This is a genomic window from Leucobacter chromiireducens (assembly GCF_051993095.1).
In the GTDB taxonomy this organism is placed as follows: Bacteria; Actinomycetota; Actinomycetes; order Actinomycetales; family Microbacteriaceae; genus Leucobacter; species Leucobacter chromiireducens.
In genome coordinates this window covers 1025521-1252390 of sequence record NZ_CP197024.1, presented here as the reverse complement: position 1 = coordinate 1252390, position 226870 = coordinate 1025521, and the positions used below count along the sequence as shown (strand labels likewise).

Genomic DNA, 226870 nt, shown 5'->3' with positions numbered 1-226870 from the left:
CTTCGACACCATCGCGAAGACGCACATGGCGCCCTTCGACATCTTCACCGCGATCCCTCGCGGCATGCAGGCCGCCGCGCAGATCGTGTTCTACATCTTCCTCGTGGGCGGCGCGTTCGGCGTGATCCGCGCCACGGGAGCGATCGATGCGGGCATCAATCGTCTCGTGCAGAAGATCGGCAAGAGCGAGCGCTTCATCATTCCGCTCGTCATGATCGTGTTCTCGGTGCTCGGCTTCACCACCGGCATGGCGGAGGAGTGCATCATCTTTGTTCCGATTGGGATCGGCATCGCCCTGTCCCTCGGCTACGACGCGATCGTGGGCACCGCGATGGTGGCGATCGGCGCGGCCTCCGGCTTCATCGGCGGCATGATGAACCCGTTCACGGTGGGCGTTGCACAGGGCATCGCCGAGGTCCCGCTGTTCTCAGGCATCTGGTTCCGCACCGCGGTCTACATTCCGATCCTCGCCTTCGCGATCTTCTACGTGATGCGCTACGCCGCGCGGATCAAGAAGAACCCCGAGACGTCCATCCTCTACGGTCGCGTCGGCGGCGTCGGCTCAACCGAGTACGCGGTGAGCGAGGAGATCCCGCCGCTCACCGCCCGCCGCAGCATCGTGCTGATCCTGCTCGCGCTCGGCATCGCCATCAACATGTACGGCGTGTTCAACTGGGGTTGGTTCCTCGACCAGCTCGCCGCGAACTTCTTCATCGTCGCGATGCTCTCCGGCATCATCGGTGGGCTGGGCATCAACGGCTCCTTCACGAACCTGGTTGAGGGCATGCGCGCTGTTGTCTTCGGCGCCCTCGTCGTCGGCTTTGCCCGCGCGATCCTCGTGGTGATGCAGGACGGGCAGACGCTCGACACGATCGTCAACTTCATCGCCGACGGCATCTCGCACTGGCCGCCCACGCTCACGGTGATCGGGATGTTCGTATTCCAGGCGATCCTGAACTTCTTCATCCCCTCGGGCAGCGGCATGGCCGCAACCACGATGCCGCTCATGGTGCCACTCTCCGACCTGCTCGGGATCGACCGCCAGGTTGCCGTGCTCGCGTTCCAGTACGGTGACGCGATCACCAACTCGATCATCCCAACCTCGGGCGCGCTCATGGGATATCTCGCGGTTGCGCGGATCCCGTATGAGCTGTGGGTGAAGTTCATTTGGAAGCTCATCGCGGTGTGGCTCGTCGTCGCGGCTCTCGCGCTCGTCGCGGGCGCCATCTGGGGAGTGCCGGCGTGACCTTCGCACACCCGGCGTCGGGCCCGGGCGACGAGCTGCCACGGATCATTCGGATCCGCGAGCACCTCGCCGCCCACCCGGAGCCCAGCTGGCAGGAGCACGGCACCGCGGCATACCTCGCGGAGCTGTTCGAGGCGGCCGGGCTCACGCCCCAGCATTTCGCGGACTTCCCGGGCTTCACGGTTGACGTGGGGCCCGGGGAGCCCGTGGTCGGGCTCCGCGGCGATCTCGACGCCCTCGCGCACGAGACCGCCACGGGCACAGTGCTCGCGCACTCCTGCGGACACGATGCAAACCTCGCGATTGTCGCGGAGACCGTGCTGCGACTCCACGAGCTCGGTGGTGCGCTCTCGCACGGCGTGCGCGCCATCTTCCAGCCGGCGGAGGAACAGGGCAACGGCGCCGCATCGGTTGCCGCGCTCGGCGTCGCAGACCAGCTCGACACACTGTTCGGGGTGCATCTGCGCCCGGGCAGCGAGCTCCCAGCACCCCGCTTCGCGCCCTCCATCTCGCACGGCTCGTGCTGTTTCGTGCGGGGCAGGATCGCGGGGGCCGACCACCACGGCGCGCGCCCACACCAGGGCGTCAACGCGATTGAGGTTGCGACCGAGTTTGCGAGCATGATCGCGGGTCTGCGCGTGGATCCGCAGGTGGCCTCGTCGGCGAAGTTCACGGAACTTCGTGCGGGTTCGGGCAACCTGAATGTGATCCCCGGTTCCGCCTCGTTCGGGATCGATCTGCGCGCGCAGTCCAACTCGGTGATGGGCGCACTCCGCGAGGGTGTGGCGCGCATCGCGCGAGCGCTCGAGGTCCGCTACGGTGTCGAGATCTCGCTTGCCGAGGAAGACTATGTGCCCGCCGCGATCGTCGGAGACGCCGCCGAAGCGCAGCTCGCCGCCGCCATTCGCGAGGTCGCAGGTGAGGCCGCGCTCGCGCCGCGCGCGGTCACCTCGGGGTCTGACGATTTCCACTGCTACACGCTGCATCGGCCCGCGCTGCAGGCGGCCATGCTGGGCGTCGGCGCGGACGTCACCCCTGGGCTGCACGACCCCGCCATGCGCTACGACGTCTCGCGGCTCAGCCCAGCGGCGGACGTGCTCGTCGCGGCCTGCCGCGCGGCAAGATAGCTATCGGCCTGCCGCGCGGCGAGATAGCCCAGCGGCGAGCGCTGGGTGCTAGGCCGCGACGCGCTCCGCGGCGAGTGCGCTGAGGATCTCGCCGAGCCACTGCACCGCCGGGGGCACCGCTCCGCGGCGGGTGACGAAGGAGACGCGCCGCTCCCCGAGATCCTGCAGCGCCGGCCGCAGCACGATGTCGAAGTCGGCGTCGACCGCGGCGGCGGTCGTGAGCGCGCAGCCGAGTCCTTCGGCAACGAGACCGTGGATCATCGTGAGGTCATCCGTGCGCATGACCTCACGCACGGGCAGGCCGAGCGAGTGGTACACGCGGCGCAGCACGCGGTCTGACGCCTCATCGGGGTTGCGGCTGCACACCCACGCGGTCTCTGCCAGCTCGGCAAAATCAAGTTCCGCACGGTCACCAAACGGGCCGTTCTTCGCCACCATCACCCGGTACGGTTCCGACATCAGCGTGGTGCGCTCCACGTCGGGCACCTGCAGCGCGAGCTCGTCTGACACGTCGTAGATGAGCCCGGCGTGCACCTCACCGACGCGGAGGAGCCGGAGCACCTCGGTCGGTTCTGCCTCGACAACCTCGACCCGCACAGAGGTGCGCTGCTGCAACTGCGCGATTGCGGCGGGCATGAGCCGGGCACCGATTGACGAGAACGTCCCGACGCGGAGGGTGACCACCCCCGCATCTCGCTGATCGGCAACTGCCCGCTCGGCCCGCTCGATGCGTGTGAGCACCGGTGCGATTTCCGCGGCGAACGCCGCTCCGAGCGGGGTGAGGTGTGCGCCGCGGCGATCCCGCTCGACGAGCCGCACGCGCAGGTGTGTTTCGAGTGCGCGGAGGTGGTGGGTCACCGTGGGCACACCGTACTCGAGCGCCTCGGCCGCCTGGGTGAGGCTGCCGTGCTCGCGAATTGCGAGGAGCACGCGGAACTGCTGGAGCGTCATCATGTTATAGAGACTATGTCACCACGCGCGAAAACATGATATCCCGCATAGGGTCGCGGCTTTACCTACTCTGGTCCCATGCAGACCGCCCCCGCTCCACACGTCGCACCCGAAACGCCCGCCGAGGCATCGGTTGCTATCCCCGCGCACCAGTACGAGACCCCGTACGCTGACGCGATCCGCTCGCTTGCGCAGCACGACTGGCAGCGACTGCACGTTCCGGGCCACCAGGCGAACCCGGAGAACGCCCCTGGCGTTGCAAACCTCGTGGGCGAAGCCGCACTCGCGGTCGATTTCCCCATGCTGTTCAGCGGCGTGGACCAGGAGACCTGGCGGCTCGTCACCCCCGGCCGCGTCACGCCGCTCATGCGTGCGCAGGAGCTCGCGGCTGAGGCCTGGGGCGCCAGCCGCACCTGGTTCATCACGAACGGCGCCTCGGGCGGCAACCATGTTGCAACGACCGTGGTGCGCGGGCTCGGCACCGAGCTCGTGGTGCAGCGCAGCGTGCACTCCAGCGTGATCGACGGTATGACCCACGTGGGCCTCACGCCCCACTTCGTCACCGGCTACGTGGACACGGGACTCGGTTCCGCGCACGGCGTCACCGCCGAGCAGGTCGAGGCCGTGCTGACGGAGAACCCGGCGAGCTCCGCCGTGTACATCGTCTCCCCCAGCTACTTTGGTGCGGTCGCGGATATCGCCGCGATCTCGCGCGTCGCACACGACCACGGTGTCCCGCTGATCGTCGACGAGTCGTGGGGCTCGCACTTCGGCCTGCACCCGAAATTGCCCGTCAACGCTGCCCGCCTCGGTGCCGATCTCGTGGTGTCGAGCACGCACAAGGCGGTCGGCTCGCTGACGCAGTCGGCCATGATCCAGCTCGGCCACGGCTCGTTTGCCGAGGCACTCGCCCCGCTCGTCGACCGCGTGGTGCGCTCGCACCAGTCGACCAGCTGCAGTGCTCTGCTGCTCGCTTCGCTCGACGAGGCCCGCAAGAACATTGTGACGCGCCCCGAGCTCGTTGAGCGGGCCCTCGAGACCGCCGAGGAAATCCGTCGCCGCGTTCGTGCGGACCGCCGCTTCCGCGACGCGACCCCCGACATCCTCGCGAGCCCCGACGCGGTGACGAACGACCCGTTCAAGGTGCTCATCGACACGCGCGGCGCAGGCATCACCGGCAGTGACGCGCACTACCAGCTGCTGCGCGACCACAAGGTCTACGCCGAACTGTCGACCCCATCGGCCCTGCTGCTGCTCGTCGGCGCGATCTCCCCCGTCGATGTTGACCGATTCTGGAACGCGCTGCAGGCGCTTCCCGAAGCGGCCATCGAGCCCGAGCGGCCGATCGTGCTGCCTGCCCCGTGCGAGCGCGCAATGGGACTCGGCGAGGCGTTCTACAGCCCCGTCGAGATGGTGCCGTTCGATCAGGCGGTGGGGCGGATCTCCGCGGACTCGCTCGCTGCCTACCCGCCCGGCGTGCCGAACGTGCTGCCCGGCGAGATCTTGAGCGCCGAGGTCGTCGATTTCCTTCGCGCGACGGGCGCGGCCCCTTCGGGCTATGTCCGCGGCGCGGCTGATCCCGCGCTCGCCACGTTCCGGGTCGTGGCGTAACGCCCACTACAATCTCCAGGTCACCCTTCGAATACCAGCGCCTTATCCGGGCGCGCCAAGAAACCCACACAAGGGAGTGTCATGTCCACAACAGCAACCACCTCACCGAGCGGTGAGATGCAGCGCGGCCTGAAAAACCGCCACCTGCAGCTCATCGCCATTGGCGGGGCGATCGGTACGGGGCTGTTCCTCGGTTCAGGCAAGCTCATCAGCGTGTCCGGCCCGGCGATCATCTTCGTGTACATGGTGATCGGCTTCTTTGTCTTCTTCATCATGCGTGCCCTCGGCGAGCTGCTGCTGTCGAACCTGAACTATCACACGTTCGGGGACATCGCGAAGGACATGCTCGGCCCGTGGGCTGGCTTCTTTGTGTCGTGGAACTACTGGTTCTCGTGGGTCATCGCGTGTGTGGCCGACATCATCGCGATCACTGCGTACGTGCAGTGGTTCAACCCCGAGATCCCGAGCTGGTTGCCGGCCCTCATCACGGCCGGAGTGCTGCTGATCCTCAACCTGCAGCCCGTAAAGTGGTTCGGTGAGACCGAGTTCTGGTTCGCAATCCTCAAGATCGTCGCGATCCTCAGCCTGATCGCGGTGGGCCTCATCCTCGTGATCACCGGTTTCACGAGCCCCGAGGGCACGCAGGCCTCCTTCGCGAACCTGTGGGAGCACGGCGGCATGTTCCCGATGGGCGCCTCAGGCTTCGTGCTCGGCTTCCAGATGGGCATCTTCTCCTTCATCGGCGTTGAGATGGTCGGCACCGCGGCGGCCGAGACCGAGAACCCGCGGAAGACCCTCCCCAAGGCGATCAACTCGATCGTGCTGCGCATCCTCATCTTCTACGTGGGCGCCCTCGCGATCATCATGAGCGTCACCCCGTGGAACCAGATTGAGGCTGACAAGAGCCCGTTCGTCACGACGCTCGCCCTCGCGGGCTTCGGCCTCGCGGCGGCTGCGATCCAGCTCGTGGTGCTCACCTCCGCCGCGTCGAGCGCCAACGGCGGCCTGTACTCGGGCACCCGCATGCTCTTCGGCCTCTCGAAGGACGGCCACGCGCCGAAGTCGTTCGCGCTCACCGACTCGCGTGGGGTGCCCCGTCGTTCGGTGTTCTTCACCGCGGTGTTCCTGTTCGCCGCAATCCCGCTGCTCTTCGCCGGCGACGGCGTTGTGGCCGCGTTCACCTTCGTGTCGTCGATGTGCGCCACGATGATTCTCTTCACCTGGGGCTCGATCGTGGTGAGCTACATTGTGTACCGCAAGCGCTTCCCCGAGCGCCACGCCACCTCGGGCTTCAAGATGCCCCTCTCGCGGATCATGCCGTGGGCCGTGCTCGCGTTCTTCGTGTTCATTGCCGGCACGCTGCTCTACGGTGAGGACACGCGTCCGCCGTTCCTCGCAACGCCGATCTGGTTCCTCCTCCTCACGGTGCTGTGGCAGCTGCGCAAGCGGAAGCTGCAGCGCGAGGGCCGCCCGCTGACCGCGGCGATTCCGCTGCCGGACTCGGAGGACTGAGCCAGTTTCACTTCCACGCGGAGAACTTCGACATCTCGGATTCGATCCCTCAGGGGTCCACTGAGATATCGAAGTTCTCCGCGTATGTGCGTTGTTTCGCACCCGCCGAGCCGACCGCCCCGCGCGCGGCTCGCTACAATCGGAAACCTACCCTCGGGATGGGAGTTCACATGAGCGGCACCGCTCCTGGCGCGCACGAAGAACTGCAGCGCGGCCTCACCAATCGTCACCTCCAGCTGATCGCCATCGGCGGCGCAATCGGCACCGGTCTGTTCCTCGGCTCGGGCAAGGTCATCAGCCTCACCGGCCCGTCCGTCCTCTTCATCTATGCCGTGATCGGCTGCATGATGTTCCTCCTCATGCGCGCTCTCGGCGAGCTGCTGCTGTCGAATCTCAACTACAAGACGTTCGGCGACATCGCGAAGGATCTCATTGGCCCGTGGGCGGGCTACTTCGTGTCGTGGACGTACTGGATCACGTGGGTGGTCATCTGCGTGGCCGACATCATCGCGATCACGAGCTACGTCTCCTACATCAACGCGTCGATCCCGCCGTGGTTGCCCGCGCTCATCACCGCAGCCGTGCTTATGGTGCTGAATCTGCAGCCCGTGCGGTTCTTCGGCGAGTTCGAGTTCTGGTTCTCCCTCGTGAAGATTGTCGCGATCCTCGCGCTTATCGCAACCGGCATCGTGCTGCTCGCAACCGGTTTCCAGAACCCCGACACCGGCACGCAGGCGGCGCTCTCGCACCTGTGGGATCACGGCGGCATGTTCCCGTTCGGCGCGAGCGGCTTCCTGCTCGGGTTCCAGCTCGGCATCTTCTCCTTCATCGGCGTAGAGCTCGTCGGCACCGCCGCCGCTGAGACGAAGGATCCGCACCATAACCTCCCCCGCGCGATCAACTCGATCGTGGTTCGTGTGCTCATCTTCTACATCGGTGCGCTCACGGTGATCATGGCGATCACGCCCTGGGATCGTCTCGATCCGGATCAGAGCCCGTTCGTCACGACGTTTGCCTACGCGGGTTTCGGGGCCGCCGCATTCGCCATCAACCTCGTTGTGCTGATCTCCGCGGCCTCGAGCGCCAACTCGGGCTTCTACTCGGGCACACGAATGATGCACGCGCTCGCGCACGATGGTCATGCACCCAGCGGATTCGCGCTGACCGACTCGCGTGGGGTGCCCCGGCGCGCGGTGTTCTTCTCCGCGGTCTTCGTGTTCTCCGCCGTACCGATTCTGCTGCTCGGTGACAGTGTCATCGAGGCGTTCACCTTCGTTACTTCCGTCGCTTCGACGTTCATTCTCTTCATCTGGAGCATGATCGCGATCTCCTTTATTCAGTACCTGCGGAAGTACCCCGAGCGCCACGCAAGCTCGGCGTTCAAGACGCCGCTCCCCCGGGTCGTGCCCTGGATCGTGCTCGCGTTCTTTGCGTTCATTCTCGTGACGCTGTTCCTCGCGGAGGACACGCGCCTCCCGCTGCTCTTCACGCCCGTCTGGTTCATCGCGCTTGCGGTGAGCTGGCAGTTCACCAAGCGGCGACTGCTGCGCAACGGGCAGCCGCTCACCGCGGCAGTCGACCTGCCCGGCACTGGCGCATAGAACGACTCCACCAGGCACCACCTGAGGGCCCCGCGCACGCGGGGCCCTCAGGCGTTTTAGCGCCCGGCTGCGACGCGCGCCGTGTGCAGCTGGTGCGCTTCCAGCTCGGTCTCGACGTTGGGCTCGGATCCCTCGAGCGGCAAGCCGGCCGTCTCTGGGATGAGGCGGATCGCGATCAAGCCGATCACCGACATGCCCATGAGGTAGAACGCGGCCGCCGCTGGGTTCCCCGTCGCACGCACGAGCGTGTCGATGACGAGCGGAGCCGTGCCACCGAAGAGAGCGATCGAGATGTTGTACGAGACGCCGAGACTCGTGTTCCGGGACGCGGTCGGGAACAGCGCCGGATAGGTGGACGCGAGCGTGCCCATGTAGAGCGCGACCGGGATCCCGATCAGCGCGAGACCCGAGATGATCGCAAGCGGCGCGTCAGACCCGATCAGCATGAACGCGGGGAAGCTGAGCAGCACGATCCACACCGCGGCGGCGGTGAGCACCGGCTTTCGGCCGACGCGGTCGGAGAGCATCCCCACGAACGGCATGAGGCACGCCATCAGCAGCATCAGTGGCAGTGAGAACAGGTTGCCCTGCACCGCGTCGTGTTCCAGCACGGTCGACAGATACGTGGGCATGTACGAGGTGAACGCGTATCCCGCCGTGTTCGCGGCGGCCACGAGCAGGATGACGAGCAGCATGGGCCGCCAGTTCGCCGCGAAGACGCGCAGCGGGTTGACCCGAATCGCGGCCTGACCTGTTGCGGCCTGCTCCGCTGCGAGAGCTGCAAAGTGCGGCGACTCTTCGACCCGCATTCGCAGGTACACCGCGACGAGACCGAGCGGTCCGGCGATCAGGAACGGCACGCGCCAGAGCCCCTCTTCCATCGCCGCCTGGCCGAACATGACCTGCATGGCGGTGACGATCGCGGCGCCCAGCACGAAGCCAAGGTAGCTGCCGCCGTCCAGGAAGGCCGCGTAGAAGCCCCGCTTCTTGTCCGGCGCCGACTCCGTGATGAACGTCAGCGCGCCGGTGAACTCGCCGCCCGCGGAGAAGCCCTGCAAGATCTTGAGGGCGACGAGGAGCACGGCGGCCAGCGAGCCGATCGCCGCGTGGCTGGGCAGGAGCCCGATGAGGAACGTGGCGACCGCCACGAGCGTGAGCGTGAGGAAGAGCACGCGCTTGCGCCCGATCTTGTCCCCCAGCCAGCCGAAGAATAGCCCGCCGAGCGGCCGGAACAGGTACGTGCTGGCGAAGGTGCCGAGCATGAAGATGACCTGCGTTGCACGATCGGCGTCGGGCAGGAAGACCGGGCCGAGGGTCACAATGAGGTAGCCGAAGACACCAACGTCGTACCACTCCATCACGTTGCCAACGAAGGTGCCGCGCACGGCTCGTCGCAGCTCCTGTTTGCGGACCACGTTGATGGTCCCGGTGTCGAGGCGCGCGCTCGTCGCGTCGCTTCCTATCGTCATCGCATTCACTCCTTTGTTCATGGTCTCACGGTGTGCGTGGCGGCGGGGCCGCGGCCACACGCACTACTTCGCCGCGGCCTCCTGGCCGAACACCGCGAAGTAGTAGCAGAGGTATGCCGCGAGCGTCGCGGTCATGTCCTGATGGTCGGTCATGGGGTTCACCTCGGTCACCGCGAACGAGTCGCAGTGTGGCGCGAGGGCCGCAATCGTGTCGATGGCCTGGCGCGACGTGATGCCGCCGGGCTCGAGTGCGCCGGCGCCGGGGGCGTGCGCGGGGTCGATCGCATCGATATCGAAGGAGAGGTGGACGTGCTCGGCGCCGGCGATCCGCTCGAGAATCCGGGCGATAGCTCGTTCGGTGCCGATCTCGGCGAACTCCGCCGCGGTGATCCGTGCCAGGCCGGAGTCCGCGAGGTAGTCGTGCGAGGACGGGAAGTTGAAGTGGCGGAGGCCCACCTGAATGCTGTGCTCCGTGCTCGCACGCGGCAGCTCGAGCGAGCGTCGCATGCCGCTCGACTGGCTGTGGGTGCCCTGCTGCACGTTCTCATCCATCACATCGAGGTGCGCGTCAAAGTGGATGACGGCCACTGAGCCGCTCGTAGCGTCGTGGAGTCCCTGCGTTCCTGCGAACAGGAAGCAGTCGTCGCCGCCCAGCAGGATCGGCACATGTCCTGCACGCACGCTCTCGCTCACGCGCTCGCTGGTACGAGCGAGGGTGGTCATCAGGTCGTGCGCGACGACGGCGGCGTCACCCCCATCGTGGATCACAGGTGCCGCGTGAAGCTCCCCCGTCTCGAGCGAGAACACGCGTCCGTCCTCCACGCGCTGCGTGATCCACCCCAGCGCGTGACGAATGCGCTCGGGCGCGAATCGCGAGCCCGGAAAGCCGAGGGTGGATGCACCGTCGAACGGGGCGCCAATGAGCTCAAAGCTGCGTGCGGATGCGGACATGGTGGGAACTCCTCGTGCTGGTGATGCGTTGTGTGTTCCAGCTTGGCGACTCCTCTCGGCATCCACCATCACGGTTTGCGTGAAGTATTCGAACACACTCACTATCATCGTGAACATGGCCCCCACGCTCGCCGATCTTCTCGCAGACCGGTCCCTCGCGCTCAGCTGCGCCGCGGGACATCACCTCCTGCACCGCTCCGTTTCTCAGGTCCACGTCGCAGAGATCCGAGATCCGAGCCCCTGGCTCGCTCGCGACCTGCTCCTCCTCACGACCGGCCTCGTCGAGCGCACGAGTGAGGAGCTGGATCGATACTTCGTGGCGCTCGCGGAGCGGGGTGTCGCCGCGGTCGGCTTTGGCGTCGGGCTGATCGTCGAGGAGATCCCCGCAGACTGGCTCCGCGCCGCGGATGCGCACGGAATCCCACTCCTGCGCATTCCCCTCTCCACGCCGTACATTGCCGTCTCCGAGTTCGTTGCTCGCCGACACGCGGACCGCCAGCTCGATCAGGTGCGGCACATGCTGGAGGTGCAGCAACGGCTCGCGTACACGGATGCCACCCCTGAGCAGCAGGAGCAGGGGCTCGAACGGCTCGGTCGCGAGCTCGACGCCGCCGTCCTGTGGGCCGCGCCGGGCGGGCTCAAGCAGCTTGCGCCCGAGCACGCGCGGCTCGACCCTGCTGAAGTTCAGGCCGTGGCGACCGAGCTCTCCCGGCACGTGGCCTCAGGTCGCACCGCGGCGAGCGCGTCGATCGGCCCGCTCTACCTGCACCTCGCGAGCACGGCGGGCTCCCCGATCGCCGTCGTGCGACGCCGTCGATACACCCCGCTCGAGCAGGGTCTCATTGGCTCGATCGCCACCTTCATCGACCTTTCGCGCGACACCGTGGCCCGCACCGGGCTCGCGGCCTCACTCCGGGAGCAGCTGATTGCCGAGGCGGTCTCCGGGCGCATGAGCGCGGACCCGCGACTCTTCGAGCTACTGTCCCCCGGCGCCGCCCGGTGCACCGTCGCGTTCTTCGGCCCGGCCACGCACGCGGGGGCACGCGCACGCAGGGAACCCGCGGCGGGCCTGCTCCTGAAGGCAGCGCTCGCCGCGGAGCTCACTGTCGGCGTGCCCGCCGCAACGCCGCTCCTCGCCCCCACCGAGGATGGCGTCTTCGTGGTGCTGCCGGCCACCCAGGCGGGCCCCGCTGCGGACGCAATCGACCGCTTCATCCGTGCGGAACGCGGGGCGCTCGCCGAGTGGCGGGCCGGGGTGAGCCGCACCGGCACGCCAGCCGACACACTCGAGCTGTGCGAGGAAGCACGGCGCGCGCACCGCGCTTCCGCGGGCCACCCCGAGCTGCGCGCGCTCACCACCGCACAGCTCGGCACCGAGGACGCGCTCTCCGACTGGCTCCTGCGCAGCGAGTCGCCTCCCGTGTTCAGCGAGTGGCAGGCCCGGCTCGACGGGCTCCCCCAGGCACACGGCGAACGCGTGCGCGAGGCGCTGCACGCATTCCTTGCGGCGAATGGTGCGCTCGAGCGCGCCGCCGAGACGCTCGGGGTACATCGGCAGACGCTGAACTCCCGCCTGCGCGACGCAGAACGTCTGCTGGGCGTCGCGCTCGACTCGCCCACGGAGCGCGCGCTTCTCTGGCTCGCATTCGAAACGCGCGCGCTCCCGCGCTAGGCGAACGCCGAGAGGCCTGTGATCTCGCGCCCGATAATGAGCGCCTGCACGGTCTCCGTACCCTCGTACGTGTGCAGCGCCTCGATGTCGGCAAAGTGCCGCGCCGCCCGGTTCTCGAGCAAGATGCCGTTGCCGCCCAGGAGATCGCGCGCATCGCGAGCCATGTCGCGTGCGGTGCGGGTGGCGGTGTACTTGCCGAGCGAGGCACCGGGGCCCGAAAGCTCGCCGCGCTCCTCCGCCTGCGTGAGCTGCATCAGCAGCGTTTGCAGCCCCGTCAGCTTGCTCAACATCTCGGCGAGACGCGCCTGCACGATCTGGGAGGCCGCGAGCGGTCGGCCGAACTGCACGCGCTGCTTCGCGTAGTGCACGGCGGTCTCGTACACCGCGGTGGCTTGCCCCAGCGCGGCCCACGCCACGCCCAACCGCGTCGCCTGGAGCACGCGCGAGGTGTCCTTGAACGAGTTCGCCCCGGGCAGCTTCGCATCGGCGTCGACCCGCACACCGTCAAGCTCGATTTCCGCCTGCCAGATCGCGCGGAGCGACACCTTCCCCTCGATAGTGCTGGCGCGGTAGCCCGGCGCGTCTTGCGGAACCAGGAAGCCCTGCACTTGCCCGTCGTCGCCTCGCGCCCACACTACGGCGAGGTGGCCCACGCTGCCGGAGCCGATCCACTTCTTGTGGCCGGTGATCACGAAGCCGCCGTCCGCTGCGGTCTCAGCCCGGGTCTCGAGGCTCACCGAGTCCGAGCCGTGCGTGGGCTCGGTGAGCGCGAACGCGCCGAGCTCGGTTCCACGCGCGAGCGGGGCAAGCCAGCGCTCGCGTTGCGCGTCAGACCCACACCACGCGACCGAGCGCAGGGCAAGGCCGCCCTGCACGCCAACGATCGTGGCGACCGAGCCGTCTCCGCGGGCGAGCTCCATCGTGGTGAGGCTTGCGGCGAGGAGACTCTGCTCTGGGAAACCGGGAACATCGACGCCATCGCGAAGCAGATCGAGCTCGCCCAGGCGCGCGGCGAGGTGGAGCGGGTACTCCGCGCGGTCCCAGATGCCGGCGATCACCGGGCGCACCTCATCTTGCACAAACGCGCGCGCCCGATCCCGGTATGCGCGGACATCTTCAGGAATATCGCGGAAGACCCCGGCGACATCGGGATCCAGCGGCTCCCACAGCTCGTATTCGGGCTCCTGCGTACCCTGCGGGGTGGGGCCGGTTCCAGGCTTCGACATGACGACGTCCTCTCCGCACCGCCTTGGTGCCTGCCCCCGAGACTGCCTGAGACGCGGTGCCAGGTCAAGCACCACCCGGCGCCGTCTCGGGTTCCCACAATTCGTGAAGCCCGATCCCAATCAATTGAAACGGAGTCCCACAACCGGGATTTGTGCTAGCTTCGGCGTATGAGTTCGAAGGCAGTGCGTCAGGCCACGGCACCCGCGAGCGCGGCCGCGGCGATCCGGCGCCTCGCCGAGCGAGGGTATGAAGCGACCACCGCGGAGGACCTCGCCGACGCTGTGGGTATGAGTCGGAGTACCTTCTTCCGCCGGTTCGGAAGCAAGGACGACGTGATCTTCGCCGATCACGATCACGCACTCGCGCAGCTCGATGCGTTCCTCGGAAGCACGCAGCTGCCGCCGGGCGAGGCGCTGGTGCAGGGAACCGCAGACGTGCTGCGCCTCCTCACTCGCGACCCGGAGGCCGCGCAGCTTCGTTTCGAGCTCATGCGACTCACCCCCGCGCTGCGGGATCGCGAACTGATCATCACCCACCGCTACGAGCGCGTGTACACGCGGTTCATCCGCACGGCCACCCCACACACGACCCCCGACTGGGTGGCACCCGCGCTCTCCGCCTCGCTCGTCGCGGTGCACAACGCCACCCTGCGCGCCTGGCTGCGCGGCAGCGTCACGGACGCCGCAGGTGAGGTCACGCAAGACCTCCGCCGCGTCGCCGGACTGTATGCACCCTGGCTCGATCCGGCTGGCGCCGGCACCCCGCAGCGCGTGGTCGTAGCGGTGTACGACGCGATCGGTTCGCCGGACGCGGTCCTTGACGCGGTCGCCGCGCAGCTCACCCAAGGCCAGTCCGCGCGCGCATGAGCGGCGCGACCGACGCGCTCGACTGAGATAATCAGCACCATGAAAGCCCACGAAGTCGTGATGAACTGGGTCACCTCCGAGCTCGCGAGCGGACGACTCCACATCGGCGACCACCTCCCTGGGGAGCGCGCACTCGCGGAGACGCTGCAGGTATCACGGAGCTCGCTTCGCGAGGCGCTGCGCGTACTGGAGGCGCTCGGCACGATCACCACCGCGACCGGTTCCGGCCCACGCTCGGGCACCATCATCACTGCCGCGCCAGAGCAGGCATTCGCGCTCTCCCTCAACCTCGAGCTTGCGACGCAGCGCGTCGAGCATGAGCACGTCGCCGAGACGCGACTGCTTCTCGAGAGCTGGGCCGCGCTGCATTCTGCCCCTGAACAGGTGGACCAGGCCGCCGCGGGGGCGCTGCTCGATCGCATGGATGAGGCCGGCTTGAGCGTGGAAGAGTTCCTCGCGCTCGACGCAGAGTTCCACGCGACCCTCTCTCGGGCAGCGGGGAATCCGCTCATCAGCACCCTCATGGAGGCGCTGCGGCTCGCCATCGCGGATCACACCGCCGAGCTGGCGCGTGCGCTCCCCGAGTGGACCCGCACCGCCGACCGGCTCCGCGCGGAGCACCGCGCCATTCTCGCTGCGCTCGCGGGCGGCGACAGCGTGGCTGCGGGCGATCTCCTGCGGGAGCATATCTCGGGGTACTACGCGGAGACCACCGCAGCGACGCGCACGCCCTAGGCTTCGCCGCAGGCTTGACGCGTTCACCCGTTGCGGCCTACACTTCATGTGGTCGGACCACATGGCCCGACCACATGAGGCGCGGCGAACGCCCACCTCACTCGATTGGAGTCCAATGGTGCAGCGCCAGTTCCCCCGCCCCGCGGAGCTCTTCGAGCTCATGCGATTCAAAGCCCCCGAGCTCAACGGCAAGAAGCGCCGCCTCGACCGCGCGCTCACCACCTACGATCTGCGCCGGATCGCCCAGCGCCGCACTCCCAAGGCTGCTTTCGACTACACGGATGGAAGCGCCGAGGCCGAGATCTCACTGGCTCGCGCACGTCAGGCGTTCGAGGACGTCGAGTTTCACCCCGACATTCTGCGCCCTGCCAACAATGTCGACACGTCGATCGACATCTTGGGCGGCAGTTCCGCGCTCCCCTTCGGCATCGCGCCGACCGGTTTCACCCGACTCATGCAGACCGAGGGCGAAATCGCTGGCGCCGGAGCCGCGGCCGCCGCGGGCATCCCGTTCACGCTCTCCACGCTGGGCACTACCTCCATCGAGGACGTGCGCGCGGCAAATCCGAATGGCCGCAACTGGTTCCAGCTCTACGTGATGCGCGATCGCGACATCTCCTACGGGCTCGTCGAGCGAGCCGCCGCGGCTGGGTTCGACACCCTCATGTTCACGGTCGACACCCCGGTCGCCGGCAACCGCATGCGCGACACGCGCAATGGCTTCTCCATCCCGCCACAGCTGACGGCAGGTACGATCCTGAACGCGATCCCCCGCCCCTGGTGGTGGTTCGATTTCCTCACCACACCGAAGCTCGAGTTCGCCTCCCTGTCCACCACGGGCGGCACCGTCGGCGAACTGCTGAACTCGGCGATGGACCCCACCATTTCCTACGAGGATCTCGAGGTTATTCGCGAGCTCTGGCCCGGAAAGCTTGTGGTGAAGGGCGTGCAGAACGTCCCGGACGCCGTGCGACTGGTCGAGCGCGGGGTTGACGGCATCGTCTTGTCGAACCACGGGGGCCGCCAGCTTGACCGTGCCCCCATTCCGTTCCACCTCCTGCCGGGCGTGGTGCGCGAGGTGGGGCGCGATGCCAACATCATGGTCGACACCGGCATCATGAACGGCGCGGACATCGTTGCCTCCGTCGCACTGGGCGCGAGCTTCGCGCTCGTGGGACGCGCGTATCTGTACGGGCTCATGGCGGGTGGCCGCGAGGGCGTCGACCGCATGATCACCATTCTGCGGAGCGAGATTGAACGCACGATGACCCTGCTCGGGGTCTCGTCACTCGAGGAGCTCGAGCCTCGGCACGTCACCCAGCTGACCCGTCTCGCCCCGGCCCCGGTGGCACCGCCCGAAGAGGCGTAGCCCCGCACACAGCCGGGAGCTCCACGGAGCTTCCCGGGCGGTGTGGCCGCGCGCGCACGCGGCCACACCCCACTCGCTCCCAGCGCCCTTCCGGAACCGCCCACCCGGATGGGCGCTGGGCTATTTCACGCGCCTGAACTATTTCACGCGCTTGGGCTGGCTCGCTTCTTCGGAGTGCCGGCTGCGCCGCTCTCCGAGGGAGCGAGGTACCGGGCCGGGTTCTCGACCATCATCGAGCGGAACTCGTCCTCGCCGATTCCTGCAGCGAGTAGCGCGGCGCGGAACTCGCCCATGACGAGCCCGAAGCCAGGCCCGCCATTCGCCTGCAGCAGCGAAGCAACGCACACGTCGTGCGCAAGGAGGATCCGGTCGCGGTGGCCGGCGCGCACCAGCGCGAGCACTTGGGCGACGCGGTGCTCAAGCGCGGCGGGTGCCGTCGAGTAGATCGTGTCGATGCCCACGTAGTGGCCGCGAGCCGCGAGCTCCACCGCGTAGTCAACGCTCGGCACGGTGTCGACGTGCCCGATCGCGATCTTCTCGGGCGCGACGCCGCACGAAACGAGCAGCTCCGACTGTTCGACCCCCACCGTCCAGCGCGCCGCGTGGGTGTACACGGGCGCACCGGTCTGCACGCTCGCCGCAGCAGCAGCACGAAACACCTGCTCCTCGACCTCCGAGATGAACCACTTGTCGGCACCCACCTCACCAATCAGGCCAGCCCTGATCCCGGTATCCGCGAACCCCACGGTGAGGTCGTGCACCATTTCAGCCGCGAGCCCCGCAACGCCGAGCTCCGCGATCAGCTCGGGGTCAAGAAACGGATCGCGGTAGCGCCCGGTTCCGAGCACCACGTGCACCCCGGTCGCCTCACTTACCCGCCTGACGGCCTCGACTGCTCGCGGGTTCCGCGTTTGACCGGCCCGGCGTGCGTCAAAGCTCCGCTCTGAGTCAAGCGTCGAACCCGGGGTGAGCTCCGCGGTGGTCAGGTCGAAGATCGCACCCCCGCCCTGCTTCGCAAATACCGCGAGCTCACGGGCCATGAGCGCCTCGTCGTGGAGGAGCCCGTCGCCGCGGCGCTCCGCCATCAAATTGATGAAGAGGTGCTCGTGCGAGAGCACGGGACCGAGACTCGACAGCGGCACGGGCCCACGCGCGGTCTCCACACTGCCCGGCGCGACGGCTGACCGCTTCTGCGCTCCCCCGCTCACGCGTTCGGCAGCCCGAGCTCGCGCTCGAGCGCGAGGAGCGTATCGTCGAGGATCTCGAGAATCCGATCGACCTCGTCCGGGGTGACAATCATGGGCGGGCACACGAGGAAGTGATCTCCGGACCGCCCGCCGCGCGTGCGGCGGGAGTACAGGATGAGGCCGCGCTCGAAAGCGAGTTCCACCATGCGCTCGTGCGCGTTGAGCTCGGGGGCGAGGGGCTCCATGGTGTCGCGGTCTGCAACAAACTCAGCGGCAAGCAGCAGGCCCTTCCCGCGCACGTCGCCAATCACGGGGTGGCGGGTGGCGAGCTCACGGAGCCCCGCCATGAGGCGGTCCCCCATGTCGCTCGCGTTCCCCAGCAGGCCGAGCCGGTCGATCTCTTCGAGCACCGCAAGACCCGCCGCGCTCGCGAGCGGATTGCCCGCATACGTGTGACCGTGCGCGAAGCCCCCCGAGGAGAGCACCGGCCCCACGATCCGCTCCGGCGCCACCATTGCGCCGAGCGGCGCGTACCCCGCGCCGAGTCCCTTCGAGAGCGCCACGATGTCGGGCTGGCACCCCCAGTGGTCGCCGGCGAGGTACTTGCCAGTGCGCCCCGCGCCGCTCATCACCTCGTCATGGATGAGCAGGATCCCGTAGCGATCGCAGATCTCGCGGATCCGGGCGTAGTAGCTGTCCGGAGCGACCAACGCTCCCGTGGTAGCCCCGCCCACGGGTTCCATGATGAACGCGAGCACGCTCTCGGGCCCCTCGGCGAGGATCTTCGCCTCGAGCATGTCGGCGTAGCGCAGGCCCCGCTCGGCCATCGTCAGCCCATCGCGATCGAGGTACGCGGTGGGGGCCGGGATCTTTGGCATCTCCGTCATGAGCGGAAGGTAGTGCTGCGTGAGCAGGTCGTAGCCGGTCACGGAGAGGGCGCCGAGCGTGGAACCGTGGTAGCCAGGGAAACGAGAAATGATCTTCCAGCGCTCGGGCTGCCCCGTTGCGACCGCCCACTGGCGCGCGAGCTTCAGTGCGGATTCGACGGCCTCTGAGCCCCCGGATACGAAGAACACCTTTTCCAGCTCGGCAGGCAGCCGCTCGGCAAGCGCAGTGGCGAACCGCTCGGCCGGCTCGTTCTCGAACTGCAGCCGGTACAGGAACGTGGCCTTGTCGAGCTGCTCACGCATCGCCGCAAGCACCCGCTCATTCGAGTGGCCGATGTTGACAACCATCGCGCCGCTCGCGCCGTCAATCACCTGCCTGCCGTCCTCGTCCCAGATGTACACCCCCTCGGCGCGAGTGCCGATCGGGCGGCGGCCCTTGGCCTGGTAAAAGAGGTTCGACATGCGCGGTCCTTTCAGATTCACCAATGAAGTGCGGTAGTTCTGGATCACACTATGTCATAAATTGTGATCACAAAATGACACCATGGGTGATCTCCCGCGAACATCTCTGATTCAATGGAGCCATGACCGCGGCAGATACGACACCACCCGGCGGCCTCGAAGACGAGGCGTACGCGGCACTCCGCCACGAGCTCATCGCCGGCGGCTTCGCACCCGGCGACCGCCTCTCGATCCGCGGCGTTGCCAGTCGCCTGGAGCTCAGCCCCATGCCCACGCGCGCGGCGATCCGCCGCCTCGTGAGCGAGCGAGCACTCGACACCACCGCCGCCGGCACCGCGGTGGTGCCCCGCCTGAGCCGCGCCCAGTTTACGGAACTCACTGGCCTCCGCGGGAAGCTCGAGCCGCACGCGCTCACCATCGCGGCACCGCTCCTCACTCAGCAGCAATTCGGCACGCTCGAGCGAACACTCGCACAGTTCGAAGCGGCGAAGCTCGCAGGCGACCCCGTGGGAACCCAGCGCGCCGACACCGAGTTTCTATTTACGGTCTTCCGCGCGGCGGACTCCCCGCTACTCCTCAGCTTTATCGAAACCCTGTGGCTGCGACGCAGCCCACTGTTCTGGGAGGCGCGCTGGGTGCTCCTCGGCACCCGATCACTCCACGCGCGGCACGCCGACATCCTCACGGCGCTCCGAGCAGGCGACACGCAGGGCGCCGCGCTCGCACTCGCGGCGGACATCGAGCACACCGCTCAGGTACTGCTGACCGAGCACCCGTTCGACGACGCTTAGCAGGGCGATCAGGCACCTCCGGGGGGCGGGCCCTCGCTAGCGATAACTCCGCTCGGCGAGCGGCACTTCCGCGATGAGCCGCTGGAGTTCAGCAAGGAATGTCCGCTCCGCCCGATCGAGCGCCCGCTTGGGCTGGGTCACCAGGCAGATGTCGGTCTCGTGCAGCTCACGCTCGGGCAGCACCGGCCAGAGCAGTCCGGCGTCGACATCCTCGCGGGCAACGTGGAGCGGCAACGCGCCGATCCCAATCCCCGCGATGATCATGCGGCGGACCTCGAGCAGGTTCGCGGACACCGCGCGCGGCTCCGCTTCGAGGTTCGCGCGCTCACGCAGCTGACGCACATGGAACAGCGGCCCATTCTCGGCCTCCGTCTGAAAAGAGACGGCCGCCTGGCCGGCAAGCCGCTCGGGCGCAATGTCTTCCTGCCCAAAGAGTGCGTGCGTCGGGCCACAGAACAGGCCGAAGCGCTCCCGATAGAGCACCTCGTGCGCGAGGCCGGCGTCATCACCGCGAAGCAGACACAGCCCGAGCGTGGCAGTGCCCTGCCGCACCCGACTCACAACCTCCGCGCTGTCCGTCACCGTCACCGTGAAGGTCACCTCGGGATACGCCGCGGCGAACGCGGCAAACGCGGCATCGTAGTGCGGCGACACCACGTGACTCGTGGTCGCGATCGACACATGCCCAGAGACGACACTGCCTGACGCCGCGAGCAGATTGGGGATCCGGGCGACGGTACCGAACATCTCGCGGCTCTGCGCATAGAGCGCTTCGCCCGCGGCGGTGAGCGTGAAGTGGCCGGGGCGTCGATCCAGCAGGCTCTGCCCGAGCGTGGACTCAAGGCGCTTGAGTGCGCTCGATACGGTCGGCTGACTCACGCTCATGAACTCAGCGGCGCGAGTGACCCCCTCCTGCTCCACCACCACCACGAAGGTGCGGAGCAGGTTCCAATCGAGGTTCCACACGAAGCGCTGCTCATACGGCCGCATAATAACCTCCATTAATAATCACAATGATCAACTATGCACGAAACTGATAATCTCGGTCAAGTGTTCACCCCCGGGTGTTCTGTCCCGTTTCATCGCATCAAAGGAGATCCGAGCTCCATGTCCTCCTCGCAGCCCTTCAGCCACCGGCGTGCACTCCGCGCGGGCTTCGCCTCCTTCGTCGGCACGGCGATTGAGTTCTACGACTTCTACGTTTTCGCCACTGCCGCGGCGCTCATTTTCGGGCCGTTGTTCTTCCCGGAGGTGGAGCCCGCACTTGGCGTCCTTGCGTCCTTCGCCACCTACGCAACCGGCTTTCTTGTGCGCCCGCTCGGCGGAATCATCTTCGGCCACATCGGCGACCGAATCGGGCGTCGCCAGTCGCTCGTACTGACGCTGCTGCTCATGGGCATCGCGACAATGGCAGTCGGCTTCCTCCCGACCTTCGCGACCGTCGGCTTCGCCGCACCCATCATGCTGGTGGCGCTTCGCGTGCTGCAGGGCCTGGCCGTCGGCGGCGAATGGGGCGGCGCGGTTCTCATGGCCGTCGAGAACGCCCCCGAGAAGTACAAGTCCTTCTACGGCAGCTTCCCCCAGCTTGGCAACCCGATGGGAGCGCTCCTTGCCTCGGGCATCTTTGCGCTCCTCACACTGGGCGGCCAAGAATTCATGCTCGATTGGGGGTGGCGCATCCCCTTCCTGCTGTCGGCCATCCTCATTGGCGTTGGCTTCTGGGTGCGGCTCAAGGTCGAGGAGACCCCCGTCTTTGCCGAGGCGCAGGCGCGGCGAAGCGAAGCAGCACAGCCCGCTGAGCTCCCCGCGAAGCTCGCCTTCAAGCGGAACTGGCGCGCCATTATCATCGGCACGGGCCTCATCGCCATCTCGTCTGGCGGCTACTACATCATGACGACGTTCGCGACGGCCTACGCCACCGGCGAGACCGTGGGCCTCGATCCGACGCTCGTCTTGAATGCCATGACCTTCGCATCGTTCTGGCACTTGCTCTCCACCCTGCCGCTCGGCATCGCCGCTGATCGCTGGGGCCGCAAGCGGGTGATGGCGATCGGGCTCGTCGTGTCGGTTGCCGCCGTCATCCCCACGTTCCTCGTGATGGGCCACTCCACTTGGCTTCTCTTTGCGCTGCTCGCCCTCGTTCGCGTCACCATGAACGCGACCTGGGCTCCCCTGGCAGCGATCATGTCGCAGATGTTTGATGCGGACTCCCGCCAGACCAGCCTCTCGATCGCCTACAGCGCCGGCTCGGCACTGTGGGGCGGTCTCTCCCCGCTCATCGCGACCGGGCTCTTCATCGCCACCGGCAGCATCTGGAGCGTCATCGCGTTCTACGTGTTCCTCACCGTCGTTGCGCTGGTGTGCCTCATTCTCGCGCCGCAGCTGCGTGACGAGGTCCTCGAAGCCCCCGCCCAGGCAGCCGCCGATACCGAAACGGAGCAGAATCACCATGCCACTGCCCACTAAACACACGAGCGCGGTGGACGCCATCGCGGAGATTGGCGATGGCGCAACGGTGATGCTCGGCGGCTTCGGCGTTCCCGGCACCCCGTTCCACCTCATTGCGGAACTTGTGCGGCGCGGTCCGCGCGGCCTGACCATCATCAAGAATGACGCGAACGAGGCCGGCATGGGCGTTGATCTCCTGCTCGAAAACGACCAGGTGGATCGCCTCATCGCCACGCACATCGGCCTCAACGCCAACGCGATGCGGCGAATGAACTCGGGCGAACTTCAGGTCGATTTCGTACCGCAGGGCATCTTGGCTGAGCGCATTCGTGCGGCGGGATCCGGGCTGCTCGGGATCGTGACCGATATCGGCATGGGCACCGAACTCGAGCGGGGCACCGAGCACGTCACCGTGGCCGGCGAGCCAGGGCTCTTTGCACCTGCGCTGCGCGCGGACTTCGCACTCGTGCATGCCGCAGAGGCGGATCCGTTCGGCAATCTCCGCTTCGCGGGCTCGGCCCGCAACTTCAATCCGCTCATGGCCATGGCCGCCGACCGCACCATCGTCGAGGCGGAGCGCGTCGTCGGATTCGGTGCGATCGCTGCAGAAGACGTGCACCTCCCCGGCGCATTCGTTGACCACGTCACCCCCATCACGAATCTGCCGGAGGTCTACCATGTCGTTCAGCGCTAAGCAGCGGATGCTCGCCCGCGCCGCGGCAGACATCGCTCCAGGAATGACCGTGAACCTCGGGATCGGGCTGCCCACGCAGGTCCTCGCACACCTCGACCCCGCGCTGCCCGTGTGTGTGCACTCCGAGAACGGAATCGTCGGCGCGGGTCCGGTCTCCCCCGCGGGCACGGAGGATCGCACCCTGATCGACTCGGGCGGCGCGTACTTGAGCCGCCTCCCAGGGACGTCGTTTTGCGACAGCTCGGTGAGCTTTGCCATCGTTCGCTCCGGACGGCTCGACCTCACGCTCCTCGGCGCGTTCCAGGTGGCCGCGAACGGGGATCTCGCGAACTGGCGCATTCCCGGGAAACTCGCCCCCGGTGTCGGCGGCGCGATCGAACTCGCGCAGAAGGCCCGCCGCGTCGGCGTGATCATGACACACGTCGACCGCGCGGGTGCCCCGAAGATTGTCGAGGCCTGCACGCTGCCGCTCACGGCCCGCGGTCACGTCGGCAGAATCTACACCGACCTCGCCGTCATCGACGTCACCCCCGCAGGGCTCGCGCTCGTCGAGCTCTCGGAAGACGCGTCGGTCGCTGACGTGCTCACCGCCACGGCGGCGCCGCTCTCAGTGCCCGAGGGCGCGCTCCCGCGGTTCTAACTCTGCTTTCCCTCTTTCCCCGCGTCCCTCTCCCGAAAGGAGTTTCCGTGGATCTCACACCCACCACCATTCGCACCGCGGTCGACCGACTCTTCGACCGAGAGGTCGAGTTTCTTGCCGAGCTCGTGCGGCACCCCTCGCTTCGGGGTGCCGAGCGCTCGGCGCAAGATTTCATGGCCGCAGAGCTCACCGAGCGCGGCTTCGAGGTCGACCGGTGGGAGGTGCGCACCGAGGACATCGCCGAGCTGCGCGGTTACTCCCCCGTGGAGACGCCCTACACCGACGCACCGAATGTCGTGGGCGCGCTCCGCAGCCGAACCCGCACCGGCCGCAGCCTCATCGTGAACGGGCACATCGACGTGGTTCCCACCGGACCCCGCGAGATGTGGGCCCACGACCCGTTCGCCCCCGAGGTGTCGGGCACCTGGCTCTCGGGTCGCGGCGGTGGCGATATGAAGGCGGGGCTCGCGTCAAACCTCTTTGCGGTTGAGGCCCTGCGCGAACTCGGCATGCGCCCCGCGGCCGATCTGTTCTACCAGTCGGTGGTTGAGGAAGAGTGCACCGGCAACGGTGCGCTCGCCTGTCTGCAGCGCGGGTATCGCGCGGACGCTGCGCTGATCTCTGAGCCGTTCAGCGAGCACCTCGTCTCCGCGCAGGTGGGCGTGCTCTGGTTCCAGGTACACCTCCGCGGCCGCCCCACCCACGTCGCATACGCGGGCAGCGGCGCAAACGCCATCGAGGCGGCGTTCCCACTCGTCACGGCGCTGCACGAGCTCGAAGCGCAGCGGAACGCCCCCGAGCGCCGACACCCCGAGTTCGCCGAGCAGGCGCACGCGCTCAACCTCAATATCGGCAAAATCGTCGGCGGCGACTGGGCGAGCTCCGTCCCAGCGTGGTGCAGTTTCGACGCCCGCATGGGAGTGTTTCCGGGCGAGGATCTTGGTGAGCTGCGCGCGGCAATCGAGGAGACGATCAGAACGGCCGCTGCTGCGCACCCCTTCCTGGCGAACAGTCTGCCGGAGATCACCTACTTCGGGTTTGCTGCCGAGGGCTACGCGCTTGCCGATGACACGAGCCCTACCGCGCTCGCCGCGACAGCAAGCCTCGCCACGGCCCATGCCGAGGTTGCCGGCGCACCGCTCGAACACGAAGCCATTACCGCAACGACGGACGCCCGATTCTTTGGCGTGTACGCAGACACCCCGGCGCTCGTGTACGGGCCAAAGGCCGAATCGATTCACGGCTTCGATGAGCGGGTAGACCTTGAGTCGGTACGTCGCGTCACCCAAGCGACCGCACTCTTTATTGCCGACTGGTGCGGCCTGGAGGAGATGTAGCCATGACCGAGCAAGCAGTAATTGTCTCGACCGCACGCACGCCCATCGGCAAAGCCTTTCGCGGCTCGTTCAACACAACACAGGGGCCCGTGCTCGCCGGCCACGCGGTCAGCGCGGCGGTTGCCCGCGCCGGGCTCGCCGGCGCGGAGATCGAGGACTTCACTCTCGGCTGCGCTCTGACGCAGGGGTCCGCGGCCGTCAACGTCGCGCGCCACACCGTGTTCGCCGCGGGCCTCCCCGACGAGGTCCCCGCCGCAACCATCGACCGCCAGTGCGCCTCGGGCCTCAGCGCGATCGCCACCGCCGCAAATCAGATTCGCGTGGGCGAGGCTCGCGTCGCCCTCGCAGGCGGGGTCGACAGCGTGTCACTCGTGCAGAACAGTCACTGGAACGATCACGCGTTCCGTGTCGCGAGCGTCCGCGACGGGTACTACCTCAGCATGCTCGACACCGCCGACTTCGTTGCGCGGCGCTACGGCGTGAGCCGCGAGGCGCAAGACGCGTACGCGCTCCTCAGCCAGCAGCGCACGGCCGCGGCACAAGAGGCCGGCGTCTTCGCCGATGAGATCGTGCCTGTCGATGCGCTCCGTCGGGTCGTGGATCGCGCCACCTCAGCGGAGCACGAGGAGCTCGTCACCCTCACCCACGACGAGTGCAACCGCCCGGGCACCACGGCGGCGGGGCTTGCGGGCCTCCCGGCCGTGCTCGGTGGGGATTCGACGGTCACAGCCGGGAACTCTTCGCAGCTCTCCGACGGCGCGGCGGCCGCGGTGCTCATGTCGGAGACCGAGGCGAGCCGCCGCGGCCTCGCGCCGCTCGGCGCGTTCCGTGGCATGCGCTCCGTGGGCCTCGCCCCGGAAGAGATGGGGATCGGCCCCACGCTCGCCATCCCAGCCCTACTCGCGGATCACGGGCTTGGCATCGAAGACATCGATCTGTGGGAGATCAACGAGGCTTTTGCCGCGCAGCTCGTTGCCTGCCGCGACCGCCTCGGCATTCCGGACGAGAAGCTGAACGTCAATGGTGGCGCAATCTCCATCGGCCACCCCTACGGCATGAGCGGTGCCCGCATGGTGGGGCACGCCCTGCGTGAGGGGCGGCGGCGTGGAGCTCGGTACGCGGTGGTGAGCATGTGCGTGGGCTGGGGCATGGGCTCAGCCGCGCTGCTCGAGATCTTCCCGGACGCCGCGCGCGCCTAATCCCGCGCGGCGATCGCGTGAGCGGCGGGAGCTCCCGCGGGGGTTCCCGCCGCCGCACCCGCGAACCGAGGTGCGCGGGGCGGGCGTCGCTCGTCGGACTCGCCCGCGAGCGTGCCGTCCGGCGCAATGTGGCTGAACATCTGGGCCACCACCGCGAGGATGTGCGGATCCTCGACCCGGTAGAGCTGTCGGCGACCCTCTCGCCGCGCAGCGACGATGCCGGCGGCCCGGAGTTTGGCCAGGTGCTGACTCGTCGCTGGCACGGCGGCACCCGAGAGTTCCGCGAGCGTCGACACGTCATACTCGCCCGATGCAAGCAGCCACACAATGTGCAGTCGGTTCGGGGTCGACAGCATGTCGAAGGTGCCGGCCGCAGCGGCGAGCTGCGCCGGGGTCACGGCGGGCGCTGGGTGTTCATCCATACCTCTATGATCCCGTGTTCTGAGACTTGCGCAAGTAGGCGCATATTCTCGTTATGCTGACTGGGGTGCGCGCGGCTCCTCCGCGGCGCACCGGGTCGAGAACACCGGCGAGGGGGTGAACGCATGGCGGCCACCCCCGCGGCCTTCAGCGCACACGATGCCGCGCTGCGCACCCGCGACCGGCTCCTCGCTGATGTCGCGGTGTTCGTCAGCGTCGCGCTGCTCCTCTGGGGCCTCCTCGAACTCACGCGCGGAATCAGCGCGAGCTTCGACCCGGTGAGTGCCCCCGACCGCGTCTCCACTGACCCGCGCATGCTCCCCGGTTACGCGGGCCGCTCCCTGCTGCGCATGTTCACGGCGCTGGCGTTGTCCACCCTGTTCGCGTTCGTTGTCGCAACCGCGGCCGCACGGCTCCCCCGCGCCAGGCGCTTCCTCCTCCCCGCGCTCGACGTGCTGCAGTCGGTTCCGGTGTTGGGCTTCCTCTCGGTCACGGTGGGCCTGTGGTTGGCGCTCTTCCCCGGGTCGATGCTCGGGCTCGAAAGCGCGGCGGTATTCGCAATCTTCACGAGCCAGGTGTGGAACATGACGTTTGCGTTCTACCAGTCCCTCATCACACAGCCGCGCGACCTCGACGAGGCCTGCCGCTCGTTGGGCCTTACGCGCTGGCAGCGCTTCTGGCGTCTCGATGCCCCGCACGGTGCGTTTCCGCTCGTGTGGAACGGCATGATGAGTTTTGGTGGCGGGTGGTTCTTCCTCCTCGCTTCGGAGGTCATCACGGTGAACTCGCACCGCTACGCGCTCCCGGGGATCGGTGCGTACGCGGCGACCGCGGCGGAGGAAGCGGAACCCGGTCACCTGGTGCTCGCGATCTGCGTGATGGTGCTCATGATCCTTGTGGTGAACGTGTGCTTCTGGCGTCCGCTCACCGCGTGGGCGGAGCGGTTTCGCACAGGGGTCTCGGGTTCCGCGGACCCGCAGCGCAGCGTGGTGCTCGAGTTGCTCCGGCGCTCATCGTTCCCTCGCCTCCTCGCGCTTGCCTTCGCACCGGTGCATGAGGGCCTTGATCGAGCCGCCCGGGCATTCGAGTCCGCCCGGCGTTCGCGCGCCGCGTCCGCACCGCACCCCCGAGTCCGGCTCGCACGGACCCGACGCGGCGGCCGCACCGCGGCGGCGGTGGTGCTCGGGATCGGGCTGACGCTCGGTGCGCTTGCCCTTCTAGCAGGGGTCGCGCGTGACACCGGGCTCGCCGAGTTCGCCGTCGCGGGTGGGCTCGGGCTGCTCACCTTCGCTCGCGTGCTCGTGCTCCTGGTGGTGGGCACACTCGTTTGGGTGCCGATCGGTCTCTGGATCGGCCTCACGCCCCGGGTCACCCGCGTCGCGCAACCGCTCGTGCAGGTGCTCGCGAGTTTCCCCGCCAACTTCCTCTTCCCGTTCGCCGCGCTCGCGTTCGTCAGCACGGGAATGAGCCTCGACGTCGGCGGCATCGTGCTCATGGCGCTGGGTGCCCAGTGGTACCTGCTGTTCAACGCGATTGCCGGCGCAGCCGCGATCCCAAACGATCTCCGCGAGGCCGCACGGAGCCTCCGCCTGGGGCCGGCCGCGCGCTGGCGGCGGCTTTACGCGCCCGCGCTCTTTCCATCCTGGGTCACCGGCGCACTCACCGCGGCGGGCGGGGCCTGGAACGCCTCCATCGTGGCGGAGGTGGTGAGCTACGGCGGGCACACGCTCACTGCGCGCGGGCTTGGCGCATACATCGCGGAGGCGACCGCGACAGGAGACTTCACGCGCGTGCTGATCGGCATTCTGGTGATGAGCGTCTTCGTGGTCACACTCAACCGGCTCGTCTGGCGTCCCCTCTACGAGCTCGCGGAACGACGGTATGCGCTCACCTAGATGTGCGGCTACAGGCTCCCCGCCTTGCCCGCCACCCCAACCATCGACACCGAGGAGCCCGCATGAGTGACTTCCGCACCCGCCCCGCAGGTGACGAGCTGCTGCGCGCCGAGCGAATGGGCATGACGTTCGCGGCCGCGGGCGAACCCGCGCTCGAGGTGTTGCGCGATGTCTCCCTCACGCTGCACCGCGGCGAGATCGTCGCGCTGCTCGGCCGATCAGGCTCCGGGAAGTCAACGCTCCTCCGTCTCCTCGCGGGACTCGCCCAGCCCAGTTCGGGAGCCGCGCTCAGCCGCGGCGAGCCCCTCACCGGCGCAAATCCCGGCACGGCGATGGTGTTCCAGTCGTTTGCGCTCCTGCCGTGGCTCACCGTGCTCGACAATGTCGAGCTCGGGCTCAGTTCCAGTGGCCTCCCCCGCGCGGAACGCCGGCGCCGCGCGCGCGAAGCCATCGACACCATCGGGCTCGACGGGTTTGAGCGCGCCTACCCGCGGGAGCTCTCGGGGGGCATGCAGCAGCGCGTCGGGTTCGCGCGCGCGTTCGTGCAGCGCCCCGACGTGCTGCTCATGGACGAGCCGTTCTCTGCCCTCGACGTGCTGACAGCCGAGCACCTGCGCAGCGAACTGCTCGAGGTGTGGGGCGCGCCGACCGCCCCCGCGGGCGCCATTTGCATCGTGACGCACAACATCGAAGAGGCGGTGCTCCTCGCCGATCGCGTCCTGGTGCTCGACGGAAGCCCCGCGACCATTGCCGCCGAGATCGCTGTGCCACTGCCCCGCCCCCGCGATCGGCGCAGCCCCACCTTCGCCGCCGCGGTCGACGAGCTCTACGCGCAGCTCACCGGGCGCCCCGCCGCCGCGGGGAGAGAGACCGGACCTCCCGGACCGCTCACGCATCCGCTTCCCGCGGCAACCGTTGGCGGGCTCGCCGGGTTCATCGAGATCGTGGTCGCGCACGATGGCCAGGCAGACCTCCCAGATCTCGCAGACGAACTCTCGTTTGACGTCTCCGACCTCCTGCCGCTCGTCGATGCCGCCCAACTGCTGCAGCTGCTCGAGGTGGCTGGCGCGCAAGCGTTTCTTACGGACGCAGGGTGGGCCTGGCACGGTGCAAGCATTGCCGAGAGCAAGGCACAGTTTGCCGCGCTGGCGGGCGAGCACGCCCCGCTCGTGCGCACCATCGTGCGGGCGCTTGAGCATAGCTCGCAGGGTGCGCTGCGCGCAGACTTCTTCCGCGACCTGCTCGCGCGCGGCTATGGCGTCGCCGACGCGCAGCGCCAGCTCGAGCTCGCGATCGATTGGGGTCGCTACGGCGAACTCTACGACTACGACGCGGACACCGAGGAGTTCGTGCTCGATGAACTCGCCGCGGGGTTCACCGCATTCCTCGCGGAGCAGGCGGGGCCGGACGCGCGTCGTGATCCCACTCGAGAAGCACCCGGTGAGATGCTGCCGGGCCCGGATCCCGACGCAGATCCGAGCCCGGCTCCGGACAGTCGTACTCCCTAACGGAGCTGCCCCGCGCGCTTCACGGTGTAGATCGGCAGGACTGCGAGGCAGAACACGCCCGCGATCTGGATCCAGGCCGACATGTTCCAGCTCAGCTCGGGCATGAACTCGAAGTTCTGCCCGTACCAATTGATGAGCGTGGAGCCCGGGATGAGGATCGCCCACAGCACCGTGAAGATCTTCACGATGTTGAGGTCGCTCGTCGAGATTCGCTGCGCGGTACCGCGCGAGTGGAAGCGATGCCGATCCACAAGAAACTCGACGCGCGTGGCCAGCGCGTCGCCCTGTTGAATGAGCGCGTCGAAATCAGCGCGGTCGTGCGCCGCGCACACCGCCGCTTCCCGCCGCAGCAGGCGGGCAAGCTGACCGAGACGAGACACCGACGTCGCCACGTGCGAGAGCACCGCGTCGATGTCCACGAGCCGCTCACTCACGCGCGGTAGGTCACTCACGCTGATACCGCGGTCGGCCCCCCGCTCCGCTTCAAGGTCGGAGACGGCTCGACGGACGCCGCGGATGTCCGACTCAATGCTCGAGAGCGCTACCGCACACGCCTGAAAACCGGCGCGCACGATCGCGGCGCCCGCGACGAGGGCGTCCGGATCCGCGGCGTCGTCCCACTGCAGGCGCGCTGCGACGTCCTGCAGCAGCGGCAGTCCATCGCCGGGCTCCACCGTCGTGAGTTCACCGGAGCGAAGCACGACCGTGACCTCCGCGAGCTGCGCACCCGTGTCGTCCACCGTCACGAAGCGGAGCGGAATGCGCTGTTCGAATGTCTGTTCCTCACCCAGGGTGCGTCCTGCGAGCTCGGCATCCGCGACGCTGTCGACGAAGAGGCGAGTCCAACCGCGCTGACTGATCTTCTGCAGGCTCATCGCAGCCACCCCTTCCGCTTGATGTACCAGAGCGGAACCAGGGCGAAGATTGCGGTGGTCGCCATGACGAACCACTCTCCCCACGGCAGCGCCAGCTCCGGCATGTTCGCGAAGTTCTGGCCGTAGTACGCGGCAATGAGCGTGGGCGGCGTGAACACCGCCGTCACCACCGTGAACACCTTAATAATTTGGTTCTGCTTCAAATCGAGCGTGGTCATGAGCGACTGCTGAATGTTGCGCACCTTCGCGTGCTGGAAGCGCGCGTGGCGGCGTCCGCCCTGCACGTCAGAGAGCAGCGTCGAGTACTCGCGCTCCGCGTGCGCGCTCGAGCGCCGCATGCGCCGGGCCGCCCGCTCCAGCATGAGTTGCCCCTGGACTGCGCGGGCAATGAGCTCCTCCGCCCCGCCGAGGGAGACCGCGGTCTGCGCGATGTCAGCGACGCCAACCTGGCGCCCCTCCATCTTGAAGCCGCCGCTACTGTCGACCGCTTCATCCGCGAGGTCGTTCAAGACGAGCGAAATCTGGTTCACCGTGTCTTGCATCGCATCGTTGAGCCCCTCGATGATCACCAGGAGCGCCTCGCGGCTCGTCGCTGCTGAGGACAGTCCAGAGACTCGGGCCTGAGCCGCGGCAAGCGCGGGCACCGGGCGATCCGGCTCCACCGTGATGAGGAGCTCATCACTCACGGCGATGAGGATCGTGGCGCTCGTAAACACCGTGCTTGTGGCGGCGGGTCCTGAGGCGAAGGGCAGGGGAAGCTCGAGGGGCAGCAGGGCGAAACCGTGTTCGTCGACGGGGTGCGGCACTCGTCGATCGAGGTCGATGCCCAGCTGCGCTCGAATATCGGCGAGCAACGGCCGATCGGCGGCGCGCACGCGCAGCCAGCCGGTGCGGGGAAGCTCGGTTCGGAGTGAGGTGTCAGCCACAGCGGTTCCGCCGCTCTGAACCGGGATGGGCGCGGTGTTCTCGTACATGCGCGTCACCTTTCGTGTGTGGGGTCGCGGTGCGAGCGCGACCAAGTGTGTGGGTTCGGCCTAGCCGAGGGCGACGCCGTAGAGGTGGAGGCCCGCGAAGCAGGCGATGATGCCCGCGTAGAGCACCACCACGGCCCAGATGATCTCTTTCTCGATCTTCGAGGTGCGTGCGCGTCGATCGTCCTGTGCGCCAGCGTTCCCCGCCTGCCCCGGCTGATCCGTGCCGAGCGTGGTGAGTTCGAGGCGCGAGCTCCAGGCAAGCGGGGTAGCGCGGCGATCCTGCTGGGGCTGCGTGTTCTGGTGAGTCATGTTCTGTGTCCTTTGCGTGTGAAGTGTGGGGCGGAAAAACTGGCTACGCGCCTAGCGCAGCCAGCCGCGACGGCGCACGTAGATGAGCGGCAGCATCGCGAAGACGAAGCTGAGCACGATGATGGCGGGCTCGGCGAGGTCCCAGCTGAGGATGGGCATGTACTCGAAGTTCATGCTGTAGTACGTGGAGAGCAGCATCACGGGGAGGAACACGGCCGTGACCACGGAGAAGACCTTGATGATCTGGTTCTGCTTGACGTTGAGCGCGAGGTTGTTGGTCTGCTGGAGCAGACGAACCCGGTCGTGCACGAAGTCAATGTGCGGTTCAATGGCCTCAATGTCGTCGATCAGTCGCGCAAGATCGGTGCGCGCTTCCCCGCCGAGCACTCGCAGGTGCCCGCGCAAGTGCCGCGCGGCCTCAGCAAGCACAAGCTGATGCTCCATACAGCGAGAGAGCAGCTCCTCCATGTCGGCGAGCTCCTGCTGCGTCGTCGTGACGTCACTCACCCCGAACTCACGAGCCTTCTTCGTCTCGAGGCTGTGCAAAATGGCGCTCGTCTGCGTCATCATGTGTTCGGTCCCGTCACTGAGACTTCCGACCAGTTCGTCGGTCGTGTCAGCGATCGCCTGCAGGATGCTCGCGGTGATCTCGATCGGGGTGTCATCGTCGCGCGAGTCACGAGCCATCCGCGTCACCGCGAGGTCGAGCGACGCGCAGCCTCGCAGAGGCTCCACGGTCACGACAGTATCCGCGCTCACTGCAATTGCGATGCGCGTCTCGGAGTACGAGAGATGGTCGCGTTCAACGGCCCCGACAGCGAGGTGGGTCACCTCGCCGTCCGCCGCGAACGCCGGGGTGCCGGGAGCGGGGAGCGTAACCCCGGTCTCCTTCTGCACCTGTTCGACGAGCTGGGGGTCGTCCCCCACCAAGCGCACCCAGCGGCCGCCACTCAGCCGCTCGATCCGGCCGAAGCGGGCGATCTGTTCTTCGATGGTGTACATAATGTCGCTCTCTTTCGTGAGGCGCGGAGATTCCGCGCTCACTCGCCTTCCTTGTAGAAGCCGCTGTGGGTCCCGGACGTTGAGGACGTCTGGGTCTCAAGGTCGTAATTGAAGACGTGCAAACACGCGGTAATACCGAGCGTGAGCACGCTGCTCACCGCCACGATTCGGGTGGTGAACTTCTCGTAGCGGGTGGGCTTGCGGCGCGAACGTGAGTCGCTCGCGGTGCGGCTGAATGACTGGCTGCGCCAGGGCTCGGCCTCCCGGGTCGGTCGCGGGTCGTCGTCACCCGACTGCGGGGGCGCTCCCGGGCGAAGCGGCTGATGGACCTGCCAGAACAGGATGGGTTCAATGATCGCTGCGGGCATAGCGTTGTTTCCTCTCACGGCACGCAGAGTGGAGCCGACGACGAAGCCGTCGACTCAGGGACCGCGCTTCCATGTCAGAGCTTCGGCATTGCGTGACGTAATCCTGTGGCAGCCACTTGGGGCACCCCCTTAATCCGAGGGAACCTGTCCTGATCTTGGGCATCTCTCGATGTCGTCAGATCAGTGGCCTGTGTTCACGCAAGAGCCTCACCGAACGAAGCGCAGCACCACTCTAACAACATTCAACCACTTGCGCAAATAACTGCATGAACAGCAATGCCAAGAGGCACACAAGACGAATTGGTCCACTCCATACGAATAAAAGTGGATCTTGAGGAGAACCAAAACGCCGGGCAGGCTGGCTGCATGACACACACCGATACCCCACCAGCATTCCCCGCCCCGCTCCTCACCGCGGGCGTACGCCGCGGCCTCGCCGAGCACCTCACCGGCGGCGTCATTATGGACGTCGTGACGCCCGAGCAGGCCCGCATCGCTGAGCAGGCCGGCGCGGTCGCTGTGATGGCGCTCGAGCGGGTGCCCGCGGACATTCGCGCACAGGGTGGCGTTGCCCGCATGAGCGATCCCGATTTGATCGCGGGGATTCAAGACGCGGTAGCTATTCCAGTCATGGCGAAGGCTCGCATCGGGCACTTCGTTGAGGCCCAGATCCTTGAGACCCTAAGCATCGACTTCATCGATGAGTCGGAGGTGCTGAGCCCCGCGGACTATGCGCATCACATCGACAAGCACGCGTTCAGTGCCCCATTCGTGTGCGGGGCCACCAACCTTGGCGAAGCGCTCCGTCGCATCGCCGAGGGCGCCGCCATGATCCGCTCGAAGGGCGAGGCAGGGACGGGCGACGTCTCTGAGGCCACCCGCCACCTCCGCACGATTCGCGCGGAAATCGCACGCCTGAAGGGGCTGGATGAAGCTGAACTGTACGTCGAGGCGAAAGAGCTCCAGGCCCCACTCGAGCTCGTGCGCGAGGTCGCAGCCGCGGGCAGGTTGCCCGTGCCACTGCTCACCGCCGGAGGAATCGCGACCCCAGCGGACGCGGCAATGATGATGCAGTTGGGTGCTGACGGCGTCTTCGTGGGATCCGGCATCTTCACGACCGGCGATCCCGCCCGCCGAGCCGCGGCCATTGTGTCGGCAACCCAGCAGTTCACGGACCCCGAGGCCGTACTCGCTGCGTCCCGGGGGCTCGGCCCCGCCATGGTCGGCATCAGCGTTGCGGATCTGCCGGCTCCGCACCGGCTCGCCGAGCGCGGCTGGTAGGCGCGAGCTTCTCGCCGTAGCAGGAGCGGGGGCCGCACCAAATGATGCGGCCCCCGCCCGTGTACGCCGTCGTGGCTACTGCTTGCGCGCGCGACGGAGGCCGAACACACCCGCCGCAGCCGCGAGCAGCGCCGCAGCGCCGCCGGCCAGCGCCCAGCTCGTCATCGCGTTTCCGCCGGTCTCGGCGAGCGCGCCTCCGGCCGGCTGAGCTCCCGCACCGACCGTGCTTCCGGCGTTCTCGCCGCCGGTGTTCCCGCCGTTCTCACCGTTCTCGCCACCGGTGTTCCCACCGTTCTCACCGTTCTCGCCGCCGGTGTTCCCGCCGTTCTCACCGTTCTCGTCGCCGGTGTTCCCACCGTTCTCGCCACCGTTCTCGCCGCCATCGGTGATCGCCGCAAATGCCACCGACACGAGCACCTTGCCGTTCACGCCGCTCAGCACAAGCTCCTCGCCCACAAGGGCGAAGCTCTCCGCACCGGTCGCGGTGATTTCCGCGTCAGAGATCTGGAAGCCGGCCGCGGGAGCAAGCGCCAGGCGCACCTCGGCACCTCGGTCTGCAACGCCCTCACTCGGTGTCACCGCGCCGCCCTGCGCCGCGACCTGGTACGTGAAGCGCACCGTTTGCGCCTCCACCGCGTCAACGGCACCCTTGAGCGACGCGAAGCTCGTGCGCAACGCGTCCTTCGTGGGCGCAGCGCTCGCCACGAGCTGAGCGCTTGCCTCAGTAGCTGCGGCGAGCGCGTCGCCGAGTGCGGCGTCAAAGACGCGCCCATTCTCGGCCTCGACCGCGTTGGCGGCGATGAGTTCCTTCGCGTAGTCAACGGCGCGCGTCAGCGCCGTCGTTTCGGCTCCGGTGTCATCCGCGGCAAACAGACCGGCGATCTCCTCCGCAGACAGTGCAGAGTCCCACATCTTGAGGTCGTCCATATCGAGGCCCGCCCCATAGCTCTTGCTCCCATCAACACCGACGAGCATGTTGAGTCCGCTCGTCATGCTGCCGATCTGGGCGATGCTCGTCTCTTTCGCGAGCTCGCCGTCCATGTACACGCGTGCCACGTTCTGTGCACGGTCGACGGTGAGCGTCATGTGATGCCAGGCGTTTCGGTAGTTTGTCACGTCGCCCGTTGCGTAGACCCCGTTGACGCCATCGCCGAGTGTGAACTCGAGCTTGCTGGTGTCCCCGCCCTGCGGCGCGAGATTGATGCCCGAGCGGTACCAGTTGGCCCAGTTCTTGTTGCTGATAATCGCACCGTAGCCGTTGACCCCGGTGACCTTCGTCCAGAAGCTGATGGTCAGGTTCTTGTCCGTGCCGAGATCGAACTCGGGACGCGAGCCGAGGTCGACGTAGCTGCCGGCGCCCGCGCCAACCCGGAGCGCCTGCCCATCGGCCCCCGCACGATCCGTGTCGACGTAGGTGACGGAGCCGACGGGCTGCGCGACCGGAGCCGTGGCGGATGCCGAACCTGTGTCGCTCAGGTCGCCCTCGAACTCAAGGTTCAGGAACTCGCCCGTGGGAGCCTCGCCCGGTGCTTCCGGGAATTCAGGGAACTCGAGTGTGCCTGCGGTGCGGACCGTGCCGATGAGGGGCTCCGACTTGTTCTGGAAGTCGTCGAAGGCGGTGATGGACACGGTGTAGTTCTTTGCCGAGTCAAGGCCCTGGATGTCGAAGCCCATCATGTTCGGCGTCATGTAGAAGCGCGAGTACGCCTTGAACGTGCCAGAGAACGACTTTGCCGCGTTGCTCCCGAAGTCAGGAACCTGGTTCGCGGTGAACGTTACTGGCTTCCCCGCAGCGTCCGTGATCGAGACCTCGTAGTAGTTCACGAGCTCGTCGTCCTTCGCCTGATCGAAGCCGAGCGTGAGCGAAGTCTCGGTCACGTCACTCGCGCGCACCGCGGCTGCGTCCCACCAGGGTGCGACGGTGCTGCGCTGTTCCTTCGTGTAGGTGAAGCCGGCCTTCCCCTGGGTGGTGTCGACAACCCAGGGCATGCCGATCCAGCGCTGGTGCGTGACGTCGAAGCGGCGGATGACCGTCTCGCCGTCTTCGAGCACCGTGATGAAGTTTGCGCTCTTCTGCGGAGTCCCATTCTTCGCGTCACCCTGGTTGCCCCCAAAATAGCCGCCGCCAATAAAGTCGCCCGGCACATCCTGGTAGATGTAGTTCATGGAGGCGTTCTCGTAGACGGTGAAGTCTTTCTGGTAAATGCTCGTCTCCGGGTTCGACGAGAAGTGCGTGTGCGCCGAGCCGAGCACCGCTTGCGGGTACTCAGCAAGGATGCGCTGCAGCTCGGGGCCAGCGAGATCGTAGTCGCCGTGGAACGGGCCACCCAACGAGGTGCCGGCGTAGCCACTGTGAATCGAGACGAAGATTGGCTGTGCCGGGTCGTAGTCGGGCTTCGCCGCGATGTCGGCAAGCGTCTGCTTCAAGAACGCCTGGTAACCGCTCCGCTGACCGCCGTAGCCAAACGTTTCCTTGCCGTTGTAGTCCAGGCCGATGAAGTCGATGCCCTCGATGGTCGTGTGGAAGTTGCTGACGTACTCCGTGTCAGCGTTGGGGTAGAACCACTCGGGAGCTCCCGCCGGTGCGCGCTCGGCACGCGCCTCCGCAATCGACTTCCCCATCAGGTCCGCAATGTCGTGGTTGCCCTGGGTAAGCAGTACCTGCGAGTCCGGGAAGTTCTCGCGGAACACGCGTTCGATCGCACGGTACCAGCCGCGTACCTTCTCGCTGTCGCCCGCGAGGTGCGCGGAGTACTCGGGGTCGTTCGCCCCGACCACGTCACCGTTGTCGACCACGGCCTTCGGGTCGAAGCCCTTCGCGTCCGCCCACTTGCGAATGCTCTCGAAGTGACGCGCAGCCCCCTCGTATGCAACCTGCTCCGAGGTCTTGTCGGCGGTTGCTGTGCCGCCGAGCTCGGTGTCCGACATCGTGATGAACTCGAGCTTCGCGTCGGCGCCGTTGTAGGCATCGTTTGCGGCGTCGATGCGTTCCTGCGTCATCGCCTGCGGGGCCCCTGAGGCGGCCGGCGTTTGCTCCACGGCGACCGCGGGCAGCGCGGGAACAAGCAGCGTGAGCGCGGTGAACGCGGCGACGGTGCCGGCTCGCAGGGCACGACGCGAGGATGCAGCGAGGCAGGCGGGCTGCTGCGGCGGGCGGTGGGCGTGCAACATGGATGTCCTTTCAGATGGGGAGATGCACCGAGGTGCCCCATCATTCATCCACTCGCAGGGGGTCGACCGGTGTCGCCCGGGTAAACGCACCGCGAACAAGCGCCAGCCGCGCCCTACATCCCTGCACCGCTGTGCACAGTTGCGCAGCGGTGCAGTCTGTTAGCCGATCTCTTCGGACAGCTCGAGCCACTTCTCTTCGAGCTCGCCTACCTCGGCCTCGAGCGCCGCGATCTTCGCCATCTCCGCGTTCAGCAGCGTGTAGTCACTCTGGTCGAGCGTTGCGAGCCGATCCCGATCCTTCACGATCTGCTGTTGCAGCTTCTCCATCTTGCGCTCCACCGCAGACAGCTCCTTCTGCGCCGCGCGCAGCTCGGAACCGCCGAGCTTCGGGGCGGCGGCCGGAGCCGATCCCGCGCTGGGTGATGCCGCGGACCTCGCGGCCGGAGCGCTCACTGCCGCGCTCCCCCCGCTCACCGCGGCATCGCGCTTCGCAGCTTCCTCGGCCGCACGCAGCTCGAGGTACTGGTCGACCCCGCCAGGGAGGTGACGCAGCGTGCGATCGAAAATGGCGTACTGCTGATCGGTGACCCGCTCGAGGAAGTACCGGTCGTGCGACACCACGATGAGGGTGCCGGGCCACGAGTCGAGCAGATCCTCCATCGCGGCAAGCATGTCCGTATCGAGGTCGTTTGTGGGCTCATCGAGGATCAGCACGTTCGGCTGGTTGAGCAGGATGAGGAGCAGCTGGAGGCGCCGCTTCTGGCCGCCGGAGAGATCCTTCACGGGCGTGGAGAGCTGCGCGCTCGAGAATCCCATGCGCTCGAGTAGCTGGCCTGGCGTGAGCTCCTGCGCCTTCGAGCCGCTGCCCACCGTGAAGCTCGAGCGGAGACGCCCGATCACCGTGCGAACCGGCTCGTTCAAGTGCTCCTCGAGCTCGTCGAGGCGCTGCGTGAGCGTGGCGACCTTCACGGTGGTGCCGCGCTTCACCGAGCCGCTCGTGGGCTCGGTGGTGCCCGAGATAAGCCCGAGCAGGGTCGACTTGCCCGCGCCATTGACGCCCAGAATGCCGGTGCGCTCACCGGGCGCGAGCCGCCACTCGACATCCTCGAGGATCACGCGATCGCCGTAGCTCACCCCCGCGTCGAGCAGATTGACGACCTCCTTGCCGAGTCGAGCTACCGCCATCGATTGCAGGGACACGCGATCCCGAATCTCCGGCACGTCAGCGATGAGCTCGTTTGCGGCGTCGATGCGGAACTTCGGCTTCGAGGTGCGTGCGGGGGCACCGCGCCGCAACCATGCGAGCTCCTTGCGTGCGAGGTTCTGGCGCTTCTGCTCAATGGTTGCCGCCTGGCGGTCGCGCTCCACCCGCTGCAGAATGTACGCCGCATAGCCGCCTTCGAAGGGCTCCACGATGCGATCGTGCACCTCCCACGTGGTGTTGCACACCTCGTCGAGGAACCAGCGATCGTGCGTCACGACGAGCAGAGCGCCCTGACCCCGCGGCCACCGGCGCTTCAGGTGCTCGGCGAGCCACGCGATGCCCTCAACATCGAGGTGGTTCGTGGGCTCGTCGAGGAAGAGAATGTCGAAGTCACCGGAGAGCAGACGCGCGAGCGCCACACGGCGGCGCTGGCCTCCCGAGAGCGAGTCGACGGGCGCCTCCCAGTCGAGATCGGACACCAGCCCCGCAATGACCTCGCGAGTGCGCGGGTCGCCCGCCCACTCGTACTCCACGCGGTCGCCCACAATCGCGTGCCCCACGGTCTCACCCGCATCAAACACATCCGCCTGATCGAGCACCCCGATCGTCGTGCCGCCCCGGACGGTCACCTTGCCGCTGTCGGGCTCGCGGCGTCCTGCGAGCATCATGAGGAGACTCGACTTGCCGTCGCCATTGCGGCCGACGATACCGATCCGGTCGCCCTCAGCGACGCCGAGCGTCACCGAGTCGAACACGGTCTTGGTCGGAACTTCGAGGTGGAGGGCTTCAGCCCCGAGAAGATGTGCCATAACCCCTCCAGCGTAGTTCAGTTCGATGAGGATCCCCCGCACCCTGCGCGCCCGCCACTACGCTAGGAGCGTCGCCCTGCGCGGCAGGCCCCTCCCGGAGCGACCCGGGCGCCGAAGAAAGAGGAACGCACGTGCCCGTTCGGACTCGGATCACCCAGGCCCTTGCGCCGCTCGCCGGCCCGGCACGCGCGCTCATCGGCCTCGCCGCCGCCGCACTCGGGGGTGTGTTGATCCTCGCCCCGCTCTCCGTGCAACAGGTCGCGATTGTCACAGGGCTCGGTCTCGCCCTGATCGGCTCCGCGGCGCTCCTCTTCCCCACACTTGACAGCGTCACCCGCGCGGCGGCCCGCGCACTCGGCATCGTCTTCGTTGTCGTGGGTGGGATCCTCGCGCTCTGGCCCACCGCTGGCGCGCCCTGGCTGGCGTTCCTGGTCGGCGCGGCGCTCGTCTGCTCCGGGATATTCCAGGTTGTGCAGGTCGTGCGCAACGGCGGCGATTCCCGGGCGACCAGCATCATTGGGGCGCTCACCAGCGTCGTGTTCGGCATCGTCGCGTTCTCGTGGCCCGTGCTGACGCTCACCGTGTTCCGCCTCGGCACCGGCGCGTTCCTTGTGTTCTTCGGGCTGCAGATCGTGTTTTTCGCGCTGACGAAGCGCGCACCGGGGCCACGCGCGCCGCGCAGCGCGCTCGCACGCTGGTCGCGCACTGCGGGGGCAGCGCTCGCGCTCGTACTCGCCGTTGCCCTCGCGCTCGGCACAGGGTGGATCCTCGGCGGCGTTCCGCTCCCCCAGCCGGGGCGGTTCTACGCGGCGCCCGACAGCGTGCCGACAGAGCCCGGGCAGCTGCTGCGAACCGAGCGCCTCAGCGAGGGCGTGCCTCATGGCGCTGAGGCGTGGCGCATGCTCTACACGACCACCAACGCCGACGGCACGGCAGCGCTCTCGAGCGGAACCATCATCGCGCCGAAGCAGCGCGGCTCCGATCCGCTCCCGCTCCTGTCCATCGCACACGGCACCACCGGAGTCGCGGCGAAGTGCGCGCCGTCGCTCAGCGCAACTCCGTTTTCGGACGGCGCTGGCGCAGCCCTTGAGCAGATGGTCACCGAGCACGGCTGGGTGGCGGTGACCTCCGACTACATCGGGCTCGGCACCGCAGGAACGCACCCATACCTGGTGGGCGAGGCCGAGGCGCGCAACGTGCTCGATGCGGCGCGTGCGGCGCATCAGTTCACGGAGCTTACGCTCACCAGCAACACGGTCGTGTGGGGGCACTCGCAGGGCGGGCAGGGTGCGCTCTGGACCGGGCAGCTTGCGGCAGAGTACGCACCAGAGATTGGGATCGCGGGCGTCGCCGCCTTCGCGCCTGCCGCAAACCTGTACGGCTTGGCCGAGGTGAACAAGAACGAGGCGACGGGCAAGACCGTGTCCGCCTACATCGCGGCAACCTGGAATGAGCTTTTCCCGGAGCTTGACCTCGCTGCCGAGCTGACCCCGGGATCCTCGCGTGGCGTCGAGAAGATCCAGGATCTCTGCTTCAACGGGCAGGACGTTTTGGCCGCGATTCTTCGCGGCACGCAGGTGCCGAACCAAATCTTCCCGGATAGCGTGCTTGCGGGAGACTTCGGTCGATTGCTCCGCGAGCAGACGCCCACCGGCCCGTTCCCCGCGCCGGTGCTCGTCGCTCAGGGGCTCGCGGATCCGCTCGTACGGCCAGAGCAGCAGCGCGAGTGGGTCGCTGACCGCTGCGCGGCAGACGCCGAGCTCGAGTACCGCGAATACGCGGGGCTCGATCATCTGTCCCTGGTGGCGGCGGATTCGCCCCTCACGACCGAGCTCGTCACCTGGACGCTGGATCGCTGGGCGGGGACCCCGACCAGGGGCACCTGCACTGCGTGGACAACAGACGAATCATCCGCCGAGGTACCTTCGACGTCATAAGGAGCAGCATGAGCGAGACCCCACAGCCGCGGTCACCACAGCCGACTGAGCCCGAGAGACCAGAGGCCACGCCGACGGAGAAATCACGGCTCACGAGCCGGCGGGGCTTTCTCCGCACGGGCGGCGCCATTGCCGCGGGAATTGCAGCGGGCGGAGCGGCAGGAGCCGCCATCACATCCGCGGCAAGTTCTCCTGACCCAGGCTCGCCGTATATCCCCGAGCGGTTTGCGCGGCCGAAACCTCGATCAGAACCAGGTTTCGACCATCTTGTCGTGGTCATGGGTGAAAACCGTTCATTCGACAACCTCCTCGGATATCTCTACTCGCCGGACTCACCCGCGCCGGGAAAGTCTTTCGAGGGGCTCGCCTTTGCGAACCACAGCAACACCGCGGAGGACGGCTCCGTCGTGCCCGCGCACGTCTACTCTGGCCCGACTGATCAGATCATGGGCAGCCCTGATCCCGATCCCGGCGAAGAATATCCGCACGTCAATACGCAGCTGTTCGGCAGAATTGACGACCACAATCGCGGCAAGGATCTTGCCGACCTCACCGTGCCCTTCCACGCACCGCCGCCCGGCACTCCCGCGACCATGTCCGGCTTCGTGCTCGACTACGAGCACGACTTCAGCACCAGAACCGGCCGCCCACCCACGGCGAGCGAGCGCAACCAGATCATGGGGTCGTTCTCGCCCGAAATGCTGCCCGTACTCTCCACGCTCGCGCGCGAGTTCGGTGTGTATGATCACTGGTTCTGTGCTGTGCCAAGCCAGACGTTTTGCAACCGGAGTTTTTTCCATGCTTCGACCTCGCATGGTTTTGTGACGAACATGCTGAACGGCGGATATCGCAAGTGGCTCGATGCCGCACCAACCCCGACGGTGTTCACCCGTTTGGAGGACGCTGGACTCAGCTGGCGCATTTACTTCGATGAGCTGCAGCTGGTCTCCTTCACGGGTGTGCTGCACGCGCCTGTTCTCCGGAAGTACTGGCGAACCGAGCGGTTCGCCACCATGGCGCAGTTCCACCGCGACGTCGCAGACGGGACTCTCCCCGAGTACGCATTCGTCGAACCACGCATGGTCTTCAACCACAACGACTTCCATCCACCGGTCGGGAGGCTCCGCGAGGGCAGCGAGGACGGTGAACGCGTCTATTCTGGCGCGATCTCAGACGTCCGGGCAGGCGAAGCGCTGGTCAACGAGGTGTATGCCGCAATTCGAAACTCGACCGCGGTTCAAGGATCCAACTATCTCAACACAGCGCTGCTCATCACTTTCGATGAGCATGGTGGAACGTACGACCATGTCCCGCCTCCCCGCGCGACTCCTCCTGATGCGTCCGGCGCTGGCGAGATGGGTTTCGGTTTTGACAGGCTGGGTTGCCGGGTTCCCGCAATCATCGTCTCCGCACACACCGAGCGAGGGAGTGTCTTCACCGAGGAGATGCACCATGGTTCGCTCGCGGCCACGCTTTCAGAGCGCTTCGGAATCGAAGCGCTGACTCAGCGCGATCATGGCGCACGCACGCTCCGAGGGGCGTTCAACCGCCCCGTTCCCCGGCATGTCGCAGATTGGCCGCAGCCCGTTCCAGCATACGTTCCGCCAAACCCTGAGGCGCACCCTGCAGAGGTCGACTCCGAGCGCCCGTTGAGTCCGCCCGCGCGCGGATTGATCGGGCTCCTCCTGCATGAGTTTGGTACGGCAACGGAGCGGGAAAGCCCGCCTGAGACCTTCGGCGAGGCCTACCGAGTGCTCACCAAGTATGGCTCTGGACTATTCGGAGTCCAGGCGAAGTAGTCGCACGCTGCGGAGCGCTAGATGCAGCAGGAACCGCCGCAGCAGGAACCGCCGGCCTCGCTGTCGCCCAGCAGGTTCAGAATTTCGCGGGTCTCCGCGTCCGCGAAACTCGCGGCGCTCTCGAGTCCCGCGGCCGGGTTCGTCTGAGCAGCGGTCTCTGCAGCGGTTTCGGCGGGGGTCGTCTTCGTGGTCTCAGTCATCATGTGTCCTCTCAGCGGGTGTGGAAACGGGATCGCGGTCTAGGCGTCGGCGGGTGCGGCTTCGTTCTTCTCGCCCGCACGGCCGAGCTCCAGCACCTGTGCAAGCACGTTCGCGAACGCGTCAGCGGGCTGCGCGCCGGAAACGCCGTACTTCTGGTCGAGCAGGAAGAACGGCACGCCGCTGATGCCGAGCATCTGGGCGCGGGTGATGTCGCCATCGACTTGGGCGCCGAGCGCCTCGTCATCGAGTGCCGTACGCACCGCGGCGGGGTCCAAACCGATCTCCTGACCGAGCGCGGCGAGGGTCTCGGGGTCCGACATGTCCGCCCCCTCCGCGAAGTATGCGCGGAACAAGCGCTCCTGCATTGCCGGCTGTACGCCCTCCGCTTTTGCGAGGTGCAGGACGCGGTGCGCGCGACGGGTGTTCGCGTGCTTCACGCGGGAGAAGTCAAAGGTGATGCCTTCGGCAGCTGCCATCTCGGTCATCTGACCGAGCATCTGCTCCACCTGTGCAACGGGCATGCCCTTGTGCTTCACCAGGAAGTCGATCTCGCTGCCCTGGAAGTCGAGCGGGGTATCCGGAGCCAGCTCGAAGCTGTGGCTCTCCACCTCAATCTCAACGCCGGGGTGCTCCGCCGTAAACGCGGCAACGCCGGCCTCGAAGCGGTGCTTGCCGATGTAGCACCACGGGCAGGCGATGTCGGACCAAATATCTACGCGGATCGTTTCACTCACGTCCGGTGCAACCACGTCCGCGAGCGCAGTATTCCCGGGATTCCTAGAGCTGCGAGTCGAGGAGGCGTGCGCCCGGCACCGGACCCGTGACCGTGAGGGCACGGATGCCGCGCTTCACGAGCAGGCTGCGCAGTTCGGCTGCCGACTGCGCATCGTCGACGAGGAACGCAACGGTGGGGCCCGAACCGGAAACAATGCCCGCGAGCGCACCCCGTGATTCGCCCAATTCGAGGAGCTCGGCGAGTTCAGGGGCGAGCTTCAGCGCGGCGACCTGCAGATCGTTGTGCATGGAGTCGGCAAGCGAATCCGCGTCCCCAATGCGCACCGCCTGTAGCACCGCAGTGTCGACCTTCACGAGGTCGGGCTGCGGCCCGAGGTCGACCGCGTACGTGTCGCGGTGCTGGTCGAGCGTGCCGTACACCGTCGGAGTGCTGAGCCCGAGATCGGACAGCGCCAACACCCAGTGGAAGTTGCCCTTCGCAAGCGCGGGGCTGAGCTCGTCACCGCGGCCTGTACCGACGGCAGTGCCGCCCTCGAGCGCGAACGGCACATCTGCGCCGAGCTCAGCGGCAAGTGGCAGCAGGCCCGCGCGTCCGAGGCCGGTACCCCACAGCTCATCGCACGCAACAAGGGTCGCGGCGGCGTCAGCGGAGCCGCCGCCCATGCCGCCCGCGATGGGCACCCGCTTCAGAATGGTGAGCGCGACCCCGCCCGTGTAGCCGGTGTGCTCGGCGAGCCGGCGCGCGGCAATGATCGCGAGGTTCGAATGGTCGGTTGCGAGCTCGCTCGAGTCTATTGGACCGGTGAAGCGCACGGTGAAATCGTCAGCGGCGGTCGCGGTGACCTCCTCGAAGAGAGACACCGCCTGGTAGAGCGAGGCAACGTCGTGGTAGCCGTCCTCCTGCAACGCACCCACACGGAAGTAGACATTGATCTTCCCCGGTGCCCGCACGGTGACCGTGCGCTTCGAAATCGGGCTCATATGTACAAACTAGCGCACCCGGACACCGGTGCTTTCCCACCCGGTCACACGGCGACTTTCGGTGGTCTCGCCACGCGCGCGAACCCTGCACGCAAGAGTGAGGGGTTTCCTGTCACCGCATGGTGACGGCGCCCCCGCAGACACCCACCTCCCCGCGCCCCACTGCGCAGGAGAAATCTGAACTCTCGGACGTATTCGAACGGATTCGACCGAGAACGCGGATTTCTCCCACGGGCGGGGCGTGCGGGTGAGCTCGGGCTAGCGGGCCTGCGCGCGGGCGATCGCGAGGTAGTCGTCGATGCTGAGCTGCTCCGCGCGCAGCGTCGGATCGATGCCCGCCGCCTCAATCGTGGCGACCGCGCCCTCGAACGGTCCCAGCACCGCCTGAAGCGACTGACGCAGCATCTTGCGCCGCTGCGCGAACGCCGCGTTCACGAGCGCAAAGGTGCGATCCCGCTCCTCGATCGTGCCGCGGGGCTCTGCGCGGCGCTCGTATCCCACGAGAACCGAGTCGACTCCGGGAACCGGCCAAAAGATGCGCCGACTCACCGTTCCGGCGATCCGCCACGGACCGTACCAGGCGGCCTTCGCGCTCGGCGCACCGTACTCCTTGCTGCCCGGTTGCGCGGCGATCCGGTAGCCCACCTCCGCCTGCACCATCACGAGCCCACCGCGCAACTCGGGGATGAGCTCAAGGAAGTGCATCAGGATCGGCACCGACACGTTGTACGGCAAGTTCGCGACCAGGAGCTCGGGGGCAGCGGGAAGCTCGGCGAGCATCTCCGCGGTCACCTCGAGTGCGTCGCTGCGCACCACACGGAAGCGTTCGGCAGCTTCGGGCTGCATCGTGCGAATTGTCGCGGGGAGCTCAGCCGCCAGGCGATGGTCGATCTCCACCGCGGTCACATCAGCGCCGGCCTCCGTAACACCGAGCGTGAGCGAGCCCAGCCCGGGGCCCACCTCGATGACACGGTCGCCCGCCTCAACCCCGGCGAGGCGCACGATCTTGCGCACGGTGTTCGGGTCGATCACAAAGTTCTGCCCGAGCTTCTTCGTGGGCGAGACGCCCAGCCGCTCGGCGAGCTCGCGCACCTCGGCGGGGCCGAGGAGCGCGGGGGTTTCGGCCGCGCTCACGCGGCGTCCTCCGCAGGATCCCAGGAACCGTACACGCGCTCGGTGTTCGCCGCAATCTGCGTGCAGAGCTCGGCGAGCGGCATCTCCAGGGTCTCCGCCATACGTCGCACGGTCACCGGCAAGAGATACGGCGCGTTCGGGCGGCCCCGGTGCGGCTCGGGGGTGAGGAACGGGGCATCAGTCTCCGCGAGGATGAGCTCGGGCCGGGCGACCGCAAGCGCCTCTCGCAGAGCGGGGGCGTTCTTAAACGTGGTGGTGCCCGCGAACGACATGTACCACCCATGCTCGTTGCAGATACGGGCGAGGCGCGCATCGCCCGAGAAGCAGTGGAACACGGTGCGCTCTGGTGCGCCGACGCGAGTGAGCGTCGCAACGACCTCATCGTGCGCGTCTCGATCGTGGATCTGCATCGCGATCCCGTTCGCCTTCGCGATCTCAATGTGGGTCTCAAACGCCTCGATCTGGGCCTCGCGCCCGTCCTCGCCCGTGCGGAAGAAGTCGAGTCCGGTCTCCCCGACCGCGCGAACACGTGGTTCCGCCGCGAGCCGCGAGATCTCCGAGAGGTGTGCGCTCAGCTCCCCACGCGCGAAGAGCTTCGGCGCTTCGTTGGGGTGCAGCGCGACCGCGGCGAGCACGCGCGGGTCACTCGCTGCGAGCTGCGCGCTCCAGCGACTCGTTTCGAGGTCAGTTCCCACCTGCACGACACCGCGCACGCCCACCGCGGCGGCCTGGTCGAGCGAGTCGAGCGGCTCGAGCTGGTCGATCCCATCCTCGAACTCGAGGTGTGTGTGGTTGTCGTAGAGCGGAACCGGAAGCGGCTCGGGCGCTTCCGGGCGTGTCAGATCGCGCCCCGGAGCCCCGACCCGCTTGCGCAGGCCGGGTGCAGGAGTTTCAGCGCTCACTTCGCGGCACCACCCGTGGCAGGAGTCTCGGTCTCGATGCGCGGGAACAGGACCGCGAGCGGGTGCTGCTGCGTCCCGGCGGGCAGGCGACCCCACGCGCCAGCCTCGCGGATTGGCTGCGCAGCGAGGGCGCCGAGCGCTTCCTCTGCACCGAGCGCGGTCCACAGCTTCGCAGTGGCTTCGGGAACGACCGGCGCGAGAAGCTCAGCGAGCACGCGGAGCCCCTCGCTCGTCGTGTAGAGCACGGTGCTCAGGCGATCGCGCTGAGCCGGATCCTTCGCGAGCGCCCAGGGCTCCTGCTCCGTGATGTATCCGTTCAGCGCGTCAACCAGCTCCCAGATGGCAGCGATGGCCTCGTGGATCGCGAACGCCTCGATCTTCTCGTCTGCGCGGCGCGCCACGCTCGCAGCAAGCTCACGGATCGCGGCATCGGCGGGAGTCTCCGCGCCAGCCTCGGGCACACGCGCCTCGAAGTACTTCGCGTTCATTGCAAGCACGCGGCTCGCGAGGTTGCCGAACCCGTTGGCGAGCTCGGCCTGGTAGCGCGCAGCGAGGTCCTCCCAGCTGAACGAACCGTCGTGACCGAACGACACCGCACGCATGAAGTAGTAGCGGAACGCGTCGGCCCCGAAAGTGTCGGTGATCTCATTCGGCGCGATGCCGGTGAGCTTCGACTTCGACATCTTCTCGCCGCCCACGAGCAGCCAGCCGTGCGCAAACACGTTCGAGGGCACCTCGAGCCCTGCCGCCATGAGCATGGCGGGCCAGATCACTGCGTGGAACCGGAGGATGTCCTTACCCACGATCTGCACGGCGGGCCAGTGCTGCAGATCCGCGGTTGGGTTTTCGGGGTTCGTGCCGTACCCGCGCGCCGTGATGTAGTTCAGCAGCGCGTCAAACCACACGTAGGTCACGTGCGAGGAGTCCCAGGGAATCGGAATGCCCCAGTCGAACGAGGTGCGAGAAATCGAGAGATCCTCGAGCCCCTGCTGCACAAACGCAATGACCTCATTGCGCGCGCTCGCCGGCTGCACAAAATCGGGGCGCTCTTCGTAGAGCGCGAGGAGCCGGTCCTGGAACGCGCTCATCTTAAAGAAGTAGTTCTTCTCCTGGAGCAGCTCGAGCGGCTTCGAGTGGATGGCGCACACCTTCTGCCCTTCGAAGGCGCCCTCGCCGTCGACAATCTCGCTCTTCGGCTTGAACTCTTCGCAGCCTACGCAGTAGAGCGCTTCGAACTCGCCCGCGTACACGTGCCCATCGTCGTAGAGCTTCTGGAGGAAGGTGGCGACGCCCGCCTCGTGCCGCGCGTCGGTGGTGCGGATGAAGTCATCGTTCGAGATGTTGATCGTGTCGAGCAGCGGCTTCCACGCGGTCTCGACGAGGCGATCAGCCCACTCCTTCGGTGCGACACCGTTCGCGGTCGCGGTGCGCAGAATTTTCTGACCGTGCTCGTCCGTGCCGGTGAGGAAGAACGTGTCGTCACCCGCCTGGCGGTGCCAGCGCGCGAGCACGTCGGCGGCCACCTCGGTGTACGCGTGTCCGATGTGCGGCGCATCGTTGACGTAGAAGATCGGGGTGGAGACGGAGAACGACGGGGTCTTGGGCATACCCACCAGTCTATTCGCTCGGCGGGCACTTGTGCCCCGTGTTACAGCGCGGTGCTCGCAGCGGCGCCAGCGACTACAATCTCTGGCTCGTGGCGCACGGGGAAGTTCACCGAGTTCGCAATAAAGCAGGCCGCCCGAGCCTCCGCGTGTGCCGCGCGGGCGGGCTCGACCATCTCGGCGTCGGTCACGGTGACGCGCGGACGCAGCACAACCTCCTCGAAGGCACCGCCGATCCCGTCCTGACGCATCGTGCCGGACGCCGCGTCCTCGTACGCGGTGACCACCACACCGGCACGCACCGCCATGTGGAGGTAGGAGAGCATATGGCACTGCGCGAGGGCCGCGACCAGCAGCTCCTCGGGATTCCACCGCTCAGCGTTGCCGCGGAAGGTCGGATCCGCCGAGCCCTCGAGCGCGGCCTTCCCTGCGGCGTGAATGAGCAGCTCGCGGCCGTAGTCGCGATACCCGCTCGTGCCGGATCCGCGATTTCCCACCCACTCGACACCGACTTGGTACTCGTGCACATCCTTCATGGGGTCAGCGTAGCGCGCTCCCCCATGTTCTCGCCCCCGGGAGTAGTATCGAGTGCATGACCGAAGGCACCATCGAAGCACCTGTCAGTTCTGAGGCGTCGCAGCCGGAGACCACCGTCCCCCAAGCGCGCCGCGTCGTCACAGCGATTCCGGGGCCGAGGTCCCAGGCAATCCACGCTCGTCGACAGGCCGTTGTGCCGCCCGGGGTGCACAGTGTGCTCCCGGTCTACATCGAGCGCGCGCACGACTCGATCCTGGTCGATGTCGACGGCAACCACATCATCGATGTGTGCGGCGGCATCGGCGTCACCACGATCGGCCACACCGACGACGCGGTGGTTGCGGCGGCAACCGCTCAGCTACAGAAGGTCACGCACACGCTGTTCACGATGACGCCCTACGAGCCGTACGTCGAGGTCGCCGAGCACCTTGCCAAGAACGTACCCGGCTCGACGGAGGCCGCGCCATATAAGACCCTGCTCATGAACTCGGGAGCCGAGGCGGTGGAGAACGGCGTCAAGATTGCGCGGAAGTTCACCGGGCGCCCCGGCGTCGCCGTGCTCGAGCACGCGTACCACGGCCGCACCATGCTCACCTCGAGCATGAACCACAAGGGCGCACCGTACGCGCTGGGCTACGGCCCCCGCGCCGGCGATATCTACAAGGCGCCGAACTCGTACCCGCTGCAGGATGGCCTGACCGGCGCAGAGGCTGCCGCGCGCACCATCGCCTACCTCGAGAAGTCCGCCGGTGCTGAGGACCTCGCCTGCCTCGTGGTTGAGCCGATCCAGGGCGAGGGCGGCTTCATTGTCCCCGCGGAGGGCTTCCTCCCCGCGCTCGCCGAGTGGTGCCGCGAGAACGGCATCGTCTTCATCGCCGACGAGGTGCAGGCCGGCATGGCCCGCACCGGCACGGTCTTCTCGATCGAGCAGTTCGGCGTGCAGCCCGACATCGTGCTTTCCGCAAAGGGCATCGCCGGCGGCCTCCCGCTCGCTGGCATCACCGGCCGCGCCGAGATCATGGACAAGTCGCAGCCCGGTGGGCTCGGCGGCACCTTCGGCGGCAACCCGGTCTCGTGCGCCGCGGCGGTTGCGGTGTTCGAGCAGATCGAGTCGCAGGATCTCCTCGCCGAGGCCAAGCGCATTGAGCGCGTCTTCGGTGCGGGGCTCGAGCGCCTGAAAGCTGCGCACCCCGCGATCGCTGAGGTGCGCGGCAAGGGCGCGATGCTCGCGATCGAGGTCGTCCAGCCCGGCACTCTCACGCCGAACCCCGAGCTCGTGGCACAGGTCATCGACTTCGCCGCGCAGCAGGGCGTGCTGTTGCTCAGCTCGGGCGTGCACAACCAGGCAATCCGCTTCCTCCCGTCGCTCAAGATGACGGACGAGCTGCTGGAAGACGTGGTGAGCGTGCTCGACGCCGCGTTCACCGCCGCCGGCGCGTAGCCGCACACGAACACGAACCGAGCGCCCGGATTCCCCTCGGAGTCCGGGCGCTCAGCCGTTTCCCCGGGGCACTGACCGCAGGTGAGCGCGGGCGGTGGAAGAGCGTCTAGGCCGTAGGCTCGGCGATTCCCGCGAGGAGCGCGCGCAACGCAAGTACCGCGTACTGTGCCTCGTCGCGCGCCAGGACCCGCTCCTCGCTGGGCTCCTCCGAGCCCCGCAGCCCCTCGTCCCGCAGCTCCTCATCCGCACGCGCGAGGACAGCAATCAGCGCCGCGCTCAGCTCACGTACCTCGGCACGATGCTCAGGCACGCGTTTTCCGAAGAGCAGGGCCTCAACGCCGAGCGTCGCAGCTGCTGAAAGCTCCGCACGGGAGAGCTGAGAACTGAGGGGAGCCCCGACCCCACCCACCGCGCTCGGCACCGCACCTTCCGTCGCCTCGGTCAGCCCGGCAGCGTCGCCCCCCGCGTCAAGCACCGCGAGTCCGGCTTCGATCTGCTCGATCGTGTTGCGCACCGCCGCGAGAAACACCTGCTCCTTTGACCCGAAGTGGCTGTACACCGCACCCTTCGTAAACCCGGCGGCCTGTGCGATGTCCTCGAGCGACACCCCAGAGAAGCCGCGTTCCGCGAAGAGTCGTGCGGCTTGCTCCATCAGCTGTTCGCGCGTGCTCAGCGGCTTTGCGCGCTGCTCGACCCACGCGGTGGCCTGGGCAAGCGCCTGCGCGGCTGCGAGCAATCCCTTCGTGACCCCGGTCTCGGCAGAGGCACCGGCGACGCCCAGGCTCTGACCCAATTGGCCCGCAGCATCGGCGAGCGCCTTCGCCGCGTCCCGGAGCTTCTGCTCACCGTTGCCCGTTGGCCCCTGATCACTCTGCCGTGCTGCCATGCCTGCAGTCTAGCGCGGGGCAGGCCGGAAAAATACTTATGGGAATCCCGATTGCATCGGAACATACTGATCGGTATGTTCATACCCATCGGTATTTCGTGGCACACGCCCAGTCGAGAGAGGATCCCCCATGCCCAGTGCTCCCCCGCAGTCCCACGGCGCGACACCGCCGCCCGTTCTCGAGGTCACCGATCTCGTGAAGCGGTACCGCCGCCGCAGTACCCCAGCAAACGACGGGATCACGCTCACTGCGCGGCCGGGTCGCGTGCTCGGCGTGCTCGGCCACAACGGCGCCGGCAAGACCACGCTCGTCAACCAGATCGTGGGCCTGCTCCGCCCAGACTCGGGCACGATCTCGCTCGCCGGCGTCGATGCCATCGCACACCCCGACCGCGCTCGCGAGCTCGTCTCCGTGCAGGCGCAGGCGAATGTGCCGATCACCGGGCTCACCCCGCGTGCGGCGATTGAACTTGTCGGCCGGATCCGCGGGGGCGGAAAGCGGGAGGTGCGATCCCGAGCGAGCGACCTCCTCGAGGCGCTGGATCTCGGTCCGTGGGCCGACACCCCGGCGCAAAAGGTATCCGGCGGCGTCGCGCGACTCACCGCCTTCTGCATGACCGTTGTGCGCCCGGGAGCACTCGTTATCCTCGATGAGCCAACGAACGATGTTGACCCGGCCCGCCGCCGGCTGCTCTGGGACGCGATTCGCGCCACAGCAGCCGAGGGGGCCGCGGTGCTCCTGGTGACGCACAATGTGCGTGAGGCGGAGCGCGCGGTCGACGAGCTCATCGTGCTCGATCGCGGCCGCACCATCGCCGCGGGCACGCCGGCGCACCTCACTGCACATCTGAGCGATCAGCTCCTCCTTGAACTCGACAGTTCGGCCCTCCCGCCACTTCCCGCGGGGCTCGATCCTCTCAGCTCGAACAGCGGCCGTACCACCGTTGCGGTGCCCACCTCTCGGAGCGCGGAAGTCGTCGACTGGGCTCAGTCGGCACAGGCGCGCGGAACGATCGAGCGTTTCGCGCTCACGCCCCCGTCGCTCGAAGACGCATACCTCGAACTTGTTGGCGCAGAATCGGAGGCCGCAGCGTGAGCACGATCAGCACCCCTACAGACCGCAGCACACCCGCACTCGCGCACGTGGCCCCGGCCGCGCTCGGCGGCGGACTCGCGAGCACCCGGTTCCTGCTGGTGTGGCAGCTGCGACGCCAAGCCGAGTTCCTCCCGCTCATGGTCGTCGTGCAGACGGCGCTCGCCGTGTCGACGGTGCTGGGTTACGGCATCCTCATCGGCGATGTGCAGCCCGAAGCCGCGCTCTTCCTCGCGACGGGCGCGCCCACCATCACACTCATCACGGTCGGCCTCGTCATGACGCCGCAGCTCATGGCGCAGTCGCGCACCGAGGGAAGCGCCGACTGGCTCCGCACCCTCCCAGTTCCACGCGCGGCGTTTCTCATCGCCGATCTCTCCGTGTGGACGCTCCTTGCGCTGCCCGGGCTCGTGCTGGGAGCGCTCGCTGGCGCGCTGCGCTACGACATCGCCTACTCGATCCAGCCGTGGATCGTGCCCGTGGCGCTACTCATCTCACTCACTGCGGCGGCGATCGGCTACGCCTTCGCGGTGCTGCTCCCGCCCGTGGTGGCGCAGCTACTCACCCAGCTCCTGGTGTTCTTGCTGCTGCTCTTCTCCCCCGTGAGCTTCCCGGCGGAAAACCTTCCTGAGTGGCTCCGCTCCGTACACGCCATCCTGCCAATCGAGCCAATGGCCAATCTGATGCGCGCGGGTCTCGCCGGGAACGATTTCACAGCGTCGGGTCGCGACCTCACGGTCGTGCTGATCTGGTGCGCCGCCGCGGTCGTGGCCGCCATCCTCGCGCTGCGTCGTCGCGGCTAGCTCAAACGCGCTACTCCGAGGTGGGGACGGGAACCGGTTCCGTGTCCACCTCGGGGTCGCTCAGCTCATCGAGCGAGATGCCCGCCGACTCCATGCTGCCCGTGTCGATCACGTCGCCGACGGCGTGCACGTCGATGACGATCGCGGTCACGTTGTCGCGGCCCGCGTTGTCAACGGCCTGCTGCACGAGCATGCGCGCCGCATCCTCAGCCGTGGCCTGCGTCGCCAGGAAGTGCTGGATCCCGATGTCCGTGAGTTCCTTCGTGAGACCATCGGAGCAGATGAGAAGCCGCTGGCCCGGGATCAGGGCGAGCGAGGTGTAGTCCGGAATGGGCGCCTCGTTGAAACCCACGGCGCGCGTGATCACGTTCGCGTGCGGGTGCGTTTCGGCTTCCTCTTCGGTGATCGCGCCGGTGTCGATCAGATGCTGCACCACCGAGTGGTCGACCGTGATCTGGCTGAGCGCGCCCTTGAAGTACTGGTACACCCGCGAGTCGCCGATGTTGAAGACGGTCCAGGTGGGGGCCTCGGCCGAGCCGAAGCACACGCCGGTGACCGTCGTGCCGGCACCCAGCTCGGTCTCCCCCGCGTCGAGCTCAATATCGTCGACCGCGTCGGAGAGCATCGCGTCGATGTCGGCCTCGAGCACCGTCTGGTTGCCCCCGAGCTCGGCAAGCCGACGCACGACGGCCGCGGAGGCGACCTCGCCTGCAGAATGACCACCCATGCCGTCCGCCACCGCGAAAATCGGCGGCGTCGTCACGTAGCTATCCTGGTTCGTTTCCCTGCGGCGACCGACATCTGTGATGCCGCACCACGAGAGTTCAATCTCGAGCTCGGAGTCTGCACGGTAGCGCAAACGGCGCCGGGAGCCATTCTCCCCGCGCACGGTCATCGCGTCCACCTCTTCAGCACCCGAGTATCCTACCGCGCCGCAGCCGAGCGCGCGGACGCGGCTCCCGGCGCACCCAGTTCGGTGATGAGCGTCAGCTCGTGGGAATCTGCGCTGCAGCTGAGTTCCAGCCCCGCTTCACGCGCCCATTCGACGACGTCTTCGACGGTGGTGAAATCAGCTTGGGATCGGGCGAGTCGTCGCACGAAGTCGCCCTTCGCGGCCTTGTTGAAGTGATTCAGCGCGCGCACGGCGCCGTCTTCTCCGCGTTGGGCGACGTACAAGAACCAGCTCCGATCCCCGGGTACCGGTGCGAGGGCGGCGTAGTCCTGGGAGCGAAGGTCGAGGACGAGCCCCGCCTCAACCCAGGGCAGGGCGGCGTGTGCGCTCCCCCACACGCGCTTCAGCGGCGTGCCGAGCCCAGGGAGCCGCGATCCCGCAGACAGCCGGTATGCAGGAATCTCTTCGCCCGCACCGATCAAGCCGAAGAGCGCGGACTGCACCGCAACGTGCGAGTCGAGCCACGCTCGGGCGGGCACATCGAGCGATGGTGCATCGAGCGCGTCGTAGAGGACGCCCGTGTAGCGTTCGATTGCCGGGAGCAGTCCGCTTTCACGCAGTACGAGGTTGTGTTCGCGTTCAGCGCCGTTCTTCACGCCGAGCTTCAACGCCTTCGCAGAGGCCACGGGATCCTCGCTCAGCTCCTCGAGCGCCGCGCGCACCGAGGCGCGTGCAGCGCCGAGCGCATCGTGATTGCGCAGACGGTCAGGCACGAACGTCCCAGTGCCGCCTGAACGCTTCGTCTCGGACGGCGGGAGGAGAATCAGCACGAGAGCCTTTCACGAAGTATCGGTGATGGGTCAGCACGTCGCCGTGCGCAGAATGACCCTGAGTACGGCTCGAGGCCGGTCGGCACACCCCGTGGGGTGGCCGCCGGCCTCAAGCTCGTGTGCAGGCGGCTCGCTATGCGAGCGTCGCCTTGCCAGCAACGATGGTCACGGTGTCGTGATCCACGGAGAGGAACCCGCCCTCTGCGTCGACCGTCACCTTCTCACCGGAGCCAGTGGTCACGCGGACCTCGCCGGCGCCCAGCAGTGCCAGGAGCGGCTCGTGGCCCGCGAGAATGCCGATCTCGCCCTCGACCGTCCGTGCGACGACCTGGGAGGCAGCGCCCGTCCAGACCTCACGGTCGGCCGAGACGACACTCACGTTCAGCGAAGCCATGGTTTAGGCCATGTCCTTCTGCATCTGAGCCCACTTCTCCTCGACATCGCTGATGCCACCGACGTTGAAGAACGCCTGCTCAGCAACGTGGTCGAACTCGCCCTTGGCGATCGCGTCGAACGACTCGATGGTCTCCTTGAGCGGAACCGTGGAGCCCTCGACGCCGGTGAACTTCTTCGCCATGTAGGTGTTCTGCGAGAGGAACTGCTGGATGCGACGTGCGCGCGATACGGTGATCTTGTCCTCTTCGGAGAGCTCGTCGACACCAAGGATCGCAATGATCTCCTGGAGCTCCTTGTTCTTCTGGAGGATCTGCTTGACCGTGGTCGCAACGCGGTAGTGGTCCGCGCCCAAGTAGCGGGGATCCATGATGCGGCTGGACGAGGTCAGCGGGTCGATCGCCGGGTAGAGGCCCTTCGAGGCGATCTCACGCGAAAGCTCGGTGGTCGCATCGAGGTGCGCGAACGTGGTCGCGGGAGCCGGGTCAGTGTAGTCGTCCGCGGGGACGTAGATCGCCTGCAGCGAGGTGATCGAGTGACCGCGGGTCGAGGTGATGCGCTCCTGGAGGATACCCATCTCGTCGGCGAGGTTCGGCTGGTAGCCCACAGCGGAGGGCATACGGCCGAGCAGCGTCGAGACCTCAGAACCGGCCTGCGTGAAGCGGAAGATGTTGTCGATGAAGAGGAGCACGTCCTGCTTCTGAACATCGCGGAAGTACTCAGCCATGGTGAGGGCCGAGAGAGCGACGCGCAGACGCGTCCCCGGGGGCTCATCCATCTGGCCGAACACGAGTGCCGTCTTGTCGAAGACGCCAGCCTCGTCCATCTCGTGGATGAGGTCGTTGCCCTCACGGGTACGCTCGCCCACACCGGCGAACACCGACACACCACCGTGATCCTGCGCAACACGCTGGATCATCTCCTGGATGAGGACGGTCTTGCCGACGCCAGCGCCACCGAAGAGACCAATCTTTCCACCCTGCACGTAGGGGGTCAGGAGGTCGATCGACTTGATGCCGGTCTCGAAGAGCTGCGTCTTCGACTCGAGCTGGTCGAAGGCCGGCGGGGTGCGGTGGATGCTCCAGCGCTCGGTCACGTCGATGGTCTCGCCCTCGGGGAGGTTGAGCACATCACCGGTGACGTTGAAAACCTTGCCCTTGGTGATGTCGCCGACGGGCACGGTGATCGACTCACCGGTGTCGAAGACTTCCTGGCCACGGACGAGACCGTCGGTGGGCTTCAGGGCGATTGCACGAACCAGGTTGTCGCCGAGGTGCTGAGCAACCTCGAGGACGAGCTTCAGCGGCTCCTGGCCGTCACCGAAATCGACGGTGGTCTGGAGCGCGTTGTAGACAGCGGGGATCGCGTCGTGCGGGAACTCGATGTCGACGACGGGGCCGGTCACGCGGGCGATGCGCCCGATGACCTGTGCGGCAGCCTCAGTCGCCACAGCGGCGGATTCGGTCATGATTCTCTCTCTTCGTGCTTCAGATTAGCTTGACAGCGCGTCAGCGCCGCCGACGATCTCGGAAATCTGCTGGGTGATTTCGGCCTGGCGAGCGTTGTTCGCGAGGCGGGTGTAGTCGCGGATCAGCGTGTCGGCGTTGTCGCTTGCCGACTTCATCGCCTTCTGGGTTGCGGCGTGCTTCGCAGCGGCCGACTCGAGCATCGCGTTGAAGATACGCGACTCGATGTAGGCGGGAAGCAGCTGCTCCAGAACGAGATCGGGCTCGGGCTCGAACTCGTACAGCGGTGCGGGCTCGTCCGTCGGCTCAGCAACACCCTCGACCACCTGGAGCGGCAGCAGGCGGTGAACCTCGGGAACCTGGCTCACCATGCTGATCAGGCGGTTGTACACCAGGTGCAGCTCCTGAGCGCCGCCCTCAGAGGCATCGCGGCCGAAGATCTCGAGGAGTGCCTCGGCGACCTCCTTCGCGGTCTCAAAGGTCGGGTTCTCGGTGTCGCCGGCCCAGATACGCTCAGACGCGCGGCGTCGGAACGCGAAGTACCCCTGAGCCTTGCGGCCGATGAGGTAGTAAACGACGTCCTTGCCCTCGGCGCGGAGAAGCTCGGAGAGCTCTTCGGCCTCGCGCAGCACCTGCGAGTTGAACGCGCCGGCGAGGCCGCGATCAGAGGTGAAAATGACCACTGCTGCGCGCTCGACCTTGTCGGCCTCGGTGAGCAGCGGGTGATCGGTGTTCGAGTGCGTCGCAACGGCCGAAACGGCGCGGGTGATCGCGGTGGCGTAGGGCGTCGAAGCTTCGACGCGTGCCTTTGCCTTCTGAATGCGAGAGGCTGCGATCAGCTCCATCGCACGGGTGATCTTCTTGGTCGTCTGGGCAGAACGAATCTTCTGCCGGTAGACCCGAAGTTGCGCTCCCATGTCTCTCCTGTAGTGGTCGGGGCTTACTGATCAAGTGGTGGAGCCGGTGGGGGCTGGGAGCCCCCACCGGACAGCGCACTACTTCTTGACGACCAGCTGCTCCTGCTTGATCTCGGCCTCGTCGAGCTGCTCGAACTGCTCGTTCAGGCTCTTGCCGGCAGAGGTGCGGAACTCGCTCTTGAACTTCTCGATCTGCGCGGTGATCTCAGCGACAGTTGCGTCGTCGAGCACGTTGGTCGAGCGAAGCGTTGCGAGCGCCTCCGAGTTGCGGCCGAGGAAGTCGAGGAACTCGCGCTCGAAGCGCAGGATGTCCTCAACCGGAACCTCATCAAGGAAGCCGTTGGTGCCGGCCCAGATGGAGACGGTCTGCTCCTCGACGGGGTACGGCGTGTACTGCGGCTGCTTCAGGAGCTCGGTGAGGCGTGCGCCACGCTCGAGCTGCTTGCGGCTTGCCGCATCGAGGTCCGATGCGAACATCGCGAACGCCTCGAGCGCACGGTACTGAGCGAGCTCAAGCTTCAGCGTGCCCGAAACCTTCTTGATCGACTTGACCTGTGCGTCGCCGCCGACTCGCGACACCGAGATGCCCACGTCAACTGCGGGGCGCTGGTTCGCGTTGAACAGATCCGACTGGAGGAAGATCTGGCCATCGGTGATCGAGATCACGTTGGTCGGGATGTACGCCGAGACGTCGTTGGCCTTCGTCTCGATGATCGGCAGACCGGTCATCGAACCTGCGCCAAGCTCGTCGGAGAGCTTTGCACAACGCTCCAGGAGACGGGAGTGCAGGTAGAAGACGTCACCGGGGTACGCTTCACGCCCCGGCGGACGACGGAGAAGAAGCGACACAGCACGGTACGCCTCAGCCTGCTTCGACAGATCGTCGAAGATGACCAGGACGTGCTTGCCGTCGTACATCCAGTGCTGGCCGATCGCCGAGCCCGTGTAGGGAGCGAGGTACTTGAAGCCAGCGGGATCCGATGCGGGCGAGGCCACGATGGTCGTGTACTCCATCGCACCAGCCTCTTCAAGCGCGCCCTTCACCGAAGCGATGGTCGAGCCCTTCTGGCCGATCGCGACGTAGATGCAACGCACCTGCTTCGTCTTGTCGCCCGAAGCCCAGTTGGCCTTCTGGTTGATGATCGTGTCGATCGCGATCGCGGTCTTACCGGTCTGGCGGTCACCGATGATGAGCTGACGCTGGCCACGGCCAACGGGGATCATCGCGTCGATCGCCTTGATGCCGGTCTGCAGCGGCTCGTGGACCGACTTACGCTGCATCACGCCGGGAGCCTGGAGTTCGAGCGCACGACGGCCCTCAACGCCAGCGATCTCGCCGAGGCCATCGATCGGGTTGCCGAGCGGGTCGACCACGCGGCCGAGGTAGCCCTCGCCCACGGGAACCGAGAGCACCTCACCCGTGCGGGTGACGGGCTGGCCCTCTGCGATGTCGGTGAACTCACCGAGCACCACAACGCCAATCTCGTCTTCCTCAAGGTTCTGAGCGAGGCCCAGGGTGCCGTCCGCGAAGCGGACAAGCTCGTTCGCCATCACGCCGGGGAGACCCGAGACGTGTGCGATGCCGTCAGCGGCGTCCACGACGGTACCGACCTCAGTCTTGCCCGCCTGGGTCGGCTCGTACGACGCTGCGAAGTCTTTCAGCGCATTCCGGATCTCGTCCGGGCTGATGGAGAGTTCTGCCATTTCGTTTCCTCTGTCTGTTCCGGAAGCGCCGCCCCCGGTGGTAAAAAGTAGGTGCTCTACGCTGCGAGCTGCTGACGCAGTTCCTCGAGGCGAGCGCGAACGCTGCCGTCGATGATGTCGTCGGCGATCTGGATCCGGATTCCGCCGACGAGGGCGGGGTCAATCACGGTGGTGATCTTCACCGGACGGCCGGCGGTCTGCTCGAGCGCACGTGCGAGACGTGACTGCTGATCAGCCGAGAGCGGTGCAGCGACGGTGACCGTGGCGAGCTCGGTGCCGGCCTGATCGGCAGCAACGCGCGCGCCGTTGCGGAGCATCGTGTCGAGACGACGACCGCGCGAGTTCGCGACGAGGTAGCTGACGACCTGAGTCGACTGCGCCGAGACCTTGCCGTTCAGCAGGCTCTGCACGAGCGCGACCTTGCCGGCCGGCTCAGCGAGCTTGCTGCCCAGGTTGAGCTGCAGCTCGTGGCTGCTGCCGACAACGTCGGCCACTGCGAGCAGCTCGTCGGAGAGCGCAGCGTTCGAGACGCTTTCGGCGCGGAGGCCGAGCTCTTCCACACCGTCGACGAACTCGTCGGTGTTCGACCAGCGGCCCTGGGCGGCTGCGGACAGCACCGAGCGCGCGCCCGCGGAGAACCCGCCGAAGAGCCGCTCAACGACCTGGGCCTTCGCCTCAGCCGGAGCTGCGGCGTCGCCGAGGGCCGCGGCCAGCGCGGGGTTCTCAGCGAGACGGCTCGCGGCCTGCAGCAGCTCGGCACCGGCGCTCTGAGCGAGACGCCCAGTGATTGCGGTCCGGGCCTGAGCCAGTGCTTCGCGTGACGCGCTGCCCATTACTGAGCCGCCTTCTCGGATGCTTCGAGATCAGCGAGGAAGCGGTCCACGAGAGCGGACGCCTTCTGATCATCGGTGAGCGACTCGCCGACCACGCTCGAGGCGAGGTCGATCGCGAGCGACCCGACATCCTTGCGGAGCGAAACGACAGCGCTCTGGCGCTCCGCCTCGATCTGCACCTGGGCTGCGTGGGTGATGCGTGCCTGCTCGGCGGTTGCATCCTCCTGCGCCTTGGCAACAATCTTCGAGGCATCCGCACGGGCGGCCTCTCGGATCTCGCCGGCTTCCTGACGGGCGCTAGCGAGCTGCGCGGTGTACTCCTGCAGCGCCGCCTCGGCCTTCGCCTGAGCCTCGTCGGCCTTGGCGATGTTGCCCTCAATCGCTTCGGCGCGAGCGTCAAGCATGACCTGCACCTTCGGGAGGAAGACCTTCCAGAAAGCGATGAGGATAATGATGAACGCGATCGCCGACCAGACGATGTCGTAGGTCGCCGGGAGCAGCGGGTTGGGCGCGCTCTCTGCAGCGATCTGCACTGCGGAATTCATCGTGCCTCCCTTTCGAGACTAGGGAAAGGTGGACGGGTTACGCGAAGATGAAGTAGGTAGCAACACCGATGAGCGCGAGCATCTCGGTGAAGGCGATACCGATCCACATCATGCCCTGGAGCTTGCCCGCGAGCTCAGGCTGGCGAGCGGTGCTCTCGATGGTCTTGCCGACGACGATGGCCACACCGATGGCCGGGCCGATAGCTGCGAGGCCGTAGCCGACGGTTGCAATGTTGCCCGAGATTTCAGCGAGAACAGACACAGTATGTGTTTCCTTCCGTATATGAGTGCGGCGGTCGCCGAACCCAGAGGTTTTTAGTGCTCTTCAGCCAGCGCGAGCTGGATGTACAGAGCGGTGAGCAGAGTAAAGACGTATGCCTGGAGGCCCGAGACGAAGATCTCGAAGAGCGTGAACGCGAAGCCGAAGGCGAAGGTGCCCGCACCGAGGACCGGGAAGAGCCCGCCGGCCTGGGTGACGAAGAAGTTCGTCGCAGCGAAGAGCAGCACGAGGATCATGTGACCCACGAGCATGTTCATGAGGAGTCGCAGCGCGAGCGTCACGGGGCGCATCACGAAGGTCGAGAGGAACTCAACCGGGGTGACGAGGAGGTACATCACCTTGGGCACGCCAGCCGGGAACAGCGAGTTCTTGAGGAACTTGCCCGGGTGCTTCTTGAGGCCCGCGTAGATGAAGGCAATGTATGCAACCACGGCCATGAAGATCGGGAAGCCGACCACCGAGGATGCCGCGATGTTGAAGCCGGGGATCACGCCAGTGATGTTGAAGGCGAAGACCAGGAAGAAGATGGTCATCAGCAGGGGCGCGAATCGACGCCCTTCCTTGACACCGAGCTGCTCCTCGATCACGTTCTTGCGAACGAAGTCGAGTGCGAACTCCAGCACGCCCTGGCCGCGACCCGGAATGACACGCAGGTTGCGCGTGCCGAGCCAGAACAGCAGGAGGAGGACGAGCACCATGATCACTCGGATGATCATGATGCGGTTCATCTCGAACGGCGTGCCCTCAAAGAGCAGCGCGGCCGGGAAGAAGTCATCCAGGGTGGGGCCGTGAAACCCGCCCTCTTCGGTGCGGACAAGTCCGGGGGCAACGAGGTGCATAGCGTTAGCGAACAGCGCCATTCTCCTGATTCGGGGTGCGGCGTGGCCGCACGGCTTCGAACGATGGTCGTGCCCCCGGAGCCAGCGGGCACTCAGAAGCACCGCAGCCCAGCAGGGAACGAATTTATCCTAACAACATTTCACCCCGAGCGAAACTCGAGGCTCGGCCTGGCGAGGGGAAAAAGCGAAATTTTCGGAGTTTTCCGCCCGCCCGCTCCCCTACGGGGTGTCAGCGACGTACGGCACGCGTGCGCGGGCAACGATAATGACGTCGATCACGATGGAGGCGAGCACGGTCGCCACGAGCGCGATGAAGAGCAGCTTGGGATCGAGCCACGGCTGGTCCCGCAGCAACAGTGCAGCGACGACGAAGCCGATGAGCTTCACGACCCACGCCCCCAGCACGATACTGAAGAAGATCTGCAGGTACATCGGACTGCCCACGAAACGGTTCGCAAACGCGATGCTGCCCACCGTGATGAGCAGCAGAACGCCACCAATCGCTGCGCCGAGCAGGCCGCCGGCAAGGCCTCGGCTTCCGCTCACCGCGAAGCCGATGCCTGCGAATGCCGCCATCGCGACCACCGTGGTGATGATGCCCCAGCGCACGCCGCGCAGCAGCATCGGCTGCGAGGTGGGCATGGGGTACTCCTCAGCAGCACTCCCGCTGCTCTCGGGGGTGGTCGGCGTCCGCGGCGATTCGGGCTGCGCGGGAGTGCTCACTCGGAGGTCCTTTCGTTGGGCGGGCCTCCGGTCGCGGCGGCCGCGTCCGGGGCGTCGGCGGGTGCGCCCCGCCGGAACAACGGTACCAAGCCGCGCGCGTCAAGAGCTGCGCGTACCCGTTGTGCGGGGAAGAAGAGGAGCAGCGCGCACGCGGCGGTGCCCAGCACGAGCACAATGCTCGGTACCAACAGCGTCTGCATTGTGAACGCGAGCAGCAGCGCCACCGAGAGCACTGCGGTACCAAGATAGAAGATGCAGATTGCCTGCACGGGCGAGTGGCCCATGTCGAGGAGGCGATGGTGCAGGTGCAACCGGTCGGCCTCGAACGGGCTCTTCCCCGCCTTCATGCGGCGCACCACCGCGAGCGTGAAATCGGCGAGCGGCAGCACGAGCACGGCGACCGGCAGCAGGATCGGGATGTAGCTCGCGAGAACGAGCTTCACGTCGAGGGTTGCCGGATTGAGCTGTCCCGTGACCGACACCGTCGACGTCGCCATGAGCAGACCGACGAGCAGTGCTCCCGTGTCCCCCATGAACATCTTCGCCCGGTGCCAGTTGAAGGGCAGGAAGCCAATGCAAATGCCCACCAGCACCGCGGCGATGAGGCTGGCAAGCGTCACGGAATCGACGCGCCCCGTCTGCTCGTTCAGAATGCGGGTATAGATGAAGAACAGTGCGTTGGCGATCAGCGCAACGCCCGCGACGAGTCCGTCGAGCCCGTCAACGAAGTTCACTGCGTTCATGACGAGGGTCATGAGGAACACGGTGAGCGCGAAGTTCACCGCCGGCGATCCCACGATCAGTGCGTCGCCGAACGGCAAGGACAGAATCTGCACGCCATTCCACGCGAGGAGCCCCGCCGCGGCAAGCTGTGCGGCGAGCTTAATCATCCAGTCCAGGTCGAGCAGGTCGTCGAGCACACCGACGACTGCGATGATTGCGCACGAGCCGATGAGCGCCCACATCTTGGTGCTGTCCGCGAAGAGCGAATGGAATTCGCGCTGCGTGCTCGCGAGCGCAAAGGCGGCGAGGACACCGATAAACATGGCCACTCCCCCCAGTCGGGGCGTGGGAGTCCGGTGCACGTCTCGTGCGCGAACCTCGGGCGCAAGCCGGAAGCGTCGACTCAGCCGCAGCACCGCGTACGACGCGGCGCCGGTGACGAGCGCCGCGACCGCGACGACCACGAGGTAGGGCAGCACGCTAGTCCTCGACAGTGACCTGGGGCAGCAGCTCGCTGAGCGCCTCGCGGGTCACGCCGCCAGCACGCAGAATCCGGATCGAGCCGCCCTCGGCGGTGAGTCCGGTCGCATCGATGATCGTGGAGGCCACGCCATCGCCCTCAACCTCACCGGCCTCGAGGTACACGGCAACGCTGTCACCGAGCATCTCCTGGGCGGCCGCCGCCGTGCGTGCGGCGGGCTCTCCCGTCTTGTTCGCGGACGAGACGGCAAGCGGCCCCGTCTCCTGCAGCAGCTCGAGCGCCAGGGGATGGTTGGGGATACGCAACGCAACCGTGCCGCGCGTCTCCCCCAGGTCCCAGCTGAGCGACGGGTTCGCGTGAGTGATGATCGTCAGCGGTCCCGGCCAGAACGCCTCGGCGAGCGCGGTGAGCGGCTCAGTGACCTCGGCCGCAAGCGCCGCGAGCGTGCTCGTGTTCGGGATGAGCACGGGCGGCGGTGACTGTCGGCCCCGCCCCTTGGCGTCGAGCAATCGCTGCACGGCCTCGGGCGAGAACGCATCGGCGGCAACCCCGTACACCGTGTCGGTGGGGAGCACGACGAGCGCCCCCTGCCCGATGGTGCGCCGAGCGGTGCGGGTGCCGCTCAGCAGCTGGGAGTTATCAGAGCAATCGAAGACCTCGGACATAGCGCCCGATTCTACTCCTGCACCCCTGGACGACGGGCGCGCACCCGCGCATGACGGGCAAACTCGCGCGGAGTGCTTGGTTGGGGCGGCCTGCTCAGCGCAGCGCCGTGGTGGTGCGGTCTCGCCCCGTGAGGTCGGGGTGCGTGGCCGCCGCACGCCAGCCGTCCGCCGCGAGCAGTGCGCGAATCGCCGCGCCCTGCAGCTCCGCGTGCTCGAGCACGAGCAGGCCGCCCGGCAGCACCAGCTCGCGTGCGGCGCGGCTGATGATGCGCACCACATCGAGACCATCCGCGCCCCCGTAGAGCGCAAGCTCGGGATCATGGTCGCGGACCTCGGGATCGCGTGGCACCATGTCAGCCGGCACGTACGGCGGGTTCGAGATGAGCACGTGCACACGCCCCGCGAGGGCGGCGAACTCGGGGATTCGCTCGAGATCTGCCACGTCGCCCTGGACGAGGCTCACGCGATCGTCGCCCCACTCCGCAACGTTGCGGGTCGCCCAGGCATGCGCCTCGCGGCTCTTCTCGAGCGCCCAGACGCGCGCGCGGGGCACCTCGTGCGCGAGCGACAGCGCAATCGCGCCGCTCCCCGTGCACAGGTCGACCGCGATCGGCTCCGCGGTCGGCGCGAGTTGCAGCGCGTCGATGGCAAACTGCGCGACGGTCTCAGTCTCGGGCCGGGGTACGAACACGCCGGGGCCCACCGAAAGCTCGATCGCGCGGAAGGGCGCGCGTCCGGTGAGGTGCTGGAGCGGCACGCGCCGCGCACGCTCCTCGGTCAACAGTGTTGCCCGCTCGGCTTGCTCTCCGGACAGTCGCTCGCCGAGCACGGCAAGCGCCTGCACGCGACCACGGGACACCCCGAGCACGTGACCCACGATCAGCTCGCTATCGGCGTAGGGGTCCTCGATCCCACCCGCCTCAAGCGCGCCGCGAATTGCAGCGAGGGCCGCGTCGATTCCAGTGTTCTCCTGCAGTTGCACCCCTCAACCCTGCCATACCGGGTCGCCGTGCTCTCGGCCAGCGCCTCAGGGAGCAGGTCACACGGCGTCACAGGCTATAACTCCCAGATACTTCTCCAATAAGGTGGAGCTATAGTTTTCGATGGCCGCACTCGACATCCCGGAGGTCCCACCCATGGCACGGATTCACGACAACATCACCCAGGCGTTCGGCGGCACCCCGCTCGTACGCCTCAACCGCGTCACCGAGAACGCTGGCGCCGAGGTCTTGGCGAAGCTCGAGTTCTACAACCCCGCCGGCTCGGTGAAGGATCGCATCGGCATCGCGATCATCGACGCGGCGGAGCAGTCGGGCGCGCTGCAGCCCGGTGGCACGATCGTGGAGGGCACGAGCGGCAACACCGGCATTGCGCTCGCGTTCGTCGGAGCTGCACGAGGCTACAAGGTGATCCTCACGATGCCCGAGACCATGAGCGTGGAGCGCCGCAAGCTGCTCGCCGCATACGGTGCAGAGATCGTGCTCACCGAGGGCCCGCTGGGTATGAAGGGCGCCGTGGCAAAGGCCGAGGAGATCGTTGCGAACACGCCGGGCGCCATCCTCGCGAACCAGTTCGGCAACCCCGCGAACCCCGCAATCCACCGGGCCACCACGGGACCCGAGATCTGGGCAGACACCGATGGCGCGGTCGACATCTTCGTCGCCGGCATCGGCACGGGCGGCACGATCACGGGTGCGGGTGGCTACCTCAAGGAGCAGAACCCGAACGTGCGCGTCGTGGCAGTCGAGCCCATCGACTCGCCGCTGCTCACCGAGGGCACGGCTGGCCCCCACAAGATCCAGGGCCTCGGCGCAAACTTTGTTCCCGACATCCTGGACCGGGACGTCTACGACGAGGTGATCGACGTGGCACTCCCCGACTCGATCGCCACCGCGCGCGCGCTCGGCACCGATGAGGGAATCCTCGCAGGCATCTCGGGCGGTGCCGCAGTGTGGGCCGCGACGCAGCTCGCGCAGCGTCCCGAGAACGCGGGCAAGAAGATCGTCGTGATCATCCCCGACTTCGGTGAGCGCTACTTCTCGACCGTGCTCTACGAGGATCTCGCGGTCTAAGGAGCATCCGGCGCACAGCGCCGCACCCACGAGCGGGCCCGGGCATAAAACCCCCGGGCCCGCTGTTGCACCCACCGCCAGCACGGCACGGCTTCAGCACGGCACGGCTTCAGCACAGGAGGATCCCGAAGCGTGAGCATCTTTTCCCGCATGCGCGAAGACATCGACGCAGCCCGCGCGCATGATCCGGCAGCGCGCGGCCGCGCGGAGGTGTTCTTCATTTATTCTGGTCTGCACGCAGTCTGGTGGCATCGGGTCTCGCACGCGCTCTGGACGCGGGGCATGCGCTTCATTCCCCGAGCGCTCTCGCAGCTCATTCGCTTCTTCACGGGCATCGAGATTCATCCCGGCGCCACCATCGGCCGTCGGCTCTTCATCGATCACGGCATGGGCGTGGTGATCGGCGAGACCGCTGAAGTGGGCGACGACGTGCTCATCTACCACGGCGTCACACTCGGTGGCACCGGCCACGGCACCGGCAAACGCCATCCCACCGTGGGCGACCGCGCCGTTCTAGGCGCGGGCGCCAAGCTCCTCGGCGCCATCGAGATCGGCGCAGACTCGGCGGTCGGCGCGAACGCCGTGGTGGTGCGCTCTGCGCCTGAGTGGACCACCCTCACGGGAATTCCCGCCCAGGGACGGCCGCGGCGCGGCGCTCCCGTCGCGGAGAAGCCAGACATGGCAGACTTCTACATCATCTAGGTGCACGTCGCCCTTCCCCGCACGGCCGGCTGCGCCACACCCGCACACGTGAGGAGTCTGCATGGCCCGCCCCACCAGCAAGCCTGAGCTCCTCGCCGCTGCCGCCCAGGGAGCTGCAGACCTTGACGCGCTGATCGACGGCATGACTCCGGCGGAGCAGGAGGGTGAACTCGTGTTCCCGGCGAGTACCACGCGAACCGAGGCGCACTGGCAGCGGGACCGCTCCGTGCGCGACGTCCTCGCGCACCTGGCCGCGTGGCACGAGCTCCTGCTCAACTGGGTGGCGAGCAACGAGGCAGGCGACGAGCGACCGTTCCTGCCGGCCCCGTACAGCTGGCGCGACTGCGTGCCCATGAACGTCGCGTTCCGCGATGCGGCGACGCAGCTGAGTCTTCGCGAGGCACGCACCCGGTTCGCGACGAGCCACGCCCAGGTCATCGCACTCATCGAGCGCCACACAGAGGCGGAGCTCTTCGAGAAGCGCCACTTCACGTGGACAGGCACGACCTCGCTGGGGTCGTATTGCGTCTCGGCAACCTCCGCACACACCCGCTGGGCGACCACGAAGCTGCGCGCCTATCTCCGAGCTGTGCGCGCGGCGTAGCGGCGTCCAGCACAGCTCAACGAAGCGACGCGCAGCGAGGATCAGCGCAGTCGGCGGCCGTGCTCGCGCATCCAGCGGCCCGTGCGGCGTTGTTCCACGATCACCATCACGATGCCCAGCAGCCAGAACGGCACCTGCACGGCGAACGCCACGCGGAAGGCACCCAGCGAGTAGTGCTCCGGCGAGCCCGCGCCCTGGAGGTCGAGCACCAGGCCGATCAGCAGGATGACCAGCAGGGAGGCGGTGAACCCCGCCGTGTTGACGAGCCCGGTTGCGAAACCGGAGAGGCTCCTCGGTGTATGCGAGCGCGCCACCTCGAACGCGATCATCGAAGCGGGCCCCCCAAGCGGCATCACAACGAGGAGCACCACAAGGAGCCACATGGGTGGTGTTCCCGGCCAGACGAGTACGGCGATCCACGCGGACGCGATCCCGACCGAGATGCCGAGGTTGACCCAGACCCGGCGCTCGAGGAAGCGGGAGCTGATGGGTCCGAGCACGAGGCCCGCGAGCATCGAAGAGACCACCATGAGGCTCAACATGCCGCCGGCGGCAGGCTGTGAGAGTCCCACACCACCGACGAGGAAGGGGGTGCCCCAGAGCAGCAGGAACACGTTCATCGCGAACGGCGAGGTGAAATGCACCCAGTACGCGAGGCGCACCCCGGGCAGACGAAGGAGGCGGCGAGCCTGCGTCCAGAATCGCAGCCCGCGCACGCGCGGCTCCTTGATCACCGGGAGCATCTCCGTGCTCGGCGGGGCCATCTCGACTGCCCCGCCCTGGTTCAGTCCACCGAGTCCACGGGCGTTACGTGAGAGCTTGCTCGTGCGCCCCGTGAGACGTTCCGCGAAGGTGCCGTCCCCCGGCCGATTGCGCAGCACGAGCGCCGCAAGCAGCTCGGAGAGCAGGCCCACCGCGGCGAGCCCGAGGAAGCCCGTCATCCAGCCCGCAACGCTCACGAGCAGCGCAAGTGGCGCAACCGAGACGAGCTGCCCGGCCTGACCGATGAGGCCCGTGAGCTGGCTGACGGTGGGGAGCTGTCGCGGCGCGAACCACTCAGGCAGAATTCGCATCACGCTGATGAAAGTGCACGCATCGCCCGCGCCCACGAGCACGCGCGCGAGGATCGCAAGGCTCACGTCAGAGACCGTGGCCATCAGCGCTTGCCCCACCACCATGAGCAGCGAGCCGACGAGCAGCATCGATGTTGCGCCCATCCGATCGAGCAGCACGCCGACCGGAATCTGCAGCCCCGCGTATACGATGAGCTGAATCATCGGGAAGAACGCGAGCGTCGTCGCGTCGATACCGAAGTGGTCTTGCGCGGCCGGCCCGAGCGCTGAGAGCGAGGAACGGTTGATGATGGCCACGGCGTAGAGCAGGGCGGCCATTCCCCACACCACCCAGGGGAGGAATGGTCGTGCGGCGCGCATGCTCACCATGCTACTCCTGCGGGCCAGCACGGCTGGGGCACGGCGCGGCGCGGAGCTCAGTGGCGCCGCGCAGCCGCCGTGCTACGCGCGTTCGGGGAGCGGCGGGCCGTCTGGGAAGTCGCTGCGAGTGAGGTCGAGGAACAGCGCGTCCTCAAGGTGGCCACCGGGGCGCACCTGGTAGTCGCGCAGCACGCCAATGCGCTGGAAGCCCATTCGCTCGTAGGCGCGGATGGCGCCGTCGTTGTTGACATTGGGATCGAGCGTGACGCGGCTGATGCCGTCAGCGAACTCCGCGCGGATCGCGAGGACGAGTGCTTCCTCCCCAACGCGGCGGCCGCGGAAGCGCGTGCCAATGAAGAGGTGCATCACGGTGGTCGGGTACTCCGCATCGGCGCCACGGAGCACGTACATCGCTCCCGCGCACTCCCCCGCAACCTCGATGATGCGCACGTTCGCGGAGTCATCGATGAACTCGGCCTGCACGCGCTCCGGGGTGTACCCAACCCACCACACCGACACCTCAGGTTCGCTCAAGATCGCTACCAGGGGCGCCTGGTCCTCTGCGCGGGGGGCGCGGAGCGTCACCAGGGGGCCAACGAGGGGCAAAGCTGTTTCAGTCATGGCTTCAGCGTAGTGCGCAGACGACACAGCCGGGCAGACCAATTTGGCCCCGCGCACGCAGTCCACTTCCGAGGAAATGGATGCGGACGCGGGGCCACAGTGGCGCTGCGGGGCGGGCACACCCGCCACCGAACTACTGACCGAGCGCGGCCAGGCGGGACTCTTCGTCCATACGAATGCACGACTCGATCACTGCGTCGAGCGCACCGTTCATCACCTGATCGAGGTTGTACGCTTTGAAGCCCGTGCGGTGATCCGCGATGCGGTTCTCCGGGAAGTTGTACGTGCGGATGCGCTCCGAGCGATCCATCGTGCGGATCTGGCTCGAGCGATGTGCGCTGGCCTCGGCTGCCGCTTCCTCTTGCTGGCGCGCAAGGATGCGGGCACGCAGCACGCGCATGCCGGCCTCACGGTTCTGCAGCTGGCTCTTCTCGTTCTGCATCGCGACCACGATGCCGGTCGGCAGGTGCGTGATGCGCACGGCGGAGTCCGTCGTGTTGACCGACTGCCCACCGGGGCCCGAGGAGCGGTAGACGTCGATCTTGAGGTCGTTCTGGTGGATCTCGACCTCTTCGGGCTCGTCCACCTCGGGGTACACGAGCACACCGGTAGTCGACGTGTGAATGCGCCCCTGCGACTCGGTCACGGGCACGCGCTGCACACGGTGCACGCCGCCCTCGTACTTCAGGTGTGCCCAGGCGCCCTGCGACGGATCGCTCGGGTTCGCTTTGATGGCCACCTGCACGTTCTTGTAGCCGCCGAGATCGCTCTCGTCTTTCTCGAGGATCTCGGTCTTCCACCCCTTCGACTCTGCGTAGTACATGTACATGCGCAGCAGGTCAGCGCCGAAGAGCGCGGACTCCGCGCCGCCCTCGCCGCCCTTAATCTCGAGGATGACGTCGCGTGCGTCGTCGGGGTCGCGCGGAATCAGCAGGCGACGTACCTTCTCCTGCGCTTCCGCCAGTCCCGTCTCAAGCTCCGGGATCTCCTCGGCGAATGCCTCGTCTTCCTTCGCGAGCTCGCGCGCGGCCTCGAGGTCTTCCCCGAGCTGCACCCAGTGCTCGTGTGCGGCCTTGATCTTGCTGAGCTCGGCGTAGCGCCGGTTAACCTTCTTCGCGCGCGCGGCATCCGCGTGCAGCGCCGGATCGGCGAGCTCTTCCTGCAGCTGCTCGTGCTCAGCGAGCAGCCCCGTCACCTGTTCGAACATGATTCCTCCGGGTTTGTTCGTTCACGCATCCTGCGCCCGGCGCTGAACGGCCGGAGCCGTGAGGCCCACCGGGGTGGGCCTCACGGCCAGCTCCGCGCGCGCAGGATGACGGGAACCCGTGATCAGTCGCGGAGCGCGCGGGGTGCTAGGAGAGCTTCCCGGTGCGCTGGATCTCTGCGAGCAGCGCGGCGTTCGAGGCGGTCTCGCGCATGCGCGACACCAGCTTCTTCTCGGCATCGTCGTCATCGTGCAACGCGGCGCGGAGCGACTCGAGCACGCGCACCTCGTCCTCGCTGAGGATCGCCGCGGTGCGGCTCGTCCGCGAGTCCGTGATGTCGACGGCAGCGGCGAGGCCGGCGCGGGTCTTCTTGATGCGGATCTCGCTGTTCGCAACGCGGCGTGCCTCACGCAGCAGCGTCTCGTCGGCGGCGATCTTCGTGCCGCGGTGCACAGTCGCGAGGAGCGTCAGCGAGCCGCCGTTCTCCACGTTGCGTGCGCCTGCGAGCAGCTTCTTGATCTGGCCGAGCGCGAACTCGTCGAGCTCGTCGTGTGCAGGGCGTGCCTGCGCGTGCTGCGCCTGCGCGTAGGCACGGGCGAAGCTGTTCAGCGAGTCGAGCAGCACGACCACATCGTGGCCGAGCTCGAGCATGCGCTTAGCGCGCTCGATGGCCAGCTCGGCGATGGTCGCCTGGTCCTCAGCCGTACGGTCGAAGGTCGCCGCGACGACCTCACCGCGAACGGTGCGCTCCAGGTGGGTAACGTCCTCGGGGTGAGCATCAGCGAGCACCACCATGAGGTGGGCGTCCGGAGTCGTTGCGCTCACGGACTCCGCAAGCTCGGTAACAATTGCGGTGCCGTCTGCGTGAGGCGGCAGCACGACGAGTGCTCGCTGACCCAGGCCGAGGGGCGCAGCAAGATCGACCGAACGGCCGAGCAGCGCGTCACCCGCGCGCTCGAGGCGCAGGCGGGTCTCCGGGTACACCGGCGTGAGCTCAGCAACGTCGGCGCGCTTCTCGTTCTCCTCGAGCGTGCGCCCGTTGACCGAGTCGATCTTCACGATCGCGTTGTACTTCTGGCGGCTACCGCTCTCGCCCTCGCGGGGCTGGCGAATCGCGCCCACCACTGCGTCACCGCGGCGGAGGCCGTACTTCTTCACCTGGCCGAGCGAAACGTACACGTCGCTCGTGCCCGGCAGGTACCCGCTCGTGCGCACGAAGGCGTAGTTGTCGAGCACGTCAAGGATGCCCGCGATGGGCAGCAGGACGTCGTCCTCGGTGATCTCGAGCTCGAGCTCATCGCCCGCGCCCCGGCGCTTGCGATCGCGCTGACGCGTACGGCTCGAGCGTGCGCTCTGGTCGGCACCGTTCTTCGCCTGACCGCCGCGCTCGCCACCCTGGCCCTGCTGGTTCTGCTGGCCCTGGTTCTGGCCACGACCCTTGTTCGAGTCGTCACCATCGGAGTGTGCCTCAGCCGAGTCGTTCTGCTCGGCGGACTCGCCCTTCTGACCACGGCCGCGGCCACGACGGTTGCGGCTCGGCTTCTCGCCCTCGGCCGTGTCGCCATCCTGACTCTCGGTCTTCGCCTCACTCGGTGCGGCGACGGTCTCAGCCTCGGCCGCGGGCGTCTCAGCCTCAGCCGCGTCCGCGGCGTTGCTCGCCTGTGCAGCAGCACGGCCACGGCCACGCTGAGCGGGAGCACGGGTCTCGGCAGCTGCCTCGGCCTCGCCTGCAGCGGAAGCGTCGCCGGCGGGAGCCTCGGTGGACTCCGCGGGGGCAGCGGTTTCGGTCTTGGCCCGACGGCTGCGCGTACGCTTCGCGGGCGCGGCCGGGGTCTCCTCCGCGGCGTCTGCGGCGGGAGCGTCAGCCGCGGGAGCTTCAGCCGCGGGAGCCTCGGCCTCGGCCGGCGCCTCCTCCACCTTCTTGCGGCTGCGCGTCGCACGCTTCTTCGGCGCGGCCTCAGCCGGTGCCTCAGCGGCGGGAGCCTCCGTCTCGGGAGCCTCAGCTGCGGGAGCCTCGGCCTCGGCCGGCGCCTCCTCCACCTTCTTGCGGCTGCGCGTCGCACGCTTCTTCGGCGCGGCCTCAGCCGGTGCCTCAGCGGCGGGAGCCTCCGTCGTGGGAGCCTCCGCAGCGGGGGCAGCCGCAGGAGCCTCGGTCGCCGTCACGGTGACCGCAGCGTCGCTCGTCGCGCCAGCCGCGGCGCTCACGCGTCGCGAAGCGCGACGCCGCGGCGCCGCGGTCTCCTCGGCTGCGGGAGCAGTGTTCTGGTCTTCTACGTTGGATTCCACGTTTCTTCCTTTCGGAACGCCGTGGGGTGTGCGCGAGCGCTCTGGCCCGCTCCCCCGCGGTGGTGCACCTCGAGGTGCGTCGGGATCACCGGACATGAGCGTCGCGGTGAGGAAAACAATCCACCACCGGGCCAGAACCGCTCACCAGCAACCGACCGTGTAAGTCAGCACCGAAATCGGCTCGGCCTCGGGCACCCGTACCACTCACGAAGAGAGCGCGGCTACGCGGGGATCGACTCCACTGTAGCACCCTTCGTGTCCACCGCGAGGAGCAGCACACGCCAATCCGGGTGACGCTCCGCGACGAGATCCGCCGCGGCAAGCCGCTCTGCGGGACCGCTGTTCAGCACGAGAATCGACGGCCCAGCACCGGAGACCACTGCGGGGAACCCGGCGTCACGCAGCTCTCGAATCAGGTCACGTGTGGCGGGCATCGCCTCGCCACGGTAGTCCTGGTGGAGGCGATCCTGCGTAGCTTCCATGAGCAGCTCGGGGCTCTGCGTGAGCGCGGCAATGAGCAGCGCGGAGCGCGACACATTGAACACGGCGTCCTCGTGCGGCACCTGCTTCGGCTGCAGGCTGCGCGCCAGCTCGGTGGACATCGTGAAGCTCGGCACCAGCACGAGGGGGGCGACCCCGCGGTGCACCATGAGGCGCTTGAACTTCGGCCCGTTCTCCGTCGACCATGCGATCGTGAGGCCGCCGAACAGCGCGGGCGCAACATTGTCCGGGTGCCCCTCAAGTTCGGTGGCGAACGCGAGCAGCTGCTCTTCCGTGAGTTCGAGCGGTGCGACGGGATCGCTCTCCAGGAGGCCCGCCGCGATCATCACGCCGGCGACAATTGCGGAGCCGGAGGATCCCATGCCTCGGCCGTGCGGAATGCGGTTCGTGGCTGAGAGCTCGAGGCCGGGCAGTTCGCGCCCGAGCTGCTCAAAGACGTGCGCGGCGGAGCGCACCACAAGATTTGACGCATCTGTGGGAACTTCCCCCTCACCAACACCGGAGACGTGCACCGTGGCGCCGGGCGCGTCGCGAGTCACCGCGGTCAGCTCATCGCCGTACGCGAGTGCGATCCCGAGCGTGTCGAAACCGGGCCCGAGGTTCGCGCTCGTTGCCGGGACGCGGACGCGGACAGCGCGCTGCGCTCCCCCGCTCACGCGTTGCCCTCGAGACGCAGCACGCTCGTCACGCCGAGCACCATGTCGGAGCCCCGGAGCGCCTCTACCATCGCGGCGAGATCGGCCTCGCGCGCAACGTGGGTGCCGATGACGAGCGCGGCGCGATCGTCCTGACCCTCGACACCGGTCTGCTCAACGCTCGCGGCCGAAACACCGTGCTCCGCGAGGATGCCGGCGATCCCGGCGAGCACGCCGGGCTGATCGCGCACCTCGAGCATCACCTGGTAGGCCGTGTTCACCTCACCAACGGGCAGGAGCGGCAGCTCTGCGTGGAGCGATCCCGGGATGCCGGGGCCGCCCACCACGTGGCGACGCGCGGCCGATACAAGATCACCGAGCACCGCGGAGGCGGTCTCGGCGCCACCGGCACCGGCGCCGTAGAACATGAGCTCGCCCGCGGCCTCAGCCTCGACGAACACCGCGTTCTTCCCCCCGTGCACCGCGGCAAGGGGGTGATCGCGGCGGATCAGCGCGGGGTACACGCGCGCGGAGACGCCGTCGACACCCACGGAGGAGGTGATGCGCTCGGCGATGGCAAGCAGCTTGATCACGTAGCCGGCGTGCTTCGCCGCTTCGATCTGCTCGAGCGTGATGTTCGCGATGCCTTCGCGGTGCACGGCGTCGACCGGCACCTCGGTGTGGAACGCCATGCTGGCGAGGATCGTTGCTTTCTGCGCGGCGTCGTAGCCCTCAACATCGAGCGTAGGATCTGCCTCGAGGTAGCCGAGCTCGCTGGCAACGCGCATCGCGTCTTCCGAGCTATCACCAAAGCGGTCCATGCGATCGAGGATGTAGTTCGTCGAACCGTTGACGATGCCAAGCACGCGGGTCACGTGATCGCCGGCGAGGCTCTCGCGGAGCGGTCGCAGGATCGGGATCGCTGCCGCCACTGCCGCCTCGTACGATAGCTGTGCGCCAACCTGCTCGGCGGCGTCAGAGAGCTCGCGCCCGTGCGCGGCGATGAGCGCCTTGTTGGCGGTCACCACGTCGGCGCCGCCCTGCAGCGCCTGCATGATGAGGGTCTTTGCGGGCTCGATGCCACCCATCAGCTCGATGACGATGTCGGCGCCCTGCACGAGCCGCTCGGCGTCGGTGGTGAACAGTTCCTGCGGCAGCTCGACGTCGCGCTTCGCGTTCACGTCGCGCACCGCGATCCCGCTGAGCGTCAGCCGCGCCCCGATGCGCGCAGCCAGCTCCTCACCGTGCTCGAGGATCAGGCGGGCCGTCTGTGCGCCCACCGAGCCGCAGCCCAGTAGCGCAACGCGCAGGTCACGGTATCCGTTCACTTGGTTGCTCCGTTCGTATCGGGGGTGTCGTGTGTTTCGCTGATCACGCTCATCGCGAGCAGCTGGTCTTCGGTCTCGCCGCGCACAATGAGGCGGGCCTCGCCATCGCGCAGCGCGACGACGGGCGGGCGCGGCACGTAGTTGTAGTTGCTGGAGAGTGACCAGCAGTACGCGCCGGTCGCAGCGACGGCGAGCGTGTCGCCGGGGCGTACGTCGCCCGGCAGTTCGTCGCGCTGCACGACGATGTCGCCGGACTCGCAGTGCTTCCCCACCACGCGCACGAGGGCCGGCTCGGCCTCGCTCACGCGGTTGGCGATGCGCACCTGGTAGTCAGCGCCGTAGAGGGCAGGGCGCGCGTTGTCGCTCATCCCCCCGTCAACGCTGACGTACAGGCGCTCCGCGTAGCCGAGGTCGGCCGGGTCCGCCGCGACGTCGCTGCCCGCAAGCTGCACGGACTTCGTGGTGCCCACGGTATAGAGGGTCACACCGGCCTGGCCGATGATCGAGCGGCCGGGCTCGAACGCGAGGTGCGGCAGCGGCACGCCAAGCTCGCTCGCGGTCTCCGCGACAATGTCGGCGAGTTCTCGGGCCACGTCGGCAACGGCCGGCTCCTCGTCTGCCGCGGCGCTCGTGTACGCGATACCAAACCCTCCGCCGAGGTTCAGCTCGGGGATGGGGCGGCCAGTGATCTCGGCGAGCTCCGGGTAGGCGCCCAACAGCCGGCGCGCAGACTCGCGGAAGCCGCTGGTCGCGAAGATCTGCGAGCCGATGTGGCAGTGCAGGCCAACGAACAGCAGGTTGTCGTGGCGCAGGATGTCGCGCACGAGGCGCGGGGCTTCGCTGAGCGGCTGGCCGAACTTTTGGTCCTCGTGCGAGGTCGCGAGGAAGTCGTGCGTGGAGGCGTGCACTCCGCTGTTCACGCGCAGGCGCACGCGTTGGCGAATCCCCGCGCGGGCTGCGGCCTGAGCGACGCGCTCGGTCTCGAACTCGCTGTCCAGAATGATCGTGCCCACCCCGGCGGCGACCGCACGTTCAATCTCCTGCACGGACTTGTTGTTGCCGTGGAAGCCGATACGCGCGGGGTCAACACCTGCGGCGAGCGCAACGGCGAGTTCCCCGCCGCTCGCAACGTCGATCGCGAGGCCCTCTTCGGCCATCCAGCGCGCCACCTCGACGCAGAGGAACGCCTTCGTGGCGTAGTACACGGTGGCGGAGGTACCGATGCGCTCGGCTTCGGACTGCAGGGCACTGCGCACCTCGACGGCGCGTGCGCGGGCGGCGTTCTCGTCGACCACGTAGAGCGGGGAACCAAACTGCTCCGTGAGCACGGTGGCGCGAATGCCGTTCAGCTTGAGTTCGCCGCAGTTCCGGCCGCGGCGCGCGGTCGGCGGAAAGACGCGGGGGTCGATCGCGTTGGACGTGTCCGTGCGGGTCGCCTGGGTCATGGTGTGCTCCTGGGGTGTGAATCGTGTCGTCAACGCTCGCGGGTCGCAACGGGCGACCGATGGCGAGCGGACCCGGATTGGCCCCTGAAGCCGTGCGAACGGAGCCGGAGCTCAGAACGGACCCGTCTAGCTTAGCGTGCTGCGCATGCCGAATCGGGAGTGTTACAGGGGTGCCGCGCGGGTGGGTCTGTACCGCGCGGTGACGCAGTGCGGCCCCGGACTTCTGCCCGGGGCCGCACCCTGAGTGCGAACGTCGTCAGCGGCGCACGGCGAACGGGGAGAGGTCGAGCGGGCGCTCGCCCACGGTAGGGGTCTCCCCCGCGACAAGTTGCGCGACGACCTCACCGGTAATGGGGCCGAGCGAGAGCCCGTGCATATTGTGCCCCGCGGCGACGATAATCTCCGGGCGGCCCGGCACGGGGCCGAGCAGCGGCATGCCGTCCGAGGTCATGGGCCGGGCGCCCACCCACTCGTCCGTGCGGCCGGCCCAGTCCGCCCCGGTGATGAGGCCGCGGGCGGCGCGGGTGAGCACGTCGAAGCGATCCCGATTCAGCTGCTCCGGCCTCCCGTCGAACTCCATCATGCCGACGACGCGCAGTCGATCGTGCATCGGGATGACCACACAGTGCCGATCCATCGAGTGAATGAGCGTGCTCGGCATGCGTTCGACGGGCACGGTGTAGCTGTACCCCTTGCCCGACACCACGCGTGCGGAGCGGATACCGGAGCGGCGCAGGATCGGGGTCGTCCAGGCTCCCGCCGCGACGAGCACGCGGTCTCCCGCCACCGTCGTCTCGCCACCTGCGGCGTCCCGGCAGATGACGCTGGCCCCTGATCCCAATCGAAGCGCGGTGAGCCCCGTGCGCACAGTGACGCCGGCCGCTTCCAGGTGGGCAATGAGGCTCGCCACAAACGTGACCGGGTCGAGTGAGAGCTCCCCTGGGAGCAGGAAGCCGCCGTCGATGGCGGGATCGAGCACGGGCTCCTGCGCGTGCAGCGCCGCGCCGCGGAGCATGGGCCCTGGGGCCTCGCCCCACCCGCGCGAGGCGCGCGCCGCATAGTTCGCGTGTGCCGCGCGGAGGTCCGCCTCGTCGGAGCACGTCATGAGGTACCCCATCCCGCCGCCGGAGATGTCGATCCCAGCGGCAGCGAAGCGGTGCAGCGCGGGCAACAGTTCGTCAGCGAACTGTGCGAGCGCGGCAGCACCGCGGGCGGCGGGTGCCCGCATCGACGCGCGGAGAAAGCCCAGCCCGAAGCCAGCGAGCTTGGGCAGGCTCGGGATCGCGATCGACAGGTACGACGAGCGAGTGAAGAGACCGGTGAAGATGTCGCGCGCGGTGTTCGGGGATGCGAGCGGTGCGACCTGCTGCGGGGTGAGCTCGCCGGCATTTCCGGTTGCTGCTCCCGCCCCGAGGTGGTCGCGCTCCACGATGGTGACGCGGTGGCCGCCACGCACGAGCGCGAATGCAGAGCACAGGCCGATGAGCCCGCCGCCGACGATAACGATGTGCTGCTGGGTCATTGCTGCTGAACTCCTTTGTTCGTTGCAGCCACCCTAGCCCGGCTAAGAACTGCCTGCCATGTTCCCCGCTCCCCGCGGGTTCGTCAGCTGGGGCAGGCTTTCTCTCCCCCTTCTGAACAAAGAAATCGCGGTGTGCGGGGGAAACCTTCCGATTTCCTCCGCACACCGCGATTTCGCCGCGGGAAGCAGTGCCCCGCGGGGCGTGGCCCGCCCGCCGGCATTGCGAGTGGCGGGCCACAGGGCGGGGATTTAGCCCACACCCTCCATCATCTCCGTGTGCGTGTTGCCCACCCGGGCGAGCACCTCGGGGCGGTTCCGCTTCACCCACCAGAAGCGAGCGAACGCGGCGAGCATCGTGAGCGCGAACAGGTACGGGATTACGTTGATCGGGAACGCGGGTACGGGCCACACGTTTGCAAAGAAGACGTATCCCATGGCCACCACTGCGACGACCGCGCAAAGCCACACGAGTCGGTTCGGGATCCCAGCCTTCGTCGTGTACACCACACCTGCAATCGCGACGAGCGCGTACGCAACCATGTAGCCGTAGGTGCCGTACGTGTCCACCCACACGACGATATCCATCGGGTGCGTGCCCGCGAGCAACAGGATGATGTCGAGGATGATCGCGGCGGGGCCGGCAATGAGCAGCACGCGGTGCGGGGTGAGGTGCGTCTCATGCGTGCGGCCGAAGCGCTCGGGCATGATGCCCTCCTTACCCATCACGTAGACGATGCGACCCACGACGTTGAGCGGGGCGACGACCACGGCGAAGAAGGATGCTGCGACGCCGAACACCAGGACGGGCGCGAACCAGCCGGGCATCCCGATCTTGTCGTTGATCGCCTGCAGGGGGCTCGCCACCTTGCCGAGCTCATCGCCCAGCACGGCAATCTGCGTGTACGCGGCGAACACGTACAGCACGCCGACCACGACGGCGCTCCACATGATCGCCCGCGGGATTGCGGTGTGCGGGTTGCGTGCCTCACGGCCAAGCGCGTCAGCGGAGGAGAAGCCGACGAAGCCGAGGATACCGAGCACCATGCCAGCCGCGACGCCCTGGAAAGGCACGCCCTCGAAGGAGAACTGCGCGGGATCCCACGCGTCCGGCCCGAGCCACACGAGCGCGGCGACGAGCAGGATCAGGATGATCGCAACGGAGGCGAGCTCGAGCACGAGCGAGACGCGCGCCGAAATCCGAATGCCGCGGATCGTGAAGAAGGTGCCGAGGCCACCGATAATGATGGCGAGCGCGATCAGCCAGCCCGTGCTGCCGGCCTGCGAGATCCCGAAGATCTGCAGCAGGTCGGACATGTACGAGATTGCACCGCCGAGCGAACCAGCGGCAATACCCCACGAACCGATGAGCAGCGCGGTGCCGGCGGCGAACGCGCCCGTCGGGCCGAGGCCCTTCGACACGTAGGTGTACAGCGATCCCGCGGAGGCGTGACGACGGGCAAACATCGAGATGATGTAGCCGACGCAGAGGATCACGATCGTTGCGAGCACGAAGGCGAACATCGTGCCGTTGCCCGCGCCCAGGAAGATCGAGGCGGCGGTGAAGGCGATGACGGCGCTCGGCGCGATGTTGGCGATGGCCTGGGCCGCGAGCTCGGGGCCAGACATCACCCCTTCGCGGAGGCCGGCGTCGACCTTTCGTTCTGTGGTCTGAGTCATGTCAGTACGTGAGTCTTTTCTCTTCGTCGAGGAAGTGGGTCGGGTTACGGAATGAGCAGCGTGCGCAGCACGCCACCGGCCTGCAGGTCGTCGAGCGCCTCAGCGGCCTCGTCGAGGGGGCGGCGGCCCGAGATCAGCGGATCGAGCTTCAGCTGGCCGTCCATGTAGCGGTCGACGAGCGCGGGGATGTCGATCGACGGACGCACGGAACCGTAGTTCGAACCGAGGATGCGCTGGTCGGCCTCCGCGAGCACGAGCGGCTCGAACGAAGCCTTCGCACCCGTGGGCGGCAGCCCGACGATCACGGCAGCGCCGCCGAGGCCCAGCATCTGGATCGCCTGCTCGGTGGTCGAGGTGCGGCCGATCGCGTCGAACACGTAGTCCACGCCGTCAGGCATGAGCTCGAACAGCTGCTCGACCGCGTCACGCTCGGACGCATCGATGCGGTCGGTCGCGCCGAACTGCAGCGCCATCGTGGTCTTCTCAGCCACGACGTCGATCGCGATGATGCGCTCGGCACCCGCGAGCTTCGCGCCCTGCACCACGTTGAGGCCCACGCCCCCGCAGCCGATCACGGCAACGGTTGCGCCTGGCTCGACGGCGGCGGTGTTCAGCACCGCGCCCACACCGGTCGCAACGGCGCAGCCGACCACGGCGATGACATCGAGCGGGGCGTCGTCGCGCACCTTGATCGCGCCCGATGCGGGCACGATGACCTCTTCGGCGAACGAGGAGACCCCGAGGTAGTGGTGCAGCGGCTCCTCGCCGGCCGAGAGGCGGGAGGTGCCGTCAAAGAGCACGCCCTGCGGCGCAACAACGGTGGCCACCTTCTGGCAGCGCGCCTCGTGCCCCTGCAGGCAGTAGCGGCACTCGCCGCACGGTGGCACCCAGCTGAGCACCACGTGATCGCCCACTGCGAGCGAGGTGACGCCCTCACCCAGTTCAACGACGACCCCCGAGCCCTCGTGGCCCATCACCATCGGGGCGGGCGCATCCCACTCGCCGCGCTTCACGTGCAGATCCGAGTGGCACACACCGGCGGCGGCAATCTTGACGCGCACCTCCCCCGCCTTCGGGGCAGCGAGCTCGACGTCGAGAACCTCGACGCGGGTCTCCGGATCGCGGAACACCACAGCCTTCATCAGGAAAACTCCTTCGTAATTCGATTCATTCGGCTCGCGTGCCGGCCGGAGTGTGGCTCGGCGCGAGGACGACTCAGGCGATCGTACGGAGCTTCGTTGCGCACTGTCACTGCACCAAGTGTTGGTTTCTGAACACACAGATCACCACTTGGTACACTTGGCGCATGGCTCTCGACCTTTCCGCGGTCGTCCGCGCGGTCGGCGGACGCTGCCTCCCGCAGCGGCTCGATGAACGCACCCCCGTCGACGGCGTGACCGCACTGCACGCGTACGTCGTGGTGGGAAACCCAAACTACGCCACGCTCATTACCGGCCCTGAACAGGATCTTCTCGACCGCCTCGCCGCGGGTGGTCCCGCGCGAGAGGCGCTGCTCGGCGCGGTGTTTGTCAGTCCGAGCAGCGATCCCAATCTCGAGGCGGCGCTCGCGGAGCACGGGATGACCGCGATCCTCGGCGCTCGACTCGCCGACGTGGCACTGCACGCGACGCTCACCACGATCATCGCGGAGGATCGAGCCGCAGCGGATCGGCTCGTCACGGCGGGCATGAACGTGCTGACACAGGTCGCCCGCCGCGGCGGGATCACCGCGGTGATTGCCGAGCTTGCGCACCGCATCGATGGATGGGCGGTACTGCTCGATGCGCAGGGCCAGCTCATCGCGAGCGCGGGTGCCGGCCGCCTCCATGTCTCCGACGCGATCGCCGTGGCGACCGGACGCCCCGTGCGCGTGCGTCACCTCGGGCTGCAGCTCCACCAGGTTGGATCAGATCGGGATCTGGCCGGGCGCCTCGTGATCGCCACCCGCTCCAGCCGCACGAGTCACGCCCGCGACCTCGCCTCGCTCGCGGCGGCGCTGTTCGATCTCCTCCTGCGCACGCACGACCCCACCCTCACCGAGCATTTGGGGCGCGAGGCGTTGCTCGACATTCTGCTCGCCGGCGGGCCGGCCGCGCCGCGGCTGCTGCACCGGTGGGGCGTGCACGAGCCCATGCTCACCGCGTTCGAGCTTGGGGCAAAGACGCGCACGATTGACGCAGAACGCCTGCTTCGCCGTTGGTTCGACGAGCTGGGCGCAGAGCACGTGTTTGCCGCGGGGCCCGGCCGAGTGCGCGGCTTCATGCGTCCCGAGCTCACCCCCGAGATCATCGCTCGCGTGCAGAGTTTCTCACCCGTGGCGGGCAGCCGGCTCCATCTCGGCGTCGGGTCGCCCGCGCCCGTGGACGCGCTCTCACGCAGCGCGGTGCAGGCGCGCCAAGCCCTCGACGCCGCGTTTGAGGACGGGCAACCGGCGGTCGAGTACGCAACGCTCTCAACCGTCGGGCTCGTGTTCTCCGCGCTCGATCACGCTGCGGGCACGGAGATTGCCAGCGTGCTTGATCCGCTCCGCGGGGCAGATGGCGCGCACGGGGAGCTCACGGAGACGTTGCGGGTGTTTCTCGCAGAGCTCGGCGCCCACCGCGCAAGCGCAGAGCGCCTGGGCATCCACCGCCAAACGCTCGTGTCGCGCGTGCGTCGAATCGAGGAACTCACGGGGCTCTTCCTCGACCGCGCCGACGACCGCACTGCGGCGTGGCTCGCGCTGCGGGCCACCGGCGTGTAGGCCCGGACGCCCGGCGCTCGCGAACGAGCAACAGGCCGCTACTCGCAGACGCCCTTCGGGCGCATCTTCGGGTCGGACACAGCAGTCGGGGCGAGATCCGCAGACACCGTCACTGAGCCCGTACTCGAGAGGGCGATGTCCGTGAGCGTGATGCCCGCGGGGAGCTGATCACGCACGCACACCGGCTCCGGCCGCAAGATCGGGTCAAGGAGCGTCCCAGTAGCCGCCGCAATCTGCTCTGCCGTGAGGTCGAGCCCAGCCGCGCTCACCTGCTTAGGGGTGAGGATGACGTCGCCGTTTGCCACACCGAGATCCAGCGCAACGGTCACGGGAATCTCTTGCCCAAGCAGCGGAATCGAACGCCCAACGAGGAGAGAGCCGTCTCGTACCTCACCTGTCGTCGCGACACCCTTCGTCACGAGAGACACGATCGAGCCGAGCTGATCCTGCGGCACCGTGAGGCGTACTGATCCATCTCGAATCTCACCCCTCAGCGGGTTGAAGGGCACGAGGCCAGCGGTCACTTTCGCGTCAGCAACGATCCCATCGGTGATCGGCGCATCCGGCACGCTCACTGACACATCGCCAATACCCCCGCGCAGGGCGCTGAGCAGGGCAGAACCGCCCAGATCCACGTCTACGGGGTGATCGTCTGAGATCTTCAGCTGCGCGCGTGCCACACCCTCGATCACTCCGGGGAGGAAAAGCCTGAGTCCCAGCTCCCCCAACCCAGCGAGCACGGCGAGCGCGATGAGCACGCCCAAGAGTTTCTTCCACCAGCTGGATGTACCTCGCGCCATTGCCACGCTCCCTCGGGACGATTGTGATCCGAGCCTAGCGGTTTCGCAGCTAGAGTCGCTCGGGCGCGCTCACACCGATGAGATCGAGACCGTTGCGCAGCACCTGGCCGGCGGCGTCGTTCAGCCACAGGCGGGTGCGGTGCAGATCGGTGATCGGCTCCTCACCCATCGGCAGCACGCGGCAGTTGTCGTACCAGCGGTGGAACGCTGCGGCGAGCTCTTCGAGGAACCGCGCAATGCGGTGCGGTTCGCGCAGCTCGGCGGCACCTGCAACGATGCCCGGGTACTGCTGCAGCTTGCCAAGCAGCTCCGTCTCGGTCTCATGGGTGAGCAGTTCGGGCGCGAACGCGCTCCGCTCAAGTCCCGCGGCAGCGGCGTTGCGATCGACCGCGCAGGTGCGGGCATGCGCGTACTGCACGTAGTGCACCGGGTTGTCGTTCGAGCGGCTGCGCAGCTTCTCACCATCAAGCGCGAGCGGCGAGTCTGCAGGGTAGCGTGCGAGCCAGTAGCGGAGGGCATCAGCACCGAGCCACTCGAGCAGATCGTCGAGCTCGATAATGTTGCCGGCGCGCTTCGAGAGGCGTGCACCGTTGAGGTTCACGAGCTGGCCGATAAGCACCGTGATGCTCGTCTCAATGTCGTCGCCTGCAGCCCCCGCGATGGCGGTGAGGCGGCCGATGTAGCCGTGGTGATCCGCACCCAGCAAGTAGATCTTCTCGGTGAAGCCGCGATCCATCTTGTCGAGGTAGTAGGCGGCGTCTGCGGCGAAGTACGTGTAGATGCCGTTGCCGCGCGTGAACACGCGATCCTTGTCATCACCGAACGTCGTGGTGCGCACCCAGATCGCATCGTCTTCTTCGTAGACGTGCCCCTGCTCGCGCAGGCGATCAATCGCCGCAGCAATGGGGCTGGGCTCGCCATTCGGTCCATCCGTGTGCAGCGTGCGCTCGGAGTAGAACACGTCGAAGTGCACGTTGAAACGCTCGAGCGAATCCTGAATCTCGGCGAGCTGCAGCTGGTACGCCAGCTCCTGCGCCTGTTCGAGCGCGGCATCGCGGTCGCTCGCAGCGAGTTCCGCAAGGCCCGGGATCTGCTCACGCACGCGTGCGCCGAGCGTCTGGATGTACTCGCCCGGGTACGCGTCCTCGGGTGCTTCCTCGCCGAGCGCGGCGGCAAGCACCGAGCGGCCGAACTTGTTCATCTGCGCGCCGGCGTCGTTGATGTAGTACTCGTTCGTCACCTCGGCGCCCGCAGCGCGCAGCACGCGCGCGGTCGAATCGCCGAGCGCGGCCCAGCGGGTGTGCCCCATGTGCAGCGGCCCGGTCGGGTTGGCCGAAACGAACTCGAGGTTAATGCGCTGGCCGGCGAGGGTGTCGCTGCGACCGTAGTTTTCGCCCTGTTCCACAACGCGGCGTGCGGTTTCGCCCGCGCTCGCGGCGTCAAGGGTCAGGTTAATGAAGCCGGGGCCGGCGATTTCCGCCTTGGCAACGCCGTCGATTCCCTCGGCAGCCGCCGCGATCTCCCGCGCAAACTCGCGGGGGTTCACCCCAAGACGCTTCGCAAACTTCATTGCCACGTTCGAGGCCCAGTCCCCGTGCTCTCGGTTCTTGGGTCGCTCCACCTGCGTGTCGGAATCGGTGACCACGAGGTCGAGGCCGCGGGCCCCAACGAGGTCGGTCACGATGCGGGCAAGGGCGGAGGAGAGTTCTTGTGGCGTCACGAGGACTCATTCTAGTCCTGAAGCGGCACGCCCCGGCCCCACGCGGTGCGCGCCGGCGTTCCGTTGTGCGCTAGGCTGAGAGGGTTGCACATGCTCGCCTCCGTAGCTCAGGGGATAGAGCGCCGGTTTCCGGTACCGTAGGTCGGGGGTTCGAATCCCTCCGGGGGCACTGCAGCACTGGCTTCCATCGCTTCGGCGGTGGGAGCCTTTTTCTTTGCCTTGAGGCGCTCAGGTCGACGATTGTCGTCGACCTCGCCGAGCAGTCAGCCCACCGTGGTGTCACGCACTTCAGCAATCGCCACCCCGCCCATCCAGGTGCCGTCGTTTGTAGGTGTTCATCTTCGTACTGAGCGAGACACACCCTCAGCCCCTCTCCGTGCCGCCTCCAGGAGCAGGGCACCGGTTCGCAATCCGGTCCAGCGGGATCGAAGGGAGAACCTCATGGGCGGGTACTTCCTGAGCGATGAGAGATTGCTTGACAGGATTGTCGCGCATCTGAAGACTGCGAAACGAAACGAGTTTCTTTGCCAATACACTGGAGAGTCATATGGACGCCAGAAGCAGCGCTGCTGCACCATCGCACTCGACGGCACTTCTGCGTCTCTTCGCTGCCTCGCCTGTTGTGGCCCAACAGCTGCAACTGAGGTTTCACCGGCCGGGGGCGGCGTAGCCGACGACTGGCCTTCGATGGGCCGCTGAACCGCGACTTCGTGGAGATTGGAGGGGCTGTTGTGCCAAGACAGGAAGACCATTCAACGGAAGCCACGCCCAGTTCTGAAATGTCATCGGGGAATCGCTTCCATCGACCGCTCACGATCTTGGCAATCTGTGCCGTGAGCATCGGCGCACTCACCGCCGCGCTGTGGATCAACGCCGCACAGAAGTCTGGCGACGCCCGCACCGGCACCGCCCAAAGCGCACTCAGCATTGGGCTCACCACCTCACACAGCATTGTCACCGCATCACAGCGTGTCGGCATCAGTGCGGAGCTGATCAACACGTCAGCTCACACACTGACACTGGACGGCCCCATTGAGATCTCTGGCACTGGCGGGGAGTCCGGCGTCCACGTCCTCTACGCGCAAGTGGTCAAGGACGATTCATCTCTCTCAGGAGTTCCCACAGCCGCACCGCCTGCGCTGGAGTCCATTCCACCAAATGAACACGTGACCGCGGCAATCGGCTTGGAGCTCGACTGCGCTCTGTGGAGTGCACGAGGCGAGTGGCCATCAGCTCATTCAACCGCGACCATCGGACTGGCCGGATTTGAGAAACCAGCGATCTACTCGGTTACGGATCTCTTTGGTTCGGACATTGCGAGCCAGATCCGAGAACTCTGCAGCGAGACTTAGCTCGCCAGGAGCAGGTCGAGCCAATGGAGCCGGTCCCGGTAGATGCGCCGCTGGGAGACACGTGGCTGTACGGCCGAGCATCTCGGCGTCTGGCATGAGGCGCACTGCCCGCGACGCGCCGAGCGCACCTCAGGACGAGCGTTCGCTCCACTCAGACGCCGGAGAGCCTTCGTCGATGTGGACGACGGTGAGGTGGAGCTTCATCGAGGGATACCCGCGATCAGCGCACAGCTCGGCGATGGCTGCGTGCACTCGATCACTGGTGTCAGCGGCGCCCGGCGCGTTGTGCACGCCGATCGCGACCTCGACATGCGAGCCTTCGCTCGGGCTGTGCTCCCAGCGGATGAGCGAGCCGTCCTCCTGCTGGATTCCGAGGAGCTGGGCACCGGCGTCAACCGCCTGGGAGATACGTCCGCCAGCCCGGAAGACCGAGGCGACGCCCGGCACCTCTCGCACGGCCGCTTCAATGTCCGCGGCCAGAGTCCGATCCGTCGGCTCGGTCATCGGTGTCCTTCCGTCCGGTTCTGGAACTGCTGGATGTCTTGCACCGTGATGTCGATGCCGGTCACGGTCAAGGTTGTGTGCGCCAGCAGGCGAGTGCGAATCTCCGCGCGGAGGCGGTCGACGAGATCTGGGATCGGCTGGCCGTAGGGGACGCTGACTTCTACGCGGACGCGCACCGGCTCCCCCGGAATGGTGACGTCTCCGTCGAAGCGACAGGTGCCGAACACGACACCGGGCACGGTGCGCTCCGCGGCCCTGATCACTCCCCGAACAGCACCCTCGGTGATGCCGAGATCCGCGTCGGGCCTGGCGGTTCTCAGGGGGATGCGTCGCCCAGCGCGCGCATCCAGGGCGATGCCGGAGAGCACTTTCTGCACCCAGCTCTCGTCGGGCGCAGCCTCCGCGGCGAGGTCGGCAGCCAGGAGTTCTGGGGTGAGCTCGCGAAGTCGGCTCAGAGCATCCAGGGCGATGCGGCAGCCGGGAGAGCCCTCGATCGAGGGGTCGGCAGGGGTGCGAGCGGAGTCGAGGTAGTCGGAGAGCTCTTCGATGGTGTATCCGTCAAGATCGCCGAACTCGGTCAAGCTGGTCTGCGGATCAGGGCTATCACTGTGATTCATCGCCACTGCTCCATTCGAACAATGATGTCTTTTCGCGCACGGGCGAGCAAACCCCGAACTGTCGACATCGGGAGGTCCAGTTCGTCAGCGATCTCCTCATAGCTGTAGTCGCCCAGCTCTCGGAGCACCCAGCATTCGCGCTGGGCATCGGGGAGTTGGGTGATCGCGTCGCTCAGCGCCGCGATCCCTGCTCGCGCTTCAACTTGCCGGGGCGGCGCCATCCGGTCCGGCGCGGGGAGCTCCATCTCGCTCAGGTCGAAATGGCGTCGGGTCGATCGGATGCGGTCGATCGCTTTTCGACCGGTGATCCGCATCAGCCAACTGCAGACCTTCTCCGAATCCTCCAGATTCGGGATCTGGTCCCAGGCGGTGATGAACGCGTCTTGGACGACGTCATCAACGTCAGCGCTGCCGGGGAGAATCCTCCTCGCATATGCCCGCATCATCGGGGCGTACCTCCGAACGAGCACGGCGAAGGCGGAGGTGTCTCCGTCTGCGGCACGTCCGACGATGATCCGGTCGCCCGCCGATTCCAATGGGCTCGGGTACGGCTCACTGCTCATCCTTCATCTCCCTGATCGGAAGGGCGCCTCCTCCCAGGGTCGTTGGTCGACCTTGCGGTTGCCCATCCTCCTTCATCCTCATCGGTATCGCACAGTTCGTCCACATTTTGTGAGCTTGTGTCACTTGTCTGCACGGCGACCGGCGATCATGCCGTAGATGAGCAACACCAGGATCGAGCCGCCGATCGCGAGCAGCCAGGTCGAGAGGTTAAAGAAACCCTGCAGGTTGACGTCGAAGATGAGGCCGCCGAGCCATCCACCGAGCATCGCGCCGACGATGCCGAGGAGCAGCGTGACGAACCAGCCCCCGCCCTGCTTGCCGGGGAGGATGAGCTTGGCGATCGCGCCGGCGAGCAGCCCGAGAATGAGGAAGCTGAAGAAACCCACGGGGGTTGTCCTTTCAATTGAGTGCAACGGGGTGACCCGGGTGGGCGTGCCTGCCCACCCGGGTGGGGTGGTTACTTCGTGAACATGTCCTTGATGTCCTCGACCTTCTCCTTGATGGTGCCCTTCGCCTGGTCCGCTCGGCCCTCTGCGACGAGCTGGTCATCGTCGGCGGCCTTGCCCACCGTTTCCTTCACCTGACCGGTGATCTTGTCCGCGGCGGCCTTGATCTTGTCTCCAGCGCTCATCGTTCGCGTTCCTTTCGTGTCATTCTCTGCGGCGCTCTCTGGCTCTGAGAGCAGGGTGAGGAGCGGCGCCGTGCCGCTCTCACGTTCAGCTGCCGAGGAGGCTCTTGCGCGCCTTCTCGAGCGACTTCTTGGCGTTCTTCGCCATGCGCTTGCGCGACTTCTTCGCCTCGGGATTCGTCCAGAGGCGTTCCAACTGGTGCCGCACGTCTTCATAGTTCTTCCCGCGCGCTTTCGCCGATTCGACGCCGACGAGATAGGCGGCTCCAGCGATCACCGCGAGGATCAATATGTTCTTCCGCATCGCGTTCTTCCTTTCGTCTCCCCCGCACTCCGGGGATCAGTGGACTCGGGACTGGTCCGCTGCGAGCTTCGAGCGGATCCCGGAGTGGATCGTGACGACCGTCGCGAGTTCACGCCCCAGGAGAGTCGCCAGACGGTCGACGAGTCCAGTCACCGTCGCAGCAACCTCCGCGGGTGAGACGTTCTGCCGCGGCGTAACGCTCACGTGGAGGACGTCGGCGCCCCACAGCCTGCGGGCACTCACTTTCGCGGAGAGGATTGCGTCATCCGACGCAAGCGATTGGGTAATCGCGTCGGCGGCGAATCCATGCCGGATCGTGACCGCCCCGTGCGCCCAGCCGCCGGTCTCTTCGCGGATCACCACGCTGCTGCGTCCGCCTCCCAGCCTCGCGATGACGATCACCGCGATGACCACGAGCAGGAGCAGCAGCGCGAGCACCGCCAGTGTGAACCAGCTCAGCGTGGTCGAGTCCGACACCCGTGACGCCTGATCCGCGCGCACCATCCAGTCCACGCCGGCCGATGACCAGCGTGTCCAGACCTCGCCGGCTGCTGGCCACAGCCTGGCCAGCACTCCGGCTCCGCCGATTCCGATCAGTAGGAGGCCGACCACGCAGAGGATCGCTCGGTTCACTCCACGGTTCGTCGTGTTCATGATCGGCCCTCCGCATCTTCAGCGTGCAGCACTCGTGCCCGTACCTTCACCCGGGGAGACATTTCGTAGGCGGCCAGCTCCGACTCGGCCACCGCACGCACCTCGCTCTTGTCGAGCCGGTGCCCGGGCTCAGGCCTCACAGTGACATCCGCGCCGAGATGACCGACCCCGACGACGACCGCGCCCGGGGCGAGATCCAGTTCACGCCGCACGCGCTCCGCCAATGACGACGCGAGTACGCCGTTGTCGACGATCACAGCGTGCGACGAGGATCCGAGCTCGTGCCTCGGCCTCCGGCCCGGGGCGATGGCGAACCACACGAGGATCACCCCGGCAATCGCGACGAGGATCCCTCCCGCAACGACCACGCCCTGCGGCTGGACCGGCAGCTCCCGCAGCCACGTGAGCGCGGCCTCAGGCGCGATGACCCATGGGCCGAGCCCGAGCAGATGGAGCACGATCTCGACACCCGCGAGGATCGCAGCACCGGCGACGATCACGAGCACGATCACGGTCACCACGGTGCGCGGCGAGTGCGTCTCTCTGCGCACCACGCGCTTGAGCACGGTGTTCGTCATCTAATTCACCCGCTTTCGCTTGGGGATGATCGCGCCCGTGACGGTGAACGACACTCGGCGGATCTCCCGTCCCGTCACCCTCGCGAATTCTGCCGAGAGTTCGGACTGCAGCACGCGCACCCGGTCGATCACCGGCACTGCAGCCTCGACCGCCGTGAGATCGCTGAGATCCGGGGCGGGGAGCTTCGCTGCGATTCTCACGGCCAGGCCTCCGCCCCACTCTGCGACCTCGACGCTCACGTCATCCCGAGAGACACCGATGGCGCCCGCTGAGGCTTCCCGCACGACCTTGTCGATGACTCGCTCGTGCACCCGAACCGTGCCGGGCGCCCGAAGACCGGAATCGAGGGGTCCCGCAGCGCTCGGGGATTCACCGGCCAGCAGGCTCATGACGAGGTCCGCCTCCCTGTGAACGCACTTGCGAGGGCACGGAAGTCCAGCTGACCCGACATCACACGCCCGGTCAGAGCTCCGATCGCCATGAGCAGCGAAACCAGGAGGAATCCCCAGAACCCGAAGATCAGCGCAGCGAATGCCAGCACCGCGCCAACCAGAGCCCCGGTCAGCGTCGAGTTCATGAGACGCGCGACTCGGTATCGTCGTCAGCGTCATCGCTCGGGAGGTGGACATCGTTCACATCGATGTTCACCTCGACGACCTGCAGGCCGACGAGTCGGCTGATCGCGTCGGTCACCGCGGCACGAACGTTATCGGCGACCTCCTGGATCGGAGCCGGGTAGTCCACCACGATCGTGATGTCCGCCGCGGCCTGCGTCTCCCCGACCTCGACCTTCACGCCCTGGGTGAGGTCCGTCGCGTTCACGGCGTCACGGATCGCGCCGAACGCGCGAGCCCCGCCGCCGCCGAGTGCGTGAACGCCGGACACCTCGCGAGCTGCGATCCCCGCAACCTTCGCGACCACACCCTCGGCGATGGTCGTCCGCCCCGCTGACGCCTCTGCGTCGGCCGAAGCGTGTCCGACCGCAGGCGCGCGATCCACTCGTGACGAGCCCGCGGAGCTTCCCCGGCGCTGCGCCGACGCGCTTTCCTCAGGAGTACCCGTTGCGTTCACATCATTCGTAACCATCAGAACTACCTCCAAGATGCAGAAGCACGGCCGCCGGCCGCGCTGTCCAGCGAGCGAAGAACAACGCTCTGCACATAGGACGGTCTCTCTCGGGGAGATGTCACAAATTTTCTGCGACGACGCGAAAATTCACGTCAGCACACCCGGCTCGCGAACCCCGTGTGCACCTGACGTGGCACGGGCGGCACCCCCGTGGCGCCCGAGCGGCGTGGACGCTCAGCCCAGCAGCGCCTGCACCGCGTCGGCGAGCGCACCGGTCGTGGGCCGGTAGTAGGCCCATTTTCCGCGCTGCTCGCGAGCAACGAGCCCCGCCTCGACGAGCAGCTTCATGTGGTGGGAGACCGTCGGCTGCGACAGGCCCACGGGGCCGGTGAGGTCGCAGACGCACATCTCGCCGGCGCTGCTGGCGATGATCATCGCCAGCAGCTTCACCCGCGTCGGATCGCCGAGCGCTTTGAAGACCTTCGCGAGATCGCGTGCAGTACTGTCACCCATTCCTTGACCCGAGGTGCAGCACGTCCCGGCGGTGGATTCCAAGTCAACAGGTAGTGCGCTCATGATTCCAGTTTGCACTACATATTGACACCTGTCGATATGGACGTCAGAATAATCTCATATCGAAGAATATCAATACATGGAGGTCGCAGTGAATTCTGTCGTCGTCATCGGTGCTGGCCCACAGGGACTGGCCGCAGCCGCTCAGCTCCTGGAGCGCGGACTCGAGCCGCTCGTTCTGGAGTCCGGCGCTACCGCAGCATCTGCCGTTGCCGAGTGGGGGCACGTGCGCCTGTTCTCGCCCTGGACGGAACTCACGGATGCCGCATCACGGCAGCTGCTGGAGCCGACCGGATGGTCGGCCCCGACGCAGGGCTATCCGACCGGCGCGCAGTGGATCGAGCAGTACCTCGCGCCGCTCGCAGGCGCCCTCGGTGACCGAGTCCGCTACGGAACACGGGTGGTCGGTGTCGGCCGCAAGAGCCGCGACCTCTCCGTCGACGAGGGCCGATCAGCGCAGCCCTTCGTAGTGCACGTAGAGCGCAATGACGGCACCGAGGAGAGGTTCGAAGCGAGTGCCGTGATCGACGCTTCGGGCACTTGGCGGACGCCCAGCCCCGCCGGCGCTGATGGTCTTCCTGCTCTCGGCGAGCGCGCCGCTATCGGTGCAGGTCTCATGGAGCACCGCATGCCCGCGATCGAGGAAGCCACTGCCTTGGCTGGCCAGCACATCGTCGTCGTTGGCAACGGGCACTCGGCCGCGACCACCATCGGGATCCTGTCGCGAGTAGCCAAGCGCGAACCGGGAACTCGGATCACGTGGGTACTGCGCCGCGGTGCGATCGGCAACACATTTGGTGGTGGTGGCGCAGACGAACTGCCCGAGCGCGGTGCACTGGGGCAGCGGGCAAAGCAGGCGGTCGAAGACGGTCTCGTCGACCTCGTCACTGGATTCCGCACCGAGCAGGTCGAGATCGAAGACGGGCAGGCGGTGCTCGTTGCAGAGGATGGCCGCCGGCTGGATCCTGCTGTCCGAATCTTCGTTGCGACAGGTTTCCGCCCTGATCTGTCCTTCCTCTCTGAGGTGCGACTCGATCTCGACATGCGTCTGCAGGCCCCTTCGGCGGTCGCGGCAGAGGTTGATCCGAACTTGCACTCCTGCGGATCCAACCGGGCCACCGGTGCCGCAGACCTCGAGCAGCCCGACCCCGGGCTCTACATTGTGGGCGCGAAGTCCTATGGCCGCGCACCGACGTTCCTCGCCCTGACCGGCTTCGAACAGGTGCGCAGCGTCGTCGCTGCAATCGCTGGCGACCGCGAGGCGGCTGAGCGCGTTGACCTCGTTCTCCCCGACACCGGCGTGTGCGGTGGTTCGGGTCTCTTCGACGCACCCGACGAGCCTGCTGACGCGGGCTCGTGCTGCACCAAGCCGCAGCTAGTCCAGCTCGGCGAGGCACCAGCCGGCCGCTGACCCGTGGAGAAATGAAGGGGGCAGGAACCGAATCGGTTCCTGCCCCCTTCATCTGTGGCGGACTCAGTCCACGAGCTCCATCAGCAGGGCTTCGATTCGCCTCTTGATCTCGTCGCGAATCGGGCGCACCGCCTCGATTCCCTGGCCGGCTGGGTCGTCGAGCTTCCAGTCCTCGTACCGTTTGCCGGGAAAGAATGGGCAAGCGTCGCCGCAGCCCATGGTGATCACAACGTCTGAGTCCTGTACCGCTTCGGTTGTGAGGATCTTCGGCTGTTCTGCCGTGATGTCGACGCCTTCCTCGCGCATCGCCTCGACCGCCACGGGATTGATCTGGTCTGCGGGCATCGAACCGGCGGAACGCACCTCGACGCGATCACCTGCAAGGTGACGGAGGTAGCCGGCGGCCATCTGGGAACGACCTGCGTTGTGCACGCAGACGAACAGGACGGACGGCTTCTGGGTTTCGGTCATGATGGGCTCCTTCAGGCCTTGCTTGCGAGAGTGGTGAGGAGGCCGCGGACGCGAGTCTCGATGTCGTGGCGGATCGCGTCGACCCCCTCTAGGGACGCCAGCGCTGGGTCTCCCACGGCCCAGTCCTCGTAGCGGACGCCGGGGATGATCGGGCACACGTCGCCGCAGCCCATGGTGATCACAACATCCGCGGCTCGCACGGCGTCGTCGGTGAGCGGCTTCGGGAACGCCGTCTCGGCCATCTGCTCGCCCTCGATCTCAGTGAGCAGCGAGCGCACGTGCGGGTGCACGTCCGATGCAGGGGTGGATCCTGCGGAGCGAGCGACGACTGATCCGCCCGCGAGCTGGTTGACGATCGCGGCGGCGAGCTGGGAGCGGCCCGCGTTCTGCACACAGACGAACAGCACCTGCGGCACCCCCGAGTTCCGGTCCCGTGTGAGGTCAGCGAGGCGCTGCCGGGCGAACCGCTCGGTAAGTGGGATCATGTGCTGCGTCAGCTTCGCCGACCGCACCAGCCCAGCGTAGGACTCGCGCACGATCGCGATCACGACGTCCCGGTGCAGCTCGGTCAGCTCTTCAGCGAGCTCCTCCGCGAGGCGCGTCACCCGGGCATCCATCTGCTGCAGCGCCTTTGACTGGGTCTGCACGTCCTCCGGCTCGTCGGCTACCGCAGCAGGAGCGAACGCATCGAGGAGAGCGGCGACGGCGCGATGCCTGCCCGGCGCGATCCGGTACCAGACCCAGGTGCCGCGCCGCTCGGACAGCAGCATCCCGGTCCGCTTCAGCACCTTGAGGTGGTGGGAGACCGTCGGTTGGGAGACATCGGTGAGCTCGGCGAGATCGCACACGCAGGACTCGCCGCGCGGGTCAGTAGCGATCGCGGAGAGCATCCGCAGTCGCAGAGGCTCGGCGAGGGCCTTCAGTGCGCCGGCCACAGTCGCTGCCGCCTCAGCGCCTATCGCGTGCGACGACGATGGGGCACACGCCTCGGCGTCGGGGATGACAGCAGTGTCGGTCATGGCGTCCTCGTTTCGGTAGCGTAAGGGTCGGTGTGGAACCAGGCTCGGGCAGCCCAAAGCGAGACGTAGACCAGGCCCACGAGCACGGGCACCTCGATAAGGGGGCCAACGACACCAGCGAGAGCCTGGCCGGATGCCGCACCGAAAGTGCCGATTGCGACTGCGATCGCCAGCTCGAAGTTATTCCCGGCCGCGGTGAACGCGAGCGTAGTAGAGCGCGCGTACCCCAGGCTGAGAGCTTTACCCAACAGGATGCCGGCGAACCACATGAACGTGAAGTAGATGAGCAGAGGCAAGGCGATGCGCGCGACGTCCATCGGGTTCGACGTCACTTGTTCGCCTTGCAATGCGAAGAGGAGCACGATCGTGAACAGGAGGCCATAGAGCGCCCAGGGACCGATCGTCGGGAGGAACTTCTCCTCGTACCAGTCGCGACCACGTCGTTTCTCACCGATCCACCGTGACGCGAAGCCCGCGAAGAGAGGCATGCCCAAGAACACGAGCACGTTCAGCGCGATCTGCCAGACAGAGATCTCAAGGCCCTGCGCATCCAGCCCCAGCCAGCCAGGCAAAACGGTCAAGTAGAACCAACCCAGGACGGAGAACATGACTACCTGAAACACCGAGTTGATCGCGACCAGCACCGCGGTCGCCTCGCGATCGCCACAGGCCAGGTCGTTCCAGATCACGACCATCGCGATGCAGCGAGCGAGCCCGACGATGATCAGTCCGGTCCGATACTCTGGCAGGTCCGGCAGGAAGATCCACGCCAGGGCGAACATCACAGCGGGCCCCACGAGCCAGTTCAATACGAGCGATGAGCTCAGGAGCTTCTTGTCGCCAGTAACCGCAGCGATCTTGTCGTAGCGAACCTTCGCGAGCACCGGGTACATCATCACCAGCAGGCCGAGTCCGATGGGAATCGAGATCCCGCCGACTTCCATCGCGGACAGCGCGTCGGAGAGTGCTGGAACGAAGCGTCCCAGCAGGAGGCCTGCGACCATGGCAAGCCCGATCCACAGCGGCAGCCACTTGTCGAGAGTGGAGAGCCGTTTCGGTGAAGAAGGGGTCAGGGCGTCGGTCATGAGAGCAGTTCCTCGATCTTCGCGGCGTACACAGGCTTCGAATGCGCACCGATCAGCACGTCAACTCGTTTCCCGTTCCGGTAGAACCCGAGGGTTGGGATCGAAGTCACCCCGGCCGCGGCAACGGTCTCGGGGTTCTCGTCGGCGTCGACCTTCATGATCTTCACTCGACCCGCGTACTCGTCGGCGAGCTGATCCAGGATTGGGCGATCGCCCTGCACGGGCCACATCAGGTCGCCCAGATGTCGACCACGACGGGCAGCTCGGACTCGATCACTTCGGTCTGGAAGGTGGCGTCGGTGACGGGAGTTATGGTGCTCATTCGGAGACCTCCAAAACGGGCTCAGAAACTGTAGTGGGCGCAAGGTGCGACAGGTAGTGCTGGGCGTCCTGAGCGGCAGCGCAGCCGGTCCCCGCGGCGGTGATCGCCTGTCGGTATGTGTGATCGACCAGGTCCCCGGCCGCGAACACCCCGGCCAGGTTCGTCCGTGTAGACGGGTGCGCGACTCGGACATAGCCGTCCGCATCGGTGTCGATCTGCCCGGTCACGAGCTCAGAGCGCGGGTCGTGCCCGATCGCAACGAACACCCCCGTCGCCTCGAGCCTGCGCTCTGCCCCGGTGACGGTATCGCGCAGTGTGAGACCGGTGACCTGCTCATCGCCGAGGATTTCTGCGACCTCAATGCTCCAGGCGACCGCGGTCACCTTCGACGCGAACCGAGTGAGGAGCAGGGCCTCCTCCATCGCGAAGTCTCCGCCTCCGACCACAACGATCTCCTCCTCGGGGAGACCGAGCTTGCGGTACGCGGAACCCATCGCCAGGATCACAGCGCGTGCCTGGTACGTTGCCCCGGCACCGGTCACGATAGTCCTCACGTCGCCGTCGAGATCGAGACGGGTCGCGTCGTCCTGGACGATCAAGGCGCCGAAGCGCTCGGCCTGCGCCCGCATCGACTCCATCAGATCCGGCCCCTGCACGCCTTCAACGAAGCCCGGGAAGTTCTCCACCTCGGTCGTCGTCATCAATGCACCGCCTGCGGTCACCGAGCCCGCGATCACGACCGGCGCGAGACCCGCTCGGGCAGCATAAACCGCCGCAGTGTATCCCGCGGGACCGAACCCAACGATGACCAACTCAACCTCTTGATGAGACATGCTTCTATATTGACATCAATCAATTCAACCCGCGAGTCCAATCTGACTTTGTCACCGAATGTTCACGCATCACACTCACCAATAGTTGGCACCATCAGCAGAAGTACCTGAACGGTTCACCCGCAGGCGCGATGCTCACTCGCTCGACGAAGAGATTCGGCGACTCGCGCCCTATCCACGGCATGACCTTGTGCGATCCACTGACACGTCCTATTCCTATCCAGGGAGCGAGTAGGTACGGCCGTCCCGCTTGTGACCGCGCTCATTGCTGCGGTCACAGAAGCCGCGGAACAGTATGCAACGAAGCCTCGCGGCAGCCGTCTACAGGTGCAGCTCGTCAGGGTGCTCGATGAGGCAGCGGATGTCTGCCGTTGAAAGCAGTTCCCCGACCTATATTCGCATTTCGGTTCTCGCGGGATCATTCTCATGATCATTCTTCAGACCTGGGCGCAGAGGGTTGAGATGTGGGGCGATCGCGGAATGCAGAAACTCTGGTCTGCCTCAAACATCAAGGTCTATGGCGGCAACGTCGACGAGAACGACTTTTTGGACGCTCGTTCCGTCGTCATTGTGGATTATGACCGTGTTCGTGCATCGACGTCGCGGGATGGGGCATTGCTTGGCGATGGACGAAGAAATGTCTCCACGCAGGTGCAGAAAGAACGTCTCATACCGGTCGCGGATCTCGCAGCGCTCCCCCCGCGGCCGCGCGATCATTTTCAGCGCAGGGAATCGTCCCACGATGGCGATGACGGTGCCGTGGAAGCGAACCAAGTACGCCGAGAAGATCCGCGCCTAGATCATGGCACACGATCCTCAACAGGCCGAGACCATCTCGGCTGCGGAGCATGAACTCGCGGAAGCGGAAGCAGAACTTGCCGAGCTCGACGCCGAGTGCTCACAGGCGGATGCGTCATGAGTACTGAACCGGACTAGGCCCTTGGCCCGCGGCAAGAGGACGGCGACGAAACAGACGGCTACGGTGATGAGCCCTGGAGCGGTTCTTGGTCTGAGCGAATGAGCGTCGAGGCGAAAGAGGAGCTCAACCACCGGACGGGTTGGGGATGGCTGGGCTCGGGGTAGATGCTACTCCGATGATGGCGTTCTTTGAAGCCCTTACGAATAGGCCCGCCCCTGCCCCGCAGCCGGCCACACCAAGAGAGGAGAAAGAGCCAGTTCCGCCGCAGCACCCAAACGCGGTCACCTGGTTTCGGGGCGGGTGCCGGCACGTGCACCCGTCGCGCGCTCAGTAGGCAGGGCAGCTCCCCGGCGTGGAAGAAGGACTGGTTGGCGTATCCGGAAGCATGGGCCCGGATTGATGCGATCTGACGTGCCTGTGAGTGTTTACGGATGGATCCTGCGACCGGAATGAGTGTCTGGCTTCGGGACCACGGTGACCCGCACGTGGGGCAGTTGCTCGGAGAGAACGGGCCGTTTGTGAAGTCCAGAGAACGGAGCAAGCTCGACTCCCCGCTTCCCCATGCGGATCCGACCGCTGCGCTCCTCGCAGACGAGCATCCCTCACCCGAGGCCGGTGTTTGAATCCTTCACACCCGCATTGACGGGCGCAGCCTTCGGACACAGTCGACCTAATCGCTCAGGTCTACCTAATACTGGGCGAAACCAACAGGCAGGAAATCAATGCTCAATCTGCCCGACATGCACCGGTTCGAATGAACTCGAGAGCTTAGTACTCCCATCCGGAAGGAAGGCACGCAGCCCCACAACGGCGCCGTTATTTGACGGCAGAAAGGCGGTATCTACCCATGATGGGCACTTCAGTCCCCCCTTTGGGTTCACGCAGTATGTCGTAAGGACACCGGGGTCGGTTTTCATCTTCACCCCGTAGTAGCTGCTTACGTGTTTAAACTCAACCACTGTGATCACTTGCCGCTGGTTGGTTGCTTTCCAGACCCCGCCAACCTTCTTCCACTCCACGGCCCATGCTGAGGGGTCTGATGTCACCTGTTCCTGCACCAGACTCCTACGGACACAATGCACACAGTCAAGGGATCGATAATTCGGGGAATGCTAGCGTTCTCTCCATCGCACCAGTCGGCGCAGAGGGATTCACTCCGCCAGGCAGGCCTCTGCAAGAGTTTTCTGGAGAGGTCACCAACCCCGAAAACGGCTGTTTGACGTTTGAAGGCGATTCGGAACGACTTCTCTGGACTCGTGTGGCCCACATGTTGACCTTGCGGACGCGTTCAGGCTGCCCGCTGGTGAGATTGTTCAGGCAGGCGGCGAGATCTCGGCACATGGACCGTCGGCATCCAGAGCTGGGTTCCCCGATGCCGGGAACACCTCGAGCATGTGGGAAGCACAGCCAGGTTCTGCTTCACCGGTGCAGTACACGACCCCGAAGTTCTTATCGCGCAGGATGCCCGGAAACGGTAACTTGATGCGAGGAATCCCCGCCGGACTCCGCTGTGATTGTGGAGCGTGCGGAGAGGAAGTGCGCTCCATTCCACCCGCCACTCGGAGAACAGTGCCAGTGGCGTACGCCGCATCTGGCGAAAGGAGCCAGGCGACGGCGCCCGCGATGTCATGCGCTGCCTTGTACGCCCCATCGGGATCACTGCCGAGACTTTCGCAGGCCGATCCGGATTCTGGGGAGACTCCGTCCAGATCGTTCCGTGCTCCACGCAATTCACACGAACGCCCGAGTGAGCAAGCTCAGTAGACAGCCCAATGGCGAGCGTCGCGACCGCGGCCTTCATCGCGGCGTAGTGCACGTAAGTTCCGGGGCTGCCCGCTGCGGTCGCGGCGGAACCAAGAAGCAAGATCGATCCGTCCGTCCGTGCGGGCAAGGCGAGGCGCCGCAGCGCAGTACCCGAGCAGCACACCGTCGCCGTCACGAGTCAAACGCTGCGCGACCGCGGCACCTATTCCGCGCGAGCCTCCAGTGATGGCAATGACGTGCGCGCTCGGGTTCATACGCTGATCCTCTCAGCTTCGACGACTCCTCTTTCGTCACCTCGCTACTCAAGTGAACGACTTATGGCCAGCCGGCGTCTTTACGCTGAACTCTCGGGTGCGGGACGCTACCCAGTTTTAGACTGGACTACCCAAACGAGAGGCACTACAAAGTGAGTATTCGAAGAGTTACACACATCACAGCCGCGTTTTTCGGGACGCTGGCACTCATGGCGCTCGGGGTGAGCAGCAGCGCGGCCGCGCCAGACGACCCTCCCGTCGAGCCTGCCTCCTCCGCTGTTGCGCTCCCCGAGCTCACCTCAGTTTCTCCAGCCACAGTCACTGAATACCAGCGCAATACCTTCACGATCACCGGCAAGAATCTGGCCGGCGTGACGCAACTGCTGGCCTCGGACGTCTCTTACTCGTTCGAAGTTGTCTCAGACACTCAAATCACCTTCACTGCCTATCTTGGTGGCAGCGATGAGATCCTTCTCACCGTCGACGGGACGAACGGTGTGTCCAACCCACTGAAGATCTCAATCTTGCCGCAGGTGTGGGAGGTCCCTGCCGACGACCTGAGCATCACCTACGGTCAAGCAGGAAGACTCACGGGCGACTACACAAAGCTCACCCAGCACGACGCGCTCTACTTTGCCGTTGGCGACGAAACTTACTCTCCCGATTCGATGGCCGAGGGCAGAGCCTCCCTGACGCTCCAGCCCCGCGCGCTTGACGCAGGCAAATACGGGGTTGTACTCGGCTCATATGCACCTGCTCGCGCTGCGCAGGCGCCCGCAGGCGCTCCGGAGCGCCCCGCCGGTACGCTCGAAGTACGCAAAGCACCAACGCAGATTTCCTATGAGGTGTCGGAAGGCACGCTCCGTGGGACCGTTGTTGCAGCCTTCGACTCTGTGCCAACTGGATCTGTCGTGGTCACCACTCAGTCAGGAACCGTGAACGCAACCGCGCCACTCGATAGCACAGGAGCGTTTTCCCTGAGCGATTTCTCCGCAGACAGTTCTGGGTTCACGCTCGAGTACCTCGGCGATCTCAACCACCTCATCTCCTCAGCGAAAGAAGTGACAACGGACCCGGTGAAACCCATTGATCCTGTAAAGCCGGTCGACCCCGTGAAGCCGGTCGACCCGGTGAAGCCGACAGATCCGACGGGGACGAGGCCTGGGGAGACGACGTCAACGAAGCCTGCACAGCCGGCTCCATCAAAGGACCTGGCTCGAACGGGGTCGCCCACGGATCTTGCCGGGGTCGCGGTCACTGGCGCAGTGATCGCTGCGCTGGGAGCGGCCGGACTCGTGCTCGCAGCGGCGCGCCGTCGACATCAGCACTAACAAGGCCAGAAGGCTCACTGCAGCGGGTCTCCTCCACGGGAGACCCGCTGCATGTCGTTGCTTCTCTCGCCCAGGGGTGTTCAGCGCCCCCAGCTACGAGTACCGTCGTACCCACGACAAGGTCCAGCGTCCGATGCCCCTCCGGGAACGCGGTTCGAGCATTGGAGCAGCGGACCACGCTTGACCCGACACGAATGGACCACGTTGCTGCAACACTTCCCCGCAGGCCCGCACGCTGCCGATGCCCCGGCCCCGGCGGACCAGTCGCACGCAGACCATCAGCCGCGCGGGCGGGCGCAACGGCCACGAACGGCGGCCCTGATCTCCGCCGCGCTCTGCTTTCTGGGAGCACTGACGGCGCTGGTCGCCCTGATCCTGATCTGGATCGCACGTTCCACCCACGAAGATCCGCCGTATGTGAGCGGCTTGGGGGCGCCGGGTGAGCCCACCGAGTTCGTGTTCCGCGTCGCCCTCACCATGGTCGGCGCAGCCGGGATCCTGGTGGGCCTCGGCTGCTGGAACTCCCGCGCGGGCAGGATCGCCACCGCCGGCGCGCTTGCGCTCACGGTGGCCGGGCTCTGCTTCGTCGGCGCCGCGGCCACCCCGTGCACTCCCGGATGCCCAGCCCCCAGCTCCGCGCTCTTCACCGCCCAAGACTTCGCGCACCTCTTCCTGGCGATCGCCGGTTTCGTGCTCGCCTGCGCCGCAATGCTCCTCTTCGCGTTTCGCGGCCGCACGTGGGCGCTCCTCTCCTGCACCGCTGCCTCGCTCGTCGCCGTGATCGCGGGCACCGGTGGCATCCTCTCGCTCGCCGACACCGCGACTGACTTTGGCGCCCTCTGCGAGTATGTCGCAACCTCGATCGGGATCGCCTGGCTTGTGGCAACCGGCGTCGTGTCGAGCATTCAACTCTGCTGGCCTACCCTCCGGACGGATGCAGCGCTGCAGAAGACAGCGGTGCGTTGAGCTCCGTGGCGGAAAGTGCAACATCACCAACACACGACTGCGGAGGCATGTTGCACCACCAACCGGAGGGATGGTCGTGTCTGTGGTCCCGGGTTTCCGCAACCGCCGCGAAGTAGAAACCGCCCTCACTGCTCCTTGATGCCGCTAGCTCCTCATCTACCAATTCGTGCCACTGCTATTCACGCCTCTGTTCCCGGCAACCACTCATCCGGCTACGACGGTGTGGGTGTTCTACGTGCTCCCCGTCGCATTCGGCGGGCTCGTACTCGTAGTGTTCGCTTGGTCCCTCGGCTGGGTGCGCGAACTGTACGGCCCCCAGCCACTCCGCGGCCGAGGCTGGATGTGGTTCGCCGTTGCCGCAGTGCACATTTTCAACGTGATCCACTTCGCGACCGTGGACTACGCCAAAGCAGGTGTAGGCGTCGTCATCGCGTGGCTGGTCGCGGGACTCTGCATCGGCTTCGCCGAAGAGACGCTGACCCGCGGCATCGTCGTGAATCTCATGCGCAAGCGCGGGCACCGCGAGATTTCAGCCGCTCTCGTTTCCGCAGCGCTGTTCGCCGCTCTGCACTCCGGCAACCTGCTGACTGGCCAAGCGCTGGTACCGACGCTGCTGCAACTCATCGATACCTTTGCGTTCGGCATTCTGATGTACCTGACGCTGCGCGTGACAGGAAACCTGATCTGGCCGATCCTGCTGCACGCCACAACCGACCCATCGATCTTCTTGGTCGCTGACTACCCGACCGATGGCGCGCTCAATCTGCTCGGGTCACTGGGTAATCCTGTGGTCATCATCACCGGCCTGATCCTGGTTTTCTTCGTACGCGGCGAAGTTGCCCCGTCCGCCGCCCCTGGACTCGTGGGGCCCAGCCGGCCGTCCGCCTGAAAGATACTCCGCACACAATCTCGGAACCACTCTGCTCGTCTGGACACCGAGGAGGTGCGCTGTCTAGACCGCGCTCCTCGGGCTCGTGCAGGGCGCAGCGATCAGCGTTCCGAGCCCGAATAACACGGGCGCCTGGGTGAAAGCGGCACGGCTCTCGTGTGACTAGACTCTTTCTCGTTCCTTCAGATGGAGAGAGTGTTGGGTTTCATCGACGACGTAGCCTTACTCGCAGGCCTCGGGGCGCTGCTCTATTTGGGCTACGCCCTGCTCCACCCGGATCGCTTCTGATGAACTGGTGGTTCGCAGCCACAGCGTTCCTGACGCTGGCGCTGATCCTCGCCCTCCTGTACCGCCCGCTGGGCGACTACATGGCGTGGGTGTTCACCTCTGACCGGCACTGGCGTGTCGAACGGTTCATCTACCGGCTCTCTGGAGTCGACCCCGATCGACAGCAGTCGTGGCGCGGGTACCTCACTTCGATCCTCGCGTTCTCCCTCATTGGGTTCGTGCTGCTCTACCTGCTGCTTCGCACGCAGCAGTTCCTCCCGTACTCTCTCGGCATGGGGCCCATGAGCCCCGACCTCGCGTTCAACACCGTCGCGTCGTTCGTTGCGAACACCAACTGGCAGTCGTATTCGCCGGAGCAGACCGTCGGATACACCGCGCAGGCGGTCGGTCTCACTGTGCAGAACTTTGTGTCGACGGCGGTCAGCATGGCCGTCGCCATCGCCCTGATTCGTGGAATCGCCTCGCGCGGCGGTCGCAGCGGGCTCGGCAACTTCTGGGTCGACCTCGTGCGCGCGAACCTGCGCATCCTGCTGCCGATCTCGCTGTTCGCAGCAGTGCTGTTGCTCGCCGGCGGGGTGATCCAGAACCTCACGGCTCCGGTGGAGATCGAGACTGTCTCGGGCCTCACGCAGACCCTCCCGGGGGGACCGGTGGCCTCGCAGGAGGCGATCAAGATGCTGGGGACGAACGGTGGCGGCTTCTTCAACGCGAACTCCGCGCACCCGTTCGAGAACCCGACGCCGTGGACCAACATGCTGCAGACGCTCCTCCTGCTGCTGATTCCCTTCACGATGCCCCGCACGGTGGGCACGATGGTCGACGATCAGCGCGCGGGGTACGCTCTGCTTGCCACGATGGCGGTGCTCTTCGTGCTCGTGTACGTGCCGCTCACGGGCTTCGAGTTCGCGGGGGCTGGCACGGCCCCCGAGCTCGCGGGCGGCGCGCTCGAGGGCAAGGAACAGCGGTTCGGGATCGTGGGCTCCACGCTGTTCGCAACCGCTACGACGGGCACCACGGGTGGCGCGGTCAACTCCATGCACGGTTCGTACACCGCGTTCGGCGGCCTCATGCTGATGTTCGACATGATGCTCGGCGAGGTGGCCCCGGGCGGTGCGGGATCGGGAATCTACACGATGCTCGTGCTCATGGTCATCGCGGTCTTCCTCACCGCGTTGCTCCTCGGCCGTGCTCCCGTCTACCTCGGCAAGCGACTCGGTACACAGGAGATGAAACTCGTCAGCATCGCCATTCTTGTGATGCCGACGCTCGCGATCGGCGGGATCGCGGTGAGTTTTGCGATCCCATCGGTGCAGGCGGAGATCGTGTCGAGTATGGGAAACGAAGGCTCGCACGGACTTTCTGAGGTGCTCTACGCATTCGTGTCCGCAGCGATCAACAATGGCTCCGCGTTCGCCGGGCTGAGCGCGAACACCCCACTGCTCAACGTCACGCTCGGCATCGTGATCCTGCTCGGGAGATTCATCCCGATCGTGCTTGTGCTCGCCCTCGCGGGGTCCTTCTCGCTTCAGGGCAAAGCGGAGAGCACACTCGAACTGCCGCTGCACCGACCCCAGTTTGTCGGCCTGCTTGTGGCGCTCATCGTGTTTATCGCGGTACCCATGTTCGTGCCATACCTGCTCGCTGGGCCGTTCGCGGAAGGATTCGTCCGGTGATCCAGAGACTCCTCGAGCGGCTGCGGAACAACAGCGTGATCTCACCGTCCGCTCTGCGCACGGTGATCATCGATGCGCTCCGGAAGTTCGACCCGCGCTACCTCTGGCACAACCCAGTCCTCCTGCTCACGGAAGCGGGCGCCGCGCTCACCACACTGATCGCAATCGCCGAACCGGTTGTCGGCGGGGCGCGCCCCTCAGGCGGCACCACGATGCCTCCGGGGTTCACCTGGGCGCTCGCCATCGGCTTCTGGGTGTGCCTGTTCACCGCAACGCTCGCTGAGTCGATCGCGGAGGGTCGCGGTCGCGCTGACACTGCGTCCCTCCGACAGGCCGCGCGCACCACCCCTGCCCTTCGAGTGGCAAGTTATGACCCCACCCGCGACCGCTCGGCTCAGAACGCCGAGCTTGAGCAGGTCGGCTCGCACGATCTGGTGGCGGGCGATGTCGTCGTCGTAGATACGGGTGGCACAATTCCGGCCGATGGTGAGGTGCTCTGGGGCGCCGCCGAGGTCGACGAGTCGGAGTACACGGGACACGCAGGAACGGTGGTCCGCGAGGCTGGCGGCGATCGCACCGCCGTCATCGGTGGCACGAGTGACCTGGGTGGGCGCCTCGTGGTGCGCATCACCGCTTCGGTGGGAGCGAGCGCATTCGAGCGCACGATACAACTCGCAAGCACCGCGCGCCGCCAGAAGGCCCCCATCGAGGTGGCGTTCAGCGCGCTCCTCAGTTCATTCTCGGTATCCTTTGTGATCGTCGCGCTCACGCTCAACTCTGCGGTCTCGCCCGTCGCGCCGCCGGTCTCCGTCCCCGTGCTCGTCGCGATGGTGATCTGTCTCATCCCCACGGAGATCGCCGCGCTGATGTCCGTGACCGGCATCGCGGGGATGTCGCAACTGCTCCGGCGCGGGGTGCTCGTCACCTCGGCGAAGTCACTCGAGACGGCCGGCGACATCACGACCGTGCTCCTCGACAAGACCGGCACGGTGACCCAGGGGAACCGGAGCGCGGTCGCGTTCCTGCCGCTCTCCGGGGTCGACCCCACCGAGTTCATCCGTCTTGCGGCGCTCGCTTCGATCGGTGACCCCACCCCCGAGGGCGCTTCGATTGTCCGGCTGGCGCGCGCGCTTGGGGCCACTGAACCGGACCCCGGAGGCACCGAACACACGCGCGCTGAGGACGGCACCCCCGTGGTCTTCACCGCGAACGCCCGGATCTCGGGGTATGACCTCCCCGATGGGACGAAGCTCCGAAAGGGCGCGGCGCACGCGGTGGCGGCCTGGCTGAAACAGCAGGGAACGCAGCCATCGCGTCACGTTCTCGCGGAGCTTCAGGCCAGCACACACGCCATCGCGAGCGACGGCGGCACCCCGCTCATCATTGGGGTGAAGCCACCGACGGGGCCGGGCCGTGCGCTCGGCGTGGTCGACCTGCGCGACACGATCAAGGCCTCCGTACCCGGTCGCGTCAGCGCCCTCCGCGGCCTCGGTATTCGAACCGTGATGGTCACCGGCGACCACGAGCTCACCGCGAAGGCGATCAGCGCGGAGGCGGGGATCGACGAGTACGTCGGCAACTCAACGCCAGAGGAGAAGCTCGCGGTCATCGTGCGCGAGCAGTCAGCGGGACACTTGGTGGCGATGAGCGGTGACGGCGTCAACGATGCTCCCGCGCTCGCGCAAGCAGACATTGGCATCGCGATGAACTCTGCAACGGCTGCGGCGAAGTCCTCCGCGAACATGATCATCCTGGACGACGACCCCGCTCACCTCGTGGACATCGTCGAGGTGGGCCGCCGACAGATGGCCACCCGCGGCGCCCTCATGACGTTCAACCTCGCCAACGATCTCGTGCGCTACTTCACGCTATTCCCCGCCCTGTTCGTTGGCGCGTTTCCAGGGCTTGCCGCACTCAATGTGCTGCAGCTGCACTCCTCTGCGTCGGCGGTCCTCTCCACGGTGATCTTCAGCAGTCTGGTCATGGTCATCCTGATCCCGCTCGCCCTCATCGGCGTGCCGTACCGGAGCACCGGGCCCCGCGGCGACCTCACCCGCAACCTCATTGTCAATGGACTGAGCGGCGTGCTCGTCCCGATCATCGGCATCAAGCTCATCGACATGGTCGTGAGCCTGATGCCGGGATACTAGGGGGCGTCGTGGCACACACCATCTGGCGGAAGACCGCCCCGCTGTGGACGGCGCTCCGCATCATGCTGCTCCTCACACTCGTGTTGGGTATCGGCTACCCCCTCGTGATGCTCGGCATCGGGCAGAGCGTCTTTCCGCATCAGGCGAACGGCTCTGTGGTGCGCGCAGCCGACGGTCGAATCTCGGGTTCCGAGCTCATTGGGCAGCGGTTCACGGACGCCTCTGGCGCGCCGTTGCCCGAGTACTTCCAGCCCCGGCCTTCCGCCGCAGGCGACGGCTACGACGCGCTCGCATCCGCAGGTTCGAACCTGGGGCCGGAGAGCGAAGAGCTCGCCCTGCAAATCGAGGAACGCCGGAACGCCGTTGCCTCGTTCAACGGGGTACCCGCGTCAGAGGTACCGACGGACGCAGTCACGGCCTCGGGCTCAGGCCTCGACCCGCACATTAGCCCGGCATACGCTGCGCTTCAGGTCGCGCGCGTCGCCGAGGCGCGCGGTCTTCCCGTGGACGTCGTGACGACGAACGTATCTGCGGCGACCAGCTCGCGCGATGCCGGCTATCTCGGGGAAAGTCGGGTGAACGTGGTGGAGCTCAATCTTGCGCTCGACGCGCTTGCACACTCGGCTGGGGATCCTCCCCGCTCGGGGTAGGCGAAGCGCCTGCGTTTCCTGCCAACATAGCTGTAAGCCGAACCCGGAGAAAGGACGATGAGCATGAGCGATTCCGCGCCACTGGCGACCGAAGCGGGGGTCAACGCACTCGCGGAGCAGTACTACGGGACGTTGGGCGCCTACGGCTATGCGGAGCCGCTGACGATCGACCCCCGGGATACTGTGCTGTTGCTCGTCGATATCCAGGAGCATCTTTCGACGCCCGCCATCGTCGCGTCGCTCACCGCGGCGGGCCTGTATCACGAGGGGCTTGATCCCGTGCTCCGCGCGATGGAGGCTGATCTCGCCCGGGCCCTCGACAACATCGAGGCAGTGCTCGCGAAGTGCCGCGAGTTGGGCATCCGTCCCGTGCACGTCGGCATCCAGGCGCAGATCGGAGATGCGTCAGACACCGGCGCGCTCCATCGGGCCGCTGGCATGCTCTACCCGCCGGGCTCCCCCGACTCCGCGTTCCTGCCGCAGGCTGCGCCGCTGCCGGGCGAGGCCGTGCTCACGAAGACCTGCTCAGGCGTGCACGTGGGCACGCACATCGACCAGATGCTGCGCAACATGGGAGTACACCATGTACTCGTCGCCGGTTTCTACACGGATCAGTGCGTGAGTTCCTCGGTGCGAGATCTCGCAGACCTCGGCTACCAGGTCGGCCTCATCGAGGACGCCATGGGCGCCATGAGCCCGCAGCGTCACACGAACGCACTCGAGAGCATCCGAAAGCTCTATGCCAACTCAGAAACCACCAGGGAGCTACTCGACCGACTCGACGAGCTTGACGCGAAACTGGCCAGGCGCAGCGAACGTGCCGCAAGCGGACGCCACAGGCACTAGCTCAAGCACTGCGCTCTAATGCGTCACAATCGCTTTCGCGAGAATGATGATCATGCCAAACGACGCAGTGGCGAGCGCGCCTCCGAGGCGCGCGATCAGAGGCGCGCCGAGCCGCGCGTATGCAAGGTAACCGAGTACGGCGAGAGCTGCGACGCACACCCAGAGCGCAAGCCAGTTTGCGGCACGGTCTGGCAGTACGCCAAACACGCCGAAGAGCAGCGCCCCTGAAGGAAAGACTGTGGCGACAAGCATGCCACGCGCGTCCCTCGTCGCATGACGGATCGTGTGCCGCAACTGCCGCGGGGTGCCTTGCTCGTCGGTTCGTCCGTGACCGGCGACAATACTTGAGTACACGTGGGCGAGCCAGAACACCGCGACCGTGACTGCGACGAAGAGGAGCACTCTGAATGAGCTCGCCCCCGCGCTACTCGCAGTCGCGATAAGCCCAGACACGAGAATAAGACCATACACACCCTGCTCTGTAGCGAGGTGTCGGGCGAATTCAATCGTGCCATTCTGCGATGTTGCCATGGTGCAAGTCTATGGGGCGGTGATCAACCGTCGACGCGGTGTCGAATCGCCTCGCGGCGCGAGCTCACGCCCAACTTCCGGTAAATGGAGCGCTGGTGCGAACGGACGGTGTTCACCGACAGATGGAGCGCAGACGCGATCTCCTCGGCGGTGAGCCGCGTCGCAAGGTAGCCGAACACCTCACGCTCGCGCCGCGACAGTGTGACCGCTGGGCCGCCGGCCGCGTCGCCTGTCTGCGGCGCAGCGAGCAGCTCGGCGATGAAGACCTCGTGCGCACTCCCCCACGCGGCGTGCTGCTCGAGCAGCTCTCGCGTCGCGTCGATCGGAACTCGGAACGGGCGGCGAATCCGTTCGGGTTCCGCGCCAGTGAGCGCGCGCTCAAGCAGGCGGTGCGCCACCTCGGTGCGCGTGCGCTGCCACGCGACCGTCGCAACCAGCACCTGTGACCAGGCATGTACGGGCGGGATCAATTCCGCCCGCGCGATCCCGCGGAGCAGTTCCAACGCGTCGTCGGGACGGCCGATCTGCACGGCGAGGTCAGCTGCGATCACGCGCGCGATCGGAACGCTGTCGAAGTCCCCGAGCCGCGCGAGCTCGCGAAGCGCGCCAGTGCGATCGCCGAGCATGGCCCGCAGGCTCGCGTGCGCGACGGCGAGGTAGGCCGGCCATGGCACGCCGTGGCGGTCGACGCGGCTCACACTCATCAGCATTGCCTCGGCTTCCGGCACGAGCGCGCGCTCCCCGAGTGCAGCCACCCCGAGCGCAAAGTACACTCGTCCGAGCGCCGCGTAAGACGCGTCGTGTCCGCCCTGCTCGTGGAGTTCTCTGGCGAGGCGGAGCACGTCGTGCAGCTCGTCACGCCAGTATGCGACAAGGATCGCCGCCATGGTGTCAATGCCACCGTCGTAGACGCCCCACTCGCTGAGCGCCGCGCCAATCCGCGCCGTTCCTTCGATGCCGAGCACCTGCTCGGCTGCCCCAAGCCTCCCCCCGAAGGCGAGCGCGAATGCGAGGTTCGCATTCGCGCGACCGGCGAGCACTTCCGCACCTGAGCGACGTGCGAGCGCGCTCGAGGTGCGCAGCAGCTCAACCGCGCGCACCGGGTCACGGCGCAGCCGCAGCTCCGTCCAGCCGAGCAGGAACGCGCCATGCGCGTACGTCGTTTGACTCAGCTCCGCCTGCTCGAGCGCGGCGCTCACCTCGTCAGCTGCGGCGCGCACGGCGTCGGGTCCTTCCGCGAGAAAGAGTCTGGCAAAGGCTCGCGTCGGTGCGGCCGTTGCCTGCTCGACGGCGCTCAACCTCATCCACCGCGTGTCCGCGTAGCCAGCGAGCCGCACGGCACCGGCGCGATCGCCCTCGACGTCAAGGCACGCCGCGCGAATCCAAAGCATCGAGACGTTCTCGCTCCACGGCTCCGGGAGCCGACCGCACCGCTCCGCAAGCACAGTCGCGGAGCCGCCGATGATGAGCTGTAGCCAGCGGGACTCGATGATCTCGGCTGCTCGGTCGGGGCGTTCCGCAGCAAGCGCGTGGCGAGCGGCCTCCGCCGGATAGACATCGGCGAGAAGAGTCGCGGCGATGAGCTGGCAGCGCGCGGCCTCGGCGGGGTCGGTGCGGCGGAGCACTCCGCGGCAGAGCCGGGCGAATAGTGAGTGCCAACGGTAGATCACCGGGTCATCGTCGCGCTGATACGCGTCGATGAACAGGCCGAGCGTGCGGCACTCTTCGAGGAGTACGTGCGCATCAGTGCGACCGCTGAGAGCGTTCGCCAGCGTGACGGTGAAGCGCTCGCAAGTCACGGTGCGCAACACAAATTCCCGGAGTTCCTGGCGCAGCGCCGCGAGCACACGGCGCTCCACGTAGCTCGCGAGCAGGAAATCTGAGGCATCGGGCTGCGGCCCGTGCTCCCCCTGCTGAAGGCTCTGCTGCTGCAGCGCGAAGCCGAGTGCAACCGGCCAGCCGCCGGTGTCTTCCCAGCGCTGCGCGAACGCAGCGGAGTCGGGTGCTGCCCCGATAGCGCGCGCGGCGTCGGCGAGCTGACTCGCTTCCGCCGCGGAGAACGCAAGGGTGTCCGGAGTGATGGCGGCTGCGCGGCCGGTCGCGAGTTCCTCCGCGAAGAGCTCGCGCACGCTGTGCGTGCCCGCGAGGATCATGCGGAGCCTGCCGCCGGCGCCGAGAAGCAGGGTGCGGAGCACATCGGTGCATGCCCCGGCACGCAGGTGCTGTGCGTCGTCAACGATCAACGTGGTCGGGGCCGCAGCGTCGGCGACCGCCGCGAGGATCGCGCGCTGCACGAGCGCGAGATCGGCGCTCCCCGCCGGGCCGGGCGTGCGCGGCGTGGTGGTGGGAGTCGCGCCCGTGGTGCTCTGCATCACCGCGGCGAGCACGCCAGTCAGTAGCGCAGCTGGTGCTCCCTCGTCCCCGGTGAGCGCGAGCCACGCCTTCGGCCCACTTCCGACCGTCTGCGCCCACTGGCTGAGCGCCGTCGTCTTGCCGTATCCGGCTGGCGCCTCGACGATCGTGAGCTCCTGCGCGGCAACGCACACGTCGAGTGCCGCTGAGATTCGGGGTCGTTCAAGCACGCCGCGGCGTGGCCGCGGCGGAGCCGTGAGAAACCACGGTGCGACCAGCTCTGCTGATGCAGGAATTGCCCCCATGAGCTGCATCCTAGCAACGTCGGTGCCGTGGCTCGGCGCATGGGGGCTGCACGCGCAGGACTAGTTGCAGCTGAGCGCCTCGTCAAGCTGCGCCTGGGTAGCTTCGAGCTCACCCCACTGCGGCTGCAGCGAGCGCACCGCCTCCGGGATCGTAAGCTCGGGGTCGACATTTTCGACTGCGGCGGTGAACTCGTCGACCGCGTCCTGCACCGCGGCGACCCGGTCCGCCGCAACAGTGTCGAGAGATTCGGCGAGCTGCTTCGCGCTCTCCTGAACCTGATCCCGTGCGTCGGTGATCTCACCAATCGTCGAGTCGGCGCTGAGGCTGCCCTTCGCGTCGGCGATGGTTTCCGAGAACGCGTCAAACGCGGTGCAGGCCGACGCCTCGTTCGCTACAGGGTCGGCGCTGCAACCGGTGAGCATCGCCACGCCGGCACCAAGGATGAGGGCAGAGGAAACAAGTGAGCGGGGTGTGCGCATGCTGGTGGTCTTTCTCTCGGAGGGGAGGTCTCACGCCGATCTTCCGATACCAGGGCACGGTGTGGCGAGCCTCACGCAGCAACGCCCCGAGAAATTCACCCGTGGCGGATGAGGTTCGCTTGCGCCGCCTTCTCACCCTCACCAACCGGTGATGAATTCGTTGGCGAGGGCTCGCTCCCGGGCTGCATGTCCGGAAGAGTCGGCAGCGTGAATTCTCCGGACGCAAACGCACGTTCCCGATTCCGCCGTGCTCTCCGCAACTACCGCGGGCGTTTCGGTTCGCGCCGGACGATGCGAAGCGACCTCACCGCGGGTCTCATCGCCGGCGTAGAGAGTGTGCCAGACGGCCTTGCCGCCGGGCTGCTCGCTGGCGTGAATCCGCTCCACGGCCTCTATGGCTATCTTTTCGGCACGCTGGGCGGCGCACTCGCAACCGGCTCGGTGTTCATGAGCGTGCAGGCCACCGGAGCCATGGCCGTGATTATCTCGGACGTGCCCGAAACGCAGTCGGGTCCCGGCGCGGGTGCCGCTCTCACCACGCTCGCGCTCCTCACCGGCGTGATCATGCTGGCGCTCGGTCTCGCCGGTGCGGGCAAGCTCGTCCGGTTCATTCCGACCGCGGTGCTCGTCGGGTTCATCAACGCAGTCGCAGTGAACATCATCCTGGGCCAGCTCGAGACCGTCACCGGTTATGCAGCCGAGGGTGCGAACCGCGTGGTGCAGGCGGTCGACACGCTGCTCAACGTCGCGAGCTTTAACTGGCGTGCGGTGCTCATCGGCGTGGTGACCGTTGTGCTCATCGTCCTGCTTGAGCGCACTCGCATCGGCCCGCTCGGCATGGTGGCAGCAATCATCGTCGGCTCGGCGCTCGCCGCGATCCTGCCCGGGCCGCGCGTCGAGCTGGTCTCCGACGTTGCCCAGATCCCGGCAACGCTCCCCGGACTCACCCCGCCAGATCTCGGGGTGGTCGGCGCGCTCATAGTGCCCGCGGTGTCGCTCGCGCTCGTTGGGCTCGTGCAGGGCGCAGCGATCAGCGGCTCGATCCCGAACCCTGGCGGAAAGCTTCCTGACCCGTCCGCAGACTTCCGCGGGCAGGGCATCGCGAACCTTGCGGCCGGCCTCTTTCACGGGATGCCGGTAGGCGGCTCGATGTCCGGCACGGCGATGGTGCGCGCGGCAGGAGCGCGAAGCGCCCTCGCGAACCTCGTCGCCGCCCTTGTGATGCTCATCACAATCGTCGCGTTCGCTCCGGCGATCGGCACGATCGCGATGCCCGCCCTCGCGGGGCTCCTGATCTTGGTCGGCGCGCGGACCATGAAGCCGGCCGAGCTCCGCTTCGTGTGGCGCACCGGGCCGGTGCAGGCTGCCGTGTTGAGCGTCACCTTCGTACTGACACTGCTCATCCCCCTGCAGTACGCGGTGCTCGCTGGTGTGGGGCTCGCGATCGTGCTTCACGTCTCCAGGCAGTCGAGCCGCGTGAAGGTGCGCGCCTGGAATTTCACCGCGCAGTCGCCGCTCCCTCGCGAAGGCGCGCCGCCGCTCGTGCTCGAGGGTGACGAGACCGTGGTACTCGTGATCTACGGCAGCGTGTTCTTTGCCGCGGCGCCCGTACTCGCGGAGCAACTGCCCGCGGTGGTCGAGACGAGCCGCGGCAGCGCCGTCGTGCTCCGACTTCGTGGCACCGACGAATTCGGCAGCACGTTCATTCGGGTCGTTGAGCGCTACGCGCGCGAGCTGCACGCCGCAGGCGGGACACTCTTCCTATGCGGGGTCGGCCCGCGCGCCGAGGCTCAGCTGCGCAGCACAGGGCTCCGCGAAGTGCTCGGGCCAGAGCACGTCATCCCGGCGACCGAGCAGCTTGGTGACTCACTGGAGCAGGCGCTCAGCGCCGCAATGCGGTGGCGTGCGACCCGACCGGATCCGGAGCCGGACTCCGGGCTCACCAACCACTAATGAATTACGTGCGCGTGCGTCCCGAATCCGACGCGGTTCGCGCGTCATGCGAGGAAGATCAACGAGACGGTCGCACGTTCTTGGCGGCCGCGAGGCCCGCTGCGCCGCGCAGCGATTCTGCAAGGAGTCAGCATCATGGAGTTTTGGTCGTCAATCTGGAACGTCATCAGCGTGTTCTTCTGGGCGTTTGTGTTCATCGCGTCGATCTACGCGCTCGTGGCGATCGCGACCGATCTCTTCCGCGACAAGGAGCTGCCCGGCTGGGGGAAGGCGATCTGGCTTGTCTGCCTCGTTTTTCTGCCACTCATCACGGTGCTTGTCTATCTGATCGCGCGCGGCGACGGGATGGCGCGCCGCGCCGCGAAGGAGGGCGTTGAGGCGCAGCAGGCAGCCGAAGACTACATCCGTTCCGTCGCCGCACCGACGCCGGCAGCCGACATCGCCCAGGCGAAGCAGCTCCTCGACGCGGGCACCATCACGGCCGACGAGTTCGCGCAGCTCAAGCAGCGCGCACTGCAGGCCTAGTCCCCATGCTGCAGATCCTCGGTGACATCCTCCCGCTCGCCGTCGGCGTCGCGGTGAGTCCCGTCCCTATCATCGCGACGATCCTGATGTTGCTTTCGCCGCGCGCCGGCGGCACGAGCCTCGGGTTTCTTTTCGGCTGGGTGCTGGGCATCACCGTCGCACTGACCATCTTCATCGTGCTGAGCAGCCTCATCGAAGGCGGCAATGCCGACGGGCCACGCCCGATCGCCGCGATCGCGAAGCTGGGGATCGGCGCGCTGCTGATCCTGCTCGCCGTCCGGCAGTGGCACTCGCGCCCAGCCGCGGGCGACGCATCCGAGCTCCCCAAATGGATGTCGGCGATCGACACGATGACCCCACTGCGCGCGGCGGGCCTCGGCGCCGCGCTTGCCGCGGCGAACCCGAAGAACCTGCTGCTTGCCGCGTCCGCTGGAATCAGCATCGGCGCAAGCGCATCACTCGCCACCACGGTGGGCACCGCGGTGATATTCGTCGTGATCGCTGCCGCCTCAGTCGCTGCACCCGTGATCGCTTACCTCGCCGCACCCGCGCGACTCGCTGACTGGCTTGCCGCGCTGAAGGAGTGGCTGGTGGCGCACAACGCGACAATCATGGCAGTGCTGCTGCTCGTCATCGGCGTCGCGGTGCTCGGCAAGGGCCTCGCTACGTTCTAGCGAGCGCCGCGATGCCCGGGTCCCCGATGAGCGGTACCCGGACATCGCCGCCGTGTTCCTCCGTGAGGCGCGCACCGACCTGCACCACCGTCGCACGGTCCACAAAACCGCCAGCGAAGAGCGCTTGGCCTTGCGCGAACTCTGGCGACTGCTCGACGAGTTCTTCAGGGGCGAAGCCGAATACCGCGCCGAGCTCGGCAAGATCGCGCGGTGCGTTCACCCGCATGAGGCCGAGGTTGTCGCACTGCGACAGCACGTTCGGGTGGATCTTCGTGGGGCGCTGCGTGGAGAGGAACAACCAGAGACCGAACTTTCGCCCCTCCGCTGCGATCTGGATGAGCTGCTCCGTGAGCGCCCGCTCCACTCCGGTCGTCGGATCTGGCGGGCACAGGTTGTGCGCTTCGTCGATGACGATCAGCATGGGCTTCCGCTCCTCACGCCGCGCCCAGAGCTCCTCGAGTACCGCGAGTGCCGCGACTTTCCCCTCCGCGGGGTGCACGCCGCCGCCAATGTCGAGCACGGTGGCGCGAGGCCGCTCCGCCACATGATCGAGCACGGAGCCACTGCCGCGCGACCACAGCGGCCAGTCGAGCACCTGCAGGTTCTCCATCCGATACGCGAGTCGCTCCTGCATCGGATCGCCTGAGGCGCGCAGCCGCCGCATGAGCTCATCGGTGTCGAAGCGCTCCGGCGTGCCCTCCAGGTGGAGCAGAATGTTGTACTCCTCCGCGTCCCGGATCGGGTCGAGGCGCAGCACGGCCGCCTTCGTGGCCGGGGACAGGTCCACGTACCGCACATGCAGCGCGTCGTCGCCCTGGGCGCCCGAGCGGAACACCCGGATATCGGCTCCCGCGATCTCGTCGCGAACGGCGGCGGGCACCTCCGCTCGCGGCTCCCCGAAGCGCACAAAGTCGGCGTTCGGGTCGAGGATCAGCATGGGCATGCGCGTGCGGAGAAGCAGCTGTTCGAGCACGACGCCGAGCGCGTAGGTCTTGCCGCTGCCGCTCTGCCCGCACCAGAAAGTGTGGCGGTTGAAACGGCGAGCGTCGAGCGCCACGGGCGCTCCTTCATCGACCGCGGTCCCGATCATCAGCTCGTTCATCCGTGCTCCCTCATTCGAGGCCCCTGTAGGCCCCGCTCAGCGTGCCAGCCCGCGCGCGAACTACTCACGGGTGACCCCAGAATTCACCAGTGGTGGATGATGCGCAAGCCCGTTCCTCCCCGCACACTGGAATCGGCGGGGACTCGGGGTGGGGTCCCCGACCACTCATACGAACATGAAGGAGCCCGCCGCATGTCCACAGAGCACGAAGCGTCGGTGCAGTCGTACCTGTACGCTTTCCCACTGGTCTTCAACCTGGATCAGGTCGCACGCTACGTGTCTGCGGGCATCGGCGCGAACCCCGCCGCCCCCTGGAACACGTTCAGCCACGCGCGAACGCTCGCGGGTCCCGAGGACACTTTCGTCACCATCAACAACGACACCGTCTACTCGATGGCTCAGCTCGACCTCAGCGCGGGCCCCCTCCTCCTCGAGGTGCCCGAGACGGGCGGCCGATACTACGTGCTCCAGTTTGTGAGCGCGTGGACCGACAACTTCGCCTACATCGGGCACCGCGCCACCGGCTCGGGCCCGGGCCGCTTCCTGCTCGTCCCTGCCGACTGGGACGGCGCGGCGCCCGAGGGCGCGACCGTGGTGCGGGTGCCCACACGCGTCGCCTCGATCGTGGGCCGGTGGGCCGTCTCCGGCCCCGAAGATCTGCCCGCCGTGCACGCGCTGCAGGACGCCACCACGCTCACGCCGCTCGATCCCGCACAGCGCCCCATCGGACTGCCGGAGGTCGCCGCGCAGGAAACCGATGCCGAGACGTTCTGGGCGAAGTTCCGTGCGTGGAGCACCGCGTTCCCGCCCGCCCCGCGCGATCGCGAGCTCCAGGAGCGAGCCGAGGCGCTGAGCGCCGGGGTCGGCGACCCAGGCGCCCGCACCGAGCTCGTCGCGAGTGTCGCCAAGGGCTTCGACACCCTGACGGCCGTGCTCGCGAGCGGCGGCGGCAACGCCGTGGTGAATGGCTGGAACATCACTTACCACTCCTTCGACTACAACCTCGACTACTTCGAGGTGGGCGTCGTCGCGGAACCGCGCTTCATGATCTCCGACCCGGCGCGGCGCATCGTGCAGCGCGCCGGCGCGGCACTCGGCGGCCTCTGGGGCAACCAGTCGTTCGAGGCGGCCTACGTCGCGACGTACATCGACGCCGCGGGTGAGCCGCTGAGCGGCGAGCACGACTACGAGCTGCGGCTCAGCCCGATGCCGCCCGTTGGCGCGTTCTGGTCGCTCACCATGTACGACGTGCCGAACTCGTTCCTCGTCGCGAACTCGGCCGGGCGCTACTCGATCGGCGATCGCACACCCGGGCTCGTGCTCGAGGATGACGGCGCGCTCGTGATCACGATCTCCGCCACCGAGCCGAGCGACCCGAAGCGCCGGGCGAACTGGCTGCCCGCACCGGCGGGGCGCTTCCGCCCCGTGCTGCGCATGTACGAGCCCGCCGAGGCCGTGCTCGACGGCAGCTACGAGATCCCGGCGATCGCTCGCATCGACGCCGTTTGAGGCGGGGCGCTCTGCGCGTACGCGCACGCGCACGTACGCGGCACCGCGCCGCGCCGTACTGGCCACGGAGCGCCGCGGTCGGGCAATATGGGGATCACGGCTCCGCTGGGCGCCGCGAGCGCCGCTCCCGCAGGCGCATCCCGATCACCGTCGCCGAGGAGCCCCGCCGTGACCCAGACTCCCGTCTCCCCCGATTCCGTGCCCCGCGCGGACACCGCCGCGAGCGAGCGCTCCGACCGCGAGCTCGATCGACGTCTTCGGGCGCTCGAAGCGGAGAACGCCGCGCTCCGCGCCGGGCAGACGAGTCGCCGTCCCCGCGGGATCCTCCGCAGCGTCCTCGCCGTGGTGGCGCTCACCCTCGCCGTGCTGCTCGCCCCGCTCGCCGTGCTCGCGTCCTGGGTGCGGATCGAGCTCGTCGACACCGACCGCTTCGTCGCTACCCTCGCACCGCTCGCGGAGGATCCCGCGGTGCAGAGCTTCTTGGGCGACCAGGTGATGGCGGCCGTCGACGAGCAGGTCGACTTCGACGCGATCGTCGGCTCGCTCGCTTCGGGGCTCACGAGCCTCGAGCTGCCATCGGAGGCGGACGCCGCCATCACGCTGCTCCGCGGGCCCGCGGCCCAGGGGATGCGCTCCGTCGTCGCGTCGACGGTCGAGGAGACGATCGCCTCGGACGCGTTCGCCGGGACCTGGCAGCTCGCGCTCACGAACACGCACCGGGCCACGATCGCCCTCATGCGCGGCGACACGAACGGCATGCTCACGCTCGACCGCGACACGGGCGAGCTGGCGATCGACGCGGGCGTCATCGTCGCGCAGGTGAAGGATCAGCTGGAGGCCCGCGGCTTCGGCCTGGCGTCGATGATCCCGAACGTCACGGCGTCGATCCCGCTCACCACCGCCGAGGGGCTCGTCGGTGCGCAGCTCGGCTACGCCGCGGCCGTCGCCCTCGGCACGTGGCTGCCGTGGCTCGTGCTCGCGCTGCTCGTCGCAGGCGTGGCGCTCGCCCGCCGCCGCACCCGTGCGCTCGCGCGCACCGGCTTCGGCCTCACGCTCGGCTTCCTGCTGCTGCTCGGCGGGCTGAGCGTCGGCGCGGCACTCTTCGAACAGGCCGTGAGCCCGGGCGTCATGCCCGGCTCGACCGCCGCCGCGCTCACCACCCAGCTCACCGAATCGCTGCGCTCCACGAGCGCCGCCCTCGCCTTCGCCGCGGCACTGATCGCGCTCGCGGCACTGCTGCTCGGGCCCTCGCGCGGCGCAGTGGCGCTGCGCAGCGCGCTCACGTCCGGCTTCGCGCGGGCGCGCGCCGCGTACTCCGCGCACGGGGTAACGACGGGCGCGGTCGGCACGGCGATCGAGCGCTTCCGCTCGGCGCTCGCGCTGATCGTCGCCGTCGGTGGCGTGCTGATCATCTTCCTCGCCCGCCCGGTGAACGCACCGACGATCGCCTGGACCACGGTCGGGGTGCTCGGCGCGCTCGCCCTGATCGAGCTGCTCCGCCGTCCGGAGGCCGAGGAGCACAGCCCGGCGGCCGAGAGCGCGTAGCGGAGGTCCCGGAGCCGGGCGCGACGCTCAGCACCAGCTCGGGGCCGCCCCGATCACGCTGCGCACCGGGCGCCCTGTCGCTGCGTCGAGCAGCACGGTCGTGGTGCGCGTCCAGCCGGGGCGCACCGCGCGCCCATCGGGCTCCGCGTCCGCCGAGACCACCTCGACCGCGAGCAGCCGACCGTTCGGCGCCGCGCACACCGCGGCGATCCGGCTGCCCGGCGCGGCGGGCGTGAAGCGAACGCCCAGAGCATCGAGCGTCGCCGCCTGCAGCAGCGCACCCTCCTCGGCGTCGGCGGGGAGCGGCTCGGCGGCCGCGCCGAGGAGCGGGTCGGCGCGCCAGAGCGTGCCGTTGTCCGCGCGGACCACCACGGCGCTCGACCCCGGCACGAAGCGCCACTCGGCAACGCGGAGCGCGGCGCCGTCCGCCCGGGCGACGACGAGCGGCGCGGCGAGCGGGCCGCTCGCGTCGAAGAGCAGGAGCGTGCGGTCCGCGTGCTCGGAGCCGAGCGGGGTGCCGCTCGCCACGACCCCGGCGGCGAGCACGGTCGGCTCCGCGCGGAGCTGTTCGAGCACGGCCGGCGCGTCGGCGATCACCTCGCTCGCGTCGCCGCCGGCGAGCGGGGCGACGCGGAGGGCAGCCCGGCCCGACCCCGTCTCGGCGATGACGAGCGCCCGGTCGGGAAGCACCGCGAACTCCTGGATGCGCGGTGCTGGCGTGAGTTCGACGGGCGGGCCGTCTGCGATGACGCCGGAACCGAGCAAGCGGTCTCCCCGCGGGTCGCGCACGAGCGTGAACACCCGCGTGTCCGGCGCGCGCAGCACGGCTTTGACCGTGCTCGCCGTCCCCGTGCCCGCGCTGCGCACGTCCGCGAGGATCCGGAGCTCGCTCCCGTAGTCGAGGCGCTCCCCGAGGGTGACCACGAGATCCGATCCCGAACTCGTCACCTCGACGGGCAGCGCGGGATCGGTGCGCACGAGCCGGGCGTCGACCGGGTCGACGGGCTGGCTCAGCCGGATCGAGACGCGAGCACCGTCCTGCTCCGTCAACGCGACGGGCCGCACCTCCACCGAGACCAGGCGCGGCGGCTGCAAGACGTTGGCCGCCCCGAGCCCGGCAGCGAGGAGTCCGAGGCCGACCATGAGCGCGGCTGTGCGCGCGACGAAGCGCCGGTTTCGGCTAGCCGACATAGGGATCCTCCGGTTCGTCCGCTGGGGTGAGCGCTTCGGGGAGCAGCACCGAGACCCACCCGCTCCCGGCGCTGGGGTTCGGCGCGAAGGCGCCGCGCGCCACGAGCCAGTCGCCCGCGGTAAACCGGCTCTGCCATCCCGGGGCGTACACGGGAACGCCGACCGCCTGCGCGTCCACGGCGCAGCAGGTGATGGCGAAGCGGGTCACCACGAGCACGTTCTCCGGGTCGTCGCGATCGGGCGCCGCGAAGCCGAGCAGCTCGGCGGTGCGGCCGTCGACGGCGGCGGCGTGCGGGTGGCGGGTGAGCACCGACCAGTCGCGCAGCGTGAGCTCGGCGTCCGCGCGCCCGGCGAGGGCCGCGAGCTCGCGATCCGCGCCGGGATCCGCGCCCGGTTCGGAGGCGCGCACGGGCATCGCCTGCTGCGCGGCCCGCTCGGTGCTCAGGGTCGCGGGCGGGAAGAGGATGAGCAGCGCGACCGCGAGCGCAGCGATCGCCCCGCCGCCGAGCCGCCGGAGCGCGCGCCGCAGCCGGGTCTCCGTCCCCGCACGGGCGGGCGGGTGCCCCGCGTGCGGAGCGTCCGCCTCGCCGATGCGCCCGGCTCGCTTCCGGGCTCGCGTCCGGGCCGCGTGCACGGCGCAGCCCACGGCGAGGAGCACGGCCGCGATCCCGCCCATGAGCACCGTGAACCAAGCGGAGCGCGGATGGATGTACCAGGCGAGCCGCCCGCTCAGCGCGAGCGAGAGCGTCGCCGCGATCCCGCAGGCGAGGAGGACGAGGCCCGGCCAGCGCCGCTCAGGCCGCAAGGTTCATCCCCCAGGCGATCGCCGCGACGCAGAGCGCCGTGAGGAACGCGAGCTGCGCCACCGCCCGCCCCGTGAAGGTGGTGCGCAGGAGCACGATCATCTTCACGTCCATGAGCGCGCCGAAGAGGAGGAACGCGACGACGCTGCCGGGCAGGAATGCCGCGCTCACCGAGAGGATGAAGAAGGCGTCGACCGTTGCGCAGAGCGAGATGATCGCGGCGAGCACGAGGAGCGCGATGACCGACCAGAGCGGATCGGCGCCGAGCGCGAGGAGCGCCCCGCGCGGCACGCCCACCTGGATGGCGCCCGCGAGCACCGCGCCGAGCGCCAGGGCGGGCATGAGCTGGGACGTCTCGGCGAGGAACGCGTCGGCGCTACGCGCCAGCCGCCCGCCCGCGTCCCCGGGCGGGTGCGCGCAGCTCGCCCGGAACTCGGGGGTAAGCAGGGCCTCGGGGCGAGGGTGCGTGCTGAGCCACCAGCCGAGCAGGTTGGCGATCACGAAGCCGCCCAGCACACGCGCCCAGAGGATCTCAGAGCCCCAGCCGAAGGCGTGCGCCGTCGTGAGGATCGTGACGGGGTTCAGGATCGGCGCGGCGAGGAGGAACGTGACCGCCTCGGCGGGCGAGCAGCCGCGCTGCAGCAGTCCGCGCGCGAGCGGCACGTTGCCGCACTCGCAGACGGGGAGCACGATGCCGAAGAGGGAGAGCGCGAGCCGGCGCAGGGCGGGGCGCCGGGGCAGGGCCCGCTCGAGCACGCCGCTCGGCACCCAGATGCGCACGGTAATCGAGATCAGCGTGCCGAGCACGACGAAGGGCAGGGACTCGAGGAACACCGCGAGCGCGAGCGTCACGAAGTCCTGCGCGGCGGCGGGAAGCGCGGCAGTACTCCCCGTACCCCCGCCGGAGAGTCCGGGGCGGAACGCGATCGCCGCGATCAGTGCGGTCGAAACGAGCCCGGCCGCGAGCCACCCGGCGGCGCTCCCCCGCGGTCGCACCACGCTCCGCGCACGCGAGGCACTCCGCGACGGCGCGGGATCCCGCTCCGCAGCCGTTGGCTGCCCGGTCCCGCTCACGCGCGGACTCCCCGGGGCACATCGGCGACGATGCGCCCCGCGTCGAGCCGGATCACCCGGTGGGCGACGGCCCGGTCTTCCGGGTCGTGGCTCACCGCGCAGACGGTCGCGCCCCGCGCGGCGCGGTCCACGAGGATCTCCCGTGTGCGGGAGCGGCTCTCGGCGTCGAGGCCGGCGGCGGCCTCGTCGAGGAGGAGGATCGCGGCCCCGCTCGCGAGGCCCTGGGCGAGGAGCGCGCGCTGGCGCTGGCCGCCGGAGAGCTCGTGCAGGGAGCGCTCGGCGTGCGCGGTGAGCCCCACGGCGGCGAGCGCGTCCGAGATCGCCCGGCTGCGCGCCGCGCCCCGGAGCCGCGACACCGCGCGCGGCCCCGAGACGCCGATCGCGACGGTGTCGGCGACGGTGAGCGGCAGCGCGGCCGGCACGGCGGGGCGCTGCACGACGAGCGCGGTGGGGCCGGTGCGGATCACGCGGCCGGCGCTCGGCCGCGTGGCGCCAGCGAGGATCTCGAGCAGCGTCGATTTCCCGGCCCCGTTGGGCCCCATGATCAGGGAGAACGTGCCCGGGCGCAGGGAGAGATCGATGCCGTGCAGCACGGCTGAGCGACCGAACGCCGCGTGGATCCCCTCCGCCCGGATCGCGGGGTCATGTGTCATGACACTCACGCTACCATCTTGAGAATGGTTCTCGTTATCTGTATGGTCGTGTCCCATGCACTGGATCATCGATGCGCTCGGAACCGAGTTCTTCCTCCGCGCGCTCACCGGCGGCGCCCTTGTCGCCGTCATCTGCGGCGTCGTCGGCACCTGGGTCGTCATCCGCGGCATGGCGTTCCTCGGCGAGGCCGTGGGCCACGGCATGCTGCCCGGCGTCGCCCTCGCGACGGTGCTCGGCCTGCCGCCAATGCTCGGCGGCGCGGTCTCGGCGGCGCTCATGAGCGCGCTGATCGGAGCCCTCCAGCGGCGCGGCCGGCTCTCCTACGACACGAGCATCGGCCTGCTCTTCGTCGCAATGCTCGCCGTCGGCATCATCATCGTGTCCCACTCCGGCTCCTTCGCCACGGACGCGACCGCGCTGCTCTTCGGCGATGTGCTCGCGATCACCGGAGCCGATCTGACCGCACTCGCGATCGCCGCGGCCGTCGCCCTCGCGATCGCCGCGGCCGGGCACCGCGCGTTCATCGCCCTCGCGTTCGACCCGCGCATCGCGCGCACGCTCGGCTACCGCACCGGCCTCGCGGCGGCCGGCCTCACCGGCCTCGTCACCCTCGCCGTGGTCGCCTCCGCGCAGGCCGTCGGCACCCTGCTCGTCGTCGCGCTGCTCCTCGGGCCCGCGGTCGCGGCTCTCCCCTGGAGCAGCCGGATCCCCCAGCGCATGCTGCTCGCGGCCGGCTTCGGGATCGGCGCCGTCGGGATCGGGCTCGCCGTCTCCTGGCTGCACGCGACCGCCGCGGGAGCCACGATCGCCGCCGCAGCCGTCGGCCTCGCGGCCCTCTCCCACCTCGCCCGCGCGGGCCTCACCCGCGCCGCGCCGTCCGCCCCTCGCACCACCGCCCCCGCCACTCCCTTGGAAAGCCACGCATGACCCACTCACCCGCACTTGCCGCCGCGAGCACGCTCGTCGCCCTCGCCCTCATCGGCTGCTCGGCAGCCCCCGACCCCGGCACCGCAGCCGCCCCGTCCCCCGGGTCCACGACGGACTCGGGTGCCTCGGACGCTGCGGACGGGCACGGCGCCGTCGCCGGCGCCTCGGAGGCCGCCGAACCGCAGCTCCACCTCGTCACGGTGGACGCTGCGGGCGCCGTCGGCCTCCTCGATCTGCTGAGCAGCGACGAATCGTCGCTCGGCACGATCACGGCCCCCGACCGCGTCGAGAGCGACGGGCGCTACGTCTTCGCCGCGCACGCCGCGGGGCTCGAGATCATCGACAGCGGCGCCTGGACCTGGGATCACGGAGACCACTTCCACTACTACCGCGGCACGCCGCGGCTCGTCGGCTCGGTCCCGGGATCCGGCTCAGCCCGAGTCGTCGGCGGCCCGCTCGCGACCGCGGGCGGCACAGGCGTCTTCTTCCCGGGCTCCGGCGAGGCCGTGCTGCTCGACAACGCCGCGCTCGCCGCAGGCACCCCCGACGAGCTCTTCCGGGTCTCGGGCACCGCGCACGCCGGGCTGCTCGCCCCGCTCGGCGCTGGGGCGATCGTCACCGAGGCCGACAACTCGGGCCGGATCACCCAGTTGCGCGCCCTCGCGGCGGACGGCACGCCGAGCGAGACGACGGTACCCTGCCCCGACGCGTCGAGTGCACTCACGACGCGCGGCGGCACGGTGTTCGCCTGCGCGGACGGCGCCGTGCTCGGCACCGTCGACGCGGACGAGCAGGCGGTGCTCGAGCGCATCCCGCTTTCGGAGACCAGCGGGGCCGAGGCCGGTGCCGGCGCCGAGGCCGGTGCCGCCGGGTTCGGCGCAGCGCCGACGGAACTCGCGGGCCGGAAGGGCCGCCCCACGGTCGCCGGCATCAGCGCGGCATCCGGCAGCGGTTCGAGCCCCGGGTTCTGGCGCCTCGACACGCGTGCGCGGAGCTGGCACTGGACCCCGAGCGCCGTGCCGCTGCTGCACGCCATCGCGGTCGACGATGCCGAGGATCACGTCGTCGTGCTCGATGCAGCGGGCAGTGTGCGCGTGTTCCGCGGCGACACCGAGATCGGTGCGACGGATCCGCTCCTCAGCGCGGCCGAGCTCACCCCCGAGGCCCGCGACCGGATCACGCTCTCCGTCGACGCGCAGCGCGCATACCTCGGGGCGGCGGATTCCGGCGTGGTCTCCGAGATCGACTTCGCCGACGGCGCCCGGATCGCCCGCGAGCTGCGCCCCGCGGTGGCCCCGGTGCACCTCGCGGAGACGGGCCGATGAGCGCGACCCCCCGCCGCGGCCGGGCATCCGCGACTCGCGTCCAGGCGGACCGAGCGCCCGGGATCCGGACCCCACGGACCCGGACCCCGGGGATCCGCGCGCTGCTGGCTGCCGCACTGCTCGCGGCGACCGCGCTCGGCGCCACTGCGTGCGCGTCATTCGGCGGCTCGCCGGGCGCCGGGGACGCACCGCCGTCGATCGTCGTGACGACGAACATCCTCGGCGATGTGGTCGAGGAGCTCGTCGGCGACACCGCGGACGTCACGACGCTCATGCGCCCGAACGCCGATCCCCACTCCTTCGAGATCTCGGCCCAGGAGGCCGCGGCGCTCGACCGCGCCGACCTCGTCGTGTCGAACGGGCTCGGGCTCGAGGAGGGCCTCCAGCACCACCTCGACCGGGTCGAGGTCGCGGGCGGCGCCCAGTTCGTGGCAGGCGCGCACATCACCCCGCTCAGCGGCCAGGAGGGCGCGGCGACCGCCGACCCGCACTTCTGGACCGACCCCGCGCGCATGATCGAGGTCGTCGACGCACTCGGCGCGCTCCTCGCGAGCGGCGAGCTGCCCGGCTTCGACGGCACGGCGCGCGCGGAGATCGGCGAACGCACCGCGAGCTACGCCGCACGGCTCACGGCGCTCGACGCGGAGATCGAGGATCGCTTCGCCGCGATCCCGCCCGCCCAGCGCACGCTCGTCACGAACCACCACGTCTTCGCGTACCTCGCCGAGCGCTACGGCTTCCGCGTGCTCGGCACCGCGATCCCGGGCGGCACCACTCTCGCCGCGCCGAGCGCCGCGGACCTCCGCTCGCTCGTCACCGCGATCGGCGAAGCGGGCGTCCCCGCCATCTTCGCCGAGACCTCCGCACCGGACCGACTCATGCAGGTGCTCGCGGAGGAGGCCGACATCGAGGTGCGGGTCGTTCCGCTCTTCACCGAATCGCTCTCCGAACCCGGCGCCGGGGCGGAGAACTACACGGAGATGCTCGCCACGAACGCCGAGCGGATCGCCTCGGGGCTCACCCCCTCCGACCACTAGCCCGGCCGTGCGCTCAGCCGAGCGCCGGCCACCCACCCCAACATCCCAGAAAGGGAACCCATGACCCAGACCGAACGCGCACGCCCCCGAGCGTCGCGCCATTCCCGCCTGCTCCTCACCGTGGCGGCGAGCGCGGGCCTCGCGCTCCTCGCGAGCGGCTGCACCGCACAGGCTGGCGCCACCGACGAGGCCGATCACACGCACGCAGACCACTCGCACACCGATCATGACCACGCGGCGCAGGCAGATCGCCTCGCGGTCACCACTGCTGGCGGAATCACTGTCCTCGACACGAGCAAGATCAGCTCGGGGTCGCTGCGCGCGACGGGCGAGCTTGCCACCGAAGAGTTCACACGAGTGAACAACTTCGGTGATGGTCAGCATCTCCTCGTCACCACTTCACGCGGCTTCGAGGTCCTCGACACCGACACCGCCAAGCTCACGGGACTGGTCTTCCCAGCAACCGCGGCGGGGCACGTCGTGCGGCACGCGGGGCATACGGTGCTGTTTGACGACGGCACGGGCCGCACCACGATCATCGACACCGATTCCCTTGCGAAGAACAACACGACCGCGCCGAAGTCGCGCGAGTACACCGCCGCGGCACCGCACCATGGAGTGTCGATTGAGCTCGGCGACGGCACGCTCCTCACCACGGTCGGCACGGCAGACGCGCGCACCGGGGCGGCAGCGCTCGCCCCGCATGATGACCACTGGCACGAGCACGCCACGGCCGAGAACTGCCCCGGCATCCACGGCGAGGGAACCGCGGCCAACGAGGCCGTTGTCTTCGGGTGCGAGGACGGCGCACTGCTCTTCACCGACGGCGAATTCACGAAGCTCAGCGCACCCGACGCCTACGGGCGCATGGGCAATGCGTTCGTTTCTGAGGAGAGCCCGCTCGTCGTGGGCGACTACAAGAACGATCCGGATGCTGAGGGGTACCTCCTGAGTGCGATCACGCTGATCGACACGAAGGCGGAGACGCTCACGGTCGCGGAGCTCCCCGACAACATTCGCTACACCTTCCGCGATGTGGCGCGCGGCCCCGTGGGAAACGCGTTCATCCTCTCTACGGACGGCAGCATCCACGTGATCGATCCCGCGACGGGTCAGGTGCTCGACGCGTTCCCCGTTGTGCAGCCCTGGGAAGGGCCGAAGGAGTGGCAGGACGCACACCCCGCCCTCGTGGTGGACGGCGACGTCGCATACGTGACCGAGCCCGCCGCGAAGGCCGTCCACGCCGTTGATCTCACGAGCGGCAAGACCCTCGCGAGCGCCACCCTCGAGGGCGTCCCCAACGAGATCGCGGTCGCGCGCGGCTAACGCCACGCGTGGGTGGCCGGGGCGCGTGCCCCGGCCACCCACTGATCAGCGCAGTTGCGGACAGAAGTGAGCGCTGCGGCAACACATCGCGTGTGTCACGAGGCGTCCCCAGTGTGTGCGCGGAAGGCTGGGACTCGATGCCCTGCAGCCGACGAGGCAATCAGAAGTTCCAACCGTCTCACCCGGGTCTCTTCTCTCTTCGCGCTCATCACCCACCAGACGGCGTCACGTCGGTACGACGGCGCGAACTTCCCGAAGCTCTCCCAGGCCACCCCGCTGTCAGCAAATCGCCGTGCGTAGTCGGGGTGCAGCTCGACGTTTCGCGATGCAGACGAATAGCCTGAAATATCCTTTCGGTTCTCGAACAGCTGCAGCCCTTCCGGCCGCATCTTTCCGAGTCGAATCAGCGCTTCAGCCTTGCTCACGTTGACGGCGCTCCACACGCTGTTTCGCTTGCGGGGCGTGAATCGCACGGTGTAGCTGTCGCTGTCGACGCGTTTCCTGAGTCCGTCGATCCAGCCAAAGCACAGAGCGACGTCGACTGCTTCAGACCAGGTCTGACTCGCTACTCCTGAACCCTTCTTCTGGAACAGAACCCACACCTCACGCCGGTGGGCGTGATGCTCGTCGAGCCATACGCTGAACGCAGCAGCATCGCTGAAGAAGAGTGCTTCGTCCATTGCGTTCCCTACCGAGTCGGGTTTCGTGCCAACCAACTCAGGATCGCACGTGTGGTCTCACTGGGACACTCCTGGTGCACCCAATGCCCGCTATCCACGCTGAATTCTTCAACGTTGGGGACGAACGTCGACAGGGATTCCGATCGGGCGACTGCGTCGCGAAGACCGTACATCATGAGCGCGGGCTGGTGGATGATCGGATCGGCTTCCGCCAAGAGATGCCAGTTCCGGTTCAGGTTGCGATACCAGTTGATCCCACCAGTAAACCCCGAGTGCGTGAATGCGGCGTCGTACATGGCGAGTTCCTCCTCGCTGAGGAGCGGCTCGCCCAGCGGAGCATCGCTCTGGGCGGTCTCGATGAGCACCATGCCCGGCGCGGGGGGCTTCAGTGGCTCGTTCCGACGGTACAAGTTGTTGATGAAGCGTGCGGGGTTCGCGTCAAACACCGCATCTGCGACGCCCTGTTGCTTATTGAAGTGGACGAAGTAGTAGTCATCGCCGAGCACTGCCTCCATGAAATCTAGCCACGGCATCTCTCCACGGGCGAGGTACGGCAGACTGAGCGCCACCACTCGGTCAACCCGCTCCGGGTACAGCAGCGTGAAGCTCCAGACGACGAAGGCCCCCCAGTCGTGACCCATGAACGTTGCGCTCGTGTAGCCGAAGTGATCGAGCAGCGCGGCGAGGTCTCCCGTGAGATGTTCAATGTCGTACTCAGCGATATCCGCAGGCCTGGCCGAGTGCCCAAACCCTCGCTGGTTGGGTGCGATCACATGGTAGCCCGCCGCGACAAGAGCTGGGATCTGAAAGCGCCAGGTGAACGCGAGATCGGGCCAGCCGTGGCAGAGCACGATCGGATTTCCTGCGTTCTCTTGGCCGGCTTCGAATACTTCGAGGTCAACACCGTTCACGGAGATGATGGTGGCGTCGGGGAAGGCAAAGTCATGGGTTGGAATCTTCATTTTCTCAAGGTAATCCAGCAAACAGGACACCTTTTGACCGGTTTTTCTGCAAGTATGAAAATCATGAAATCGGATCGCCTGGTCGCCATCCTCCTGCTGCTGCAGCGGCGTGAACAGGTCACTGCCGCAGAGATCGCACAAGAACTCGAGGTGTCCGAACGCACCGCACGGAGGGACCTCGATGCGCTCGGCATGGCGGGAATTCCCATCTATTCGGTCCGAGGGAGATCCGGCGGCTGGCGGCTCCTCGGCGGCGGTCGCATTGATCTGTCGGGACTGACCGAGAGCGAAGCGCGCGCACTCTTCGTCGCTACCGCGCCAGCGGCAACAGCCGACACCGCGACACCAGAACTCCGAGCGTCTCTGCGGAAGCTCGTTCGAGCCCTCCCCGAGACCTTTCGGACCGGGGCCGAAGCTGCTGCGTCTTCCCTCTTCGTCGATTCACGCCCCTGGGGTATTGCTGACGCTCCGAGCAGTCCACCCCCGTTTCTCGAAGCCCTGCAGGATGCCGTCATCCGCGGGGTGCAGGCGCGGCTCGGCTACGTCGACAGCGCGGGCGCCGAGTCAGATAGGATCGTGCACCCGCTGGGCTTGGTATCGAAGCGACCGCACTGGTACCTCGTGGCGCACACCGCACACGGCCAGCGGACGTTTCGCCTCGACCGCGTCACCGCTGTCGTTCCCAGCGATGAACCCGCACTTCGGTTCGCGGACTTCGACCTCACAACCACCTGGCGCGCCCTCACCGACGATGTCGAGCGCCTCCGAGAGGGCGTCGAGGTGCACGCGTTCTGTGCGCCTGAGGGGCTCGATTTTCTCCGCACAGCGGTGGGCGACAATCTCCACATCGGTCAGGCGACGAGCGATGGTCGCATCCCGGTGGTGATCCATGCACCAAGCGAGTACGGGATTGCGGGTCACCTCGCCGGCCTCGTCGAGTGGCTGGACATCATCAGCCCACCAGGAGTGCGAGACCATCTGGGAAGAATCGGTGCGGCACTGACGCGCCGCTATTCCCTCCCCCGAGATGCGCCCGCGGAGTGGACGCCAGCAACCGCGGACGAATGATCGGGAAGAGCGGACGCACGGTCGGGCATGCGACGCCGCGCGCCGCCACGCTGGAATCATGACCACGACTGCCCCCATCACGCTCCCCCGAACGTCACCACCCGGCCGCATGCGCTACGGCGGCCTCATCGCGCTCATGGCGATGAGTTTCTTGCTCGTCACGGCCGAGTTCCTCCCGAACGGCGTGCTCACCGAGATGGCCGAGAGCCTCGGGGTGACCCCCGGTCAGGCCGGGCAAACCGTCAGCATCACCGCGCTCGCCGGACTCATCGCGGCCCCGACCATTGGTCTGGTCTTTCCCCGGCTCGATCGGCGCGTACTCCTCGCCGGGATGGCCGCGCTCGGCGCGGTGTCGAACCTCGTGGTCGCGCTCGCCCCGTCGTTCCCGCTCATTCTCGCCTCGCGGTTCCTCCTCGGCGTCGCGATCAGCACGTTCTGGGCGATGTCGATCAGCGTCGCGGCTCGGCTAGCCGGGCCCGAACGGCTCGGGCGGGCGATCATGTTCACGTCCGCGGGGATGTCGCTCGCCACGGTCGCGGGCGTTCCGCTCGGCGTCGTGGTGTCCGAGCTCGCCGACTGGCACCTCGCGTTCGCCGGCCTGAGCGCCGCGATGGCCGTGCTCGCCGTCGTCGTGCGCGTCGTACTGCCACCCGTCCCCGCCGCGCGCACCAGCAGTCTCGCCGCGCTCGGCCGCACCCTCGTGCGCCCCGGCATCGCCCTCGGGCTCACGGGCCACACGCTCGTCGTGCTGGGACACTTCCTCGCATACACGTACATCCGGCTCGCGCTCGAGCGCGTCACCGTCGGCCCCGATGCGGTTCCCGTAGACGCGGGCACCATCGTGCTGCTCCTCGCCCTGTTCGGCGCGGGCGGGCTCATCGGCAACGTCCTCGTCGGGCTGATCGTCGATCGCTCGTTCGCGACGCTGTCGGTGCTCGTCCCGCTCGCCATCGCGGTCGCGGTGCTCACCACGCTCACCCTGCCCGGCGCACTCTGGCTCGTCGCCGCGGCGGTGTTCGTGTGGGGCTTCTGCTTCGCGTCGTGGCTCATCGTCGTGAACACGTGGGTGGGGCACCGCCTCCCCGACCGCCTGGAGGCCGGCGGCACGCTCGTCGTCATGGGATTCCAGGCCGCCATCACGCTGGCCGCGGGGCTCGGAGGTCTCGTGATCGACGCGCTCGGCGTCGCCGTCGGCTACGGTGTGGGCGCGGCGCTCCTCGTCGCGGGGGCCGTCCTGTTCGGGCTGTCCCACCGCCAGCGCGAGGGCACGACCCCCGTGTGACGCCGGAAGGCCCGGCTGAAGCCGTCATCGGAGGCGTAGCCGAGTTCACGTGACACCTGCGAGACCGGTGTGCCCGTTGCCAGGCGCCGCTTCGCATCCTCCATGCGAATCCGCGCGAGGTATTGGCCCGGCGTCGCCCCGAGGGTGTCACGGAACCGGCGTGCAAACACCGAGCGCGACATGGCGCCGAGCGCGGCGAGCGTCTCGAGCGACCAGTCCCGCCCGGGCTCGTGGTGGATGGCGCTCAGCACGCGGTCGAGCTGCGGATCGGCCGCCCGCGCGCTCCACCCGCGGGGCGCACAGCCCGCGCCGTACCAGGAGCGCAGCACCGCGAGCAGCACCGTCCGAGCCATGAGCCGGCAGACGACGCTGCTGCCCGCGGGCTGCGGCGCTCCCCCGTCGGCGGAGGCGGAGGCCTCGGCGATCCCCATGTGGCTCGCGAGCGCAGCGCCCGCCGGGTCGAGGGCCGGAAAGCCGAGCAGCGTGAGCGGCTCCGGCAGCAGCTCGTGGAGGCGCTGCGCCGTCTCGCTGAGGTCGAGCGTCACGATGAGGACGGCGCTGTCGCACGCCGCTTCGAGGGTGTGCGCGCAGCGGCCGAGCGTCAGCACGGCGGCGCCGGCCCCAAATCCGCCTGCGGGCCGGGCCGGTACGGCGGTCACGTGCACGCCATCCCGCGCCACGGTGCACGCGGGCATCGTGGCTCCCCTGAGCTCTCCCGTCAGCACGTAGATGAGGGTCGTCACACCGGCTGCGGCGTGCACGCGCTGGCTGGCCGCGAGGTCGCGCCGCTCCGTGCGTCGCACGGTGAGGTCGACGTCCTCGAGGAGGCGGTCAAACACTGCAGATTCGGGCTCGGTCACCCTTCATCCAACAGAGAACGCGCGCCCGCTATTCCGCACCCGGAACCGCGCGTGTGCGCGGCACGGCCGTGGCGAACTCGATCATCTCGTCGCTGACCCTGCGGTTCGCCCAGCCGAGCGCCGTGAAGAACGCGTGCGCCTCGGGGTTGTCCAGGTCCACGTATGAGACCCAGGTCTCGCCTCCCGGGTGCCCGGCCCAGGTGAGCGCTGCGGCGAGCGCGCGGCGGCCCAGGCCCTGCCCGCGACGCACAGGGTCGACCGCGAGGTCCGACACCGTGTGCGGGTGATCCGCGGTCTCCCAGACGCAGCCGATCAGCGCGATCGGCCGCTCCGGCTCGGCCGCGTTACTGACGACGAGTTCCACACCGCCCGCGTCGCTGAGCACGTGGGCGAGCCACTCCTCGTCGAGCGGGCCGAGCTCGGCGTCGAGCTTCGGGTCGGCGAACCAGTCCTGGATCCATGTCCAGTCCGCGCGCACCATGCGGCGCACGAGCGGAGCGTTCAGCGAGCTCACGCGAGCGAGAGGAAGAGCTTCTCGAGCTCCTCGGGCTGCGTGGCTCCCGGCGCATCCGGATCCTCGAGACAGTCGCGGAGCGCGCTCGAGATCACGAGGAAGCCGGCTCGGTCGAGTGCCTTTGACACGGCCGACAGCTGCTGCACCACGTCGCGGCAGTGTGCGTCCTGTTCCACGGCGTCGATCACCGCGGCGAGCTGTCCGTGCGCGCGCCGCAGGCGGTTGACGACCTTTCGCTTCGACTCCGGGTCGTGTGCGGGGAGACTGCCCTGCGCGAGGACGGCATCTCCGGTGCTCAGCTCGGTCATTCTGGGGATCCTCTCAGCGGTCAAGTTGACTTCCACTATACCCCCGGGGGTATTATCGCACCACCACCGCGGAATACCCCCGGGGGTATATCTCACAGATTGGAACTGCCTGATGTGCCGACCCACCACCTGCTCCACCTGCCAGCGCACCACCTGGGCCGGCTGCGGCCAACACGTCGCAATGGTGAAGGCGAGCGTGCCCCGCGCCGACTGGTGCGATGGCAAGCACTCCCCCGCCGAGATCGCACAGGCAAAGGCTGAGCGCCCTGGTTTCCTCGGCCGCCTGCTGGGCCGCTGACCTCGCCAACACACCCCAGGGGAAAGAGCCCCACACCCCACCCGCCACACACGAGAGAGGCCACCCATGCTGCTGGAACGAATGTACGACGAAGACCTTGCACAGGCGAGCTACCTGATCGGCTGCCAGGCCACGGGCGAAGCGCTGCTTGTCGACCCGCGGCGCGACACCGCAGAGGCACTCGCGCTCGCCGCCGCGCACGGCATGCACATCACCGCGGTTGCCGAAACCCACATTCACGCCGACTACCTCTCCGGCACCCGCGAGGTCGCCGCTCGCACCGGCGCACAGATGTTCGTCTCCGACGAGGGCGGACCCGATTGGCAGTACGGCCCGGAGTTCGATGCCGCGGTGCGACTCAAGGACGGCGACGACATTCGCATCGGCAAGATCACGGTGACCGCGGTGCACACCCCGGGCCACACGCCGGAGCACCTCTCCTACCTCGTGACCGACGGCGCGCAGGCGGACGAGCCCGGCTATCTCGTGAGCGGCGACTTCGTGTTCGTCGGCGACGTCGGCCGCCCTGACCTCCTTGACGAAGTGCAGGCCACCACCGATTCACGCTTCGCCGGCGCACGCGAACTGTTCGCGAGCCTGCGCGATCGCTTCCTCACACTCCCCGACTATGTGCAGGTGCTCCCCGGCCACGGCTCGGGATCCGCGTGCGGCAAGGCGCTCGGCGCCGTTCCCAGCACCTCGGTGGGCTACGAGCGCCGCTTCGCCTGGTGGGCACCGTATCTCGCAGCAGACGATGAGGACGGCTTCGTCGCCGAACTGCTCAGCGGCCAGCCGGACGCGCACGCGTACTTTGCGCGCATGAAGCGCGAGAACCGGCTGGGCCCCGCACTGCTCAGCGACGCTGAGCTCACCGAGTTCACGCCCGGGGCCCTCGAGGAACAGCTCGATCAGGATCGCGCGATCCTCATCGACACTCGCGATGCGGCGCTCGTGCGCACGGGCACCGTCCCCGGCAGCATCAACATCCCCGGCCTCGCGAAGGCCGCGAGCTACGGCGCTTGGGCAATCGACCCGGAGCGCGAGCCGCGCGCACTGGTCGTGCTCGCGGGCGACGCCACGCAGGCGACGGAGTTCCGTGACCATCTCGTGCGGGTGGGCATCGACACGGTCACGGGGTTCATCTCCGCGCTTGACGGGCTTCCGCTCGCCCCCGTCCCGACCGTCACCCCGGCAGACCTTGCAGACTTCCCGCACGCGCAGCTGCTCGACGTGCGCGGGCGGGCGGAGTACGCCGAGGGGCACATCCCCGGCGCCGTGCAACTGTCAGCGGGCCGAGCGCTGTGGCACCTCGATGAGCTGCCAGAAGATGGCACTATCGTGGCGCACTGCCGTAGCGGCGCGCGGGTCAGCGTGGTCGCGAGCGCGCTGCGCCGGGAGGGCTTCGACGTGGTCGAGCTTGAGGGCAGCTATCTGGGCTGGCAGGCAGCGCAGCAGCCCACCACGGCCCCGATCACGAACTAGCGGTCATCGAGGGCCTCGCCGCGCCGGTCGACGAGGCCCCACGTTGCCGCCGCCGCAATGATGAAGAAGGCGGCGAAGAGCGCAAACGTGAAGCCGGTGCCGGGACCCGCGAGGAGCACCGGCACGAGCAGCGGCGCCACGATCGACGCGATGCGGCCCACGCCCGCAGCCCAGCCGGCCCCCGTGCCCCGCATGGAGGTCGGGTAGATCTCCGGCGTCACCGCGTAGAGCGCACCCCACGCCCCCAGGTTGAAGAACGAGAGCGCCATACCGGACGCGATAATTGCCGCCTCCGTGTGCACGGTGCCGAAGAACACCGCGGAGACCGCCGAGCCAACCAAGAAGACGGACAGGGTGGGGCGGCGCCCCCACTTCTCAATGAGCCACGCGGCAACCGCGTACCCGGGCAGCTGCGCCAGCGTGATGATTAGGGTAAAGCCGAAGGAGCGCACGAGGCTGAAGCCGGCGTCAACAAGAATGCTCGGGATCCAGATGAACGCCCCGTAGTACGCGAAGTTGACACAGAACCAAATGGCCCAAATCGCGAGTGTGCGCCCGCGGAACTCGTGCGACCAGAGCCCAGCGAGCCGGCTTCCGCCCGACGTTGCGACCGGCGCATCCGTGCGACCTGAGACGGCACCCGGCGCCTCGGCGGCGGCGCTGGGCGCGACCCCACTCGAAGACTCAAGCTCAATACCCGCCGAACGCTCGAAGTCGGCAACGATGCGCTCCGCTTCCGCGGTGCGCCCGCGGCCCGCGAGCCATCGCGGCGACTCGGGCAGCCCCCAGCGCACGGCAAACGCGTATACCGCGGGAATGGCCCCCAGCGCGAACGCCCAGCGCCACCCGTTCTCTGAGGCCGGCACGACGAAGTAGCCGATGATCGCGGCCGCAGTCCAGCCCACCGCCCAGAACGCCTCGAGGATCACAATCAGGCGGCCGCGAATCCGTGCCGGGGCGAACTCGCTCACGTACGTCGAGGCAACCGGCAGCTCTGCGCCAAGCCCGAGACCGACCAGGAATCGGAGCACGAGGAGCGCGGCGACGCCGCCCACGAGCGCGCTCGCGCCCGTCGCGACGCCGTAGACGAGCAACGTGATGGCGAAGATCTGTCGGCGGCCGAAGCGGTCGGCAAGCAGGCCGCCCAGGCTGGCGCCGATCGCCATGCCAAGGAAGCCGATGGAGGCGATGAGCCCCGCCTCGCCCGTGGTGATCCCCCAGTGCTGCGTGAGCGCCGCGATGATGAAGGAGATGAGCCCCACGTCCATCGCGTCAAGAGCCCAGCCGAGCCCCGATCCGGTGAGGAGGCGCGCGTGCTTCTTCGTGAAGGGCAGCGCGTCGAGTCGCTGCGACAGCGAGCGCTCGTGGCTCGTCCGGTGATCACTCATAGGATCATCGTAGAGGGCCGAGGGCGATCAGCACTCGACCACTCCGACCGAGACGCTCACCGCCAGGCCACCCATTGCGGTCTCCTTGTACTTTTCGCTCATGTCGCGACCGGTTTCGCGCATGGTCGCGATCACCTCGTCAAGCGTCACGTGGTGAGTCCCGTCGCCCATCAGCGCCATCTTTGCCGCGTTGACGGCCTTCGACGCTGCGATCGCGTTGCGCTCGATGCACGGGATCTGCACGAGCCCGCCGATCGGATCGCAGGTGAGGCCTAAGTTGTGCTCCATCGCGATCTCCGCGGCGTTCTCCACCTGCTGCGGGGTGCCGCCGAGCACCTGCGCGAGGCCGGCCGCCGCCATTGAGGAGGCGGATCCCACCTCGCCCTGGCAGCCCACCTCGGCGCCAGAGATTGAGGCCTGCTCTTTGTAGAGCACCCCGACCGCGCCTGCCGCGAGGAGAAAGTCGGCGATGGCGCGACGTTTCTCCTCGGAGGTCCAGCCGGCGGCGCCCGGTGCGTAGTGCGTGGCGTAGAAGAGCACCGCCGGGATGATGCCGGCAGCGCCGTTGGTGGGGGCCGTGACCACGCGGCCGCCCGACGCGTTCTCCTCGTTCACAGCGAGCGCAACGAGGTTGATCCACTCCTGCCAGTACACGGGATCGCGATGTGGATCCTGCTCGCTGAGCCGGCGGTGCCACTCGGGTGCGCGTCGGCGCACGTTGAGCCCGCCCGGGAGCACACCCGTGCGCTGCAGCGCGGAGTCCTTGCAGGCCTCCATCACGTCCCAGATGTGGCAGAGCGCATCGCGCACTTCCGACTCGCTACGGTGCGTCTTCTCGTTCTCGAGCATGAGGCCCGCGAGCGAGAGGCCGGTCTCCTCCGAATACCGCAGCAGCTCCGCGGCGGTCGTGAACGGGTACGGCAGTTCAGCGAGCGTGGACTCGAGCTGATCCTGCACGCGCTCCTCGGCCCCCTCGCGCACAATGAAGCCGCCGCCCACTGAGAAGTAGGTTTCTTCGAGCAAGAGCTCCCCCGCTGCGTCGGTGACGCCGAGCTTCATGCCGTTCGTGTGCGTGGGCAGCACGGTGAGCGGGCGCAGCACGATGTCCGACGCCCGGAAAGGAATCGCGGGCGCACCAGCTGCGTTCCCGGGCACGGGAGTGAGTCGTTCGCCGAGGAGGACGGTGCCGTCGCGCTCAATACGCGCGAGCGCCGCATCAACCTCCTCAGGTAGCACGGTCTCGGGGTCGCAACCTTCGAGGCCCAGCAGCACGGCCGTGAGTGTGCCGTGGCCGTGACCCGTGGCGGCGAGCGAACCGTAGAGGTCGACGCGAAGTCCGGCGGCGGCTGCGAGGATCCCACTCTCGCGCAAGTGCGCTGCGAAGCGGTGAGCGGCCCGCATGGGACCGACGGTGTGCGAGCTCGAGGGCCCGATACCGACCGAAAACAGGTCGAAGACGCTGATGGCCACGTTGCCTCCTGCGATACGTGAGTGAGGCTCCCACCGGGTGCGGGCAGGCACCCGGTGGGAGTGTGTGATTCGTCCCGCTAGCTGAGCGGAGCGAGGTCCGGGTAGAGCGGGTGCTCGGCCGCGAGCACGTCTACGCGGGCGCGGAGCGCGGCGAGTACGGCCGGGTCGGCCCCACCCTCGGCGGTTCCGGCGATGAGGGTCTCCGCAATGATGTCGGCGACCTCAGCAAACGCGGCTTCACCGAAGCCACGCGTGGCGAGCGCGGGCGTGCCGATGCGCAGGCCGCTCGTTACCATCGGCGGGCGAGGATCGAACGGCACCGCGTTGCGGTTGACCGTGATCTCCACCTCGGCGAGCAAATCCTCGGCGACCTGGCCATCGAGCTCCGAGCCGCGCAGATCGACGAGCACGAGGTGCACATCAGTGCCGCCTGTGAGCACGCTGATGCCGCGCTCGGTCACGTCCTCGCGCACGAGGCGCTCCGCGAGAATGCGCGCGCCCATCACCGTGCGCTGCTGGCGCTCGGCGAACTCCGGCGTCGCGGCGACGCCAAACGCGACCGCCTTGCCCGCGATGACGTGCTCCAACGGGCCACCCTGCTGCCCCGGGAAGACCGCGGAGTTGATCTTCTTCGCGATCTCGGGATCGTTCGACAGGATGATCCCGCCGCGCGGCCCGGCGAGGGTCTTGTGCGTCGTGGAAGTCGTCACGTGCGCGTGCGGCACCGGGTTCGGGTGCAGCCCGGCAGCAACCAGACCAGCGAAGTGGGCCATGTCCACCATCAGGTAGGCCCCCACTTCGTCAGCGATCTCGCGGAAGCGCTCGAAGTCCAGGCGGCGCGAGTACGCGCTCCACCCGGCGATGATCAGCTGAGGCTGGTGTTCGCGGGCGAGGCGCGCCACCTCGTCCATGTCGACCCGCAGCGTCGTCTCGTCGACGCCGTACGCGGCGACATCATAGAGGCGACCGGAGAAGTTGATCTTCATTCCGTGCGTCAGGTGACCGCCGTGTGCCAGGTTGAGGCCGAGGATCGTGTCGCCCGGGCGGATCAGCGCGTGCATCACCGCGGCGTTCGCCTGCGCACCCGAGTGGGGCTGCACATTCGCGAACTCCGCACCGAAGAGTGCCTTCACGCGCTCGATGGCGAGCGTCTCGATGACGTCGACCTCTTCGCAACCACCGTAGTAGCGGCGCCCCGGGTAGCCCTCGGCGTACTTGTTCGTGAGCACCGAGCCCTGGGCCTGCATCACCGCGACCGCAGTGTGGTTCTCCGACGCGATCATCTCGAGCCCGCGGCGCTGACGCGCGAGTTCGGCATCGATGCGTGCGGCAACCTCGGGATCGAGCTCGGCGATGGGGGTATTGAGCGACGCCGCGGGAATCGGCGTGAAGCGGGTCACAATTCTGCCCCGTTGTCGGCGGCGTACTGCTCAGCGCTGAGCAGCGGGCCGAACTCAGTCACGTTGACCTTGAACAGCCACGCGGCCCCGTAGGGATCCGAGTTGACGAGTGCCGGGTCGTCGATAACGGCCTGGTTGACCTCGACGACCTCGCCGGAGACGGGCGAGTAGATCTCGGAGACCGACTTCGTCGACTCGATCTCGCCGCAGGAGTCGCCCGCGGTGACGGTCGCACCAACGGCGGGGAGGTCAACGTAGACGACCTCGCCGAGGGCGTCAGCAGCGACCTCGCTGACGCCGATCGTCGCGGGCGACTCGTCAGTGATCCACTCGTGCTCGGCGGAGTACTGCAGTCCGGTCTGAACCTTGCTCATGATGTGTCCTTTACCTGTTGGGGTGATGCTGTGTGACGTGTGAAAAGTGCGCGGAACTCCGCGCGAGGGAGCTACTGCGCGCGGCGGTAAAACGGAGTCTGCACGACTGTGAATGTCTCCGGCTTGCCGCGCAGGTCGACGCTCAACTCCGTGCCGGGTTCCGCGTACGCGGGATCGATCGAGGCGAGCGCGATCGGGTAGCCGAGCGTGGGCGACGGCTGACCGCTCGTCACCTCACCGATCTGCTGCTCCCCCGCGAGTACGGGGTAGCCCGCGCGTCCTGCGCGACGCCCTGCTCCGACGAGACCGACGAGCACGCGAGTCGGCGCGGCCTCGCGCCCCGCCTCGAGCGCCGCACGGCCGACGAACTGCTCGTCCTTCTTGAACGAGACGACGGGGCCAAGCCCGGCCTCGAACGGCGTGATGTCGCGGCTGAGTTCGTTGCCGTAGAGCGGCATGCCCGCTTCGAGGCGCAGCGAGTCGCGCGCGGCAAGCCCAGCGGGGATCAGGCCGTGGCCCTCGCCCGCTCCGAGCAGCCCACGCCAGAGCTCTGCCGCCGAGGCGTTCGGCATGTAGAGTTCAAAGCCGTCCTCACCGGTGTAGCCCGTACGAGCGAGTAGCACCTCGAGCCCGGCAACCGTCACTGGCGCGGCCGAGTAGTACTTCATATCGCTCACAACGCTGTGCTGCTCGGCAGGCACCAGCTGGTGCAGGATCGCCACGGAGGCGGGACCCTGCACTGCGACCAGGCTCGTGTCGGCAGACTCGTCGACGATCGTCACGTCGAAGCCCGCGGCGCGCGCCGCGAACTCTGCTGCGACGGTCGGCGCATTTCCGGCGTTCGGCACCACGAGGAACTCCTCGTCGCCGAGCCGGTAGGTGATCAGGTCGTCGATGATCCCGCCGTCTGCGTCGCAGATCAGCGAGTACTTCGCGCGGCCTACGGCGACGACCGCGAGGTTACCCACCAGCGCCGTGTTGAGAAACGCTGCCGCGTCGGGGCCGCTCACGCGAATCTCACCCATGTGGGAGAGGTCGAAGAGGCCGGCCGCCTCGCGCACTGCGCGGTGTTCGGCGAGCTCGGAACCGTACTTCAGCGGCATGTCCCAGCCGCCAAAGTCGGTGAACGATGCGCCCAATTCGGCGTGCTCTGGATGCAGGGTGGTGTGTCGGGGCGTGCTCGTCATCGGGTGCTCCTCGTCTAGTTCTCGAACGCTTCGGGTGCCGGGCAGGAGCAGACCAGGTTGCGGTCGCCGAAGGCGCCGTCGATCCGGCCCACCGGCGGGAAGTACTTGTCGTGCCGCAGCGCGGGCACCGCGTACGCGGCCTGCTCGCGGCTGTACGCGCGATCCCACGCATCGCCTGCGACCACGCGCGCGGTGTGCGGGGCGTTGCGCAGCACGGACGCCTCGAGCTCAACCGCGCCGTCGATGATCTCCGCGATCTCCGCGCGAATCGTGATCATCGCCTCGATGAAGCGCTCGATCTCATCGAGATCCTCCGACTCCGTGGGCTCCACCATCAGCGTGCCCGCAACTGGGAACGCGAGGGTCGGGGCGTGGAAACCAAAGTCGATGAGACGTTTCGCCACATCCTCGGCTGTCACGCCCGACTGCGCGGTGAGTTCGCGGAGGTCAAGAATGCACTCGTGGGCAACGAGCCCGGCCTCGCCCGTGAAGAGCACGGGGAAGTACTCGGTGAGCCGAGCCGCGATGTAGTTTGCGCTGAGCAGCGCGGTCTTCGTCGCCCGGGTGAGCCCGTCGGCGCCCATCATCGCGATGTACGCGAACGAGATCGGCAGCACGCCCGCTGAGCCGAAGAGCGTCGCAACGACCGGGACGCCGTCACTCACCGAGTAGGTGCCGGTGGGGTCGCTCGGCACGTAGGGCAGCAGGTGCTCGGCGACACCAATCGGGCCAACGCCGGGGCCGCCACCGCCGTGCGGGATCGCGAACGTCTTGTGCAAGTTCAGGTGCGACACGTCGCCGCCAAACTTGCCGGGCTGTGCGAGCCCCACGAGCGCGTTCATGTTCGCGCCGTCGATGTACACCTGGCCACCCGCCTCGTGCACAAGCTCACACACCTCGCGGACGTCGGCGTCGTACAGGCCATAGGTCGAGGGGTACGTGATCATGATCGCCGCGAGCTCGTCGCGGTTCGCCTCGACCTTCGCGCGCAGGTCGTCGAGGTCGATCGCACCGGTGTCGGTGTTCTTAATCACAATGACGCGCATGCCAGCGAGCACTGCCGATGCTGCGTTCGTGCCGTGAGCCGACGCGGGAATGAGGCAGACGGTGCGCTGCGTGTCGCCGTTCGCGCGGTGGTACCCGCGGATCGCGAGGAGGCCCGCGTACTCGCCCTGCGCGCCCGAGTTCGGCTGCAGCGAGATCCCGGAGTAGCCTGTGATCTCGACGAGGCGTCGCTCAAGATCGGCGATAAGTTCACGCCAGCCGCGGCTCTGATCCTCCGGCACGTACGGGTGGATGCCCGCGAATTCAGGCCAGGAGATCGACTCCATCTCAGCGGTCGAGTTGAGCTTCATCGTGCAAGATCCGAGCGGGATCATGGTGCGGTCGAGCGCAAGGTCGCGGTCGGCGAGGCGGCGGAGGTAGCGCAGCATCTGCGTCTCGGAGCGCATCGTGTTGAAGATCGGGTGCGTGAGGTAGTCGCTCGTGCGGTTCAGTTCGGCGACGAAGCCGAGCTCACCGGGGGCGACCGCCGCTGCGGGCGTCGCACCGAATGCCTCGGCAACCGCGACGACGTGCTCGGGCGTGGTCGTCTCGGAGGTCGAGATGCCCACCGTGTCGGCGTCGAGGCGGCGGAGGTTGATCCCCGCTTCGCAGGCGCGAGCGATGATCTCATCAGCGCGGCCCGGCACGCTCGCCACGACCGTGTCGAAGAACGACTCAGCGGCGAGCGGGATCCCGGCGGCGGCAAGCGACTGCGCGATCGTGCGGGCGTGTGCGTGTGCGCGCTCGGCGATCGCACGCAGACCGGTGGGGCCGTGGTAGACGGCGTACATCGAGGCGGTGATCGCGAGGAGTGCCTGGGCGGTGCAGATGTTGCTCGTCGCCTTCTCCCGGCGGATGTGCTGCTCGCGGGTCTGAAGCGTCAGGCGGTATGCGGGATCGCCGGCCGAATCCTTGGAGACGCCTACGAGGCGGCCAGGCAGCGAGCGCTCGAGACCGGCGCGAATTGCGAGATACGCGGCGTGCGGTCCACCGAAGAAGAGCGGCACACCGAAGCGCTGGGTGTTGCCCACCGCAACGTCGGCGCCCTGCTCACCCGGCGAGGTGATGAGCGTGAGCGAGAGCAGGTCAGCGATCACCGTGACCATCGCGCCGCGCTCGTGTGCGGCCGCGATCAGCTCGGACTGATCCCGCACTGATCCATCATTGCCGGGCTGCTGCAGCACGATGCCGAAGATCTCGCCCTCGGGGAGCCCCGCGGTCAGATCTGCCACCTCAACCTCGAAGTCGAGCGCCTCTGCCCGGCCCTCAATCACGGCGATCGTCTGCGGGAACACGTTCTGGTCAACTACCACGCGCGCGCTGGCGGGAGCCTTCCCCGCGCGGCGCATGAGGAGCACGGCCTCGGCGGCGGAAGACGACTCGTCGAGCATCGAGGCGTTCGCCACGGCGAGGCCGGTGAGGTCCGCCACCATGGTCTGGAAGTTGAGCAGCGCCTCGAGGCGGCCCTGCGAGATCTCCGGCTGGTACGGGGTGTACGCCGTGTACCAGGCGGGGCTCTCGAGCACGTTGCGGCGAATCACGGGCGGAGTGTACGTGTCCGCGAATCCCTGCCCGATCATCTGCGTCTTCAGCACGTTCTTTGCGGCGAGCGCGCGCAGATCGGCGAGGATCTCCTCCTCGCTGCGTGCCGCGGGAAGGTCGAGCGTGCCAGACATGCGAATGTCGGAGGGGACTGCCGTGTCGACGAGCGCGTCAACGCTCGAGTAGCCAAGCGTGTCGAGCATCGCGGAGATGTCGGCGGGCGTGGTGACGCCGATGTGACGATCTGCGAAAACAGTGGGTTGCGAACTAATGCTCAAGAGGATCTCCGTAGATGGGTGTACGCCGAAACGCACCGGATGGATCCTCCCCGCTCTGTTACGGAACCTGAGAGATTCAGGCACTCCGATCGAGATCGGGCGCCCTTGCACCGTCGGTGAGCCGGAAGGACCGACTACTTTCCAGAGTTGCCGCGCTGCAGCGGTACGGGTGCCTGAGAGATTCCCGGGGAGGGTTTGCTCCTACGGCGCCGGGCTCGCACTTTCGCGCCACCCGGACTCTCCCGCTACAGCTTGTTGGCCGATATTCGTAACTGGGTCTCACCATAGCAGCCCGCGCGCCCCGTGCGGGAGCGTGTCGCGAAGCTGCGCGATTTGGGAACGATTGCGCGCCACCCCGAGGGGAGTGTGCCACCCCGAGGGCAGCCTTCCCACGTGAGAAGACTGCCCTCTGCCGGGAACCTCCCCCGGCGTGCGGGGCGCGAGTGGCGGACGGCCGAGATCGGCAGGCCCGCCTGAGGCGCGACTACTTGTCGGCGTCCCTGCCGTCGAGCGCGAGCAGTTCCTCTTCGACCTCGCCGCCGTAGCCCTCCGCCTGCGGGTCGCCGTGCAGGCCACCCGAGACGGCGTACTCCTCCTCGGGCGACAGAATCAGCCGGTGGCGGGTGTACACGCCGAAGATGATGAGTCCGATGGCGTACACAATCGCGACCGCAACGATCGCGGGACGGAACGTCTCGTTGAGCAGGAAGCCCAAGAAGATCAGCGCCGAGATGACCGCGGCGGCGGCCGCTCCGAAGAGGCCCCAGGGGCTCCGATACGGCCGCTTCGCGTTCGGGAACTTCTTGCGCAGGATGAGGAACGACAGCATCTGCATGAAGTACGCAACCACCGCACCCCAGACGGCGATGTTGAGCACCACCGCGCCACCCACGCCGCCGTCGCCACCCGTGAGGTCGACCACAATGAGTGCGGTGAAACCGATGAGCGCACCCGCGATGAGCGCCACCCAGGGCGTCTGGCGCTTACCGGTGAGCGACAGGAACTTCGGGTAGTACCCGGCCCGAGACAGGGAGTAGAGGTTGCGCCCGTATGCAAACATGATGCCCTGCAGCGAGGCCAGCAGGCCGAAGAGCGCAAACAGTGCGAGTAGGCCGGCAACCCACGCGAGGTCTTCGCCGAGGATCGCACGGAAGCCGTCGAGCAGCGGCTCACCCGCGGTTCCGGTCGCCTCCGCGCCGAGCACCGCGGTGTTCAGGAAGAGCACGAGGAGACCCGTGACGATCAGGGTGCCACGTGCCCAGAGGCCGGCACGCGGGATATCACGAACGGGGTTGTGCGACTCCTCGGCTGCAAGTGGCAGCTCCTCAATGCCGAGGAACAGCCACATCGCGAATGGCAGCGCGAAGAGAATCGGCAGCACGCCGTGCGGCAGGAAGGCCGTCTGTCCGGGATCCGGCTCGATATTGAAGAGGCTGCCCCAGTCGACGGATCCGCTCAAGAGCGCCATCGCTCCGAAGAGGACGAGCACGCCGATCGAGACGAACGAGACGATGACCGCGAACTTCAGCGAGATCGAAGCGCCAGCGGTGTTCAGCCCCACGAACGCGACATAGAGAATGATCCACCACACCCAGGTCGGCAGTGAGAAGCCCATCAGGCCCTCCGTGACACCGTTCGCGTAGCCCGCCGAGAAGTAGACGATCACCGCGGTGGTCGCAACATACTCGATCGACTCCGCAAGGCCGGTCACGAACCCACCCCACGGGCCCATGGCAGCCCGACCGAAGGAGTAGGCACCACCGGTGTGCGGCATCGCTGCGGCCATCTCGCCAATGGAGAACACGAGGCCGTAGTACATGACAACGAGGATCGCGAAGGCGATCATCATGCCACCGAATCCTGCGGCCTCGATCCCGAAGTTCCACCCCGAGAAATTGCCCGAGATCACTGCGCCGACCGCGAGCCCCCAGAGCCCCCAGATCCCGGCGGATCGTTTCAGTTGTCGTTTCTCGAAATAGCCGGACTCGGCGGTGGTGTAAGTAACCCCCGAGACCTTGAGCGTGTCTTTGGCCATCATGACCCCTTTCACTTCATTGTGAGCGATCGCGGCCGCCGCACAGCGGCCCTCGCGGTTTGGTGGGATGACACGATGACTATACCCACCTAAAGGTCGTTTGCAACAACCTTTTATTTTTGCCCCATTCACGCAAAGGGGCGAAATTCCGCGCCCTGACACCCCAAAACACCGTCAAGAACACATGGAAGTGCGCGCCGAACCTCGATAGAGTTCAGGCAAGGGACTTGCGGCGCCGACCGGGCACTGTGCTTTAATGGCCTACACGCAGACCATTGGACGCGAAGTGGCGTCATACGGCCCGTACCCCCAACACTCGATGATGAGCAGCAAGGAGCACACATGATTCCCGCGAGCGGCAACTTGACACCGGACGAACTGCGCGAGGCCGTCGCAACCCGCGAAATCGACACGGTGATCGTGGCCTTCACGGACATGCAGGGTCGGCTCGTGGGGAAGCGCATCTCGGCTCGCCTCTTCCTCGAGGACACGATGGATGGAGCGGCAGAATGCTGCAATTACCTCCTCGCCGTAGATGTCGAACTCAATACGGTTGACGGGTATGCGCTCACGAGCTGGGAGAGCGGCTACGGCGATATGGCCATGGTGCCGGATCTCTCGACACTGCGCCGGATCCCCTGGCTTCCCGGGACCGCGCTCGTCATCGCCGATCTCACGCGAGCGAGCGACCGCTCCCCCATCGACGTCTCCCCGCGCCGCGTGCTGCAGCGCCAGGTGGAACGCCTCGCAGAGCACGATCTCGTCCCGTTCGTTGGTACCGAACTCGAGTTCATCGTGTTCGACGACGATTACCGCACGGCCTGGCGGAAGGGCTACCGCGACCTGGTTCCGGGTTCGGATTACAACACCGACTACGCTCTCCAGGGATCCACCCGCCTGGAGCCTCTCCTCCGCGATATTCGCAATTCGATGGACGACGCGGGAATGTACTGCGAGGGCGTCAAGGGCGAGTGCAATCTCGGCCAGCAGGAGATCTCGTTCCGCTACGCCCACGCGATCCCGACGTGCGACAACCACTCGATCTACAAGAGCGGCTCCAAGGAGATCGCGGCGGCGCACGACAAGAGCATCACCTTCATGGCGAAGTTTAACGAGCGCGAGGGCAACAGCTGCCACGTGCACGCGAGCCTGTGGGGCAGCGATGGGACCCCGGCGTTCTCCGATCCGAGCGCGGCCGATGGCATGTCGCCGATGTTCCGCCACTTCATTGCCGGCCAGCTCGCGGCCCTTCGCGAGTTCACCTTGCTCTACGCCCCGAACATCAACTCCTACAAGCGCTTCGTGGACGGCAGCTTCGCCCCGACCGCCGTTGCGTGGGGCCACGATAACCGCACGTGCGCGCTGCGGGTCGTGGGCCATGGTGGCGGGATTCGCGTGGAGAACCGCGTCCCCGGCGGCGACGTGAACCAGTACCTTGCCGTCGCCGGCATGCTCGCGTCCGGGCTCTACGGCATTGAGCACAAGCTCGAGCTCGGCGATCCGCTCAGCGGCAATGCGTACACGAGCGACATCGCCCGCGTGCCCACCACGCTGCGCGAGGCCGCTGACCTGTTCGAGCAGTCGGCACTCGCACGCGAGGTCTTCGGAGACGAAGTGGTCGACCACTACACGCACGCCGCACGCGTCGAGGTTGCCGCCTACGACGCAGCGGTCACCGATTGGGAGAGGATCCGTGGCTTTGAACGCCTCTAAGATGCCGCAGCAGCGCGGCAAGCACGCGCCGATCATTGGCATCACGAGCTACCTTGAGCAGGCCCAGACGGGCGTGTGGGATGTGCGAGCTTCATTCCTCCCGCAGGTCTACATCAAGGCCGTCACCGACGCTGGCGGGATCGTTGTGGTCCTGCCCCCGCAGCCCGCATCCGCTGAGGTCGCCGAGGCGATCGTTTCGCGCCTCGATGGGATCATCCTTTCGGGCGGCGCTGACATCGATCCCGCGCGATACGGGCAGGACGCCCATGATCGCACCGGAGCGCCGCGCACCGATCGCGATGACTTCGAGGCCGCGCTGCTCGAGGCAGCCCTTGCGATTGAGCTTCCGTTCCTCGGCATTTGCCGGGGTGCGCAGCTCCTCAACGTCGAGCGCGGCGGCAACCTGATCCAGCACCTCCCGGATGTGGTGGGCGACGATCGCTACCAAATTGGGGGCGGAGTCTTCAACCCAATCGATGTTGAAGTGGACGCGGGCAGCCGCATCGCCGAGGTGCTCGGCGATGATCGGGGCGCACGCGCCCACCTGTACCACCACCAGGGAATTGGCGAGATTGGCGCGGGCCTCACCGTGACGAGCCGCACGGCCGACGGGATCCCCGAATCCATCGAACTCGCTGATCACCCCTTCGGGATCGCCGTGCAGTGGCACCCCGAAGAGAACGAGCAGGATCGGCGCCTCTTCGCCGGCCTCGTCAGCGCGGCGCGCGACTATCGCACCGCCCGATCCCAGACCCCCGACGCAGAACCCAGGGAGCAGTCATGAGCACCACCCTCGTCAACCCGGCGACCGAGGCCGTCATCCAAGAGATTGAGCACCTCGATGTCGAAGGTACCGACCATGCGATCGCTGCGGCAGTGCGTGCGCAGCGCGAGTGGGCAGCCGTGGCCCCCGCGGATCGGGCTCGCGTGCTGCGCCGCTTCGCGGACGCCGTCGACGCCGACATCGAGCACCTCGCCCAGCTTGAAACCGCAAACTCGGGGCACCCGATCACGCAGTCCCGGTGGGAGGCGGGTCATGTGCGCGACGTGCTCGAGTACTCTGCCGGCGCGCCTGAGCGCCTCATCGGGCAGCAGATCCCGGTCGCCGGCGGCATGAACGTCACCTTCCACGAGCCGCTCGGCGTCGTGGGGGTCATCACACCGTGGAACTTCCCGATGACGATCGCCTCGTGGGGCTTTGCCCCGGCGCTCGCCGCAGGCAACGCGGTCGTGCTGAAGCCTGCCGAGTGGACTCCGCTGACAAGCCTCCGCCTCGGCGAGCTGGCGCTCGAGGCAGGGCTTCCCGAGGGCCTGTTCCAGGTACTCGCAGGGCGCGGATCAGTGGTCGGTGAGCGCTTTGTGAGCCACCCCGACGTTCGCAAGCTGGTGTTCACCGGTTCCACCGCGGTCGGCAAGCGCATCATGGCCGGCGCCGCCGACCAGGTGAAGCGCGTCACGCTCGAACTTGGTGGGAAGAGCGCCAACATCGTGTTCGATGACGCCGACATTGAGCGGGCCGCGGCAACAGCGCCCTACTCGGTGTTCGATAACGCCGGGCAGGATTGCTGCGCACGCAGCCGCCTCCTCGTTCAGCGCAGCGTGTACGACCGCTTCATGGAGCAGTTCGAACAGGCCGTCAAGAACGTCGTGGTGGGCGACCCCACCGACGAAGCCACCGAGGTGGGGCCCCTCGTCACGCTCGCGCATCGCGATTCCGTGGCAAGTTTCCTGACCCCCGACGTTCCCGTCGCGTTCCAGGGCTCCGCCCCGAGCGGCCCGGGCGCGTGGTTCGCCCCGACCGTCGTGACACCCGAGCGCGGATCCCGAATCGCCACCGAGGAGGTCTTCGGCCCCGTCGTCTCGGTGCTGCCGTTTGAGGACGAGGCCGACGCGATCCAGCTGGCCAACAGTTCCGAGTACGGGCTCAGCGGGTCCATTTGGACGCGCGATCTCGGTCGCGGCATCCGCGTGGCCCGCGGCGTCGAGGGCGGCAATCTCTCCGTCAACGCACACTCCTCCGTGCGCTACACCACGCCGTTCGGTGGATTCAAGCAGTCAGGGCTCGGCCGCGAGCTTGGGCCCGACGCGGCGGAGCACTTCACCGAAACCAAGAACGTCTTCTTCGCAAGCGAATAACCCCTTCCTTTTCCGTTCCACTCCTCCCGCCCGCTCACACGGGCATTGCACGAGAAATGAGCACCACCATGAGCGACATCACCCCCATCGATCTCACGCAGCGTCTTGCCGGCAAGGTCGCCGTCATCACTGGCGGCGGCAGCGGGATCGGCCTCGCCACTGCGAAGCGCATGCGCGCCGAGGGTGCGAAGATTGTCATCGGCGACATGGATCCCACGAGCGGCCAGGCCGCTGCCGAGGCCGTTGAGGGCCTCTTCGTACAGGTCAACGTCACCGACCAGGATCAGGTCGACAACCTGTTCGATACCGCTGCGCGCGAGTACGGCTCGGTCGATATCGCGTTCAACAACGCCGGCATCTCCCCCGACGACGATGACTCGATCGAAACCACCGAGCTCCCGGCCTGGCAGAAGGTGCAGGACGTCAACCTGAAGAGCGTCTACCTCTGCTCGCGCGCGGCGCTTCGCCACATGACGAAGCAGGGCAGCGGATCGATCATCAACACCGCGTCGTTCGTCGCCGTGATGGGCTCAGCCACCTCGCAGATCTCGTACACCGCGTCGAAGGGCGGCGTCCTTGCAATGACCCGTGAGCTCGGCGTCCAGTTCGCGCGCCAGGGCATCCGCGTGAACGCGCTCTGCCCGGGGCCGGTGAATACGCCGCTCCTCCAGGAGCTGTTCGCGAGCGATCCCGAGCGCGCTGAGCGCCGCCTCGTCCATGTGCCGCTCGGCCGCTTTGCCCGCCCGGAGGAGCTCGCCGCATCCGTCGCGTTCCTCGCGAGCGACGACTCCTCCTTCATTACGGCGTCGACGTTCCTCGTGGACGGCGGCATCAGCAGCGCCTACACGACGCCGCTCTCCTAGCCGCGTACACTCGCTACGAGACCCGGCGCGGCCGCGCTGGCCCGGCGCGTTCGCGCCGCACACCCCGACGAGGAGCTCGATGGACCTGACACACGATGGTTTCGAGCTCCTCGTTCGTGGTGTGCGGCCCACGAACGCGTACGAGGAGACGATGCAGCGGCTCCTCCAGTCGGTCCGTCTCGGCCTCATCAGCCCGGGATCGCGGCTCCCTGCCGAGCGCGAGCTGGCGACCATGCTGAAGGTGAGTCGGGACACCGTGCGCGACGCATTGGCGACGCTCGCGGATGCGGGCTACGTGGTGTCACGCCGTGGCCGCTACGGCGGCACGTTCGTGGTGGACGAGCTGCCGCGGGATTCGGCCCTCGGTGTCGTCGCACCTGCCCTCGGCGCGGAAGAGGTGGAGGATCTCGCTCCCCTGCGGCGCGTGCTCGAGGTCGGCGCCGCGCGCGAGGCCGCTGCGCGCGAGTTGAGCGCTGAGGAGCGGCAGTCGCTCGGCCGGGCGCTCGAGGAGTGCGCTGCCGCCGACGATACGCAGCACCGGCGCCTCGACTCGCGCCTGCACCTGCTGATCGCGGAGCTATCCGGCTCGCCCAGCCTGGTGCCGCTCGTCGCGAACCTGCGCACCCGCGTCAACGCGCTGCTTGACGGGATCCCGCTGCTGCGGCCGAACCTTGCCCACTCGAACTCGCAGCACGAGGCAATCGTGACGGCGATCCTCACCGGCCGCCCGGACTCGGCCGCGGAGGCGATGCTCGAACACGTCGAGGGCTCCACCGCGCTGCTCCGCGGCTTCTTCTCGAACCCGTCTGAGTCGGCGCGCTAAACCCGCGCCAGCAGCGCACGCGCCACTGCGGCGAGCGCGCGCACCCCACGGTGCTGATCAGCAGGTGCGGTGTACTCCGCGGCGTGATGCGTGATGCCCTCCGCGCTGGGCGTGAAGAGCAGCACGGTTGGCACACCGGCCGCGTTCATGATCACCGCATCATGGCCCGCAATCGTGGGCATGCGCTGTGCGCGGATCCCCATTGAGGTTGCGGTCGCTGTGGCAAGCGCGACCAGATCGGGATCAAAACTTGCCGCCCGCCGTTCTGACCACGCGCCGAAGTCGCACTGCACCCCAGTGTCGCGCTCAATCTCTTGCGCCGCTGCAACGAGGGCTGCCCGCGCGGCGTGCAGTCGCTCCTCGTCGGGGCTTCGCAGCTCCACTTTGAACTCGACGAGCGACGGGGTCGCATTGGGCGAATTCGGAGTGATGCGCATCCACGCCGCTGCCGTGTGGAGACGGTCATCGGGATCCGCGAGCCCGAGTTCACGCAGCAGGGCGATGAGTCTCGCCGCGGCTGCGAGCGCATCGACTCTGAGCGCCATGGGGGTCGGTCCGGTGTGTGTTTGTACCCCGTGCACACGCAGGTCAGCTTTGTAGGCGGCCCAGGTGTGGTCCACGATTCCGAGCTCGGCATCGTCTCGTTCGAGCCGAGCGCCTTGCTCCACGTGCAGCTCCGCGTAGGCGGCGACAGTGGCCGGGAGTGCGGAGGTGCCCGCGAGTGCGCGGCTCACCAGCTCATCCGAAAGTAGCGTGTGTTCTGCATCGCTCGCGGCGAGTGCCTCGGCAAGTGAGAGCTGCCCAGTGAACACGCTGCTTCCCATCACGCTGGGCTGGAAACGGGCTCCCTCTTCATTGGCCCAGTTCACAGCCCCCAGGTTTGTCCCCTTCGGCACCTCGGTGTGAGCGGCCTCGGCCACGACGGCCAGCGCGGCGGCAACGCCGAGCTGGCCGTCGAATCGCCCACCGTCGGGCTGGCTGTCGAGGTGGGAGCCGAGCAGCACCGTGCGGTCGCCTGGCACCGGCGGACGGGCAAGCGCAAACTGGTTGCCGATCTCGTCAGTGTGCGCGTGCAAGCCGAGCGCAGCGCAGCGCGCCCGGAAGGCCTCCCGCACTTCAGCGTCGGCCGCGCTGAACGCGAGACGGTGCAGCCCCGTGCCATTCGCACGGCCGATCTCCGAGAACTCTGCGAAGAGCTCGTCGAATAGCTGGAGGAGCACTACATCGGCGGTCTGCTCGGACATTAGCGGGCCGCGTCCAACCACTGCCGGTATTCGGGTCGCCGTGAGATCCAGAACGTGCGATAGAGCTTCCAGGAGCCGTACTTGAAGTAGTCGAAGTCCTCATCGCGCGCGTGAGCGTTGATCAGCCCCCAGAGGCCCCACTTCGTGTCGGCGATCATGCGCGAGAGCATGGCGCGTGCGAAGAACCGCTCGTCATGCTCGCCGCGGTACTCGGCGACGAGTTCGCGGGAACGATCGATGTCCACGAACATCTCGGTGAGGATCAGACCGATCTCGAAGCTTGCCTCGTTGTTCGCGGCGTAGTCGAAATCGATCAGCGTGACGTTGGCCGCATCATCGATGAGGAAGTTGCCGGGCATGGGGTCGTTGTGGGCCGGCACCAGTTCGAGCCCGGACACCATGAATGCGTCGACCGCTTCGAGATAGTTGCGCAACACAACGGCCGACCAGTCCGGGAGCGGAATCCCGTCTTCCTCGACCTGCGCGAGGTGTTCCTCGACCATGTCCACCATGGTTTTGGTCTCACTGAGCAGCGGGGTGCCGTGCCAACGACGGTAGGTGTCCATGACGCCTCGACACACGTCAGCGCGCTGAAAGTCGAGTGTCGTCGCGGTGCGGAACCCATCTGCCACGAACTCGGAAAACTCAATCCCGCTGCTTGCGTCGTAGAACAGCACCTGAGGGCTGATCCCGGCTGCTGCAGCTTGGCGCGCGGCTTGGTTCGCCGTGTCTCGGTTGATGAACTTCTCGGTACCCAGCCCGGGCACCTTCGCGAAGATCGGCTGGCTGTCGCCGATCCGCAGTCGGAAGTTTTCGTTGGTGATGCCGCCGAACACCGGGTCAACCGCCACGTCGAGACCGGCCCATTCTGGGTTCTTGGCGATGGCTGCGCGGAGAGGTTCGGGAAGCGTGATGGTGGTCATGCGAGCGCTCCTTCCAGTTCGGTACGGGTGTCGGGGTCAGAGAACAGCAGCTCGGCAAATGTCATTCGCCAGAGCCCATACTTGATCGAATCGAGGTTGACGTCCGGATCGGTTCCAGAACGGAGCCGGGTGAGCACCGCCCAGCGCAGGTGTTCGATCCCCGCGATGAGCTTGATGACCGCGCGATCGCGCGCTTCCGCTTCGGGCGCGAGCTCGGAGATGAAGTCATCTATGTCGAGCGCCCCGGGACACGCTTCCGCCACCAACACCGCATGGTCGTGCACCGCCGAGAGACTCGCGGCAGAGCCCCACCCCACGAGACGCACTTCACCCGCAGGATTCACCATGATGTTCGACACGGTGCCCTCGCCCTGCGACGGCCGCATCTCGACGGTTCGGCGGTATGCGAGGAGCGGCGCGCGAAAGCCCGCGACGTAGGCGGCGAGCTCTCGCACTCGCGGATCCACATCAATTCCGCGATCGTCGCACTCATCGAGCAGTTGGAGCAGCTCAATGAGTGGACTGCGTGTGGAGAGCGGGATGTCCAGCTGCGCGAACTGCGCGCGAGCCTCGTGGAGACGCTGCCGCAGCCGTGCGTCGCGGAAGAGATCGAGGCGCCCCACTCGCCACTCGGGGCTGAGTCGTTCCTCAAGCAGCACGCCAAGCTCGCTGTCGGCCGCGTAAATCTTGGGGCCAATTCCCGCCTCGCCCGCCGCAGTCGCTGCCGCGATGAGGTTGTCGCGATTACGCCATGACCAGGCGTGCCGGGAGAGCTTCTTCAACAGCACGGGGCCAAAATCGGGGCACTCACCGGCGATCAGTGTGCTGTCCGAGGCCCACCAGCTGGGCGAAGGGATCTGAGCAACCGGGCCACCCCAGGTGATGGCTTCGACGTCGAAGCCATGCGCCCAATCATCAATGTTGTCCTGCCAACGGGTCACGAGAGTGTCCTTTCCAGAGCGCGGGTGCGGAGCTGATGCTCAGCGTTTGAGTAGTCGGGAATGGGGATCACACCGATGCGGCTCGCCCGAAGGGCAAGCACGGCGCCGATGATGACGATGACGAGCGGCAGGCTGAGCGGAATGATCCCGTAGGGTGCGAGGAACTGGGTGAGCGCCCCGTACAGCAGAGCCGATGCGGCTGCGGCAACAATCGTCGCGATGAATGCTCGCACGCTCGGCACCAAGATCACGCCAAACAATCCCACCGCGACAACTGCGCCGTTGTAGCCCCAGAGGCCGTGGTAGATCTCAGAGCCGTCGGCGCCGATGGCCTGGCCTGCGAGCGCCCCGGTGAGCGAGCCGAGCACCGCCATGATGGCACCCACGCGAGTGGCGAGGGCGATGCCGATGACGATCAGCACGCCGGCGAGCACCGAGTCCATGAGCACGACCTGTCCGATGCCTCGGAAGGTCGCGTTGACGAGCCCAGAGAGCGCGTCGACCGGCGGACCGTCGCCTGCGGCGCGCAGCACCGGATCTGGCGCGTGTGCGAAGCGCTGCACCGGCTGCAGGAGTGACATATTGCCATTCCCGTGTGCGGTGGCTGGGGCGAGCAACAGCACAAGCAAGCCCAGCAGACCAAAGGTGAGTGACAGCGCAGGTGCGTCGAAACGCAGCACGAGCACCTCGATGGTGGCCTGCATGATCGGAACCGAGATCGCCGCAGCGAGGAGTGTGAACACGGCGTTGCCCAGCACCCACTCGCCCTGCAGGAACACCGCGCCGAGCACCCCGAAGAGCGCTCCGTTGAATGAGAAGAAACCAAGTCGCACCACGCCGGAGTCGTAGCCAAGCAGAAGTGCCGTGAGCGTGGAGATGAGCGCACCCCCGAGGAGGAGCGTTCCGGCCCAGACTGACTGGGTGGTGATGGCGAGGAGTAGTGCCAGCCCGGTGAGCGGGTTGTTGATGAGAAAGATCTGACCAATTCCACGGAGTGCGCTATCGAGCACACCCAGTGCGGCGTTCGCCTGATCGATGTGCTCGGTTGCCCGGAATGTTCCCGAGAACCGGTCAAGAGGGTGGACAGGGGTGTGAATCATCGTTGATTCCTCAAGGTTGGGCGCAGCAGTCCGCGCCAGTGCGGCGTGCTGCGCGGTGGTGGGTCTAGTGACTCGTCACGGTCAGCCTGGTGATGTCTGAGCGGAACAGGTCGCGAGAAAGCTCGATCGGCCGCCCTGCAGCATCGAGCGCGACACGCTCGATGTCAAAGAGCGGGGTGCCGGGCGAGACGCGCAGCAGGTACGCAGCGGAGGGCGTGGCCTCGCCGATCCCAATCCGTTCCTGCGCGGTGACAACGGGAGTGCCATAGTCGCCCGCCATGAGCTCATAGATCGAGCTCAGGTCTCGGGAGAGAATGTCGGGAAAAATGTGGGCCGGAAGCGTCATGTCTTCGAGCGACAGCGGCACCTCGTTCGCAGAGCGAAGTCGGCGAATGGTGACCACTCGCGCGCCCGGCTCGAGCGCAAGCTGGGTGCGCTCGCGCTCGACCGCGTCACGCTCTTCGGCGCGAAGGATTCGGGTGCTGGGCTGGTACCCCTGATCAACCAGAAACGTGGGCACGCCAACGACCGCATTGAGCGAGCGCGAGACCGTAAACGGAGCGCGCCCTGCCCCGGAGGTGACATAGGCGTTCACCCCCACCTCACGGATGTAGCTACCGCCCCCGCGCCCCACGCGCTGTTCAATCTGTCCCGCCGAGACGAGACTGGCGAGCTCCTTGCGCACCAAGCCGCGGGAGACCCCCAGCTGCTCGGCGAGCTCACGCTCGGAGGGGAGCTTGGATTCGCCCTGCAAGCGCAGCCGCTCCACCATGTGAGAGAGCCGATCTCTGATCTCCATCTCCGCCTCCAAAGGTTCGATATTTTGGACCATTTACCCGCTGAGCGGGGGTTTCGGCAAGTATATATTCACCGCTACACTCCGTGTCTAGAGGCAATCTTCGCCAGGCACACTCGACCTTCACCGCAGAGGGGAATGCACATGATGAGTCAGCACGATTCGTTCGTTGATCCGCAACAAATCGGCCTAAATCAGCCACTTTCAGAGAAAAGTTTTGAGCTGCAGTTTGCGCGTGCCGAGCAGGTTCAGGCGGCCACGAACGCATTCTCGGCACTCAATATCCCTGCGGCACGCGAGGCTGCGGCGGCACAGAATCACGTCAATGAAAAGGTACATTCTGACAGACCTTTAGCGGGATCCATCGTCACAGTGAAGGATAGTTTCCACGTGCGGGATCTTCCCCGCTGGCACGGCAGCGCGACCCACCCGGGCGCTCTCTCTCCGTCGGATTCGGTTCCCGTGTCACGCCTGCGCGCGGCAGGAGCGATCATTGTCGGGAAGACGACGATGCCCGACTATGGGCTGCTTGCTGCCGGGCTCAGCTCGCAGTTTGGGATCACCCGCAATCCGTGGGATCTATCGGCATCCCCCGGGGGTTCGAGCTCAGGCGCGGGGGCGGCGGTTGCCGCGGGCGTCGGCCACTCAGCGCTCGGCACTGACATCGCCGGGAGTGTGCGCCTCCCCGCTGCACACTGTGGGCTTGTCGCCCTCAAGCCCACGCAGGGCGCCCTGGCCTATGCGCCTGCGAGCACCTGGCGCTCCGCGGGACCAATGGCGCGCACGGTGCGCGCGGCGCGAGAACTCTTTGAGGTCGTCGGAGCCCCGCACCCAAGCGATCAACTGTCGCGGCCGCTCCCTAGCTCCACCTCCGGCGTGCACGCGGCGCTGCTCGCCTCCGCGGCGGCAAGTGGTTGGACACCCGCTGCCCTGCGTGGACTCCGCGTCGGTGTGATGGAGAGCCCCGGGTATGGGCCGCATATGGACAGCGAAACGAGCACTGCGTTTCACCGGTTCCTCGAGGTACTCCGCGCGAACGGGGCCATCTTGGAAGACTTCACACCAGAGATCACGGAGCTCGACTTTGCTGCACTCGACCGGTGTCTCATGACGCGCTGCATCGCCGAGCGCTCAGGCTGCCCCACCGACCGCCAGGACGATCTTCTCCCCGTGATCAGTGCTTGGGCAGAGTCTGGGTCGCAACTCCGGGCCACCGACTACTTCCTCGACTTCGAGCACCTGTCGGCGATTGCCGCGCGCGTCTCCGAACGGGTGGCAAGCTACGACATTGTTGTCTCACCGGTCATGGGCGTGCACCGTTTTGCAGCCGACTCGTTTGGCCCCGATCCCACACAGCCGCTCCTCTTCCATGCGAACTACACCGCGTGGTTCAACCAGACCGGTCAGCCGGCAGTGGCGCTCCCCATGGCCCGCAGCACGGCTGGGCACCCCATCGGAGTGCAGATCGCTGGCCCACACGGCGCAGATTTCGCGCTGCTCGGCATCGCTGAGGCGCTCGAAGGAGTGCTCGAGGTGCCACTCGGCATCCCCGCACTCACGTCTCCGCAGGCGCCGTCAGCCGCGTAGCCCCAGCGCAATCACCCGGCACCTCGTCCGGCCCGCCCCTCTCCTCCTGTTCTTGCAAACAGCCCACCCGCTCTTGCCGCGCACCGCTGCGTGTGCGGCTTCCGAAAGGATCCACCAGTGACCCAATCCATCCCCGCTCCCGCGCTCCCCCTTGCGACGCGCACGTTGATCGCGGAGGCAGAGGCCTTCCTCCTCGATTTCAACGGCACGCTCTCGGACGATGAGCAGCTCCTTGCTGAACTCGTCGCCGAGATCTCTGAGCAGGAGCTCGGCGTCGCAGTGTCTGCAGCGCGGTATTTTGCTGAGTTTGCCGGCTTCACCGAGGAGCACATGTTTGGCGTGCTTGCCGCAGAGGCGAGCGGGCAGGCACCGAGCGCCGAGTACCTCTTTGACCGGTTCAACGCCCGATACCTTGAGCGAACCGCAGCGCACAGCACGATCACCCCCGCGGCTCGCGCGTTCATCGCGTCCGCTACTGCGGCGGGAAAGCGCCTCGCGGTCGTAACTGCTGCGAGCCGCCAGACCGTGGTTCCTGCGCTCGAGCAAGCGGGCATCGGTGCCGCGTTCGAAACCGTCGTCGCGCTTGAGGATGTCGCATCGTCGAAGCCCGACCCAGAGTGCTATCTGCGTGCGGCGGCTGAACTGGGGATCGAGCCCATTCGCGCGGTTGCGTTTGAGGACTCGCGCACTGGGATCCGCGCCGCGCGCGGTGCCGGGGTACCGACCGTCGCGGTGCTCGGCAGCCTTGATCTCGCCGCCGCGAGCGAGCTCACCCCGCACGTGGTCACGCGGCTCGACCCCGCGCTGCTCTAGGCAGCGGGCAATGCCCGCCGCGTGCTGGCGCAGGCGGCGGACTAGGCGCGGCGGTACGTCAGGTCGCGGATCGCGCGTCCCTTTGCGGCGCCCTTGCGCTCGAAGGCGGTGAGGATGCGGCCATCGAAACGCTCCGCGTACTCGCCCGTGAAGTCACGCGAGAAGTCGGGTGCGGCATCGAGCACCACGCGCATGTGCTCGGCGTACTCCTCCCAGTCGGTGGCGAGACGGAGCACGCCGCCGGGGCGGAGCACGCGGGCGGCGATCTGCGTGAACTCCTCGTTGATGAGCCGCCGCTTGTGGTGGCGCGACTTCGCCCACGGGTCCGGGAAGAACACCCAGAGCTCGTCCGCGCTTCCCACAGGCAGGTAGTGCTCAAGCACCTCCGGCGCGTTCGCCTCGATGAGCCGCAGGTTGCGCGCGCCGAGCTCGTCCGCCGCAGTCATCGTGCGCGCGAGCCCCGCACGGAACACCTCGATCGCCATATGATCGCGCTCGGGGTGCGTGCTCGCGGCATGCACGATCGCGTGCCCCTGCCCCGATCCCACCTCGATCACAAGTGGTGCCTTGCGGCCGAAGATCTCCTCCGGTACGCCATGCGCACCCTCCGCAACGCTGGTCGCGGCGGGGCCGCGGGGAACGTCAATGCGGTAGAGCGGCGAGAGTTCGTCCCACCCGCGCTGCTGCCCGGACGTCATTCGTCCGCTGCGGCGCACAAACGAGACAGGCTTGTCCCGAAACGTGGTCGGGTCGAAGGTCTTCGATTTCTGGGGCTGCTCGTCAGTCACCCCACAACGGTAGTGCGGCAACGCCCGAAGGGCAAAGCGCGAGGCAGCGGCCCGCGGTACCATGGAGCCACGGCTTCGACCCAGGAGGACTCCCATGACCCGACGCATTCTGTTGGTGAACGGCCCCAACCTCAATCTCTTGGGCACCCGTGAACCGGAGCTCTACGGCGAGGAGACGCTTGCCGACGTCGAGGCGCTTGCCGCCCGCGTCGCAGCAGACTTCGGCATCGAAGTTCGCGCGGTGCAGAGCAACCACGAGGGCGTGCTCATCGACGCGATCCACGAGGCCCGCGAAGACTGCCTCGGGATCGTCATCAACCCGGGGGCGCTCACGCACACCTCCGTGGCTCTGCGCGACGCGATCACCGGCGTTGATCTGCCCACCGTCGAGGTGCACCTCACCAACGTGCACGCGCGCGAGCCATTCCGCCACCACTCGTACATCTCCCCCATCGCCGCCGGCGTGATCGTGGGCTGCGGTGTGCAGGGCTACGAGTTCGCGGTGCGACGCGTGGCCGCACTCATCGCGCGCTAGCGCGCAATCCCGGCTGCGCCGCTGCGCGGACCCCGCGCGCTACGGCGCGGTGAGAAACACGTCGAGCAGCCCCGGATTGTGGGCGTGCACGAGCACCGCAAACACGACCGCGTCGAATAGCAGGTGCACAGTCACCACGTACGCGAGCGAGCGCGTTCGCAGGAAGATCATGCCCTGCATCAGCGCAAAAGGGATGGTCAGCAGCGGACCCCAGGAGCGATAGCCCAGCTCCCAGAGGAATGACACGAACACCACAGCCTGCAGCACGTTTGCGAGCCAGGCCGGGAAGTGGCGCAGCAGCACGGCGAACACCGTGCAGATGAAGAACAGCTCATCCCAGATCCCAACGGCGCCGACGCCGACGAACAGCCGCGAGATGAGATCGGGTGTCGTGACCGCCGGCCAGTTCTCGTAGACCCCCGAGCTGATGAAATACCAGGGCAGGACCAGCCAGCCCAGCACGAGCACCGCTGCAAGCCAGGCCCAGTGGAATACGCCCCAACGCTGCCTGCTCCGCCAGGGAAAGCCCGTGGCCCGATCCCGATAGAGAAACCGCGACACGAGGTACGGCACGAGCACGGCGCCGCCCAGCGCCAGCGTGAACTGCACCATTGACCACGTGTCGAGCCGCGCACCGAGGTCGATCGTGCGGATGATCGCGAGGCCCAGTGCGATGAGCGACAGGTCGCGCAGGAGCGACGGCGGGCGCGCCTCAGGCGGCAGCTCGCGCAGCGCGGCACGGACCTCAGCGCCCCGCGGGATCGGGATCGAGCACTGCCCGCCACAGCCTCCCCGGTCGGCGTAGGCGGCGGCTGCGAGTCCCAGGATCAGGAGCAGGATCCCGGCAGGAAGGTCCTCGAACACGAACAGCGCGGGCGCCGCGAGCACCGTGAGCGCAGCGGCGATCACGTGCCACGGACGGATCGCGGGTGACGCGCTCGCGTGCAGCCGGTGCTCAACTGGGATTCCCACGCAGCACAGCGTAGCCGCCGCGTCTGCGGGGCACCCGAAGCGATGCTCACCACCCTCCTGACCGGCCGGACACAGCCGATCAGAAATCAAGAAGTCTGCGGCGCCCCGCGCGCGCTACGCTACCCCCATGAGCGCCGTCGACTCCGTCACCCATCCCGCCGATTCGCACGACACGATCGTGGTGCGCCGGGCCCGCGAACACAATCTCAAGAACGTGAGCGTGGAGCTCCCCAAACGCCGCCTCACGGTGTTTACGGGTGTCTCCGGCTCGGGCAAAAGCTCACTCGTCTTCGCGACCATCGCGGCCGAATCCCAGCGCCTCATCAACGAGACCTATAGCGCGTTCGTGCAGGGCTTCATGCCCTCGCAGTCGCGGCCCGATGTCGACGTGCTCGAGGGTCTCACGACGGCGATCATCGTTGACCAGGAGCGGATGGGCGCAAATCCACGCTCCACGGTCGGTACGGCGACGGACGTCAACGCGATGCTGCGGATCGTCTTCTCCCGCCTCGGTACCCCGCACATTGGCTCGCCCAACGCGTTCTCCTTCAATGTGGCCTCGGTGAGCGGAGCGGGCGCGGTCACCCTCCAGAAGGGCGGCAAGCAGGTGAAGGAGCGCCGCTCGTTCGAGGTGCTTGGGGGCATGTGCGCCACGTGCGAGGGACGCGGCACCGTCTCTGACTTCGCGCTCGATCAGCTGTTCGACGATACGAAGTCGCTCGCTGACGGTGCGCTCACCGTGCCCGGCTACAGCATGGATGGGTGGTACGGCCGCCTCTTTGGTGCGATGCTGCCGATGGACGTGCCGATTCGCGATTTCACGCCCGAGCAGCTCGAGGTGCTGCTGCACCAGGAGCCCACGAAGATCAAGGTCGACGGCACGAACCTCACGTATGAGGGGCTGATCCCGAAGATTCAGAAGTCGATGCTCGCGAAGGATCGGGAGGCGATGCAGCCGCACGTGCGCGCGTTCGTCGACCGGGCGATCGTGTTCACCCCGTGCTCCGCCTGCGGGGGCACCCGCCTGAACGATTCGGCGCGCTCCTCGAAGATCGCGGGCCTCTCGATCGCAGACGTGTGCGCGATGCAGATCAGCGATCTCGCAGAGTGGGTGCGCGAGATCTCGGATCCCGGCCTGCAGCCCCTCATCGCGAAGCTGTCGGACACGCTGGACTCCTTCGTGCAGATCGGGCTCGGGTACTTGAGCCTCGATCGTCCGACGGACACACTGTCGGGTGGCGAGTCTCAGCGCACCAAGATGATCCGGCATCTCGGCTCCCCCATCACCGACGCGACGTACGTGTTCGATGAGCCGTCGATTGGCCTGCATCCGCACGACATCGAGCGGATGAACCAGCTGCTGCTCAAGCTGCGCGACAAGGGCAACACCGTGCTGGTTGTCGAGCACAAGCCTGAGATGATCGGGATCGCGGATCACGTTGTCGACCTCGGGCCGCGGGCGGGCACCGGCGGAGGTGAGATTTGCTTCGAGGGCACTGTCGCGGGGCTGCGCGCCTCGGACACGCTCACGGGGCGTCACCTTGACGATCGGGCGCACCTGAAGGAGACCGTGCGGCAGGCGAGCGGCGCGATCGAGGTTCGGGGGGCGAATCGCCACAACCTCAAGGACGTCGACGTCGATGTGCCGCTCGGTGTGCTCTGCGTCATCACGGGGGTTGCCGGTTCGGGGAAGAGCTCGCTGATCCATGGCTCGGTGTCGAACCGAGAGGGGGTCGTCGCGATCGACCAGGGCGCCATCAAGGGCTCGCGCCGCTCCAACCCCGCGACCTACACGGGGCTGCTCGATCCTGTGCGCACCGCGTTCGCGAAGGCCAACGGCGTGAAGCCGGCGCTCTTCAGCGCAAACTCGGAGGGAGCGTGCCCCGAGTGCAAGGGTGCTGGGGTGATCTACACCGATCTCGGCATGATGGCCACGATGGAAAGCGTGTGCCAGGTGTGCGAGGGTCGCCGCTTCAACCAGGATGTGCTCGAGTACACGCTCGCGGGGAAGAACATTGCCGAGGTGCTCGAGCTGAGCATGGCCGAGGCGCACGAGTTCTTCAGCACCGGCGAGGCACGCATCCCGAAGGCGGCGAAAATTCTGGATCGTCTCACGGACGTGGGGCTTGGCTACCTGACGCTGGGGCAGCCACTCTCCACGCTGTCGGGTGGCGAGCGGCAGCGGCTGAAGCTCGCGATCCACATGCTCGAGGATGCCGACATCTACGTGCTTGACGAGCCCACCACGGGTCTGCACCTCGCCGACGTGGAGCAGCTGCTCGGTCTGCTCGACCGACTCGTCGACGCGGGCAAGAGCGTCATTGTGATCGAGCACCACCAGGCGGTGATGGCGCACGCCGACTGGATCATCGACATCGGACCGGGTGCCGGCCAGCAGGGTGGCACGGTGGTGTTCGAGGGCAGCCCGCGCGAGCTGATCGCCAACGGCTCGACGCTCACCGGCCAGCACCTCGGACGGTACGTCGCGTAGCGCGGTGAGCTGCGGGAGCGCTCACCCGGGTGAGCCTTTCCCGCTAGCGCGGCGCTGAGGGCAGCTCGTTCAGCGCCCGGATCAGGCGGTGCAGGTCACCCACCGCGCGGCGACGCGGGGTGAAGATAATGCGCGGCAGCTCCGGGCGGTCGTCGTCGCCGCGTTCCTCGGGGAGCGCCTCGGTTCGCTCAATCGTGCCGGTCTCGCACAGGCCCGAGAAGCGCGCGTTGAGGTCAGCGAGCTCCTCATCACTCGGTTCGGCGCGGAGGCGCAGCACCAGCTCGGCGCCGAACCAGCGCAGCGAATCGTAGTTGCGCCAAAACCCGGTCACCTCGGCGACCGCCGCCTCGACAGAGTCCGTGACGAGCACGCGGTCGAGATCGTCCACGGCGACAAGCCCGTTGGCCGCGAGCTGCTCGGTCACGAACGCCGCGAAGCCGCGCCAGAACTGACCGCCCTCGCGGTCAAGCAGCACGATGGGCGTGGGCTCCATCTTGCCCGTCTGCTGCAGCGTGAGCAGCTCAAAGGTCTCGTCCATGGTGCCAAATCCGCCAGGCAGGCAGATGAATCCGCTCGACTCTTTCACGAGCATCAGCTTGCGGGTGAAGAAGTACTTCATCGCGACCTGGCGGTTGTCCCCCGTGAGCACGGCGTTCGGCGCTTCCTCGAACGGCAGCCGGATCGACACCCCAAGCGACTGTTCCGGCCCCGCACCGGTCGCCGCGGCTTCCATGATGCCGGGACCGGCGCCCGTCACAACGAACCATCCCTCGTTTGCGAGCTGTTCGGCGGCGGCGCGCGCGTTCTCCCACAGCGGGTCGTGCGCATGGGTGCGCGCCGAACCAAAAATAGTCACCTTCGGCGTGCCAGCGTATGGCGCGAACAGTAGGAATGCCGCGCGCATCTCCTCGACGGCTGCAGCCGTGATCTTGAGATCACGGCGCGGGGTGCCGTCCTGCCCCAGGCCGATTCCGGTCTCCAGGATGCGCCGCACGAGCGTGCGCTGCGAACCCACCCCGCAATCGGCGATCAGCGCGTCAAGACGCTCGCGAAGCTCCTGCTGCGCGTCGGGCTCGGGGGCGTTTGTGGCGTTGCTCACGCTTCCACCCTAGCTGTGCGAGCCGTGGAAGGTGCGGGTTCCGCGCCCCGCTCCGGGGCGGAGGAGAAACCGGACGGGCTATGCGCCCGCCGCAAGTACCGCGTCGAGGAGCCCCGGGAAGCGAGCGTCGAGGTCCTCCCGGCGCAGCGAGAGCACGCGTGAGCGCCCCTGCGGATCGTTGCGAATCACGCCGGACTCCCGGAGTACCTTCATGAGGTGCGACTTCGTTGATTTGGGCATGTTCGGATCGCTGAGCGAGCAGGCGGCCATCTCCATCGGACCGTTGACCAGCTGGCGGGCGATCGCAAGCCGCTCGGGATCACTCAGCGCAAACAACACCTCGGGGAGCGTGATCTCTGCCCGCTCGGGGTGTGGGAGTTCCGGAACCGCACTCATGGTTCGATAATAGTTGAACTATTTGTGCGATACCAGTACGCTCGCACTGTTCGAAAAACATCGAACTGACACCTGAGTTCTGGAGCACGCAGTGAACGCCACTTCCCACGCAGCCGCGCCGAGCGCATCACGCCGGCGCTGGGGCTTCGCCATCACCGTGGTGAGCCTCGTTGGCATGATGGCCGGCGCGAGCGCGCCCTCGCCGTTCTACCCGGTACTTGCAGCAGAAATCGGATTCAGCTCCGCAACAATCACCACGGTGTTTGCGGTCTACGCCATCACGCTGCTCCTCACACTCCTCACCGCAGGTTCACTCTCTGACCATGTCGGCCGCCGCCCAGTGGCGAGCGCGGGCCTGCTCCTGCTTGCGGTAAGCGTGCTGGTGTTCTGGCACGCGGACTCGGTGGCCGGCCTGATGTGGGGGCGCGCGGTGCAGGGCGTTGCGAGCGGTTTGCTGCTCTCTTCGCTCTCGGCCGCGGTCACCGATCTCGAGCGGCCGGACAGGCCGGGCTCGGCCGCGGTCTGGAACGCGGTTGCGCCCATGGTGGGGCTGGGCGGCGGCGCACTCGTCTCGGGCATCATGCTGGACGTTGCTGCCGAGCCGATGCGTGACATTTTCGGTCCGCTGAGTGCCGCATACGCGGTGCTCGCCGTGCTCGTGTGGTTCGTTCCCGAGACGGCACCGCGCACGCCCGGCGCGCTACGCTCGCTGAGATTCCAGCTCACGGTACCCGCCGCAATGCGCGCAGAATTCCTGCGCAGCGCCCCCGCAATCTTCGCGGGCTGGGCGACCGGCGGGTTCTTCCTCTCACTCGGTGCAAACATTGTTGCGGCCGAGCTCGGCGGGCGTGATCACCTGTGGCAGGGGCTCTCCGTGGCGCTTCTCGCGGGTACCGGCGGCCTCGCCGCGCTCCTCATCCGTCGGCGCAGCGCGCACACCATCGTCGTATTTGGCACCGCGGCCCTCGCGAGCGGCACGCTCCTGTCGCTCGGCGCACTGGCGCTCAACTCGCTCCCCCTCTACCTCGTAACGGTATCGATCACGGGCGCAGGCTTTGGTACCGCCTTCTTCGGTGTGGTGCGTGCGCTGTCGCCGCACATCCCCGCCACGCAGCGCGCAGACGTGTTCGCCGTGATCTTTCTCGTCTCGTACCTCGCGTTCGGCGTACCCACGGTCGTGGCAGGGGTTCTCGTGCAGCTATTTGGCTTGCACCCAGTGAGCTACGGCTACGGCCTGCTGGTGGCACTGCTCGCCGGCACGGCCTGCGTGCTTCGCCTGCGGCGCAGACGCCCGAACGAGGACGCTCCTGGCCTCATGGCCTAGCCACACACGCGGGGTCGGGCACTAGGCTGGGGCCATGCCGGCACGGCGCACCCACCTTGCACCGCATCACGCTCACGGAGAGCTCGCGGCGGCGCTCGCCGCGCTCAGAACCGAGTTCGAGGTGCCACTCGACTTCCCGCCAGATGCGTTGAGCGAGGCCGCGGCGGCGATCCCGCTCCCCGCACCACGTGACCTGCGCGATATCCCGTTCGTCACGCTGGATCCCGTGGGCTCACGGGACCTCGACCAGGCGTTCCACCTGGAGCGCGTGGGATCGGGCTGGCGCGTGCGGTATGCGATTGCCGATGTGCCGGGGTTCGTGCACCCGGGAGGCGCGCTCGACCGGGCGGCGAGATCACGCGGGCAGACGCTGTATCTCCCCGACGGCACCGTTCCGCTGCACCCGCGGCTGCTCAGCGAGGGCCGTGCATCGCTGCTGCCGGGCGAGACCCGCTCGGCGTACGTGTGGACGGCGGAGCTCGACGCCGACGGGGCCGCGCACTCCGGCCGAGTCGAGCGCGCAGTGATTCGGTCGCGTGCACAACTCGATTACCCGGGCGCACAGCGGGCGATCGACGCGGGTCATGCGGACGGACCGCTCGCGCTGCTGCGCGAAGTGGGACTCGCGCGGTCCGGGCAGGAACGGCTGCGCGGCGGAGCAAGTCTCAGCATGCCCGAGGAGGAGATTCGCGAGACCCCCAGCGGCTACCGCATCGAGCGGCGGGATCCGCTGCCCGTTGAGGAGTGGAACGCACAGCTCTCGCTCCTCGCGGGCATCACCGCCGGGGAGCTCATGCTCGGCGCTGAGGTGGGGATCCTGCGCACGATGCCCCCGCCCGAGGAGACCGCGCTCACCGAGTTCCGTGCCCGCGTGCGCGCACTCGGGCAGCCATGGGCGCAGGATCTCAGCTACGGCGAGTACCTGGCCGGGCTCGACCCCACGGCCGTGGGCACCCCCGCCGTGCGACAAGCGGCGGCGGCGCTGTTCCGCGGCGCTGACTACACCTCCTTCGACGGTGCGCTCCCCGCGGAGACCCGGCAGGCCGCGATCGCGGCACCGTACGCGCACGTGACCGCTCCGCTGCGCCGCCTGGTCGACCGCTTCGGGCTGGTCGTGTGCGCAGCGATCTGCGCCAATGAGGCTATCCCCGAGTGGGCTCGGGCGGCCCTCCCCGAGCTCCCCGCACTCATGCGCGCGTCAAACCAGCGCTCGGGGCAGCTCACGTCGGCCGCGCTTGACCGCGTGGAAGCGGCGGTGCTGCACGACCGCGTGGGCGACACGCTCGACGCGGTGGTGATCGAGGTGCGTGGGGCGAAAGCCCGCGTGCAGCTCACCGACCCGCCCGTCACGGCGCAGTGCCCGGCGGACGGGCTGCGGGCGGGTACCCGCGTGCGCGTGCGCGTGCTCGGCACCGACATCGCAAGCGGCACCGTGGACCTCGCACCGGTATCGATATAGCGTCTCGGCTCCGCGCGCCGAGATGTACTGACCTATACGGCGCAGAGCCGACGCGTGCGCCTGGCTACTCGAACCGGGTGGCGGCAAGCGGGAGTTCGCTGCGCACCGACCGGAACACGACGAGGATCGCAGCGGCCGCAAGCCCCAGGCAGATGGCGATGAGCCCGAGGTAGCTCACATCCGGCAGCGTGACCTGCCGGTCCCCACCGCTCAGCCCCACAACAATCGACCAGGCTGCCAGAGCACCGAGCGCAATCGTACAGAGAAACACCGCCGCGAGCGGCAACGCAGTTTCAATGACGATCATGCGCCTGAGCGTTGCCGCGGGCATTCCGCTCAGGCGCAAAAGGCCCAGTTGCCTCCGACGATCGATCATGCCTGCGGTGGTCGAGACTGAGAGCGACACCACCGAGATGAGCATCGAGATGAGGATGCCCACCCAGGCGAGGCTTACATACTGGCGTGCAAAGCGACTCGACCCGGCGTCCGTGTTCTCGGCCCGAGTGTACGGGAGCATCGAAAGCGAGAGCTCGCTCGTGGTCAGAGCGGTTCGCGCGCGTTCGAGCGAGCCTGCTGTGCCGTCCGTGAGCACGGTGATGAGTGTCGGAATCGCGCGCTCCGCTGTGGCCTCGGTAATGGGAGCCGTATCAACGTCACGCCCGATCGAAAAGATGCTGAAGTAGGGCTGCTCGATCCACACCCATTCATCGGCCGCCGTGTCGAGCCCGAGCGCCCGAGCGTCATCGGCAGCCATGACGAAACCCCCGTTGAGTGGGCGACCTTCGGCGTCGCGCACACCCTCGTCCGCGCCCTCGTACCAGCCGACGCGCACAATGCGCTCGACACCAGGGGTGGCCACCACGCTCGCAATCGCCGCTTCGGTTGTCTCCGGGTCTGCCTCGATTCCCAGGTTGGCCACGAGTGCGTCGGCGGGAACGAGCTCCGTCGGCGGCACATCGGCGAATTGCTCCACCGACTCGGTTGTGGTGCCAACGGCGAACACGGTCACCACAAAGAGCGCGAGCACGAGCCCGCTCACGGCGCGGAACGTTGCGCGCGGGTGCCGAGCGATGCGGCGCAGAGCGAGCACACCGGCGGCGCTTCGCGCACGCGCTGCCCCTGCGCGGCTCACCCACCAGGCAAGCCCAGGTCCGGCGATCACCAGCCCCACTGTCACGAGCACGAATCCGAGAAGCACGGCGAGGTTCGAGATCAACGGGTCGATGTCGAGTGTCGTGAGCACCGGTAGCACACCAATCACGAGTGCGCCGACCCCGAGCGGCACCAGCGACCACCAGGTTGGAGTACGTTCCTGCTGCTCACGCGACCCGCCGAGCGGACCGAGTCCACCACGGAGAGCAGTGACGAAAGCGACCAGACCAGCGAGGAGTGCGGTTCCGAGCGCTACGAGAATCATTCCCCACCCGGGCACTGCGAGGTCACTCACGAAAAACCTGGAACCCTCAATCTCGACAAGCGCTGCGAGCGGTCGGAGCACGAAGAAGAGCCCGAGGCCCGCGGCTGCACCTGCGAGCGCGGGCACGACGGCTTCGATGCCGGAGAGCACTGCGACCAGTCGGGGCGAGGCACCGATCAATCGGATCGTTGCGAAGCGCTCGGTTCGTGTCGCCTGTCCAAGTTTCGTGACGATCGAAATGAGCACCACCACGGGGAAGAGCACGGCAATACCACCGACAATTGCGATCATCGCGTAGGCGGAGCTCGGGTAGCTCGAGCCGGAGAGCTCAGCACGCAAACTGGCACCAAGCATCGGCTCCACAGAGTCCGCCTCGGTGCCAACAATCGCGAGAAGCGATTCGGGCCCCACGAGCGCGTCATCGCCGATGATCCCGATCCGAGTTCCGAAACGCTCTCCCAGCTCGTCAGCCGGGGCGAAGTCGATCAGCCGCGCGAGCGATGGCGACGCAAAATACTCCCCCGGTTGCGGAGCACGGTCAATTCCGGGTACAATGACCGTCGAGCTCTCGGTCGCAGCGATCGAAACACGAGTGATCGCCTGACCGTTGTAATAGTCGCCGGGAGCCCCCAGCACCCCACTTGCTGCCACCCACACCGTGTCGTCGTCAAACACGCGCTCAGCGGTCTGCTCGGCGTTGAACGAGGCGTCAAACGGCCAGCTAGCGCGAGCACCCCGATCCTGCAGACCCTGGTACGCAGCAAGAACGAGGAGCAGGAGGGCCACGCCCACCGCAACACCCGAGGCGATCCCGAACAGGCGCTTCGCGCCACCGCGCTCGCGGGAGGCAAGCACCCAGCCCAACGTGAGCGCTCTCATCGCGCCAGCCCCGAGAGCTTGCCATCGCGCACCACGATCTCCCGGTCCGCGTAAGCCGCGGTGCGCGCGTCGTGCGTAACAAGCACGACCGTTGTACCCGACGCCCGCGAGAGTTCTGTGAGCGTGAGCATCACCTGCTCGGCCGAAAGTGAGTCCAGCGCGCCAGTCGGCTCATCGGCGAAGATGACCTGCGGCGCAGTGACGAGCGCGCGAGCGATAGCGACCCGCTGCGCCTGACCGCCCGACAACTCGGAGGGGAGCTTCTCCGCGTGCTCGGCAAGACCCAGCCGTTCGAGCCACCTGCGCGCCTGCCGCAGCGCGACCTTTCGGGCCTGCCCCGCGAGCAACAGCGGCAGCGAGACGTTGTCGGCTGCGCTCAAATCGGGCAGCAACTGCCCGAACTGGAAGATGAAGCCAAACTCAGAGAGGCGGAGCTTCGCGCGTTCGGCCTCGCTGAGGGTGCTCAGCTCCGCGACCTCGGAGTTCGTTGCAGCACGGTAACTCGCGGTTCCTGCATCGGGAGTGAGTACACCGGCGAGGATATGCAGCAGTGTCGACTTGCCGGAGCCTGAGGGCCCCATGATCGCGAGGATCTCGCCCCGCGCGACGTCGAGATCGACCCCGCGGAGGGCTACGTCCATGCCGAACGACCGCGTGATACCGCGAACGCTGAGCACTGTATCCCGAGGAATCGCATCGCTCGTCGGAGTGGCAACCACGAGTGTGCCATTGGCCGCTGCGTCACTGGACCCCGCGTTACTGGACCGTGCGCCACGAGTGAGCGCGCTCATCGTGCCACCTCCGCGCTGAGCTCCCCCAGCCGGGCTGAGGTCAGCTCAATCCACCGGAGATCTGCCTCGATGTGGAACAGCGCGTGGTCGCAGACCAGCACGGTGGCGAGGTCGGCGCCGATCTTCCGGCGAGTCAGTTCTCGCATCCGCTCGAGGTGCCTCGCACGCTGCAGATCGAGCAGTCTCGCGGCATCGTCGCCGAGCAGGAGCGCGATGACCGTCTTCGCGAACAGGTTGCTCTGGAGCGCGGGAGACGGGACGTCTGCGGAGAACAGCCACTCTTCGAGCTCTTCACGGCCCGCCGGCGTGATCTCGTAGCGCTTCCGATCGGGGCCGCCGCCCGCCTCATCTCCGAGGAGCGCGATGAAGCCGTGCTTCATGAGCCGCGCGAGCGTCGCATAGACCTGACCGAACGCGAGCGGCTTCTCGGAACCGAAGTGCCGATCGTAGTCATGCTTCAGGTCATAGCCGTAGCCAGAGCCCGTGCCGAGCAGCCCGAGCATGGCGTGTGAGGAGTCCATGGTTGCCATGCACCGAGTGTATACACGGCGTGTATAGTCCTGCAAGCGGAGACGAGAAAGGGCCTCCCCACAACGACTGTCATGCCGTTGCGGGGAGACCCCTCTACTGTGCTGCTGTGCCCTACGCCGTAATGACCTCGGGGGTGCCCGACTCGGAGGCCGGCATCTCAGCGGCGAGACGGTTCGCTTCCTGGATCAGTGTCGCGACAATCTCGCTCTCGGGCACGGTCTTGATGACCTCGCCCTTTACAAAGATTTGCCCCTTGCCGTTGCCGGAGGCCACACCGAGGTCAGCCTCGCGCGCCTCGCCCGGACCGTTCACGACGCAGCCCATGACGGCAACGCGCAGCGGCACGCTCATACCTTCGAGACCCTTGGTGACCTGCTCGGCCAGCGTGTACACGTCCACCTGCGCGCGACCACAGGAGGGGCACGACACGATCTCCAGCTTGCGCTCGCGGAGGTTCAACGACTGCAGAATCTGCAGGCCAACCTTCACCTCTTCCACGGGCGGCGCCGACAGCGAGACACGGATCGTGTCGCCAATCCCCTCACCGAGGAGAATGCCGAACGCCGTTGCGCTCTTGATGGTGCCCTGGAACGCGGGGCCCGCCTCGGTGACCCCGAGGTGCAACGGCCAGTCGCCGCGCTCGGCGAGCTGACGGTACGCCTGCACCATGACGATCGGATCGTTGTGCTTCACGGAGATCTTGAAGTCGTGGAAGTCGTGTTCCTCGAAGAGCGACGCTTCCCAGACAGCGCTCTCAACGAGCGCCTCGGGGGTCGCCTTGCCGTACTTCTGCAGCAGACGCGGATCAAGCGATCCCGCGTTCACGCCAATACGCAACGACACTCCAGCGGCCTTTGCCCGCTTCGCGATCTCGCCGACCTGGTCGTCGAACTTGCGGATGTTGCCCGGGTTGACACGCACCGCCGCGCAGCCCGCATCGATTGCGGCGTACACGTAGTTCGGCTGGAAGTGAATGTCCGCGATCACGGGGATCTGGCTCTTCTTCGCGATGATCGGCAGCGCCTCGGCATCGTCGCGGCTTGGACACGCCACGCGCACAATGTCACAGCCGGACGCCGTAAGCTCGGCGATCTGCTGGAGGGTTGCATTGATATCGGTCGTGGGAGTCGTTGTCATCGACTGCACCGAAACCGGGGCGTTCCCGCCCACCTTTACCGAACCGACCGAGATCTCGCGCGACTTGCGTCGGGGTGCGAGCACCACGGGGACCTTCGGCATTCCCAAATTGACTGCTGCCACGGAGAAGAGTCTAGCCGTGCATCCTGCGAGCCCGCTCGGCGCGGCGCGGACGGGCGCGGCTTCGCCCCAGCAAAGCCACAGTCTGCCCTAACCGAAGAACGACACCGGCTTCACGAGGTCGGCGTACACGAGCAGCACCATCATCGCGCCCAGTACCACCACCACGGCAAAGGTCACTGGCACCATCTTCGCCGCATCAATCGGACCGGGATCGGGCTTGCCGCGCAGCTTCGCGAAGCCGCGCTTGATCGACTCGTAGATCGCACCGACCACGTGCCCGCCGTCAAGTGGCATGAGCGGCAGCAGGTTAAACACGAACAGCGCGATATTCAGCGAGCCGAGCAGTCCGAGGACGCTCTGCACGCGGGCGGCGACGGGAGCCTCGTCGAGGCTGACGATCTCGCCGGCGAGGCGCCCCACGCCGACCACACTCATCGGCCCATTCGGGTCGCGCTCCCCCGCCCCAAACGCGGCGTTCCAGGTGTCGACCATGCGCTGCGGCAGCTGCACGACCACTCCGGCAACCCGCGCCACGTTTTCGCCCACGTACGCGGGCACCTCGGTGATGGGCTGCGGCACATACTCGGAGGCCGGCGTCGCGCCCACCATGCCGACGCTCTCCGTGCGCACGGAGCCGTCATCGTTGGTCAGCACCTTGCCGTCCTCGCCGACGAGCGCGCGCTCGTTCGCCGCGGGCGTGAGCGCCACGGTCTGCGGAGTGCCGTCGCGCAAGATCTCGAGCTGCATCGTGATTCCGGGAGCTGCCGAGACACGCGCACGGAAATCCTCCCACTCCGTGATCGGAGTGCCGTCCACCGCGACAACGGTGTCCCCAGGCAGGAGCCCCGCCGCGGCGGCGGGCGCTGCGGGGTCGCTTGCCGCGCAAGTCTTCGCGGTGCTGCCCGCGGGCTGCAGACACTCGCTCACCGCACCGAGGGTGGTGCTCGCCTGCGGCACCCCGAAGCCCACGAGCACGATGGCAAAGAACACGAACGCGAGGATGAGGTTCATGACGGGCCCACCCAGCATCACGATGATGCGCTTCCACGCGGGGAGGCGGTAGAAGGTGCGATGATCCTCACCGGCTTCGATCGTCTCAGCGCTCGCGAGGCGCGCGTCGTCGACCAGGCCTGCAATCCCGCGGCGCAGCTCCGGCTGCTCGGCATCGCTCAATTCGGGATCTCGCAGCTCGGGATCGCGCAGCTCGGGATCAGCCACGGCCGTCCCTGCCTCACCCTGCGGCCTCGTGACGGGCAGCGGCCCTTCCTCAACAACGGAGTTGAGGAAGCCCGTGGTCGAAGCACGTGGCGCCTCGCCCGGCTTCTGCGGCGGGTACATCCCCGTCATGGCGATGTAGCCGCCGAGCGGGATCGCCTTGACGCCGTACTCCGTCTCGCCCTTCTTGCGCGACCAGAGCGTCTTCCCGAACCCGATCATGTACTGCGTCACCTTGACGCCGAACAGCTTCGCGGGGATGAGGTGCCCGATCTCGTGCAGGCCGATGGAGACGGCGAGCCCGATCAGCACGATCAGGATCCCGAGCACGTAGAGCAGCACGTCAATCACGCACTCAGGCTACTCGCTCGAGCGCGGGAACCCCTGGGCGATTGCCGGGGAAGTGCCGTATGCGTCGCTACGCGCTGCGGCGAGTGATGACCTGCTCCGAGTACTCCCGCGCCCAGCGCTCCGCCTCCGCGAGGCTCTCGAGCGTCAGCTGCTCCGGCGCGGCGTGTGCCTCGAGCACATCTCGCACGGTGTCGACGATGTCGAGGAAGCCAATACGGCCCGCATGGAACGCGACGACGGCCTCTTCGTTGGCAGCGTTGTACACGGCGGGGTAGGTGAGGCGCGCGCGACCGACCTCCTTCGCGAGCTCAACCGCCGGGAACGCCTCGGAGTCGAGCGGCTCGAAGTCCCAGCTCGTGGCGCTGCGCCAATCGAGCGGTGCGCCAACGTTTGCGAGGCGGTCGGGCCATGTGAGGCCAAGCGCGATCGGCAGCCGCATGTCGGGCGGTGACGCCTGCGCAATCGTCGAACCGTCAACGAACTCGACCATCGAGTGGACGATCGACTGCGGGTGCACCACAACCTCGATGCTGCTGTAGGGCACCTTGAAGAGCAAGTGCGCCTCGATTACTTCGAGGCCTTTGTTCACCAGGGTGGCCGAGTTTGTGGTGACCATACGCCCCATGTCCCAGGTGGGGTGCGCGAGCGCCTCGGCCGGAGTCACGCCGCGCAGCTCCTCGCGGCTGCGCCCGCGGAATGGCCCACCGGACGCTGTGAGCACGAGGCGGCGCACCTCCTCCGAGCGACCCGAGCGGAGTGCCTGCGCGAGCGCGGAGTGCTCGGAATCGACGGGCACGATCTGACCCGGTGCCGCGATCCCCGTGACGAGATCGCCGCCCACGATGAGTGACTCCTTGTTGGCAAGCGCGAGCGTGCGGCCCGCCTGCAGTGCGGCGATGGTGGGGCCGAGCCCCACCGAGCCCGTGATGCCGTTCAGCACGACCTGCGCGGGCACCTCACGAATGAGCTGCTCGGCTGCGGCGGCACCGAGTCCGGTGTGCTCAACGTTGAACTCCTCAGCCTGCTGGGCCATGCGTTCCGCGTTCGAACCGGCAATGAGGCCGACCACCTGAAACTTCGAGGGGTTCTTTCGGACGACATCGAGCGCCTGTTCGCCAATCGAACCAGTGGAACCAAGAATGACGATGCGCTTCATACGTTCCATTGTGCCCGAGACGACCGCGCCCCGCGCCCCCAAAAATCAGGGGCGCGGGGCGCGGTGAGAAAACCTGCGGATCGCGAATTACTTCGCGTGCACGGTCCCGAGGATGTCGAGCACGAACACCATGACGTCGTCCGGCTGGTGACCCATCTTCTCGAGACCCGCCGCACCGTAGCCGCCGTCCTCAGCGGGCACGACGGAGATGATCTGCGAGCCCACCTTCTGGCCCTCGAGCGCCTTCTGGAAGCCCCCGATCACGCCGGTGGTGGTGAAGTTTGCGGGCTGGCCGTTCTTCCAGCTCGAATCGAACTCCTCGCCCGTGCGCCAGATCACGCCGCGGTAGTTCACGTACACGCGGTCGCCGGGCTCGACGGTCTCGCCGTCGCCCTCGATGAGCGTCGCAACCTCAAGCTTCTCGGGCGCCTTCGCGTCCTTCGGCATCGTGATCGTGGGCGCGCCATCTTTGTCAAGCTTCACGGTGGGGAAACCTTCGGGGGCCGGCTTCGCGGTGCCCTCAGCCTTCTTCAGGAGGTCGCTCGGCTCGAGCGTGCCGGGCTCGCCCGTTGCACCGGTGTCCTCACCCTTCTCCCCGAACTCCATGATGAGCACGATGGAGTCCTTTTCCGTGAGATCCGACACCCCCGTATCCGCAGCCTTCGTGTCGCCAAACATCTCGGCGTACGGAGCGACAATCGCGATCTGCTGGCCGGGAACAGCGCAGCGGAAGCCCTCGTACGCCCACCCAATCAGCTGGTCCTTGCTGAACGGAACGGGCGCGGCGGGCAGCTGCTGCATCACGTCACCGTTCGCGCCGTTGAACATCGTCATGCTGACAGAGATGGTCTCGCCCTCCTTCACCACGTCGCCCTCACCCTCGGTGAGGACGCTGCGCTGCATCTCCTTGGCGTTCACGGGGGTCTTCGAGTCGAGCTTCAGGTCGCTGCCCGTCTCGCCGCTCACCGTGACCGCCTTGCTCGCGGCGCCGGGAGCAAGGCAATCGGCGCCAGCGGAGTCCGCCGTCGGGCTGCCACCGGCGCAGCCGGAGAGCAGCAGGGCGCCAGCGAGGGCGGTGGGCAGGAGTGCGCGGGAGAGTTTCACGAAGCTGAACGTCCTTTTCACGTGCGTTGAGGCCGTACGGCCGTGGGTATGGGCACAGTATTTCGTATTCCGCTGCCTGCCCGCTGGGAATGGCTACCGCTTGCGGGGCCGCCCGGACTGCGCTCCGCCCGTTGCCGTGCGCGGTGGGAGCAGCGCACCGGCGGCGCCCGCTGCGGCGAGCGCGAGCAGGATCATTGTGGCGAGGTCGCAGCCGATGTAGACGTAGTGCCAGATCGACTGGCCCGGATCAGCTCCCTGCAGCACGAGGTCGGTGCGCGCGTTGAGCGGCGGCCGCACGAGCGTGATCTTTGCGACGTACACGGCCGCGAGGCCCGCCCAGATGCCGAAGCGCACGCCCGAGATCCTCGTCGCGAGCGGCCAGAAGGAGAGCAGGGTGAGGGCGAGCAGCACGAGCCCCTCGGCGACGTTGAGCGCGGCGAACACGAGCCGCCCGATGCCGAGCCCGAGTGGGATCGTGATGCCGGGGGCCTGGAACTTCAGTGGCGCTTCGATGAACGAGATCGCAGCGATGAGCCCGAACCAGAGGACGGGGAGCGCGAGGCGCCACAGCTCGATGCCCACGCGCCGCCGAACTTCTGGGCCGGAGGGAACGGTTGGGGCGGCAGGTCGTTTGCGGCTCATGGTGTGCGTCGGTGTCCTCTCTGGGGTGCAGTGTGGTCGGGGGCCACTATGCGCGGGCGGCAAGCGCCGCGGCGTAGAGCTCGCGAGCGGAGAGCCCGCTCGCCTCGGCAACGGCGCGGCTTGCGTCCTTCAGGCGCTCGCCCTCTGCCACGCGCTGCTGCACCTCGGCAAGTGCCGTCTCCGGCGATACCTCGATCTCGGGCGCACCGCCCACGACGAGCACAATTTCGCCGCGCACGCCCTCGGCGGCCCAGTCAGCGAGTTCGGCAAGCGGCCCACGTCGCACCTCTTCGTGCAGCTTCGTGAGTTCACGGCACACGGCGGCCGGTCGCTCCGGACCGAACGCGTCGGCGAGGTCGGCAAGCGTCGTCGCGAGGCGGGTGGGCGCTTCGAAGAACACGAGCGTGCGACGTTCTGAGGCGAGCCCCGCGAGTACGCGCCCTCGCTCCCCCGCCTTCCGTGGCAGGAAGCCCTCGAACGCGAAGCGGTCGGTCGGCAGCCCCGCGACGGCGAGTGCCGTAATGACGGCGCTCGGACCGGGGATCGCGCTGACCGTTACGCCGGCCTCGGCCGCGAGCTGCACGACACGGAAGCCGGGGTCGGAGACGGTCGGCATGCCGGCGTCGCTCACGAGCACGATGTCTTCGGTTTCAGCGCGGGCGACGAGCGCGGCGGCCCGCTCGTGCTCGTTGTGGTCGTGCAGCGCGAGCAGCTCGGGGCGATTCTCGATCTCGAGCAAGCGCAGCAGCTGGGCCGTGTGGCGCGTGTCTTCCGCGGCGATCACGGTGGCCGCTTCGAAGGTCTCCCGGAGCCGCACAGACGCGTCGCCGAGGTTGCCGATGGGAGTGGCCGCGAGGAGGATCATGCCTCCATGCTATTCCCGAGGAGCGCCTGCAAGAATGAGGCGCATGAGCGACTCGCAGCTGCCCGGCCCGCCCCCTCACCCCTACGCACAGCCCGAGACCGGGTCGCCCCGCACCGGTCAAGCCCTGCCGATCGCGGCGATGGCGCTCGGCCTCGTGGGTCTCGTCACCGCCGCCGTCGCGCCCGTCACGTTCAGTGCTTTTGCGTGGGTGGGAGCCGCAATCGGTGTCGTCGCTGTGGCGCTCGGCATCGTCGCCCTCGTGCGGCGGCAGCGGCGCGGCCCTGCCCTCACTGGTGTGGTCGCCGGCGCACTCGCGGTGATCGCGGCCATCGTGGTCGGCGCGCTTGCGCTCGGCGGGGCACTTGTCGGGGCTGCGCAGCACGACGCGGGCTCGGACAGCAGCCCGGACGGCTCGAGCGACGCCGCGAGCACAGTGGCGTGGCCAAGCAACATGGCGAGCGGCGGCCTAGTGTTCGGCGGCACGAAGGGCGAGCTTGCCACGTCAGACGCGCCCGCAGACAGCGCGCTCCCGGTGCCGCGCACGGCGGAGGAGCTCGGCGTGAAGGCCCTCATTCGCGTGTACGTCGACTACCGCTGCCCGTACTGCTCGCTCTTTGAGACCGCGAATGCTGAGACGCTTACGCAGGTGCTTGCCGATGGCGAGGCCGCGGTCGAGCTCACTCCGCTCACGTTCCTGGATCGTGCCTCCGAGGGGAGCTACTACTCCTCGCGCGCGGCGGGCGCGCTGGCCTGCCTCGCCGACACTCAGCCCGACGCAGCGTGGCAGGCGAACGCCGCGCTCATGCTCCCCGAAGTGCAGCCGGCAGAGGGCGGCCCTGGCCTCGACAACGCGGGCATCATCGCCGCGATCGAGGAGGGCGCGGGTGCCCTGAACGCCGAAGCGCGCGCGTGCATCACCGAAGAACGATTCGTGCCGTTCGCCCAAGCGCTCTCCGCCTGGGCATTCGCGAACCCCGTGCCGCACGCGGCCGATCCCGAGCTGATGGTCACGGGCACCCCGCTCGTGCTCGTCGATGGCGTGCCCTACCCGGGCGACCCCGCTGACGGCGACGCGTTCCGCGCGTTCCTCGTGCAGCAGGGCATCGCCGTGAAGTAGCCCCATCGCCTCGGCGGGGGTGTAGACTCGGTCGGCTATGCAGGATTCGACCCCCACTCCCGCTGCTCCCGGCGCCCCGGAGCCCGCCCCCACGCTGCTGTCTCGCGTCGGCAAACTCTATTTCCCGGTCGCGCTTGTCGCGCGGCTCCCCTACGCGATGATGGTCATCGGCGTGCTCACGCTCGTCGTTTCTGCCCGCGGTTCGGTGGAGCTTGGCGGGCTGAACTCCGCCATGGTGGGGCTCGGCGTTGCGATCTGCGGGCCGCTCATCGGTGCCGCAGCCGATCGTTTCGGGCAACGCCCCACACTGCTCATCTCGGGCGCCATCAACGCCGCATTCCTCGGCGTGCTCGCCTGGGTCGCGTTCAGTGACCTGCCCATCTGGACCGTGTTCCTCGGGTCCTTCCTCGCGGGTGCTTCAGCGCCGCAGCCGTCTCCGATGTCCCGCTCGCGCCTCGTCACGATCATTCAGAAAGACCTGCCGGCCCAGAAGCGTCCGAAGACACTCTCGACGGTGCTGGCCTACGAGTCTGCCGCAGACGAGGTCATCTTCGTGTTCGGCCCTGTCGCGGTGGGGCTGCTCGCCACCACACTCGGCGCGTGGGCCCCCATCGTCGGCGCGTCGGTGCTCACCCTCATCTTCGTGACCGCGTTCGCCCTGCACCACACGAGCGCGCCTCCGCAGAGCGCCGCAGACCGGGCAGCCACGCTCGCACCCGCGGCGGAGCTCTTCCGTCCACAGTTGCTCATCACCGTGCTCGGGATCGTGGCCGTCGGCTTGTTCTTCGGTTCGATGCTCACCTCACTCACCTCCTTCATGCGGGATCGCGGCGCGGCCGAGCAGGCCGGGCTCATCTATGGCGTCATGGGCATCGGTTCCGCGATCTTCGCGATCGCGGTCGCCTTCCTGCCTCCGCGTTTCACGCTCCGCTACCGCTGGCCCGTGTTCGCCGTGTTCATCGTCTCGGGCGGCCTGCTCCTGCAGAACGCGCACGACATGCCGAGTATGCTGCTCAGCCTCGCACTCATGGGCATCGGGGTAGGCCCGCTCCTCGTGACGCTCTACAGCTTCGGCGCGCAGCGGAGCCCTGAGGGCCGCTCGGCCACGGTCATGACCATGCTCGGTTCCGGTCTGATGGTGGGTCAGTCGGCTGCCGCCGCGATCACCGGCAGCGTCGCCGATCATCTCGGCACACCCGCCGCGCTCGTCATACCGCTCATTGCCGCGCTGATCGCGCTCGTGGCAGGCGGGGTGAACTGGCTCCTCACCGGGCCGAGTGCACGCTAAGCCCGCGGAATAGCGCGGCCGTCCACGCTGTTGGAGAACTCGTAGCCCCGGTGTACCCAACCGGTGGAAGAATGGAGACCATGTCTGCTCGTGCGTTCACTCCCGCGGAGGTCGCTGACCTGCGCGCCGCGTTCCCGTACTTCGCCGCTCAGGATCGCCAGGGCGGTCCCGCGTATCTCGACTCCGCGGCCACCGCGCAGCGCCCCAGCGTCGTGCTCGACGCGGAGCGCCGGTTCCTCGAGACCGCCAACGCTGCCGTGCACCGCGGAACGAGCGGTGCCGTCGGCGAGGCAACGATGGCTTTCGAGGGCGCGCGCGCCGCGGTTGCCGCTTTTGTGGGCGCCGGCACGCCGGAACAGATCGTATGGGCCGAGAACGCCACCGACGCGTTGAACATCGTGGCACTCGGCATCGGCGAGGCAAACGCCGGGCTCGGGGTTGCGGGCAGCGAGCGTTTCGCCCTCGCGGCCCGCGATGAGATCCTCATCACCGAGGCGGAGCACCACGCGAACCTCATCCCCTGGCAGCGGCTCGCGGTGAAGACGGGGGCGACCCTGCGCTTCATCCCGGTGCGCGAGGACGGCACGTGGACGATTGACGACGCGCGCGAGGCCATCACCAACCGCACGAAGATCTTTGCATTCGCGCACGTTTCGAACGTGACGGGCTGGGTCGCGCCGGTTGCGGAGCTCGTCGAGCTCGCGCGCGCGGTTGGCGCCGTGACGGTGCTCGACGCCTGTCAGTCAGTTCCCCACATCCCCGTTGATTTCACGGCGCTCGGCGTCGACTTCGCGGCATTCTCGGGACACAAGATGCTCGGCCCGAACGGCATTGGCGTGCTCTACGGTCGCACCGAGCTGCTTGATGCGCTGCCCCCCGCACGCACCGGTGGCTCCGCGATCACGCGAGTGACGATGGAGCGCGCGGAGTTTATGCCGCCGCCACTCCGCTTCGAACCGGGCACGCAACCGGTCTCGCAGGTGGTTGGCCTGGGCGCTGCCGTCGCGTTCCTCGAGCAGGCAGATATGGCGCGCGTCGCTGCGCGCGAGCACGAGCTCGTTGAACGCCTCGTTGCGGGCATCACCGAGACCCCGGGGCTGCGGCTCCTCGGTTCGGCTGATCCCACGCAGCGCGTCGCGCTCACTGCGGTCTCCGTCGATGGCGTGCACGCGCACGATGTCGGCCAGTTCCTCGATGAGCAGGGCGTGCTGGTCCGCGTGGGGCACCACTGCGCGCAGCCCCTGCATCGCGCGCTCGGCATCACGTCGAGCTCGCGCGCCAGCGTGCACCTGACCACCACCGAGGACGAAGTTGATCGTTTCCTCGACGCGCTCCGCGGCGCCCAGCGGTACTTTGGAGCGGAGGTGTCGGCGTGAGCGCGCTCGACGGACTGTACCAGGAGCTGATCCTCGATCACTCGAAGCGTCCCATCGGAAAGGGCGAGCTCTCCCCCGCGGAGGGCGCGCTGACCGCTTCGCACCACGAGTTCAACCCGAGCTGCGGCGACGAGATCGACCTCGCCATCTCGGTGGACCCGGAGACCGGCAAGATTTCTGAGCTCGCCTGGCAGGGCCAGGGCTGCTCGATCTCGATGGCTTCGGCGTCGATCCTCTCGCAGCTGGTGCGCGATGAGCAGCTGTCCATGGACGAGGCCCGCACGCGCATCGCCGCGTTCCGGCAGATGATCCAGGCGCGCGGCGCGGAGGAGCCGGACGAGGAGTTGCTCGGCGACGCGGTTGCGCTGCAGGGCGTCGCAAAGTTTGTGATGCGCGTGAAGTGCGCGATGCTCGGCTGGGTCGCGCTCGAGGCAGACCTCACGCAGGTTGAGGCGCAGCGCGCGGCCTAACCCCCATTCACGGAGCCGGAGGGACATACGATGACCGCGATCGAGATCACACCGCAGAGCTCGGCCGATGAGGTGTCCCGCGCGCTCGCCGCGCTTGAGGACCCGAAGGCGCGCGCGATCAACGAGCGCCACGGCGACGATCACGGCGTCAACCTCACGAAGCTCCGCGCGGTGGCCAAGCAGCTGAAACGCAACCCTGGGCTCGCGCGTGAGCTCTGGGCAACTGGCGGCTCCCCCGAGCGACTCGTCGCGCTGCTGATCAGCGGCCCGAAGGACTACACCGCGGACGAGCTCGAGGCGATGCTGCGCGATTCGCGGATCCCTAAGGTGCGCGATTGGCTCGTGAACTACATCGTGAAGAAGAGCCCGCACGCGGAAGAACTCCGCCTCCGCTGGTTCAACCATGCCGATCCGCTGCTCGCGGGCTCGGGCTGGGCACTCACTACGGAGCGCGTCCTGAAGCGCCCCGAGGGCCTCGATCTCCCCGCGCTGCTCGATCAGATCGATAGCGACATGGGTGCGGCGCCCGAGTCGCTTCAGTGGGCGATGAACGAGTGCCTCGCACAGATTGGGATCACGACCCCGGCGCTTCGCACACGCGCGATCGACATCGGTGAGCGCCTGCAGGTGCTCGCCGACTACCCCACGCCGCCCGGCTGCGTCTCCCCATTCGCCCCGATTTGGATCACGGAGATGGTGTCCCGCCAGAAGTAGCGCCTCGCCACCGCCCGTTCCGGCTCACGACGCCCGCACAGCGCTACCCTGCCGCCACTCGGCTGACGAGCTCCTCCGTCGGGCCGCCCGACGCCAAACGGTCAGCGATCTCGCGGATCAGCGCTTGCAGCGCGGCGCCAGACGGCGTCGGCGCCATGTCGGAGCGCCGCGCGAGGCTCACCGTGCGCGTCAGCTCGGGGCCCGCGAGCGGGGTGGCGCGAAGCTTGGGGCGATCGATCGCCACCATCGCGGGCACCACCGCAACCCCAATCCCGCGCTCCGCGAACCGCAGCGCCGCATCCATCTCGACGCCCTCGACCGCGACCACGGGGGTGAGCCCCGCCGCCCGGTAGGCAACATCCATTGCTACCCGCAGATCGTAGTTCTCAGGGAATGCAATCTGGGGCACCGCTGCGAGTTCCGCGAGGGGCACCGCCCGCCCCGCCGGCGCCGTCGCGCGCGCGAACGGATCAGGCAGGTGCGCGGCCGAGACCACCACGAGCCGCTCACTCAGGATCGGCTCGCGTTCGAGCACGGCCCGCGCCTCCCCCGCCGCGACGCTCGTGACGATGAGCGCCAGGTCGAGCCCGCCCTCGACCAGAGCACCGATCAGGGTGCGCGATCCCCGCTCGAGAATCTCGATGTCGATCCCGGGGTAGCGCGCGTGGAACTCTGCGATCACGTCGACGACGAGGCTCGTGCACAGGGTGGGCGTTGCGCCCAAGCGGATCCTGCCCCGTTTGAGGCCCGCGAGCTCGGCCATCTCGCTGCGCGCCGTATCGGCGTCCGCAAGCATCCGCCGCGCGAGCGGCAGCAGCCGTTCGCCGGCACTGGTGAGCGCGACGTTGCCCCGCACCCTGTGAAACAGCTCGACACCGAGCTCGCGTTCGAGGCTCGAGATCTGGCGGCTCAGAGAGGGCTGCGCGAGGTGCAGCTGCTCCGCCGCGCGCGTGAAATGGCCGGTCGCGGCAATTTCCGCGAAGCCGCGGAGTTGTTCAAGGTTCATATCGATAGCCTAACCGTATCGTGGTGATCCGTTCTATTCATTGGAGTAATCATTGCGCGCTCCCTAACGTGGTCCGCATGACTTCACCCACCAGTTCCCACCGCACCGAGCGTCTGCTCTCCACCTCCGTCCTCGTGATCGGCACGGGCGGCGCCGGCCTGCGCGCGTCCATCGAACTCGCCGAACGCGGGGTGCAGGTGCTCGCCGTCGGCAAGCGTCGCGCACACGACGCACACACCACGCTTGCAGCAGGCGGCATCAATGCCGCGCTTGGCACGATGGACCCGGAGGACAGCTGGGAGCAGCACGCTGCCGACACCCTGCGCGAGTCCTACTTCCTGGCAGACCCCGCCATCGTCGAGGTGGTTACCCGGGGTGCCGCCGAGGGCATCGCTGATCTTGAGCGCTGGGGCATGCCCTTCGCCCGCGAGGAGGACGGTCGCATCAGCCAGCGCTTCTTCGGCGCGCACAAGTACCGCCGCACCGCCTACGCGGGCGACTACACGGGGCTCGAGATCCAGCGCACGCTCATGCGTCGCGCCGCCGAGCTCCAGGTACCCATCGTTGACACGATCTACATCACCCGACTGCTGACGAGCAAGGGTCGCATCTTCGGCGCCTACGGCTTCGACATCGTCGACGGCACGCCAGTGCAGATCAACGCCGACGCGGTGATCCTCGCGGCCGGCGGGCACACGCGCATCTGGCGCAACACGTCGTCGCGGCGCGATGAGAACACCGGCGATTCGTTCCGCCTCGCGGCCCTCGCCGGCGGCAAGATCCGCGACGCAGAGCTCGTACAGTTCCACCCCTCAGGCATCCTTGAGCCCGCAGAAGCTGCGGGACTGCTCGTCTCCGAAGCTGCGCGCGGTGAAGGCGGCATTCTCCGCAACGCGCTCGGCGAGCGCTACATGGAGAAGTACGACCCCGAGCGCATGGAGCTCTCGACCCGCGACCGTGTGGCGCTTGCGAGCTACACGGAGATTGTTGAGGGGCGCGGCACCACGAACGGCGGCGTGTACCTCGACGTCTCGCACCTCCCCCGCGAACAGATCCTCTCGAAGCTGCCGCGCGTCTACCGCAACCTGATCGACCTGCAGATGCTCGACATCACCGAGGAGCCGATCGAAATCGCCCCCACCGCGCACTACTCGATGGGCGGCGTGTGGGTGCGCCCCGAGGATCACGGCACCGGCGTTGACGGCCTGTACGCGATCGGCGAGGCGTCAAGCGGCCTCCACGGCGCGAACCGCCTCGGCGGTAACTCCCTGATCGAGCTGCTCGTCTACGGCCGCATCACCGGCACGGACGCAGCCGAGTACGTGGGCGGGATCACCGAGGTGCACCGCGATCCTGCCGCAGTGGCCGAGGCACGCGCTGAGATGACCGGACTGCTCGAGGGCACGGGCACCGAGAGCCCGCGTCGACTGCAGCGCGCCCTGCGCGATCTCATGACCGAGCACGCGGGTGTGGTGCGCAGCGAGGAGGGGCTGCGGGCTGGCCTCGACAAGCTCGCCGCAATCGAAGAGCGCGTGGCGAACGTCACCGCCCACCCGGATATCGCGGGCTTCGACGACCTGGCCCACGCCTTCGATCTGTACGGCTCGATTCTCGCGGCACGCGCCACCCTCGAGTGCGCGCTGGAGCGGCGCGAGACGCGTGGCTGCCACAACCGCTCCGATTTCCCGGAGACGAGCGCTGAACTGCGCGGCAACTTCGTGTGGACGCCGCAGGGTGGGGCCCGGTTCGAAGCGCTGCCGGATGCACCCGATTCGTTCCGCGAGCTCGCCTACGCGGATGCCGACGACTCGGTCGCGGGAAAGCTCGTCGAGTAGTCGCGCGAGACCCTCACCGCTCGCTCACACCGCCCGGTTTCCGCATATTTGCGGCCACCGGGCGGTGTGCTGTGGAGAACTGGAAGCGCTCCCCACGCATCGCTGAGGATCAGTGGCATGACCCACGAGCTGCCCACCGATTCTGTCCGTTCCGCTCCCGAACACACGCTCCGCCCGCCCGCGGCGTCGCCGCACGTGCTCGCCTGCGGCACCCCCGCAGACTTCCTTGCTGTGCTGCCGCATCTGCTCGGCTTCGAACCGCGCAGCAGCCTGACCATTGTGAGATTCATCGGTACCCGTTCGCGCGAAGCGCTGCGCATGGACCTGCCGCCCGATGAGAGCCCCGAGCACGTCGACGCGCTTCTCGACACGGTGCGCACCGCGCTCGACTCCCTTGCGGGCCAAGACCACGACTCTGGCACAGCCCCAGACCAGCATGCAGACGCGCGCACAGGCAAGCACACCGACATGCACACAGCCGCAGACATTTCCGCCGAGCCCGTTGCCCAGGTCTCCGTCGGACTCGCAATCTTTACCGAGGTGCGATTCGCGGGCGGGGGCCCGCCCTGGCAACGGTTGGCCGCACGGCTGCGGGCACGACTCCCTCGTGCTGGGTATCCCGTGCGCGAGCTATGCTGCCGCGCCCCCGATGGCTGGGTGAGCTACCTTGCCGACGCCTGGCCCCGCAGCGGGCGACCGCTCAGCGAGCTCACTCTCGCCCCCATCGCGCTCTCCGCTGCCGTGCAGACGGGGGCGATCCCAGATCAACGCACCCTCGGCCGCATCCCGCGTGCGCCCCGCGAACGGGCGCGTGCTGTTGACGCCGCACTGGGCGCCTGTCTTCAGGATTCGCCAGTGCTCCGACAGCCGCCGCTCGGCGATCCCGGGTGGCTCGCGCGGGCACGAGCGATCGCACAGGATCTCGGGCGCACGACGCCGCTCGGCCCCGAGCCCACCGCCCGGCTCATTGCGGGGCTGCGAGACCACCGCGTGTGGGCCGCCGCCGCACTCGGCATTCTCAGCGCGTCAATCCTTGCCAAGAACCTGCGCAGCGGAAGCGTCGCGGAGCGCAGGCTCGCGGCCCTGCCGGTCGACGACCCCACGCCCGGGGCGTGGTCGCTGCACTGGCTGCTCGCGCTTCTCTCACCCGAGTTCACTGAGCGCTCGCGGCTCGTCCATGTGCGGGCGCGCCTCGCGGAGGCGATCTCCGAGTGCCCGCCCGCTCACCGCGCGCCGCTCTACGCGCTCAGTGGGTGGGTGTGGTGGCTGACGGGAATGCAGAGCGTCGCGGACCAGCACCTCGCTGCGGCGGAGCAGACGACCCCGGCACACCCACTCGTCTCAATGCTCCGCGAACTCATCTCGGTGCCGAGCCATATCGCGCGAGTCGAGGGGCCTGCGCCCGCGCAACCTCAGCTCGAAGCACCTCCACCACCCGGTCAATGAGCTCATGCGGGATCTCGTTCGGCAGGGTGAAGCGCAAGGCCGATTGTGCGAGCTCCGGCGACACCCCGAGTGCGAGGAGCGTGGGGGAAGGGTCGGAGCGCCCCGCCGCGCATGCGGAGCCGGAGGAGACCGCAAGACCCGCGGCGTCGAGCGCCACGAGCAGCGATTCTCCGCTCACCCCGGCGATCGTAAACGACGCGTGGCCGGGCAGCCGTTCCACCGGATCACCGCTGAGTCTCGCGCCCGGCACCCCAGCGGTCACCGCAGCGATCAGCGCGTCTCGGCTTCGCATGAGCGCCAGCGCGCTCCGCCCGATCTGTTCGTGCGCCGCGGTCACGGCGGCGCCGAAGCCCGCGATCCCAGCAACGTTCTCTGTGCCCGAGCGCAGGCCTCGCTCCTGCCCGCCCCCGTGCAGCAACGGTTCAAGCGGGAGCCGCGTTCGCACGAGGAGGGCCCCGACGCCCTGTGGCCCACCAAACTTGTGCGAGGCGATCGTGAGCGCGTCGACCGCGGCGCCGGGCCACGGCGCCGGCTGGCCGGCCACCTCGCTGGCCGCGAGCCCGCGGTCGCTGAATGAGACGGGCAGCGTCGCAGCGGCCTGCACGGCGTCCGAGTGGACGAGCGCACCCCGGGCGTGCGCCGCCGCCGCGATGTCCGTGAGCGACTGCACGGTGCCGATCTCGCCGTTCGCGAGTCCGATTGAGAGGAGCGTCGTGTCCTCCCGAAGAGCTGCGTCCACCGCGGCGAGGCTCACCCGTCCGCGATCATCCACTGGCAGCACGGTCAGCTCGAAGCCGAAGACCCGTTCCAGGAAGCGCGCGGACTCGAGGACCGAGGAGTGTTCGATCGCCGAGACGATGAGGTGCCTGCCCCGTGGGCGAGCAAGCGCGAGCCCGGTGAGCGCCAGCGCATTCGCCTCAGTGCCGCCCGAGGTGAAGACGAGCTCTGCAGGCCGCGCACCCAGAGCTGCGGCGATCTGCGCCCGCGCGTGCTCCACCGCGGCCCGTGCCCGCGTGCCCGCCGCGTGCACGCTCGATGCGTTCGCATGTCCCTCGTCCCACACCGCGGTCATCGCGGCGCGCGCTTCGGGGCGCAACGGCGCGGTCGCCGCCGCATCGAGGTAACCCGGCTGTGTCCCGCTCATCCGTGGCTCACTCAGCATCGAGGCCGAGGTCGAGCGCCCGTGCACCGTGGGTCAGTTGCCCGACGGAGATCACGTCAACCCCCGTCTCCGCGATGCCCGCCACGGTATCGAGATTCACCCCGCCGCTCGCCTCAACGATGGCGCGCCCGGCGATGAGCTCGACGCCCGCGCGCAGCTCGTCGTTCGTGAAGTTGTCGAGCAGCAGCCCGGTCGGGTGAGCGGCGAGCACCGCTTCGATCTGATCGATCCGATCCACTTCGACGATGATCGCCGTCGTGTGCCCGACACGCTCGCGCAGTCCCGCAAGCGCCGCAGTGGTGCTCTCGGGGTCAACTGCGCCGAGAGCCGCAAGGTGGTTGTCCTTCACCATGATTGCGTCGGACAGGCTGAAGCGGTGATTCGAGCCGCCTCCCATGCGCACCGCGTGCTTCTCGAGCGCGCGCAGGCCGGGCGTGGTCTTTCGAGTGTCCGCAATGCGCACCGGGGTGTGTTCCACCGCGGCGACGAAGCGCGCGGTGAGCGTCGCAATGCCGCTCATCCGCTGGCTGAAGTTCAGGGCGATTCGCTCAGCGGTGAGCACCGCGCGCGCGGGGCCAGCGATGCGAGCCAGCACGTCTCCTGCTTCGAACGACGTGCCGTCTGCCGCGAGTTCGCTCAGCTTCACGCGGGAATCTGTCTGCCGGAACGCCGCTTCGACGAGCGCGCCACCGGCGAATACCCCGGCCTCCCGCGCGACCAGCCGGGTGGCGATCGTTGCGTCCTCGGGGATGGTGAGCGCGACCGTCAGGTCACCCCACGGCGCGTCCTCGGCGAGCGCGCGCGAGACAACGTCCGTGGTGAGTTGGGGGGTCAGCATGCGGCAAAGCTCCTAGCCGTGAGGTCTGCGGAAGAGGGCAGTATTCGGGTGAAGTGGAAGGCAGTGCGCTGTGCGGCACGCGAGCTGGGGCCCGAGGACGACCCGGCGGTGTCGGCCGCAATGAAGTTGGTCTCGGGGAAGTCGGCGCGCTGGTGCGCTCCGCGCGACTCTCGCCGCTCGCTCGCCGCGTGCGCGATCATCGAGGCTAGCTCGGCGGAGTCTCCCGTCGCGGCATCGCAGGCAGAGAGGACGTCGCGGAGCCCCGCGGCATCGCGTTCGATTCCCAGCCCGCGCGCGATGGCTCCCCGCACTGCGGAGTCCTCCGTGCCCGCCTGTCCGCTCGCGGGGTCGCGTCGCAGCGGAACAGTGAGGGCCGACGCGCTGAGCTCTGCGAAACCTGCGCCGCGCGTGGACCACGTTTCGCCGGGCTCGCGACTCCATGCTGCCGCCGCGGCGCCAGCGCGATCGCCGAACACGAGCCCCTCGAGCAGTGAGTTCGACGCCAACCGGTTCGCGCCGTGTACACCGGTGGACGCCACCTCGCCGGCCACGAATAGCCCGGGCACACTGCTGCGCCCGTCCAAGTCGCTCAACACCCCACCCATGGCGTAGTGCGCCGCGGGCGATACGGGCACCGACTCACGACTCCAGTCGATCCCGTGCGCAGCGAGCGTCTCGGAAATACCGGGGAAACGACGAGCCAGCGTGCCTGGTCCACCCGCGGTCTCAATCCCGGTGGCGTCAAGCCACACCGTCGATTCGCCGCGCTCGCGCAACACGCGATGGATGGTGCGCGACACGACGTCGCGCGGCGCGAGCTCGGCCCGTGGGTGAGCGGACTCCATGAACCGCGAGCCGGCCCCGTCGCGCAGCACCGCGCCGGCGCCACGCACCGCTTCCGATATGAGGTCGCCGCGGCCCGCCCCGTCACCGACATGCAACACGGTCGGGTGGAACTGCACAAACTCGAGGTCGGCAACAAGCGCACCCGCCCGGGCAGCAAGCAGCACGCCGCTGCCCACGGCAGCAGCGTCGTTCGAGGTGCGCGGAAAGAGGCTGGCGTAGCCCCCCGTCGCGAGCACCACGGCGTCTGCCGCGCAGCTCCTCCGGGCGCCGTCTGGCCCAACAAACTCCGCACCCACCACGACACCCGCCGTTCGACGCAACGCAGTGACTCGGCTGTGCTCGCGAAGCACCAGACGCCCGCCTTCCGCAGCGGCACGCACCTGGGCGCGCACGTACGCATGCAGTCCCTCGCCCGTGCGATCCCCGCCCGCGTGCACCACCCGCGAGCGTCCGTGCGCTGCCTCGCGCCCGAGCGCGGGGCTGCCATCGTCCGCACGGTCCACCGGCCAACCGGCCTCGATGAGCTCGCGCACGCGCCGGGCCCCATCGCTCACCAGCGCGGTGGCCGCCTCGACGTCGACGAGCCCAGCCCCGGCGGCCACGGTATCCGCGAGATGATCCCGCACTGAGTCCGCCGCACCGATCGCGGCCGCGACACCACCCTGGGCGAGCGCGGTGTTTCCCCCTGCGCCCCCGCTGAGCGGGTCGAGGCGGCCCGGGAGCACAAGCTCAACATCCGCGCCGGCGGCCACTGCCGCAAGCGCCGCGGCGAGCCCGGCGATCCCCGAGCCGACGATGAGGATCATGGCCGGGCCGCGAGCATCCGCTCGAGCGCCACCCGCGAGTCGTCGGCAACGGCCTCGGAGACGGTGATGCGGTTCGGCGTCTCGCCGGCAAGGAGCAACTCCAGCGTCCAGGCCAGGTATGCGGGGTGAATGCGGTACATGGTGGAGCACGGGCACACGACCGGATCGAGGCAGAAGATCGTGAGGTCGGGCCGCTGCTCCTGCAGCCGGTTGACGAGGTTAATCTCGGTGCCCACCGCGATCACGCTGCCGGGCGCAGCCGCCTCAATCTCCTTGCGAATGTACTCGGTGGAACCGGCGCCATCGGCCGCCTCGACCACGGCAGCCGGACACTCAGGGTGCACGATCACTCGCACGCCGGGGAATTCGGCGCGTGCCTGCTCGATCTGTCCGACCGTGAAACGCTTGTGCACCGAGCAGAAACCGTTCCACAGGATCACCTTCGCGTCGCGCAGCTGCTCTTCGGTGTTCCCCCCGAGTGCGAGGTGGGGTCGCCAGAGCGGCATCTCGCTCTCCGGGATGCCCATGGCCTTCGCGGTGTTGCGGCCGAGGTGCTGGTCAGGGAAGAACACCACGCGCTGGCCACGGGCAAACGCCCACTCGAGCACGGTGCGCGCGTTCGATGAGGTACACACGATTCCGCCATTGCGCCCGCAGAACGCCTTAATCGCGGCAGAAGAGTTCATGTACGTGACCGGAATGACGGGCTGCAGGCCGCCGGGCTCGGCGGGACCGAGCGATCCGGTGAGCTCGCGCCAGCAATCCTCCACCTGCTCGATCGTCGCCATATCGGCCATCGAGCAACCCGCGGCAAGGTTCGGCAGGATCACGGACTGTTCGGGCCCGGAGAGGATATCCGCGGTTTCGGCCATGAAGTGGACCCCGCAGAATACGAATGCCTCCGCCTCGGGGTGCTCCTTCGCCGCCTGCGCGAGCATGAACGAGTCGCCGACGAAGTCTGCGTGCTCGACGATCTCATCGCGCTGGTAGAAGTGGCCAAGGATGCGCACGCGCTCCCCTAACGCTTCCTTCGCCGCCCGGATCCACTCCGTGAGCTCTTCGTCGCTCGCGTCCGTGTACTTTGCGGGCAGCGGCCCCTGGCGCGGCGCGGCGCCGGGAATCTCGTCGTCGGCCGACGCTCCGGGCCCGTATCCCGGATCCTGATCGATCGCCCAGGGGTCGCGTACGAGGCCCGTGTCGCAGCTCGACGCCCCGGTCGCCCGCAGCGCGATCGGGCGGCGGTGCGGCGCGGCGCTCGGTCGCCCCGTTCCCCGCTTGGTGGCCGCGGCTTCACGCTCTGCAGCGTCGCGGATGAGTTCGTGCACGCTCGTCATGAGGCGCTCCTTGTCTGAGAGGATGAAAGCAGTGGGGCGGTCGAGGGCGCCGAGGATTCGTCGGCCTCGCTGAAGCGGTAGAGGCGGGCGGGACGGTGGGCACCGCCCGCCGTGAGGCGGCCGGTGTCCACGAGGCCGCCGCGCGCGAGTGCCTGCCGGCGAAAGTTTGCGGGATCGACGGCCTCACCGCGCACCGCCTCAGTCACAGTACGGAGCTGACTCAGCGTGAACTCGGTACCCAGGAAGCGGTGCGCAACGGCGGCGTACTCGGTGCGGGCCCGGAGCCGGGCCAGCGCGTGCGCGACGATCTCCGCGTGGTCGAAGGCAAGCGTGGGCAGCGCGTCCGCCGAGAACCAGCGCACGTTGCCGCTGTCCCCTTCTTGTGACGCGGCGAGCGGGCGCTGAGTGGGCTGTGTTGCGGGGGCGGGATCGTCCCACCGACGCGGCGCGGGATCGCGGTGGGGATCAGGGCCGCGATCCGTGTCGTCCGTTTTGGTCTCACCGAGGTCGAGCGCTGGGGCGGCGAGTTCGCGTTCGCCGTAGAGCGCCCAGTACGCGATCGTCACGAGGCGCTGCGCCTCTGCCGAGCGTTCGACACTCCCGAACGAGTAGAGCTGCTCGAGGGAGCCGGGGTCGCGTCGAGCCGCTGCGCGGAGCGTGCGCAGCGCGGTGTCCGCGAGTGTCTCGTCCCACTCCGTCGGCCCGCCGGGGAGCGCCCACTGTCCGAGGAACGGGGCGCGCGTGCGCCGCACCAGGGGCACCCAGATCGCGGTGCCCGGGTGAGCTGACAGCGCGGTCTCGTCGCGCTCCGCATCATGCGGCGGGTGCAGGGCGAATGCCACCACAGACACCGCCACGGCAGGCGGCATGGTGCGTCGCTCGCTCACGCTCGCGTTCCCGTACGGCATGACTGTCCCGTCTGCTCGAAATATTTACACCCCCTATACGGGAGTTAAAGTCACAGTGACTTTTACTCAGCGTACGGCAATTTTTGAGCCCGTCAAATCTCCCTGAACTCGCGGCGCCCGAAAAACTGCCCCGTCTCCTACGATCCACACCGCCGGGAGTGTCGAGAGATCGGCGAGAACTCAGGGAACTCAGAAAAAAGACACGACATTGTCACGATTCTGCAACAGCGCTCTGAGGTGGGATATGCTCAGCCGCAAGACCAGTAATGCCGAACGTTGGGATTCACCAGCAAGTTTTGTCCGTCGCAAACATGCGGCACAGCTACCAGTCTCCACGTCGGCGCCGTCGCCGTGGCACCCCGGCCGCTTCTCGCGGCCAGCAACACAAAGGAAATACAGTATGGCCACCGGCACCGTGAAATGGTTCAACTCCGAAAAGGGCTTCGGCTTCATCACGCCCGATGACGGCGCGTCCGACGTCTTCGCTCACTTCAGCGCGATCCAGGGCAACGGCCGTCGCGACCTGTTCGAAGAGCAGCGCGTCGAATTCGACATCGAGCAGGGCCCCAAGGGTCTGCAGGCAAGCAACATCCGCGCCATCTAAGGTTCGGACGTTGCGCGACGCATACGCGTCGCACCCATCGCTTCGGCGGTGAACGCCAAGGAGGCGGGGCTTCGGCTCCGCCTCCTTTCGTGTGCCCGCGGGGCTCTTGTAGAAAGGCCACAGCTCGTTCGACACCACACCGAGCACGTCGATACATTCGGAAGCACCGCGCACACCAGAGAGGGCCGCATGTCAACGCCGACGTATCCCCACCTGTTCAGCCCACTCAAGCTGGGCTCCGTCACTCTTCCCAACCGAATCATCATGGGCTCGATGCACCTCGGCCTGGAGGAAGCACCGGGCGGGGCTGAGCGCCTCGCCGCGTTCTACCGCGAGCGGGCGGCAGGAGGAGCCGCCCTCATCATCACGGGTGGCATCTCACCAAACCCCGAGGGCCGGCTTACTCCGGGTGCGGCGCTGCTCGACACTCCAGCGGCGGTCACCCACCACCGCATCATCACCGACGCGGTCCACGACGAGGGCGGGCGCATCGCGCTGCAGATTCTGCACGCGGGCCGCTACGCAGCGCACCCCGAGGCGGTCGCGCCCAGCCCCATTCAGGCACCCATCTCTCCGATCACGCCGCGCGAACTCAGCGCCGCGGAGATCGAGCGCACGATCGCAGACTTTGTACGCACCGCTCGCCTCGCTCAGGAGGCCGGGTACGACGGCGTCGAAATCATGGGGTCCGAGGGCTATCTCATCAACCAGTTCATCGCGGAACGCACCAACCAGCGCACCGACGCGTGGGGTGGCTCCTACGACAACCGGGTCCGTCTCCCCCTCGAGATCATTCGCCAGACCCGCGAGGCGGTCGGCACAGACTTCATCATCGTCTACCGGCTTTCCATGCTCGACCTAGTGCCCGGCGGCTCGACGCCCGAGGAAGTCGCCGAGCTCGCGCGCCGCGCAGAGGCTGCTGGCGCCACCCTCCTCAACACGGGCATCGGCTGGCACGAGGCTCGCGTGCCCACGATCGCAAGTTCCGTGCCGCGGGGCGCGTTTACCTGGGTCACACGTCGCCTCATGGGGAAGGTCAGCATTCCACTCGTCACCACGAACCGGGTGAACACCCCGGAGGCGGCAGAACGGGCCCTCGCGACAGGAGACGCCGACCTCGTGTCGCTCGCCCGCCCGTTCCTTGCGGATCCGGAGTTTGTCGCGAAGGCCGCTGCCGGCACTCCCGAGCGCATCAACACCTGCATCGGTTGCAATCAGGCGTGCCTCGACCACACGTTCTCAGGCAAGCTCGCCAGCTGCCTAGTCAATCCGCGCGCCGGCGCGGAGACCGAGCTGCGGATCACACGCGCCCCGGGGCGGCGCAGGATCGCGGTCGTCGGATCGGGTCCGGCCGGGCTCGCGTGCGCGACGACTGCGGCAGAGCGCGGGCACGACGTCACCCTTTTCGACGCCGCCGAACGCATTGGCGGGCAACTCAACGTCGCGCTGCAGGTGCCAGGCAAGAGCGAGTTCCGCGAGACGCTGCGCTACTTCACCGTGCGCATCGCGGAAACTGGCGTGCGGCTCAAGCTTGGTTCCCCCGCGACGGCCGAGTTGCTCGCCGCCGAGGACTTCGATGAGGTGGTGCTCGCGACGGGGGTGCTCCCCCGCACCCCGGACTTTCCGGGTCTCGCCGACCCGCGCGTGGTCACCTATCTCGATGTGCTGCGGGACCGCGTGCCCGTGGGCGACCGCGTTGCCATCCTCGGCGCGGGCGGCATCGGCTTCGACGTCGCCGAGTTTCTCACGCACGAGGGTGACGATGACCCCTCGGACGTTGCGGGTTTCCTCGCACACTGGGGCATCAACCCTGAGTCGACGGCGACGGGCGGGATCGACCCCGCGCCGCGCGAGCGCGCGGCGCGCGGCAACATGGCGGCCGCGCCCACGGCTCAGCAGACCAGCTCACGCACGGTGACCATGCTGCAGCGCAAGCCGGGGAAGCTCGGTGCGGGGCTTGGCAAGACCACCGGCTGGATTCACCGGGGCGAGCTCGCGCGGCGCGGCGTCGAGATGGTGCCCGGCGCGAGCTACCTCGGCGTCACCGATGCGGGCCTACGCATCGCGGTGAACGGCGCAGAGCGCACCATCCCGGCCGACACGATTGTGCTCTGCACGGGACAAGAGCCCGAGCGGTCACTCCACGTGGAGCTCGCCCAACGCGGCATCACCGCGCACCTCATTGGTGGCGCAGACGTTGCGGCCGAGCTCGACGCGAAGCGAGCCATCGACCAGGGCACCCGCCTGGCGGCGTCACTGTAGCGCGACACGCTACACCCTCCCGCGTCAGCTGAGCAGGGCGCGGGAGGCGGCAAGCGCCTCCGAGAGCGGGGCCTCGAGCGGGGTGCGGCCAGCGCCCCGCTCGGCCCAGCGCCACACCGCACCGAGTACGGCGGCCGCGTAGCCGGCGCCTGCGATCTCCGCGGTCCAGGAATCGCTCCCGTCGCGAACGAGTCGCTCGGCGAGCGCGGCACCGAGACGGAGCTGCCGCTCGGCGCGACCCGCGGCGAGCTCCTCCTCGACGCCCATCGTGCGCGCGTCCACGATCGCCAGGGCGAGCGTTTCGGGCCCGGGGCCGGCCGCGAGCAGCGCCAGCGCTTCGGGCACCGGCACGGTGGCGTCTGCAACCGCCTCGAGTACCGCTGCGATGCGCTGGTCAAGCACAAACCAGAGAATGTCGGCCTTGCCGGCGAAGTAATTGAAGAAGCTGGAGCGACTCACTCCCGCACGGCGCGTGATCTCGGTCACGGCGGTGGCTTCGTAGCCCTGCTCGAGGAAGAGCTCGGTCGCGGCGTCAGCGATCGTCTCTCGGGAGGAGGCGCGGGGGCGCCCGCGCGCGGCAGTGCTCATGGGCCCAGCCTAGCGGTGGCATGACGAGCGACCCTCGGCGCTTCGCATCGCGCTCCCATTCGGCATGCGTCCTGGGGTAGACTCCTCGTTGTTGAACTCGATCTAACAACACGCTCCCCCGGCGCAACTGGCACCGTACACGGGAGCCGCATCAGCAGAAATCGGAGTTGCCCCATGGCACTGCACACCCCGCGGGCCGCACAGGCCCCACGCGCACTCGGCCTCGGCGGCCTCGCGATCCTCGCCACGGGCGCCGCCCTCATGCTCAGCTCGTGCGCCACCCCCGGCGCAGAGCCCGGCGCCGGCACCCCGAAGGACGGCGGCACGCTCGTCTACGCGACCGGCGACGCCGAGCCCACCTGCCTCGACCCGCACGTGGGCGGTAACTACCCGCAGGCACTCATCTCGACGCAGTACCTCGAGCCGCTCGTCGGACGTACCGCCGACGGCACGATCACCCCGTGGCTGGCCAGCGAGTGGACCACGAGCGAAGACGGGCTGACCTGGGACTTCACCCTGCGCGAGGGCGTCACCTTCACCGATGGCACTCCGCTCGACGCCGCAGCAGTCAAAGCGAACATCGAGCATCTGCAGGATCCCGAGACCCAGTCATCAACGGGCTACCTCGCAGTCGAGAAGGTGAAGAGTGTCGAAGCCGTCGATGCCACGCACGCGCGCTTCCACCTCTCGGCGCCCGACTCGGCGCTGCTCGAGTCGCTCAGCCAGCAGTGGACCGCGATCCAGTCGCCCGCCGGAATCGCCCGCGGCATGGAGGAGAACTGCAAGTCCCCGATCGGCACCGGGCCGTTTGTGGTGCAGGGCTGGGCGCCGCAGCAGTCGGTCACGCTCGTGCGCAACGAAGACTACGCCACCCCCGGCCCCGAGGCCGACCACGATGGCGCGGCGCACCTCGAGAGCATCGAGTGGCGCTTCATCCCCGACGCGGCGACCCGCTACGCCGCGCTCGCATCCGGTGAGGTGCAGGTGATCGACAACCCGCTACCCGGCGACATTATCGCGGCGAAGGACGCGGGCATCGCCCACATCGACGCGCCCCGCCCCGGCGCATCGAACCGGATCGAGCTGAATTCGGCGCAGACGCCCTTCGACGATATCCGCGTGCGCGAGGCGTTCATCCGCGCCGCCGACCCGAACCCCGGCATCGAGTCGCTGACGCGCGGCACCGCCGAGCGCTCGTACTCACCCCTCGCGAGCACGGAGCCGGCGGGCGCGAGCGATCCCGATCTGTTCACCACCGACGCGGCGCAGGCCGCGAAGCTGCTCGACGAGGCAGGCTGGACGCAGACCGACGCGGACGGCGTTCGCGTAAAGGATGGCAAGCGTCTCACCGTTCGCTTCCCCGTGAGCACGAACCAGTCGACCGCGGCCGAGCAGTCGCTGTTCGAGCAGATTCAGGCGAACACCGGCAAGATCGGCTTCGACGTGCAGCTCGAGCCCGTCGACCTCAGCACCTGGTACGGTGCGCTGGGTGCGAACGAGTACGAAGCGGTGAGCGCCCCCTACACGAAGGTGGGGCCCGACGTGCTGCGGATCCTCTTCCACTCGGACGGCATCGTGCCCGCCCCGTCCGGCTACTTCGCGAACCACGCGCAGCTGGCTGACGCGAAGCTCGACGCGATCCTCGACGAGGCCTCGGACACGCTCAATGCCGAGGCGCGGGAGAAGCTCTACGCCGACGCGCAGCAGCGCATCCTCGCGAGCTACACCGTGCTGCCGCTCTATGATCAGCAGAACCACTTCCTCACGAAGGGTGTGACGGGCGTGACCACGCTCGGCACCGTGGCAACACCCACCTTCGTGAACGCGCAGCTCACGGAGTAAACATGATCGATGGGGGCACGCGGCCCACACGGGCCGTCGGGCCCGCACCCACCGCGCGGGCGGCACGAGTCGCCCTCGCGGTGCTGCGACGCCTCGGCTCCGCAATCCTCGTAGTGCTCGTCACCGCGACGATCGTGTTCGTCGCCGTGCGCGCCACCGGGGATCCGCTCGAGGCGATTCTTGGCGGCCCCGGATCCCAAGCGAGCGCCGATGCGGTGGCACGCGCCCGCTCCGACTATGGCCTCGACCAGCCCCTCATCGTGCAATACCTGTCGCAGCTGTGGCGCACCGTCACGCTGCAGTTCGGCGACTCCTACGCACGGAAGCAGCCCGTCAGCGAGCTCCTCGCCGCGAACGTCCCCCCGACCGTGCTGCTCGCCTCCCTCGCACTCATCCTCGCGTGGCTGCTCGCACTCGGGGGTGCGCTCCTCGCAGCGACACAGCGGGGGCGGATCGGGCGAGCCGTGCGCGCCGTGCTCTCGGGCATCGAGACGATCGTCTCGGTGACCCCGCACTTCTTCCTCGGGGCCGTGCTCATCCTCGTGTTCGCGAGTGGGCTCGGCCTCTTCCCGGCAACGAGCACGGGCGCCTCCCCCGCAGGTCTCGTGCTGCCCGTTGTGACGCTCGCTGTCCCCATTGCCGGCTACCTCGCGCACGTGATGCACGGCTCACTCGAGGAGGCCGACCTCGCCCCCTTCGCCACCACGGCGCGCGCTCGCGGCGCCTCCGAGACGCGCGTGCTCCTCAGCCACACGCTGCGGCACGCCGCACTCCCCGCGCTCGCTCTGTCGGGCTGGGCCTACGGCTCGCTGTTGAGCGGCGCCGTGGTGGTCGAGGCGCTGTTCGCGCGACCCGGCCTCGGCCGCATGCTACTCGAGGCGACCATGGTGCGCGATGTCCCCGTGGTGATCGGCGGAGTGACCGTCATCGCGCTGCTCTACGTCGCCGTGATGCTCGTCACCGAGCTCCTCGAACCGCTCGTTGATCCGCGGCTGCGTGCCGTCCGCGACCCCGGCACCGCCGCAGGCGAGAGCACCGCACGCATCCACTCCGCAGGAACGCACCCCGCAGGCACGGAGGGAACCGCATGAGCCCGCCGCGCCTGCGCCTGCCCGAGTACGCCAGCCTGCTCCTGCTCGCCCTCGCTCTGATCGCCGTCGTCGCCCCGGGGCTGATCGCACCCGGCGACCCCCTCGCAATCAACCCGGCCGAGGCGTTCCAAGCGCCGTCGCTCGCGCACCCGCTCGGCACCGACGAGTCGGGTCGCGATGTGGCCACGCGCGTGGTGCACGGCGCCGGCGCCTCCGTCGGCATCGGGCTCGCCGCCACCGGCATTGGCATCGGCGCGGGCGCGCTGCTCGGCTTCCTCGCGGGGCTCGGCCCGCGTGTGGTCGACTCGGCGCTTGGCCGGCTCTTCGAGGTGCTGTTCGCGCTCCCCACTCTCGTGATGGCGCTGCTCTTCATCGCGGTGCTCGGCAGCGGCCCCACCGCAGCGATCCTCGCGATTGGGATCGCCACCGTGCCCGGCTACGCCCGCATGCTCCGAGCGCGCGTGCGCGGGGTGGCGCAGAGCGGCTACGTCGAGTGGGCCAGGCTCGACGGGGTTTCGCCCGCACGTCTCCTCGTGCGGCACATCGCACCAAACACCCTGTGGCCGCTCGTGTCTGCGGCCACACTCGGCGTGGGTCAGGCGATCGTGTGGGTGTCTGCGCTCGGCTTCCTCGGACTCGGCACCGAGCCGCCAGCCCCCGAGTGGGGCGCCATGCTCAACGCGGGCCGCGTGTACCTCACCTCCGCCTGGTGGATGACCGTAGGGCCGGGCCTCGCGATCGTGTGCACGGCGGCCGCGCTCACCGTGCTGGGGCGCCGCCTCGCGCGTGGAACGGAGCTCGCATGACGATCCCCCTGCTCGACACCACTGGACTCAGCGTGACCGCGCCCGGCGGCGCACGCGTGCTCACCGAACTCGAGCTCACCGTCGCGCCGGGCGAGTGCCTCGCCGTCGTCGGCTCATCCGGCGCGGGAAAGTCCGTGCTCGCACGCACGCTGCTCGGCCTGACGCAGGCGAGCCCGCGCTGGCGTGTGGAGGCGACCACACTGAGCGTCGCCGGGCGCGACATGCGGCGCGCCACCCAGCGCCAGTGGCGCGGCATCCGCGGCGCCACCGTCGGCCTCGTGCTGCAGGACGCATTGCAGTCGCTCGATCCGCTGCGCACGATCGGCGCCGAAGTCGGCGAGGCGCTCGCACTCCGCGGGGTACGCGGGGCCGAGCGCCGCGCCGCAGTGATCGCTGCACTGCAGGCCGCCGGCCTGCCAGACGCCGAGGCACGGCTCGCGCAGCGCCCCGGAGAGCTCTCGGGCGGTATGCGGCAGCGTGCGCTGATCGCCGCTGCCCTGGCCGCTCAGCCGCCGCTCCTCATCGCCGACGAGCCCACCACCGCGCTCGACTCAGCGACCGCGGCGCGCGTGCTCGATCATCTCAGCGGCATCCGGGATGCCGGCACGGGCGTGCTGCTGATCAGCCACGATCTCGGCGCAGTCGCTCGCGTGGCAGACCGCGTGGCGGTGCTCGAGGCCGGGCGCATCGTGGAGTGCGCGCCCAGCGCAGAGTTCCTCGCACGGCCAAGCACCCCGGCGGGGCGGGCGCTCGTCGCAGCAATTCCGCGCGGGGCGAAGCCGGGCCCGCCACCACGGCCGGGCCGCGAACTCATCGCACTGACCGAAGCGAGCCGGCTCTTCCCGGCGCCCGCGGGCGGCACGACCGGGCTGCGCAGTGTCTCGCTCACCCTGCGCGCCGGCGAAGCACTCGGGGTGGTCGGCGAGTCTGGAGCGGGAAAGACGACCCTCGCGCGCGTGCTCGCTGGGGCCGATCGGCCAGACTCTGGCACACTCGCGCAGGCAGATCCTCCGCCCCGAGCGCGGCTCATCCCGCAGGATCCGCTCGCCACATTCGATCCGCGGTGGCGCGTGGAACGCATCATCGCCGCGTCGATCCGGCCTGACCAGACCTCATCTGGCGCGCAGCGCACCCCCGCCGAGCTGCTGCGTACGGTGGGCCTTGATCCCGAGCTGCTGCGACGCCGCCCCGTGTCGCTCTCCGGGGGCCAGCGACAGCGGGTGGCAATTGCGCGCGCGCTCGCCGCGCGGCCCGATGTGCTCGTGTGCGATGAGCCCGTCTCCGCGCTCGACATGGCCACACAGGCGGGCATCCTCGCGCTCCTTCGGAAGTTGCAAGAGCGCGAGCACGTGGCGCTCGTCTTCGTGTCTCACGATCTCGCCGCCGTGCGCGCGGTGGCCGACCGCACACTCATCATGCGCGACGGCAGCGTTATCGAGGAGGGGCCGACCGAGCAGGTGTTCCGGTCCCCGCAACACGAGTTCACGCGCGAGCTGCTCGCCGCGACTGGCGTGAGCGGCTCCGTTTAGCGCTCCCCGCGGGCGAGCTTCGACGGCCACCAGATCGCGCGGCCGATGTCGTAGCTGAGCGCCGGGACGAGCAGCGAGCGCACGATGAAGGTGTCGAGCAGCACACCGAAGGCAACAATGAATGCGATCTGCACGAGGAACAGGATTGGGATCACGGAGAGCGCGGCGAACGTCGCCGCGAGTACGAGCCCAGCCGAGGTGATGACCCCGCCCGTGATCGACAGCCCGCGCAGCACGCCCTGGCGGGTGCCGTGCGCGAGCGACTCCTCGCGCACGCGCGTCATGAGGAAGATGTTGTAGTCGATGCCGAGCGCCACGAGGAACACGAAGCTGTAGAGCGGCACCGCGGGGTCGGCTCCCGGGAACTTGAAGACGTGGGTGAAGAGCCAGCCCGCCACCCCGAGCGCGGTGCCGAAGGAGAGCACGGTCGTCGCGACGAGCAGCAGCGGGGCGACGAGCGAGCGCAGCAGGAGCATCAGAATCAGCGTGATGACGAGCAGCACGATCGGAATGATGAGCGTGCGGTCGTGGATCGACGCATCGTTCGTGTCGATCGCGGTGGCCGTGACGCCGCCGACCAGCGCCGCCGGTACTGAGTCGGCAAGCGCCGCGCGAAGATCGCGCACCGTCTCCCCTGCCGCGTCCGAGTCTGCTGCGTCCGAGAGCGTGGCCTGCAGCAACACGTCGCCGTCAGCAACGGTGGGCTGCGGCGCTGCGGCGCCCGGCATTCCGGGCGGTCCGGCCTGCCCGATCCCGTCTGCGGTGACCGGCAGGGTGCCGCTCAGCGAGTCCTGCGCGGTGACGCTCACGCTCTCGATGCCGGACTGGGCGAGGAGCGTGTCCGCCGTCGCCTGCAGCTCGCTCTCCGGCGTGATCACCATGACCGGGCTGCCCGAGCCACCCGGGAAGTGTTCGCCAAGCGCCTGCTGGCCATCGCGAGCCTCGGACGCACCCAGCACGAGGTCCGATTGGGGCACGCCGCTCGCGTCGAGCTGCGACGCACCGACCACGCCGACCGCAAGTACGAGTGCCGTAACGATCCAGATGGGGCGGTGGCGGCGCTTGATCCAGCCGGCGAGCTTCGCCCACACCCCGCCGTGGATGCCGTGCTCGGCAGCGACCACCTCGGGCTCGTACTTCGGCCGCTTCGGCCAGAAGGCGGCCCGCCCGAACGCGAAGAGGATTGCGGGCAGGAGGGTCAGCGCAGCGAGCATCGCGAACACGATGCCGATCGCCGCGATCGGCCCAAGCGAGCTGTTCGACTTCAGGTCGGACAACAGCAGGCAGAGCAGACCGGCGATCACCGTGCCCCCCGAGGCGAGGATAGGCTCGAGCGAGCCCTTCAGTGCGCGGAACGTCGCGGTGCCACGATCCTGCACGAGGCGCAGCTCCTCCCGGTATCGAGACACGTAGAGCAGCGAGTAGTCGGTTGCCGCACCGATGACCAAGATGAAGAGGATGCCCTGCGTCTGGCCCGAGAGCATGAGCAGCCCCCACTTAGCGAGCCACCAGTTGAGCAGCAGCGCGGCCGTGAGCGCGATGACGCTCGTGCCAAGTACGGCGACGGGCAGCAGCAGCGAGCGGTACACGATGATGAGGATCACGAACACTGCGGCGAGCGCGACGCCAAGCAGAATCCCGTCGATGCCCGAGAAGCCGTTCACGAGGTCGGCGGTGAACCCTGCGGGGCCCGTCAGGAAGACCTCGACGCCAGCGGGAGCCACGGCCCGAAGCTCGTCTCCCACCGCATTCACGGTGTCGCGGAGCCCCTCGCCGCTGTCGATGGGCACGAAGAGCTGTGCCGCACGCCCGTCTTCGGAGGGGATAAGCGGGGAGAGTCCCTCACCCACTCCGGGCACCCGGTCCGTCAGCTCGGCTGCGGCCTCATTCAGCGCGCTGAGCTGTTCGGGCGTGAACGCGTCCTGCTGCGTCAGCACGACGACGGCGGGAATGTCGTCGCCGTCGCGGAAGTCGCCGAGGCGCTGCTGCACCTGCGTGGCCTCCGCGGAGGTCGGCAGGTAGGTGGTTTGGTCGTTCGACGACACCTCGCTCACCTTGCCAAAGTACGGGCCGCCCACGCCCGCGGCGGCGACCCAAATGAGAATCAGCGCGGCCGGCACGAGCACGCGCGCCCAGGTAGGCCAGCGTTTCGCCGACGACTCCCGCTCAGCGCGCTGTGTCGTACGTTCCCGGTTCGCGGACATCTCCCACCCCACTTAGCTAGCCAAGGTTAATAATCATCCTCGGCGCAATTTATCTGTGGGGCTAACATAGCATCATGTCTGCGACCGAGCCACTCCCCCGCACTCCCGGGATGTACGACGTGGCCGGAAACGATCCGGAGAGCCGACTCGTCGATCGGCGAGGCATGTCGGGCGAAGACCTCACCGAGATTGGCGCACTCATGGCGGCCCTCGGCGCACTACGCGAGGCCGAAGACCGCCTCTCCGAAGCCTCGCTCAAGTACATGCAGCTCGGCCGTACCGACATGCGCGCGCTGCACTTCCTCATCGTCACGGAGAATCAGGGTGGCATCGCGACCCCGGGGTCAATCGCCGCACACCTCGGGATCACCACGCCGTCCACAACGAAGCTCCTCGACCGCTTGGAGCGTGACGGCCACATTTCGCGTGCGATTCACCCGCAGGATCGCCGCGCCTTTGCGATCAGTATCACCCGCGAGACGCGCGAGGCGGCGATCCGCACGGTGGGCGCGCAGCACGCGAAGCGGTTCCACGCGGCTGCGCGTCTCACGAGCGAGGAGCGGGCCGCGGTCACCCGGTTCCTCACCGACATGACCCGCGAGATTGACATCGCAGACCTCGACTGGGCGAACGAGGAACCGGGCGCCACGGACTAGTTTGCGTCGCCGCGTACCTGCGCCACGTGCGCGTGCACAGCCTCGAGCCACCGCAGCAGGAAGCCGCGGGTCGACTCGTCGGTCACCTCACCCTCGTCGGTGATCATTCCGTCGCGCATGGTGATGTACGCCTCCGGCTGCGCCATCTCCGGCGAGTTCAGAAACGACAGGATGGAGCGCAGATGCTGCTGGGCGACGGCCGTGCCAATGCGGCCACCCGAAGCACCGATCACCGCCGACGGGATGCCGGTGAAGCTGTTCTGCCCGCCCGGCCGACTCGCGGTGTCGAGCGCGTTCTTCAGCACCCCCGGCACCGATCGGTTGTACTCGGGCGTCACGATGACCACGGCCTCCGCGGCCTCGATGGCGCGCTTGAACTCCGCGGCCGCCGCAGGAATGTCCGCGTCGTGATCCGCGGAGTAGAACGGCAGGCCGGAGATCGGGATCTCCGAGAACTCGAGGCCCGCTTCCGGCGCCAGGCGGGTGAGCGCGAGTGAGAGCTTGCGATTGATCGAGGTCGAGGAAATACTGCCGACGAGAAAGCCGACGCGGTAGGTGGTCATCGAGCGGGTCCTTTCGCGATCCTGCGTGCCATCGGGCGGAACACTCAGCCCCAGGCCTGTGAGCCGAGCGTAACCCGTCGGGCACGGCGGCGCATCGCTTTTCTCGATCGGAACCCGGGGTGACCCGCCGCCCACTAGGCTCGATGACTATGGCTATTGGCGCGACGATCCACAACTTCGACATCCAGCTGGCGGACGTGGACCGCGGGGTCTACGAGGACCTCCAGCTCCGGGCCGCGCGCCACCCCTCGGAGACCGCGGCATACCTCGCCACCCGCGTGCTCGCCTACTGCCTCGAGTACGAGGAGGGCATCACGTTCGCTGCGGGTGGGGTCTCAGACGCCGATGAGCCCGCCGTGCTGGTGCGCGATCTCACCGGCCAGATCACCGCCTGGATTGAGATCGGCGCCCCCGACGCGCAGCGCCTCCACCACGGCAGCAAGCTCGCCGACCGAGCGGCCGTCTACACGCACCGCGACCCCGCCCGCCTCATGCCGAACTGGCAGGGGAAGACGATTCACGCAGCAGCCGAGATCCCGATCCGCTCGTTCGATCCTGGCTTCATCGACTCCATCGTGCCGCTGCTCGAGCGCCGCAATACGATGACGGTCTCGGTGACCGAGGGCCAGCTGTATCTCGAGGTGAACGGAACCGCGCTCAGCTCCGAGATCCACGAGCACCGGATCGCGTAACCGATCCGGCACCCGCGGCCCCCAGAGCCGAGCGTGGCACGATGCTAAATGATGGAGCGCCCCTCGCGCTTCGCCTCGCGCCATTCCTTCACAAAGGCGCGCACGATCACCGTCAGCGTGCCCGCCACGAGCACCGGCCAGATCAGCACGTACAGGGTCAGCAATACAGTGTTCCAGGTCATGCGTGTGTCCTTTCTGCCATGGTCGGGGCTCCCGGCGCGGTGAGCTCGCTGCTCGTGGCGGCGCCCGCGGCCTCTTCTTCGTTCGGGATCGGATCGAAGTCACCCGTGCGCTCACGGATCAGCGCGAAGTCGAACGGCGCCTTCCGTGAGGCGAGCGTCAGCGCGACACACACGATCGTGCTCACGGCGTACGCCACGAGGGATCCCGAAAGCACCGGGTACAGGTGCAGGAATCCGATCGCGAACGGCGCTGCCGCGAGCGTCGACAGCACGCCCACCACGAGCGCGACGCGGCGCCCAAAGAAGCCGAACGCCATGAGGCCGAGCACCACGCCGATGCCGATGGTGGCGAGCACGTCGCTCAGGATCCCCACGCCCCCGCTCAGCTCAACCCATTCGAAGCGCACCGGAAGGAATGCCGCAAGTGCCGCGACCACCGCGACGCTGAATGCGGCGTTCGTGACGCGATCCCAATAGAAGCTCGCGATCACGGGGAACACCAGCGCGCCCCAGAGCGCGCCGACGAACACGAGCAGATCGAGAATGTTGAGCTGCGATCCCGCGAAGAAGATTCCCGCGGTCACCGCGACGATCATGGTGATGCGCCCGATGAGCACCATCGTGCGCGGGTTCGCGCGCCCCTTCCCCGCCACGTTCTGACCGTAGATGTCGGCCATCACGATCGACGCGAGCGCGGTCAGATCTGCGTCCGCGGTCGATGAGAGCGAGCCGATGATCATGATGAAGAACAGCGCGAGCAGCGCCGGCGGCAGGTACGTGGCCGCCAGCTGCGGGATGAGGTTGTTCACGTCGCCGCCCGCGGGCTCGATGCCCGCGTAGAGCGCGATCACGCCGAGCATGCCGATGCCGATGATCGTGGCGCCGTAGCCGACCGTCGCGGTGACGAAGGTCTTCTTGATGAGGTCCTCGCGCACCGCGAAGAGGCGCTGCGCGATCGTCTGGTTGCCGATCGCGTATGCGAGCACTGCGGCGATGTAGGGCGCGCCCTGGTTGAAGAACGCGTCCGATGAGAAGAAGTTCGCCTGCTGAGGCGTGAGGCGATGCGCTCCCGTCTCGAACAGCTCGGGGCCGCCCGCGGCGAAGAACACGACGGGGATGATGATCACCACAGCGCCCAACATGAAGAGCACCTGCATGAAGTCGGTAAGCACCGAGGCGCGGAACCCGGCCCACAGCGTGTAGAGCAGCACACCAGCGCCGATCGCAATGATGCCCTGCGTAAAGGTGAAGGGCGACAGCATGTCGATGAGCGCACCACCGGCGATGAGGTTCGATGTGAGGCTGATCACACTGCCCAGCACGTTCGAGCCCGCGAGCATCAGCTGGCTTGAGCGGCCGTGTCGCGCAAACATCACCTCCGCGATGGTGTGCGCACGGGGCGCAACCTGCCGAATCCGCCGCCCGAAGGGGTAGATCAGCAGAATCATCAGCGCGCCCCAGAGTCCGTAGTGAATCGGACCCGAGAGGCCATACTGGAAGCCGGAGGTGGCCGAGGCGTACATCGATGCAGCCCAGATCCAGGTTGCGGTCATCGAGGCGGCGGAAATGCCGAAGCCGATGCGGCCTCCGCCGGTCATGTAGCCGTCGGCGTTCTCACGCTTCCGGCTGATGCGCAGCGAGATGATGAGGCTCGCGCCGAAGAAGAGAATAAAGAGCCCGAGAACAACCGGGCCCGAGAGCTGTTGCAGCTCTGTCATTGCGTGTTCCTTTCAAGATACGGATGGTCGGCGTCAGTGCCGGAAACCGAATGGTGAAAAGAAAGAACGCTAAGTGGGAATGAGGTCCGACGGCGTGAATCGCCGCGTGACATCGATCAGGCGCTCGCGGAGCGGCGCGGGGTTGGCAAGAGGTCTTGTGTGAGAGTGGACGTGTACCGGCGGATGGATAGGGCTCCCCTTTCGACGGAGTTCTGGGCAAAGTCGCCCACACCATACCTATCGGTTTCTGCGACGAAGGGCCAATCGGGGCGGAGAGGAGCGCCTCATTCGTGCGCGGGTAGAGGGCGCCAGCCATGCCAGAATCGATGCATGAGCCGAAGCACCCGCGACACCGTGACCGCATTCCTGGAGACCGTTCGCAGCGGACGCGAACCGCACCGTGCGGCGGAGTTCATGGCCCCCAGCGTGCGCGCCCACCAGGTCCGAGCCGCCGCGCGCGAGACGATCGATCGCTCCCCCGCGAACTACGAGGAGCACGTCGAGGAGATGCTCGAGATGTTCGGCCCGTTCGAGTTCGCGATCGACGAGCTTTTGGTCGATGGGGATCGCGCGTACGCCCGGTGGATTCAGCATGGCGCGCACGTGGGCGAGATCGACGGCCACGCCCCGACCGGCACAACGATCGAGGCCGTCGGCAGCGCGGTGTATCGCGTTGCCGACGGCCTGATCGTCGAGTACTGGATTCAGCAGGATGCTGCGGGACTCGCCGCGCAGCTCGCCGCTGCTGAACGCTAGATCTTCGGGTCTTCCCCGGTGATCTTCATGCGCAGCGCCGAGGCACGCATGATGTCGCCCTCCAGGAAGCGGACGAGCGTCTCATCACCCGCGGCCTGTGCTTCCTCGATCCGAGCGAACGAGTTCTGCACCTCGGCGTCAAGGCCTTCGGTCACGAGAACTTGAACAGACTCGGGGAGACGGAGGAAGCTTTGGGAAGTCATACCATCGAAGATACCCGGTTCACACCCCTCACCGGGAGTTCTCAGGCTCGGTGACTTCACTCCGGGCGTGTCGTTGCCCCGCAGGCCAGCTTCGCCACACCGACCGCGCTCTCGAGCCTTCTGGGCACCGCCGCGTGGATGTGCGCAGCCAATAAGGTTGAGATCTCGCGCCTCCGGGAGTCAGGCGGGATCTCAGTTTTGCGCCGCGCCGAGCCGATCCGGGAAGCCAATGCGCGGTTCACACGCCTCCACCAGATATCCGTCGTCGTCTCATCCGGCTGGCCAGGAGAGCCGCCCCTCCTCCGAGCATGACCGCACACGCACCAGCAACCAGCCCAAAACCGCTCTGCCCTGTTTGAGCAAGCTTTGATTCTGTCGGCGTGTGCTGAGTCGGGCGTTCACTGCTTGGCTTCCGAGGCGGGGCTGGAGCCGACGGCTGTGTCTGGTTTGTCGCGCCTAGCGACAGAGCTTTCGAATTGGATGGGTGATGGTTGGAATCCCCAGAAAACCTTGCGGTTATCCCAACGTCTTCCGTGGGAGCAGCAAGTATTCCCGAGTAGGTTCCAGCCGTGTCGAGCGACAAGACTGCAAGCGTCGTCCCATTACTGTCCGCAATTTCGACGCTCCCTTCGGGGGCCGTACCGTGTATTCCAGAGACGGCGCCTTCGACACGAACCTTGGATGAACTCGAGCTCTGTTTGGGTGCCGTGCCCAAGAGGAGCGTCGTACTGGTTTCTGCTTGAAGCACTGAAACGGTGCCCTGTGCCTCGGCGCGCACCGTGACTCCTCCATCCTCCGAATAGCTGGCAGTAAAGACATGGTCGCCCACCGGGAGCAGTGAATCGAGCTCAAATTCGGCCGTCTCGCTGACCACTGGCACACTCCCCCATTCCGCGCCTGCGCTTGCAAAGGCGATACTTCCTGCTGCGCTCTGTCCAGTGACAGAGGCGGAGAGTGCGTACACTGCGCCGTAGGCACCCTGCGCGTCGGTCGTTGTCACGGCGGGAACAACATTTGCCGCCCGCTGGGGGCCGAACATATAGACGGATCCTGCCTTTCCTCGAGCAAACGGTGCACCAACAGCAACGGCATCCGGAGTCGCGCGGATCGCTGAGTCGTAGTGGGTGTAGCCGAACTGATCGCGATCCGTCGCGTCTGACGCACGGAGGGTCTGCACAGGCTCCGGTGCGATCGTAGCCTCGGTGGTCGCAGTGAAGACGCCCGTCGAGTAGACGTGCACCTCACCCTGGGCGGCAGGCCGCACCTCAGCGTTGGCGAGAATGGTCTCGCCAGAAACAGCGATCGACGACCCGAAGTTTTCACTGTGCTGCGGGGGTAACAGCTTGGCACCCTGCTGGGTGAGCGACAGATCGAGTTGATACAGGGCACCCTGGGTTGTGGTGCCAGACTGAATCGAGGAGCGATTGCAGCCGTGTTCGGGGTCAGCCTGGGGGCCGGTGAAATTTGCTTCGACCGGGGAGCCCACAAAGAGAGACTCCCCCTGGAACGCGAGCGCGAACCCGAACGCGGGGCCGCCCCCGCCACTCGGCAGGCACACCGTCGCGTCGTCGACGGGCTGCGTGGCGAACCCGGGTTCCGTGCCCACGGGAGCAGAGACATCCCACAGGTACACCCCTCCGACGCGCCTCAGTGCATCGTCGGTATTCTGCACTGCACTGACCGCGATATGGTCTCCTGAAATAGCAACCGTCTGACCGGTGATGCTCCCCGGACGGATTTCCGTGGGGAGGAGCTCCCGAGTGGACCCGTTGCGGCTGTCAATGACGTACGCGAGGCCAGTGTTGGCGTGACCGTCCACTGTGGCGTTTGACGCTCCGACGACAATGAGGTCGCCGCTTGCGGCCAAGGCTTCTCCAAACGACTCGGCGATCCGCGTGACACGTGAGGTATCGGCCGGAGCCGTGTACCGAGAGCTTTCCGTCCAGTCGTTCAGGCTATTGCGTGTGAACTGCACCACGACACCGGCCCCGGCAACCGAGAGCTTGGTCGCGTCCTCGTTGAGTGCAACGCGTTTGCCGAACGCAGCCGGAGGATTCGCGACAGTCACCCGGCTGGTATCCCACTGTGTCAGCGTGTCGTCGGTGGCGACGGAGACTGCGACAGAGGCGCCCCAGACGTCGGTGTAGGCGATGTACTTTCCGCTCATCGCCGTGGAATATCCGGCGCGTGACCCGTCGGATGGGCTCAGCTGGTGCAGTTCGGTGAGCTCTGCAGGGGTAGCTTGGGCGGCGCCCGCGGCGGCAAACACGGCCGCGAACGCGACTGTTCCTGCGATGACTCCCGCGCTGGCTTTGCTCAATAGTTTTCTCATGGCGTGTGCTCTTTTCGGTTCGGTGCGGATCACTCCGTGGGGCTGCAGGCTGGTTACAGCCGCTTGATCTTGAGAATTGAGGGAACCGAGTTATTACATGGAACAATCGGCTTCCCTCCGCAATAGAGGGCGCCGAGCAGCACGTCTCCCGTCAGTTCGTTGACCTCCATCCCTGACACGGCTCGCACGTTCTCCACGGCATTCTTCTGAATCACCGTATTGAGCGCTGCACTGCCCCGTTCGATGTCGTAGGTCACAAGTTCGGCACCGCCCGCGGGCACAGGGTTGAGCGGGTCGGCAGTCTCAACGGTCAAGGTGGAAAGGATGAACTCACCGTTCGTCTCGTCGAGGATGGACTCCTCGACGGGAAACGCTGGAGGCGGCAACGCGATTGCTGGGGCGCCGGCGTCAAAGGGAACCTCGAAAACGCGCCCCTCGGCGCGGTACTGGTTATCTCGAATGACCGTGATGTTCCCAGCGACGTACATGGTTCCCTGGCGTCGGTCGAGGTGCAGCCGCCAGGTGGAGTCATGGTCGGCTCGTTCGCCCGCTGGAAGCTCGAGCTTCTTCATCCAAAGGCGCCGGGGCAACTCGTGAAGGCCTATGCCTTCGTTCCATTCAGTCACGTCGTAGGCAGTGACATACATCTCATCCCCTGCACGCGACAGCACGTAGAGGTGTACCCAATAGTTCGGCCCAAATGCGGCAGCCATGCCCAGGTCAAGTGGATTGAGCGTGGGAGAATCCACCTCGCCCGACACCGTGCCGAGCGTCATCCCACCCTGAGATTTACGAATGTTCTCGTTACTGTTCCACCCGAGCCCAACGGGAGGTCGGGCTGAGTGGATCAGGGCATCCTTATACGGATTCCCGCCCCAGCGAACCAGCGGGTTAGAACTCCCGCCGGTAATCCATTGGCCCGACATCCGCGAGTCGGGGTTTCGCTCACTCTGGCATTCGACTAGTGGCTCTGGCGCCGGAACAAGCTCGCTCATATTCGCGAGTTTTGCGTCATAGTGGAGCCGGAACTCGGAGCTTTGGTCCCAGCGTCGCAGCGCTGATTGCCCGTACATGAGCCACTCAGAGTCTCCCGGCACGATTTCCGGGGCTCGATATACGCCGTAGCGGTTGGTGCTGATCGGGCCAACACACCCGTCTCCAACCTCGATCCGTTTCTTCTCCTTCAGAGAGACTGGATCAATCGACACAAGGAATTTATCACTCATGCTGACATAGAGGCGCTGCTCGCCGTACGCCATTGCGAACTGCCCGCCAAGACGCTCAGCGCGTTCGTATTCGACAATCGTTTCGGGGATCTTGACTCCGATCGCGTCGCTGCGCACAAAAGCCTGGTCCTGGAAAGCACTCACAGTCGAGGGGACCAGCGCGAGCGCGAGGAGGCCAGCGACCCCCGCGAAACGCCACGAACGTCGAGACTCATGCCGGCGGCGAAAGGAGACGGGGCGAGGCGAACGCTGAGAGATGATCATGATCCTGGTGTCCTGTTATCTGAGTACGTTGCTTGGCTGGAATTCTTCTGCGGAGGGGCCTCCGGCGCGTGCCGCCGATGGGTCGCGTCGTCCGCTCCGTGGTCGCCCCCGGCCGGATCTGACTGTTCCGAGGCTCGCCGAGCTCGCGTTGAGCCAGCTCGGGGCGTGGTCGGGAGGAAGAACATGAACGCGAGAAGAGCCGCACACACGAGGAGGATCGAAAGACCGAACGGAGTCTGCAGGAAGAGTGAAACGTTCCCGAGGAAGGGGACGTGGAAGAGATATCGACTCGCTGCTTCGACGGCATAGGGGTCGGAGTCAGGGAGGGCGTTTGCGTCTCCCTTCAGCACGAGCCGGCGTCCGTTCTCGCCGAGAGTGTCCTGCGGCCTGTTTTCGTCTGCAGCATCGTCGGATCGCTCCTCGGGGAGAAGCACTTCAACAACTCGGTGAGTCACGAGTCCGTCGATGTCGTTGCCGGAGCTCCGCCGTTCGACGGTCACAATGTCTCCAGGGCGAATCTCCGGTGCGGGCACGTTTTTCGCGAACACTATTGAACCCGTTGGAATCCCGGGTGCCATGGAGCCTGAGATGACATTCAGCGCGCTCACCCCGAAGACCAGGCTCGCGGCGACCGCCAGCGCACACACCGCACCGACGACGGCCCCGGCGGTGAGCAGCGCAGAACGCAAAGGGCGTATCACCTGTGACAGCACCCTCATCGTGCGCTGCTCGCATCAAGTTGGAGCGCAAGGTTCGCCGTTCCACCGTTGAGTGCAGCCGCTGCTGCAGAGTCAGGGAACTCGATCTTGAGGACGATCGTCTGCGCGCTGCTATCTGGCCCCGGCGTGTAGCCGTCCCCCTCGTTCTGCGGGGCGCTGCCCCGAGGCGCGAGGTTCCCGAGCGTTGAGTGTGCCTCAGCGAGGGGCTTATCTTCGAATAGGATCGTCTCCGTGCCGCCCTGCGAAGTGATCGCGGTAAACCGGAGCGCAGGTACCAGACTGGTCGCGCTGCTATCCGTCGTATCGATGATGCGCATCGTCGCGGCAGCTGATGTTCGCTCGGAGTTGTTGAACACAATGAGATCTCCGGTACTCACTTGCCCTCCCGGGACGAGATTGCGGGGATTGTCGATGGGGATACCGACGCCAGCCGGGGTGTCTGCCTGGCGCACTGTTCCGGCGTCCGGCGAGTTGGGGGGCATCACGACCGCAATATCAAACGGCGCGACACTGACCCCGGTGCCGCTATCAGCAAGGTTGATGAGTGCACTGTCGCGGAATGCAGCGCTCGTAAGCAGCGTTGCCGCACCGAACACGACAACGGCCGTCACTCCGGCGAGAGCGATTACAAGCGCTGGTTTGCCGGGACGCTGGGGTTTCCGAGCAAGGCGTGCGAGGCGAGCAAAGGCTCTGGCGCAGACCTGCACGGCGCGGGAAAGAAGTATGTGTCTCATCTGCGTGTGCTTTCAGGGGTTCGACGGGTCAACAAGAGGACGCCACCCGCGGCGAGGGCGAGGGCGAGCGCTACGGCTGCGGGATCGCGCGTCGCGCCTGTTTCTGCCAGTCGCGGAGTCTCTGAGGTGGCCTCGAAACTGATGCGCAGGTTTCCGCTGAGGTCCTGGTAGTCGTTGCCTGCCGACTGCTCGAGAGCGAGTGCACCTCGGAGAACGCGGCTTTCGCCGGGGGTGAGAGGCGCGAGTTTCACGGTGGGGCTGGAGGCGCCGTTGAGATTCCGCAGCGCAGCGCTCAGGACGCGCTCTTGCCCGTCTGACAGCGTGAGCGAGAGGTCTTCACCGGTCGTAACGAGTGCCGATTCATCGCTGGAGATTCGAAACGAGAGCGGTAAGAGAGTATCGGTGCGATTCACCACGGTGAACTCTGCGTGAGTTTCGTGCCCAGGCCCTGGGACGGGCATGGAGCTTGGTCCGGTGACTGAGATGAGCGCAGTCGGTGGCAATTCGTCCTGCTCAGGGACAGTGGTGTCGCGGGTGCCCACCGCAGACATGACAGGCCCGTGTGGGACCGCCTCAGCGGGTGCTGAAGCGAGAGGGAACGCAACGACGACCAGGCAGATCAGGGCGGCTAAGCGTGTCATGGTGCACTCGATTCCGCGTTGAACTGAATTGTGACCCCACTCGTTTCGGTTGCAAACGCGTCCAGGTCGGGTTCGAGCGCGAAGGAAGCGTCGAGCGAAGCGCTGATGGTAATCGTGTGTTGAATCCCGGGAAGGAGACCATCGATCTTCATCGAGTCAAGGGCGTTCAGTTCGGGTACCGTGAGGTCTGTCGCGAAAGGAGGCCCGTTGTCGTATGCAACAGTAAACCGTAGGTACTTGAACAGGGCGACGCATTGATCGCTACAACCGCTCTGGGGTGGAGCCAGTGCCGGTACGGCGAAACCTGCCGGCGCGTCTGGCGCGATCCGGAAGTTCGTGGAGAGCACCACTTCAGTGTTAATGCCGACAGTGACCGGGCTTTCTGCACCTGTGAAAGGCAATTCGACGGCAGAACTCTCGTCTGCAGCGTCCTGCCATTCCCCGTTCCCGTCTTGCACTTGGATGGAGAATCTGGTCGGGTTGCCAACTCCGTCTTCGCCACCCAAGTTGAGTGTCGCCCGGTCTGTGAGGGCAGCCGAAGTTGCGCCGATCGCAGCGATGACGAGCAGTGCAGTGCCCGAGAGCGCTGCTCGTATGCGATACCCGCGGGGGTGCGTGTGACTCATCGATTCTCTCCGGTGAAACTGAAATGGACGGTGACAGGATTCTCCGAGGGAAGCGGTGCAGGGGCCGGACGGAGTTCGATGGTCACGTCAAGCACCTCGTGGCGCCCCGGAGCGAGGTCCGCTGCCCACGGAATTCCGCGGAGCCGGGAGAGGGGTATCTCGCGCACGAGCGTGGCGTGCTGAGAGCGAATGGTGACGTACAGGTGGTCGAGCACCTCGGGAGTCGCGGTGGCTGTCACTGCGAGAGCGACAGTTCCCACAAGCCGCTCGCTCTGGTTCTTCACAGCGACGCGAATCGATTCGGGCTCGTTGACCGCAAACACCATCGGTTCTCCGCCAGTATCGACTGCCGCAGCGGGCGCGGCGGTTGAGCTGTCGGCCCACTCGGCGCCTGTCGGTTGCCAGGAGTCTTGTGTGGAACCGGCTACAGCGAGCGTGAACGTATTGTTGCTGCCATCAATAAACACCTCCGCGGTTCCTCTGCTGGTGAACGCCGCCGCGGAGGCGAGCGCGAGACAGCCGAGGAGCACTCCGGACGCGATAAGCGCTTTCACACGCTCAGATCGTTGCAGGGTGAGGATTGTCATGTGCTTCCTGGGTGCAGGACTTCATCGTGGTCGCTGGGCCCGTCCCATACGGTTCGTGCCCAGCGACCCCTAGCGATGTCAGTCGGTGAGAACTACCGAGTTACTTCGACTGAGCTTCGACAATGAACTTCGGGAAAGCTTCCTGTCCCTGAATTTCATTTCCGGCGGTCGAGACGATGCCAACGGTCACCTTCGCCGTTGCTTCCTCTTCCGCCTCAAGATCGTTCAGGAAGGTCTGAGCGGCCGCGAGTGAGCTCGGCGTCACCTCGTCGGCGAGCTTGGTCCAGCTGGCTGCGCCATCCTTCTTCACCTCGACGGTGATGCGCAGTGCGTTCCAGAGCTCAGGCTCGTTCGTCTTTCCGGCCACAGTCCCAATCTTGAACTTGAGATCGCCGGCCAGATTGTCGCTGTTGTTGCGCAGCGGAATCTCCACCGTGCTGGACTCGCCCGGCGTCAGCGTGTCACCGTCAGGAAGCACCCAGTCGACCGCCGTGCCATCCGTGTTGGCGCGTACCCAGGTGCCGTCTGCGACGCCGGAGGCGTCCTGGTTCTGGGTCTGCAGCACGAAGTTGTTGCCGCCACCGATTCCAGAACCATCCGCGGAGCCAAACAGGTTGATGTTCGCTGAATCTGCGAAGAAGGCGGCTGTCGACAATGCGACGACGGCGAGCAACGCTCCGCCGGAGATCAGCAGCCGCTTGCGCCCGCTCGTCTGAGTTGAACTGGCCATAGTGATGTCGTTCCTATTCTCTAGTCTTCACTTCGGTTCACGCGGTCGAACCGCGCTCACCTCGAAGAGGCACAGATCGAGGATGTGTGACACGTGTTCCGAAGAAAAATCTTCCGCCCAGCGTGCTGTTCACGTCACTCAGCTCGATTCGAGGCACTTCCGTGCCGTGCCGCCCCTTGCGGAAGATGCGTATCCATTGAGTTTTCAACGGGAAGAGACCCGATTCCTCTCTGCAGAAGAGTTCGGCCCCACAGACAGCCACCAAGCCCCATGAGAATCAGGGCTGCGGCGAGCGCGGCAAGTGCCCCACCTCCCACGCGACCAGTGATGGCCAGCAAGAAGGCGTCAAGCGGGTGCATACCACGCGCTTCGGTGTCTGCGCTGGAGCGGGCTGACGGTTGTCCTGAGGTAGCGGTGGCGGTCTCAAAATCAAAGACGAGATCTGTGGCAGGCACTGGATCCCTATCGGTACCGTCACGCCACAGCGTGGCGCGCAGCGTCAGAGCTTCTCCGGGGCTCAGGGCTTCAAGGAACTCCCCATTCCCGCGCAACGCTGCAAGCGGCACACCGTTCAGGATTGTCCGAGTCGGCGAGGCCACGGTGAGCCGGAGCGAATCGCCAAAGGGCTCGTCATGACTCACGACCCTCAGTTGGACTGGAATAGTGCTGAGTAAAGACTCGTTCCGCACACGAAGTTGCCAGTGCACCTCGTCGCCCGGCGCCGGCATAGGAATGCGGGTCGTTTCTGGGGAAATGGAGAGCCACAACTGTTCCGAACCGCTTGTCTTTGGGTGTGCCCAAGACTCATCGGCAGCAGTGGACCCGGATGGACCTGGTGCGTGCGGTTGAGGTGGCCCGAGCAGCTGTCCAAGTCCAAGGAGAATCATCAAGGTGAACCCGAGTGCCACGATCGCACGCGAAATGATGAGCAGTTCTGCCGCTCGCGCCGGGACCGGGTTCCCGCGGGTGAGCTGCTGAAGCGTAACCAGGCCGATGGGGCCCCACACCATCGCCCGGGCACGGTATCCGGTTTGAACCTCATCTCGGAGCTCAACCAATACCTCACTGCATGACACGCAGCCGGTCAGGTGAATCGCTAGTCGGCGTGGTGGGGACTTGACGCCATGAGCAACAAACCGTGCGAGGGCGCGAACGAAGGGTTCGCACCCGGTGCCAACGGATGACGCCGCGTAGAGCGCGAGATACTCGGTACGGAGGGCACGACGTGCGCGCGAGAGCCGGGCGCGAACATTCACCGTGGTGATCCCAAGCTCCCCAGCCACTTCCTCAGTTGTTCGATCTTCAAGAAGCCTCAGAGCAAGAATGCGTCGGTCTTCTTGAGAGACCCGCTGCAGGGCACCCCCCAGGAGCGTGTGCTCAAGCTCAGTGACAAGTGTGTCGTGGAAGGGGCGGGCGGGGGCGACGCGGTCCTGTTCAACCGAGTCGTGCTCGGGAGTCCCTCGTCTCAGTCGTGCGAACGAGTTGCGAGCAATAGTGACCAGATACGCCTCGTGGTTCCGGACCCCGTCCGGGTTCCGAGCCAGGAAAGCGAGGTACGACTCGAACGTGATGGAAACGACTTCATCGGCTTCGGTATCTGTGGCACCCAAGGAGAACGCGAACCTGCGCAGCTTCGGAGAAAGTTCTTGGAACACCTGCGAGATCCACGCCGAGTGCGCAGACTTGGATCCGTTGCTCAGCGGAAGCATGTCCTTCCCTGCGCCCTCATTGCTCATAAGCTCCTCAATTCTGCTGGTCAACCCCTTGTCTAGAGCCGCTCAGCTCCTACCTTCCGAACGGCTGCGCATCGATTGATGGGTGCGGCATCATCTGATCCCTCAAGCTACGGACTTCGCTATCAGAGTGAGCCTTGATCGGATATCTACGGTCCTCCATCTTCCACAACGAGTGAGAGCTCGGGCGGAACAGGCAGCCGTTCTGAGTGCACTTCTGAAGCGAATAGGTGTTTTCTGTGCAGAGACTCACTCTGATGACACCGCAATTCCGGACAAACGTTGCGATATGTGCTCAGGGCAAGAAGGGGGTAGCGCTTGCACGCCTTCGGGGCGCGTTCAGGGGGCCGCCGCCACGCCGACCTCGCACGGAATCCGACCCAGGAAGAATCTGCCGCAAGCGATGGTTGCGCGGCAGTGCTCGCGATCGTTTTCACCCGTAGAGTCGGAGAATGAAACTTTGGAGAGGCCTGAGCACCCTTTTCGCCGCGGCGGTGTGCTGTGGGACGATCAGCGGCTGCGTGCCAGCTGCGCAGGTATGCATCTCTTGGGCAAGCTACGCATCAGTCGAGACAGCGATCGCTGATGCCGATCTGGTGGTCGGCGGCACAGTGAGGCCTACCGACGAGACGGCTCCAATACTCGGCGAAAACGTGGCAGTGTACGAAATCGATGTGCGTAAGGTCTTCACAGGGGACGTCATAGCCGGTGACTCACTTCGCTTCGCCTCTACACCGAGCACCTGCTCGGGGAACGAGGGCTCCGCGGAGAGCGATCCGCTCAATGTGCCAGGAGAGGTCGTTGTGTTTCTCGCCAGGGACGAGTCGGACATCTGGCGCACCCTTTCGCCGTTCGCAGGCGTGATGCCCGGAGCTGAGATGCCCGAGCTCACGGACTAGACCTCCTCGGGAACCGCTCTCCGTTCGTTCACGCTCCGAATGACCCAGTACACCGTCGCGAGCGCAAGAATCGCGACCGGTGGAGCCACAAAGGCACCAACAGCGGGGCCGGCTGGAGCATGGCCCACCGCAAAAGGGACATGTCCCACGATTCGTGGAGCAGCAATGGCCAGATCAGCAAGCCGGTACCCCGACGCAGAATATAGAACGCAGTGCCGAAAGCGAACGCCCTCACCGCTTGCATGAGCGAAGACCGCACAGGAGAACCGAACACCACGTTGGCAATATGCATCAGACCAAACAGTGCGCCCGAGAAACACTATGCCTATCACTCGTGAAGCTGGCCCAGGAACGCAGCCAGCCACAAGCCGCGCGCCATGAGCCCCTCACTAAAACCAACCAGCAGCCCAAGTGCAAACAACGAGACGACGAACGATGCGTCGAATGTGACCATTCAGCACCGATGAGATTGAGAACCGCCACTCGGCACATGATCATCGGCACAAAAATTGTCCTGGTGTGGTGAAAACGCTGGCCCTCAGAAAGCGCACGCCGCCACCATGCCAACACTGTCTTCATCGCTGTGCGCTAAGCCGTTCTGACGGCGAGGTCCGTTGCAGCTCCACGCCAGGTAGATTGTGCCGTCGTGCCTATTTCTGGGTAGGGCACACCACTCAACAAGGAAACTGTGACGATAACGATGACGTAAGCCACGCAGATCAGAAGCCCGATCCACGCACCGGGGAAACGCGCATGGCACGCCTCTCAATCATTGCTTTCAGATACACACAGAACACCGACCCCGCCTGCATACTCAAACCACTTCTCGAATCATGAGCGATGTATTCTGGCTGCTCGCGCGGCAACGGAGGTCCGCTCTCGGCACACGCAGATGAGCACAGAATGGCAGCGTGAGTGCCGGGCCCACCCGGATCTCCTGTATCTGCCTTTCGCGGACGGATGCTGACAGGCGGAGCCCCTGCGCTTCCTTGCCAACAAAAAACCCCCGGAACTTCCGCATGTTTCTGCGGTAGTTCCGGGGGTTGCTGTCGGGATGACAGGATTTGAACCTGCGACCCCGTCTTGGATTAGCCGCCTTTCAGGCGTTTGCAGGGCTTTGCCTGAAGTTGCAGATAGTGTACCTGATCAGCGATTTTCGGATCTTCGATTTGCTGGGCTTTGCCGCCATTTGCCGGGGGCTGCCTGTGTCATCGTGACTGAGACGTGACTGGATTCTGCGAGCAGACAGGGCTTTCGAAAGCGAGTGGAGCCAGTGACTCGTAACCCTGCCGCAGTGACGAGATCTCGATTCGCCCGCACGCATCCCAGAAAGACCTTCTCCCTTACTGTGTCCTAGTCAAAGTCTCCGAGCAGCTTATCCACTACCTCATCCGGGTCTTCAGCCGAGGAGTCTGCCAGGCGAAACAGCTCTGCAAGCGCTTGATTCACTTTGTAAGCAGAGGGGTCGCCGACCTCGGTCGACGATTTAACCATCTCGGTATGAGGTCGCGCCCCCTCACTTTTACGGTACACGTAAAGCTCGTAGGGCGCGCCAGTGATGCTACCGGATGAGATTTCGTATGTAGCGCTGTTCGCCTGTGCTCGAAGAACGTTTCGCCCCATCACGCTGCTCAGAAGTGACCGGCTGAGGCCAGCCATTCCATAGCCCCCCGAGGCGTTCCGGCGCTCCCATACCAGTTGGCCATTCTTGGTCGCTTTAATGAGCCCCTGCATCAGGCGCTCCCACGATTCGTTGTCAAGCATTCTTGCCTTCCTTGTCCGCGGGCACTTTGCCGGGGTCATTCCGAATCGAAACGGCGATGCCCTTTACGTCCATGACCAGCACTTGGAGTTCATCCACAGAAGCCCGAACCAATTCCTCCAGTTGAGTGTCTGGCGATCCGTATAAGCGCGACCTGGCTTCAAGCGCGTTTCTGGCTTCGCCATTGATACGCTCAATCAAATCACTGAAGCCCGAAGAGCTTGCCTCCAGAAGCGCGGCGGCCTCCGCTGCACGGTACGCGAACCGTTGCAGCTGACTCGAAAGTTCCTGCCTATCCCCAACGCGGACAGCATCATCGATGCTGGCCATAAGCTCTTCGAACCCCGGAAGCACCGAAAGAAGCTGGTTCTTGATCAGCGTGGTCCTTGTGCGTTCCAACTCCTTGCGAGCAGCAACCAAAGCGCCCTTACTACGCATAAGCTGAAATATGGTGAACCCGATCCCTAGCCCGCCCAGCAGGAATGCTGACCAGTCCAAGAGGCTCGGGGTCGCCGAGAAGTCCACCCACTCGCCGATACTCCACAACACATATTGATGCTATCAATTTGGACCAGCCGGCGATTCAGCAGTTAAAGCCGACCCGCGGCGCGGCATGCGCCGGACGGAGCCTGTAGCCGTCTGGAATCTGGCCGACGCAAAGCCACTGGATTGCGATGTCCAGCATCTCAACGGTCGAAAGGACCTCCTCTGGATAGCAGTAAGGAATGATTCGAGCGGCGTCACCGGTGAAGCGATGCATCGGGCCACGCTGCTCCCTTTCGCGAGCCACAACATAGAGATCCTCGAAAGTGTGCAATTCAAGCATGGCATTGTCGCGGCTGGCGTCGCCAAGGACCTGCGCAACGAACCGCGGGGTCTCCGGGTTTCCTTCCTCCTCCCCGCTATCGATATTGACCCACGTCCATGAATCCAGCCCCACGCTCGCCAGCAGCCCACGTGCCATCGTGATCGACGGGCACGGCTCGCGGACACCGGGGCGTCCGCAGTACGTCCAGCACCACGGCAGCGCCGGTTGAGGCTGCGTCAGAAGCTGTGGCGTCGGCAGCAGGTCGGCGCGCTGATCGAGCGTCGGGAGGTCTAAAGCAGTAGCCATGGTGACGGGAATGCGCGGTCTTCCCGATTGACTTCCTGCGGCCGCCAGTCGGTGCCGGTGATCTGCTGCAGGTAGTCAAATGCGGCGTCCCGATATTCTGTCGGGCACGCAGCGGAGAGATAGTGGACCTCGGTGCCCGGCGGTAATGCGCTTTGCTCCACGCACGCGGCAATCGCCTCGAGCGCACCCCATTTTCCCCCGGTGAGTCCGGTGTCCAAAAGCGGCCCAGCCCAATCCCGGTCCGCTTCCTCGGTGATCTCAAATGTCTTCCTCTCGGGCACGGTACCCGAGAGGAAGATGGCAGCATGGCTCAGTTCGTGTACAGATAGCGAGAGGAGCTGCCGCCTGCTCTCGTAGCGCACGCCGTGGACGTATTCCCGGTCGAGCTGAACAACGTCGGGGCGATCCACAGCCACGAAGCCGGCGAGGTGCTGGTGCGAACCGCTCGGGAGCTCCCGCCCCGCCGACAGATCGGTGATTTCTAGCATCGCCTTATCTCCGAAAGGCAGAGAAGGCCACAGTTCGACCAGCCAGGCCTCGGGATCCCATTCAGCGGGCTCAGCCTGGACTACCGGTGCCGCTTCGTCGACCAGCTCTGTCTGCGCTGGCGCACCAACGCCGAGAGCAATCGCCGCAAGCGCAGCCGCCGCCAGCGCCGCACGCACAACCCGGCGCATCACCGCTCGCCTCCGAGCCGCCGCACGGTCGCACTATGCTCGCGAACCAGCGCGCCAACCGTTCGCTCCGCCGTCGAAAGCGCGTCAACCAGTGCCGAGTAACCCGCCGCGAGTGCGGGATTACCGGCGTCGGATGCGGCCGCCGCGCAGAGCGCTGCCTCAGTACCGCGACGCCCAAGCTCCTCCCGGAGGTCAGTTGTGGCTCGCAACGCGGCCTGCGCGAGGTCGAGCTGCGAATCGTCAAATCCTGACATGTCTCTCTCCTTATATTAAGGTGTGAAGTCCCACGCGGAGCGAGGTCTCCCCCGCCCCGCTGGTTCGGCTACTCGGCTGCGACCGGCTCGGCCTCGGCGGGCGCTTCGTCTGGCTCGCTGTCCGGCGTATCGGTCGTGAGCTCCGCATCGGTGTCGGTGCTCTCCGGCGGACGCTTGGCTGTGAGGGCTGCCCCTGCGTAGGCTGCGATGCTGCCGAGTGCGGCGACCAGGTAGGCAGGCCAGGCGAGACCGGCTACAGCTGAGGTACCGATGCTGACGGCGGCAGTTGCGAGACCTGCACCGATGGCTATGGGTGAGCGGAGGCCTGCGATCAGCGCCTCGGTGCTCTCGTGTGCATGTCCGCCACGGATACGCGCGGCGTAGATATAGACCGCTGCAACGCTAAGCAGGCCAACTGCTCCAGCGACAATCGGAGGCCAGACCCATGCGAACGGGGCGGTGCTGACCGCCGCAATCGATAGGGCGAGCGAGGCTGGCGCTGAGACGAACGCAAAGGCGGTTTTCGCGATCCCGGCAGGTGTAGTCAGCGCGAGACCGCGGGCACGGTGGACTCTGAGGCCTGCGATAGCTGCGATCAGCGCGAGGGCGGAGAAGACGACCGAGGCGACCATGGCGCCGAAGGTCAGCGTCTTCGAGCTGGCTTTTGTCTCGGCGATTTTGTTGGATGCAGTATCGGTCAGTGCCGAAGCGTTCTCCTTGGTCGCATCCCACGCGTCGCCGGTCTTCTCCTTGATCTTGTCCCAGGCCGCGCCCGCTTCCTTCGTATCTACCGGCTGCGCATCGCTCAGTGCTCGGAGCCACTCGCCGTCGCTCGTCAACGCCCAACCTGCGACGGTGCGAGTCGCCTCGAACACCTCGCCGTCCTTGATCTCGCGGATCGCCGACGCGTCCGTGGGGTCGGAGTAGAGGGTGTAGCCGGAGCCGTCAATCTCGACCTCTGAAAAACGGTCGTCAGTAGAGGGCAATGGGACGAGATTCTCGCTCGCCATCCACGCGACAACTCCCCGGTGCTCGATCGGCTGCCAGGAGACTGTACCCGCGAGCGCACTCTGACCGACAGTGCCGAGTTCGAGATCACCGGAAGATCGGTATACGGTCCCCTCGGCCATTCCGGTCTCGAGCGGTCCGTCGGAAAACGGGCCTGACGAGGCAGGGAGAGCGAAAATCCCGCTTGAAGCGCCGAGCTTCCCGACCCAATTCTCGGGCATTTCGTCGGAGGTCGGGATCGCATAGAACTCGCTCAGCTGGTCGAGTGATACGGCGGGATACGCCGCGACCTGGAAGTCTTCGACCAGCCCTCGCTTGCCTTTGTATTCGACCTCGAAGCTCGGCTGCGCGGTATTAACTACTGGCGGCGCGGTCGCCTCCCCGGTGACAGCGCAGACGGGAGCGGTTAGCGAGCCGAGCGGAGTGCGGCCGTCCACGTCATAGACGGTGAGACCGGTCGAGACCGGTGCGACGATCCGGCCTGACTCACAGTCAAGATCGGCGGCATGGGCAGTAGTAGGCGCGAGCAGTGCCGCGCAGGCGATTGCTGTTGTAGCGAGAGCCGCGCTGAGGCGGCGGCTTTTCGTGGTCATGGTGTAACTCCTGTGGGTGAGGGTCGTAGCTACTGGGGTGGGTGGGGCTGCTTGCGTTTGGCAAGCACCGTGCTGCGCTTTTCTTGCGGCGCCGTTCTGGCGAATTCGTACCCCGCGTCTTCGTAAGTGCCTCGGAGCGCGCGCCAGGCGCGGACGCGGGCCGTACCGAGCGGGATGCCTACCTCCCAGGCGTACTCGGTCAGGGGCATCCAGCCATCGAACGGTGAGCTGGGCGGGGACTTGCGGGTCATGGTGGCTCCTATCCGAAGAGGTCGTCGAA

General features: G+C 67.3%; 212 protein-coding genes, 1 tRNA gene, 3 pseudogenes and 3 riboswitches (2 of these 219 running past the window's edge). Of the genes and pseudogenes, 81 read left to right on the top strand and 135 right to left on the bottom strand.

The features are described from left to right. A protein-coding gene (locus ACR81A_RS05625) for a YfcC family protein (protein WP_202382011.1) crosses the window boundary here: on the top strand, nt 1-1246 show its 3' portion. The gene continues 176 nt to the left of window position 1, outside the view; 1246 of the gene's 1422 nt are visible here — the last part of the coding sequence; its start codon lies beyond the left edge, outside the window; its stop codon occupies nt 1244-1246. After that, nucleotides 1243-2373 (top strand): amidohydrolase, encoded by a 1131-nt coding sequence (locus ACR81A_RS05620; protein WP_440312958.1) that lies wholly within the window; start codon nt 1243-1245, stop codon nt 2371-2373. The genes ACR81A_RS05625 and ACR81A_RS05620 overlap by 4 nt, the downstream gene beginning before the upstream one ends. A 48-nt stretch (nt 2374-2421) precedes the next feature. On the opposite strand, the gene ACR81A_RS05615 is transcribed toward ACR81A_RS05620, so the two are convergent. Beyond that, nucleotides 2422-3327 carry a LysR family transcriptional regulator gene (locus ACR81A_RS05615; RefSeq protein ID WP_440312957.1) on the bottom strand — a complete coding sequence of 302 codons (906 nt, stop codon included), beginning with the start codon at nt 3325-3327 and terminating at the stop codon, nt 2422-2424. 75 nt (nt 3328-3402) lie between these two features. Between ACR81A_RS05615 and ACR81A_RS05610 the strand changes: the two genes are divergently transcribed. The 3 genes from ACR81A_RS05610 (at nt 3403) to ACR81A_RS05600 (ending at nt 8048) form a co-directional block, all read left to right on the top strand. Continuing rightward, complete coding sequence (locus ACR81A_RS05610) at nt 3403-4935, top strand: aminotransferase class I/II-fold pyridoxal phosphate-dependent enzyme (protein ID WP_440312956.1); 1533 nt, start codon at nt 3403-3405, stop codon at nt 4933-4935. Nucleotides 4936-5016: 81 nt separating this feature from the next. Further along, complete coding sequence (locus ACR81A_RS05605) at nt 5017-6447, top strand: amino acid permease (protein WP_202382007.1); 1431 nt, start codon at nt 5017-5019, stop codon at nt 6445-6447. A 170-nt stretch (nt 6448-6617) separates the two neighbouring features. Continuing rightward, nucleotides 6618-8048, top strand: coding sequence for an amino acid permease (locus tag ACR81A_RS05600; protein WP_202382006.1), 1431 nt, complete (start codon nt 6618-6620; stop codon nt 8046-8048). A gap of 56 nt (nt 8049-8104) precedes the next feature. Here ACR81A_RS05600 and ACR81A_RS05595 read toward each other — a convergent pair whose 3' ends face one another. Together ACR81A_RS05595 and ACR81A_RS05590 are read right to left on the bottom strand one after the other, a co-directional pair. Continuing rightward, nucleotides 8105-9517: an MFS transporter gene (locus tag ACR81A_RS05595; RefSeq protein ID WP_202382005.1), complete on the bottom strand. Its 1413-nt coding sequence runs from the start codon at nt 9515-9517 to the stop codon at nt 8105-8107. A gap of 63 nt (nt 9518-9580) precedes the next feature. Next, complete coding sequence (locus ACR81A_RS05590) at nt 9581-10468, bottom strand: arginase family protein (RefSeq protein WP_202382004.1); 888 nt, start codon at nt 10466-10468, stop codon at nt 9581-9583. 115 nt (nt 10469-10583) lie between these two features. On the opposite strand from ACR81A_RS05590, the gene ACR81A_RS05585 reads away from it, so the two are divergent. After that, a complete protein-coding gene (locus tag ACR81A_RS05585) occupies nt 10584-12140 on the top strand; it encodes a PucR family transcriptional regulator (protein ID WP_440312955.1) in 1557 nt (518 codons plus the stop codon). Here the strand turns inward: ACR81A_RS05585 and ACR81A_RS05580 are convergent. Then, the gene (locus ACR81A_RS05580; protein WP_202382002.1) at nt 12137-13366 is read right to left on the bottom strand and encodes an acyl-CoA dehydrogenase family protein; all 1230 of its coding nucleotides are present in this window, start codon (nt 13364-13366) and stop codon (nt 12137-12139) included. The two genes, ACR81A_RS05585 and ACR81A_RS05580, sit on opposite strands and share 4 nt — an antisense overlap. A gap of 168 nt (nt 13367-13534) precedes the next feature. Between ACR81A_RS05580 and ACR81A_RS05575 the strand changes: the two genes are divergently transcribed. The 3 genes from ACR81A_RS05575 to ACR81A_RS05565 all read left to right on the top strand — a co-directional run bounded on the left by ACR81A_RS05575 (nt 13535) and on the right by ACR81A_RS05565 (nt 16337). Further along, nucleotides 13535-14233, top strand: a complete 699-nt coding sequence (locus tag ACR81A_RS05575; RefSeq protein WP_202382001.1) for a TetR/AcrR family transcriptional regulator — start codon at nt 13535-13537, stop codon at nt 14231-14233. A 39-nt stretch (nt 14234-14272) separates the two neighbouring features. Beyond that, nucleotides 14273-14968, top strand: a complete 696-nt coding sequence (locus ACR81A_RS05570; protein WP_440312954.1) for a FadR/GntR family transcriptional regulator — start codon at nt 14273-14275, stop codon at nt 14966-14968. Between the two features lie 115 nt (nt 14969-15083). Then, nucleotides 15084-16337, top strand: coding sequence for an alpha-hydroxy acid oxidase (locus ACR81A_RS05565; RefSeq protein WP_202381999.1), 1254 nt, complete (start codon nt 15084-15086; stop codon nt 16335-16337). A gap of 143 nt (nt 16338-16480) precedes the next feature. Here ACR81A_RS05565 and ACR81A_RS05560 read toward each other — a convergent pair whose 3' ends face one another. Continuing rightward, nucleotides 16481-17545 carry a hypothetical protein gene (locus ACR81A_RS05560; protein WP_202381998.1) on the bottom strand — a complete coding sequence of 355 codons (1065 nt, stop codon included), beginning with the start codon at nt 17543-17545 and terminating at the stop codon, nt 16481-16483. Then, nucleotides 17542-18873 (bottom strand): aminotransferase family protein, encoded by a 1332-nt coding sequence (locus ACR81A_RS05555; RefSeq protein WP_440312953.1) that lies wholly within the window; start codon nt 18871-18873, stop codon nt 17542-17544. Before ACR81A_RS05555 ends, ACR81A_RS05560 begins: the two co-directional genes overlap by 4 nt. 122 nt (nt 18874-18995) lie before the next feature. Between ACR81A_RS05555 and ACR81A_RS05550 the strand changes: the two genes are divergently transcribed. Next, the gene (locus ACR81A_RS05550) at nt 18996-19664 is read left to right on the top strand and encodes a GntR family transcriptional regulator (RefSeq protein ID WP_202381996.1); all 669 of its coding nucleotides are present in this window, start codon (nt 18996-18998) and stop codon (nt 19662-19664) included. A gap of 36 nt (nt 19665-19700) precedes the next feature. On the opposite strand, the gene ACR81A_RS05545 is transcribed toward ACR81A_RS05550, so the two are convergent. Continuing rightward, a complete protein-coding gene (locus ACR81A_RS05545; RefSeq protein ID WP_440312952.1) occupies nt 19701-20654 on the bottom strand; it encodes a LysR family transcriptional regulator in 954 nt (317 codons plus the stop codon). A 117-nt stretch (nt 20655-20771) separates the two neighbouring features. Here ACR81A_RS05545 and ACR81A_RS05540 point away from each other — a divergent pair, with 117 nt between their 5' ends. From ACR81A_RS05540 to ACR81A_RS05520, 5 genes are read left to right on the top strand one after another with little or no spacing between them, the layout of a single operon-like run. Further along, on the top strand, nt 20772-22130 hold the full coding sequence (locus ACR81A_RS05540; protein ID WP_440312951.1) for an MFS transporter: 1359 nt from the start codon (nt 20772-20774) through the stop codon (nt 22128-22130). Next, on the top strand, nt 22114-22806 hold the full coding sequence (locus ACR81A_RS05535) for a CoA transferase subunit A (RefSeq protein ID WP_440312950.1): 693 nt from the start codon (nt 22114-22116) through the stop codon (nt 22804-22806). The genes ACR81A_RS05540 and ACR81A_RS05535 overlap by 17 nt, the downstream gene beginning before the upstream one ends. Continuing rightward, nucleotides 22790-23446, top strand: coding sequence for a 3-oxoacid CoA-transferase subunit B (locus ACR81A_RS05530; protein WP_440312949.1), 657 nt, complete (start codon nt 22790-22792; stop codon nt 23444-23446). The genes ACR81A_RS05535 and ACR81A_RS05530 overlap by 17 nt, the downstream gene beginning before the upstream one ends. Nucleotides 23447-23493: 47 nt before the next feature. Continuing rightward, nucleotides 23494-24783 carry an ArgE/DapE family deacylase gene (locus ACR81A_RS05525; RefSeq protein ID WP_202381991.1) on the top strand — a complete coding sequence of 430 codons (1290 nt, stop codon included), beginning with the start codon at nt 23494-23496 and terminating at the stop codon, nt 24781-24783. 2 nt (nt 24784-24785) lie between these two features. After that, a complete protein-coding gene (locus ACR81A_RS05520) occupies nt 24786-25982 on the top strand; it encodes a thiolase family protein (RefSeq protein ID WP_440312948.1) in 1197 nt (398 codons plus the stop codon). On the opposite strand, the gene ACR81A_RS05515 is transcribed toward ACR81A_RS05520, so the two are convergent. Beyond that, nucleotides 25979-26404: an ArsR/SmtB family transcription factor gene (locus tag ACR81A_RS05515; RefSeq protein ID WP_202381989.1), complete on the bottom strand. Its 426-nt coding sequence runs from the start codon at nt 26402-26404 to the stop codon at nt 25979-25981. The two genes, ACR81A_RS05520 and ACR81A_RS05515, sit on opposite strands and share 4 nt — an antisense overlap. 123 nt (nt 26405-26527) lie before the next feature. Here ACR81A_RS05515 and ACR81A_RS05510 point away from each other — a divergent pair, with 123 nt between their 5' ends. Both ACR81A_RS05510 and ACR81A_RS05505 read left to right on the top strand, forming a co-directional pair. Further along, entirely contained in the window at nt 26528-28297 is a 1770-nt protein-coding gene (locus ACR81A_RS05510; protein ID WP_440312947.1) for an ABC transporter permease, read from the top strand. Nucleotides 28298-28359: 62 nt separating this feature from the next. Then, nucleotides 28360-29805 (top strand): ABC transporter ATP-binding protein, encoded by a 1446-nt coding sequence (locus tag ACR81A_RS05505; protein ID WP_440312946.1) that lies wholly within the window; start codon nt 28360-28362, stop codon nt 29803-29805. Here the strand turns inward: ACR81A_RS05505 and ACR81A_RS05500 are convergent. From ACR81A_RS05500 to ACR81A_RS05480, 5 genes are read right to left on the bottom strand one after another with little or no spacing between them, the layout of a single operon-like run. Next, entirely contained in the window at nt 29802-30680 is an 879-nt protein-coding gene (locus tag ACR81A_RS05500) for a CorA family divalent cation transporter (RefSeq protein ID WP_202381986.1), read from the bottom strand. The genes ACR81A_RS05505 and ACR81A_RS05500 overlap by 4 nt on opposite strands. Beyond that, nucleotides 30677-31654: a CorA family divalent cation transporter gene (locus ACR81A_RS05495; protein ID WP_440312945.1), complete on the bottom strand. Its 978-nt coding sequence runs from the start codon at nt 31652-31654 to the stop codon at nt 30677-30679. Before ACR81A_RS05495 ends, ACR81A_RS05500 begins: the two co-directional genes overlap by 4 nt. 60 nt (nt 31655-31714) lie before the next feature. After that, nucleotides 31715-31963 carry a hypothetical protein gene (locus ACR81A_RS05490; RefSeq protein WP_440312944.1) on the bottom strand — a complete coding sequence of 83 codons (249 nt, stop codon included), beginning with the start codon at nt 31961-31963 and terminating at the stop codon, nt 31715-31717. A gap of 51 nt (nt 31964-32014) precedes the next feature. Continuing rightward, nucleotides 32015-33007: a magnesium transporter CorA family protein gene (locus ACR81A_RS05485; RefSeq protein ID WP_440312943.1), complete on the bottom strand. Its 993-nt coding sequence runs from the start codon at nt 33005-33007 to the stop codon at nt 32015-32017. After that, a complete protein-coding gene (locus tag ACR81A_RS05480; protein ID WP_202381980.1) occupies nt 33004-33333 on the bottom strand; it encodes a hypothetical protein in 330 nt (109 codons plus the stop codon). The genes ACR81A_RS05485 and ACR81A_RS05480 overlap by 4 nt, the downstream gene beginning before the upstream one ends. Before the next feature lie 60 nt (nt 33334-33393). Further along, a riboswitch (M-box (ykoK) riboswitch) is annotated at nt 33394-33559 on the bottom strand. 140 nt (nt 33560-33699) lie between these two features. On the opposite strand from ACR81A_RS05480, the gene pdxS reads away from it, so the two are divergent. Beyond that, entirely contained in the window at nt 33700-34614 is a 915-nt protein-coding gene (pdxS, locus tag ACR81A_RS05475) for a pyridoxal 5'-phosphate synthase lyase subunit PdxS (RefSeq protein ID WP_202381978.1), read from the top strand. Between the two features lie 75 nt (nt 34615-34689). On the opposite strand, the gene ACR81A_RS05470 is transcribed toward pdxS, so the two are convergent. Together ACR81A_RS05470 and ACR81A_RS05465 are read right to left on the bottom strand one after the other, a co-directional pair. Beyond that, nucleotides 34690-37785, bottom strand: coding sequence for a LamG domain-containing protein (locus tag ACR81A_RS05470; RefSeq protein WP_440312942.1), 3096 nt, complete (start codon nt 37783-37785; stop codon nt 34690-34692). A 159-nt stretch (nt 37786-37944) separates the two neighbouring features. After that, complete coding sequence (locus ACR81A_RS05465; RefSeq protein ID WP_440312941.1) at nt 37945-39798, bottom strand: ABC-F family ATP-binding cassette domain-containing protein; 1854 nt, start codon at nt 39796-39798, stop codon at nt 37945-37947. A 131-nt stretch (nt 39799-39929) separates the two neighbouring features. Here ACR81A_RS05465 and ACR81A_RS05460 point away from each other — a divergent pair, with 131 nt between their 5' ends. Continuing rightward, the gene (locus tag ACR81A_RS05460; RefSeq protein ID WP_440312940.1) at nt 39930-41735 is read left to right on the top strand and encodes a lipase family protein; all 1806 of its coding nucleotides are present in this window, start codon (nt 39930-39932) and stop codon (nt 41733-41735) included. A gap of 8 nt (nt 41736-41743) precedes the next feature. Then, nucleotides 41744-43534, top strand: a complete 1791-nt coding sequence (locus ACR81A_RS05455; RefSeq protein ID WP_440312939.1) for an alkaline phosphatase family protein — start codon at nt 41744-41746, stop codon at nt 43532-43534. Between the two features lie 17 nt (nt 43535-43551). Here ACR81A_RS05455 and ACR81A_RS05450 read toward each other — a convergent pair whose 3' ends face one another. From ACR81A_RS05450 to ACR81A_RS05420, 7 genes are all read right to left on the bottom strand, one after another. Next, nucleotides 43552-43734: a hypothetical protein gene (locus ACR81A_RS05450; protein WP_202381968.1), complete on the bottom strand. Its 183-nt coding sequence runs from the start codon at nt 43732-43734 to the stop codon at nt 43552-43554. A 39-nt stretch (nt 43735-43773) separates the two neighbouring features. Next, on the bottom strand, nt 43774-44469 hold the full coding sequence (locus ACR81A_RS05445) for a DsbA family protein (protein WP_202381966.1): 696 nt from the start codon (nt 44467-44469) through the stop codon (nt 43774-43776). 43 nt (nt 44470-44512) lie between these two features. After that, a complete protein-coding gene (locus tag ACR81A_RS05440) occupies nt 44513-45451 on the bottom strand; it encodes a 4-(cytidine 5'-diphospho)-2-C-methyl-D-erythritol kinase (RefSeq protein ID WP_202381964.1) in 939 nt (312 codons plus the stop codon). Nucleotides 45452-45709: 258 nt separating this feature from the next. Beyond that, nucleotides 45710-46585, bottom strand: coding sequence for a 16S rRNA (adenine(1518)-N(6)/adenine(1519)-N(6))-dimethyltransferase RsmA (rsmA, locus tag ACR81A_RS05435; RefSeq protein WP_202381963.1), 876 nt, complete (start codon nt 46583-46585; stop codon nt 45710-45712). Continuing rightward, a complete protein-coding gene (locus ACR81A_RS05430; RefSeq protein WP_440312938.1) occupies nt 46582-47487 on the bottom strand; it encodes a TatD family hydrolase in 906 nt (301 codons plus the stop codon). Before ACR81A_RS05430 ends, rsmA begins: the two co-directional genes overlap by 4 nt. Then, nucleotides 47484-49094 carry a methionine--tRNA ligase gene (metG, locus tag ACR81A_RS05425; RefSeq protein WP_440312937.1) on the bottom strand — a complete coding sequence of 537 codons (1611 nt, stop codon included), beginning with the start codon at nt 49092-49094 and terminating at the stop codon, nt 47484-47486. The genes ACR81A_RS05430 and metG overlap by 4 nt, the downstream gene beginning before the upstream one ends. Nucleotides 49095-49135: 41 nt before the next feature. Beyond that, complete coding sequence (locus ACR81A_RS05420) at nt 49136-49627, bottom strand: OsmC family protein (protein WP_440312936.1); 492 nt, start codon at nt 49625-49627, stop codon at nt 49136-49138. 56 nt (nt 49628-49683) lie between these two features. On the opposite strand from ACR81A_RS05420, the gene ACR81A_RS05415 reads away from it, so the two are divergent. Then, a complete protein-coding gene (locus tag ACR81A_RS05415; protein ID WP_440312935.1) occupies nt 49684-51069 on the top strand; it encodes an aminotransferase class III-fold pyridoxal phosphate-dependent enzyme in 1386 nt (461 codons plus the stop codon). A gap of 106 nt (nt 51070-51175) precedes the next feature. Here the strand turns inward: ACR81A_RS05415 and ACR81A_RS05410 are convergent, their stop codons facing one another. After that, nucleotides 51176-51955 (bottom strand): TetR/AcrR family transcriptional regulator, encoded by a 780-nt coding sequence (locus tag ACR81A_RS05410; protein ID WP_440312934.1) that lies wholly within the window; start codon nt 51953-51955, stop codon nt 51176-51178. A gap of 130 nt (nt 51956-52085) precedes the next feature. On the opposite strand from ACR81A_RS05410, the gene ACR81A_RS05405 reads away from it, so the two are divergent. After that, nucleotides 52086-53051, top strand: coding sequence for an ABC transporter ATP-binding protein (locus ACR81A_RS05405; RefSeq protein WP_440312933.1), 966 nt, complete (start codon nt 52086-52088; stop codon nt 53049-53051). Then, nucleotides 53048-53851, top strand: a complete 804-nt coding sequence (locus tag ACR81A_RS05400) for an ABC transporter permease (RefSeq protein ID WP_440312932.1) — start codon at nt 53048-53050, stop codon at nt 53849-53851. The genes ACR81A_RS05405 and ACR81A_RS05400 overlap by 4 nt, the downstream gene beginning before the upstream one ends. 10 nt (nt 53852-53861) lie before the next feature. Here the strand turns inward: ACR81A_RS05400 and ACR81A_RS05395 are convergent, their stop codons facing one another. From ACR81A_RS05395 to prmC, 14 genes are all read right to left on the bottom strand, one after another. Continuing rightward, the gene (locus tag ACR81A_RS05395) at nt 53862-54746 is read right to left on the bottom strand and encodes a PP2C family protein-serine/threonine phosphatase (RefSeq protein WP_440312931.1); all 885 of its coding nucleotides are present in this window, start codon (nt 54744-54746) and stop codon (nt 53862-53864) included. A gap of 29 nt (nt 54747-54775) precedes the next feature. Further along, nucleotides 54776-55573 carry a YaaA family protein gene (locus ACR81A_RS05390; protein ID WP_440312930.1) on the bottom strand — a complete coding sequence of 266 codons (798 nt, stop codon included), beginning with the start codon at nt 55571-55573 and terminating at the stop codon, nt 54776-54778. A gap of 133 nt (nt 55574-55706) precedes the next feature. Then, nucleotides 55707-55967: a F0F1 ATP synthase subunit epsilon gene (locus ACR81A_RS05385; protein ID WP_202381945.1), complete on the bottom strand. Its 261-nt coding sequence runs from the start codon at nt 55965-55967 to the stop codon at nt 55707-55709. Between the two features lie 3 nt (nt 55968-55970). Then, nucleotides 55971-57434, bottom strand: a complete 1464-nt coding sequence (gene atpD / locus ACR81A_RS05380; RefSeq protein WP_202381943.1) for a F0F1 ATP synthase subunit beta — start codon at nt 57432-57434, stop codon at nt 55971-55973. A 24-nt stretch (nt 57435-57458) separates the two neighbouring features. Next, a complete protein-coding gene (locus tag ACR81A_RS05375) occupies nt 57459-58349 on the bottom strand; it encodes a F0F1 ATP synthase subunit gamma (RefSeq protein WP_202381941.1) in 891 nt (296 codons plus the stop codon). Between the two features lie 78 nt (nt 58350-58427). Further along, nucleotides 58428-60053 carry a F0F1 ATP synthase subunit alpha gene (gene atpA / locus ACR81A_RS05370; protein ID WP_202381940.1) on the bottom strand — a complete coding sequence of 542 codons (1626 nt, stop codon included), beginning with the start codon at nt 60051-60053 and terminating at the stop codon, nt 58428-58430. Between the two features lie 56 nt (nt 60054-60109). Next, nucleotides 60110-60886, bottom strand: coding sequence for a F0F1 ATP synthase subunit delta (locus ACR81A_RS05365; protein WP_440312929.1), 777 nt, complete (start codon nt 60884-60886; stop codon nt 60110-60112). Further along, the gene (locus ACR81A_RS05360; protein WP_025133964.1) at nt 60886-61431 is read right to left on the bottom strand and encodes a F0F1 ATP synthase subunit B; all 546 of its coding nucleotides are present in this window, start codon (nt 61429-61431) and stop codon (nt 60886-60888) included. Before ACR81A_RS05360 ends, ACR81A_RS05365 begins: the two co-directional genes overlap by 1 nt. 37 nt (nt 61432-61468) lie before the next feature. Further along, a complete protein-coding gene (atpE, locus tag ACR81A_RS05355; protein ID WP_025133963.1) occupies nt 61469-61693 on the bottom strand; it encodes an ATP synthase F0 subunit C in 225 nt (74 codons plus the stop codon). A gap of 53 nt (nt 61694-61746) precedes the next feature. After that, nucleotides 61747-62571 (bottom strand): F0F1 ATP synthase subunit A, encoded by an 825-nt coding sequence (atpB, locus tag ACR81A_RS05350; protein ID WP_237462571.1) that lies wholly within the window; start codon nt 62569-62571, stop codon nt 61747-61749. A gap of 198 nt (nt 62572-62769) precedes the next feature. Continuing rightward, the gene (locus ACR81A_RS05345) at nt 62770-63273 is read right to left on the bottom strand and encodes a 3-oxoacyl-ACP reductase (protein ID WP_337248935.1); all 504 of its coding nucleotides are present in this window, start codon (nt 63271-63273) and stop codon (nt 62770-62772) included. Next, complete coding sequence (locus ACR81A_RS05340) at nt 63270-64475, bottom strand: MraY family glycosyltransferase (protein ID WP_440312928.1); 1206 nt, start codon at nt 64473-64475, stop codon at nt 63270-63272. Before ACR81A_RS05340 ends, ACR81A_RS05345 begins: the two co-directional genes overlap by 4 nt. Nucleotide 64476: 1 nt before the next feature. Next, nucleotides 64477-65142, bottom strand: coding sequence for an L-threonylcarbamoyladenylate synthase (locus ACR81A_RS05335; protein ID WP_440312927.1), 666 nt, complete (start codon nt 65140-65142; stop codon nt 64477-64479). 94 nt (nt 65143-65236) lie between these two features. Next, nucleotides 65237-66118, bottom strand: a complete 882-nt coding sequence (prmC, locus tag ACR81A_RS05330; protein WP_440313131.1) for a peptide chain release factor N(5)-glutamine methyltransferase — start codon at nt 66116-66118, stop codon at nt 65237-65239. Between the two features lie 160 nt (nt 66119-66278). Here prmC and cysK point away from each other — a divergent pair, with 160 nt between their 5' ends. The 3 genes from cysK to ACR81A_RS05315 all read left to right on the top strand — a co-directional run bounded on the left by cysK (nt 66279) and on the right by ACR81A_RS05315 (nt 68520). Next, the gene (gene cysK, locus ACR81A_RS05325; protein WP_202382170.1) at nt 66279-67214 is read left to right on the top strand and encodes a cysteine synthase A; all 936 of its coding nucleotides are present in this window, start codon (nt 66279-66281) and stop codon (nt 67212-67214) included. Nucleotides 67215-67346: 132 nt separating this feature from the next. After that, nucleotides 67347-67916: a serine O-acetyltransferase EpsC gene (epsC, locus tag ACR81A_RS05320; protein WP_202381932.1), complete on the top strand. Its 570-nt coding sequence runs from the start codon at nt 67347-67349 to the stop codon at nt 67914-67916. A 61-nt stretch (nt 67917-67977) separates the two neighbouring features. Continuing rightward, nucleotides 67978-68520 carry a ClbS/DfsB family four-helix bundle protein gene (locus ACR81A_RS05315; RefSeq protein WP_440312926.1) on the top strand — a complete coding sequence of 181 codons (543 nt, stop codon included), beginning with the start codon at nt 67978-67980 and terminating at the stop codon, nt 68518-68520. 41 nt (nt 68521-68561) lie between these two features. Here ACR81A_RS05315 and ACR81A_RS05310 read toward each other — a convergent pair whose 3' ends face one another. The 10 genes from ACR81A_RS05310 to ACR81A_RS05265 form a co-directional block, all read right to left on the bottom strand. After that, nucleotides 68562-69953, bottom strand: coding sequence for an MFS transporter (locus ACR81A_RS05310; protein WP_440312925.1), 1392 nt, complete (start codon nt 69951-69953; stop codon nt 68562-68564). Between the two features lie 81 nt (nt 69954-70034). Then, on the bottom strand, nt 70035-70574 hold the full coding sequence (locus ACR81A_RS05305; RefSeq protein ID WP_440312924.1) for a GNAT family N-acetyltransferase: 540 nt from the start codon (nt 70572-70574) through the stop codon (nt 70035-70037). Nucleotides 70575-70707: 133 nt separating this feature from the next. Beyond that, nucleotides 70708-71781 carry a peptide chain release factor 1 gene (prfA, locus tag ACR81A_RS05300; protein ID WP_025133953.1) on the bottom strand — a complete coding sequence of 358 codons (1074 nt, stop codon included), beginning with the start codon at nt 71779-71781 and terminating at the stop codon, nt 70708-70710. A 145-nt stretch (nt 71782-71926) separates the two neighbouring features. After that, nucleotides 71927-74065, bottom strand: coding sequence for a hypothetical protein (locus tag ACR81A_RS05295; protein WP_440312923.1), 2139 nt, complete (start codon nt 74063-74065; stop codon nt 71927-71929). Between the two features lie 221 nt (nt 74066-74286). After that, nucleotides 74287-75222: a homoserine kinase gene (gene thrB / locus ACR81A_RS05290; RefSeq protein ID WP_440312922.1), complete on the bottom strand. Its 936-nt coding sequence runs from the start codon at nt 75220-75222 to the stop codon at nt 74287-74289. After that, complete coding sequence (locus ACR81A_RS05285; protein WP_440312921.1) at nt 75219-76529, bottom strand: homoserine dehydrogenase; 1311 nt, start codon at nt 76527-76529, stop codon at nt 75219-75221. Before ACR81A_RS05285 ends, thrB begins: the two co-directional genes overlap by 4 nt. After that, nucleotides 76526-77974, bottom strand: a complete 1449-nt coding sequence (gene lysA, locus ACR81A_RS05280) for a diaminopimelate decarboxylase (protein ID WP_440312920.1) — start codon at nt 77972-77974, stop codon at nt 76526-76528. Before lysA ends, ACR81A_RS05285 begins: the two co-directional genes overlap by 4 nt. A gap of 256 nt (nt 77975-78230) precedes the next feature. Beyond that, the gene (locus ACR81A_RS05275) at nt 78231-79496 is read right to left on the bottom strand and encodes an NAD(P)/FAD-dependent oxidoreductase (protein ID WP_440312919.1); all 1266 of its coding nucleotides are present in this window, start codon (nt 79494-79496) and stop codon (nt 78231-78233) included. Between the two features lie 249 nt (nt 79497-79745). Further along, complete coding sequence (locus ACR81A_RS05270) at nt 79746-81173, bottom strand: APC family permease (protein ID WP_440312918.1); 1428 nt, start codon at nt 81171-81173, stop codon at nt 79746-79748. A 44-nt stretch (nt 81174-81217) separates the two neighbouring features. Next, on the bottom strand, nt 81218-82315 hold the full coding sequence (locus ACR81A_RS05265) for a Zn-dependent alcohol dehydrogenase (protein ID WP_202381896.1): 1098 nt from the start codon (nt 82313-82315) through the stop codon (nt 81218-81220). 164 nt (nt 82316-82479) lie between these two features. On the opposite strand from ACR81A_RS05265, the gene ACR81A_RS05260 reads away from it, so the two are divergent. Continuing rightward, nucleotides 82480-83916, top strand: a complete 1437-nt coding sequence (locus ACR81A_RS05260; protein ID WP_440312917.1) for a PucR family transcriptional regulator — start codon at nt 82480-82482, stop codon at nt 83914-83916. A gap of 38 nt (nt 83917-83954) precedes the next feature. Here the strand turns inward: ACR81A_RS05260 and ACR81A_RS05255 are convergent, their stop codons facing one another. Both ACR81A_RS05255 and argS read right to left on the bottom strand, forming a co-directional pair. Next, nucleotides 83955-84716 carry a hypothetical protein gene (locus ACR81A_RS05255; protein WP_440312916.1) on the bottom strand — a complete coding sequence of 254 codons (762 nt, stop codon included), beginning with the start codon at nt 84714-84716 and terminating at the stop codon, nt 83955-83957. 49 nt (nt 84717-84765) lie between these two features. Next, nucleotides 84766-86436 carry an arginine--tRNA ligase gene (gene argS, locus ACR81A_RS05250; RefSeq protein ID WP_440312915.1) on the bottom strand — a complete coding sequence of 557 codons (1671 nt, stop codon included), beginning with the start codon at nt 86434-86436 and terminating at the stop codon, nt 84766-84768. Between the two features lie 96 nt (nt 86437-86532). Here argS and ACR81A_RS05245 point away from each other — a divergent pair. Both ACR81A_RS05245 and ACR81A_RS05240 read left to right on the top strand, forming a co-directional pair. After that, nucleotides 86533-86605: transfer RNA gene (locus tag ACR81A_RS05245), tRNA-Arg, on the top strand. 664 nt (nt 86606-87269) lie between these two features. After that, nucleotides 87270-87788, top strand: coding sequence for a hypothetical protein (locus ACR81A_RS05240; protein ID WP_440312914.1), 519 nt, complete (start codon nt 87270-87272; stop codon nt 87786-87788). A 129-nt stretch (nt 87789-87917) separates the two neighbouring features. On the opposite strand, the gene ACR81A_RS05235 is transcribed toward ACR81A_RS05240, so the two are convergent. The 12 genes from ACR81A_RS05235 to ACR81A_RS05180 form a co-directional block, all read right to left on the bottom strand. Then, nucleotides 87918-88292: a hypothetical protein gene (locus ACR81A_RS05235; RefSeq protein ID WP_440312913.1), complete on the bottom strand. Its 375-nt coding sequence runs from the start codon at nt 88290-88292 to the stop codon at nt 87918-87920. After that, nucleotides 88289-88909: an Asp23/Gls24 family envelope stress response protein gene (locus tag ACR81A_RS05230; RefSeq protein ID WP_440312912.1), complete on the bottom strand. Its 621-nt coding sequence runs from the start codon at nt 88907-88909 to the stop codon at nt 88289-88291. Before ACR81A_RS05230 ends, ACR81A_RS05235 begins: the two co-directional genes overlap by 4 nt. After that, nucleotides 88906-89472, bottom strand: coding sequence for an RNA polymerase sigma factor (locus ACR81A_RS05225; RefSeq protein ID WP_440312911.1), 567 nt, complete (start codon nt 89470-89472; stop codon nt 88906-88908). Before ACR81A_RS05225 ends, ACR81A_RS05230 begins: the two co-directional genes overlap by 4 nt. Nucleotides 89473-89592: 120 nt before the next feature. After that, complete coding sequence (locus ACR81A_RS05220) at nt 89593-89859, bottom strand: GlsB/YeaQ/YmgE family stress response membrane protein (protein ID WP_440312910.1); 267 nt, start codon at nt 89857-89859, stop codon at nt 89593-89595. 71 nt (nt 89860-89930) lie between these two features. Continuing rightward, the gene (locus ACR81A_RS05215; protein WP_025133938.1) at nt 89931-90104 is read right to left on the bottom strand and encodes a CsbD family protein; all 174 of its coding nucleotides are present in this window, start codon (nt 90102-90104) and stop codon (nt 89931-89933) included. 85 nt (nt 90105-90189) lie between these two features. Continuing rightward, nucleotides 90190-90405 (bottom strand): hypothetical protein, encoded by a 216-nt coding sequence (locus tag ACR81A_RS05210; protein WP_025133937.1) that lies wholly within the window; start codon nt 90403-90405, stop codon nt 90190-90192. Nucleotides 90406-90441: 36 nt separating this feature from the next. Beyond that, on the bottom strand, nt 90442-91059 hold the full coding sequence (locus tag ACR81A_RS05205; protein ID WP_440312909.1) for a hypothetical protein: 618 nt from the start codon (nt 91057-91059) through the stop codon (nt 90442-90444). Further along, a complete protein-coding gene (locus ACR81A_RS05200; RefSeq protein WP_440312908.1) occupies nt 91056-91637 on the bottom strand; it encodes a DUF6286 domain-containing protein in 582 nt (193 codons plus the stop codon). Before ACR81A_RS05200 ends, ACR81A_RS05205 begins: the two co-directional genes overlap by 4 nt. Beyond that, on the bottom strand, nt 91638-92027 hold the full coding sequence (locus ACR81A_RS05195) for an NTP pyrophosphohydrolase (protein WP_440312907.1): 390 nt from the start codon (nt 92025-92027) through the stop codon (nt 91638-91640). Continuing rightward, nucleotides 92024-92215 carry a DUF2273 domain-containing protein gene (locus tag ACR81A_RS05190; protein ID WP_025133933.1) on the bottom strand — a complete coding sequence of 64 codons (192 nt, stop codon included), beginning with the start codon at nt 92213-92215 and terminating at the stop codon, nt 92024-92026. Before ACR81A_RS05190 ends, ACR81A_RS05195 begins: the two co-directional genes overlap by 4 nt. Then, nucleotides 92212-92724, bottom strand: coding sequence for an Asp23/Gls24 family envelope stress response protein (locus ACR81A_RS05185; protein WP_025133932.1), 513 nt, complete (start codon nt 92722-92724; stop codon nt 92212-92214). The genes ACR81A_RS05190 and ACR81A_RS05185 overlap by 4 nt, the downstream gene beginning before the upstream one ends. Nucleotides 92725-92940: 216 nt before the next feature. Further along, nucleotides 92941-93219 (bottom strand): ArsR/SmtB family transcription factor, encoded by a 279-nt coding sequence (locus ACR81A_RS05180; protein ID WP_440312906.1) that lies wholly within the window; start codon nt 93217-93219, stop codon nt 92941-92943. Between the two features lie 139 nt (nt 93220-93358). Here ACR81A_RS05180 and ACR81A_RS05175 point away from each other — a divergent pair, with 139 nt between their 5' ends. Continuing rightward, entirely contained in the window at nt 93359-94690 is a 1332-nt protein-coding gene (locus tag ACR81A_RS05175; RefSeq protein WP_440312905.1) for an NAD(P)-binding domain-containing protein, read from the top strand. Nucleotides 94691-94753: 63 nt separating this feature from the next. Here ACR81A_RS05175 and ACR81A_RS05170 read toward each other — a convergent pair whose 3' ends face one another. The 5 genes and pseudogenes from ACR81A_RS05170 to ACR81A_RS05150 all read right to left on the bottom strand — a co-directional run bounded on the left by ACR81A_RS05170 (nt 94754) and on the right by ACR81A_RS05150 (nt 98420). Next, entirely contained in the window at nt 94754-95161 is a 408-nt protein-coding gene (locus ACR81A_RS05170) for an arsenate reductase ArsC (protein ID WP_440312904.1), read from the bottom strand. Nucleotides 95162-95172: 11 nt separating this feature from the next. Further along, entirely contained in the window at nt 95173-96180 is a 1008-nt protein-coding gene (locus ACR81A_RS05165) for a metalloregulator ArsR/SmtB family transcription factor (protein ID WP_440312903.1), read from the bottom strand. Beyond that, on the bottom strand, nt 96177-97265 hold the full coding sequence (gene arsB, locus ACR81A_RS05160) for an ACR3 family arsenite efflux transporter (RefSeq protein ID WP_440312902.1): 1089 nt from the start codon (nt 97263-97265) through the stop codon (nt 96177-96179). Before arsB ends, ACR81A_RS05165 begins: the two co-directional genes overlap by 4 nt. Beyond that, nucleotides 97262-97587, bottom strand: a pseudogene (gene trxA, locus ACR81A_RS05155) (thioredoxin). The gene arsB and the pseudogene trxA overlap by 4 nt, the downstream one beginning before the upstream one ends. Beyond that, nucleotides 97584-98420, bottom strand: a complete 837-nt coding sequence (locus ACR81A_RS05150; protein ID WP_440312901.1) for an NAD(P)/FAD-dependent oxidoreductase — start codon at nt 98418-98420, stop codon at nt 97584-97586. Before ACR81A_RS05150 ends, trxA begins: the two are co-directional and overlap by 4 nt. A 390-nt stretch (nt 98421-98810) precedes the next feature. On the opposite strand from ACR81A_RS05150, the pseudogene ACR81A_RS05145 reads away from it, so the two are divergent. Both ACR81A_RS05145 and ACR81A_RS05140 read left to right on the top strand, forming a co-directional pair. After that, nucleotides 98811-99272: pseudogene (locus ACR81A_RS05145) on the top strand (TraG/TraD/VirD4 family protein); the annotation flags it as partial. A gap of 489 nt (nt 99273-99761) precedes the next feature. Then, nucleotides 99762-99962: pseudogene (locus ACR81A_RS05140) on the top strand (DUF4913 domain-containing protein); the annotation flags it as partial. 665 nt (nt 99963-100627) lie between these two features. Here the strand turns inward: ACR81A_RS05140 and ACR81A_RS05135 are convergent. Then, complete coding sequence (locus tag ACR81A_RS05135; RefSeq protein ID WP_440313130.1) at nt 100628-101266, bottom strand: SDR family oxidoreductase; 639 nt, start codon at nt 101264-101266, stop codon at nt 100628-100630. A gap of 312 nt (nt 101267-101578) precedes the next feature. On the opposite strand from ACR81A_RS05135, the gene ACR81A_RS05130 reads away from it, so the two are divergent. The 8 genes from ACR81A_RS05130 to ACR81A_RS05095 all read left to right on the top strand — a co-directional run bounded on the left by ACR81A_RS05130 (nt 101579) and on the right by ACR81A_RS05095 (nt 110150). After that, nucleotides 101579-102688 carry an IPT/TIG domain-containing protein gene (locus tag ACR81A_RS05130; RefSeq protein ID WP_440312900.1) on the top strand — a complete coding sequence of 370 codons (1110 nt, stop codon included), beginning with the start codon at nt 101579-101581 and terminating at the stop codon, nt 102686-102688. 180 nt (nt 102689-102868) lie between these two features. After that, nucleotides 102869-103654 (top strand): DUF998 domain-containing protein, encoded by a 786-nt coding sequence (locus ACR81A_RS05125; protein WP_440312899.1) that lies wholly within the window; start codon nt 102869-102871, stop codon nt 103652-103654. 226 nt (nt 103655-103880) lie between these two features. Then, nucleotides 103881-104543 (top strand): lysostaphin resistance A-like protein, encoded by a 663-nt coding sequence (locus ACR81A_RS05120; protein ID WP_440312898.1) that lies wholly within the window; start codon nt 103881-103883, stop codon nt 104541-104543. Nucleotides 104544-104729: 186 nt separating this feature from the next. Next, entirely contained in the window at nt 104730-104831 is a 102-nt protein-coding gene (locus ACR81A_RS05115; protein ID WP_440312897.1) for a potassium-transporting ATPase subunit F, read from the top strand. Then, nucleotides 104831-106504: a potassium-transporting ATPase subunit KdpA gene (kdpA, locus tag ACR81A_RS05110; RefSeq protein WP_440312896.1), complete on the top strand. Its 1674-nt coding sequence runs from the start codon at nt 104831-104833 to the stop codon at nt 106502-106504. The genes ACR81A_RS05115 and kdpA overlap by 1 nt, the downstream gene beginning before the upstream one ends. Continuing rightward, entirely contained in the window at nt 106501-108654 is a 2154-nt protein-coding gene (gene kdpB / locus ACR81A_RS05105; protein ID WP_440312895.1) for a potassium-transporting ATPase subunit KdpB, read from the top strand. The genes kdpA and kdpB overlap by 4 nt, the downstream gene beginning before the upstream one ends. A gap of 8 nt (nt 108655-108662) precedes the next feature. Then, nucleotides 108663-109304 carry a potassium-transporting ATPase subunit KdpC gene (gene kdpC / locus ACR81A_RS05100; RefSeq protein ID WP_440312894.1) on the top strand — a complete coding sequence of 214 codons (642 nt, stop codon included), beginning with the start codon at nt 108663-108665 and terminating at the stop codon, nt 109302-109304. A 63-nt stretch (nt 109305-109367) separates the two neighbouring features. Further along, nucleotides 109368-110150 (top strand): cysteine hydrolase family protein, encoded by a 783-nt coding sequence (locus tag ACR81A_RS05095; protein WP_440312893.1) that lies wholly within the window; start codon nt 109368-109370, stop codon nt 110148-110150. Between the two features lie 15 nt (nt 110151-110165). On the opposite strand, the gene ACR81A_RS05090 is transcribed toward ACR81A_RS05095, so the two are convergent. Genes ACR81A_RS05090 through ACR81A_RS05080 form a run of 3 tightly spaced genes read right to left on the bottom strand, consistent with a single transcriptional unit; the run spans nt 110166 to nt 113818 of the window. Beyond that, nucleotides 110166-110681, bottom strand: coding sequence for a hypothetical protein (locus ACR81A_RS05090; RefSeq protein ID WP_440312892.1), 516 nt, complete (start codon nt 110679-110681; stop codon nt 110166-110168). Nucleotides 110682-110704: 23 nt separating this feature from the next. Then, nucleotides 110705-113338 carry a LuxR C-terminal-related transcriptional regulator gene (locus ACR81A_RS05085; RefSeq protein ID WP_440312891.1) on the bottom strand — a complete coding sequence of 878 codons (2634 nt, stop codon included), beginning with the start codon at nt 113336-113338 and terminating at the stop codon, nt 110705-110707. A gap of 60 nt (nt 113339-113398) precedes the next feature. Continuing rightward, nucleotides 113399-113818, bottom strand: coding sequence for a hypothetical protein (locus ACR81A_RS05080; RefSeq protein ID WP_440312890.1), 420 nt, complete (start codon nt 113816-113818; stop codon nt 113399-113401). 207 nt (nt 113819-114025) lie between these two features. Between ACR81A_RS05080 and ACR81A_RS05075 the strand changes: the two genes are divergently transcribed. From ACR81A_RS05075 to ACR81A_RS05065, 3 genes are all read left to right on the top strand, one after another. Continuing rightward, nucleotides 114026-115771, top strand: a complete 1746-nt coding sequence (locus tag ACR81A_RS05075; RefSeq protein ID WP_440312889.1) for a SulP family inorganic anion transporter — start codon at nt 114026-114028, stop codon at nt 115769-115771. A 135-nt stretch (nt 115772-115906) separates the two neighbouring features. Continuing rightward, complete coding sequence (locus ACR81A_RS05070) at nt 115907-116296, top strand: SHOCT domain-containing protein (protein ID WP_440312888.1); 390 nt, start codon at nt 115907-115909, stop codon at nt 116294-116296. Nucleotides 116297-116301: 5 nt separating this feature from the next. Beyond that, the gene (locus ACR81A_RS05065; RefSeq protein WP_440312887.1) at nt 116302-116970 is read left to right on the top strand and encodes a GAP family protein; all 669 of its coding nucleotides are present in this window, start codon (nt 116302-116304) and stop codon (nt 116968-116970) included. Here ACR81A_RS05065 and ACR81A_RS05060 read toward each other — a convergent pair. Beyond that, the gene (locus tag ACR81A_RS05060; protein WP_440312886.1) at nt 116960-118072 is read right to left on the bottom strand and encodes an ATP-binding protein; all 1113 of its coding nucleotides are present in this window, start codon (nt 118070-118072) and stop codon (nt 116960-116962) included. The genes ACR81A_RS05065 and ACR81A_RS05060 overlap by 11 nt on opposite strands. 192 nt (nt 118073-118264) lie before the next feature. Between ACR81A_RS05060 and ACR81A_RS05055 the strand changes: the two genes are divergently transcribed. After that, the gene (locus tag ACR81A_RS05055; protein ID WP_440312885.1) at nt 118265-119581 is read left to right on the top strand and encodes a DUF1254 domain-containing protein; all 1317 of its coding nucleotides are present in this window, start codon (nt 118265-118267) and stop codon (nt 119579-119581) included. 168 nt (nt 119582-119749) lie between these two features. Next, the gene (locus ACR81A_RS05050) at nt 119750-121126 is read left to right on the top strand and encodes a hypothetical protein (RefSeq protein ID WP_440312884.1); all 1377 of its coding nucleotides are present in this window, start codon (nt 119750-119752) and stop codon (nt 121124-121126) included. A 27-nt stretch (nt 121127-121153) separates the two neighbouring features. On the opposite strand, the gene ACR81A_RS05045 is transcribed toward ACR81A_RS05050, so the two are convergent. From ACR81A_RS05045 to ACR81A_RS05030, 4 genes are read right to left on the bottom strand one after another with little or no spacing between them, the layout of a single operon-like run. Beyond that, nucleotides 121154-122317 carry a hypothetical protein gene (locus ACR81A_RS05045; protein WP_440312883.1) on the bottom strand — a complete coding sequence of 388 codons (1164 nt, stop codon included), beginning with the start codon at nt 122315-122317 and terminating at the stop codon, nt 121154-121156. Beyond that, the gene (locus tag ACR81A_RS05040) at nt 122307-123122 is read right to left on the bottom strand and encodes a TIGR03943 family putative permease subunit (protein WP_440312882.1); all 816 of its coding nucleotides are present in this window, start codon (nt 123120-123122) and stop codon (nt 122307-122309) included. The genes ACR81A_RS05045 and ACR81A_RS05040 overlap by 11 nt, the downstream gene beginning before the upstream one ends. Beyond that, nucleotides 123112-124194, bottom strand: coding sequence for a permease (locus ACR81A_RS05035; RefSeq protein ID WP_440312881.1), 1083 nt, complete (start codon nt 124192-124194; stop codon nt 123112-123114). Before ACR81A_RS05035 ends, ACR81A_RS05040 begins: the two co-directional genes overlap by 11 nt. Next, nucleotides 124191-124847, bottom strand: a complete 657-nt coding sequence (locus ACR81A_RS05030) for a metal ABC transporter ATP-binding protein (protein WP_440312880.1) — start codon at nt 124845-124847, stop codon at nt 124191-124193. Before ACR81A_RS05030 ends, ACR81A_RS05035 begins: the two co-directional genes overlap by 4 nt. 55 nt (nt 124848-124902) lie before the next feature. Here ACR81A_RS05030 and aztB point away from each other — a divergent pair, with 55 nt between their 5' ends. From aztB to aztD, 4 genes are read left to right on the top strand one after another with little or no spacing between them, the layout of a single operon-like run. Then, a complete protein-coding gene (aztB, locus tag ACR81A_RS05025) occupies nt 124903-125775 on the top strand; it encodes a zinc ABC transporter permease AztB (protein WP_440312879.1) in 873 nt (290 codons plus the stop codon). Continuing rightward, nucleotides 125772-127100 (top strand): ABC transporter, encoded by a 1329-nt coding sequence (locus ACR81A_RS05020; RefSeq protein WP_440312878.1) that lies wholly within the window; start codon nt 125772-125774, stop codon nt 127098-127100. Before aztB ends, ACR81A_RS05020 begins: the two co-directional genes overlap by 4 nt. Beyond that, nucleotides 127097-128137, top strand: coding sequence for a metal ABC transporter solute-binding protein, Zn/Mn family (locus ACR81A_RS05015; RefSeq protein ID WP_440312877.1), 1041 nt, complete (start codon nt 127097-127099; stop codon nt 128135-128137). Before ACR81A_RS05020 ends, ACR81A_RS05015 begins: the two co-directional genes overlap by 4 nt. Before the next feature lie 60 nt (nt 128138-128197). After that, a complete protein-coding gene (gene aztD / locus ACR81A_RS05010; protein WP_440312876.1) occupies nt 128198-129463 on the top strand; it encodes a zinc metallochaperone AztD in 1266 nt (421 codons plus the stop codon). Nucleotides 129464-129558: 95 nt separating this feature from the next. On the opposite strand, the gene ACR81A_RS05005 is transcribed toward aztD, so the two are convergent. After that, on the bottom strand, nt 129559-130143 hold the full coding sequence (locus tag ACR81A_RS05005; RefSeq protein ID WP_440312875.1) for a YdeI/OmpD-associated family protein: 585 nt from the start codon (nt 130141-130143) through the stop codon (nt 129559-129561). An 8-nt stretch (nt 130144-130151) separates the two neighbouring features. Then, nucleotides 130152-131105, bottom strand: a complete 954-nt coding sequence (locus tag ACR81A_RS05000; RefSeq protein WP_440312874.1) for an alpha/beta fold hydrolase — start codon at nt 131103-131105, stop codon at nt 130152-130154. A gap of 63 nt (nt 131106-131168) precedes the next feature. Here ACR81A_RS05000 and ACR81A_RS04995 point away from each other — a divergent pair, with 63 nt between their 5' ends. Next, complete coding sequence (locus ACR81A_RS04995; protein WP_440312873.1) at nt 131169-132173, top strand: helix-turn-helix transcriptional regulator; 1005 nt, start codon at nt 131169-131171, stop codon at nt 132171-132173. A gap of 58 nt (nt 132174-132231) precedes the next feature. Next, entirely contained in the window at nt 132232-133455 is a 1224-nt protein-coding gene (locus tag ACR81A_RS04990) for an MFS transporter (RefSeq protein ID WP_025135012.1), read from the top strand. On the opposite strand, the gene ACR81A_RS04985 is transcribed toward ACR81A_RS04990, so the two are convergent. From ACR81A_RS04985 to ACR81A_RS04975, 3 genes are read right to left on the bottom strand one after another with little or no spacing between them, the layout of a single operon-like run. Beyond that, nucleotides 133368-134315, bottom strand: a complete 948-nt coding sequence (locus ACR81A_RS04985; RefSeq protein ID WP_440312872.1) for a helix-turn-helix transcriptional regulator — start codon at nt 134313-134315, stop codon at nt 133368-133370. The genes ACR81A_RS04990 and ACR81A_RS04985 overlap by 88 nt on opposite strands. A 28-nt stretch (nt 134316-134343) precedes the next feature. Then, nucleotides 134344-134829 (bottom strand): GNAT family N-acetyltransferase, encoded by a 486-nt coding sequence (locus ACR81A_RS04980; protein ID WP_440312871.1) that lies wholly within the window; start codon nt 134827-134829, stop codon nt 134344-134346. Beyond that, nucleotides 134826-135137, bottom strand: coding sequence for a metal-sensitive transcriptional regulator (locus tag ACR81A_RS04975; RefSeq protein WP_440312870.1), 312 nt, complete (start codon nt 135135-135137; stop codon nt 134826-134828). The genes ACR81A_RS04980 and ACR81A_RS04975 overlap by 4 nt, the downstream gene beginning before the upstream one ends. Nucleotides 135138-135249: 112 nt before the next feature. Between ACR81A_RS04975 and ACR81A_RS04970 the strand changes: the two genes are divergently transcribed. Beyond that, the gene (locus ACR81A_RS04970) at nt 135250-135435 is read left to right on the top strand and encodes a hypothetical protein (protein WP_440312869.1); all 186 of its coding nucleotides are present in this window, start codon (nt 135250-135252) and stop codon (nt 135433-135435) included. Nucleotides 135436-135501: 66 nt separating this feature from the next. Then, nucleotides 135502-136917, top strand: coding sequence for an MBL fold metallo-hydrolase (locus ACR81A_RS04965; RefSeq protein ID WP_440312868.1), 1416 nt, complete (start codon nt 135502-135504; stop codon nt 136915-136917). Here ACR81A_RS04965 and ACR81A_RS04960 read toward each other — a convergent pair. The 7 genes from ACR81A_RS04960 to ACR81A_RS04930 form a co-directional block, all read right to left on the bottom strand. Further along, a complete protein-coding gene (locus ACR81A_RS04960; RefSeq protein WP_440312867.1) occupies nt 136914-138305 on the bottom strand; it encodes an MFS transporter in 1392 nt (463 codons plus the stop codon). The genes ACR81A_RS04965 and ACR81A_RS04960 overlap by 4 nt on opposite strands. Before the next feature lie 27 nt (nt 138306-138332). Beyond that, a complete protein-coding gene (locus ACR81A_RS04955) occupies nt 138333-139775 on the bottom strand; it encodes an L-serine ammonia-lyase (RefSeq protein WP_440312866.1) in 1443 nt (480 codons plus the stop codon). A 77-nt stretch (nt 139776-139852) separates the two neighbouring features. Further along, on the bottom strand, nt 139853-141175 hold the full coding sequence (glyA, locus tag ACR81A_RS04950) for a serine hydroxymethyltransferase (protein ID WP_440312865.1): 1323 nt from the start codon (nt 141173-141175) through the stop codon (nt 139853-139855). After that, entirely contained in the window at nt 141172-141549 is a 378-nt protein-coding gene (gcvH, locus tag ACR81A_RS04945; RefSeq protein WP_440312864.1) for a glycine cleavage system protein GcvH, read from the bottom strand. Before gcvH ends, glyA begins: the two co-directional genes overlap by 4 nt. 71 nt (nt 141550-141620) lie before the next feature. Then, entirely contained in the window at nt 141621-142736 is a 1116-nt protein-coding gene (gene gcvT / locus ACR81A_RS04940) for a glycine cleavage system aminomethyltransferase GcvT (RefSeq protein ID WP_440312863.1), read from the bottom strand. Nucleotides 142737-142750: 14 nt separating this feature from the next. Further along, nucleotides 142751-145600 carry an aminomethyl-transferring glycine dehydrogenase gene (gcvP, locus tag ACR81A_RS04935; protein WP_440312862.1) on the bottom strand — a complete coding sequence of 950 codons (2850 nt, stop codon included), beginning with the start codon at nt 145598-145600 and terminating at the stop codon, nt 142751-142753. Nucleotides 145601-145645: 45 nt separating this feature from the next. Continuing rightward, a riboswitch (glycine riboswitch) is annotated at nt 145646-145751 on the bottom strand. Beyond that, a riboswitch (glycine riboswitch) is annotated at nt 145752-145855 on the bottom strand. Between the two features lie 229 nt (nt 145856-146084). Then, a complete protein-coding gene (locus tag ACR81A_RS04930) occupies nt 146085-147635 on the bottom strand; it encodes an amino acid permease (protein WP_440312861.1) in 1551 nt (516 codons plus the stop codon). 342 nt (nt 147636-147977) lie between these two features. On the opposite strand from ACR81A_RS04930, the gene ACR81A_RS04925 reads away from it, so the two are divergent. The 5 genes from ACR81A_RS04925 to ACR81A_RS04905 all read left to right on the top strand — a co-directional run bounded on the left by ACR81A_RS04925 (nt 147978) and on the right by ACR81A_RS04905 (nt 153170). Further along, on the top strand, nt 147978-149348 hold the full coding sequence (locus ACR81A_RS04925) for a glutamine synthetase family protein (protein ID WP_440312860.1): 1371 nt from the start codon (nt 147978-147980) through the stop codon (nt 149346-149348). After that, a complete protein-coding gene (locus ACR81A_RS04920; RefSeq protein WP_440312859.1) occupies nt 149329-150132 on the top strand; it encodes a gamma-glutamyl-gamma-aminobutyrate hydrolase family protein in 804 nt (267 codons plus the stop codon). The genes ACR81A_RS04925 and ACR81A_RS04920 overlap by 20 nt, the downstream gene beginning before the upstream one ends. Beyond that, nucleotides 150129-151484 (top strand): aldehyde dehydrogenase family protein, encoded by a 1356-nt coding sequence (locus ACR81A_RS04915; RefSeq protein ID WP_440312858.1) that lies wholly within the window; start codon nt 150129-150131, stop codon nt 151482-151484. The genes ACR81A_RS04920 and ACR81A_RS04915 overlap by 4 nt, the downstream gene beginning before the upstream one ends. Nucleotides 151485-151552: 68 nt before the next feature. Beyond that, the gene (locus ACR81A_RS04910; protein WP_202381797.1) at nt 151553-152347 is read left to right on the top strand and encodes a 3-oxoacyl-ACP reductase; all 795 of its coding nucleotides are present in this window, start codon (nt 151553-151555) and stop codon (nt 152345-152347) included. Between the two features lie 79 nt (nt 152348-152426). Next, nucleotides 152427-153170, top strand: a complete 744-nt coding sequence (locus tag ACR81A_RS04905) for a FadR/GntR family transcriptional regulator (protein ID WP_440312857.1) — start codon at nt 152427-152429, stop codon at nt 153168-153170. Here the strand turns inward: ACR81A_RS04905 and ACR81A_RS04900 are convergent. The 5 genes from ACR81A_RS04900 to ACR81A_RS04880 all read right to left on the bottom strand — a co-directional run bounded on the left by ACR81A_RS04900 (nt 153167) and on the right by ACR81A_RS04880 (nt 158177). Further along, entirely contained in the window at nt 153167-154414 is a 1248-nt protein-coding gene (locus ACR81A_RS04900; protein WP_440312856.1) for a hydantoinase/carbamoylase family amidase, read from the bottom strand. The genes ACR81A_RS04905 and ACR81A_RS04900 overlap by 4 nt on opposite strands. After that, entirely contained in the window at nt 154414-155337 is a 924-nt protein-coding gene (locus tag ACR81A_RS04895) for a phosphotransferase (RefSeq protein ID WP_440312855.1), read from the bottom strand. The genes ACR81A_RS04900 and ACR81A_RS04895 overlap by 1 nt, the downstream gene beginning before the upstream one ends. After that, a complete protein-coding gene (locus ACR81A_RS04890; RefSeq protein ID WP_440312854.1) occupies nt 155334-156278 on the bottom strand; it encodes a hypothetical protein in 945 nt (314 codons plus the stop codon). The genes ACR81A_RS04895 and ACR81A_RS04890 overlap by 4 nt, the downstream gene beginning before the upstream one ends. Beyond that, on the bottom strand, nt 156275-157378 hold the full coding sequence (locus tag ACR81A_RS04885; protein WP_440312853.1) for an urea transporter: 1104 nt from the start codon (nt 157376-157378) through the stop codon (nt 156275-156277). The genes ACR81A_RS04890 and ACR81A_RS04885 overlap by 4 nt, the downstream gene beginning before the upstream one ends. A 64-nt stretch (nt 157379-157442) precedes the next feature. Further along, nucleotides 157443-158177 (bottom strand): GntR family transcriptional regulator, encoded by a 735-nt coding sequence (locus ACR81A_RS04880; protein ID WP_440312852.1) that lies wholly within the window; start codon nt 158175-158177, stop codon nt 157443-157445. A 135-nt stretch (nt 158178-158312) separates the two neighbouring features. Here ACR81A_RS04880 and ACR81A_RS04875 point away from each other — a divergent pair, with 135 nt between their 5' ends. Together ACR81A_RS04875 and ACR81A_RS04870 are read left to right on the top strand one after the other, a co-directional pair. Beyond that, nucleotides 158313-159761, top strand: coding sequence for an amidase (locus ACR81A_RS04875; RefSeq protein WP_440312851.1), 1449 nt, complete (start codon nt 158313-158315; stop codon nt 159759-159761). A gap of 117 nt (nt 159762-159878) precedes the next feature. After that, complete coding sequence (locus ACR81A_RS04870) at nt 159879-160574, top strand: HAD family hydrolase (protein WP_440312850.1); 696 nt, start codon at nt 159879-159881, stop codon at nt 160572-160574. Nucleotides 160575-160615: 41 nt separating this feature from the next. Here ACR81A_RS04870 and trmB read toward each other — a convergent pair whose 3' ends face one another. After that, on the bottom strand, nt 160616-161362 hold the full coding sequence (gene trmB, locus ACR81A_RS04865) for a tRNA (guanosine(46)-N7)-methyltransferase TrmB (RefSeq protein WP_440312849.1): 747 nt from the start codon (nt 161360-161362) through the stop codon (nt 160616-160618). A 94-nt stretch (nt 161363-161456) separates the two neighbouring features. On the opposite strand from trmB, the gene aroQ reads away from it, so the two are divergent. Further along, nucleotides 161457-161897, top strand: a complete 441-nt coding sequence (aroQ, locus tag ACR81A_RS04860) for a type II 3-dehydroquinate dehydratase (protein WP_440312848.1) — start codon at nt 161457-161459, stop codon at nt 161895-161897. Between the two features lie 39 nt (nt 161898-161936). On the opposite strand, the gene ACR81A_RS04855 is transcribed toward aroQ, so the two are convergent. Continuing rightward, a complete protein-coding gene (locus tag ACR81A_RS04855) occupies nt 161937-162863 on the bottom strand; it encodes a CPBP family glutamic-type intramembrane protease (RefSeq protein WP_440313129.1) in 927 nt (308 codons plus the stop codon). A 133-nt stretch (nt 162864-162996) separates the two neighbouring features. Here ACR81A_RS04855 and ACR81A_RS04850 point away from each other — a divergent pair, with 133 nt between their 5' ends. Continuing rightward, on the top strand, nt 162997-165360 hold the full coding sequence (locus ACR81A_RS04850) for an ATP-binding cassette domain-containing protein (protein WP_440312847.1): 2364 nt from the start codon (nt 162997-162999) through the stop codon (nt 165358-165360). A 43-nt stretch (nt 165361-165403) separates the two neighbouring features. Here the strand turns inward: ACR81A_RS04850 and ACR81A_RS04845 are convergent, their stop codons facing one another. Both ACR81A_RS04845 and ACR81A_RS04840 read right to left on the bottom strand, forming a co-directional pair. Beyond that, nucleotides 165404-166459: a TIGR00730 family Rossman fold protein gene (locus tag ACR81A_RS04845; RefSeq protein WP_440312846.1), complete on the bottom strand. Its 1056-nt coding sequence runs from the start codon at nt 166457-166459 to the stop codon at nt 165404-165406. 78 nt (nt 166460-166537) lie between these two features. After that, nucleotides 166538-166855 carry an ArsR/SmtB family transcription factor gene (locus ACR81A_RS04840; protein WP_202381775.1) on the bottom strand — a complete coding sequence of 106 codons (318 nt, stop codon included), beginning with the start codon at nt 166853-166855 and terminating at the stop codon, nt 166538-166540. A 91-nt stretch (nt 166856-166946) separates the two neighbouring features. Between ACR81A_RS04840 and ACR81A_RS04835 the strand changes: the two genes are divergently transcribed. Both ACR81A_RS04835 and ACR81A_RS04830 read left to right on the top strand, forming a co-directional pair. Then, nucleotides 166947-168179, top strand: coding sequence for an MFS transporter (locus ACR81A_RS04835; protein WP_440312845.1), 1233 nt, complete (start codon nt 166947-166949; stop codon nt 168177-168179). Between the two features lie 34 nt (nt 168180-168213). Continuing rightward, the gene (locus ACR81A_RS04830; protein WP_440312844.1) at nt 168214-169638 is read left to right on the top strand and encodes an RNB domain-containing ribonuclease; all 1425 of its coding nucleotides are present in this window, start codon (nt 168214-168216) and stop codon (nt 169636-169638) included. A gap of 64 nt (nt 169639-169702) precedes the next feature. Here the strand turns inward: ACR81A_RS04830 and ACR81A_RS04825 are convergent, their stop codons facing one another. From ACR81A_RS04825 to rsmI, 9 genes are all read right to left on the bottom strand, one after another. After that, the gene (locus ACR81A_RS04825) at nt 169703-170155 is read right to left on the bottom strand and encodes an FtsX-like permease family protein (protein WP_440313128.1); all 453 of its coding nucleotides are present in this window, start codon (nt 170153-170155) and stop codon (nt 169703-169705) included. Between the two features lie 1775 nt (nt 170156-171930). Beyond that, nucleotides 171931-172725, bottom strand: a complete 795-nt coding sequence (locus ACR81A_RS04820) for an ABC transporter ATP-binding protein (RefSeq protein ID WP_440312843.1) — start codon at nt 172723-172725, stop codon at nt 171931-171933. After that, nucleotides 172722-173255, bottom strand: a complete 534-nt coding sequence (locus tag ACR81A_RS04815; protein ID WP_237462560.1) for a PadR family transcriptional regulator — start codon at nt 173253-173255, stop codon at nt 172722-172724. The genes ACR81A_RS04820 and ACR81A_RS04815 overlap by 4 nt, the downstream gene beginning before the upstream one ends. A gap of 112 nt (nt 173256-173367) precedes the next feature. Then, a complete protein-coding gene (gene ispG / locus ACR81A_RS04810; protein ID WP_202381761.1) occupies nt 173368-174516 on the bottom strand; it encodes a flavodoxin-dependent (E)-4-hydroxy-3-methylbut-2-enyl-diphosphate synthase in 1149 nt (382 codons plus the stop codon). Between the two features lie 87 nt (nt 174517-174603). Then, nucleotides 174604-176082 (bottom strand): M50 family metallopeptidase, encoded by a 1479-nt coding sequence (locus ACR81A_RS04805; RefSeq protein WP_440312842.1) that lies wholly within the window; start codon nt 176080-176082, stop codon nt 174604-174606. Nucleotides 176083-176149: 67 nt separating this feature from the next. After that, a complete protein-coding gene (gene dxr / locus ACR81A_RS04800; protein ID WP_440312841.1) occupies nt 176150-177238 on the bottom strand; it encodes a 1-deoxy-D-xylulose-5-phosphate reductoisomerase in 1089 nt (362 codons plus the stop codon). 87 nt (nt 177239-177325) lie between these two features. Further along, complete coding sequence (locus ACR81A_RS04795; RefSeq protein ID WP_440312840.1) at nt 177326-178342, bottom strand: FKBP-type peptidyl-prolyl cis-trans isomerase; 1017 nt, start codon at nt 178340-178342, stop codon at nt 177326-177328. Nucleotides 178343-178435: 93 nt separating this feature from the next. Continuing rightward, the gene (locus ACR81A_RS04790; protein WP_440312839.1) at nt 178436-178984 is read right to left on the bottom strand and encodes a hypothetical protein; all 549 of its coding nucleotides are present in this window, start codon (nt 178982-178984) and stop codon (nt 178436-178438) included. A gap of 46 nt (nt 178985-179030) precedes the next feature. After that, nucleotides 179031-179849, bottom strand: a complete 819-nt coding sequence (gene rsmI, locus ACR81A_RS04785) for a 16S rRNA (cytidine(1402)-2'-O)-methyltransferase (RefSeq protein WP_440312838.1) — start codon at nt 179847-179849, stop codon at nt 179031-179033. Between the two features lie 43 nt (nt 179850-179892). On the opposite strand from rsmI, the gene ACR81A_RS04780 reads away from it, so the two are divergent. The 5 genes from ACR81A_RS04780 to ACR81A_RS04760 all read left to right on the top strand — a co-directional run bounded on the left by ACR81A_RS04780 (nt 179893) and on the right by ACR81A_RS04760 (nt 184814). Then, nucleotides 179893-180966, top strand: coding sequence for a thioredoxin domain-containing protein (locus tag ACR81A_RS04780; protein WP_440312837.1), 1074 nt, complete (start codon nt 179893-179895; stop codon nt 180964-180966). Nucleotides 180967-181003: 37 nt separating this feature from the next. After that, nucleotides 181004-182254: an MFS transporter gene (locus ACR81A_RS04775; protein WP_440312836.1), complete on the top strand. Its 1251-nt coding sequence runs from the start codon at nt 181004-181006 to the stop codon at nt 182252-182254. A gap of 71 nt (nt 182255-182325) precedes the next feature. Further along, nucleotides 182326-183630, top strand: a complete 1305-nt coding sequence (locus ACR81A_RS04770) for an aminotransferase class V-fold PLP-dependent enzyme (RefSeq protein ID WP_440312835.1) — start codon at nt 182326-182328, stop codon at nt 183628-183630. Then, entirely contained in the window at nt 183627-184100 is a 474-nt protein-coding gene (gene sufU / locus ACR81A_RS04765; RefSeq protein ID WP_202381752.1) for a Fe-S cluster assembly sulfur transfer protein SufU, read from the top strand. Before ACR81A_RS04770 ends, sufU begins: the two co-directional genes overlap by 4 nt. A 30-nt stretch (nt 184101-184130) precedes the next feature. Next, nucleotides 184131-184814, top strand: a complete 684-nt coding sequence (locus tag ACR81A_RS04760) for a DNA alkylation repair protein (protein WP_440312834.1) — start codon at nt 184131-184133, stop codon at nt 184812-184814. Between the two features lie 43 nt (nt 184815-184857). Here the strand turns inward: ACR81A_RS04760 and ACR81A_RS04755 are convergent, their stop codons facing one another. Next, entirely contained in the window at nt 184858-185820 is a 963-nt protein-coding gene (locus ACR81A_RS04755; RefSeq protein WP_202381750.1) for a LysR family transcriptional regulator, read from the bottom strand. Nucleotides 185821-185897: 77 nt separating this feature from the next. On the opposite strand from ACR81A_RS04755, the gene ACR81A_RS04750 reads away from it, so the two are divergent. Both ACR81A_RS04750 and ACR81A_RS04745 read left to right on the top strand, forming a co-directional pair. Continuing rightward, a complete protein-coding gene (locus tag ACR81A_RS04750; protein WP_440312833.1) occupies nt 185898-187655 on the top strand; it encodes an FAD-binding protein in 1758 nt (585 codons plus the stop codon). Between the two features lie 117 nt (nt 187656-187772). Next, nucleotides 187773-189101 (top strand): DUF4192 family protein, encoded by a 1329-nt coding sequence (locus ACR81A_RS04745; RefSeq protein ID WP_440312832.1) that lies wholly within the window; start codon nt 187773-187775, stop codon nt 189099-189101. Here the strand turns inward: ACR81A_RS04745 and ACR81A_RS04740 are convergent. Genes ACR81A_RS04740 through ACR81A_RS04720 form a run of 5 tightly spaced genes read right to left on the bottom strand, consistent with a single transcriptional unit; the run spans nt 189013 to nt 194995 of the window. Further along, nucleotides 189013-190245, bottom strand: coding sequence for a cysteine desulfurase family protein (locus tag ACR81A_RS04740; protein ID WP_440312831.1), 1233 nt, complete (start codon nt 190243-190245; stop codon nt 189013-189015). The two genes, ACR81A_RS04745 and ACR81A_RS04740, sit on opposite strands and share 89 nt — an antisense overlap. A gap of 7 nt (nt 190246-190252) precedes the next feature. After that, nucleotides 190253-191101, bottom strand: a complete 849-nt coding sequence (nadC, locus tag ACR81A_RS04735; RefSeq protein ID WP_440312830.1) for a carboxylating nicotinate-nucleotide diphosphorylase — start codon at nt 191099-191101, stop codon at nt 190253-190255. Beyond that, on the bottom strand, nt 191095-192753 hold the full coding sequence (locus ACR81A_RS04730; protein WP_440312829.1) for an L-aspartate oxidase: 1659 nt from the start codon (nt 192751-192753) through the stop codon (nt 191095-191097). The genes nadC and ACR81A_RS04730 overlap by 7 nt, the downstream gene beginning before the upstream one ends. Continuing rightward, entirely contained in the window at nt 192750-194087 is a 1338-nt protein-coding gene (gene nadA, locus ACR81A_RS04725; protein WP_440312828.1) for a quinolinate synthase NadA, read from the bottom strand. Before nadA ends, ACR81A_RS04730 begins: the two co-directional genes overlap by 4 nt. Continuing rightward, nucleotides 194084-194995 (bottom strand): NUDIX hydrolase, encoded by a 912-nt coding sequence (locus tag ACR81A_RS04720; RefSeq protein ID WP_440312827.1) that lies wholly within the window; start codon nt 194993-194995, stop codon nt 194084-194086. Before ACR81A_RS04720 ends, nadA begins: the two co-directional genes overlap by 4 nt. 400 nt (nt 194996-195395) lie before the next feature. Between ACR81A_RS04720 and ACR81A_RS04715 the strand changes: the two genes are divergently transcribed. Together ACR81A_RS04715 and ACR81A_RS04710 are read left to right on the top strand one after the other, a co-directional pair. After that, nucleotides 195396-195599, top strand: coding sequence for a cold-shock protein (locus ACR81A_RS04715; protein WP_025133079.1), 204 nt, complete (start codon nt 195396-195398; stop codon nt 195597-195599). A gap of 189 nt (nt 195600-195788) precedes the next feature. Continuing rightward, nucleotides 195789-197861: an oxidoreductase gene (locus tag ACR81A_RS04710; RefSeq protein WP_440312826.1), complete on the top strand. Its 2073-nt coding sequence runs from the start codon at nt 195789-195791 to the stop codon at nt 197859-197861. A 24-nt stretch (nt 197862-197885) separates the two neighbouring features. Here ACR81A_RS04710 and ACR81A_RS04705 read toward each other — a convergent pair whose 3' ends face one another. Continuing rightward, nucleotides 197886-198449: a TetR/AcrR family transcriptional regulator gene (locus tag ACR81A_RS04705; protein ID WP_440312825.1), complete on the bottom strand. Its 564-nt coding sequence runs from the start codon at nt 198447-198449 to the stop codon at nt 197886-197888. Between the two features lie 174 nt (nt 198450-198623). On the opposite strand from ACR81A_RS04705, the gene ACR81A_RS04700 reads away from it, so the two are divergent. From ACR81A_RS04700 to ACR81A_RS04685, 4 genes are read left to right on the top strand one after another with little or no spacing between them, the layout of a single operon-like run. Further along, entirely contained in the window at nt 198624-200291 is a 1668-nt protein-coding gene (locus ACR81A_RS04700; protein ID WP_440312824.1) for an ABC transporter substrate-binding protein, read from the top strand. 2 nt (nt 200292-200293) lie between these two features. Continuing rightward, on the top strand, nt 200294-201382 hold the full coding sequence (locus tag ACR81A_RS04695) for an ABC transporter permease (protein WP_440312823.1): 1089 nt from the start codon (nt 200294-200296) through the stop codon (nt 201380-201382). Continuing rightward, on the top strand, nt 201379-202188 hold the full coding sequence (locus ACR81A_RS04690) for an ABC transporter permease (RefSeq protein ID WP_440312822.1): 810 nt from the start codon (nt 201379-201381) through the stop codon (nt 202186-202188). Before ACR81A_RS04695 ends, ACR81A_RS04690 begins: the two co-directional genes overlap by 4 nt. Then, a complete protein-coding gene (locus ACR81A_RS04685) occupies nt 202185-203717 on the top strand; it encodes an ATP-binding cassette domain-containing protein (RefSeq protein WP_440312821.1) in 1533 nt (510 codons plus the stop codon). The genes ACR81A_RS04690 and ACR81A_RS04685 overlap by 4 nt, the downstream gene beginning before the upstream one ends. On the opposite strand, the gene ACR81A_RS04680 is transcribed toward ACR81A_RS04685, so the two are convergent. Next, nucleotides 203714-205921: an MMPL family transporter gene (locus ACR81A_RS04680; RefSeq protein WP_440312820.1), complete on the bottom strand. Its 2208-nt coding sequence runs from the start codon at nt 205919-205921 to the stop codon at nt 203714-203716. The genes ACR81A_RS04685 and ACR81A_RS04680 overlap by 4 nt on opposite strands. A 74-nt stretch (nt 205922-205995) precedes the next feature. Here ACR81A_RS04680 and ACR81A_RS04675 point away from each other — a divergent pair, with 74 nt between their 5' ends. Further along, nucleotides 205996-206577: a MarR family winged helix-turn-helix transcriptional regulator gene (locus ACR81A_RS04675; protein WP_440312819.1), complete on the top strand. Its 582-nt coding sequence runs from the start codon at nt 205996-205998 to the stop codon at nt 206575-206577. On the opposite strand, the gene ACR81A_RS04670 is transcribed toward ACR81A_RS04675, so the two are convergent. Further along, nucleotides 206574-207140, bottom strand: a complete 567-nt coding sequence (locus ACR81A_RS04670) for an NADPH-dependent FMN reductase (protein WP_440312818.1) — start codon at nt 207138-207140, stop codon at nt 206574-206576. The two genes, ACR81A_RS04675 and ACR81A_RS04670, sit on opposite strands and share 4 nt — an antisense overlap. 149 nt (nt 207141-207289) lie before the next feature. Here ACR81A_RS04670 and ACR81A_RS04665 point away from each other — a divergent pair, with 149 nt between their 5' ends. Further along, nucleotides 207290-207832: a YaeQ family protein gene (locus ACR81A_RS04665; RefSeq protein ID WP_440313127.1), complete on the top strand. Its 543-nt coding sequence runs from the start codon at nt 207290-207292 to the stop codon at nt 207830-207832. Between the two features lie 44 nt (nt 207833-207876). Here ACR81A_RS04665 and ACR81A_RS04660 read toward each other — a convergent pair whose 3' ends face one another. Beyond that, nucleotides 207877-208014 carry a putative transporter small subunit gene (locus tag ACR81A_RS04660; protein ID WP_202381734.1) on the bottom strand — a complete coding sequence of 46 codons (138 nt, stop codon included), beginning with the start codon at nt 208012-208014 and terminating at the stop codon, nt 207877-207879. Continuing rightward, entirely contained in the window at nt 208011-209732 is a 1722-nt protein-coding gene (locus ACR81A_RS04655) for a sodium:solute symporter family protein (protein WP_440312817.1), read from the bottom strand. The genes ACR81A_RS04660 and ACR81A_RS04655 overlap by 4 nt, the downstream gene beginning before the upstream one ends. A 330-nt stretch (nt 209733-210062) precedes the next feature. Between ACR81A_RS04655 and ACR81A_RS04650 the strand changes: the two genes are divergently transcribed. Next, entirely contained in the window at nt 210063-210488 is a 426-nt protein-coding gene (locus tag ACR81A_RS04650) for an ester cyclase (protein ID WP_440312816.1), read from the top strand. On the opposite strand, the gene ACR81A_RS04645 is transcribed toward ACR81A_RS04650, so the two are convergent. The 10 genes from ACR81A_RS04645 to ACR81A_RS04600 form a co-directional block, all read right to left on the bottom strand. Next, nucleotides 210485-210691 carry a hypothetical protein gene (locus ACR81A_RS04645; RefSeq protein WP_440312815.1) on the bottom strand — a complete coding sequence of 69 codons (207 nt, stop codon included), beginning with the start codon at nt 210689-210691 and terminating at the stop codon, nt 210485-210487. The genes ACR81A_RS04650 and ACR81A_RS04645 overlap by 4 nt on opposite strands. Before the next feature lie 238 nt (nt 210692-210929). After that, on the bottom strand, nt 210930-213011 hold the full coding sequence (locus ACR81A_RS04640) for a hypothetical protein (RefSeq protein WP_440312814.1): 2082 nt from the start codon (nt 213009-213011) through the stop codon (nt 210930-210932). A 65-nt stretch (nt 213012-213076) separates the two neighbouring features. After that, complete coding sequence (locus ACR81A_RS04635) at nt 213077-214513, bottom strand: hypothetical protein (RefSeq protein ID WP_440312813.1); 1437 nt, start codon at nt 214511-214513, stop codon at nt 213077-213079. After that, complete coding sequence (locus tag ACR81A_RS04630; protein ID WP_440312812.1) at nt 214510-215202, bottom strand: signal peptidase I; 693 nt, start codon at nt 215200-215202, stop codon at nt 214510-214512. Before ACR81A_RS04630 ends, ACR81A_RS04635 begins: the two co-directional genes overlap by 4 nt. 26 nt (nt 215203-215228) lie before the next feature. After that, a complete protein-coding gene (locus tag ACR81A_RS04625; protein WP_440312811.1) occupies nt 215229-215843 on the bottom strand; it encodes a hypothetical protein in 615 nt (204 codons plus the stop codon). A gap of 119 nt (nt 215844-215962) precedes the next feature. Beyond that, nucleotides 215963-216379, bottom strand: a complete 417-nt coding sequence (locus tag ACR81A_RS04620; RefSeq protein WP_440312810.1) for an LPXTG cell wall anchor domain-containing protein — start codon at nt 216377-216379, stop codon at nt 215963-215965. 224 nt (nt 216380-216603) lie between these two features. After that, complete coding sequence (locus tag ACR81A_RS04615) at nt 216604-216954, bottom strand: hypothetical protein (RefSeq protein ID WP_440312809.1); 351 nt, start codon at nt 216952-216954, stop codon at nt 216604-216606. Between the two features lie 275 nt (nt 216955-217229). Then, nucleotides 217230-217820 (bottom strand): hypothetical protein, encoded by a 591-nt coding sequence (locus ACR81A_RS04610; protein WP_440312808.1) that lies wholly within the window; start codon nt 217818-217820, stop codon nt 217230-217232. A gap of 100 nt (nt 217821-217920) precedes the next feature. Continuing rightward, nucleotides 217921-218550: a hypothetical protein gene (locus ACR81A_RS04605; RefSeq protein WP_440312807.1), complete on the bottom strand. Its 630-nt coding sequence runs from the start codon at nt 218548-218550 to the stop codon at nt 217921-217923. Nucleotides 218551-218684: 134 nt separating this feature from the next. Beyond that, nucleotides 218685-220286 carry a sigma-70 family RNA polymerase sigma factor gene (locus ACR81A_RS04600; protein WP_440312806.1) on the bottom strand — a complete coding sequence of 534 codons (1602 nt, stop codon included), beginning with the start codon at nt 220284-220286 and terminating at the stop codon, nt 218685-218687. 449 nt (nt 220287-220735) lie between these two features. On the opposite strand from ACR81A_RS04600, the gene ACR81A_RS04595 reads away from it, so the two are divergent. Next, nucleotides 220736-221182, top strand: a complete 447-nt coding sequence (locus ACR81A_RS04595; protein WP_440312805.1) for a hypothetical protein — start codon at nt 220736-220738, stop codon at nt 221180-221182. Nucleotides 221183-221210: 28 nt separating this feature from the next. Here the strand turns inward: ACR81A_RS04595 and ACR81A_RS04590 are convergent, their stop codons facing one another. The 9 genes from ACR81A_RS04590 to ACR81A_RS04550 all read right to left on the bottom strand — a co-directional run. After that, nucleotides 221211-221474 (bottom strand): hypothetical protein, encoded by a 264-nt coding sequence (locus ACR81A_RS04590; RefSeq protein WP_440312804.1) that lies wholly within the window; start codon nt 221472-221474, stop codon nt 221211-221213. Nucleotides 221475-222535: 1061 nt separating this feature from the next. Further along, the gene (locus ACR81A_RS04585; RefSeq protein ID WP_396464420.1) at nt 222536-222946 is read right to left on the bottom strand and encodes a hypothetical protein; all 411 of its coding nucleotides are present in this window, start codon (nt 222944-222946) and stop codon (nt 222536-222538) included. Continuing rightward, nucleotides 222939-223493 carry a hypothetical protein gene (locus ACR81A_RS04580; protein WP_396464419.1) on the bottom strand — a complete coding sequence of 185 codons (555 nt, stop codon included), beginning with the start codon at nt 223491-223493 and terminating at the stop codon, nt 222939-222941. The genes ACR81A_RS04585 and ACR81A_RS04580 overlap by 8 nt, the downstream gene beginning before the upstream one ends. 34 nt (nt 223494-223527) lie before the next feature. Then, nucleotides 223528-224058, bottom strand: a complete 531-nt coding sequence (locus tag ACR81A_RS04575) for a hypothetical protein (protein WP_440312803.1) — start codon at nt 224056-224058, stop codon at nt 223528-223530. Beyond that, nucleotides 224043-224735 carry a hypothetical protein gene (locus tag ACR81A_RS04570; protein WP_440312802.1) on the bottom strand — a complete coding sequence of 231 codons (693 nt, stop codon included), beginning with the start codon at nt 224733-224735 and terminating at the stop codon, nt 224043-224045. Before ACR81A_RS04570 ends, ACR81A_RS04575 begins: the two co-directional genes overlap by 16 nt. Further along, nucleotides 224735-224989: a hypothetical protein gene (locus ACR81A_RS04565; protein ID WP_440312801.1), complete on the bottom strand. Its 255-nt coding sequence runs from the start codon at nt 224987-224989 to the stop codon at nt 224735-224737. Before ACR81A_RS04565 ends, ACR81A_RS04570 begins: the two co-directional genes overlap by 1 nt. Before the next feature lie 68 nt (nt 224990-225057). Continuing rightward, nucleotides 225058-226590, bottom strand: a complete 1533-nt coding sequence (locus ACR81A_RS04560) for a hypothetical protein (protein ID WP_440312800.1) — start codon at nt 226588-226590, stop codon at nt 225058-225060. A gap of 29 nt (nt 226591-226619) precedes the next feature. After that, nucleotides 226620-226841: a hypothetical protein gene (locus ACR81A_RS04555; RefSeq protein WP_440312799.1), complete on the bottom strand. Its 222-nt coding sequence runs from the start codon at nt 226839-226841 to the stop codon at nt 226620-226622. Nucleotides 226842-226849: 8 nt separating this feature from the next. Beyond that, on the bottom strand, nt 226850-226870 hold the end of the coding sequence (locus ACR81A_RS04550; RefSeq protein WP_440312798.1) for a hypothetical protein. 2406 nt of this gene lie beyond the right edge of the window; only the last 21 of its 2427 coding nucleotides appear in the window; its start codon lies beyond the right edge, outside the window; the stop codon is at nt 226850-226852.

Coding starts and splice junctions, on each gene's coding strand:
- ACR81A_RS05615 (WP_440312957.1), bottom strand. CDS start 3,327: ATGATGACGCTCCAGCAGTTCCGCGTGCTCCTCGCAATTCGCGAGCAC.
- ACR81A_RS05610 (WP_440312956.1), top strand. CDS start 3,403: ATGCAGACCGCCCCCGCTCCACACGTCGCACCCGAAACGCCCGCCGAG.
- ACR81A_RS05605 (WP_202382007.1), top strand. CDS start 5,017: ATGTCCACAACAGCAACCACCTCACCGAGCGGTGAGATGCAGCGCGGC.
- ACR81A_RS05600 (WP_202382006.1), top strand. CDS start 6,618: ATGAGCGGCACCGCTCCTGGCGCGCACGAAGAACTGCAGCGCGGCCTC.
- ACR81A_RS05595 (WP_202382005.1), bottom strand. CDS start 9,517: ATGACGATAGGAAGCGACGCGACGAGCGCGCGCCTCGACACCGGGACC.
- ACR81A_RS05590 (WP_202382004.1), bottom strand. CDS start 10,468: ATGTCCGCATCCGCACGCAGCTTTGAGCTCATTGGCGCCCCGTTCGAC.
- ACR81A_RS05585 (WP_440312955.1), top strand. CDS start 10,584: ATGGCCCCCACGCTCGCCGATCTTCTCGCAGACCGGTCCCTCGCGCTC.
- ACR81A_RS05580 (WP_202382002.1), bottom strand. CDS start 13,366: ATGTCGAAGCCTGGAACCGGCCCCACCCCGCAGGGTACGCAGGAGCCC.
- ACR81A_RS05575 (WP_202382001.1), top strand. CDS start 13,535: ATGAGTTCGAAGGCAGTGCGTCAGGCCACGGCACCCGCGAGCGCGGCC.
- ACR81A_RS05570 (WP_440312954.1), top strand. CDS start 14,273: ATGAAAGCCCACGAAGTCGTGATGAACTGGGTCACCTCCGAGCTCGCG.
- ACR81A_RS05565 (WP_202381999.1), top strand. CDS start 15,084: ATGGTGCAGCGCCAGTTCCCCCGCCCCGCGGAGCTCTTCGAGCTCATG.
- ACR81A_RS05555 (WP_440312953.1), bottom strand. CDS start 18,873: ATGTCGAACCTCTTTTACCAGGCCAAGGGCCGCCGCCCGATCGGCACT.
- ACR81A_RS05550 (WP_202381996.1), top strand. CDS start 18,996: ATGACCGCGGCAGATACGACACCACCCGGCGGCCTCGAAGACGAGGCG.
- ACR81A_RS05545 (WP_440312952.1), bottom strand. CDS start 20,654: ATGCGGCCGTATGAGCAGCGCTTCGTGTGGAACCTCGATTGGAACCTG.
- ACR81A_RS05540 (WP_440312951.1), top strand. CDS start 20,772: ATGTCCTCCTCGCAGCCCTTCAGCCACCGGCGTGCACTCCGCGCGGGC.
- ACR81A_RS05535 (WP_440312950.1), top strand. CDS start 22,114: ATGCCACTGCCCACTAAACACACGAGCGCGGTGGACGCCATCGCGGAG.
- ACR81A_RS05530 (WP_440312949.1), top strand. CDS start 22,790: ATGTCGTTCAGCGCTAAGCAGCGGATGCTCGCCCGCGCCGCGGCAGAC.
- ACR81A_RS05520 (WP_440312948.1), top strand. CDS start 24,786: ATGACCGAGCAAGCAGTAATTGTCTCGACCGCACGCACGCCCATCGGC.
- ACR81A_RS05515 (WP_202381989.1), bottom strand. CDS start 26,404: ATGGATGAACACCCAGCGCCCGCCGTGACCCCGGCGCAGCTCGCCGCT.
- ACR81A_RS05510 (WP_440312947.1), top strand. CDS start 26,528: ATGGCGGCCACCCCCGCGGCCTTCAGCGCACACGATGCCGCGCTGCGC.
- ACR81A_RS05505 (WP_440312946.1), top strand. CDS start 28,360: ATGAGTGACTTCCGCACCCGCCCCGCAGGTGACGAGCTGCTGCGCGCC.
- ACR81A_RS05500 (WP_202381986.1), bottom strand. CDS start 30,680: ATGAGCCTGCAGAAGATCAGTCAGCGCGGTTGGACTCGCCTCTTCGTC.
- ACR81A_RS05495 (WP_440312945.1), bottom strand. CDS start 31,654: ATGTACGAGAACACCGCGCCCATCCCGGTTCAGAGCGGCGGAACCGCT.
- ACR81A_RS05490 (WP_440312944.1), bottom strand. CDS start 31,963: ATGACTCACCAGAACACGCAGCCCCAGCAGGATCGCCGCGCTACCCCG.
- ACR81A_RS05480 (WP_202381980.1), bottom strand. CDS start 33,333: ATGCCCGCAGCGATCATTGAACCCATCCTGTTCTGGCAGGTCCATCAG.
- pdxS (WP_202381978.1), top strand. CDS start 33,700: ATGACACACACCGATACCCCACCAGCATTCCCCGCCCCGCTCCTCACC.
- ACR81A_RS05470 (WP_440312942.1), bottom strand. CDS start 37,785: ATGTTGCACGCCCACCGCCCGCCGCAGCAGCCCGCCTGCCTCGCTGCA.
- ACR81A_RS05465 (WP_440312941.1), bottom strand. CDS start 39,798: ATGGCACATCTTCTCGGGGCTGAAGCCCTCCACCTCGAAGTTCCGACC.
- ACR81A_RS05455 (WP_440312939.1), top strand. CDS start 41,744: ATGAGCGAGACCCCACAGCCGCGGTCACCACAGCCGACTGAGCCCGAG.
- ACR81A_RS05450 (WP_202381968.1), bottom strand. CDS start 43,734: ATGACTGAGACCACGAAGACGACCCCCGCCGAAACCGCTGCAGAGACC.
- ACR81A_RS05440 (WP_202381964.1), bottom strand. CDS start 45,451: ATGAGCCCGATTTCGAAGCGCACGGTCACCGTGCGGGCACCGGGGAAG.
- metG (WP_440312937.1), bottom strand. CDS start 49,094: ATGCCCAAGACCCCGTCGTTCTCCGTCTCCACCCCGATCTTCTACGTC.
- ACR81A_RS05420 (WP_440312936.1), bottom strand. CDS start 49,627: ATGAAGGATGTGCACGAGTACCAAGTCGGTGTCGAGTGGGTGGGAAAT.
- ACR81A_RS05415 (WP_440312935.1), top strand. CDS start 49,684: ATGACCGAAGGCACCATCGAAGCACCTGTCAGTTCTGAGGCGTCGCAG.
- ACR81A_RS05410 (WP_440312934.1), bottom strand. CDS start 51,955: ATGGCAGCACGGCAGAGTGATCAGGGGCCAACGGGCAACGGTGAGCAG.
- ACR81A_RS05405 (WP_440312933.1), top strand. CDS start 52,086: ATGCCCAGTGCTCCCCCGCAGTCCCACGGCGCGACACCGCCGCCCGTT.
- ACR81A_RS05395 (WP_440312931.1), bottom strand. CDS start 54,746: ATGACCGTGCGCGGGGAGAATGGCTCCCGGCGCCGTTTGCGCTACCGT.
- ACR81A_RS05385 (WP_202381945.1), bottom strand. CDS start 55,967: ATGGCTTCGCTGAACGTGAGTGTCGTCTCGGCCGACCGTGAGGTCTGG.
- atpD (WP_202381943.1), bottom strand. CDS start 57,434: ATGACCGAATCCGCCGCTGTGGCGACTGAGGCTGCCGCACAGGTCATC.
- ACR81A_RS05375 (WP_202381941.1), bottom strand. CDS start 58,349: ATGGGAGCGCAACTTCGGGTCTACCGGCAGAAGATTCGTTCTGCCCAG.
- atpA (WP_202381940.1), bottom strand. CDS start 60,053: ATGGCAGAACTCTCCATCAGCCCGGACGAGATCCGGAATGCGCTGAAA.
- ACR81A_RS05365 (WP_440312929.1), bottom strand. CDS start 60,886: ATGGGCAGCGCGTCACGCGAAGCACTGGCTCAGGCCCGGACCGCAATC.
- ACR81A_RS05360 (WP_025133964.1), bottom strand. CDS start 61,431: ATGAATTCCGCAGTGCAGATCGCTGCAGAGAGCGCGCCCAACCCGCTG.
- atpB (WP_237462571.1), bottom strand. CDS start 62,571: ATGGCGCTGTTCGCTAACGCTATGCACCTCGTTGCCCCCGGACTTGTC.
- ACR81A_RS05335 (WP_440312927.1), bottom strand. CDS start 65,142: ATGTCCGAGGTCTTCGATTGCTCTGATAACTCCCAGCTGCTGAGCGGC.
- cysK (WP_202382170.1), top strand. CDS start 66,279: ATGGCACGGATTCACGACAACATCACCCAGGCGTTCGGCGGCACCCCG.
- ACR81A_RS05315 (WP_440312926.1), top strand. CDS start 67,978: ATGGCCCGCCCCACCAGCAAGCCTGAGCTCCTCGCCGCTGCCGCCCAG.
- ACR81A_RS05310 (WP_440312925.1), bottom strand. CDS start 69,953: ATGCGCGCCGCACGACCATTCCTCCCCTGGGTGGTGTGGGGAATGGCC.
- ACR81A_RS05305 (WP_440312924.1), bottom strand. CDS start 70,574: ATGACTGAAACAGCTTTGCCCCTCGTTGGCCCCCTGGTGACGCTCCGC.
- prfA (WP_025133953.1), bottom strand. CDS start 71,781: ATGTTCGAACAGGTGACGGGGCTGCTCGCTGAGCACGAGCAGCTGCAG.
- lysA (WP_440312920.1), bottom strand. CDS start 77,974: ATGACCCAGGCGACCCGCACGGACACGTCCAACGCGATCGACCCCCGC.
- ACR81A_RS05275 (WP_440312919.1), bottom strand. CDS start 79,496: ATGACCCAGCAGCACATCGTTATCGTCGGCGGCGGGCTCATCGGCCTG.
- ACR81A_RS05270 (WP_440312918.1), bottom strand. CDS start 81,173: ATGACTCAGACCACAGAACGAAAGGTCGACGCCGGCCTCCGCGAAGGG.
- ACR81A_RS05265 (WP_202381896.1), bottom strand. CDS start 82,315: ATGAAGGCTGTGGTGTTCCGCGATCCGGAGACCCGCGTCGAGGTTCTC.
- ACR81A_RS05260 (WP_440312917.1), top strand. CDS start 82,480: ATGGCTCTCGACCTTTCCGCGGTCGTCCGCGCGGTCGGCGGACGCTGC.
- ACR81A_RS05255 (WP_440312916.1), bottom strand. CDS start 84,716: ATGGCGCGAGGTACATCCAGCTGGTGGAAGAAACTCTTGGGCGTGCTC.
- ACR81A_RS05235 (WP_440312913.1), bottom strand. CDS start 88,292: ATGACCGAGCCGACGGATCGGACTCTGGCCGCGGACATTGAAGCGGCC.
- ACR81A_RS05230 (WP_440312912.1), bottom strand. CDS start 88,909: ATGAATCACAGTGATAGCCCTGATCCGCAGACCAGCTTGACCGAGTTC.
- ACR81A_RS05225 (WP_440312911.1), bottom strand. CDS start 89,472: ATGAGCAGTGAGCCGTACCCGAGCCCATTGGAATCGGCGGGCGACCGG.
- ACR81A_RS05215 (WP_025133938.1), bottom strand. CDS start 90,104: ATGAGCGCTGGAGACAAGATCAAGGCCGCCGCGGACAAGATCACCGGT.
- ACR81A_RS05210 (WP_025133937.1), bottom strand. CDS start 90,405: ATGCGGAAGAACATATTGATCCTCGCGGTGATCGCTGGAGCCGCCTAT.
- ACR81A_RS05205 (WP_440312909.1), bottom strand. CDS start 91,059: ATGAACACGACGAACCGTGGAGTGAACCGAGCGATCCTCTGCGTGGTC.
- ACR81A_RS05200 (WP_440312908.1), bottom strand. CDS start 91,637: ATGACGAACACCGTGCTCAAGCGCGTGGTGCGCAGAGAGACGCACTCG.
- ACR81A_RS05195 (WP_440312907.1), bottom strand. CDS start 92,027: ATGAGCCTGCTGGCCGGTGAATCCCCGAGCGCTGCGGGACCCCTCGAT.
- ACR81A_RS05190 (WP_025133933.1), bottom strand. CDS start 92,215: ATGAACTCGACGCTGACCGGGGCTCTGGTTGGCGCGGTGCTGGCATTC.
- ACR81A_RS05185 (WP_025133932.1), bottom strand. CDS start 92,724: ATGGTTACGAATGATGTGAACGCAACGGGTACTCCTGAGGAAAGCGCG.
- ACR81A_RS05180 (WP_440312906.1), bottom strand. CDS start 93,219: ATGGGTGACAGTACTGCACGCGATCTCGCGAAGGTCTTCAAAGCGCTC.
- ACR81A_RS05175 (WP_440312905.1), top strand. CDS start 93,359: ATGGAGGTCGCAGTGAATTCTGTCGTCGTCATCGGTGCTGGCCCACAG.
- ACR81A_RS05170 (WP_440312904.1), bottom strand. CDS start 95,161: ATGACCGAAACCCAGAAGCCGTCCGTCCTGTTCGTCTGCGTGCACAAC.
- ACR81A_RS05165 (WP_440312903.1), bottom strand. CDS start 96,180: ATGACCGACACTGCTGTCATCCCCGACGCCGAGGCGTGTGCCCCATCG.
- arsB (WP_440312902.1), bottom strand. CDS start 97,265: ATGACCGACGCCCTGACCCCTTCTTCACCGAAACGGCTCTCCACTCTC.
- ACR81A_RS05150 (WP_440312901.1), bottom strand. CDS start 98,420: ATGTCTCATCAAGAGGTTGAGTTGGTCATCGTTGGGTTCGGTCCCGCG.
- ACR81A_RS05115 (WP_440312897.1), top strand. CDS start 104,730: ATGGAGAGAGTGTTGGGTTTCATCGACGACGTAGCCTTACTCGCAGGC.
- kdpA (WP_440312896.1), top strand. CDS start 104,831: ATGAACTGGTGGTTCGCAGCCACAGCGTTCCTGACGCTGGCGCTGATC.
- ACR81A_RS05095 (WP_440312893.1), top strand. CDS start 109,368: ATGAGCGATTCCGCGCCACTGGCGACCGAAGCGGGGGTCAACGCACTC.
- ACR81A_RS05090 (WP_440312892.1), bottom strand. CDS start 110,681: ATGGCAACATCGCAGAATGGCACGATTGAATTCGCCCGACACCTCGCT.
- ACR81A_RS05085 (WP_440312891.1), bottom strand. CDS start 113,338: ATGGGGGCAATTCCTGCATCAGCAGAGCTGGTCGCACCGTGGTTTCTC.
- ACR81A_RS05080 (WP_440312890.1), bottom strand. CDS start 113,818: ATGCGCACACCCCGCTCACTTGTTTCCTCTGCCCTCATCCTTGGTGCC.
- ACR81A_RS05070 (WP_440312888.1), top strand. CDS start 115,907: ATGGAGTTTTGGTCGTCAATCTGGAACGTCATCAGCGTGTTCTTCTGG.
- ACR81A_RS05065 (WP_440312887.1), top strand. CDS start 116,302: ATGCTGCAGATCCTCGGTGACATCCTCCCGCTCGCCGTCGGCGTCGCG.
- ACR81A_RS05060 (WP_440312886.1), bottom strand. CDS start 118,072: ATGAACGAGCTGATGATCGGGACCGCGGTCGATGAAGGAGCGCCCGTG.
- ACR81A_RS05055 (WP_440312885.1), top strand. CDS start 118,265: ATGTCCACAGAGCACGAAGCGTCGGTGCAGTCGTACCTGTACGCTTTC.
- ACR81A_RS05045 (WP_440312883.1), bottom strand. CDS start 122,317: ATGTCGGCTAGCCGAAACCGGCGCTTCGTCGCGCGCACAGCCGCGCTC.
- ACR81A_RS05030 (WP_440312880.1), bottom strand. CDS start 124,847: ATGACACATGACCCCGCGATCCGGGCGGAGGGGATCCACGCGGCGTTC.
- aztB (WP_440312879.1), top strand. CDS start 124,903: ATGCACTGGATCATCGATGCGCTCGGAACCGAGTTCTTCCTCCGCGCG.
- ACR81A_RS05020 (WP_440312878.1), top strand. CDS start 125,772: ATGACCCACTCACCCGCACTTGCCGCCGCGAGCACGCTCGTCGCCCTC.
- ACR81A_RS05015 (WP_440312877.1), top strand. CDS start 127,097: ATGAGCGCGACCCCCCGCCGCGGCCGGGCATCCGCGACTCGCGTCCAG.
- aztD (WP_440312876.1), top strand. CDS start 128,198: ATGACCCAGACCGAACGCGCACGCCCCCGAGCGTCGCGCCATTCCCGC.
- ACR81A_RS05005 (WP_440312875.1), bottom strand. CDS start 130,143: ATGGACGAAGCACTCTTCTTCAGCGATGCTGCTGCGTTCAGCGTATGG.
- ACR81A_RS05000 (WP_440312874.1), bottom strand. CDS start 131,105: ATGAAGATTCCAACCCATGACTTTGCCTTCCCCGACGCCACCATCATC.
- ACR81A_RS04995 (WP_440312873.1), top strand. CDS start 131,169: ATGAAATCGGATCGCCTGGTCGCCATCCTCCTGCTGCTGCAGCGGCGT.
- ACR81A_RS04990 (WP_025135012.1), top strand. CDS start 132,232: ATGACCACGACTGCCCCCATCACGCTCCCCCGAACGTCACCACCCGGC.
- ACR81A_RS04975 (WP_440312870.1), bottom strand. CDS start 135,137: ATGACCGAGCTGAGCACCGGAGATGCCGTCCTCGCGCAGGGCAGTCTC.
- ACR81A_RS04970 (WP_440312869.1), top strand. CDS start 135,250: ATGTGCCGACCCACCACCTGCTCCACCTGCCAGCGCACCACCTGGGCC.
- ACR81A_RS04965 (WP_440312868.1), top strand. CDS start 135,502: ATGCTGCTGGAACGAATGTACGACGAAGACCTTGCACAGGCGAGCTAC.
- ACR81A_RS04960 (WP_440312867.1), bottom strand. CDS start 138,305: ATGAGTGATCACCGGACGAGCCACGAGCGCTCGCTGTCGCAGCGACTC.
- gcvH (WP_440312864.1), bottom strand. CDS start 141,549: ATGAGCAAGGTTCAGACCGGACTGCAGTACTCCGCCGAGCACGAGTGG.
- gcvT (WP_440312863.1), bottom strand. CDS start 142,736: ATGACGAGCACGCCCCGACACACCACCCTGCATCCAGAGCACGCCGAA.
- ACR81A_RS04930 (WP_440312861.1), bottom strand. CDS start 147,635: ATGGCCAAAGACACGCTCAAGGTCTCGGGGGTTACTTACACCACCGCC.
- ACR81A_RS04925 (WP_440312860.1), top strand. CDS start 147,978: ATGATTCCCGCGAGCGGCAACTTGACACCGGACGAACTGCGCGAGGCC.
- ACR81A_RS04915 (WP_440312858.1), top strand. CDS start 150,129: ATGAGCACCACCCTCGTCAACCCGGCGACCGAGGCCGTCATCCAAGAG.
- ACR81A_RS04910 (WP_202381797.1), top strand. CDS start 151,553: ATGAGCGACATCACCCCCATCGATCTCACGCAGCGTCTTGCCGGCAAG.
- ACR81A_RS04905 (WP_440312857.1), top strand. CDS start 152,427: ATGGACCTGACACACGATGGTTTCGAGCTCCTCGTTCGTGGTGTGCGG.
- ACR81A_RS04900 (WP_440312856.1), bottom strand. CDS start 154,414: ATGTCCGAGCAGACCGCCGATGTAGTGCTCCTCCAGCTATTCGACGAG.
- ACR81A_RS04895 (WP_440312855.1), bottom strand. CDS start 155,337: ATGACCACCATCACGCTTCCCGAACCTCTCCGCGCAGCCATCGCCAAG.
- ACR81A_RS04885 (WP_440312853.1), bottom strand. CDS start 157,378: ATGATTCACACCCCTGTCCACCCTCTTGACCGGTTCTCGGGAACATTC.
- ACR81A_RS04880 (WP_440312852.1), bottom strand. CDS start 158,177: ATGGAGATCAGAGATCGGCTCTCTCACATGGTGGAGCGGCTGCGCTTG.
- ACR81A_RS04875 (WP_440312851.1), top strand. CDS start 158,313: ATGCACATGATGAGTCAGCACGATTCGTTCGTTGATCCGCAACAAATC.
- aroQ (WP_440312848.1), top strand. CDS start 161,457: ATGACCCGACGCATTCTGTTGGTGAACGGCCCCAACCTCAATCTCTTG.
- ACR81A_RS04850 (WP_440312847.1), top strand. CDS start 162,997: ATGAGCGCCGTCGACTCCGTCACCCATCCCGCCGATTCGCACGACACG.
- ACR81A_RS04840 (WP_202381775.1), bottom strand. CDS start 166,855: ATGAGTGCGGTTCCGGAACTCCCACACCCCGAGCGGGCAGAGATCACG.
- ACR81A_RS04830 (WP_440312844.1), top strand. CDS start 168,214: ATGCCGGCACGGCGCACCCACCTTGCACCGCATCACGCTCACGGAGAG.
- ACR81A_RS04825 (WP_440313128.1), bottom strand. CDS start 170,155: ATGCTCCCGTACACTCGGGCCGAGAACACGGACGCCGGGTCGAGTCGC.
- ACR81A_RS04820 (WP_440312843.1), bottom strand. CDS start 172,725: ATGAGCGCGCTCACTCGTGGCGCACGGTCCAGTAACGCGGGGTCCAGT.
- ACR81A_RS04815 (WP_237462560.1), bottom strand. CDS start 173,255: ATGGCAACCATGGACTCCTCACACGCCATGCTCGGGCTGCTCGGCACG.
- dxr (WP_440312841.1), bottom strand. CDS start 177,238: ATGAAGCGCATCGTCATTCTTGGTTCCACTGGTTCGATTGGCGAACAG.
- ACR81A_RS04790 (WP_440312839.1), bottom strand. CDS start 178,984: ATGAGCCGCAAACGACCTGCCGCCCCAACCGTTCCCTCCGGCCCAGAA.
- rsmI (WP_440312838.1), bottom strand. CDS start 179,849: ATGATCCTCCTCGCGGCCACTCCCATCGGCAACCTCGGCGACGCGTCT.
- ACR81A_RS04780 (WP_440312837.1), top strand. CDS start 179,893: ATGAGCGACTCGCAGCTGCCCGGCCCGCCCCCTCACCCCTACGCACAG.
- ACR81A_RS04775 (WP_440312836.1), top strand. CDS start 181,004: ATGCAGGATTCGACCCCCACTCCCGCTGCTCCCGGCGCCCCGGAGCCC.
- ACR81A_RS04770 (WP_440312835.1), top strand. CDS start 182,326: ATGGAGACCATGTCTGCTCGTGCGTTCACTCCCGCGGAGGTCGCTGAC.
- ACR81A_RS04760 (WP_440312834.1), top strand. CDS start 184,131: ATGACCGCGATCGAGATCACACCGCAGAGCTCGGCCGATGAGGTGTCC.
- ACR81A_RS04755 (WP_202381750.1), bottom strand. CDS start 185,820: ATGAACCTTGAACAACTCCGCGGCTTCGCGGAAATTGCCGCGACCGGC.
- ACR81A_RS04750 (WP_440312833.1), top strand. CDS start 185,898: ATGACTTCACCCACCAGTTCCCACCGCACCGAGCGTCTGCTCTCCACC.
- ACR81A_RS04745 (WP_440312832.1), top strand. CDS start 187,773: ATGACCCACGAGCTGCCCACCGATTCTGTCCGTTCCGCTCCCGAACAC.
- ACR81A_RS04740 (WP_440312831.1), bottom strand. CDS start 190,245: ATGAGCGGGACACAGCCGGGTTACCTCGATGCGGCGGCGACCGCGCCG.
- nadC (WP_440312830.1), bottom strand. CDS start 191,101: ATGCTGACCCCCCAACTCACCACGGACGTTGTCTCGCGCGCGCTCGCC.
- ACR81A_RS04730 (WP_440312829.1), bottom strand. CDS start 192,753: ATGATCCTCATCGTCGGCTCGGGGATCGCCGGGCTCGCCGCGGCGCTT.
- nadA (WP_440312828.1), bottom strand. CDS start 194,087: ATGACGAGCGTGCACGAACTCATCCGCGACGCTGCAGAGCGTGAAGCC.
- ACR81A_RS04720 (WP_440312827.1), bottom strand. CDS start 194,995: ATGCCGTACGGGAACGCGAGCGTGAGCGAGCGACGCACCATGCCGCCT.
- ACR81A_RS04715 (WP_025133079.1), top strand. CDS start 195,396: ATGGCCACCGGCACCGTGAAATGGTTCAACTCCGAAAAGGGCTTCGGC.
- ACR81A_RS04710 (WP_440312826.1), top strand. CDS start 195,789: ATGTCAACGCCGACGTATCCCCACCTGTTCAGCCCACTCAAGCTGGGC.
- ACR81A_RS04705 (WP_440312825.1), bottom strand. CDS start 198,449: ATGAGCACTGCCGCGCGCGGGCGCCCCCGCGCCTCCTCCCGAGAGACG.
- ACR81A_RS04700 (WP_440312824.1), top strand. CDS start 198,624: ATGGCACTGCACACCCCGCGGGCCGCACAGGCCCCACGCGCACTCGGC.
- ACR81A_RS04695 (WP_440312823.1), top strand. CDS start 200,294: ATGATCGATGGGGGCACGCGGCCCACACGGGCCGTCGGGCCCGCACCC.
- ACR81A_RS04690 (WP_440312822.1), top strand. CDS start 201,379: ATGAGCCCGCCGCGCCTGCGCCTGCCCGAGTACGCCAGCCTGCTCCTG.
- ACR81A_RS04685 (WP_440312821.1), top strand. CDS start 202,185: ATGACGATCCCCCTGCTCGACACCACTGGACTCAGCGTGACCGCGCCC.
- ACR81A_RS04680 (WP_440312820.1), bottom strand. CDS start 205,921: ATGTCCGCGAACCGGGAACGTACGACACAGCGCGCTGAGCGGGAGTCG.
- ACR81A_RS04675 (WP_440312819.1), top strand. CDS start 205,996: ATGTCTGCGACCGAGCCACTCCCCCGCACTCCCGGGATGTACGACGTG.
- ACR81A_RS04670 (WP_440312818.1), bottom strand. CDS start 207,140: ATGACCACCTACCGCGTCGGCTTTCTCGTCGGCAGTATTTCCTCGACC.
- ACR81A_RS04665 (WP_440313127.1), top strand. CDS start 207,290: ATGGCTATTGGCGCGACGATCCACAACTTCGACATCCAGCTGGCGGAC.
- ACR81A_RS04660 (WP_202381734.1), bottom strand. CDS start 208,014: ATGACCTGGAACACTGTATTGCTGACCCTGTACGTGCTGATCTGGCCG.
- ACR81A_RS04655 (WP_440312817.1), bottom strand. CDS start 209,732: ATGACAGAGCTGCAACAGCTCTCGGGCCCGGTTGTTCTCGGGCTCTTT.
- ACR81A_RS04650 (WP_440312816.1), top strand. CDS start 210,063: ATGAGCCGAAGCACCCGCGACACCGTGACCGCATTCCTGGAGACCGTT.
- ACR81A_RS04645 (WP_440312815.1), bottom strand. CDS start 210,691: ATGACTTCCCAAAGCTTCCTCCGTCTCCCCGAGTCTGTTCAAGTTCTC.
- ACR81A_RS04635 (WP_440312813.1), bottom strand. CDS start 214,513: ATGATCATCTCTCAGCGTTCGCCTCGCCCCGTCTCCTTTCGCCGCCGG.
- ACR81A_RS04610 (WP_440312808.1), bottom strand. CDS start 217,820: ATGACAATCCTCACCCTGCAACGATCTGAGCGTGTGAAAGCGCTTATC.
- ACR81A_RS04605 (WP_440312807.1), bottom strand. CDS start 218,550: ATGGCCAGTTCAACTCAGACGAGCGGGCGCAAGCGGCTGCTGATCTCC.
- ACR81A_RS04600 (WP_440312806.1), bottom strand. CDS start 220,286: ATGAGCAATGAGGGCGCAGGGAAGGACATGCTTCCGCTGAGCAACGGA.
- ACR81A_RS04595 (WP_440312805.1), top strand. CDS start 220,736: ATGAAACTTTGGAGAGGCCTGAGCACCCTTTTCGCCGCGGCGGTGTGC.
- ACR81A_RS04590 (WP_440312804.1), bottom strand. CDS start 221,474: ATGCATATTGCCAACGTGGTGTTCGGTTCTCCTGTGCGGTCTTCGCTC.
- ACR81A_RS04585 (WP_396464420.1), bottom strand. CDS start 222,946: ATGCTTGACAACGAATCGTGGGAGCGCCTGATGCAGGGGCTCATTAAA.
- ACR81A_RS04575 (WP_440312803.1), bottom strand. CDS start 224,058: ATGGCTACTGCTTTAGACCTCCCGACGCTCGATCAGCGCGCCGACCTG.
- ACR81A_RS04570 (WP_440312802.1), bottom strand. CDS start 224,735: ATGCGCCGGGTTGTGCGTGCGGCGCTGGCGGCGGCTGCGCTTGCGGCG.
- ACR81A_RS04565 (WP_440312801.1), bottom strand. CDS start 224,989: ATGTCAGGATTTGACGATTCGCAGCTCGACCTCGCGCAGGCCGCGTTG.
- ACR81A_RS04560 (WP_440312800.1), bottom strand. CDS start 226,590: ATGACCACGAAAAGCCGCCGCCTCAGCGCGGCTCTCGCTACAACAGCA.
- ACR81A_RS04555 (WP_440312799.1), bottom strand. CDS start 226,841: ATGACCCGCAAGTCCCCGCCCAGCTCACCGTTCGATGGCTGGATGCCC.